This is a genomic window from Sinomonas flava, from assembly GCF_039531875.1.
In the GTDB taxonomy this organism is placed as follows: domain Bacteria; phylum Actinomycetota; class Actinomycetes; order Actinomycetales; family Micrococcaceae; genus Sinomonas; species Sinomonas flava.
Window position 1 is genome coordinate 1 of sequence record NZ_BAAAQW010000004.1, and the last position, 205,393, is coordinate 205,393.

Genomic DNA, 205,393 nt, shown 5'->3' on the forward strand with positions numbered 1-205,393 from the left:
TGCTCCCCAGAAGACGGAACCGAATATCACGGTCCAACTTCCGGGGAGCAGTGCATTGCGGGGTCCCGTCCCACCCGTTGCGGGGTCCCGTCCCACCCGTTGCGGGGTCCCTGGCGCCGGCTCAGCGCCCCGGCGGGCGCCCGGTACGCTTGTCCCATGCCCACCCAGCGCCAGATCAGCGTCCGCCGTGCCCCGAAGTACGTCCCCTTCCTCCTGGCGGGCGGGATCGTCGGAGTGGTCGCGGCCGCGTTCGTCTCCTTCACGGTCCCGGCGCCGGCGGACTACACCCAGGAGTCGGTGTTCGGGTACTTCATGGTCCTCTTCGCGGCCGGAGGCGTCCTGGTGGGCGCGATCGTCGCGCTCGTCCTCGACCGCCTCAGCGTGCGGCGCACCGAGCGCGCCGTCGTCGAGGAGGTCGACGACGACCAGCCGGCCGCCGCCGCACCCGCTCCCACCGACGACACCACTCACGCCGCCGCCGAGGGCGAGCCGACGCACGACGGCGGCGGCGCGCCGTCGTCCGCCGACGGAACGGGCGCCGACGGAACGGGCGCCGAAGGCGACGGCAACCGCGACGGCACAGAACGCGACGTGCGCTGAGCCAGCCCCTCCCACCACGGCCGTGTGGCGTGGATGACACACGCCGGGCAACGCCCCCGTGCCATGAGACAATCGACCAGTGGTACGCGGTGACGGACTCCTCTCCCTCGACTTAGATCCCCTCGACAAAGGCCCGAAGGACGCCTGCGGCGTCTTCGGTGTGTGGGCACCCGGCGAAGAAGTCGCCAAGCTCACCTACTACGGCCTCTATGCGCTCCAGCACCGCGGACAGGAGTCCGCGGGCATCGCGACGAGCGACGGCACGCGCATCAACGTGTACAAGGACATGGGCCTCGTGTCCCAGGTCTTCGACGAGTCGACGCTCAACACGCTGACCGGGCACATCGCCGTCGGCCATTGCCGCTACTCGACCACCGGCGCGAGCCACTGGGCCAACGCCCAGCCGACGCTCGGCGCCACCGCGAACGGCACCGTCGCCCTCGCACACAACGGCAACCTCACCAACACCGCGCAGCTGCGGGACATGATCGAGGAGCTCACGGGCGGCGAGCTCACGGGCGAGATGAAGCAGGGCAACACCTCGGACACCGCACTGGTCACGGCGCTCCTCGGCGGCCGGAAGGGCGAGACGCTCGAGGAGACAGCGATGGAGCTGCTGCCCAAGATCCGCGGCGGGTTCTGCTTCGTGTTCATGGACGAGGGCACCCTCTACGCTGCCCGCGACGCCTACGGCATCCGGCCTCTGTGCCTCGGCCGCCTCGAGCGCGGGTGGGTCGTGGCCTCCGAGCAGTCGGCGCTGGCAACCGTGGGCGCTAGCTTCATCCGCGAGGTCGAGCCGGGCGAGTTCATCGCCATCGACGAGGACGGGGTCCGCACCCAGCGTTTCGCCCAGCCGACGCCGGCCGGCTGCGTCTTCGAGTACGTGTACCTCGCGCGCCCGGACGCGGCGATCAACGGCCGCTCCGTCTACGAGTCCCGCGTGGAGATGGGCCGCCAGCTGGCCCGCGAGAACACCCACGAGGCCGACATCGTCATCCCCGTTCCGGAGTCGGGAACGCCCGCCGCCGTCGGCTACGCCGAGGAGTCGGGGATTCCGTTCGCCCACGGCTTCGTCAAGAACGCCTACGTGGGCCGCACCTTCATCCAGCCCTCGCAGACGCTGCGCCAGCTCGGAATCCGCCTCAAGCTCAACGCGCTCGAGTCCGTGATCCGTGGCAAGCGCGTGGTGGTCGTGGACGACTCCATCGTGCGCGGCAACACCCAGCGCGCGATCGTGCGGATGCTGCGCGAGGCCGGGGCCAAGGAGGTCCACGTCAAGATCTCCTCGCCGCCGGTGAAGTGGCCCTGCTTCTACGGCATCGACTTCGCCTCGCGCGCAGAGCTCATCGCCAACGGTGCGAGCATCGAGGAGATCTCCCAGGCCATCGGCGCCGACTCCCTCGGCTACATCTCCGAGGACGGCATGATCACCGCGACCATGCAGCCGCGCGAGCGCCTCTGCACCGCGTGCTTCACCGGCACCTACCCGATCGAGCTGCCGAGCGCGGACAAGCTCGGCAAGAACCTCCTCGAGCGGCGGGACCCCGCCCAGGGCATCGCCCGGACCGTGGAGCCCGACGGCGACACCGTTCCGGTGCCGGTGGCCGACACCGAGGACGGCGGCCACCCCGGCTCGACCGGCTGCGACCCCGGCCCCGACTCGGAATTCGAACCCCTGCTGACCGAGGCCGACAGGAAAGAGACCGTATGAGCGCCAGCACCCCCGAGCAGTCCACGTCCCCCGGCACTGCCAGCGCGTCGCCGTCGGGCGTCGCGCGCCCCGCGGTCACCGACACTGTGATCACCTACGCTGGCGCTGGAGTCGACGTCGAGGCGGGTGACCGCGCCGTCGAGCTCATGAAGGACGCGGTCAAGGCGACCCACAACGACTCGGTGCTGGGCGGCGTCGGCGGCTTCGCAGGGCTCTTCGACGTCTCGCGCCTGCTGACGTACCGGCGGCCGCTGCTGGCCACCTCGACCGACGGGGTCGGCACGAAGGTCGCGATCGCGCAGGCCATGGACGTGCACGACACGATCGGCTTCGACCTCGTGGGCATGGTCGTGGACGACATCGTCGTGGTCGGCGCCGAGCCGCTGTACATGACGGACTACATCGCGTGCGGCAAGGTGGTCCCGGAGCGGATCGCCGACATCGTGCGCGGGATCGCGGCCGCCTGCTCCGTGGCCGGGACCGCGCTCGTGGGCGGCGAGACCGCCGAGCACCCCGGCCTCCTCGGGGAGCACGAGTACGACGTAGCGGGCGCGGCAACCGGCCTCGTCGAGGCGGACGCGCTGCTGGGCCCAGACCGAGTCCGTGCCGGCGACGTCGTGATCGGCATGGCCTCCTCCGGCATCCACTCCAACGGCTACTCGCTCGTGCGCCGCGTGATCAACCACGCCGGCTGGGCACTCGACCGGCAGGTGTCCGAGCTCGGCAGGACCCTCGGCGAGGAACTCCTCGAACCGACCCGCGTCTACGCCGCGGACTGCCTCGACCTCGTCCGCGAGCTCAACGGCCCGGCTGGAGGCGCCGAGCTGGCCCTCCGCGGGTTCTCGCACGTCACCGGCGGCGGCCTCGCCGCGAACCTCGCCCGAGTCCTCCCGCAGGGCCTCCTGGCCACGGTGGACCGCTCGACCTGGGAGCTCCCGGCCGTGTTCAAGCTCGTCGCCGAGCTCGGCGGGGTCCCGCAGGCGGACCTCGAGCGCACGCTCAACCTCGGTGTCGGCATGGTCGCGATCGTGGCCCCCGAGGCCGCCGACGCCGCCCTCACCCGGCTCGCGGACCGCGGCCTGTCCGCCTGGGTCATGGGCCAGGTGGGCGCGGACGACGCCGCGGGCTCGGCTGCCGCGGGCGACCCGGACTACGTGCAGGGCGCCAAGGGAGTCGACGGCGGGGCCGTGCGCCTCGTCAACGCCTACGCCTGACCCGCCCCCCCGTTTCGGGTACAGCTCATCCACTCCAGAGGCGTTCCGGGTACGAGTCCTCGTACCCGGAACGCCTCTGGCGCGCTGTACCTGTACCCGGAACGGGGAGTCTGGCACGGTGGTGCCATGGACATGGAGGAGAACGCCCGGCCCGAGGCCGCGACGGAGACGGCGACCGAGAGCGTGACCGAGACGGCCCACAGCCCGGCCCCCGCGTTCGACTGGGACCCCCGCAGCCCGGAGGTCCAGTCGGACCAGATCGCGGCCTACGACGCGATGCGGGCGAAGTGCCCGGTCGCACTGGGCGCCCAGGGCAACTGGGCGGTGTTCGGGCACGCCGACACGAAGCGCATCCTCGCCGACCCCGGCACCTTCTCCAACGCGGTCTCGGCGCACCTCTCCGTCCCCAACGGCATGGACCCGCCGCAGCACGGGCCTTTCCGCGCCATCGTGGACAGGTACTACACCCCGGACCGCATGGCGGCGTTCGAGCCCGAATGCCGAGCGATCGCCCAGCGGCTCGCGGCGGCCCTGCCCGTGCCCGGCGACGTCGACCTCATGTCCGCGTTCGCGGAGCCCTTCGCGAACGAGGTCCAGTGCGCGTTCATGGGCTGGCCCGCGACGCTGCACGAGCCCCTGCGCGCGTGGACGCGCAAGAACCACGCGGCGACCCTGGCCATGGACCGTGCCGCGATGTCTGCGGTGGCCTTAGAGTTCGACTCCTACATCCGCGAACAGCTCGACCTGCGGCGCTCCGCCGGCGACCTCGCCCCCGGCGACACCACGACCGAGCTGCTCGGCGAGCGGGTGGACGGCCGGCGGCTCAGCGACGAGGAGATCGTCTCGATCGTCCGGAACTGGACCGTCGGCGAACTCGGCACGATCGCGGCGAGCGTCGGGATCATCGCGGACTTCCTCGCCCGCAACCCGGACGTGCAGGCCACCCTCCGCGCACAGAGGCACGACGGCGAGCTGCTCGCCCGGGCCAGCGACGAGATCCTCCGCATCCACGCACCACTCATCGCGAACCGCCGCCGCACCACGGCGCCGGTGACGATCGGCGACCGGGCGATCGCCGCGGGTGAGCGGGTGATCGTGCTGTGGGCCTCCGCGAACCGGGACGAGCGCGTGTTCGGCGACCCCGACGAGTTCAGGCTCGACCGCAATCCGGCCGACAACCTGCTCTACGGGGACGGCGTCCACGCCTGCCCGGGCGCGCCGCTGGCCCGGCTCGAGCTGAGGATCGTGATGGATGAGCTCCTGGCTGCGACGGCGTCCATCGAGCGGGGAGACGAGGCACCCCAGCGCGCCACCTACCCGGGCAGCGGATGGACGTCGCTGCCCCTGCGGCTGGGCTAGCGCGTCCCCTCGGGCCGCGGGGATCCGAGTTCCGAGCTGAGCTCCTCGAGCGCCTCGCCGACATCGGTGCGCCAGCGCCAGTGGGCCCGGGAGTCTCCGCGTGTGGGGCCCTGGTTGACGATCCCGACCGGCTTCCCTGCGCGCCCCGCATCCAGGACGAACCTGAAGCCGCTCATCACCGCGAGCGACGAGCCGAGCACGAGGAGGCTCCGCGCCCCGGCGAGCATCGCCGTCGCCCGGTCCTTGCGCTCGGCGGGGACGCTCTCGCCGAAGTACACCACGTCCGGCTTGAGCTCGACCGAGCCGCACACGAGGCAGCCCACCATGTGGAAGCGCTCGACCCAGCGCCCGTCCAGCTCGATGTCGCCGTCGGGGTTGACGGTGGAGGGGTCGTGCGCGACGGCTTCCGCGTAGCCGGGGTTCGCCTGGGCGAGGCGCTCGTCCAGGTTGGAGCGGCCCTCGACCGCGCCGCAGTTGAGGCACATGACCTTGTCCAGGTCACCGTGGAGCGTGACCAGGTTCCGCGTGCCGGCGGCGGCATGCAGGCCGTCGACGTTCTGGGTCACGACGCCGGCCACCCGCCCCGCCCTCTCGAACGCGGCGAGGGCCCGGTGCGCGCGGTTCGGCTCGGCACGGTTCAGGTGCCGCCAGCCGATGTAGCTGCGCGCCCAGTACCGGTGGCGCGCCGCGGGGTCGTGGCGGAACTCCTGGTACGTCATGGGCCGGTGCTTGCGCCACGAGCCCTGCGGGCCCCGGTAGTCGGGGATGCCTGACGCCGTGGATACTCCCGCACCCGTGAGGACCAGGACGCCACCGGCCCGCAGCAGGCCAAGGATGCCGTCGCGTGCGACGGCAGGCGTCTGGGGTCCGACGGTTTCCGTCACCTCGCGTGCGATCGAGCGCAGGGCCGCAGCGTGGGCCCCGGCGATGGCGGGGTGTTCGAAGGGGTCCAGTGGCTCAGCCGATCCGGCGGGAATCCTCGTCCTCGTCCTCGTCGGCAAACTGATCGCCGTACTTGTCCTCGTACTCCGAGTAGTCGGGCTCGGAGTCGTCGGCGTACCGATGGGAAGAGTGGCTGGCCTGCGAGCCGAGTTCGCGCTCGAGTGCCGCGTAGTCAGTGGTCGGGCTGTAGTACTTGATGTCCCGAGCCTGCTTAGTTGCCTTAGCCTTTTGACGGCCGCGCCCCATGGCGTGACCCCCTCTTTTGCCTCGTCCCGGAAGTTGTCGCGAAGGCACGCTCGCGAGGCCCCGGAGTCATTGATCAATTTGTCGTAGGTCTAGACTACATGTAATTCCCGCCGACTGCGTATTCGTGCGGCGTGTGCCACGTGCCGTGCGAACGAGAAGGAAGTGAGCCCTGCGCATGAGCAGCCACAACGGCTCTGGCGGCCCACCGAACGGGTCCTTTCCGCCGCCTCCGCCCCGTCCCGACCGTCCCCCACGTACGGGCGCACTACCCGTCACCGGGGCTCCCAATCCGGGACGCCGGGATCAGCAGCGCAGACGCCAGCCCGATTCCCGGCGCAGGCTGATCATCGTGCTCGCCGCGGTGGTGGGCCTCGTGATCGTGGGCCTGGGGATCTGGGGCATCTCGGCGCTGGTCGGCGGCGGCAGCGCGCAGAACGACGTCAAGGCGGCGTCCTACACCAAGGGCAACTGCTTCGCCGACTTCAACCCGACGGCGGACTCGAACCGGCGCGTGGACTGCTCCGAGCCGCACTCGGCGCAGCTCGTGGACCAGACCACCGCCGCCGCGGAGGATGCGTATCCCGGCCGGGACGCCCTCGAGGGCCGCGCGAAGGACCTCTGCGACAAGGTTTCCCTCAAGCTCCCGTCCGACTCGAGCAAGCTCAAGAAGCGGTACACCTACCCCACCCAGGAGGGCTGGGGCAGCGGCGACCGCCGCATCGACTGCTACGTCGAGAGCACCGACGGCAACACGCTCACGGCCTCGCTGCTGCCCTGACGCACCGGCTGCGGGGTGAGCGCGGCGGTGGGCGGCATCCCAGCGGATGCCGTCTGCCGCCGTCGTGCGCACGACGCCGCACCGCGCCTGCCGCCCCGGCCGGCGCCTGCCGGAGCGGCTGCTACCGCTCGGCAGGCTCCTTGCGCCGGACGCTCAGGCCGCTCGTGGCACCGCTGAGGTCCTTGAGGTCCACGTCGACGTCCGCGACGTCCACCACCACCGTGTCGCCGTCACCGACGTCTCCGGCGAGGAGCTCGCGGGCCAGCCGGTCGCCGATCTCGCGCTGGACCAGCCGGCGGAGCGGCCGGGCGCCGTACGCGGGGTCGTAGCCGGACATCGCGAGCCAGGCCCGCGCGCCGTCCGTGACCTCGAGCGTGAGCCTGCGTTCCTGGAGCCGCGCTTGGAGCGAGTCGACCTGCAGCTCGACGATCCGGGCGAGCTCGTCCACGGAGAGTGCGTCGAACATGATGACCTCGTCGAGCCGGTTCAGGAACTCCGGCTTGAACGAGGAGTTCACCACGCTCATCACGAGATCCCGCTTGGCCTGCTCGCCCAGCGTCTGGTCCACGAGGTACTGGCTGCCGAGGTTGGAGGTCAGCACGAGGATCACGTTGCGGAAGTCGACCGTGCGGCCCTGCCCATCGGTGAGGCGGCCGTCGTCGAGCACCTGCAGGAGGATGTCGAACACCTCGGGGTGGGCCTTCTCGACCTCGTCGAGCAGGATCACGGAGTAGGGCCGGCGCCGCACGGCCTCGGTGAGCTGGCCGCCCTCCTCGTACCCGACGTATCCCGGAGGGGCACCGACGAGGCGTGCCACGGCGTGCTTCTCCGAGTACTCGCTCATGTCGATCCGCACCATGGCGCGCTCGTCGTCGAACAGGAAGTCCGCGAGCGCCTTGGCGAGCTCGGTCTTGCCCACGCCGGTAGGGCCGAGGAACAGGAACGAGCCGGTGGGCCGGTTGGGGTCGCTGATGCCGGCCCGGGCGCGGCGGACCGCGTCGGAGACGGCGGCGACGGCCTTGGACTGGCCGATGAGGCGCTTGCCGAGCTCCTCCTCCATATGCAGGAGCTTCTGGCTCTCGCCCTGGAGCATGCGGCCGGCCGGGATGCCGGTCCACGCCGAGATGACCTCGGCGATGTCGTCCGCCGTGACCTCCTCGGCAACCATCTTCGAGCCGCCGCCTGCCTGCTCCTTGGCCGCCTCGGCCTCGGCCGCGGCCGTGAGCTCGCGTTCGAGGGTCGGGATCTCGCCGTAGAGGATCCGTGAGGCTTCCCCGAGGTCGCCCTCGCGCTGCGCCTTGTCCGCGAGCGAGCGGAGCTCGTCGAGCTTGGCCTTGAGCTCGCCGACCCGGTTGAGCCCGGCCTTCTCGGACTCCCAGCGCGCGTTGAGCGCGGCGAGCTGCTCCTTCTTCTCCGCCATGTCCTCGCGCAGGGCCGCGAGCCGCTCGACGCTCGCGGCGTCGGTCTCGCCCTCGAGCGCCAGCTCCTCCATGGTGAGGCGGTCGACGGCGCGGCGCAGCTGGTCGATCTCCTCCGGCGCCGAGTCGATCTCCATGCGCAGACGGGACGCGGCCTCGTCGACGAGGTCGATGGCCTTGTCGGGCAGCTGGCGCCCGGAGATGTAGCGGTTGGACAGGGTCGCGGCGGCGACGAGCGCCGAGTCCGCGATCGCGACCTTGTGGTGGGCCTCGTAGCGCTCCTTGAGGCCGCGGAGGATCGCGATGGTGTCGTCCACGCTCGGCTCGCCCACGAACACCTGCTGGAATCGGCGCTCGAGGGCGGCGTCCTTCTCGATGTTCTCGCGGTACTCGTCGAGGGTGGTCGCGCCGATGAGGCGCAGCTCCCCGCGGGCCAGCATGGGCTTGAGCATGTTGCCGGCGTCCATCGAGGAGTCACCGGTGGCGCCCGCGCCGACCACGGTGTGGATCTCGTCGATGAACGTCACGATCTGGCCCTCGGAAGCCTTGATCTCCTCGAGCACGGCCTTGAGCCGCTCCTCGAACTCGCCGCGGTACTTCGCGCCCGCCACCATCGAGCCGAGGTCCAGGGAGATCAGCGTCTTGCCGCGCAGGCTCTCCGGGACGTCGCCGGCGACGATGCGCTGGGCGAGGCCCTCGACGACGGCGGTCTTGCCGACGCCGGGCTCGCCGATGAGCACCGGGTTGTTCTTGGTGCGGCGGGAGAGGACCTGGATGACGCGCCGGATCTCGGAGTCGCGTCCGATCACCGGGTCGAGCTTGCCGGAGCGTGCGACGGCGGTCAGATCGGTGCCGTACTTCTCGAGCGACTGGAACGTGTTCTCGGGATCAGGGGAGTCGACCTTACGGTCCCCGCGCACGCCGGGCAGGGCGGCGCTGAGTGCCTCACGGGAGGCCCCGGCGTCGCGGAGCGCCTTGCCGGCTGCCCCGCCGTCGGACGCGAGGCCGAGCAGGAGGTGCTCGGTCGAGACGTAGGTGTCCCCCAGCTGCTCGGCCTGCTGCTGCGCCGCTTGGATGACCTGGAGCCCCTGGCGGCTGAGCTGCGCCTGGGCCACGGTGCTGCCCGAGCTGGACGGCATCGCCTTGATGGCCGTGCTCGCGGCGACGCTCACCGCGTCGGGGTCGGCGCCGGTGGCGCGCAGGAGTGCGACGGCGACACCCTCCCGCTGGTCCATGAGCGCCTTGAGCAGGTGCGGGGGCTCGACCTGCGGGTTGCCCGCCGTCGAGGCGTTCATGGCCGCAGCAGAGAGCGCCTCCTGGCTCTTGGTGGTGAATTTGACGTCCAAAACGAGCTCCCTTCCACGCAGCTTCCGGACCCATCCAACCGCGCCGACCTCACTTAGGTCAACGCATCTAACTTGAGTGTATCGTGCTCAAGTTTCAGGACCAAGCTGGGAAGGGAGCCGCCCGCGTCCTGCTGGGAACGGACGCGGGCGACAGGTCAGGACGCACGCGCCGCCTGCGTGGGACGCGCCACCTCGCGGAGCCCTCCACGCCGCACGAGGCGATAGGCCCGCACGAGGACCACGATGCTGATGGCGATGAGCGCCAGCCCCGTGATCGGATGGACGGCTGCGGCCCAGACCGCACCCACGGACATCCGGTCGATGGTGGACCCCGTGAGCATGAGCGGGATCAGAATCGCGAAGGCCTGGACGAAGGCCACGAAGAGCAGGATCACGATTGCCAGCCAGATCGTCCCCCTGCCGGCCCGCGCCAGGGCAGCGAAGAGGATCAGTGCCAGAGCGAGCGCGGGCATGACGACCCGGCCGTTCATGGCGTGGACGGCGAAACCGTCCTCAAGACCGTCGCCACGGCCGCCGACATTGAAGGCGCCGACTCCGGCGAGGTACAGCTGTGCGATGACGTCCGCCGCCATGAGTGCGGCGACAACAAGGAAGGCCTTGCGCATGATGATTCCTTGAAGAGTGCCCGGCTGGCCGGGCTATTCGGAGTGGAGGACGACGGCGGCCGGCACCCGAAGCGCGCGCCGCGCCGGAATGGCCGTGCCGAGGAGGGCGACGGCGAGGGCGCCGGCGACGATCGCCAGCCCCGTGAGCGGGCTGAGGCTCCCCTGAGGAAGCTCGAAGCCCCACTGCGACCCCATGACGGCGTTCAGGAGGTAGTCCTCGAACCACAGGCCCAGGGGGATCCCAATGAGCGCTGCGCAGACCGTCAGGAAGAGGCCGAACGAGAAGACCATCGCGACGAACTGCCGGGCGGACATGCCGACCGCTTTGAGGATCGCGTGCTCGCGTCGCCGCTCCATCACGGCAAGGAACGCGACGTTGAAGACGCCCGCCGCGGCCAGCACGATGATCGCCGTCGCGAGGCCGCCCACCAGAGAGTTGAGGATGCCGAGGAACCCGTCGGCGTAGCCGCCCCAGATGACGGGCCTGGCCTGCAGGAGCGCGCCGTCGTCCTCATTGAGTGCGGCAATGACGCGCTTGGCGTCCGCCGCGTCGCCGAGCCTGACCTGGTACTGATTCGGCTGGGCGCCCGGCACGATCGACTCGAACGCTGACCAAGGCACCCGAACCCCGAGGCCGCCGCCCGCAATGTCGTTCATGATCCCGGACACGCGCGCCGAGAAGGGCCGCCCTGCCACAGTCCCGGACACCGTGTCGCCCACCCGCAGGTCCAAGTCCTTGGCGGTACCGCCTGCAATCACTGCCTCGTCGGGTCCCGCGAACCAGTGGCCGCGTAGCGCCCGATATCCAAAGGCGGGAGCATCCCCCCTCATTCCCGTGAGAGGAATGGACTGGGCTCGGCCGCGGACGGCAAGCTGAGCCGTCGCAGACTGGAGGGTGGAGGCAATCTCGGGTCGCGCAGCAAGCGCAGCGCCCACCTCCGCGTCGGTCGCCTGCGGGGCGCGGACCACGTCGAAGTCCTGCGCCCCGCCCCAACTCGCGCGGTCGGCGGCGAGCGAGGCAGCCGCAGGGGCAAACGTGAGCGCGAGCGTCAGAACGGCCAGGCCGACAGCCACCGCACCGAGGGTCAGCAGCGAGCGAACGGGCCGTCTGGCTACGTCGACCATCCCCAGCCGCACCGCCCGCGGCAGCCCGAGGCGGTCGACGGCGGCCGCGAGCCTCGAGGGATGGCCGCCCCACCCCGGGCCATCCCGCAAGGCGACCACGGCGGGAACCCCAGCGGCGCGGACGGCCGGACCCAGTGCGACGAGGCCAACCAGACCGAGCATGCCAGCATAGAGCCCGACGTCCATGGGAAGGTCCACCGGGCTGGGGACGGGCACGCGGAGCGTGTCGGAGCTCGAGCTGAGGAAGGGAGCGCTCGAGGCGAGCCCGAGCGGCAGGCCGGCAAGAGCCCCGAGCGCGGCAGGGACGAGCATCTGGCCGATCACCGCCGCCACGGCCTGGGCAGGCGTCAGGCCAAGGGCCTTGCCCACGCCCAGGTCGCGGCGGGTGGCGAGGACGGATCCCGCGACGATGCTCGCCACAAGGAACACGACTGTCAGGAGCGCGGCAACCATGAAGACGTAGACCACGGCGCCGAAGGCCTGGGTTGCCCAGTTGGATGAAGACTTCGAGACGCTCCAGTACAGCGGGGCCTTGGCAACGGCACCGGAGGGAAGACTCCCGCCGATGGCAGCTGCGGTGGCTACGAGCCGGGCGTCGCTGACGTCCCCGCTCACGCGGTAGGGTGCCAGCCACTGGCGTGCGGCATCTCCGCGTGCCACGGGAGCCGCCAGTTCGGCCGCGACTGCGGGCTGGACCCAACCGCGCTGGATGGAGCCGAAGGAATCGAACGCCATGAGGTCATCCACCTGCCCGACAGCCCGGAAGAGCCGCAGACCGCCCGCGGTCGCGACCGCGACATCCTGGCCGATGCCGAAGTGCGCGCGGCCCTCGTCGAGCACCACCTTGTTGACCGCGATCTCGTCCGGGGATCTCGGCCAGCGTCCGTCGACGAGGTTGAGCCTACCCACGGCACCGCCCGCGTCGGATCTCCCCAGGATCTGGATGGTCCGGTGCAGCTCGCCTTGTGCCGCAGGCAGCGTGACCGACTCCTGGACCTCCCCCAGAGCCTCAACCCCGGCGACCGAAGCGGTAGCCTCGACCTGCGCCCGGGTGACCACACCGGCGTCGAACGTCATCACGAGATGGGCGCCGTTCGTAGCACGGAACCCGTCCTCCCAGGCCGAGGTGCTGCGGAGGAAGACGGTGACGGCCAGCGAGGTCAGCGCCATCCCCATGAAGCAGATCACCGCGACGCTCACGCTCTGGAGCCGGTGCCGGCGCACGGCGGCCCAGACGTAGCCCCACACTGCGCGCATGGCCGATCACCGCCCCTCGTGGTTCCAGCCGATGAGTTCCCCGAGGGGGACGGCGCGGCGGGAGTCGAGCATCGTGTCGTCCGCGATCCGGCCGTCACGCAGGGTGACGATGCGCCGCCCGTAGGCCGTCGCGAGCTGATGGTCGTGGGTCACGAAGAGGACTGTCTGGCCATGCTCGTTCAGCGCCGCGACAAGGTCCATGACCTGCTGCCCCGAGCGGCTGTCGAGGGCGCCCGTCGGCTCGTCGGCCAGCAGGAGTGCCGGCTCGTTGACGAGAGCCCTGCCCAGTGAGACTCGCTGCTTCTGGCCGCCGCTGAGGCTGTCGGGATACTTGTGCGCGAGGTCCGCGATCCCGAGGTCCTCGAGCACGCTCGCAACCCGTTCCCGCACAACGGTGCGCGGCTTCCCCGCGAGCTCCGCCGGCACGGCGACGTTCTCCGCGACGGTCATGGTCCCGAGCAGGTTGAAGAACTGGAACACGAAGCCGACGGATACGCGCCGGAACTTCGCGAGCGCAGACTGGCTGGACGCACCGACGTCCACACCGGCCACCGTGACGGTGCCCGACGTCGGCCGGTCGAGGCCTGCGATGAGGTTGAGCAGCGTCGACTTCCCGCTCCCCGACGGGCCCATGATCGCGGTGAACTCGCCGCGCTGGACGATGAGGTCGACGGCGTCGAGCGCCACCGTCTCAGAGCCGCCGTCATAGACGCGGCTCACCTTCTGAAGCTGGACAAGTGCGGTCATGAGAACCACCCCTAAAGACCGGCAAGCTCCTCGGCGCAGGCGTCGAGCCATTTCAGGCTGGCTTCAGTATGGAGCCGTCCTGCCTGGAACAGCAGGGCCAGCGAGGCGCCTGCCGCCCCGCCGCCATTCCGCGCGGCGCGCTCCTGGTCTGCCAGGTCGCGCAGCCGCTGGAGGTAGGCGCGCCGCTGGGTGTCGAGGACCTGCCGGATCCTCTCCGTATCCGGGTCCTCGGCCCGGGCCAGCAGCAGCACCTTGACGTAGACCTCGTCCCGAAGCAGCTCGGGCTGCTTGTCCGGTCCGCTCAGCCACTCGGCGACGACGGTCCGACCCGCGCGCGTGGCCCGGTACGCCTGGCGCCCGCGGTCCCCGCGTTCGCCGACCGCCTCCACGAGCCCGTCCCGCTCCAGGCGCTGCAGCATCTGGTAGACCGAGCCGATGTTGACATCCCACGTACCGCCGAGCATGTCCTCGAAGCGCTGCTTGACCTCGTAGCCGTGGAGCGCCTCGTCCGCGATGAGGCCCAGGACGCCGAATCTCAGGGACACCGGGCACCTCCTCCGCGAAACATACTATGCATACGACAAAAGCATATGACGTATGCATATGGGCTGCAAGGGTTTTCCATGCGTCGGGGGGGGTGACCTCGGCGCCACACGGGGTGACCTCGGCGCCACACCGGGTGACGTCGGCGCCACATGGGGTGACCTCGGCGGCGGTGGGATGCTGGATGACATGGCGATCCTCATCGACTCCCCCATCTGGCCGGCGCACGGGACGGTGTTCGCGCACCTCGTCTCGACCACGTCCCTCGCCGAGCTGCACGGGTTCGCCGCGGCGGCCGGCATCCCCGAGCGGGCCTTCGACGAAGATCACTACGACGTCCCCGAGCGCCGCCACGCCGAGCTCGTGGGCCTCGGTGCCCTTGAGGTCACCGGGCGGGACCTCGCCCGGAAGCTCATCGCCTCAGGCCTGCGCGTCCCCGCCCGCGAGCGGGCCAAGGCGCTCGACCGCCCGCTGCGCCAGCGCTGGTCGAGGCTCATGCCAGCCCATGAGGACCTCGGCCGCGAGCTCCTCGACCGCTGGTCCGAGCCCCATCGCCGGTACCACACGCGCGCCCACCTCTTCGCTGTCCTGACCGCCCTCGAGACGATCGCCGACGGCGGCGCGCCGCCGCGCGCCGTCGTGCTCGCCGCGTGGTTCCACGACGCCGTGTACAGCGCGGGCGGCCCCCCGGGGCAGGACGAGGAGGACTCGGCGCGTCTGGCCGAGCACCGGCTCAGCGCGGCGGGGCTGGGCGACGCCGAGGTCGGCGAGGTGGGCCGCCTCGTTCGGCTCACCGCTGCCCACGCACCGGACGCGCACGACGTCGCGGGGCAGCTCGTGTGCGACGCGGACCTCGAGGTGCTGGGCCGGGATCCGCACGGGTACAGGCGCTACGCGGCGCGGGTGCGCGAGGAGTACTCTGTGGTGCCCGAGGAGGCGTTTCGCGCCGGACGGGCGGCGGTGCTCGAGCAGCTCCTCGGGCTGGATCCGCTCTTCCACACGCGCGCAGCTCGGCAGCTGTGGCTCGCCCGGGCGCGGGAGAACATGGCTGCGGAGCTCGCTCGCCTCCGGCCCTAGCCCGCCGTCTCCTGGCCGGACCGGGCGGCCCACTCGGCGACCGGCAGCCGCCAGTCCGAGTCACCTGCGGGAGCCATGTCGACCAGGGACACCGAGCCGAGGACGAGCCGGTCGCCCCGGGCGACACGGCGGCTTTCCTGAACGGTGATGTGGGGCCGGAAGCCGCCGCCGGTGTGCTGCGGGCTGTGGATCCTCCCGCCGGCCGCCGCGACGGCCACCCGGATGCGGTCATGCAGGGACTGCAGCGCGGTGTCGGGCTCCACGAGGCTCACCCGGACCCTGCCCCGGTAGCCGAAGTCGGCGTCGTGCCCCACGGTGACGCTCGGGGGCTCGAAGACGCCGAGGGCCCCGGACACCGCCTCACGGGCGGCCTCCGGGGCCATGTCGAATCGCAGGAGCGTCACGTGCAAGGGCCAGTGCCGCTTCCCGAACCGCTCCCCCACCGGGGCCGGTTCGACGAAGGCGACTGCGACGAACGGGTGGAGCCCGCCAGCAGCCGCCCCAGCCATGGTCAGGACTGCTGGGCGCCCTGGCCGCTGCCGCCGTCGGCCGGGGTCTTGATCGCCGAGACCTCGAACTCGAGCAGGATGCGGTCCGAGACGAGCACGCCGCCGGAGTCCAGCGCCGCGTTCCAGTTCACCCCGAAGTCCTTGCGGTCGATCCGGCGGGAGCCTTCGAAGCCGGCGCGCAGGTTGCCGAACGGGTCCTTCTCCACGCCGACGAACTCGATGGGCACCGCGATCTCCTTGGTGACACCGCGGATGGTGAGCTCACCGTTGACGATGAAGCTGTTGTCCTCGACCTGGTCGATGCGCTTGGAGATGAAGGTGATCTCGGGATAGTGCGGCGCGTCGAAGAAGTCGTTGGTGCGCAGGTGCTGGTCACGCTGCTCGTTGCGGGTGTCGATGCTGGCCACCTGGATGACGACCTTGACGGACGAGTTGGTGGGTTCGTCCACGTCGACGAAGATGGTGCCCTCGACGTCGTTGAACGCGCCGCGGACCTTGGTGACCATCGCGTGCCGGGTGGAGAAGCCGATCCGCGTGTGCGCCGGGTCGAACTTCCATTCGCCTGCCAGGGAACTATCGAGTTCGGGCATTGTGCCTCCTTATCGGATCAAACCTATAGCCCTGCTCCGCCGGATTCCAAGACGCCCTGCACGGATGGGCCCGCCTGTCCAGTCATGAGGCCCGCGAAGGGTTCAGCGGCCGTAGCCTGCCAGCAGGCGGTCCGTGGGCACGATCTCCTTCCCGAGCGGCATGAGCGAGACGGGGATGAGCTTGAGGTTGGCGATCGCGAGCGGGATGCCGACGATGGTCATCGCCATGGTGATGGCCGTGGCGACGTGGCCGATGGCGATCCAGATCCCGGCGACGAGGAGCCAGATCACGTTGCCCAGGGTCGAGAAGGCTCCGACGCGACCGCCGCGGTCCACGATGGTGCGGCCGAACGGCCAGAGCGCGTAGGAGCCGATCCTGAACGACGCGATCCCCCACGGGATCGTGATGATGAGCGCACAGCAGACGATGCCGGCGAGGTAGTAGCCGAGGGCCAGGACGAAGCCGCCGAAGATGAACCAGATCAGATTCAGGAGGGTCTTCATGGGACCAGTCTGCCCTCACCCCGCGGAAACGTCCTAGCGGCCGCCAAGCGGCGAACCCGCGGAAGTTGCTACCGTGGGCCGCAGAGGCCCGACGGCCTCCCGGACGAGGGAACCCAGTACCCGGAGCGCGACAAGACTGGCCGGAAGGGGCCAGCCATGTCATGGATCATCCTCATCGCCTCGGGTGCGCTCGAGGCCGTCTGGGCCGCAGCGCTCGAACGGTCCCGGGGCTTCCGCCGCCCCCTGCCGACGCTCCTCTTCGTGGCCGCCCTCGCGGGCAGCATGGGCGGCCTCGCGCTCGCGATGGCCGAGATCCCCGTCGGTACGGCCTATGCGGTCTGGGTGGGGGTCGGCGTCGTGCTCACCGCCGGCTACGCGATGGCGTCCGGCGCCGAGCGCGGGGGCACCCGGCTCACGACGGTGGCGCGCGTCCTCCTGCTCCTCGGCATCGCCGGGTGCGTGGCCGGCCTCAAGGCGGTGTCCTAGCGATGGCCTGGGCGGTGCTCCTGGCCTCGGCGGTGCTCGAGGCGGTCTGGGCAACGGCGCTCGGAGCCTCGCAGGGATTCACCCGGCCGGCCGAGACGGCCGTGTTCCTCATCGCCACCATCGCGAGCATGGCCGGGCTCGCGTGGAGCATCCGGCGCATCCCGCTCGGCACCGCCTACGCCGTGTGGGTCGGGGTGGGAGCGTCGCTGACGGTCGCGTGGTCGGTCGCCACCGGGGCGGAGGAGTTCAGCTGGCCCAAGGCGCTCTTCGTCGCCGGGATCGTCGCCTGCTCCGCCGGGCTCAAGGCGCTCGGAGGGCGCGCGGAGGGCGGCCCGCGGCAGGACTAGTCGGCGGACGAGCGCCGCACGCCCGTGAACGGGGAGACCCAACGGGACGGGTCGGCCACTTGGAACTGCCGGCCGGAGATCTCATCGGGGACGATGCGGACGAAGAACGCCTTCTCCCCGGACTGCCAGGGGAAGAGCGGCAGGGCCACAGCGTCGACGATCTCCGCGGTGTCGAGCACCGGCTCAAGGTGGCCGTGGACGACGACAGACCAGGCCTCGCGGCTCTCGGCCTCGTAGCCGTCCACTTCGAAGGCCACCGGGAGGCGCCCCATCGACGCGCCGAGCTTGGAGCCCGGCGCGGTCCGGAAGAGGAGGGTGCCCCGGTCCACGAGATAGTTGATGGGGAAGACTTCGAGCCGCTCGCCCGAGCTGAACGCGAGCCGACCCACGACGAGCGTGCGGAGCCGCTCCCAGCAGTCCTCGTGGGCAAGCTCCCGCACACCCTCGGACGTCGACGGAATGTGGCGCTCGTAGGTGCTCATGCAGCCAGTCTATGCCTCGGATGGGGCGGGACTTAGGGCCCTAGGGCCCGCCGGGAGCCGCCTCCCGGCGGGCCCTCCCGGCGGTCAGGATCAGCGGGCGTTCGACGCCGGTGCGCTGGCGCGGCGGGGACCGCGCCGGCCGCGGGACGAGGCGCCGTCCTGCGCGCCGCCGCCCTTCTGGCCCGAGCCCCTCTGGCCGGACTTCGCCGAGCCGAAGCTCCCGCCGGAGGTCCCGCCGGTGGTCGAGCTCCACACGGGCGCGCTGCCGCCGCGGGCCTCGTTCTTCGCCTGCTGGCCGCGGGGCTGCTGGCCCCGCGCCTGGGTGCTCCGGGTCTGCTGGCCCTGGGGCTGCTGCCCGCGGGACGGGCGGCCGCGGCCCTGCTCGCCGCGCGCGGCCGGAACGTCGTTGCGGTGCGCCGAGCCGGCGGCGCCGCGACCGCCCCGGCGGGCGACGTCGTCGTGCGCGGTCTTCGACCCGGCGTTGGCGGCCCGGCCGTCCCCGCCCGTTCCGCGCCGCGAGCGCTTGCGGCGCGCGTTGGCCCCGTCCGAGGCCCCGGCGCCCTGCTGCGGCATCTTGGCGGCGACGGCGGCGGCACGCTCGGCCGGGTCGACGAGCGCGGCGCGCTCGCCCACCAGGGCCGCGACCTCCGGCGACGAGGTCGTGACGGGCGTGAACTCCACCGTCACGCCGGCGTCGCGCATGAGCTTGCGCACGTCCTGCTTCTGCTCGGGCAGGGCGATGGTCACGACCGTGCCCTCCGAGCCGGCGCGGGCCGTGCGGCCCGAGCGGTGCAGGTACGCCTTGTGCTCGGCGGGCGGGTCCACGTGGACCACGAGCTCGACGTCGTCGACGTGGACGCCGCGTGCTGCCACGTCCGTCGCGACGAGGACGCGCACCTCGCCCGAGGAGAACTCGGCCAGGTTCCGGTCGCGGGCGTTCTGCGAGAGGTTGCCGTGGAGGTCGACGGCGGGGATGCCCGACTTGGTCAGCTGCTGGGCGAGGCGCTTCGCGTGATGCTTGGTGCGCATGAAGAGGACCCGGCGGCCCTGTCCCGACGCGAGCTCCTCGATGAGGTTCTTCTTGCTCGTCGCGTCCTGCGTGAGGAGGACGTGGTGCTCCATGGTGCTCACCGCGGCCTGCGGCGCATCCACCGAGTGGGTGAGCGGGTTCTGGAGGTAGCGCGTGACGAGCTTGTCCACGCCGTTGTCCAGCGTCGCGGAGAAGAGGAGCCGCTGGCCGCCCTTCGGGGTCTGGTCGAGGAGCCGCTTGACCACGGGCAGGAACCCGAGGTCCGCCATGTGGTCGGCCTCGTCGAGGACGGTCACGTCGACCTCGGCGAGCGAGACGAGCTTCTGCCGGCCGAGGTCCTCGAGGCGGCCGGGGCACGCGATGACGATGTCGACGCCGGCGTTGAGGGCACGCTCCTGGCGTGCCTGGGAGACGCCGCCGAAGATGACGGTCGTAGTGAGGCCGGCCGCCTTGGCGAGGGGCTCGACCGTCGCATTGATCTGGGTCGCGAGCTCGCGGGTCGGGGCGAGGACGAGGCCCTGCGGGCGCCGCGGCGTGCGGGAGATGGCCGCACCCTGCGCGGCGAGGCGGGCGACGAGCGGGATCGCGAACGCGATCGTCTTCCCCGAACCCGTCTGGCCGCGGCCGAGGACATCCCGGCCCGCCAGGGTGTCCGGGAGGGTCTTGGTCTGGATGGGGAACGGCGTCTCGATGCCCTGGCCGGCGAGGGTGTCGGCGAGGGCGGCGGGCACGCCGAGGGATGCAAAGGTGATATCAGACATGGCTGTACAGAGTCTCCATGGTCGGAACGTCCCGCGGGCCCAAAGCGAGCTCGCGGGGTCGCCGAGGAAATGAGACCGGCACCACGCCTTCCCGGGTCGCGGCGGCCTCGAGGGGACTCGGCCGCTGGCTCCATGCAGGAACTCCATGCAGGAAGGGGGCTGGAAACGCGTTCTTCGACGCAGGCGCAGTCAACGCGCCTCATCGAGTCTACCAGTGCAGCGCTCGGCGTCTGCCACCGCGCCTGCCGGTAGCCTTTAACGACCATGAGCGAGAACACCGACTCCCCCGCCGCGCAGACCGCCGGCAACCCCGTCACGCCCGGCAGCCAGGCCTCCTTCGGCACCTACCGCCGGCAGCCCGTGAGCTTCGTGCGCCGCGGCACCAGGCTGCAGGGCCGGCGGCAGGCGGCATGGGACCAGCACGCCGATGCCTTCGTCATCGACGTCCCCCGGCACGTCGCGGACACCTCGGTGCACCCGGACTACGTGTTCGACGCGGCGGCGGAGTTCGGGCGCGAGGCGCCGCTCGTCGTCGAGATCGGCTCGGGGTTGGGCGAGGCGGTGGTGGCCGCTGCCGAGGCCAACCCGGAGAAGGACTTCCTCGCTGTCGAGGTCTACAGGCCCGGCCTGGCGAACACCCTCCTGCGCATCGCCCAGCGCGGCCTCACAAATGTGCGCGTGGCCCAGGCGAACGCGCCCGAGGTCCTCGGCTCGATGCTCCCCGCGGGCTCCGTTGCCGAGCTCTGGGTCTTCTTCCCCGACCCGTGGCACAAGGCCAAGCACCACAAGCGGCGCATGGTGAAGGACTCCTTCGCCGAGATCGCTGCAAGGGCCCTCGCCCCGGGCGGCCTGTGGCGGCTCGCGACCGACTGGTCCTCCTACGCGCAGCAGATGCGCGACGTCGTCGCCGCCTCGCCGGACTTCCGCAACGCGCACGACGGCGAGCGCTCGGGTCCCGCGAGCCCGCTCACCGCCGCGTGGGCCTCCGGGGTCGACTGCGAGGCCACGGGCGAGTCCGACGAGGTGGGCGGCTGGGCGCCCCGGTTCGAGGGCCGGGTGCTGACGAGCTTCGAGAACAAGGCCCTGAGCGCGGGGCGCGTGATCTTCGACCTCACGGCCGAGCGCCTCTAGCCATACATCTGATATATCTAGTGTGTGGGAACTGCCAACACAGCAGGCCGCACACTGGCCGAGCATGCGTACGTGGAGCTGCGCGAACGCATCATCGACATGCGCCTTGCCCCCGGGTCCGCTCTTGACGAAGACGCGCTCATGCGCGAGCTCGGCGTGGGCCGCACCCCCATGCGCGAGGCGGTCAAGCGGCTGGAGTCGGACCGAATGCTCACGGTCTACCCACGCCGCGGGACCATCGTCTCCGAGGTGAACATCAAGGACCTCCGGGCCATCTCCGATGCGCGCCGGGTGCTCGAGGCCTTCGCCGCGCGCAAGGCCGCTGAGCACGTGACCGACGCCGACCGCGCAGTCCTGCGCGCGTGCCTCGACGAGCTCTCCCACGACGGCGCAGGATCCAACCAGGACTCGATGGATCTCGACGAGCGCATCCACCACGCCATCTACGCCACGATGCGCAACTCGTACGTCGAGGCCACGCTCATCCAGTACTTCAGCCTCTCGCAGCGCATGTGGAACTTCGTCCTGGCGGGCCTCGCCCCGATCACGGGCAACGTGCACGAGCACGCCGGGCTGCTCAAGGCGATCATCGACGGCGACCCCGACCGGGCGGCCGCGCTCGCGGAGGAGCACGTGACGCACTTCGAGGACCTCGTCCGCGCCGCCCTGTAGACCGGCCAGCGTCAGGCCGGTTTCAGGCCGCCCCGCCCGGGGCTTCTAGCCCGTCCACGGCGGTCGCCGTTCTGCGGCGGCGCCGTCGCGTCGGCGTCGAACGCGGGCGTCGCGGACGACGGCGCGTCCCCGGCGGCTTCCCAGGGGCTTCGGGCCCCTCATCGCACGCGCCCCGCCGGACAAGCATCCGACGGGGCGCGCGGGGGCTGTGGAGGTCAGGCGCGGATCTTCGCCATCTCCGGGTCGACGAGCGGCTCGGCCTGGACCGTCGCGGCGATCCGGGTGCCGAAGTACTCGATCTCCACCGAGTCCCCGACCTCGACCCCGCCCGGCAGCCAGGCGTAGGCCACCGGCTTGCGGACCGTGTGGCCGAACGCCGCACTCGTCACGTAGCCGGCGAGCGCGCCGTCGAAGTAGACGGGCTCCTTGCCCAGGACCATGGACGCGCCGTCGTCGACCGTGAGGCAGCGGAGGCGCCGCGCCGGCGGCGCGTCAGCGGCGGCAGCCACCGCGGCCTCGAAGGCGGCCTTGCCGACGAAGTCGCCCTTGGCGGGGCGGACGGCGAATTCGAGGCCCGCCTCGATCGCGCTGTGCTCGGTGGTCATGTCCCCGCCCCACGAGCGGTAGCCCTTCTCGAGGCGCAGGCTGTTGAAGGCGCTGCGGCCTGCGGCGGTGACCCCGAGCCTCTCGCCGGCGCCCCACAGGGCGTCCCAGAGCTTCTGGCCGTACTCGGCGGAGGTGTAGATCTCCCAGCCGAGCTCGCCCACGTAGGAGAGGCGCATGATGCGGACGGGGATGCCCGCGATCGTCGTCGAGACGGTGCGGAAGTACTTGAGGCCGTTGTTGGTCAGGTCCGCCGGGGTGAGCGGCTGGACGAGGTCGCGGGCGCGCGGGCCCCACACGCCGACGCAGCACGTGCCGCCAGTCGTGTCGCGGACCTGGACCCACTCGGCCGGGGACGCGACCGTCTGGTCCGCGGCCTCGCGTGCGAGGTAGTCGAGGTCCTGGCCGCCGTTGGCGCCGACCTGGAACAGGTCCGCGGAGATGCGGGCCACGGTCAGGTCGGAGCGGATCCCGCCGGCCTCGGTGAGCATGAGCGTGTAGGTCACCGACCCGATGCTCTTGTCGATCTGGCCGGTGGTGAGCCGCTGGAGGAGCCGGAGGGCGCCGGGGCCGAAGACCTCGAGCCGCTTCAGCGCGGTCATGTCGTACATGGCCACGTTCGTGCGCGTGGCGTGGGCCTCGGCGGCGGCGATGGGCGAGTCGAACTGGGCGGACCAGTCGTCGCGGGCCGGGGCCTGCCACTCGGCGGGGAGGGTGTCGAGTAGCGCGCGGTTGGCCTCGTACCACTGGGGGCGCTCCCACCCGGCGGCCTCGAGGAAGAACCCGCCGAGCTCGCGCTGGCGCGCATGGAACGGCGAGACGCGCAGCCCGCGCGGCGACTGGCGCGGCTCGAGCGGGTGCTTGATGTCGTAGACCTCGACGAAGCTCTGCTTGGAGGTCTCCAGGACGTACTCGTCCGTCAGCTGGATCTCCTCGAACCGCGCGACGTCGAGCTCGTGGATGTCCGTGCTGGACTGGCCGTCGACGAGGAGCTCGGCCACGGCCTTCGCGACGCCGGCCGAATGGGTCACCCACACGGCCTCGGCGATGAAGAAGCCGCGCACCTCGGGGGACTCGCCCACGAGCGAGCCGCCGTCCGGGGTGAAGGAGAAGATCCCGTTGAAGGCATCCGCGATCCCTGCGCCCTCGACGCCGGGCAGGAGCTGCTTGGTGGCCTTGAACGCCCGCTCGAAGTCCTCTGGGGTGAACTCGAGCCGGGACGGCATCGCGTGCTCGCCCATCTCCTTCCCGTCCACGGCCGGGAGCTCGTCGTAGCCGACGGCGATCGGGCGGTGGTCGTAGGAGCCGATGCCGAGGGACTCGCCGTGCTGGCGGAAGTACAGGCCGGCGTCCTGGTGGCGCAGGATCGGCAGCATCGCGCTGTTGCCGGTGCCGAGGACGTGGCTGCCGCCGAGCGCGACGCCGTCGGCGTGCTCGGCGAGCTCGCGCACCGGCGTCGTCCTGATGTACTGGTGGGCCATGGGCACGAGCGGGACGCGCATGCCGACGAGCTCCCCGAGTGCGGGTCCCCAGAAGCCTGCGGCGGAGATCACGATGTCGGCGGGGACCACGTCGTCCCCCGTCCTCACGCCCGTGACCCGGCCGCCCGACCGCTCGACGCCGGTGACCTCCACGCCGCCGACGAACTTCGCGCCGCGCTCCTGGGCCCGTTCGCGCAGGAGTTCGACGGCGAGCAGCGACGAGGCGAGCCCGTCGCCGGGCAGGTGCAGGCCGCCGAGGACGATGCTCTCGTCGATGAGCGGGTGGAGGGCCTTGGCCTCGGCGGGGTCCACGAGCCGGGCCTCGACGCCCCACGCGGTGGCCCAGCCGTGGCGCCGCTTGAGCTCGGCCAGGCGTCGCTCGCTCGTGGCGATCTCAAGGCCGCCGACCCGGTTGAAGGCCGAGAAGCCCGGCCGCGTGAGGGACGCGAGCTTGCGCCCGGTGTAGGCGGCGAACTCGGTCATGGTCTTGGACGAGTTGGTCTGGAAGACCAGGCCCGGCGCGTGGGAGGTCGAGCCGCCGGTCATCGGGATCGGGCCCTTGTCGAGGACCGTGATGTCCGTCCAGCCCCGCGACGTGAGCTCGTCGGCGAGGTTGGCGCCGACGATGCCGGCTCCGATGATGACAACGCGTGGTGAAGGCATGGTGGCTACTTTCGTGGGGTTCGGGGAGGTCCGGGAGGTGGCAGCGGAGGAGGTGGGCGCGATCAGGGGAAGACGATGGTGCGGTGTCCGCTGAGGAGCACCCGCTTCTCGGCGTGCTTGACGCCGCGGGCGTGCGCCTGGTGGTAGGGCTTGGCGCCCTTGAAGCCGGGCAGGAACGAGTGGTGGATGTTGATGGCCCGTCCGGCGAGCTTCCGGCAGAGGCCGTCGGAGAGGACCTGCATGTAGCGGGCGAGGACCACCAGGTCCGCGCCGTAGGCGTCCACGACCTCCAGCAGCTCGGCCTCTGCCTGCGGCTTGGTCCCGGCTGTGACGGGAATGTGGACGAAGGGCAGGCCCGCCGCCTCGGCCATGGGGCGGAGGTCGGGGTGGTTGGAGACGACGGCGACGAGCTCCGCCGCGAGGTTCCCCGCCTTCCACCGGTAGATGAGGTCGTGGAGGCAATGGTCGAGCTTGGACACCATCACGAGGACACGCGGCGGTGCTGCTGGTGCTCGGTGATGTCGAAGCCTCGCTCGACGAGGAAGCGGGACACGGCGTGGACGATCCCGGCGCGCTGCGGGCACGCGAGCGTGAGCACGGCGGAGTGGGCGGAGCCGGGTGAGGGCGCGGCCGCGGCGGGGACCGGGCGGGTGAGGGTCGGCGTTGCAGTCATGGGCGATCCTTCGGGTCATCCGAACTGTTCATACAACTGATATATAAGAGACGGTAGTGGGAGGGATCACAGCCGGTCAAGGGGTGTGGGGAAGGACTTTCGGCGAGCCTCAGCTGACGGCAGCGCTGGCCACGGTGTGCTGCGTCTCGTCGCGGATCTCGATGGTGCGGATGGACGCGAGCTGGAACGATGTGGCCCCGGTGAGCACGGCTCGGCCTTGGTATCCGGCGGAGCTCCAGCTGCCCGCCTGCTGGGACGCGCCGTCCGCCGCCACGACCCACACGCTGAACGCGCCGGCCTCGGGCATGCCCCGGCACGTCAGGTCCAGCTGGGTCCCCCAGGCCTTCCGGACCAGTGCGAGGTCCACGTGGGCGCCGTCGTCACTCGTGAGGGTGAGGGTCGCCGCCGGCGCCGTGGTCGCGGACGCGCTCGGCCCGGGCTGCGCCGCAGGCCAAGGTCCGTTGCCGACCACGGGCCCGAGAGCGACCCCCGCCGCGAAGAAGCCTGCCGCGGCGGCCGCGAGGGCACCGCCCCAGGCGAGGGTCCGCGCACGACGGCGCCGGGCCACCCGGGCGAGCAGCGCACCGGGTGCGGCGGCCGGCTCGGGTGCGCGGCCGTCGTCGTGCGCGAGTGCCTCGGCGCGGTCCACGGGAACAGCGTCGAGCAGTGCGGGGAGGGTCTCCAGCGAGGCGAGCTCGGCGCGGCAGGCCGGGCACCCGGCGAGGTGCGCCTCCACGTCCCGGGCCTCGCCGGGCTCGAGGGCGCCCAGGACGTAGGCCCCGAGGGACATGCGCAGGTCGTCGTGGCCGGGGTTCACCTCTCCACCCCCATCTCGTCGAGCGCGGCGCGGAGCGCCTTGAGCGCGTAGAAGCACCGGGACTTGACCGTCCCCGCGGGGACACCGAGCGCGCGGGCCGCCTCCGCGACGCTCAGGCGGCGGTAGTGCACGGCGACGAGGGCCTGCCGGTGGTCCGGGGTGAGCCGCGCGAGCGCCTCCTCCATGACCACCCGGTCGAGGAGCTCGTCGAAGCGCTCCCCGCCGGCCGCGGCGAAGCCTCCCTCGTCGTCGAGCGGCGCCACCGTGCGGGGCCGGCGGCCGGCGAGCCGATGCTGGTCGACGATGAGGTTCCGCACTGTCCTGTACAGGTACGGCCGCAGGCCCTGCGTCCCGTCCGGGGCGTGCCGCCACACCCGGATGATGGCCTCCTGGACGATCTCCTCCGCCTCCTCGCTGCCCACGGCGCCCCGGGCGAACCGGCGCAGCGCCGCCGCATGGTCGCGGTACAGCGCCGCGACGGCGTCCTCGTCCATGGGCATCGCGACCTCCTCGCCGGTTGACACGACGCAGGCCCCGGATCGGTTCAACCGGTCCTGAGAAAGGACGGAATCCCACCGGGATGTGAACCATTGTCCGCCCGGCGACGTATGACTGGCAGCGGCGGAGCGCCGCTTCGAAGGAGAGGCGGAACCATGAACAAGCGAGCAGCACTGGTCCTGGCAGCGTTCAGCGCGGCGTCCTCGCTGGCCCTTGCCGGCTGTGGCGGCGGGAGCGGCGGGAGTTCCTCCGGTTCGTCGTCCCCGGCGTCCTCCTCGGGCGCGTCGAGCTCGGCGGCCTCGAGCTCGGCGGCCGGCGGAGGCGACGCCTACGGTTCGGGCGGATCGTCGTCGTCCGGGTCGTCCGGCTCGGCATCGGCCCAGGCCGGCGGCGGGGCCGAGCTCAAGACCACCACCGTGGGCGGGCAGAAGATCATCGTCGACGAGAAGGGCATGACGGTCTACTACTACACGCGGGACAGCAAGGGCGCGACGGTGAGCGCGTGCACGGGCGGCTGCATCGCGCTCTGGCCGCCGGTCATCTCGTCCGAGTCGCCGAAGCTCGATGGCATCACCGCGACGGTCGGCAGCATCAAGACGCCTGACGGCAAGAACCAGGTGACCCTGAACGGCATGCCGATCTACTACTACCAGAAGGACACCGGGCCCGGGCAGGTCAACGGCCAGGCCGTGGCGGGCGTCTGGTACGTGGTGGGGGCCGACGGGACGATGATCACGTCGGCGCTGAAGTAGCAGGGCTGGGGCGGGAGGGCCACCGGGTGCTGGCCGCGTGCCGGGTCCGGGAGTAGGCTGGGGTCCCCCGGACGGTACTAGGAGGAACCAACCATGAGTGGCTTCCGCACGTACACGGAAGAAGAGAAGCACAGCTTCGTTGCACCCGCCTGCGAGCTGTGCGGGCAGCACCGCCATATCGTGTGGCAGCAGGACGGCGACAACTGGGTTCCCCGCGACAAGGGCTGCTCGAACGAGGCCTGCCCGCAGTACGCGGGTTAGCCGCAACGGAACGACGCACCCGCACGCCAGTGCCTCACAGGTCCTGATCGTGCGGGTGCACGCTGTCCAGCTCGATCCGGCCGTCCGGCAGTCTCCAGAAGTGCAGCCGCAGCGCCGCGGGGGTGTTCTTCTGGACCGAAGCCCGCCAGAGTGTTGCGCCATCCTTCCGTACCTTCTGCCGGTCCTCGGGGCCTGCGCCGCTCCGGAAGGGATGGACGTCGAGGCCAGCGAGCAGTTCGGAGGCACCGACGAGGACGCGGACGCAGATGTCGAACGCCTTCGGCAGTCGGGCGGCCACCCGTTCGTGGTCGAGCGACGCCGCAAAGCGGGGCCCGACGACGTAGGACCGCGCCTCGGGCAGAGGCCATCGCGCCTTGTCGTGTGGGGGAACGACGCGGACCCACGCCTCGTAGACCTCGTGGAGCAGCCAGGCCTCCGGAGCGACGAAGTGCCTGCGCGAGTCGTGGTCTCGAAGCTGCTGTTCCCGAGCGCGCGCGGACTTCCGTTGTCTGCCCGCCTCGACTCGCCGCCTCGCAAGGTCCTCGCTCAGCTTGTCCACCGTGGCCGTCATCTGCTCGAGCGTGGCCTCCCGGGAGGCGAGCCGCTTCCTCAGGAGTTCCACCTCGCCCTCCAGTGCGCGTGTGGGAGCGAGCGCGGTGCCACCGTCCACGCGGCCGCTTTGGTCCCTGAGGACGGCCACTTCGCGGCGTGCCGCCTCGAGAGCCAGCTGGGTCGTCCGGAGAGCCGTGCCGAGGCCGTTCGTCGGCGCTGCCTGGCCCTCTGGGGCTGGCGAGGCGGCTGTTCCGCTCTCTTTGCCGCCGAGGGCACGGTCGCGCTCGAGCCAGGGCGGTCCTCCGAGGATGAGAGCCGGCGCGGCGACGACCGGCTCCTCCTCGTCAGCATCGATGACGGACAGACGAACAGCTCCGCTCACCCGAGAGAAGCGGGTGACGACGACGTCGCCCTCGTTCAGGAGCATGCCCATGCCGTCGAGGGGATTGGACGTCACGGCGTCGAGGCCGACAGTCCACTCCTTGCCGGGCCAGAGACGCAGCCGCGCCTTCTCGGGCCTGACCTCGACGACGAGGGCGAGCGCTTGCTCCCCCGGCTGGTAGCACTCGGTGAGCCGGGGTTCCTGCCGGAGGCCAGAGATGTCGAGAGTGTGGCGGTCCGCCTCGAGGAGCCCTTCGAGGCGCTGACCAACGCGGAGGATCCAGTCGAGCCTCACGCCGGGAACGGCCGCTTCTTGGGAGATCGTGGCCCGCGATCCGTTCTCCATCGCAACGACGGCACGGTGCCCCTCGGCAGCGAAGCCCAGCACGACGCCGCGGGCCATCACCGGGGCCGTTCTCGTCGGGGCGACTGCCCCCTTCGGAGCGGGCGCCATGCTGACGACATCATGCACAACGTCACGGGCGGCGCGTGCTGCCTGCTGCGGACCCTGCGACAGGTGCAGCGGGCTCCGGTACATGTCGTCGAGCCAGTCGAGCGAGAGCGAATACGCGCGGACTGCGTTGCCGTATACCTCGCGTCCGGGAGGCAGCGCCCCGGTCAGCGCGCGGGTGGCGGGGCCGCTGACAATCCGGATCACCTCGGCCAGTCCGTCAACCTCTCGGGCGATCAACTCCGCGTCGATGTGTCCGCCCGGCTTGTCCCGGTGCACTGAAACCACGACTGTCGGGACGCCGCGGTCAGGCGAGCAGAGGTACCCGGCCAGCCACGCGCCGTCGTCCGTTGTCCTGACCCCCGCCATGTCGTCCCCCTCGGGCTGCTGCCAACAGGGACAGCCAATCACAGGGGTCAGACATTCCTCCGGCGCCTCAGCGCGTCGGCTGCTCCTCGCGCCCTGCGCCGGCGCCCCCGTCGAGGGGCTGGACGCTGTCCTCGCCGAGGTCCCAGTCGTCATCGTCGTCGAGCTCCTCGAACTCGACGGCGGCGAGGATCTTCCCGTCGGCCAGGTCAATCATGAATGCCTCGTCGTCCTCCTCGACCATCGCGTACTCGCCTTGGTCGGTGGTGAAGCGCCAGGCGAGGGTCTTGATGCCGTGGTGGAGGTAGTTCGGGTCCCCCATCGTGATGGCCACCAGCTCGTGGCCCGCCACGTCGCACAGCTCGCGGATCACGATCTCGAAGTCGGGGAGGTCCTCCAGGTCGTCCTGGGCCGCCGCGCGGCGCTCCTCGAGGTCCTCGATGAGGCCCACCCGGCGGGCGATCTCGTCCTCGATCGCGTCGTCGTCCAGGAGGAGGAGGCCTTCCTGACCCCTCAGCCACGCGGCATTGAGCGCCACGATGTCCTCGTCCTCGAGGACCTTCTCGAACCGGTCGTCGAGCTCCTCGAGGGACCGCACGGCGTCGGAGGCGTCGTCGTCGCCGTCCAGGTAGGCCTCGGCGTCATCCTCCGAGAGGGCCTCGAAGGCGGCCGTGAACGCGTCGAAGAGCTCGGCGTGCCGGGCGGCCCCCATCTCGTGCAGGCCCTCCCGGACCAGGGCGTCGACCCCGCGGCGGTCGCCCGAACTGAAGATGTACTGGGCAAAGCCGCCGTCGAGCAGCTGGGTCAGGTAGAAGTCGACATAGTAGCTGCGCAGAGCGTTGGGAGCGATCTCCCGCTCGTCGAGCAGCTCCTCGTACATGGCATTGACGACGTCGACGTTGGCGTCCACGACGGCTTCGTCTCCGGCCTCGATGGCCTCGGCCGGGAGGACGACGGGATGCTGGCTGGCGGTCATGCGGGGCTCCTCGCTCTGACGGTCACTCACGCCTCGAACGTACGACGGCGCGCTGCGCCGGGACCGCACCGGAACGGGATCTGCGGGTGAACGTTGGGCGAACCTTGGGCGAGGACTACTTGTGGTGCGGCCGCCACAGGACGATCGCCTGGGACGGCGGCTGCGGGCGCTGCCCGCGGGCCAGGGTGACCACGTCGCCCGCGATGCCCGCGGCGAAGACCCGCCGCGGGTCGGGGCCGCGGCGCTGGGCGTCTGCGAGATCGGCTTGGAGTTCGGCGACTCGCGACTGGAGCGCGGCGACCTGGTTCTCGAGCTCGAGGATGCGCTTGATCCCCTCGAGGGACACGCCGTCCTTGGACAGGCGCTGCACCTCGCGGAGCATCTCGACGTCGCGCTGGGAGTACCGGCGCTGGCGGCCCGGCTGCCGCGACGGCGAGACGAGCCCCAGACGGTCGTACTGCCGGAGGGTCTGGGGGTGCATCTCGGCCAGCTCCGCCGCCACGGAGATCACGAAGATCGGCGCGTACGGGTCGATGGCCATGGCCTAGAGCCTCGCTTTCTCCGCAAGGTGGGCGCGCGGGTCGGACTGGCCGTTCTTGGCGGTCGCCTCGGCGAAGGCCCGCACGGCCTCCTCGGCTTCCTTCGAGAGGTTCTGGGGCACGACGACGTCGATGGTCACCAGCAGGTCGCCCGCGCCCTTGGAGGTCTTGACGCCCTTGCCCTTGAGGCGCAGCGTCCGCCCGGAGCTGGTCCCGGCGGGGACCTTCATCTTCACGGTCCGGCCGTCGACGGTGGGCACGTCGATCTGGGCACCCAGGACGGCCTCGTCGAACGTGACGGGGACGTGGATGCGGAGGTTGTCGCCCTCGCGGGCGAAGAAGGGGTGGGGCGTGACGTGGACGGTCACCATGAGGTCCCCGGCACCGCCGGAACCCGGGCCGCCCTTGCCGCGGACGCGGACCTTCTGCCCGTCTCGGATGCCTGCGGGGATCCGGACGTCGATGACCTCGCCGCTGGGCTCGCGCAGGCCGATGGTGGTGCCGCGGATGGATCCGGCGAAGGAGATCGTCGTCGTCGCCTGTCGGTCCGCTCCGCGCTGGGGCGGGGCCTGGAAGCCCCCTCCCCCGCCGAAGCCGCCGCCGAACAGGTCAGCGAATTCGGGCGGGATGTTGCCGGTCGAGAAGCCGCGCGAGTGCCGCCCGGTGCCGCCTCCGAAGAGGCCGCCGAAGAGGTCCTCGAACCCCGCTGCCCCGGCCCCGCCGGCGCCCCCCGGCGCGAACCGCGCACCGCCCATCGCCCGGATGGCGTCGTACTGCTGGCGCTCCTCCGGATCGGAGAGGACGTGGTGCGCCTCGGTGATGTCCTTGAACTTCTTCTCGGCCTCGAGGTCCCCGGCGTTGGTGTCCGGGTGGTACTTCCGAGCGAGCTTGCGGTAGGCCTTCTTGATGTCCGCCGCGGAGGCGTCCTTGGGCACGCCCAGAATGGCGTAGAAGTCCTTGTCCACCCAGTCCTGACTGGCCAAGTTCGCTCCTTAGTTCGAGTAGTGCTTCAAGTTTCCTACGGTTTCGGGTACAGATGACTCCGCGAACCGCCCTTTCGGGTACGCGGACCGGATGGCCCGCGTACCCGAAAGGGCGTGGACGCGCATCACCTGTACCCGAAACGGGGGCGGGTCAGACCCGCGGCTCAGCCCTGCGGCGTCGCCACGATCACCTGGGCCGCCCGGAGGACCCGCGCCTTGGTGCGGTAGCCGGTGCGGAGCACCTGCTGGACCGTGTCGACGTCGATGCCCTCGCCCGGCTGCTGGATGAGCGCCTCGTGGACGTTCGGGTCGAACTCCACGCCGGCGGCGTCGATGCGCTCGAGGCCCTGGCTTGCGAGCACCGACTCGAGCTTCGCCGCGATGGAGGCGAACGGCCCGTCGGTCAGGTCGCCGTGGGCGCGTGCGGCGTCGATGTCGTCCAGGACCGGCAGGAGGGAGTTGAGGACGCCCATGACGGCGACCTCGCCCGCCACTGCCCGGTCGCGGTCCACGCGGCGCCGGTAGTTGACGTACTCCGCCTGGAGCCGGAGCAGGTCGTTGCGCAGCTCGGCGATGACGGCGTCGTGCGCGGCGACCTCCTCGCCGGCCGCTGCCTCGCTGAGGATCTGCTCCGCCTGGGCCAGCGCGTCGCCGGAGTCGTGGGCCTCGTCCACAGGACGAATGTCCTCGTGGTCGGGGCGCTCCGCGGCGCCGTCCTGCTCAGGGTGCCGCGCCTGGCCGGTCACCGGGTCCACCTTCCGGTTGTCCCGGATGACCGGCTCAGGACGCTCGCCGGTCCCCTCGGAGTCGCGCGCGTGCTCGTGCTCGTTCTGGTTTCCGTGGGGGGCCATGGCTACTTCTTCTCGTCCTCGTCCACGATCTCGGCGTCGACGATGTCCTCGTCGGCGCCCGCCTTGCTGCCGGCGTCGTGCGTTCCGGCCTGCGCGCCGTCGCCCGCCGCCGCGCCGGACTGGGCCTGCGAGTAGATGGCCTCGCCGAGCTTGGTCTGGGACTGCTGGAGCTTCTCGAACGCGGTCTTCACAGCGTCGTCGTCCGTGCCCTCGAGCGCCTTCTTGAGGGAGTCGACGTCGGCCTTGACCTCCGTCTTGACCTCCTCGGGCAGCTTGTCCGAGTTGTCCGCGATGAGCTTGTCCACGGAGTACGCGAGCTGCTCGGCGGAGTTGCGCGTGTCGGCAGCCTCGCGGCGCTTCTTGTCCTCGGCGGCGTGGGCCTCGGCGTCGGCGACCATGCGCTCGATGTCGTCCTTGGACAGCGCGGTGCCGCCCGAGATGGTCATCGACTGCTCCTTGCCCGTGCCCTTGTCCTTGGCGGACACGTGCACGATGCCGTTGGCGTCGATGTCGAAGGTGACCTCGATCTGGGGGACGCCGCGCGGGGCGGGGGCGATGCCCGTGAGCTCGAAGGTGCCCAGCGGCTTGTTGTCGCGGGTGAACTCGCGCTCGCCCTGGAAGACCTGGATGGACACGGAAGGCTGGTTGTCGTCCGCGGTCGTGAAGGTCTCGGAGCGCTTGGTCGGGATGGCCGTGTTGCGCTCGATGAGCTTGGTCATCACGCCGCCCTTGGTCTCGATGCCGAGGGAGAGCGGGGTGACGTCGATGAGGAGGACGTCCTTGCGCTCGCCCTTGAGGACGCCGGCCTGCAGGGCAGCGCCGACGGCCACGACCTCGTCCGGGTTGACGCCCTTGTTCGGCTCCTTGCCGCCCGTGAGCTCCTTGACGAGCTCGGAGACGGCGGGCATGCGGGTGGAGCCGCCGACGAGGACCACGTGGTCGATGTCGGAGACCTTGATGCCGGCCTCGGAGATCACGTCGTGGAACGGCTTCTTGGTGCGCTCGAGCAGGTCCTTGGTGAGGTCCTGGAACTTCGCGCGGGAGAGGGACTCGTCGAGGTGGACCGGGCCGTCGGGGGTGACGGAGAGGTACTGGAGCGAGATGTTGGTGCTCGTCGAGGACGAGAGCTCCTTCTTGGCCTGCTCGGCGGCCTCGCGGAGGCGCTGGAGGGCAATCTTGTCCTTGGAGAGGTCGATGCCCTTGACCTTGAGCTGGCCGAGGAGGTACTCGACGACACGCTGGTCCCAGTCGTCGCCGCCGAGGCGGTTGTCGCCGGCGGTCGCGCGGACCTGGATGGTCGAGAAGTCGTCCTCGTCCTTGCCGACCTCGAGGAGGGAGACGTCGAAGGTTCCGCCGCCGAGGTCGAAGACGAGGATGAGCTCGTCCTCCTTGCCCTTGTCGAGGCCGTACGCGAGCGCGGCCGCGGTGGGCTCGTTGATGATGCGCAGGACGTTCATGCCCGCGATCTCGCCGGCCTCCTTGGTGGCCTGGCGCTCGGCGTCGTTGAAGTAGGCCGGGACGGTGATGACCGCGTCCGTGACCTTCTCGCCCAGGTACGACTCGGCGTCGTTCTTGAGCTTCATGAGGATGCGCGCGGAGATCTCCTGCGGCGTGTACTTCTTGTCGTCGATGTTGATCGACCAGTCGGTGCCCATGTGGCGCTTGACCGAGGCGATGGTGCGGTCGATGTTGTTGACGGCCTGGCGCTTGGCGATCTCGCCGACGAGGACCTCGCCCGTCTTGGAGAACGCGACGACGGACGGCGTGGTGCGGCCGCCCTCGGCGTTGGCGATGACCGTTGGCTCACCGCCCTCGAGGACGGACACGACGGAGTTGGTGGTGCCGAGGTCGATGCCTACTGCACGGGACATAGGTTCCTCCTGCTGATGCTGATCGGACTGCACTCGCCCAGCCTGGATCAAGTTGAGCGATCTGCACTCAAGTCTACGCGGGCGGCCTCTCGTGTCAAATGAAGTTGAGTCGACCAGACTCAAGTTCGCGGTGGGCGTACGGGCCGTAGCGCCCGCGCACGACGGCGCCGCGCGGCTACCGCCGCCCGCTCACCTCGGTCCCGGCGTGGCGCGGGAGGAACGCGCTGTCCGCCACCGACAGCAGCATGATCGCGGCGATCGCGGCGAAGGCGACCCGGTACGGCGCGGCGGGGTCAGCGGCAGACGCCCCGGCGCCGTCGCCCATCGCCTGCGCGGCGAAGCGGATCAGCAGCGCGCCGACCGCGACCCCGAGCGCGTGGGCGAGCTGGACCAGGGTGTTCGAGATGGCGTTGGCGCTGGGCATCCGATCCGGCGCCACGTCGGCGTACTGGACGGTCATGTAGGCCGAGAAGCCGATGGAGCGGAACACCCCCGAGGCCACGAGGACCGCGAACAGGAGGGCGTCGGGCCACTCGGGGGTGGCGAGGGCGCACAGGGCGAACGTCACTGCCGACGCTGCCGCCGCCCCGACCAGCACGGGCTTGAAGCCGAGGCGGCGGATGAGCGACGTCGTGGCCGGCTTGATCCCGATGTTCCCGACGAACACGGCCGCGACCATGAAGCCGGCCCGGACCGGGTCCCACCCGAACCCGTCCTGCAGCATGAGCGGGAGCATGAACGGGACCGAGGAGATCGTGAGCCGGTAGACGAAGCCGCCGGTCTGCGTGGCCCTGAAGGTGCGCACCCCGAGGACGGAGAAGTCGAACAGGGGCGACTCGGCGCGCCGCATCCACGCGACGGCCGCGGCCAGCGCCGCGATGCCCGCCGCGAGCGCGGCGCCGCCCCAGAGCAGCTCGCCCGCGTGCCCGAGCAGCTCGAGGCCGACGACGACGGCCGCGACGCCCGCCGTCGTCAACGCGAGGCCGGGCCAGTCGAGCCTGCGGGAGGGATCGCCGCCGCCCCGCGGGACGAGGCGCAGGGCGGCCACCAGCGCGGCAGCGCCGAGGGGGAGGTTGACGAGGAAGATCCAGTGCCAGGAGAGGTACTGCGTCAGGGCGCCGCCGACCAGCGGCGCGAGGACCGGGGCCAGGAGACCCGGCCAGACGAGGAACGCGGTGGCCTTGAGCAGCTCGTCCTTGGGCGTGCCGCGCAGCACCACGAGCGTCCCGACGGGGACCATCATGGCCCCGCCGAAGCCTTGGACCGCGCGGAAGGCCGTGAGCGCCCCCAGCGTGGGGCTCAGGGCGCAGGCGAGGGAGGCGAGCGTGAAGACCGCGATCGCCACGGAGAAGACGCGGCGGGGGCCGAAGCGCTCCGCGAGCCAGGCGCTGAACGGGATCCCCATCGCCACGGTGACGAGGTAGGAGGTCATCGCGACGTTCACGTCCGCCGGCGCGACCCCGAATTCGCTGCCGATGGCGGGCATCGCCGTCGCCAGCGCCGTTCCGTCGAGGAACTCCATGAAGAACGTGGCCGCGACGAGGAGGGCCAAGCGGGGGTTCCATGCGGTCGCAGGCGGGGCGGCGGGGGTCACCGTCACAGCCTAGCGAGACGCCTCACCGCCGGCCGGTGCCGTCCACGTTTCGGTCCGGCCGCCCGGGGCGCGGGTCGACGGGCTCCGCGCGGGTCAGTAGGCGGGGTAGAACGCGGCGCTGTTGAGGGCTTCGCTGCTGCCGGTGGTGAGGGCGAGCGCGATCACGCCGGCAGTGAAAAGCACGCTGATCGCGAGCCAGATGGCGCTGAACTTGACCAGAGTGCGGATCTCGGCGCGGCTCACGGACGCCTTGTCCTCCCGCACCGCCTCGATCTGCTGCCCGATCCGGGCCAGCGGGCTCGGGTGGACCGGGAGGAGGGAGTTCGAGGCGCAGTCGATGGAGCCGTCGTGGAGGGTGGCGACCATGCGGTTCGCGCGCCGGTCCAGGCGCAGGCTCGAGATGTTGCTGCCGTGGCGGGCGAGGAGGATGTCCTCGCCGAGGTGCATGCGTCCGCCCCGGCGGCGGAGGCGGCGGGTGTGGTTGTTCGAACTCTCGATCAGGGACATTCGGCGCTCCTCTCAGACGCGGGGGCACCGTTGCCCGAGCAGTCGTATATGATTCGCCTTCAACGGTACCGGGAGCGCGAGGCCGTCCCCCGCGAAAACCGGCCTTTCGTAGCGAACTTCACACCCTCTTGTAACGTGGTGCCATGAGCGGCCCGGACAGCACCTCGCGCACCCCTGACGACGTCTACACCCACGGCCACCATGAGAGCGTCGTGAAGGCGCATGCCTCCCGCACGGCGGAGAACTCGGCGGCGTTCCTCATCCCGCACCTCACGCCCGGGCTCAGGGTGCTCGACGTCGGGTGCGGGCCCGGGAGCATCACGTGCGACTTCGCGCTCCTCGTCGCCCCCGGCGAGGTGGTCGGGCTGGACCGCTCCGAGGACATCGTCGCCCAGGCTCGGGCGCTCGCCGAGGAGCGCGGCGTCGGGAACACCTCCTTCACCGCGGGGAACGTGTACGACCTCGACCTCGAGGACGAGTCGTTCGACGTCGTCCACGCGCACCAGGTGCTCCAGCACCTCACGGACCCCGTCGCCGCGCTGCGCGAGATGCGGCGCGTGGCCAAGCCCGGCGGGATCGTCGCGGTGCGCGACGCCGACTTCCATGGGATGAGCTGGTACCCGGAGATCGAAGAACTCGACGAGTGGATGGAGCTGTACCAGTGCATCGCGCGGCGCAACGGCGCCGAGCCCGACGCCGGGCGGCGGCTCGTGAGCTGGATGCAGGAGGCGGGGTTCACTGACGTGGCCCCGTCGAGCAGCAACTGGCTCTACGCGACGCCCCAGCAGCGCGCGTGGCAGGCACGCGTGTGGAGCGAGAGGGTGCTCCACTCGGCGTTCGCTGAGCAGGCCCTCGAGTACGGGTTCGCCGACCAGGCAGACCTCGAGCGCATCGCATCGGGCTGGCACCGCTGGGGCTCGTCCTCGGACGGCTGGTTCCTCATCCCCAACGGGGAGGTCGTCGCCCGGGCGTAGCCCTCGGGCGGTCTGGACCCCCGCGCGGCGGCCCTACGCTTGTAGGGTGCCGCTTTCCCTCTGGGGCGCCCTCGTGGGCGCCTGCCTGCTGATCAGCTTCACGCCTGGTGCGGGTGCCATCAACACTATGAGCAACTCGCTCACCTCCGGGTTCCGCCGCTCCATATGGGGCGTCCTCGGGCAGCAGGCGGCCCTCATCGTGCACCTGGCGATCGTGGCGGCCGGGCTCGGCGTCATTGTGGCCAGCTCGCCGGTGGCGTTCAACGTGATCCGGTACCTCGGGGCCGCGTACCTCGTGTACCTCGGCGTGCGGCAGTTCTTCAGCAGGCCCGACACGTCCGAGGAGGCGGCCGCCGCGCTCGCCAACGAGCCGGCGTGGTCGATGTTCCAGCGCGGGCTCTGGGTAAACCTGCTCAATCCGAAGGCGATCGTCTTCTTCCTCGCGTTCATCCCGGGATTCGTGCGGCCCGACCTCCCGATGTGGAGCCAGTACCTCGTCATCGGGATCACGATCGTGATCGTGGACATCCTGGTCATGTGGTTCTTCTTCGCGCTGGCGGCCAAGAGCTTCCAGCGGTTCACGCGGAGCGAGCGCGGCCAGACCGTCCTCAACCGTGTCTTCGGTGTCCTCTTCGTCGGCGTCGGCGCGCTCCTCGCGCTCGTGTGATGCCCAGCACTGCGGCAGGATTCCGTCCGACCCCCTCGCCGACCCTATGCTTGGTGACATGAACTCGACGGCGAGCCCCTACCGGATCATCACGGTCTGCACCGGGAACATCTGCCGTTCTCCCATGGCCGAGTTCATGCTCACCGACGCCCTCCGCGCAGCAGGCCTCGGCGAGGTCGCCGTCGTCGACTCCGCGGGCACCACGAACTACGAGGTGGGGCGTCCCATCGACCCACGCGCAGCGCGCGTCCTCGACGGCCACGGCCTCCGCGCCGCCGCGCATGTCGCCCGGCAGTTCGAGCGCGCGTGGTTCATCGAGCGCGAGCTCATCCTCGCCCTCGACGTCGACCACTACGGCCACCTCCGCCAGAGCGCCCCGGCCGGCACCGAGGACAAGATCCGGATGCTCCGCGCGTTCGACCCCGAGGTGGCTCACCTCGACCACCTCGACCAGGGCATTGAAGACCCCTGGTTCGGGGATCAGAGCGACTTCGAGCTCACCTGGAAGCTCATTGCGGCGGCCGTCCCGGGCATCGTCGCCCACGTGCGGGGCGAACTCGCGTTCCGGGACCAGCAGCTCGCCGGCGCCTGAGCACGTGCCCTCCGCGCACCACGGCCCGGCGCGCACCCCGGCCGTCATCGCCGTCGACGGCCGCTCCGGCGCCGGGAAGACCTCCCTCGCCGTAGAGCTGGCCGCGGCGCTCCGCACCCACCGCACGGTGGCGCTCGTGCACCTCGAGGCCGTCTACCCCGGCTGGGACGGCCTGGCGGCCGGGATCGAGCGCTGCGCAGCCGGGATCCTGGCGCCGCTGAGGCGCGGCGAGGCCGCCAGATGGCGCGCGTGGGACTGGGCTGCCGGCATCGACGGCGAGGAGCGGGTCACCGCGCCGGCCGACGTCGTCGTGCTCGAGGGGGTGGGCGCGGGCGCGGCACGGCTCCGCGCGTTCTGCGACGCGGTCGTGTGGGTCGACGCCGAGGCCGCGGAGCGCAAGCGCCGCGCGCTCGAGCGCGACGGCGAGACGTACGCCCCGCACTGGGACCGCTGGGCGGCGCAGGAAGAGGTCTGGCTCGCGGACGACGACGTGCGCGCGGCTGCCGCGGTCGTCGTCGCGAGCACTGGGGGCACCCCCGACCGGCCCGAGGGATCCACCGGCCAGGTCCTGGCCGCGCTGGCCGAGCTGCCCGCCCTCCGCGACCTGCTGGCGCCGGAGCGCTCCGAGCGGGAGTCCGCGGGCGTCGTCGTGCGCCGGGTGCTGGCCAGGCCGGATCCCGAGCGGCTCTTCGCGGAGCTCGTCGGGGACTCGGAGCACGCGGTCTGGCTCGACGCCTCCGACGCCGAGGTCACCCCCTCTGACGCCGACGTCACCCCCACTGACGCCGACGTCACCCCTCACGCGCGTCAGGACCGCCTGCGCAGCCGCTTCAGCATCATGGCCGACGACGGCGGACTGCTCGGCCGCCGCATGGCCCACGAGCGTGGAACCACCGAGGTCGTGTTCGGCCCCGCCACGCCCACGCCCGTCACGGCCACATTCCCCGGCCCGTTCTTCCGCTGGCTCGACGCCGCATGGGGCCACGCGACCGCGCCTGCCGTGCCCGGTCTCGATTGTGGGTTCGCGTTGGGCTGGCTCGGCTACCTCGGATACGAACTCAAACGCGAGTGCGGGGGAAGCGACGTCGACGCAGGCCTCCCCGATGCCCAGCTCCTCTTCGCGGCGCGGGCCGTAGTCCTTGACCACGCGAACGGGGAGGTCTGGGTCCTGGCCCTCGAGTCCTCCGACGCGGGCTCCTGGATCGACAAGGCATCTGCCGCCATCAATGCCTGCGCGGACGGGGTGACCTCGGCGCCACACGGGGTGACCTCGCCGCCACACGGGGTGACCTCGCCGCCACACGGGGTGACCTCGGCGCCACACGGGGTGACCTCGGCGCCACACGGGGTGACCTCGGCGCCGGTGTTCGCGGCGCGGGACTCCGCCGCGGCCTACATGGCGAAGGTCAGCGCCGCCCAAGCCGAGATCGCCGAGGGCAACACCTACGAGGTCTGCCTCACCACCACCCTGGAGGCCACGCTCCCCGGACGCGCCGGCACCCCCGGCGGCCGGACCGCCGTCGTGCCCCTCGAAACGTACTGCGCGCTCCGGCGCCGCAGCCCGGCCCCGTTCGCGGCCTTCGCGCGGTTCGGCGGCCTCAGCATCGCGAGCACGTCGCCGGAGCGCTTCCTGTCCCTCGCGGCCGACGGCGCCCTCCGCGCCGAGCCGATCAAGGGCACCCGACGCCGCCGGCCGGGAGCGAGCGCGGAGGAGGACGCCGGCGTCGTGCGCGAACTCGCCACGAACCCGAAGGACCGCGCGGAGAACCTCATGATCGTCGACCTGCTGCGCAACGACCTGAGCCACCACGCCGTGCCGGGATCGGTGGGCGTGTCGCGGCTGTTCGCGGTGGAGTCGTACGCGACGGTGCACCAGCTCGTCAGCACGATCGACGCGCGCCTGCGGCCCGGCGCCTCGCGGGCGGAGGCTGTCGCGGCCGCCTTCCCGCCCGGTTCGATGACGGGCGCGCCGAAGATCAGCACGATGGAGATCCTCGACCGCCTCGAAGCCGGGCCACGCGGCGTGTACTCGGGCGCGATCGGCTACTTCTCGCGCACGGGCGCCGCGGACCTGTCCGTGGTGATCCGCACCCTCGTCATGGAGCGCACCGCCGCGGGAGGCGCGCACGACGGCGCCACGCGCCTCACGCTCGGGGTGGGCGGCGCCGTCGTGGCCGACTCGGACCCGGCGGACGAGTACGAGGAGATCCGCACGAAGGCCTTCGCGGTACTGGACACCCTCGGCTCGGTGTTCCCAGCCTGACCGTCTGGGGGTCACCTCCTGAAGGTCACCTGAGGTGACCCCCAGGAGGTGACCCCCAGACGGAGGCGGCTCGGGCGCCTACTGCAGCGTCGCGGTGAGCCGGGCGACGTTGTCGATGTAGCGCCTCAGGAGTGGCCGGCTGCGCCACGCATCGAGGTCCAGGGGCTTGCTGATCTCGCGGTACATGTCCTCGACCTCGCGCATCTGCGCCACGATCTCCTCGCCGGGGAGCATGAGCGAGACCTCGAGGTTGAGGGAGAACGAGCGCATGTCCATATTGGAGGACCCGAGGACCGCCACCGCGCTGTCCACCGTGAAGTGCTTCGCGTGCAGGACGTACGGCTTGGGGTACCGGTAGATCTTCACGCCTGCCGTGAGGAGCTGCTCGTAGTAGGACTGCTGGGCGTGGTGGACGAGGAACTGGTCCCCCTGCTCGGAGACGAACAGCTCGACGTCGACCCCGCGCTGCGCCGCCGTCGTCACCGCGTACAGGAGCGAGTCGTCGGGGACGAAGTACGGGCTGCAGATCGAGAGCCGGTGCTGCGCGGAGTAGATGAGCGTGTTGAACAGGCGCAGGTTGTTCTCGTTGGCGAACGCGGGGCCGCTCGGCACCACCTGCGCCGGCGAGTCGCCGCGCGGGTGGGCGGCCTCGAGCTGGTCCTCGAGCAGGTCGTCGGTCTCCGAGAGCCAGTCCGTGGCGAAGACGACGTTCAGCGTGGTGACCGCGGGGCCCTCCAACCGGGACATGAGCTCGACCCACTTGCGGCCCACCCTCCTGTGCCGCGGGTTCCTGTACGAGCGCTCGACGACGTTGAGCGAGCCGGTGAAGGCGACCTCCCCGTCCACGACCAGGATCTTGCGGTGGTTGCGGAGGTCGATCCGGCGCCACTGGCCCAGCAGCGGCAGGAGCGGGAGCATGCGCCGCCACTGGATCCTGGACGCCTTGAGCCGCCGCTTGAGGTCCCGGTAGCCATGGATGCGGAGCGTGCCGAGGTGGTCGAAGAGGACCCGGACCTCGACCCCGCGGTCGGCGGCCTCCTTGAGGGCGGTGAAGAGCTCGTCGGTGACGTCGTCCCAGCTCATGATGTAGAACTCGGCGTTGACGAAGCGCTTGGCGTTCCGCACCGCCTCCGCCATCTCTGCGAGGGCGTCCTCGTAGCCGGGGATGAGCCGGATGGTGTTGCCGTTGACCATGGGCAGCGAGCCGAGGTGGCGGTTGAGCGCGGCCGCCGAGTGCAGCCATTCGGGGCCCGGGAAGGTGGTGTCGACGTCGTGCGACGCCGCGAGCGCGGCCCGCACCCGGGCGCTCACCTCCTGCTGCTGCTCCCGGCGACGCCGCGAGAGGCGGAAGTTCCCGAAGAGCAGGAACAGCACGAGGCCGAGGGTGGGGATGAAGAAGATCGCCAGGAGCCACGCCATGGCGGTTGTGGGCCGGCGGTTGCCGGGGATGATGCCGAGCACCACCACCCGGATGACCAGGTCGAGGACGCCGAGCGCGAAGGTGAGCCAGTCGGGCAGGAGCCCAATCAGAGGCAGCTGCAGGAGCATGGGCCCAGCCTACGGTGCGCCTAAGCTGTCCCCATGACCTCCACCGTTCTGACGTTCCTCGATCCGGCGTTTCCCGACGGGCGCGTGGAGGACGCCACGAAGCCGCAGCTGTTCGCGACCGACCTCGGGGCCACCCGCGGCGACGGCGTGTTCGAGACGCTGCTCGTGATGGACGGCCACGTCCGCAAGCTCCCGGCGCACCTGCGCCGGCTCGCGTCCAGCGCCCGGCTTCTCGAGCTCGACGTGCCGGACCACGAGGCCTGGGAGCGGGCCATCATGACGGCCCTGGACGAGTACCAGCGGACCGTGGCCCCCCTGCAGGAGGTCGTCGTGAAGCTCGTGGCGACGCGCGGCGTCGAGGGCGCCCATGCGCCCACCTGCTGGGTCGCGGCCTCGGCCCCGGCGCCGGCGGCGAAGCGGCAGCGCGAGGATGGCGTCGACGTCCTGCTCCTGGACCGCGGCTACGACTCCGACGTGGCCGAGCGCGCGCCCTGGCTCCTCCTCGGAGCGAAGACGCTCTCCTATGCGGTGAACATGGCGGCGCTGCGCTACGCGCACGCGCACGGGGCCGACGACGTCATCTTCACGTCGGAGGACGGCAAGGTGCTCGAGGGCCCGACGTCCACGGTCCTCATCGCGCACGCCGAGAAGGACGACGCCGGTCGCGTCACCCTCCGCCGTCTGGTCACCCCCCAGCTCGATTCGGGGATCCTCCCGGGAACGTCGCAGGGGGCGCTCTTCGCGGCGGCCAAGGAGGCCGGGTGGGAGCTCGGGTACGGACCGCTCGAGCCGGACGACCTGTTCGACGCCGACGCCGTCTGGCTCATCTCCTCCGTCCGGCTCCTGACACCCGTGAACCACGTCGACGGGAAGCCGATCGGTTCGGACCCCGAACTCGCCAGGGCGCTGACCGCCGAACTCGCTGGGCTCTTCGACACGATCGCGTAGCGCCGGGCTCCTTCGGCGCGGGCCCGGGGTGACCTCGGCGCCACACGGGGTGACCTCGGCGCCACACGGGGTGACCTCGGCGGGCGGGCTCTGGAAATTAGTTGGAAGTCCGAGTATCTTCGGTCTCGAGATGACTTGGATCACACATCCCTGAGCAAGCCCACCCCTGAGCAAAGGAGCTCTCCATGGTCCGCGACCTCCACCACTACATCGGCGGCGCCCGTGTCGACGGGACGTCGGGCCGGTTCGGCGACGTCTACGATCCCTGCCGCGGCGAAGTGCAGGCGCGCGTCCCGCTCGCGAGCGCCGACGAGGTCCGCGAGGCCATCGCCAGCGCCGAGAAGGGCCAGCCTGAATGGGCCGCCATGAACCCCCAGCGCCGGGGCCGGATCCTGCTCAAGTTCGTGGACCTCGTCAACGAGAACATGGACGAGCTCGCACGGCTGCTCGCCTCGGAGCACGGCAAGACGTTCGCGGACGCGAAGGGCGATCTCCAGCGCGGGCTCGAGGTTGTCGAGTTCTCGGCGGGCGCGGCCCCGCACCTGCTCAAGGGCGAGTTCTCGGACAGCGTCGCGACCGGTGTCGACGTGCACTCGCTGCGCAAGCCGCTCGGCGTCGTCGCCGGCATCAGCCCGTTCAACTTTCCCGCCATGATCCCGCTCTGGCAGGCGGGCCCGGCCCTGGCCGCGGGCAACGCGTTCGTCTGCAAGCCGTCCGAGCGGGATCCCTCGGTCCCCCTCCGCCTCGCCGAGCTGCTCACCGAGGCTGGACTTCCGGACGGCGTGTTCAACGTGGTCAACGGCGACAAGGAGGCCGTCGACACCCTCCTCGAGGACCCCCGCGTCAAGGCCATCGGCTTCGTCGGGTCGACCCCGATCGCGCAGTACATCTACGAGACGGCGGCCAAGAACGGCAAGCGCGCCCAGTGCTTCGGCGGAGCGAAGAACCACATGGTCATCCTGCCCGACGCGGATCTGGACATGGCCGCAGACGCCCTGATCGGTGCGGGCTACGGCTCCGCGGGCGAGCGCTGCATGGCGATCTCGGTGGCGGTCCCCGTGGGCGAGGAGACGGCCGACGCCCTCGTGGGCAAGCTCCGCGAGCGCATCGCCGGGCTGCGGGTCGGGGCGAGCCTGGACAAGGATGTCGACTTCGGGCCGGTCGTCGCAGCGTCCGCCAAAGAGCGGATCGAGGGCTACATCGCCGCCGGCGCTGAGGAAGGCGCGAAGCTGGTCGTGGACGGCCGCGGCCACGCGGTCGAGGGCTACGACGGGGGCTTCTGGGTCGGCCCCACGCTGTTCGACCGCGTCACGAAGGACATGTCGGTCTACCGGGACGAGATCTTCGGCCCGGTCCTGAGCGTGGTGCGCGCGGCGGACTACGACGAGGCGCTGCGACTGTGCAGCGAGCACGAGTTCGGCAACGGGGTCGCCATCTTCACCCGCGACGGCGATGCCGCCCGCGACTTCGCGAGCCGCGTCGAAGTGGGCATGGTCGGCGTCAATGTCCCGATCCCGGTGCCCATCGCGTACTACACGTTCGGCGGCTGGAAGGCCTCAGGCTTCGGGGACCTGAACCAGCACGGGCCGGATGCATTCCGCTTCTTCACCAAGACGAAGACCGTGACGTCTCGCTGGCCGTCGGGCGTGCGCCAGGGCGCGAGCTTCGTGATGCCGGCGGGCAGCTGAATGGCGGCGGCAGGCTCAATGTCCGGGGCACAACAGCCCGAGGCACCCCAGCCCGAAGCACCCCAGCCCGAGGTCCTCTTCGAGCGCCGGGGCCGGCTCGGCGTCGTCGTCCTCAACCGGCCGCGCGCGGTCAACGCGCTGACCCACGGCATGGCTGCGGCCATGCTCGCCCAGCTCACCGAGTGGGCCGAGGACGACGCCGTCGAGACGGTCCTCGTGCGCGGCGCCGGCGAGCGCGGCCTGTGCGCCGGCGGGGACATCGTGGCGATCTACCGCGACATGCTCGACGGCGGCGATGCCACCGCACGCTTCTGGCGCACCGAGTACCGGCTCAACTCGCTCATCAGCCGCTACCCGAAGCCGTACGTGGCGTTCATGGACGGGCTCGTGCTCGGAGGCGGGGTGGGCATCTCCGCGCACGGCTCGCACCGCGTGGTCACCGAGCGGACGCGCACGGGCATGCCGGAGACCACGATCGGGTTCGTGCCCGACGTCGGCGGGACCCTTCTGCTCGGGACCGCGCCCGGCGAGGCGGGAACCCACGCGGCCCTCACCGGCGCGCACCTCGACGGCGCCGACGCGATCCACCTCGGCCTCGCGGACTTCTTCGTCCCCGGCCGACGTCTGGATACCCTCGCCCGGGCGCTCGAGACCGAGCCGGCGGACGACGCCGTGGCGCGCCTCGCCGTCGTGCCTCCCCTCTCCGAGCTCGAGGCGGAGCGGGGGTGGATCGATGAGGCGTACGTGTGCGACGACGCCGAGCAGATCGTGCGGCGCCTGCAGGCCCTCGAGGTCCCCGCGGCCACTGCGGCCGCTGGCGCGATCGAGGCCAAGTCCCCCACGTCCGTCAAGGCCACGCTCGAGGCGCTGCGCCGGGCGCGTGCCCGCGGGCCCCGCAGCACGGCCCTCGAGGAGACCCTCGACGAGGAGTACCGGGTCGGAGTGCGCCTGCTGGCCGGCCACGACTTCCGCGAGGGCATCCGCGCCCAGGTCATCGACAAGGACCGTGACCCGCACTGGGCGCCCGCGACTCTGGGCGAGGTGCGCCCGGAGGCCGTGGAGGCGCTCTTCGCGCCGCTCGGCGAGCGCGAGCTGGGACTTGCAGACACCGTCCGCCAGAGTCTGGAGAAGGAGAGGGTATGACCCAGGAGACCGGCACGATCGCCTTCCTCGGCCTCGGCCACATGGGCGGCCCGATGGCCGCGAACCTGATCGGGGCGGGCTACACGGTCATCGGCTACGACCCCGTGCCCGCGGCGGTCGAAGCCGCCAAGGCGCACGGCGTGCCCACGGCGGCGTCGGCCGCGGAGGCCGCCGGAGGGGCGTCCGTGGTGCTGACGATGCTCCCGAGCGGGCGCCACGTCCTCGACGCCTACCGCGGCGCCGGCGAACGGCCGGGACTCCTCGAGGCCGCCGCGCCGGGCACGCTCTTCCTCGACTGCTCGACGATCAACGTCACGGAGGCCCAGGAGGCGGCCGCCGCGGCCATCGCCGCGGGACACCGTTCGGTGGACGCTCCCGTCTCCGGCGGAGTGGTCGGAGCGGAGGCCGGGACGCTCACCTTCATGGTCGGCGGGGAGGACGACGACGTCGCCGTGGTCCGCCCGATCCTCGAGACGATGGGCAAGCGGGTGGTCCACTGCGGCGCCCACGGCCTCGGCCAGGCCGCGAAGGTCTGCAACAACATGATCCTCGGCGTGTCCATGATCGCGGTGAGCGAGGCGTTCGTGCTCGGCGAGAAGCTCGGGCTCACGCACGAGGCGCTGTTCGACGTCGCGGCCCACGCCTCCGGCCAGTGCTGGGCCCTGACCACGAACTGCCCGGTCCCGGGGCCGGTGCCCATGAGCCCCGCCAACCGGGACTACCAGCCCGGGTTCGCGGGCGCCCTCATGGCCAAGGACCTGCGCCTGGCGGTCAACGCACTCGAGCACACCGGCGTTGCGGCGGAGATGGGCCAGCTCGCGTCGAAGATCTACGACTCCTTCGTCGAACACGGCGGGGCCAGCACGGACTTCTCGGGCATCATCAACACGATCCGGGAGCAGTCCGAGCCCCCCGCCGTCTAGGGGTCACCTCCTCCGGATTTAGGGGTCAGATCCTGGGAGTCACATCGTGTGGGTGCTCGGGGTCGGTCGGTGCTCCGGGCGCACGACGGCGACCACTCGCCGTCGTGCGCCACCTCCTTCCGCGCCGCTCGCCCCCCCTTGCTGGGGGTCACGTCCTGAGGGTCACGTCCTGCGGGTCACGTCCTGGGGGTCACGTGCCGAATTCCCCAGCTTTCGGGCAGCTCCGATCGCGACACTCCGGGAGAACCTCCCGACACGCCGTGACGTGAAGACCAAAGCTGGGGACGAACACCCACAGAAGGTGACCCCCAGGAGGTGACCCTCAGAGGGTTGCGGGGATTTCTCGCCCAGGGAAGAGGGTCGAGTACTGCTTCCGGTAGAGGCGGCGGCCCACGAGGCGGTACGCGACGCGGATCGGGGCCGGGACGTCCATGAAGAGCCCCTTCCGCTCCTCAGGCGGATTCGACGCCAGCACCATGCCGAGGTAGGCAAGCATCACCTTGGCGCTGAAGCTGCTGGTGCTGTGCTTGACCATGGCCGCCATCTCGTCCTCGGTGACGACCCGGTCCACGGCGGGCATGACCTCGGTGACTTCCCGGCGCAGGTGCACCTTCAGGAGGTCGCCCATGCTCGCATAGCGCTCGGCCAGACGGTCGCGCACGTCCGGATCCGCCGTCCGCACCCACTGCTCGCGCAGCGGCCCGATCTCCTCGAGCCGTTCGGCGACCTGCCGGTGCTGGGCGAGCATGAGCTCGACATGCATTGCGCAGCCGGGAGCTCGCTGGGCGAGCGCCGGGTACATGCTCTCGTCCTCGCCCTCGTGGTGAACGTGGAGCAGCTTGTCGAACGTGGCGAGAACCTCGCCGACGTACGCGGCGCGGGCGGTGTCCCCGGCCTCGGCGGAGCGCACGAGCCCGGGAGCCTCATCGTAGGCCCACAGGAACACGCGGTGGATGCGGCGCATGCCAGCCGTCCCGGCGCAGAGCGCGGGCCCGGGCGGCAGAGGAGCCGCGGTTTCCCCAGGGTGCATGGTGAAGAAGTCAGACATCGTTGAGCCCCAATCTGGCCCCCCAGGGAACTCCCCACGACGATCATAGGATCCGGCATCGGGCCCCACAATGCTGCGATCGAGCCCCCGCGCTCAGTCCGCGAAATCGCCGGCCTGCCGCCGGAAGTCGGCGAGGATGCGGATCAGCGACTCGACGTCGTCCCCCGTGAAGCCCGAGCGGCCGAACACCTCCGCGTTGAGCGCCGCGGTGGCCTTCTCCGCGAGGGCACGGCCCTCGGGCGTGAGTTCGATCAGCGTGGTCCGGCCGTCCGTGGGGTGCGGCGCCCTGCTCACGTAGCCGGCCTTCTCGAGCCGGTCGACGGCGTTCGTCACCGATGTGGGATGCACCTGGAGGAGCGCGCTGGCCTTGCTCATGGGCAGCGCCCCGGTCCGTGCGAAGCTCAGGAGCGCGAGCATCTCGTAGCGCGCGAAGGTCAGCCCGAGCGGCTTGAGCACGTCCTCGATGCGCGCAATGAGGATCTGCTGGGTCCGCATGATCGCCGTGATCGCGGCCATGGGCGCCGCGACGTCCCCCCACCCGTGCCGCTCCCAATTGCGCTGGGCGTCGGCTATGGGGTCGCGGGGAAGCGGGGCGCCCATGGTCCTCCTGACGTTCTGGCGATGCGGAGGCTAGTCTCGCAGATTCGGGAAGTCCGCCTCGGAATACTCCACGCCGTGCCCGCTGACGGGCACGGCGGCAGCGTGCCGCTCCTCCTCGCTGTGCCGCAGCTCCACCCGGCGGATCTTGCCGGAGATCGTCTTGGGAAGGTCCGCGAACTCGATCCGGCGGATGCGCTTGAAGGGAGCGAGCTGGCCGCGGCAGAACCGGAGGATCTCCTCGGCCACCTCGGGGCCGGGCTCGTAGCCTCCGGCGAGCACCACGAACGCCTTGGGGACGGAGAGCCGCACGGGATCGGGAGAAGGCACGACCGCGGCCTCCGCCACTGCGGGGTGCTCGATGAGGACGCTCTCGAGCTCGAATGGGGACAGCCGGTAGTCCGAGGACTTGAACACGTCGTCGCCGCGGCCCACATAGGTGATGACGCCGTCGGCGTCCCGGGAGGCCATATCCCCCGTGTGGTAGTAGCCGTCCCGGAACGCGTCGGCGGTCCTCTCGGGGTCGCCGAAGTAGCCCGACATGAGCCCTACCGGACGAGGGTCGAGGCGCAGGCACAGCTCGCCGTCGTCCGTCTCCTGGCCTGTCGCGGGGTCCACGAGCACGACGTCGTAGCCCGGCAGCGGCCGTCCCATCGCACCGGCGGTGACGGGCTGGCCGGGGGTGTTGGCAACCTGGACCGTCGTCTCGGTCTGCCCGAAGCCGTCCCGGATGGTCACTCCCCAGGCCTTCTCGACCTGGCCGATGACCTCGGCGTTGAGTGGCTCACCGGCCGAGACGACCTTCCGGGGCGGAGCCGAGAGCCGGGTGAGGTCGGACTGGATGAGCATGCGCCACACCGTCGGGGGGGCGCAGAAGCTCGTCACCCCCTCCCTCCCCATCTGCTCCATGAGGGCCGGGGCATCAAAGCGCTCGTAGTTGTAGATGAACACCGTGGCCTCGGCGATCCACGGGGCGAACACGTTGGACCACGCGTGCTTGGCCCAGCCGGGCGAGGCGACGTTCAGGTGCACGTCGCCGGGCTCGAGCCCGATCCAGTACATCGTCGAGAGGTGGCCCACGGGATAGGAGACGTGGGTGTGCTCCACGAGCTTGGCCCTGCTCGTGGTGCCGGACGTGAAGTACAGCAGGAGGGTGTCGTCCGCCTTGGTCGGCGCCTCCGGGCTGAAGGCGGCAGGAGCTGACGCGGAGTCCGCGTAGTCGAGGGCGTCCTGCGGGAGGTTCGCGGCCGCCGCCGTGCCCGCCTCCCCGCCGATGACGATGAGCCGGTAGGCACCGGGCACGTCGTCGAACTTGTGGGCGTTCCCCGCGCCGACGGCGACCCAGTGGGCTCCTCCCCGCTCCACCCTGTCCTCGAGGTCGCGCCGTCCCATGAGCGTGGTGGTAGGGATCATGACGACGCCGAGCTTGATGCCCGCGAGCATGAGCTCCCAGAGCTCCACCTGGTTCCCGAGCATGATAATCATGCGGTCGCCGCGCGCGACCCCCTGCGCCCGGAGCCAGTTCGCGACCTGGGAGGAGCGGGCCGAGAGCTCGGCGAACGTCCGGCGCGTGGAGCTGCCGTCCTGCTCGACGATCACGAGGGCCGGCTGGCTGCCGCGCGCGGGGTCCGTGGCGAGGGCGTCGAACCAGTCGAGCGCGAAGTTGAACTCGTCGAAGCGGGGCCAGGCGAACTCAGCGTGCGCTCGGCCGTAGTCCTCCCGGAGCGTGAGCAGCTGGTCGCGGGCCTGCCGGAAGTCGTCGGTGACTGTCATCGTCCGCCTTTTCGTCCTCGTGATCTGCGTCACGATGAAATATAGTTGGACTTCCTAGGGTTTGAACAGGGACACGCTCCCGCCAACGAACCGCCGACGACGAAGAGGTCACATGCTCCAGGCATCAGGCTTGCTCCGACCCGAGGCCGCGCAGCCGGGACCGCCGTTCCCGGACGCCGACCTCATGCACGTGCTCGACCTGCTCCCGGCGGACGAGCGCGCCCGGCTCGAGGAGATCCGCGCCGTCCTCCAGCGCGACGTCCGGCCCCTCACGCCGGCGTTCTGGAACCGCGAGGAGTTCCCGTTCGACCTCCTGCCCCGGCTGGCCGAGCTCGGCCTCGGGCGCCTGCAGACGGACGGATCCTCCCGGCTGTTCACGGGCCTCGCGTACTCCGAGGTGGCCCGTGCCGACGTCTCGCTGTCGGCGCTCGTCGGGATCCACAACGAACTGGTCGTGGGGATGATCAGCGAGCTCGGATCCGAGGAGCAGAGGGAACGCTGGCTGCCCGGCCTCGAGTCCTTCACCTCGCTCGGCGCGTTCGCCCTGACCGAGCCGGAGCACGGCTCGGACATCGCGGGCGGGCTCGCCACGTCGGCGACGCGCGACGGCGACGGCTGGGTCCTGCGCGGAGCCAAACGGTGGATCGGGGCCGGGACGATCGCCGACTTCGCCCTCGTCTGGGCCCGGGACACGGCCGACGGCGCGATCAAGGCCTTCATCGTCGAGACCGACCGGCCGGGATTCGCCGCCACGAAGATCGAGAACAAGATCGGGCTGCGCATCATGCAGAACGCGGACATCGTGCTCGACGAGGTGCGGATACCGGACTCGAACCTGCTCCCCGGGGCCACGGCGTTCTGCCAGGCAAACGACCTGCTGCGGGACTCCCGCGCGTGGGTCGGCTGGCAGGCCGCAGGCATCCAGCTCGCGGCGTTCGAAATCGCCCGGGCGTACGCCCTCGAGCGGTTCCAGTTCGGCAAGCCGCTCGCCGCGTTCCAGCTCGTCCAGCAGCAGCTGTCCGAGATCCTCGGCAACGCCCAGGCCTCGCTCTCGCTCATGGTGGGGATTGCGCGGATCCAGGAGGCCGGGCAGCTCGAGATGGTCCAGTCGGCGATGGCCAAGGCGACGACGACCCGGCTCGCCCGCTCCTCGGTGGCGCTGGGGCGCTCGGTGCTGGGCGGCAACGGGATCACGACCGACTACGAGATGGCCAAGCTCTTCGGCGATGCCGAGGTGCTGTACACCTACGAGGGGACGTACGAGATCAACTCCCTCATCGTCGCGCGGGCGGTTACGGGCAAGTCGGCGTTCGTCTGACCGGCACGTTCGGTTCTGAGGCGTCGGCCGCCAGCAGTCGCGTTGTCGGCGAGAAGTCCCATCAAGGACGACTTGCGGGCGGCAACGCGACTTCCCGCCCCCGCGTGGCCGCGCGCGAGAGGACCCCGGCGTTCCCGCAGGGCGAACTGCTCTGGCGCGCGGCGTCGTCGTACGTCTAGCGTGCACCTATGGAACGCACCGACCGCGACGCACCGCCACCCGGACTCCCCGCACTCGACGACGACGCTCCCCTGGACGAGGGCTACGACCAGGGCGACCACTACGGCCACAACCAGGACTTCACCGAGCTGCGCGACCCGCGGCGCTTCGCGGACACCCCTCCGGGCGAGCCCCTGCGGCCCATCGAGTCGACGCCCGAGGCGCCTCGGAAGCGCGTCCGGCCCCACCCGGGCGGCCTCGCCACGGGGGGCGCCGGCGGGATCCCCGACGACAAGGGCCACTCGCACACGGGCTTCGGGGACGTCGACCGCGACTGACGCCGCAGGGGCGACCTCGGCGTCACACGGGGTGATCTCGGCGGAGGTGCTCGCACCGGGCCGCGTGCGTGGACAACACTGGCACCATGAACGCCATCCACAACACCGACTTCATCCAGGTCTCGCACGCGGGCTCGCTCCCCCGCAGCCCTGAGCTCCTCGCCGCCAACGCCGCCCAGGCCGAGAACCCCGGCGACGCCTCGGCCTTCGAGGAACTCCTCGCCGGCTCCGTGAAGGACATCGTCGCGAAGCAGCGCGAGGCCGGGGTCACTCTCCCCAACGACGGCGAGTACGGCCACACCATGTCCAACTCAGTGGACTACGGCGCGTGGTGGAACTACTCGTTCAGCCGGCTCGGCGGCCTCACCCAGGGCGGCGTGGACCGCTGGCAGATGACGGAGCAGATCCGCTCCGAGCCCGGCCGCATCCGCCTCACTACCATGAAGGACCGCCGCGACCGCGTCCGCTTCGACGAGGCCTACAACGACCCGAACTCGTTCATCCTCACCGGCCGAAAGACCGTCCTGCAGCCCACCGTGACCGGCCCGATCACGTACACCGGCCAGGAAGCCGTCCAGCGCGACGTCGCCAACCTCAAGGCCGCGCTCGCGGCGAACGGCTACGAGACCGGCTTCCTCCCGGCCCTCTCCCCCGGCTCCGCGAGCCGGCTCCTGAACGAGTACTACACGGACGAGGAGGAACTCGTCTACGCGTGTGCCGACGCGATGCGCGAGGAGTACAAGGCCATCACCGACGCCGGCCTCATCGTCCAGATCGATGACCCCTCGATCGCCGAGAACTGGGACATGATCAACCCCGAGCCGAGCGTCGAGGACTACCTGAAGTTCACCCAGGTGCGCGTGGACGCGCTCAACCACGCGATCCGCGGCCTCCCGCAGGAGCAGATCCGCTTCCACCTGTGCTGGGGCTCGTGGCACGGCCCCCACACCACCGACATCCCGTTCAAGGACATCGCCCAGACGATGCTCTCGATTAACGCCGGCTCCTACTCCTTCGAGGCGGGCAACGTGCGCCACGAGCACGAGTGGAAGGTCTGGCGCCACCTCGACCTCCCCGAGGACAAGGTGATCGTGCCGGGCGTCGTCTCGCACGCCACCAATGTGGTCGAGCACCCCGAGCTCGTCGCGGACCGCATCGAGAACTTTGCCTCGATCGTGGGCCGCGAGCGCGTCATCGCCTCGACGGACTGCGGCCTCGGCGGCCGCGTCCACCCGCAGATCGCGTGGGCCAAGCTCGAGGCCCTCTCGGAGGGCGCCAAGCTCGCCACGCAGCGGCTCTGGGGCTGAGCGGTGGCGCACGACGCCGGCGGCTCGCCTGACGCGCACGAGGTCACCCTCCGCTTCCTTGCCGCGCCGACGGACAAGGGCCACTCGGGCTCCGTCGACGCCGGCACCGTGCTCGAGTGGGTGGACAAGGCGGCCTACGCCGCGGCGGTCGGCTGGGCGAAGACGTACTGCGTGACGGCCTACGTGGGCAACATCCACTTCGCGGACCCCGTGAACGTGGGCGACATGGTCGAGGTCACGGCCACTATCGTCTACACGGGCCGGACGTCGATGCACATCCGCACGGTCGTCTCCTCAGGCGACCCGAAGGGCGGTACTCCGACGATGCGCAGCCAGTGCCTGGTCATCTTCGTCGCCGTCGGCCCGGACGGTCGCCCCGTCGAGGTCCCGCGGTGGGGACCTCGCACGGAGGCCGAGCGCGAGGCGGAGGAGCACGCCGTCGCACGCATCGCGGTGCGGGACGAGATCGTCGCGTCGATGAAGCAGCAGGAGTACACGGACGCCGGCACGGCGGAGCGGGTGGTGCTGCGCTTCCTTGCCGCGCCGACCGACGTGAACTGGGGCGGCAAGGTGCACGGCGGCACCGTCATGAAGTGGATCGACGAGGCCGCGTACGTGTGTGCCTCGCGCTACTGCGGGCGCGACACGGTCGCGGTGTTCTCCGGCGGGGTGCGGTTCTACCGTCCGCTGCTCATCGGGGACGTCGTGGAGGTCGAGGCGAGGCTCGTGTACACGGGGACGAAGGGCATGCACGTCGCGGTCCACGTCCGCTCGGGCTCGCCGCGGGGCCACGAGCTGAACCTCACGACGTACTGCCTCACCGTCATGGTGGCCCGGGACGAGAGCGGCGCCGCCGTGCCCGTGCCGCCGTGGGAGCCGGTCTCGGACGAGGACCGGCGCCTGTGGGCGCACGCCCGCGAGCTGCTGACAATCCGCGGCAAGGCCCCCGGCGGACGCCTCCCGAACCACATGCTCGAGTCCTAGCGCCGTTGCGGGGTCCCGTCCCCGGGCTTGCGGGGTCCCGTCCCCGTCCCCGACGGGACGGGACCCCGCAACCGACGGGACGGGACCCCGCAACCGACGGGACGGGACCCCGCAACGGGGCCTTGCCGGGGCGGCCCCGCAGGGACTAACATGCAACCAAATGGTTGTAGATCAGAAGCCCCGGGACCTCACGGACGAGGAGATCGACAGGATCTTCGGCGCCCTCGCGGACTCGACCCGCCGGGACATCCTCCGGCAGTCGATGCTGCGGGAGCAGTCCGTCTCGGAGCTCGCGAAGAACTACGCCATGAGCTTCGCGGCGGTCCAGAAGCACGTCGCGGTGCTCGAACGGGCACTGCTCGTCACGAAGGAACGGCGCGGGAGGGAGCAGATCGTGCACTCCAACCCCGCGGCGCTCCGCAGGGCGGCCCGCCTCCTCGACGCCTACGAGGAGCTGTGGCGGGACCGCATCCGGCGCATCGAGGCGATCCTCGACGAGACGCCACCGCGCACAGGCCACGACCAGGGGACATGACCATGACCTTCGTCAGCAGCAGCAAGGACACCCACAACCTGACCTTCACCCTCGTCACCGAGTTCGACGCCGCCAAGGAGCGCGTGTGGGACGTGTGGGAGGACCCGCGCAAGCTCGAGCGCTGGTGGGGCCCTCCCGGCTGGCCGGCCACGTTCGGCCGCCACGAGTTCCACCCCGGGGGCCTCTGCCACTACTGGATGACCGGCCCCGACGGCGAGAAGGCCTACGGGTGGTGGCGGTTCCTCGCCATCAGCCCGCACGACCGGCTCGAGATCGAGGACGGCTTCGCCAACGAGGACGGCTCCCCGCTCGATCCCGAGGACAGCGCGACGTTCACGGTCACCTTCGAGGAGGCCGGCGCCGGGACGCGCATGACGACGGTCTCGGCCTTCCGCTCCCTCGAGCAGCTCGAGCGCATGGCCGAGATGGGCATGGAGGAGGGCATGAAGGAGGCCTCGGGCCAGATCGACGCGATCCTCGCCGAGGCGCAGGCCGTGCGCTGACGCGGCGGCACGCACGACGGCGCCGGGTCACCGAGGCGACCCGGCGCCGTCGTGCGGGCGTTCCCCGTTACACCGCGCGCCCTGCTACGCCCGGGGCTTGTCCGGGCGGCTCAGGACCACGAACGAGCGGCGGTGGCTGATGTAGTCGCTGGGCCAGGTCGCCAGGGCCCGGACCTTCTGCAGGCTGCCTGAGAGCAGGAAGACGTGCACGCCGAGCCAGGCGAGGAACGCGAGGGGGCCGGCGAGGACCTTGCGATCCGGCCCGGGCCCGACCTCGGCGACGGCGGCGCCGCGGCCCACCATGGCCATGTAGCCCTTGTCCGAGTAGTGGAACGGCTCACGCGGGCGGCCCTCGATGTCGGCGAGGATGTTCTTCGCGGCCCAGCCCCCGGCCTGCAGCGCGCAGGAGCCGAGCTGCGGGAGCTTGTTGCCCTTGTCGTCGGTCATGTTCGCGGCGTCGCCGAGGACGTACACGCCTTCGACCCCTGGCGCGGTGAGGTCCTCGTTGACGTCGATCCTCCCGCCTCGGCCCTGGGGCAGGCCCGAGCGCGCCACGACTGGCCCGGCCTTGAGGCCGCCCGCCCAGACGACCAGGTCGGCGGGGATCGCGGTGCCGTCGTTGAGCACCACCGTGTCCGGGGTGATCTCCTTGACGGGCACGCCGAGGTGCAGCTGGACGCCCATGCCGGACAGGCGCCGTCGGGCGTACTCCTTGGACTTGTCGGAGAACGGAGGGAGCACGTTCGGGACCATGTCCACGAGGTGCACGCGGCAGCGCGAGGCGAGCCGCTGGGAGAAGTAGTCCGGGAGGACGTACTTCACGGTCTCGGCCATGGCGCCCGCGGTCTCGACGCCGGTGGGGCCGCCGCCGATCACCACGAAATGCAGCTCCGAGCTGTCGTCGACCCGGTCGGCCTCCTCGAGGATGTTCGAGAACGAGCCGCCGAGGCCCACGGCGTCCTCGACGGAGTAGAGCGGATACGTCCCCTCCTCGGCGCCAGGGGTGTTGAAGAAGTTGGCCTCGGCGCCCGAGGCGAGCACCAGGAAGCGGCCCTCGTACGTCCTGCCGTCCGAGGTGGTCACGCGCTTCGCAGCCGGGTCGACACCGGTCACCTCCGCGAGCAGCACGCGCACGTTCGGCTGGCCCCGGAAGATGTCGCGCAGGGAGCGCGCGACCTCCGAGACGCCGAGCTGGACAGTCGCCACCTGGTACAGCAGCGGCTGGAACTGGTGGTAGGGGTTCTTGTCGATCAGGAGGACCCGCACGCCCTTGCGCCCAAGCTCACGCGCGGCTGCCACGCCCGCGAACCCTCCGCCGACCACGATGACTTCGTAGTTCTCGTCCACGGGGCGCACATTACCCGCTCGGAGGGGATCTGAACCGCTGCGGGCGGCCGGCGGGCGCCCCGTGGCGCCGCCCGTGGCATGTTGCCAATCGTTACTGCCTGGCCATGGCTGCCCCCATGCCCGCGTGCTACGTTCAACGCAGAGTAATGAGTGCCAGTGGAAAGCCCTGACTAGCTGGCCGGCAACCCTCCTTTCGGCGGGGTGCCTCAGGTGAGTACTCGGCGTTCGTTGATCGAGAGCAAAGCCCGAAGGAGCCCCATGTCCGAGACTGTGACAGAGCCGGCTGAGACCACACCGCTGAACGATCCCGCGGCTCCTTCCGGGCCCGCCGAGGAGAAGCTCGCCTACCGCCTCCTCACGGGCCCGGACACACGCGAGTTCTGCGCCCGCATCTCCCAGGCTCTCGCGGACGGGTACGTGCTGCACGGCAGCCCGGCCGCAACCTTCAACGGCTCCGAGGTGATCGTGGCGCAGGCCGTGATCCTCCCGCATGCCGTGGCGCGCGCGGACGCCGCCGTGGCCTCCGCCGTCGAGGGGCTCGAGTACGAGGGCGAGGGCCACGCGTGAGCTACGCGGGCGACATCGACCCGCTCGAGGCGTGGGAGAAGCTCAAGGACGGCGCCGTCCTCGTGGACGTCCGCACCGAGGAGGAGTGGGCCCACATCGGGATCCCCGACACCAAGGCCACCGAGAACGACCCGCTCTTCATCCCCTGGGTCTTCGCCGGAGGCATCCCCAACCCGGACTTCGTGATGGAGCTGACGCTCCAGGCCCCTGAGCCGGGCAGCACCGAGCTCGTGTTCCTGTGCCGTTCGGGCAACCGCTCCGTCGCCGCCGCGGAGGTGGCCGCCAACCTCGGCTTCACGGCCTACAACATCCTCGAAGGCTTCGAGGGACACCCCGGCCCCGACGGCCACCGCACCGTGAACGGGTGGAAGAACCGCGGGCTGCCGACCAATCTGGGACAGGACTAAGTACTTTCGTGACGTTTGACACCAACCACAATCTATCGGCCGGTTGGAGCGAAGACACCCAGGCCGTGCGCGGCGGGCTCCTCCGCACCAACTTCCAGGAGACCTCCGAGGCCGTGTTCCTGAACTCGGGCTTCGTCTACGACTCGGCGGAGGCCGCCGAGCGGGCCTTCACCGGCGAGGACGAGCGCTTCGTCTACTCGCGCTACGGGAACCCCTCTGTCGCCACCTTCCAGGAGCGTCTGCGCCTCCTCGAAGGCACCGAGGCGTGCTTCGCGACCGCCTCCGGAATGTCGGCGGTGTTCACGGCCCTGGGCGCCCTGCTCGGCGCGGGAGACCGCGTGGTGGCGGCCAGGAGCCTGTTCGGCTCGTGCTTCGTGATCCTCAACGAGATCCTTCCCCGCTGGGGCGTCGAGGCCGTGTTCGTGGACGGCCCCGACCTGGACCAGTGGCGCGAGGCCCTCTCGGTGCCCACCACGGCCGTGTTCTTCGAGTCGCCCTCGAACCCGATGCAGGAGATCGTGGACATCCAGACCGTGGCCGACCTCGCGCATGCAGCGGGGGCCAAGGTCGTCGTCGACAACGTCTTCGCGACGCCCCTGCTCCAGCGCAGCCTGGACTTCGGCGCCGACGTCATCGTGTACTCCGGGACGAAGCACATCGACGGACAGGGGCGCGTGCTCGGCGGCGCCGTCCTCGGCACGAAGGAGTTCATCGACGGCCCCGTCAGGCACCTCATGCGGCACACCGGGCCCGCCCTGTCCGCGTTCAACGCCTGGGTGCTCGCCAAGGGCCTCGAGACGATGGGGCTGCGGGTGCGGCATTCCTCCGCCAACGCCCTCGCGATCGCCGAATGGCTTGAGGCGCAGCCGGACATCAGCTGGGTCAAGTACCCGCACCTGCGCTCGCACCCGCAGTACGAGCTCGCCCGCAAGCAGATGAGCGCCGGCGGCACCGTGCTCACCTTTGAGCTCGCCGCCGCCGAGGGCCAGGGCAAGGAGGCCGCGTTCCGCTTCCTCAACGCGCTCAGCGTCATCGACATCTCCAACAACCTCGGGGACGCCAAGTCCCTCATCACCCACCCTGCCACGACGACGCACCGCGCCATGGGCCCCGAGGGCCGCGCCGGGATCGGGCTGAGCGACGGCGTCGTGCGGCTCTCGGTAGGGCTCGAGGACGTCGGGGACCTCATCGGGGACCTCGGGCAGGCCCTGCGCGCGGTCGCCCGCTGAGCGGCGCCGCGCGTCGTCGGGCGCGCCAGCTGCGGGCCGGGCTTGACAGAACGGCCGCTATGTTCCGAGTGGAACCACACGCGCCATGCATAGTAGGTTGCTTCAGGCGGTACCTGCCAGGGGGGTGGCAGACGCAAGAGGACAGCCCCCCGGGGCGGACGTGCGCGCTAGGCGCAGAAGGGACGGCCGCGTGGATTCGAGCGCGCTGAAGCGGACATGGTCGATGGCGGCCTCGCTCGGGGACGACGTTCCGCTGTACTTCTACTCGCACCTGTTCGCGACCCACCCTGAGGTCAGGGAGATGTTCCCCGTCGCGATGGGCGCGCAGCGGGACAAGCTCTTCGCAGCACTCGGGCACATCATCAGCCACGCCGACCGCCTCAATGAGGTGGAAGGGTTCATCGGCCAGCTCGGACGCGACCATCGCCGCTTCTCCGTGGCTCCCGAGCACTACTCGATGGTCGGGGCCTCGTTCCTCGCCACGCTCCAGAAGTTCCTCGGCCCCGAGTGGACGGACGAGGTGGCACGGAGCTGGTCCGAGGCCTACGGACTCATCGCCAAGGTCATGGTCGTGGCCGCCGAGGACTCCTCGGACGAGACCCCGCCGTGGTGGGAGGGCGAAGTCCTCTCCGTAGACCGGCGCAGCCTCGATGTCGCGGTGCTCGATGTCCGCATGCCGCAGGACTTCACGTTCAAGCCGGGCCAGGCCGTCGCCGTCGAGGTCCCCGCGCTGCCGCGGACCTGGCGGTACCTCAGCCCCGCCAACGCACCCCGCGCGGATGGGATCGTGCAGTTCCACGTCCAGCTCATCCCCGGCGGCCTGTTCAGCACGGCCGCTGTGCGCAGGACCAGCCCAGGAGACACGATCCGCGTCGGCATACCGATCGGCGACCAGCTCGCCGTCGACGGCCACCGTGACCTGCTCCTGATCGGCGGAGGAACGGGGCTCGCGCCCCTCTCCGCCGTCCTCGACAGCGTCGCCGCGCAGTGGCGCGACACAGGCTTCGGCCCGCGCGTGGACCTCTTCCACGGCGCCCGCGTCCCCTGGAACCTGTACGACCAGTCCAGGCTCGCGGACCTCGCGGCCCGAGAACCGTGGTTCTCATTCCACCCAGTGGTCTCGGACGACCCGACGTTCCCCGGACTGACCGGGTACGTCGGCAGTGCCGCAGCCGCACACGGCTCGTCGGTGGGGCGACTGGCCCTCGTGTGCGGTTCGACGCCGATGGTGCGCCACACCGTCAGCGAACTGGTCGCCGCGGGCGTGCCGCGCGACGACATCCGCTATGAGGACTACACCGGGGTCGAGGACAACTCGTCCCCCACCGGAGAAGACCAGCTAGAAGGGACCCGATGAGCACCTCCACCCACGGCGGCCGGATCAGCCCCTCCGACGTCCGCAACGCCACGTTCGAACAGGTCGGCCATGGCTACGAACCCGGAGCCGTGCACCACTTCCTGGCGGCCGTCGCCGACCAGATGGACGCCGACCGCGTCCAGCTCGAGGCACGCGGCGCCAACGCGCAGGACGAGATGGTGAAGATCATCAGCCAGGCGCAGGTGCTCGCGGAGAAGTTCGTCGCGGAGGCCGAGCAGTACTCGAAGGACCTCGTCGCGAGCGCCCGGACGCAGTACAGCGAGATCCTGCGCCGCGCCGAGAACGCCGCGGTGAGCCGCAGCGAGGGCCAGGCCGTCGCGACCACCCAGGCCGCCCCCGCCTACACCACGCCCATCGACGAGATCGAGTACGTGCGCACCTACACCAAGGTCGCCCAGGTCCAGCTGCGCGCCGTCATCGACGCGCTCGCGGAGCAGGTCGACAAGCTCGGCGACGTCCCCAAGTCGGGCCAGTAGCCTGCCCCCTCCCACCCCAGCCCGACGGGCCAAGCCAGCCACCCGCCGTCGTCCGTTCGTGAAGGAGTAGTGCCAATGCTGTCATCCACCTCAGTGCCGGTCATCGAGGCGACCCTCCCCGTTGTCGGGGAGAACATCACGACCATCGCCCAGCGCTTCTACGAGCACATGTTCGCGGCGCACCCCGAGCTGTTCGACGGCGTCTTCAACCGCGGCAACCAGGCGGACGGGCACCAGCAGCAGGCCCTCGCAGGCTCGATCGCCGCGTTCGCGACGATGCTCCTCAAGAACCCCGACTCGGTCCCCGAGCACCTCCTGTCCCGGATCAGCCACAAGCACGCCGCGCTGGCCATCGCCCCCGAGCAGTACCAGATCGTCCACGAGAACCTCTTCTGGGCCATCGCCGACGTGCTCGGCGAGGCGGTGACCCCCGAGGTCGCCGCCGCGTGGGACGAGGTCTACTGGATCATGGCCAACACGCTCATCAACCTCGAGCGCGGCCTGTACGCCGACTTCGGCGGCAAGCCGGAGAACATCTGGCGCACGTGGCGCGTCGTCGAGAAGCGGCACGAGACCGACGACGTGGTCTCGATCGTCGTCGAGCGCACCGACGAACGCGACGTGTACCCGTCCCAGCCGGGCCAGTACGTGACCCTGCAGATGCCCACCAAAGACGGCCTGCACCAGCCGCGCCAGTACAGCCTCACGCGGACCGACGACGGCCACCACCGCACCTTTGCCGTCAAGCGCGTCCACGACGCCGGCAAGCCCGAGGGCGAGGTCTCGACCCTCGTGCACGACTCGCTCAAGGTCGGGGACGAGGTCACACTCTCGGCGCCGTTCGGCGACGTGGTGCTGGCCGGTGGCGACGGCCCGCTCGTCTTCGCCAGCGCCGGGATCGGCGTCACCCCCTACGCGGGCATGCTCAACCACCTCGCCGCGCAGGGCTCCCAGCGCGAGGTCCTCTTCCTCCACGCCGGCACCTCCCCCGAGAGCTTCGTGCTCCGCGACCAGATCACCCAGGACCTCGCGAGCCTGCCCAACGCCACGCTGCACTCCTGGTTCGAGCAGCCCGGCGGCGAGCTGGGCCCGAACGAGCACCAGGGGTTCATGGACGTCACGGCCGTGGACCTCCCCCAGGACGCCACGTACTACCTCTGCGGCCCGCTCCCGTTCATGCAGGCGGTCCGCGAGCGCCTGCTCGGCCTCGGCGTCCCGGCGCGGAAGATCCAGTACGAGGTCTTCGGCCCGGACCTGTGGCAGGCCGACACCGAGGAGTAATCCCGCATGGCATCACGGCTGAGGCGCTTCGAGATCACTCTCGGGGCGCCTTGTCCGCCCTCGGAGGCGTGGGCGCGGGTGCTCGACCTGCGCGCCCACGACCGGCTCGTCCCGTTCACGCGCGTCACCGAGGGCATGGTGTCCGCGGCCGAGCTGCGGCCGGGCCACCGCTTCGTGGCCTGCACGATGATCGGGCGCTACGGCTTCGACGACGTCATGGTGGTCGAGTCGGTCGAGCCGCCGTCCGGCGCCCGGCCCGGGCACGCCCGCATCGTCAAGGGCGGGAAGTTGGTGCACGGCGCGATCGAGCTCACGGTCTCCGCGCACGACGGCGGCGCGACCGTCCGCTGGCAGCAGGACTTCGGCGTGGGCCGGTTGGGCGGGCCCCTGCTCGCCGCCGTGGCCTTCGGCGCGAGGCTGGGGTACCGCACGGTGCTGCAGCGCCTCCTGCGCGGCTGAGCCGGGACCGCAGTCCACCGCGCTTCGGTCCCCTCCTGCTCGCATTGGACGTCCGCACCGGCGTTTCCGGATCCGACACGCGGTGTGCGGGCGGTTTGCAGCCCTCGATGCGAGCAGGACGGGACGCTCGCGGAGACCCGAGGCGGTGAGGATGGCCAGCTCGCCGCGCGGCGGCAGAATGGGAAGGTGAATACGTCTCCCCGGGACCTGCGGCTGCCGCCCTCGCCCGGCGCGCCACGCGGAATCGTGATCCGCGGGGCCGAGATCGTCGAGCGATTCAGCCGCTCGAGCGGCCCCGGCGGCCAGGGTGTCAACACCACAGACAGCCGTGTCGAGCTGCTCTTCGATCCCGGTGCGAGCACCGCCTTCTCCCCCATCCAACGCGAGCGGATCCTCAGGGCGCTCGCCAACAGGCTCGTCGGAGGTCGCCTCCGCATCGTCGCCTCCGGGGAACGCTCGCAGCTGCGCAACAGGGAGGCAGCCCGGGACCGGCTGGCCGATCTGCTGGATGAGGCCCTCGCCCCTCCGGGACCACCGCGCCGCCCGACTCGCCCGACCCGCGGCTCCCAGAGCCGCCGGCTCGACGCCAAGCGGCGCCGCAGCGAGATCAAATCGGGCCGACGCTCTCCGCGCGCAGACTGACCCGCGAGAGAGCGTGCGCCAGTGTGCGCCCTCCCGTCCTTGAGACGTGATCGGGACGTGGCCCCTCAACCCCTCAGAAATCCGTCTGATCCAGAAGTGACTTGACGTGGGTCACTTCTCGTCAAATATCCTATAGGAAAGAGGTTTACCGAGTGCCTGGGCCGTCCCCGCGGCACCGCTGGCTCAACGACGAGGAGCATCCCCATGACACGACTCTGGAACGACCCGGCGTCCTTCGCGGACGACATGGTGGACGGCTTCGTCAGGGCCAGCGGCCGCTGGGTCCGCAAGGTCTCCGGCGGCGTGTCCCGGTCCACGCGCTCCTCCGCGGACGAGGTCGCCCTCGTGATCGGCGGAGGGTCCGGGCACTACCCCGCGTTCGGCGGGCTCGTGGGCCCGGGGCTTGCGCACGGCGCGGCGATGGGCAACCTGTTCGCCTCGCCGTCGGCCCACCAGGTCGAGTCGGTCATCCGCGCGAGCCATCAGGGACGCGGCGTCCTCCTGAGCTTCGGCAACTACGCCGGGGACGTCCTGCACTTCGGCGCCGCGCAGGAGGCCGTCCGCAGGGACGGGATCGACTGCCGCACGGTCCTCGTCACCGACGACATCTTCAGCGCCCAGCCGTCCGAGACGGAGAAGCGGCGCGGGATCGCCGGTGACCTCACCGTCTTCAAGACCGCCGGCGCCGCCGCGGCCGCCGGGTACGACCTCGACGGGGTGGAGCGCGTGGCCAGGCTCGCCAACGCCCGCACCCGGTCCATGGGCGTCGCCTTCACCGGCTGCACGCTGCCCGGCGCCGACGCCCCGCTCTTCACCGTCCCGGAGGGCAAGATGGCGGTGGGCCTCGGCATCCACGGCGAGCCCGGCATCGAGATCACGGACATCCCCAGCGCCGACGGGCTGGCGGAGCTCTTCGTGCAGCACCTCCTCGACGGCGCCGAGGTCCCGGACGGCGCCACCGTGGACGGCGGCCGCGTGGTCCCCATCCTCAACGGGCTCGGCTCGGTCAAGAATGAGGAGCTCTACGTCGTCTTCTCGCGGATCGCGGACCTGCTCGAGGATGCCGGCCTCACGCTCGTCGACCCCCAGGTGGGCGAGTTCTGCACGAGCTTCGACATGGCCGGCGCGTCCCTGACGCTCCTCTGGGTCGACGAGGAGCTCGAGCGCCTGTGGCTCGCACCCGCCGACACCCCCGCGTTCCGGACGGGGAGCATCGAGCGGGAGGCGCTCGTCGCCGTCGTGCCCCAGGAGGCGGGCGCGGACGACGCCGAGCGGCCGCTCCCCGAGGCGAGCGACGACTCGCGCCGGGCTGCTGCCCGCATCGCGGCGGCGCTCGAGGCGGCTCGGGACGCGATCGGCGCCGAGGCCGACGAGCTGGGGCGGATCGACGCCATCGCCGGCGACGGCGACCACGGGATCGGCATGAAGCGCGGCACCGTCGCCGCCGCTGCTGCGGCCTCGGGTCTCGTGGAGCGCGGCGCGGGCGCCGGAAGCCTCCTCGAGGGCGCCGGAGACGCCTGGTCGGACCGCGCCGGCGGGACGTCGGGCGCGATCTGGGGCCTGATCCTCACGACCCTCGCCGGGCACCTCGGCAACACCGAGGCCGTCTCGGCGCCGAAGGTCGCCTCGGGCATCGCCGCGGCGAAGGACGCCGTCATGGCGTACGGCAAGGCGAGCGTGGGCGACAAGACGCTCGTCGACGCGCTGGTGCCCTTCGCGGACACGCTCGCGTCCCGCGTCCAGGCCGGCGACGGACTGGCGCAGGCGTGGAAGGAGGCGGCGTCCGCTGCGTCCACGGCAGCCACGGCCACCGCGGACCTCATGCCCGTCATGGGTCGCGCGCGCTCGCACGGGACCAAGGCGCTCGGCGTCCCGGATCCCGGCGCGCTCTCGCTCGCCCTCATCGCCGGCCGCGTCCACGCAGTGCTCGCCGAGGACTGACCCGGGCCTCGGTCCAGAACGAAACCCCACAGAAGGAGACACACATGCCCGCATGGCGGATCGTGGTCGGCTCAGACGACGCCGGCTTCGACTACAAGGAGATCATCAAGCGCGACCTCGAGGGCAACGACGCGGTCGTCTCGGTCGCCGACGTCGGCGTGGACGCCGACGGCCACACGAACTACCCGACGATCGCCACGACGGCGGCCGAGATGGTCGCCCGCGGCGAGGCGGACCGCGCCATCCTCATCTGCGGCACCGGGCTCGGCGTCGCGGTCGCGGCCAACAAGGTCCGGGGCATCCGCGCCGTCACCGCGCACGACAGCTTCTCGGTGGAGCGCAGCGTCCTGTCGAACAACGCCCAGGTCCTGTGCATGGGCCAGCGCGTCGTCGGGATCGAGCAGGCCCGCCGCAACGTCCGGGAGTGGCTCACGTACGTGTTCGACGAGGCCAGCGCCTCCAACGACAAGGTGCAGGAGATCTGCGCGTACGAGGCGCAGTGACTCCTCCCGACGCGACAGCGACAGAGGCGACGGCTTCCATGGCCGGGCAGTACCTCATCGGCGTCAGCACGAAGATGTACTTCAGCCACGCGCAGACCGTCGCGTGGTGCCGTGACGTCGCCGCCCGGGCCCGCGCCCATGCAGCCGTGCGCTCCGAGAGCGCACGGCTGTTCGTCGTCCCGGGCTACCTCTCGATCCCGGCCGCGCTGGAGATCCTCGACGGCGTGGCGGACGTCGGTGCCCAGGACCTCGCCGTCGAGGACCGCGGCGCCTTCACCGGCGAGGTGAGCGGAGCCCAGATCGCCGAGCTGGGCTGCCGGCTCGTCGAGATCGGACACGCCGAGCGGCGCCGCCTGTTCGGGGAGGACGACGCGACGGTGCGTGCCAAGACGCTCGCTGCCCTCCGCAACGGCCTGGTCCCGCTCGTGTGCATCGGCGAGCCCGAGCGCGGGAGGCCCGAGGACGCCATCCGCGAATGCGTCCGGCAGCTCGAGGACGCCCTTTCCGAGGCGCGGGACCGAGGCCTGCGAGGCCCCGTCATCGCGGCCTACGAGCCGCACTGGGCGATCGGCGCGCCGGAGCCGGCGTCCTCCGAGCACATCGTCGCCGTGTGCTCGGCCCTGCGGGACCACGTCGGGGGGCTCGAGGCCTTCCCCCGGTCCAGGGTCATCTATGGTGGCAGTGCCGGGCCTGGACTCCTGACGGCGATCGGCGCCGCCGTCGACGGCCTGTTCTTGGGGCGGTTCGCCCACGACCCAGCCGCCATCGAGGCCATCCTCGACGAGGTCGCTGCCCTCACGTCATCCACCGGGGACGGCAAGGCTCCGGCTGGTACCATCGGGGGCGCAGGAGGAACCCATGTCTGAGACCGTCTACCCTCTCGCGGGCGCGGGTGCCCTCGAGCGCAAGGGCCTGCGCGACCGTGTCTACGACCTGATCCTCGACATGCTCATGACCGCGGACATCGCCCCGGGGGCCCGCCTCTCCATCGATGCCCTGGCGCGCGACCTCAGGGTTTCCCCCACGCCCGTCCGCGAGGCGCTGGTCCAGCTCGAGCGCACCGGGCTCGTGGTCCGTGAGGCCCTCAAGGGGTACCGGGTCGCTCCCCCACTGGCCGACGAGCAGCTCGAGTCGCTGTTCGATGCCCGGCTCGTCCTGGAGTGCGGCGCCGCCGAGCTCGCCGCCCGCGACGCGGCGAACCTCGTGCCCCTCCTCGAGCAGGCCCTCGCCGAGCACCGCGCGATCGGCGCCAAGGTCCGCGAGGCGGCCGACGAGCACGCGGGCACCTGGCCGGTGAGCCTCCTGCGCGAGTACTTCCTCATCGACTGGAACTTCCACCACCTGATCTTCGAGGGGACCCACAACCCCTTCCTCATTGACATGTCCTCCGCCATCTCGACGCGCGTCCACCGCTTGCGCCAGACCATGCACAGCGGCCTGAGCGACGCAGACGAGGCCGTGACCGAGCACGGCGCCATCCTCGAGGCCCTCCGCAGCGGCGGTCCGGAGGCGGCGTCTGCCGCGATGCGGGAGCACATCGAGAGGGTCCGCGTCCGCTCCCGGCGCGACGTCGCCGCCCCCTGAGCGGCGCTTCGCCGCGTCAGCCGCCTGACAGCACGCCACGAGGCCCCGGTCCGATCGGACCGGGGCCTCGTGCTGTGGCTGGGCCTGGCGTCAGTGGCCGACGGCCGGCGCCTCCTTGGCGAGGAGCTCGTCCGACTTCGCCACCTTGAAGAACTTGGTGGCGAACACCATGATCGCGGCGAGGAAGGCGAAGACTCCGAGGGAGACCACGCCCCAGACGCCCGAGTCGGTGGGCACGGCGGCGTTGATGCCGGTGCGCATGAGCGGGGCGACGAAGCCGCCGAGGTTGCCGAGCGAGTTGATCAGGCCGATGCCCGCTGCGGCGGCGGTGCCGGTGAGGAATGCCGTCGGGAAGGCCCAGGTGATGGGGCCGACCGAGAGGAAGCTCGCCACGGCGAGGGTGATGAACAGGATGCCCAGGAGCGGCAGGTTGTTCGCTCCCGCCCAGCCCGACCCGAGGATGAACACGCCCGTGCCGATGTACAGCATGGTGCCCCAGTTGCGACGGCGGACGATCGTGTGGGCTGCCCTGCCCAGGAAGTAGCAGGCGAAGAGCCCCACGAGCCACGGGATGGCCGAGACGAGGCCGACCTCCCAGCCGACCTTCTTGCCGAGCAGGCCTGCGACCTGCTGCGGGAGGTAGAAGGTGGTGCCGTAGACGGCGATCTGGAGGGCGAAGTAGATGACCGTGAAGTACCAGACCTTCCAGTTGGCCATCGCACGCCAGATGCCGTTCGGGCCGTCCTCGGTGCGGACCTTGTCCTCGAGCGCCATGACGTTCGAGAGCGCGGCCTTCTCCTCGTCGTTCAGGAACTTGGCCTGGGCGGGGCTGTTCGTGAGGAGGAACAACGCCGCGATGCCGGCGACGACCGCGAGCATGCCCTCGACGAAGAACATGACCTGCCAGCCGTGCCACGGCGTGAGGGTGTCGCCGAAGCTGATAAGGCCACCCGAGAGCGGGGCGCCGATCATCTGTGAGAACGGCTGCGCGAGGTAGAAGATCGCGAACATCTGGACGCGGACCTTGTTCGGGAACCACTCCGCGAGGAACATGATCACGCCGGGGAAGAGCCCGGCCTCGGTCACGCCGAGGAGGAACCTCAGGACGGTGAACATCGTGTCGTTCGTCGTGAAGGCGAACGCCGCGGCGACGACGCCCCACGTGATCGCGATGCGGGCCAGCCAGAATCTGGCGCCGAACTTCTTCAGGGCGAGGTTGCTCGGGATCTCGAACAGCGCGTAGCCGATGAAGAAGATGCCCGCGCCGAGGGCGAACGCGCCGTCGGACACGCCGCGGTCGGCGCGCAGCGCCGCCTCCGCGAAGCCGACGTTGGTGCGGTCGAGGAAGGCGACGAAGTACAGGATGACGAGCATCGGCATGAGATGCTTCGAGGCCTTGGCGATGGCCGATTTCAGGGCCGGGTTGGTGCCTACGGTGTCAGTCAAACGGGCGCTTGACGAAGACATGTCCACTCTCCTTCGAGGGGATGCCGGGGTTGGGTGCGTTTCGGTGGAGTGCTCGGTCAGCCGCCGAGCGCGGGCAGGATGCTGGCAAGCCCGAATCCGACGAGGATCAGGCCGATGGCGAGGAACAGGATCCTCGACTTCGTCCAGGGGCCGGTCTTCAGGCGCATGTCGGTGCTCCCTTCTCAGTGCATGTAGAGGCCGCCGTCGACGTTCAGGGTCTGGCCCGTCACGAAGCCTGCGTCCTCGCTGATGAGGTAGTTGATCGCTGCGGCGATGTCCCGCGGGCTGCCGATGCGCGGCAGCACGCCGTCGGCCGCCATCTTCTCCTTGCGCTCCTCGGTGAGGGTGCCGCCCATGATGTCGGTGTCGATGGGGCCGGGGGAGATGACGTTGACGGTGATCCCCTGCTGGCCCAGCTCGCGGGCGACGCTGCGGGAGAACCCGATGATGCCGGCCTTGGCGGCCGAGTACGGGGTCTTGCTGTACGTGCCGCCGCCGCGCTGGGCCGAGACGGACGAGAGGCTCACGACGCGGCCGACGCCGTGCTTGACCATGGACTCGACGGCCCGGCGGGTCGCGTAGTGGACGCCGTTGAGGTTGATGTCGAGGACGCGGTTCCACTCCTCGGCCGTGACCTCGAGGTACGGCACGGGCGAGGAGACGCCGGCCAGGTTCACGAGCGCGACGATCTGCGGGAGGGAGCCCTCGAGCTCGTCGAAGGCAGCGCGGACCTGGTCCTCGTCGGCGACGTTCGCGCCGGCGCCGGCTGCGGCCACGCCGTGCTCGAGGGCGATCTCCTCGGCGACACGCTTGGCTGCCTCGGCGTCGAGGTCGATGATGCCGATGCTCCAGCCGCGCTCGGCGAGGTAGTGCGCGGACGCGCGGCCGATGCCGCGGGGCGAGGCGGCGCCGGTCAGGATGACGGTGCGGGATGCGGGGAAGGCTGTCATGCTGCTCTCCAGGTCTGTGTCAGTTGTCGGTGTGGATCGGTGCAGGGCCGAGCTCGTCCATGAGCTTCTTCATGGCGACGTAGGCCCGGTTGCGGTAGGCGACGAGCTCCGGGATGCGCTCTGCCGGGACGTCCAGGTAGCCCTCGCCGGACTTCGTGCCGAACTTGCCGGCCTCGACCAGCTCCTTGAGGGACTCCGGCGTGGCGAAGCGCTCGGGCCAGCGGGTCTGGAGCGAGGCGTAGCAGAAGGAGTAGACATCCAGCCCCGCCATGTCCGCGATCGCGAAGGGACCGAACACGGGCAGCCGGAAGCCGAAGGTGGTCCGGACGATCGTGTCGATGTCCTCGGGGGTGGCGATGCCCTCCTCGACGATCTGGCTGGCCTCGTGGAACAGGGCGTACTGGAGCCGGTTGAGCACGAAGCCCGTGGCGTCCTTGACCCGCGCGCTCTCCTTGCCGGTGGCCGCCACGAGCCCCTCCACGAAGGGGATGAGGGACTCGTCCGTCCCGGGGTGCGGGATGAGCTCGACGCCGGGGATGAACGGCGCCGGGTTCGAGAAGTGGACCCCGAGGAAGCGCTCGGGACGCTCCACGGCCTCGGCGAGGGAGGCGATGAGGATCGTCGACGTGTTGGAGCCGATGATCGCGTCGGGGCGCGCCGCGGCGCTGATCCGGCGCAGCGTCTCGTGCTTGATCTCGAGCTTCTCGGGCACGGCCTCCTCGATGAAGTCGGCCTCGGCCACGGCCTCCTCGATCGAAGCGGCAGGCGAGAGGTTCGCCTCGAGGCGCTCGACGGCGTCCTGCGGGAAGAGCCCGTCCGCGACGAACTCGCGCGCCTCGTCCAGGAGACGGCCGTAGTTCTTGCGCGCGATCTCCTCGGAGACGTCGGCGATGCGGACCGTCGCGCCGGAGAGGGCGAGGACCTGGGCGATTCCGCCGCCCATGTAGCCCGAGCCGACGACGGCGACGGTGACGTTCTGGGAAGTCATGGCTAGCCCTTCGGGAGGAGAGTGCGGATGTACTTCTGGTTGGTGGCACACATGCCGAGGCTGTCGCCGCCGTAGTGCTCGGTCAGGATGATGCCGTCGAAGCCGAGCGCGATCGCGTCGCGGAAGACCTGCCGGTAGTTGATGAGGCCGGCCTCCATGGTCGAGGGGACGGAGGTGGCCCAGCTGCCGTCGGCGGCCTCGTCGCGCGTGTAGTTCTTCACGTGCCAGTAGTTCGCGTACGGGAGGGTCTTGTCGAACAGCTCCTGCCAGCTCTCGACCGGGCGGTGGAGGCGGATGAGGTTCGCGACGTCGGGGTTGAGCCCCACGTTGTCGAGCCCGACCTCCTCGATGAACCGCACCGCGCTGTCGGCCGTGCCGATGTACGTGTCCTCGTACATCTCGAGGGACATCCGCAGGCCAAGATCGGCGGCGTGCTTGCCGAGCTCGCGGATGCGCCCGACGGCGGTGTCCCACACCTCGCGGTCGTCCGGGTCCTTCGGGCCCTCGGCGGTCCAGAACCACAGGGCCTTGCGCTGGGCCTCGCTGAACGGCTGGTGGAGTCCGGTGGAGAAGACCTGCATGCCCCACTCGGCGGCGGCCTCGATGGTGCGGTGCGCGTACTCGAGGTTGCGCTCTTCGTGGCCGGGCATGATGACGCTCTGGCGCTGGAGGTGCACGGACGGGATGCCCACGCCGTGGGACGCGGCGATCGAGAGGAACTCGTCGCGGCGGGAAGGCTCGAGGTCCGCAGGGCGGATGTGGCTGTCTGCCAGCTCGGCGAGGTTGAAGCCCACCTCGGCGATCTGGGAGAACATGTCGTCCCAGGTCTCGGCAGGGGCGTCGTGCAGTGCGATGCCGTCGCGGTCCACGGTCCTGAATCCGTGGAGGCAGGTGGCGATCGGCCATGATTCGGCCGTGAAGGCGGGTTCCGTCGGCATGGTGCTCCGTTGCATCGGTTTCTTTCCCGAGCCGTCCTGTGGTGCGGCTCACGAAAAGATCCTATAGGAAATATGTCTGACGTCAACCGCGGACGCGGAAATTCTGGGCAGCGCAGAGCGGAGCAGGAAGTGGCTCCCCGGCAGGGAGGGGTGGCAGGAAGCCCGACGGCGGACGCGGACTACGCGCCGGCGTCCCACCCGCCGTCGTGCTTCTGGGTGGCCTCGACGGCGGCGGCGACCACGGCGCGCAGCTCGAGCCCGTCGATGGCGGCCTCCCGCTGGGACCGCTCCCCCGAACCCCGCTGGAGGAGGGTCTTGAGGTCGCGCTCGGCCCAGTGCAGCTCGCCGGATTCGCGCAGCACCGGCGCGATGTGCGCGACCAGGGCGTCCACCGCGTCGGTCGCGCGCACGGGGCGCTGCTCAAGCGGGTGCACGAGGTCTCCGTTGAGTCCGGAGCGGCTCGCCCGCCAGGCGGCCAGGCGCAGGAGCGCGGCGGGGGTGCCGAGCGGCTCCTTCCCCTCCGCGGCCTCGCGCGCCGCGGTCTCGACGAGCCCGCGCACGAGGACGGCGAGGAGGGCGGAGTCCGCGGCGTCGAGGCACACGTCCGCCACCCGGACCTCGACCGTGGGGTGCTCGCGGGAGAGGCGGGCGTCGAAGTAGACCATGCCCTCGTCGAGGATGGCGCCCGTGCCGACCATCGACTCCACGAGCCCGCGGTACTGCTCCACCGTGCGGAAGAGCTCCTGGGGGCCCGAGGTCGGCCAGCGGTTCCACGCCTGCGTCCGGTAGCTCGCGTAGCCGGTGTTGGTCCCGCGCCAGAACGGCGAGTTGGCGCTGATCGCGACCAGCAGCGGGAGCCATTCCCGGATCCTGTCCAGGACCGCGATGCCTTCCTCGGGGGACTCGACAGAGGTGTGGACGTGGAGCCCGCACGTGAGCTGCTCCTGGGAGGTGAGCCGGTACTCGTCCGCCATCTGCTCGAACCGGGCGCCCGGGCTCAGGTGGGTGGCGGCGCTCAGGGGCGAGGTTCCGAGCGCGGCGATGCGCGCCCCGACCTGCCGGGCCGCCTGGTCGACGCTGCGGCGCGCGCGGTAGAGCTGGCGGAGGATTTCGTCATGGGTGAGGGCAGGCGCCGTCTGGATCTCGATCTGCTCGAGCTTGAACTCGCGCTCGGTGTCCCGCGGCCGGCCCATGACCGCGAGGATCCGCTCGACCTGCGCCACCGGCTGGCCCGTCTCGGGGTCGACGATGAGCAGTTCCTCTTCAACCCCGAACGTCCGCATGCCGCCATTCTGTCAGGCTTCGGGCGCGCCGCCGGGCAGCGCGCGGCGGGCGGCCTACGACTCCGACGGGCCGAGCCGCCCGCGCGCGGGGCGGTCGGGCCGGGGCTCCTTGAGCTCGATGAAGAGGGTGTGGGTCTCGCTCGTGCCGATGTTGGTGCCCGAGTGCTCTTGGGCGTCGAGCCAGCGCGCCTGGAACGGGGGCATCTCGACCTCGACCTCCCGGCCTCCGGACGTGAGGCGGCGGCTGAAGCCCGTCAGGGTGACCATGACGCTGTCGGGGTGGGAGTGCGTCCCCGTGGAGTCGCCTGGCCGGTCGAGGTACTCCAGGACACGGACGCGGTCGTTCTCGAACACGAGGCGGTAGAGGTCGGGGCTGACCTCGAGAGGGTCGGACATGGGAGGCCTCCTGGGTTCCGCGCGGCTTCATGGTACTTCCGTCCCATGAAGGGACACGAGTATCGTAAGGCGCATGGTCCACGCGCACAATGGCATGCCCGGGAGTCCGCACGCCGGGTCCTACACGGCCACCGGCCGGACGGGACAGAAGAGCCGCACCCAGCGGGCCCTCGTCGAGGCCCTCCGCGGGCTCATGGCGGACGGGCAGGACCCCTCGGTGTCGGACGTCGCGGCCAGCGCCGGGATCTCGCGCACCACGGCCTACCGGTACTTCCCCGACAAGGAGTCGCTCCTGAACGCGGCGATGCCCCAGACGGGCGAGCGTTCGCTCCTCGGCGAGGACCCGCCGTCGGACGTCGCCGAGCGGCTGGACCGCACCCTGGGCGAGCACTTCGCCTTCATCCGGGACTGGGAGCCCCAGATGCGCGCCGCGCTGCGGGCCTCCCTCGCCCCCGGCGCGGGCCAGCCAGCGCTCCGCGGCGGCCGGGCCGTGCGCTGGTACGAGGAGGCTCTCGCGCCCCTGGCCGGGACCCATCCCGGGATCGACGTGCACCGCCTCGCCGTCCGGCTCCGCGCCGCGGCGGGGATCGAGCCGTACGTGTGGCTCACGGGCGTGGGCGGCCTGGGCGCGGAGGAGGCCTTCGCGGCCATGAAGTCCAACGCCCTCGACATCCTCCACGCAGCAGTAGGCGGCGCATGAGCCCCTCCGGTCCCTAGTCTTGTGCCATGGAACACGACGCCTGGCCCCTCGTCCTCGACCTCGCAGGGGTGTTCTTCTTCGCCGTCTCCGGCTCCCTCATGGCGGCGCAGAAGAACTTCGACATCGTGGGATCGCTCTTCCTCGGCTCGCTCACGGGACTCGGCGGCGGCGTGATCCGCGACCTCGTGCTGGGCCGCTTCCCCAACGCGTTCGCCGAGCCGGTCTACCTCGCGCCGCCCGTGGCCGCTGCGGTGGTGGTCTTCTTCCTCCTGCCCGCGGTCGTGAAGCTGCGCCGCACGCTGCTGCTGTTCGACGCCGCGGGGCTCGCACTGTTCTGCACCACCGGCACCATCACGGCGCTCACCCTCGGCGCCAACCCCATCTCGGGTGCCCTGCTCGGCACCACGACGGCGATCGGCGGCGGGCTCCTGCGCGACACGGTCGCCAACGTGCGGCCCCAGCTGTTCGACCGGCACGACATCTACGCCGTCCCCGCGCTCCTCGGCGCGGGCCTGGTCGCGTTCCTCTGGCAGGTCGGCGCCTACACGCCCGCGAGCGGCGGGGCGGTCGCCGTGGTCGTGTTCGCCCTGCGTGTCCTGTCGCTGCGCTTCCGCTGGCGGGTGCCGTTCGCCGCCGTCGTGGCCCACCGCGAGGGGCGCGCGACGCCGCCCGCCGACTGAGTGCGAAGCCCGCCGTTCCGCCTCTGGACGCCGGGGTCGGGACGTGGTCCCATGAGCTTGTTTCCGTCAGGGTTCAGGAGCGAGCATGGGCCTTTCCGTCTCGACCGCGAAGGTCGACATCACCCCCTCATCCGCCGCACCGAACCCGTACCTCGGGGGCTACGGCACCGACGACGGCGGCCGGCAGGCCTCCGCCAGCACGCCGTTCGCGCCGATCTACGTGCGCGCCGTCGTGCTCTGGGACGGCGGGGCGCCGAACCTGCTCCTGACCGCGGACATCCTCGCCTTCCCGGTGGCGCTGCACGACGCCGCCCTCCCGCGCATCCTCGGGCTCGCCGGCTGGGGCGCCTCGGACGTGGTGCTGCAGGCGACCCACACCCACAACGGCCCCGTGCTCGTCCAGACCCTCGACCCCTACATCTCCTACGGGCTGACCGACCTGACGGAGGTCACGGCCTACGGCACGTGGCTCGTGGACCGGGTGGTCGAGGCCGCGCAGCAGGCGCTCGCGGCGCCGCAGACCCCCGTCACTCTCGACTACCAGGTCCTCACCCAGACCTTCGCGATCAACCGGGTGGGCCTGCCGTACAACGAGACCGACGTCCCGCTGCTCACCGCGAGGGGCCCGGGCGGCGAGCCCGTGGCCGCCATCTTCGGATACGGCTGCCACCCGGTCGCGGCGGGGCTGCAGAACCTGTACGACGGCGACTACCCCGCCGGTGCGTGCGCCTTCGTGGAGAACAGCACGGGGGCCTTCGCGATGTTCGTCCAAGGGGCCGGCGGCGACCAGAATCCGCGCGGCGCCGCCAGCTGGTCGCTGCGGGACCAGTGGGGCGACTCGCTCGGCTCGGCCGTGGTGCGGGGGCTCGACACCTCGGGGCGCACGCTGGCGGGCGGCATCTCCACGGCGGTGCAGGGGCTCACGATCCCGCTGGACATCGACGCCTCCCCCGGGAACCTCGCAGCGGTCCGCGCCGACTATACCGACAGGCTGCCGAACCCCTCCGGCTTCCCGCCCTGGTACCGGCGCCACGCGGAGACCATGATCGAGAGGATCGACCGCGGGCAGGTCCTGACCGGCGTTCCCTCGGCGATCCAGCGGTGGACGATCGACGGTGAGGAGCCGCTGAAGATCGTGTGGGCGAGCGGGGAGCTCGTGAGCGGGTACGCGGTGTACCTGCGTGCCCAGTTCGGCGGTTCCCAGTCGGTATGGGTCTGCGGCTACGCCGGGGCCTCGGTCTGCTACATCCCCACCGCCGAGTTCTTCCCGCCCTCCATGGCGCAGGGAAGCTACGAGGGCGGGTGGGACACGGACTTCCCCGGGATCGCGGGCGGCAGCATGACGGTGTACAGCTGCCTCGGGCACTTCGTGGCGGGCGGCGCCGGCGTCGAGTCGACGATGATCGACGCCTTCACCCAGATCCTCGACGCCGGCTGACGCCAGGCCCGCCCGCGCTCGGCGTCAGTGCTCGTCGTAGTGGTGCTCGTGGACGGCGTGCTTGTGGCCGTCGTGCTCGTAGTCGACGTGGTCGCCGTGCTGGACCGCCTCGTGGCCGCAGCCGGGCCCGTGCTCGTGTTCCGTCACGGAGTGCTCGGCGACGTGCTCGTGGTCGTCGTAGTGGTCGCCGTGCACGGCGTGGTGGTGGTCGTTGTGCACGTAGTCGACGTGGTCGCCGTGCTGGACCGCCTCGTGGCCGCAGCCGGGCCCGTGCTCGTGGTCCGCGATCGTGTGGCCCTCGTGGACGTGCGTCTTCGTCATCGTCGGTTACCTGCTCCTTCGCCTCGGGTCCCGGCGACCGGCACCGCGCCGAGCGCCTGCCGACAGCCTACGAATCCCCCGCGTCCCGGGCCAGACCCCCGCGTGACTTTTCGCGGCCGGGACGCGGTTGTCACCGTGGGCGGCATGCGACGCCCCATCCGCAGAAAGGATCCCCATGCCCCTGCCCGTCAGCCTTGAAGAGTTCGTCCTCGGGTGGGACACGTTCCGCGCCGCGCTCGCGGCGGGGGCCGGGGAGATCACCGCCACCCTCGGCCTCGAGCCCCACGCGTGCGACGGCGCGATGGTCGCCACCCGCATGCCGCTCGCCGGCCGGCTGTGCGGGCCGGGCGGGCACTTCTCCTCCACTGCCCTGTTCGGAGCCGCGGACCTGACCGGCTCGTACCTCGCGGGGCAGGCCATGGGGCCCGGACGCTTGCCGCTCGTGACGCAGTCCAGCATGAGCTTCCTCGACAGCTCGGGCCTCGGCCCGGCCGTCGCGACGGCGCGCCTGCAGCGCGCGGGCGGGAGCGTCGTCGTCGCCCGGGTGGACGTGACGGACGGGGACGGGCGGCTCCTCACGACGTCGACCTTCACCTACGTCCCCGCGCCGGCGGAGGGGTAAGCGGCAGGGCCCGGCGTGTACGCGCGGCAGATATGCACGCTGTCACGGCCATCACGATTCCAGCATAGGATCAGTAAGCATGGCTCCTAAAAACGAACCGGAACCAGAGACTGACGTCGAGGGCGGCCAGTCCGGCGGAGTGCAGTCCGTGGAGCGGGCGCTGACTGTCTTGGAGATTTTGGCCCGGGAAGGGCACGCGGGCGTGAGTGAGATTGCCGAGGAGATGGGGATCCACAAGTCCACCGTCTCTCGGCTGATGGGGTCTCTGGTAAGTCGTGGGATGGTCCACCAGAACAGCGATCGCGGCAAGTACCAGCTCGGGTTTGGAATCCTCCGACTGGCCAGCTCCATTCCTGGGCGGCTGAGTCTGGTCCACGAGGCACGGCCTGTGCTCGAGAGCCTCGCCGAAGAGTTCAAGGAAACGGTCAACCTCGCCGTCCTGCGTTCCAACTATGCCGTCAATGTCGACCAAGCCATGGGCCCCTCCACACTGGCAACGTATGACTGGGTGGGAAGCCTGACGCCGCTGCACGCCACCTCCAGCGGGAAGGTGCTCCTGGCTGCCTTGGGTGCGGATGAACGGGACCGCATCCTGAAAGAGACCGGACTGAAAGCCCGCACGGCCAGGACCATCACCAGCCGGAAAGAATTGGATGCCCAGCTGCTCGAGGTGGGCGCCAAGGGGTACGCGGTAGTGCGGGAAGAGTTCGAGATCGGCCTGAATGCAGTGGCGGTGCCCGTCTACAACCATCGGGGCGAAGTAACGGGCGCCATCAGCATCTCGGGGCCCGCGTTCCGGTTCGACCCCGAGAAGATCCCCGGCCTGCTGGAAACGCTCACGGAAGCCGGACTGAAGGTCAGCGCCAACATGGGCTACACGCGGCGCTAGACCATCGAGGGCCCCGAATCCAAGATGACTCAGGGCCATTGCCTGTTCTCGGGTGCCGTTGGCTATCTTCGATTGCCCGCGATGCACTGCGCCGCAGGTCCGACGGCGTGCTCCGCCAAGTCCTCGGTCAGCTGGCGTGCATCGTCGTGGCGGTGGTGGCCTGCACCCTCGCGGTCCTCGCCGCGGCGATCCGTATGAGCCGAGTGCTCCGAGGCACGGTTTCCATCGGCAAGTGGGGCCTCCCAGTGAACATCCTCGCCGTGCTGGGGGCGTTGCCGTGATCGCGAACCTGCGCTGGCCACGGCTGGACATCTACAACCTGGCCCCGCCGTTCGATGGTATCCGAGCTGCGGCTGAGTGACGGGGCGCTCGCCGAGCACCCCCCGCAGCCGTTGCGTCGCACCCGGCCTCCGGCCCGTCAGGCCGCTGCCAGGCGGCTGGCCCGAACGTGTCCCCATGCATCGAATGAAGGACTGCCTGGCCGGGTGAACTGGCCTGCTGCCTGCAGTGTTCAGAACGCATCCGTCATCGCTTGACAGCGAGGGTGGCCTACGTCACGCTGTTGCACATGCTGATTGTTGTTGCGTAGGACGCAAGTTCCAGGAAGGGCCTGACATGGATCCGCTCCAAGCATCGCCCGAGAGACCCCTTCTCGCGCAGCTCCTCCTGAACGCGCAACTTCAACCCCAGACGATGCCGCTTGCCTCCACGCCGTAGTCGCCCAAAAGCCACACTTACCCAGCCCTCCCGGGAGGAATCAATGACTGCTCAAGTGAACGTGCCCCTCAATTCGCGCGGAAAACTCGCTTCGACCTTGCCTGCAGAGAAGCTGGCGGAAATCGCTGCGCTGTTTGAGTTCCGGCGTCAGGGATATTCACTCGATGCCCCCTTCTACACCGACCCCACGCTCTTCAAGATCGACATGGAGGCCATCTTCGGCCAGCACTGGATCTTTGCCGGCAGCGTTGCCGAACTGCCGGAGCCGGGCGACTATATCACGGTCGACTACGGCCCCTACTCCCTGATCGTGCTGCGCACCGACGAGGGTGACGTCAACGTCCTGCACAATGTCTGCCGCCACCGCGGTGCACGTGTCCTGACCGAAGCTGCCGGTTCCACCGGAAACCTGGTCTGCGGCTACCACTCCTGGACTTACTCGCCCGAGGGCAACCTGATCCACGCCTCCGCTCCCGGTGAAGCGAAGTTCGACAAGAACTGCTTCGCCCTCAAGCGTGCCCACAGCCGCGAGGTCGCCGGACTCATCTTCGTCTGCATTGCTGACGAGCCGCCCGCAGACTTCGACGAGACCTCGAAGATCTTCGAGCCCTACCTCGCACCCCACGACCTGTCCAAGACGAAGATCGCCTACCAGCAGAACATCATCGAAGAGGGCAACTGGAAGCTCGTCATGGAGAACAACCGTGAGTGCTACCACTGCGACGGGCACCCGGAACTCGCCTGCTCGCTCTTCCCGACCTGGGGCCTGACCGAGGGACTGATCCCGGCCCACCTTGAAGAGGTATGGGACCGCAACAAGGAAGCCCAGTCCTCGCTCGAGGAGCGGTGCCGCCGGTACGGCCTGCCCTACGAGGTGGTTGAGGAACTCGACACCCGCATCGCCGGCATCCGCATCTCACGCGAATCCCTGGACGGCGAAGGCGAATCGTTCTCGGCCGACGGCCGCAGGCTCTCCAAGAAGCTGCTTGGCGACCTGCCCGACTTCCGCCTGGGCCGCTGCTCGATGCACCTGCAGCCCAACAGCTGGTTCCACTTCCTGGGCGACCACGTCATCACGTTCGGCGTCTTCCCCATCAACGAGCACCAGTCCCTGGTCCGCACCACCTGGCTGGTGGCCGACGACGCCGAGGAGGGCGTGGACTACGACCTCGACAAGCTCACCTACACCTGGAAGCAGACCAACCTGCAGGACAAGGCGTTCGTGGAGCTCTGCCAACAGGGAGCTGCCAGCCCCGCGTACGAGCCCGGCCCCTACATGAAGAGCGAATACCAGGTAGAGGCGTTCATCAACTGGTACGTCCAGCGCGTGCAGGAGCACTTGGCATGACGGACGTCCTCACTGAGATTCCCACCCAGGAGCCACAGCGCATCCGCGGCCTGGAAATGCCGTGGAACCGCGTGATGGGCAGCATCGAAGGACCGGCCAGCGCAGCCAAGGCCCTGGGGCCGTGGCATCCGCAGGAGTTCATGGCCGAATGCGTCGAGACTGTTCCCGAAGCGGGCGGCATGATGACCTTCACCTTCCGCCGCACCGACGGCGCGCCCCTGGCGTTCCGCGCGGGCCAGTACGTGAACATCGCCTTCCCGGTGAACGGCGAGGACCAGGAACCGGTGGACCGCAGCTACTCGCTGTCAAGTTCGCCCACGGAACCGTGGACCTTCAGCGTTACCGTCAAGCGCGACCCGGGCGGACTGGTTTCCCCGTGGGTGCACCAGAACGTCAGGCCCGGCACCGTCCTGGACATGCTGGGACCTGTAGGTGCATTCCACCTGCCTGACGCCGACCGGCGCGCGCGGTACCTCTTCCTGGCCGCCGGCGCCGGCATCACCCCCATCATGTCGATGCTGCGCACCATCCACTCCCTGCCCGGAAGCGCGGACGTGGTGGTGCTCTACCACGGCGCGGAAGCAGGCGGCTTCGCCTTCCACCGGGAGCTAGCCTACATCGCATCCGTGGACTCGCGCGTCAAGGTCTTCTACTCCCTGGGCGACCGCAGCAAGCCCGACGGGTGGGAAGGGCTCAGCGGAAGGCTGACGGCCGCCATGATCGACCAGGTTGCTCCGGATGCAAACGGCCGCCAAGTGTATGCCTGCGGCCCGGAGGGTTACCTGAACAGCGCCACCGAACTCCTCAAGAAGGTAGGCGTCGACGACACCTCCATCTACATGGAGTTCTTCTCGGGTGACCGCCAGACCATCCTCGAGTACCAGGCTGAGCTCGCCCTCGCGGCGGACATCGCAGAGGAGATTGCAGAGGAAATCGCCAATTCCGCTGAGGACTACTACGAAAGCCAGCCCAGCCCGTTCGGACTCTATGAGCCCGGTTACGACGAGGATGGAACCCTGCAGGCCACGGGGCTGCCGCTCGAAACCGCCAACCCGGACGCGCCGATCCCCGGAGGCAGTTCGGACGCAGGGCCCGAGGCAGGGACCCCCGATGCCTCGAGCTTCGACACGGTCGGAACGGGAAGTCTCACCCTGTCCTTCATGCGCACCGGCATCAATGTGCGGATCGATCCCGACCAACACATCCTCGAGGTGGCGCAGCGGGCGGGCGTCAGGATCGGCGCCAACTGCAAGGAGGGCATGTGCGGCTCCTGCAAGATCGTCAAGCTTTCCGGGGAGGTCGAGATGAACCACCAAGGCGGGATCCGCAAACGGGAGATCGACGCGGGCAAATTCCTTCCCTGCTGTTCCACAGCGCGCACCGACGTGGTCCTCGACGCCTAGACGCCCCCCGGAGCGGCGCCTGCGTCCCCCACACCCAGAAGGCCTGACGCAGACCTTGCCTGCTGACCAGTACAGCTGGCTCAGTCTCATATATCAGTCTTCAATTTTGAATATATCTATAAGGAGGAGGGGCATGACCCTCATGGAATCAGCACGTGCCACGGCTATCCGGCCGGAGCTCAAGGACGAGCACGCCCAGAAGTTCGTGCTGACCCTGTCCTGCCGGGAGCAGGCCGGAATCGTGCAGGCAGTGACCACGTTCCTTTTCGAGCGCGGCTTCAACATCGACGAGCACCAGCAGTTCGACGACAGCCTGCGCGAGACGCTGCACCTACGCACCGCGTTCTCCGGATCCCCCAGCTACACCCCCGCCATGCTCGAAGAAGAGTTCGGCGGCATCGCGCAGCGGTTCGACATGAAGTTCAGCTTCCACGACCAGACCCAGCAGCGTGTCCTCGTCATGGTCTCCAAGTTCGGCCACTGCCTCAACGACCTCATCTTCCGCTGGCGCGGCGGCAGCCTGGGCGGTGAGCTGGTCCTGGTCGTTTCCAACCACGAGACCCACCGCGCCATGGCCGAGGCTGCGGGCCTGCCGTTCATCCACGTCCCGGTCACCCCGGACACCAAGGCTGACGCCGAACGCCGCCTCTTGGAGCTCGTGGATGAATACGACGTCGATCTGGTTGTCCTTGCGCGATACATGCAGGTGCTCTCAAACGATCTCTGCCGTTCCCTCGAAGGCCGTGCGATCAACATCCACCACTCCTTCCTCCCCGGATTCAAGGGTGCCAAGCCCTACCACCAGGCCCACGCACGCGGCGTGAAGCTCATCGGGGCCACCGCTCACTACGTCACCGCCGACCTGGACGAGGGCCCGATCATCGAGCAGGAAGTCATCCGGGTAGACCACAGCTACGGCCCCTCCGCCCTGTCCACCGTCGGGCAGGACGCCGAGGCACTCGCCCTGTCCCGCGCCGTCCGCTGGCACTGCCAGCACCGCGTCCTGCTGGACGAGACCAGCACCGTGGTGTTCCGATAGCCGGCACCGCCGGCACAGACACTAATTCGTAGAGCAGCAGGAGAACCTTATGGGCTCGACGCCCCGCATTGTCATCATCGGAGCCGGCATCGTCGGCACCAACCTCGCGGACGAACTCGTCACGAAGGGGTGGGACAACATCACGGTCCTGGACCAAGGCCCCCTCAACATGCCAGGGGGTTCCACGTCCCACGCCCCCGGCCTGGTCTTCCAGACAAACCCCTCCAAGTCCATGGCACTGTTCGCCAAGTACACCGTGGAGAAGCTCCTGTCCCTCACCGAGGACGGCGTCAGCTGCTTCAACCAGGTGGGAGGGCTGGAAGTCGCCACCACCGAAGCCCGCCTCGCGGACCTGAAGCGCAAGCTTGGCTACGCCTCCTCGTGGGGCATTGAGGGGTCCATCCTCTCCCCCGCTGAATGCAAGGAGCTCTACCCCCTCATCAATGAGGACGAGATCCTCGGCGGCCTCCACGTTCCCAGCGACGGGCTGGCCAGCGCCGCCCGCGCTGTCCAACTGCTGATCAAGCGCACCGAGGCGGCCGGCGTAAAGTACATCGGCAACACCGAAGTGACCGGCATCGAGCGGTCCGGCCGCCGCGTCACCGGTGTCCAGACGCCCGACGGCGTGATCCCGGCTGACATCGTCGTCTCCTGCGCCGGCTTCTGGGGTGCAAAGGTCGGCGAGCTGATCGGCATGTCCGTTCCGCTGCTGCCCCTGGCCCACCAGTACGTCAAGACCACCCCGGTCCCTGCACAGGAGGGCAAGAACGAGCTGCCCAATGGTGCGCGACTGCCCATCCTCCGCCACCAGGACCAGGACCTCTACTACCGCGAACACGGCGACCGGTACGGCATCGGCTCCTACGCCCACAAGCCCATGCCCGTGGACCTGGACGAGCTCGGCAGCTTCGAGCCGACCGAGATCAGCGAACACAACATGCCCTCCCGCTTGGATTTCACCCTCGAGGACTTCCTCCCGGCCTGGGAAGCCACCAAGCAGATCCTGCCCGCCCTGCGCGAGAGCGAGATCGAGGACGGCTTCAACGGCATCTTCTCCTTCACCCCGGACGGCGGCTCCCTCGTTGGCGAATCCAAGGAACTGGATGGCTTCTTCGTCGCCGAAGCCGTCTGGGTCACCCACTCAGCCGGCATCGCCCGCGCCGTGGCCGAACTCCTCGTGGACGGCAAGTCCTCCATCGATCTGGGCGACTGCGACATCCACCGCTTCGAGGATGTCCAGCTGACCCCGGACTACGTCAGCGAAACCTCGCAGCAGAACTTCGTGGAAATCTACGACGTCCTGCACCCGCTGCAGCCCAAGCTCTCCCCGCGCAACCTTCGTGTGTCCCCCTTCCACGCCCGGCACAGGGAACTGGGCGGGTACTTCCTCGAAGGCGCAGGCTGGGAACGTCCCTACTGGTTCGAGGCGAACGCTGATCTGCTCAAGGAGATGCCCGCCGAATGGCAGCCGCCGGCACGCGATTCCTGGTCCGGCATGTTCAGCTCGCCGATTGCCGCGGCCGAGGCATGGAAGACGCGTACCGCCGTCGCCATGTACGACATGACCCCGCTCAAGCGCCTGGAAATCTCCGGACCCGGCGCACTGAAGCTGCTGCAGGAGCTGACCACCGCGGACTTGAACAAGAAGCCCGGAGCCGTCACCTACACGCTCCTGCTGGACCACGCCGGCGGCATCCGCAGCGACATCACCGTGGCCCGGCTCAGCGAGGACACGTTCCAGCTCGGCGCCAACGGCAACATCGACACCGCCTACTTCGAGCGGGCAGCCCGCCACCAGACCGAAAGCGGCAGCGCCGGGGACTGGGTCCAGGTGCGCGATACCACCGGGGGCACCTGCTGCATCGGCCTCTGGGGCCCGCTCGCCCGGGATGTGGTCGGCGCGGTCAGCAGCGACGACTTCTCCAACGAGGGCCTGAAGTACTTCCGGTCCAAGAAGGTTGTCATCGGCGGCATCCCGGTCACGGCCATGCGCCTGTCCTACGTCGGTGAACTGGGCTGGGAGCTGTACACCAGCGCCGACAACGGCCAGCGCCTCTGGGATGCGCTGTGGAAGGCCGGCCAGCCCTTCGGCATCATCGCCGCGGGCCGGGCCGCCTTCAGCTCGCTCCGCCTGGAGAAGGGCTACCGTTCCTGGGGCTCCGACATGACCACCGAGCACGACCCCTTCGAGGCCGGCCTCGGCTTCGCGGTGAAGATGGCCAAGGACAACTTCGTGGGCAAGGCAGCCCTGGAGGGCCGCACCGAGGAGAACTCGTCACGCCGCCTGCGCTGCCTCACGGTCGACGACGGCCGCAGCCTCGTGCTGGGCAAGGAACCGGTGTTCTACAAGGACCAGGCGGTGGGTTATGTCACCAGCGCCGCCTACGGCTACTCCGTCCGCAAGCCCATTGCCTACTCCTACCTGCCCGCCGAAGTCTCAGTCGGCGATTCTGTGGAGATCGAGTACTTCGGCCGCCGCATCGTAGCCACCGTGGCCCAGGATCCGCTGTACGACCCCACCATGTCCCGGCTGCGCGGGTGAGCATGACCGAACAGCGCCTAAACAGGGCGGTGCCGTCCGGCGCCGGGTCGGTCGGCACCGAGACCATCGGCAGCTACCTCGCACGGCTCGCCTCCCGGCAACCCACGCCGGGAGGCGGGGCGGCGGCCGCACTCCATGCCGCGCAGGGGGCGGCCCTGGTGGCCATGGTGGCTCGCTACACCACCGGCCCCAAGTACGGCGAGCATGCAGCACTGGTGGAGCGGACCACGAAGGTGGCCGATGAGCTCGCGTCGGAGGCCCTGCGCCTGGCCGACTCGGATGAACGGGTCTTCCAAGCGGTCATCGACGCGTACCGGCTTCCCTCGGACACCGAGGGGCTCAAGGCTGCCAAAACGTCGGCCATCCAGGCTGCGCTGGTGCAGGCGGCACAGAACCCCGCACAGCTGGTCAAGCTCGCCGGTGAAGTGGTGGACCTCGCAACCGGACTGGCCGACGTCGCCAACCCCAACGTCATCAGCGATGTGGCGGCAGCAGCAGATGCGGCACGTGCCGCCGCCACCACGGCACGGGTCAACATCGACATCAACGTCGTAGCCATCAAGGACCAGTCGGCGCGGTCGCTGCTCAAGGAGCAGACTGACGGCATCGAGGAAAAGGTGGTGGCGGCCGCGGACGCCCTCGTGGCTCGGGTACGGGAAAGGATCCTGCAATGAGCACCCAGTCGCTCGCCGGAAAGGAACTGGCCGGGGACATCCGACGCCGCGCCCGGGAACAGGCCCGGGACCTCCAGCAGGGCGGTATCCACCCTGCCCTCGCCGTGGTCATCGCCACCGACGACGAATCGACCCACTGGTACGTCCGTTCCATCGAGCGCGCCGCTGAGACGGCCGGGATCGGCTGCCGGGTCATCGACTTGGGGCACGATGCATCGGAGCAGGTGCTGGCTGGCGTCCTGCGCAACCTGGGCGACGAACCGTCCGTGCACGGCATCATCCTGCAGACACCGCTTCCGGCCGGCGTCCGCACTGACGCCCTGGTGGGCCTGATCCCGCCTGAAAAGGACATCGACGGGGCGAACCCGCTGAGCCTTGGCCGCCTGGCCGTGGGGCAACCTGCCTTCGCGCCTGCCACAGCCCGGTCCGTCGTCGAGATCCTTGAGCACTACCGCATCCCGGTGGCCGGGCGCCGCGCTGTGGTTGTAGGCCGCTCGGCAGTGGTGGGAAAGCCGCTGGCCCTCCTGCTCCTGGAACGCGACGCTGCCGTCACGATGTGCCATTCACGCTCCGGGCCGCTGGAGAACCACACGGCTGGGGCTGACATCGTGGTGGTCGCGGCGGGAAGGACCGGCCTGCTCAAGGGCAGCCACGTCTCTTCCGCTTCCGTAGTCATCGATGTGGGCACCAACGTCCTGGCCGACGGCTCGCTGGTGGGGGACGTGGACGCGGACAGCGTCCGAGGGGTTGCGGCTGCGCTCAGTCCTGTTCCGGGTGGCGTCGGCGCCGTGACGACGGCGTTGCTGCTGCTCCACACCGCGGAGGCTGCCTGGCGCCAATCGTCCCCTCTGCCGCTGCAGGCCGGCGTTTCAGGAGCCCATGTGCTGGAAACAGCACGCTAGGGCTCAGCGTTCGCAGTAGGGCACTTCGGCACGCCCCGGAGCAAGAAGCAAGAACGCCTACATACTCTGTCTTTCACGGGCCACGCCCTTGACATCGAGTGTGAGCTAGCACACGATTTGTTGCACAGGGCGAATGTTGTTGATCATCACGGAACGAAGCTGGCCCGGATCTGACCCCCGGGGACCCACCCGTGATGCGCTTGGAAACAGACAAACGAATTCATGATGGCCGATCAGAGGGTCCTGTCTCGCGCATCGGCCGCGCAACGTTGTCACCGTCCATGCGGCAGCGCTGATCACTAAAGGAAACTGTTTATGACTATCAAAGGTGGCAGCACCGTCGATCAAAGCAGTGCGGTGCGCCCGAACGACCTGGGGATGACGCCGAAGTCATCTCCCCAGGTCTGCCCGGCCATATCGGCTGGCATCGAGTCAGCCCGGCCCGTCCACCGGTCGCTCAGGGCTGCTGCGGCCGTCCATGCGTCCACGAAACGGCGCTCGGGTGCCGGCAGCAGTTTGCGCTGAAGCCAGAAGGGAACGAATCTCAGTGATTAATTCGATCAAGCCGACGGCCTCCGCCGACACCTCCAGATCAATAGAGACCAGCTCCAAGTTCAAACGCCGCTTCATGGTACGGCTTGTCGCTGTCTTCATCGGCGGGATGTTCCTCGACGGTTACATCCTCGGAATCATCGGCCCCGTCACCGGACCCATGCGGTCAGATCTCCAGCTCGACGCACTGTCTCTGGGCATGATCGCTGCAGGCCCGCTGGCTGGCATCTTCGTCGGCTCCCCGCTCGCCGGCTGGGCTACTGACAAGTTCGGACGCAAGCCCATGTTCCTCGTGGACATGGGCCTGTTCCTGGTCGCCTCAGCGGCTCAGTTCTTCGTAACCTCCGGAGACGGGGCCGTGATCCAGCTCGCCGCCATCCGGTTCTTCATGGGCGTCGCGATCGGCGGCGAGTACTCAATCGGCGGCCCACTGCTGGCAGAGTTCTCGCCTCCAAAGCTCCGCGGGCGACTGCTCGGGCTGACTCTGATCGCCTGGTACGTCGGTTTCATGATGGCATTCATCATCGGCACGCTCCTGCACGACGCCGGCACCCCATGGCGCCTCGTGATCGGCACGAGCACGATACTCGCATTCGCCCTGTTCCTCGCCCGCCTCGGCCTCCCCGAATCGCCGAGCTGGCTCATCACAAAAGGACGGCGCGAGGAAGCACTCGCGATCGCGCACCGATACGTCGAATCGCCCCAGATGCACCACAGCATCACCGAAGAGATCGATCTGAGAAAGATCCAGGAGGCCCAAGCCGCGCAGAGCAGGACCAAAATCAAGGGCGCCTCCGTCGGAATGCTGTTCTCGAGGCAGTACTGGCGCACCACCCTCTTCACCTCAGGTTTCTGGTTCTGCGCAGTCACTCCGTACTTCGCGATCGCGACCTTCGCCGACGACGTGCTCAACCATTTCGGCTTCGGCGGCGGCTGGGCCGGCGGAGTGGGCCTGTCTGCACTTGCGACCGCGGGCGTTGTCACCACCGTGCTTCTGATTGACAAGCTCGGCCGCCGAATCCTCACCGTGCCCGGGCAGTGGCTCTGCGCAGGAATCCTGCTGATCATCGGAGTCTGGACGGACGCACCGGCGATCCTCGTGCTCGTCCTGTTTCTCGCCTTCTCCTACTTCAACGCCGGCTACACCACGCTGACCCAGGTCTATCCGGCCGAGGTATTCCCCGGCCACCTGCGCGGCATCGGGATGGGCTTCGCCGCAGCCTTCAGCCGCATCGGAGCCGCACTCGGCACCTTCGCCCTGCCATGGGCGATCAGCAACATCGGCATGGGCCCAAGCATGGTCATAGCCGCCGCCGTCGCATTGCTCGGCGCAGTCCTCTCACAGTGGCTCGCGCCTGAAACGAAGGGTCGCACCCTCGCCGAGATCTCAGCAGACGTCTCCCACTGACACCGGGACTGCACGGTCACTTCGAGTCAGAGCTAAGGCCGTCGGGCGGCCGGGTGACCGAGCCCCAACATACAGGAGGCCTTCCTTCATCGTCTCGGCCGTCGTGCTCTTCTCGTCGGGACGGAAGGTTCTGCGACCCGTCCGGCTGGCCCGAAACCTCTGGCCCTGCGACGGTGGTGGGATGGCGGTGGCGGGAAGCGTAGACCCGCACCCTGCCCCGCTGGCCCTGCCCCACTGACCGCTGCCCGCCCGTAGGCTGTGGCCATGAGGATCGCCGTCGTCGGGGCCACGGGCGTTGCCGGCGCCCACGTAATAGCACGCCTGCGCCACAAGGGCCTCGAGCCCGTCGCGGTCTCACGCTCGAGCGGCGTCGACCTCGTCACGGGCGAGGGACTCCCCGACGCCCTCGACGGCGTCGACGTCGTCATCGACGCCTCGAGCCCCACGTCCCAGGACCCGAGGGTGAGCCGGTTCGACGCCGTCGTGCGCGCGGCCCGCCACCTCGCGCACGCCGCCGTCGAGGCCGGCGCGCGCCGGCTCGTGGTGCTGTCCATCGCGAACATCGAGAAGCCCGAGTTCGACGCGTTCGAGTACTACGTGGCCAAGCGCGACCAAGAGGACGCCGTGCAGGACAGCGGGCTCGAGGTGAGCATCGTCCGCTCGGCGCAGTGGTTCGAGTTCGCCGAGAACTCGAGTGCCGTGGTCTACGCCGACGACCGGGTGACGGCGCAGGACTGGCTCGTCCAGCCGATCGCCGTCGGCAACGTCGCCGAGGTGCTCGTCCGGGAGGCGCTGCGCCGCACCGCACGCGATGCCACCATCGCCGGGCCCGAGGCCATCCGCCTGCCGGAGCTCGTGCGGCGTCTCCTGGCCCAACGCCACGACGCGCGGCCCGTCGTCGCCGTCGCGCCCCCGCTCAGGGCGTTCGCGGACGGCGCCCTCCTCGCCGGGCCGGACACCGAGATCCTCGGGCCCGACGTCGCCGGCTGGCTCGCCAGCCGAGAGTAACCGCTCGCACGGAGCCAAGAGCGCACCTTGGCCTCTGGCCCGCCGGCCGCGCCGCTGGTAGGCATGGGCCATGACGCGCTCCCCCACGCTGGATGCGATGCAGCCGCCCTTCAAGGCGGTCATCTTCGATCTGGACGGCGTCGTCACCGACACTGCCGCAGTGCACGAGAAGGCGTGGCGGGACCTGTTCGACGCCGTGCTGCGCGACCCGCGCGTGCCCCCGGGCGCGGACACGTCACCGTTCCGGCGCAGCGACTACCTCGAGCACGTGGACGGACGGCCCCGCGAGGAGGGCGTGGCGGCGTTCCTCGCCTCCCGCGGCATCGAGCTGCCGGGCGGGACCGCCGCGGACGGACCGGAGGCGTGGACCGTCGTCGGCCTGGGAGCGCGCAAGAACGAGCTCTTCGCGCGGCATCTGGCCGAGACCGGGGTCGCGGTCTTCCCCGAGACGGTGGACCTCCTCACCCGGCTTCGCGCCGGGCATGTCCCGGCGGTCCTCGCCACGGCGAGCCGCAACGCGCACCGGGTCCTCGCCGCGGCGCACCTCGAGGACGCGTTCGCCGCAGTGATCGACGGCGTCGAGGCCGCGGAGCTCGGGCTGCCCGGGAAGCCGGAGCCGGACCTGTTCCTCGAGGCGGCGCGACGCGTCGGCGTGGACCCCGCGCAGGCCGTGGTCATCGAGGACTCGGAGGCCGGTGTGGCGGCAGCCCACCTGGGCGGGTTCGGCCTCGTGGTCGGCGTCGACCGGGCGGAGCGGCGCGCCGCGCTCGAGGAGGCGGGGGCCGACGTCGTGCTCCGCGACGTCGGCGAGCTGGACCTGGGCCTGGTGCTCGCCGACCCTCTGACCCTCGTCTACGAGGGGTACGACGCCGGCCACGAGGGCCACCGCGAGGCCCTCACCGTGCTCGGCAACGGCTACGTCGGCGTGCGCGGGGCCGCGCCCGAGAGCAGCCGCGGCGGCGCCGGATACCCGGGCACCTACCTGAGCGGCGTCTACAACCGCGTGGTCAACCAGGTCCAGGGCCAGGACACCGAGGACGAGCACATGGTCAACGCGCCCAACTGGCTGCACCTGGACCTGCGGGTCGGGAACGGGCCATGGTGGTCCGAGGGCGGGCTGGCCCTGCGCCGCGAGCGCCGCACGCTCGACCTCGCCGCCGCGGTGCTGGTCCGCGAGGCGGATCTGGCGGACGACGCCGGGCGCCTCCTCCGCGTCCGGCAGCGGCGCTTCGTCTCGATGGCACAGCCGCAGCTCATGGCCCTCGAGACCACGGTGACCGCGCTGGGGTGGAGCGGCCGCGCGGTGGTGCGCAGCGGCGTCGAGACCGATGTCGCCAACGAGAACGTGCTCGAGGACGCACTCCTCGCGCGGCGGCACCTGCGCGACGTCACCCCCGCGGACGACGGCGAGGGCCCGCCCGGGGCCGGGATCCTCGCCGAGGCGGAGACGCTCCAGAGCGGGATCCGGATCGCCATCGCGCTGGGACACGAGGTCGACGGGCGGGAGCCCGACGCCCCGGTGCGCGGGCAGGTGGGCGGGCTGCACTATGCCCAGTTCGGCCTCGCCCTGGCAGACGGCGTCCCGGTGGCCGTGACGAAGACCGCGGCCGTCACGACCTCGCGCGACAGGGCGGCGTCGTCCGCGCGAACGGAGGCGGCAGCCGTCCTGCGCCGGGCCAGCGGCGGATTCGACGGGCTCCTGGCCGAGCACTCGGCGGTGTGGAAGCGGATCCTGGCGCTCTTCACCGTCCGGATCGACGCCTCGCCCCACGTCCAGCTCGTCGTCAACCTCCACGTCTTCCACGTTCTGCAGGCCCTCGCGCCGTCGGTGACCGAGCTCGACGTCGGCGTTCCCGCCCGCGGCCTTCACGGCGAGGGGTACCGGGGGCACGTCTTCTGGGACGAGCTGTTCGTGCTGCCGCTCATCACCTCGCGGATCCCCGCCGTCGCCCGGTCCCTCCTCGCCTACCGGTGGCGGCGGCTCCCCGCGGCGCGCGAGGCCGCGGCGGCCCAGGGGCTCGCGGGCGCGCTGTTCCCCTGGCAGAGCGGCAGCGACGGGCGGGAGGAGACCCCGCGGTGGATCTTCAACCGCCGGTCCGGGCACTGGATCCCGGACGTGTCGCGGCTGCAGCGGCACGTGGGCCTCGCGGTCGCGTTCAGCGCGTGGCAGTACTTCGAGGCGACGCAGGACAGGTTCTGGCTCCTGCGCCACGGCGCCGAGCTCATGGTCGAGGTGGCTCGGCTGTTCGCGTCCCTGGCCGAGTACGACTCCGCCGAGGACCGCTTCCACCTCCGCGGCGTCATGGGGCCGGACGAGTACCACACGGGCTACCCGGACCGGCAGGAGCCCGGGCTGGACGACAACGCCTACACCAACGTGATGGCGGCGTGGACGTGCCTGCGCGCGTGCCGGGTCCTGAGCCTCGTGCGGGGCCACGACAGGGAGGACCTCATGGCGCGCCTCGCCATCCGCGAGGATGAGGTCCAGCACTGGGAGCACCTCAGCCGGCGCATGGCCGTGCCGTTCCATGACGGCCTGATCAGCCAGTTCGCCGGCTATGGGGACCTCGAGGAACTGGACTGGGACGCCTACCGGGAGAAGTACCACAACATCGGCCGCCTCGACCTGATCCTCGAGGCCGAGGGAGACACCACCAACCGGTACCGGCTCGCGAAGCAGGCGGACACGCTCATGCTCGTGTACCTCCTGGGCCAGGAGGAGCTGCTGGCCCTCCTCGACCGGCTCGGGTACGGGTTCACTCCGCGGCAGCTGGACGAGACGGTGGACTACTACCTCGCCCGGACAGCGCACGGCTCGACCCTGAGCCGGGTCGCCCACGCCTCGGTCCTCGCGGGGGTGGACCCGGAGCGCGCCTGGGAGACCTTCCGCGAGGTCCTCGACGCCGACCTCGACGACACCCAGGGCGGCACCACCCGCACCGGCGTCCACCTCGGCGCCATGGCGGGCTCGATCGACGTCGTGCAGCGCAGCTTCGCCGGGCTGCGCCTCACCGGCGACGCCCTCGTGTTCGCCCCGCGCCTGCCGCGGGAGGTGAGGTCGGTGGCGTTCCGGGTGCGGTACCGGGACCAGCTGCTCGACGTGAGCCTCGACCACGGCGCGCTCGAAGTCGCCTCCGCCCCCGGCGACGCCGCCCCCGTGCGCCTCCGGGTGGTCGGTGCCGACGGCGGCGGCGAGGTCCCGCTCGCGCCCGGGGAGACGCGCCGGTTCGTGCTCGGGGCCAAGTAATTCTGCTCTGCAGAAACCGGAACCTATCTCTCGCCGAGACTATGAGCAGCAGGCTCCTAATAGTTCTGCAGAACAGAATGCATTAGGCACTTGGGTGACTCCTGTCACTACCCTCGTAGAGAGGCCATCCCGACGGCCCTTCAACGACGAGGAGCACCCATGCAGTTCTACCTAGACGGATACCGCCCCGGCGACCCGGAGGACTTCCCGGCAGCGCCGGGCATCGAGCCCCGTTCGGGCAGCGGCGATCTTCCCGCCGAGGTGGACGTGCTCGTCGTCGGCACGGGTCCCGCGGGTGTCGTCCTCGCGGCCCAGCTCGCGGAGTTCCCGGGCATCACGACCCGCGTCGTCGAGCGCCGCACCGGCCCCCTCGAGATCGGCCAGGCCGATGGCGTCGCCTGCCGCACAGTGGAGATGTTCAACGCGTTCGGCCTCGCCGAGAAGCTCATGCGCGAGGGGTACTGGGTCAACGAGACCACCTTCTGGGGCCCCGGCGAGGGCGAGGGGATCGCCCGCACGGGCCAGGTCCAGGACGTCGCGGACGGCCTGTCCGAGTACCCTCACGTGATCGTCAACCAGGCGCGCATGCAGGAGTACCTGCTCGAGCGCATGCGCACCTCCTCCAGCCGCCTCGAGCCGGAGTACGGCCTCGAGGTCACCGATGTCCAGGTCCTCCCCGACGGCGGCGACCACCCCGTGAAGGTCACGCTTCAGCGCGAAGGCGGGGACACCGCCGTCGTGCGCGCCAAGTACGTGGTGGGATGCGACGGCGCACGGTCGGCGGTGCGGAAGTCGCTCGGGATCGAGCTGCGCGGCGACGCGCGGAACCACGCGTGGGGCGTCATGGACGTGCTTGCCGTGACCGACTTCCCCGACATCCGGAAGAAGTCCGTCATCCAGTCGCCCTCGGGCGGCAACATCCTCATCATCCCGCGCGAGGGCGGCTACCTCGTGCGCTTCTACGTGGACCTCGGCGACCTCGAGCCCGGCGATCGGGATGCGCGCAAGCGGTTCACCCGGGAGTCGATCGTCGAGGCGGCGCAGAAGGTCCTGCACCCCTACACCCTCGAGGTCAAGGACACCGCCTGGTGGAGCGTCTACGAGGTGGGCCAGCGCATCGCGGACCGGTTCGACGACGTGCTCCCCGACGAGCGCGGCACCCGCACCCCGCGCGTCTTCATCGCCGGCGACGCCTGCCACACCCACAGCGCCAAGGCCGGCCAGGGCATGAATGTCTCCATGCAGGACGGCTTCAACCTCGGCTGGAAGCTGGCCGCCGTGCTCGAGGGCCGCAGCCCCGAGTCCCTCCTGGACACCTACTCCGGCGAGCGCCGCCAGATCGCCCAGGACCTCATCGACTTCGACCTGCGCTTCTCCACCATGATGGCCGCCAAGCCGAAGGACCCCGCCCACCCCGAGGCCGGCGGCGTGGACCTCGAGGAGAAGCAGCGGATCTTCACCGAGGCCGGCCGCTTCACCGCGGGCTTCGCGACGGAGTACCGGCCTGCCCTGCTCACCGGCGGTGCCGAGCACCAGGGCCTCGCCACCGGCTTCCCGATCGGCCAGCGCTTCTATTCGGCACCGGTGGTCCGTCTCGCGGACGCGAAGCCCGAGGGCCTCGGCCATGTCGCCGAGGCGGACGGGCGGTGGCGGATCTACGCCTTCGCCGGCGCCGAGGATCCCCACTCGCCCGAGTCCGGCATCGCGCAGTTCTGCCGGTTCCTCGGCGAGTCCGCGGACTCCCCCGTGCGGCGGTTCACGCCTGAGGGCGCCAACCCGGACGCCGTGTTCGACGTCCGCGCCGTGTTCCAGCAGGCGCACCGGGAGCTCGCGCTCGAGAAGCTGCCGGCGTTCCTCCTGCCACGCAAGGGCCCGTTCGGGCTCGTGGACTACGAGAAGATGTTCGCCGCGGACCACAAGGGCGGCACGGACATCTTCGACGCGCGCGGCATCGACCGGAGCCGCGGCGCCGTCGTGGTGGTCCGGCCGGACCAGTACGTGGCCCACGTCCTCCCGCTCGACGCCCACGCGGAGCTCGCAGAGTTCTTCGCCCGGTTCATGGTCCCGACGGCCCAGCTGGCGCAGGTGGGCTGACGCCCCCGCCGTCAGGGCTGATGAGGTGACAGAGGGGGCCGCGCAGGAGCGCGGCCCCCTCTGTGCTGTGTGCGGAAGGTGCCAGTAGGCGCAACGCTACCCCGCGGCGTCGACGTTCCGCCGCCGCCCCGCCAGGTACCCGAAGGTCACGGCGCCGACCCCGATGGCGAGGAACGCCCAGCCGGCGAGCGTGAACTGGCCGGTCGTGTTGTGGATCTGAGCCACGATGAGCGTTCCCGCGGAGCCCACGCCATAGCCGACCCCCTGCATCATGCCGGAGAGGTGGACGGCGGTGTGCGAGTTGCGGGTGCGGAGCATGATCATGGTCAGCGCCACCGCGGTCAGGGCGCCCTGCCCGAGCCCGAGGAGCCCGATCCACACCCACACGAACTCCAGCGGCCCGAGGACGCTGAGGGCGAATCCCACGCAGGTCATGAGCGCGACCGTGACGTTGATGCCGCGCTGGTCCCACATCCGGGCGGCGAGGGTGGGCGCGAAGAGGGAGCCGAGCATCTGGAGCAGGATCGAGACGGAGACCATCGCCCCGGCGGTGGCGCCGTCGATCCCCCGCTCGCGCAGGATCGGGGCGAGCCAGGCGAAGACGCTGAACGAGGTCATCGCCTGGAACAGCATGAAGAGGGTCACGTGCCAGGCCACCCGCGAGCGCCAGACGTTCGTGCCCCCGTGGTCCGCGCCGGTCCGGGCGCGCGGGGCGCGCACGGCCACGGGGGCGAACAGGAGCACGACGGCGGCGGCCGGCGCAGCCCAGAACAGGAGCGCGGCGCTCCACTCGCCGGTGGCCTGGAAGACGGGATAGGTGAACCCTGCGCCGAGGGCGGCGGAGGCGCAGATCGCCGTCGTGTACAGACCGCCCATGAGGCCGAGCCGGTGGGCGAAGTCCTGCTTGACCTCGCTGGGGAGGATGACGTTGCACAGCGCGATCGCCGCCCCGCACAGCGCGGTGCCGACGATGAGGCCCGGCAGGTGCCCCGCGCTCCCCCACTCCGTGGGCCGCACGAGGAGGCCTCCGGTAAGCACCACCATGGCCCCGAGCAGCACGCGCTTGGAGCCGAACCGCCGCGAGAGCACCGGAGCGAGCGGGGCGAAGACGCCCAGCAGCGTCACGGGCGCCGTCGTCAGCAGTGCCACCGCCCACTCGGGGACCGTGCCGCTCGCGCGGATCTCGGTGAGGACGGCGGAGAAGCTCGAGAAGGCGGTGCGCAGGTTCAGCCCGATCAGCACGAGGCACAGGCCGAGGAACACGAGGCTGCCCCGGCTCTGGCCGACCGGCGGACGGAGCCCGGGGAGCCTGCCCGTCCCCTGGTGGGACGGGCCTTCGAGACGCGTGTTTCCGCTCATACGCGCGGTGTTACCTCGGCCGGACCGATCACTTCTGCCATACGGACGAGCCTACCGGCCGGTACCCGGCGGCCGGCTTCCCGGCTGGGCTCACTCCGCGTGATCGGCCTGTTGACTCGGCCACACCGGCGGGCCGTAAATAACTGCAAGATGCTGCCAAGGGGGCCACAGCGACAGGATTCCCGAGGGGGCGACATGTCCGAGGCAGGTTCAGGGCGCCGCCTGCTGACCGTGCTCGACGGTCCGCACGCCGGACAGAAGTTCTACCTGCCCGACGGCGAGACCATCCTCGGACGGAGCGCCGACGCGGACATCGTGCTGGACGATGACAGCATCAGCCGCCGCCACGCAGCCGTGACGGTCTCCCCCAACGGCAGGGTCCGCCTCGACGATCTCGGCTCCCGCAACGGGACGTGGCTGAACGACCAACGCGTGGCCGCCTCCCAGGAGCTCCTGGACGGGGACGAGGTGGGCTTGGGCGAGGTGCGCCTGTCGTTCCACGCTCCTCCCTCTCCCGTCCGGCCGCCACCGCCGCGCAGCCGCAAGCTATGGAGGGGCGCGCTGCTGGCCGGCGCCGCCGAGGTCGTGGTCCTGCTGGGGAATGTGGCGGCGAACGCGCTCGCGGGCTGGACCGGGACGGTGGGCTGGCTGGCAGCTCCGGTCGTCGGTGTCCTCGTGGCCATGGTCAACGACGTCCTCAAGAAGTCCGAACCGGAGGAGCAACCGGAGCGCCAGCCGGGACGCGGGCAGCCGTCCCGGGCGCGCGGTCCGGAAGCCGCATCCGGGAGGCCGAGGGGGGCGCCCAGCCTCGTCCTGGTCCTCGCGGTCCTCGCCGTGGTGGGCCTCGCGCTGGCCTTCGGAGTCCGGTATGTGTCCGGCCTCGTGACCGGGAACGAGCCCGGGGTCGAGCGCCTCGAGGCCCAGCAGGGGATCGAGCGGAGCGGGGTGGCACTGACGGTGCTGAGCGTCCTGGAGACGGACCACTTCACCCAGGTTCGCGCGTCCGTCCGGAACTCGCTGGAATTCACGGTCACGCTGCCCGTGTACAAGAACGCCGTGCTCACCCCCGACGGCGGGGAAAGCCTCGAGGCGGATCCGTTCAGGAGTTCGTGGACAGACAGCATCCCGCCCGGAGCCGAGCGCCAGGGCCGGATCACCTTCCCGGGCCACCTTCCCGCCGCCCGGACCGCGGCCACGCTGAGCTTCTCGACGGTGTTCGGCCAGGGCTTCGGCGGCCCCGCATCCCTGACTACTCCACCGTTCGTCCTCAAGGACCTCGCCTCGGCCAGGGCCACAGCCGGCGCCGCGCACGACGGCGAGCACGCACCTCTGGGGCGAGCACCCGGCGTCGTGCGGGGGCGGCTTGGGCCGCGAGGGCCTACCGAATCCGATAGGGCAGGTGGATGAAGTGCGGGACGGGCAGGGCCACCGCAGGAGCCATCAGAGTGGGCGGGGTGGGCGCAGCCGGCAACATGGGAGGTCTCCCGGCCGCCGCCAGACTGGTCGGGACCGCCGGCTGCCATACAAGAGCGTCGGGCGAGGAGGTCTCCCGCTGGATCCCCGCGAGGAGGACCGCCGCGACGAGCCCGAGCGCGCAGACCACAGCCGCCGTCGCAGCCTGGCGGTCCCCCAGGGCAGAGGCCGACGGGTCTGCGCCCTGCCGGTGCACACTGGACGCCCGATGCATCGGATGGCCATGCGGGACGAAGACGGTTATGGGGGCACGGCGCGCCGCCGGTCCGACTGCCAGATGAGCACGCATGCACATCACCCCTGACGAAAGGCTCCCCAGCACGCTGTGTAGCACCAAGCGTCCGCTCAGGAAGCACCAAGGTCAAGGCCCGATTGACTACAGCCGCGGGAGGGAAGGGGTCTGATGTGAGGAACGCACCAGACTACCGAGCCGCGCTGTCGCGGCTCTGCCCCCTGTCCGACCCCGAGACCGGGACCCTCGTGGGTTTCGATGGCCGCTTCTGGCCGGTCGAGGCGCCCGTAGCGCTCACTGCGCTGAGCCTGCTGCCGCCGCGGGCGCTGGGCTCCATCACCGCGGATTTCCCCCGGGCGAGCCGCCCGGCGCGGCATCACATCGCGGACGCCGCGGAGACCCTCGCGAACACCGCCGGGGAGTGGCTCGAGCGCCGGTGCACGGAGCCAGGCAGCGAGAACCGGGACCTCCGGTCGGCGTGCCAGCCCTTGGCGGCCGAGGTCTCCAACGCCGTCGCCTACCGCGAGATCCTGGACGCCGTGTGCGGGGACAGCGACGACCATGACGGACTGCGTGAGGCGGTCCTTCCCGCCGCACTGAAGGCATTCGAGACAGGGAAGCGGCCGCGGCTCGACGAGGTCGGCGACGATGCAGCCGCCTCGTTTCCCGCCGCATTGCCCCGCACCGACTACCTCGCTGCCGACCCCGCGCTGCGCGAGCGGGCCGGCGCCTACCTCATGGCGTTCGCCCTCGCCCCCGAGTGCGACGATCCGGCTACACCGCTCGCCGCCCGCACGACGGAGCAGGACCCGTTCACGGCGTTCGCCCGCGCGCACCTGCATCAGCCGCAGCGGTATGCGGACGCCGTCCGCGAGCACCGCACGCTCGACCCGAAGGTGCTCGGCCCTGCCATAGCAGCCCGGACACCGGCCCCCGAACCGCTGCCCTGGGGCGCCTGACCGCCCGACCTCGGGGGAACCACGCACGACGCCGTTGTCCCCCTCGGGCGCCCGGCGTACCGTGAAAGCCATCGGGGATCGAACGACAACATCGACGCGGGATCACGCTGGGGCTCCCCCGCGCCGGGCCTCGAGAGCAGGAGCCCTCATCATGCCCACCATCGAAGAATCCATCGTCATCGCCGCGCCGCCCGAGGAGGTCTACGACTACCTCCTCGACCCGACGCACCTCCCCGAGTTCAGCGGCAGCATCACCCGAGCCGAACCCGAAAGCCCCGGCCCGGTGCAGGTCGGCTCGCGGTTCCGGGGAACGACCAAGGTCCTCGGCCGCAACGTCGAATGGGTCGCCGAATTGACCGAGAACGACCGCCCGCGCAGGCAGGCGATCAAGTCCGTCGAGAGCAAGATCGACTTCTCAGGGACCTACACGCTTGAGCCCGAGGGCGCCGGGACGCGCGTCACCTACCGGCTCGAAACCGCCAAGGGCCTCGGCGGGATGTTCGGCAGCCTCGCCGACGCGCTCGTGAACAAGACCTACGCAAGGCAGGTGCGCGCCGACCTTGCCACGCTCGCGGAGATCCTCACGGAGCACCGGGAGAGTCCCGCGGGCTGAGCACGGTGACGCACCACGCACGACGCCGGGCCCACACCTTCTCGGTGCGGGCCCGGCGTTCGCTGCGGGTGGGTCAGTCGGCCGCGTTGGCGGGGACGACCTCAGGCGAGGCGGCGGCGGGAGCCGGCGCTGCGGCGTCGTCCGCCTGCTGGCCACCCGCCTGGGCGAGCGACATGCCGCGCGTCTCCTCGGCGAGGAGGAGCGAGAGCAGGAACCCGGCGAAGGTGATGACCGCGGCCACGATCATGGTCGGGCCGATCCCCCAGCCTTCGAGGGCGAACGGGAGGCCGAACGTCCCGAGTGCCGCGCCGATCCGGCTCACGGCGGTGGTGATGCCGACGGCGCTGGCGCGGACGTTGGTCGGGAACAGCTCGCTCGGGTAGGCCCACTCGAGGATGCTCGGGCCTCCGGAGAACAGCGCGTAGGCGAGGAAGCAGGCCACGACGATGCCGACCGGCGCGGAGGGCGCGAAGCCGAGGATGAAGAGCGGGATCGACATGAGGGCGAAGCACCAGATGATCAGCGGCCGCCGGCCCCAGGTCTCGATGAGCTTCAGGGCGGGGAGGCATCCGGTGAGGAAGACCATGTCGATCACCATTGAGCCGAGGTTGGAGGCGTTGCCCTGGGCCAGACCGAATGCGGAGAGGATCGTGGGACCGAAGGTGTAGATCGCGAAGAGCGGGCCGACCTGGAAGGCGTAGAAGCCGGCACAGAAGATGATGCGCTTCAGGTAGATCGGCTTGAGGAGGATGGCGAGGTCCACCTTGCCCACCTTCTCGTCGGCCTCGCGCGGGCCGGTCTCGAAGACCACGTGGTCAACGCTGATCTGGTCGGCGAGGGCGGCGCGCAGAGCTGCCTTCGCGTCCTTGACGCGTCCGTGGTGGAGGAGCCAGCGCGGCGACTCGGGCGTGCCGAGGCGGAGCAGCATGACGATGGCGCCGAGGAACGCGGAGGAGACGAGCATCCAGCGCCAGGACTCGCCGCCGAACACCTCAAACATGACGTACCCGACGATCGAGGCCAGGGCCTCGCCGATGAACCAGCCGACCTGCAGGACTCCGAGCATCTGGCCGCGGCGCTTGCGCGGGAGCCATTCGGCGAGGAGGGAGTTGGCGATCGGGTAGTCCGCGCCGATGGCCAGGCCCATGATGAAGCGGGCGATCACGAGCTGGGTGGCGTCCTGGACGAAGAACTGGAGGACGGAGCCGAGCACGAGGACCCAGAGGTCGATCGTGTACATGAGCTGGCGACCGATCTTGTCCGTCAGCGGGCCCAGGAAGACGGCCCCCAGGAAGATGCCCACGAGAGCGGCCGCTCCGATGAGGCTCGTCTCGAAGGCTGAGGTGTGGAAGTCGGCGCTGATGCCGATGAGCGCGATCGCGATGATGCTGAGGATGTACCCGTCGAGGATCGGGCCGCCCATGCAGGCGGCGACGAGCTTCTTGTGGAACCGGGCGAATCGGGCTTCGTCAATGGCGGCGTGGATGTCCATCGAGCTCCTTGTGGTGCGGGTGCCGTCCGTTTGGCGTCTGCTGACGACCTGACGACAGTTGATATATCAGGACCATAAAGTGTGACCTGACTCGTGCCACTTGGGGGTCGACCGGGCCTTTTCGGAGTCGTGTTCCTTGATTTTCCGGGGGTCTGGGGTCGGGTTTTGCGCACTAAGAAGGTCTGTCTAGTCTGTCCGGGTGGGCTTGTTCGTGCGGAAGGTGAGGACTGCTTCGGGTGCGACAGCGGTCCAGATCGCCCATACGAGACGCGGCGTGCAGACGATTGTGGAGCACATCGGCTCGGCCCACAGCGATGCCGCACTGGCCGCACTCGGGCAGGTCGCCGAGGCCAAGATCCAGGGCGGGCAGGGCACGTTCGACCTCGACGCGCTCACCCCGCCGGCCGGGGCGGCAAGGCCAGTGGGCGGGTCCCCGGTCATCGTCGCCAGCCGAGCCCGGATCCTGTGGGACGTCCTGTCGGAGGCGTATGAGCGGGTCGGGTTCGGCGCTGTCGGGGACGAGGCGTTCCGTCATCTCGTGCTCGCCCGCCTGATCGAGCCGACGTCCAAGGCCGACACGGTCCGGGTCCTGGGCGAACTCGGCGTCCCCGCAGCGCCGTCGCTACGCACGATCTGGCGAACCCTGGCCAAATGCGTGAAGGAGGACTGGCGCGACGCAGCGTGCAGGGCCGCCTACGCCCACGCGACCGCCGGCGGGGCCGTGGCCCTGGTCATGTACGACTTGACCACGCTCTACTTCGAGGCCGAGAACGAGGACGCGCTACGCAGGGTCGGGATGAGCAAGGAACGCCGGGTGGACCCCCAGATCACTGTCGGCCTGCTCGTCACGCCCACGGGGTTCCCGCTGGAGATCCACTGCTTCGAGGGCAACAAGGCCGAGACCCGCACCCTCATCCCCGTCCTGGAGGCCTTCCAGGAACGCCACGGCGTGAGGGACCTGGTCGTCGTGGCGGATGCGGGCATGCTCTCGGCGGCGAACCTGAACGCCCTCGAGGACGCGGGCTTCCGGTTCATCGTCGGCTCCAGGATCACCAAGGCCCCCTACGACCTGGCCGAGCACTTCCAGGCCCATGGCGACCACTTCCAGGACGGGAGCACGCTCGAGTCCGCCCGAGTGATGGGTGCCGGCAAGGCTGCGCGGGAGCGGCGGGTCGTCTACCACTACTCCTTCACCCGCAAGAAGCGGGACAACTACACCCTGAACAAGCAGATCGAACGCGCCGAGCACATCGCCGACGGCACAAGGCCCGCCAAGAAGGACCGCTTCGTCAAGCTCGAGGACGCCAAGCCCGGAGTCGACTGGGCCCTGGTCGAACGTGCACGGAAGCTCCTGGGGCTCAAGGGGTACGTGACCAACATCCCCGCAGGCACGCTCGACGGGCACGGTGTCGTGGCCGCCTACCACGACCTCTACCAGGTCGAACGGTCATTCCGGATGGCCAAGAGCGACCTGAAGGCCCGGCCCATGTTCCATCACGAACGCGACTCCATCGAGGCGCACCTCACCGTCGTCTTCTGCGCCCTCGCGATAGCCCGCCACCTCCAACAAGCCACGGGAGCCAGCATCCAGAAGATCATCCGCACACTCAGGCCCTTGCGCACCGACACGATCGAGATCAGCGGACAGCTCCTCGAGGCCACCACCCCACCCGGACCCGACGCCCGAGAAATCCTCGACTCACTGGCACCGAAAACTGCGCACTAAGTTGGCACGAGTCAGGTGTGATTAGTCCCACTGTCAACGGCGGGGCGTAAAGCTTGGGTTACTTCTGCCGCACACGGGTGCGGGAGAAGGTCCGGGAGTTCAGACGACGTTGGCGATATGCCGGCTGAAGTCGCGGACGTGTGCGGCCATGAGGCTGGAGGCCTCGTCCGCGTTCCTCGCCAGGATGGCGCGGAGGATCGGGGCAAGCTCGGAGATGCGTTCGACGACGAGCGGTCGCCTCTCGAGGACGGCGAGCCAGATGCGCGTGGCCAGCTTTCCGTAGCGGAGGAGGATCTCCTCGAGGTGGCCGTTGCGCACGAGGGCGAAGATGGCGCTGTGCACGGCGAGGTCGAGCCGGAGGAGGTCGTTCTGGTCGACCTCCCTGGACCCGAGGGACTCCACCAGGCCGAGGTAGCGCTCGATCTCGGGCCGGTCGGCGTCGCGCAGGTTCTCGGCGGCCAGCTTCGCCGCCACGGGTTCCAGGATCTGGAGGATCTGCGAGACCTCGGACAGCTCGGTGATGTCGATGGGCGCGGCGAAGGCGCCCTTGCGCGGCTGGGTGACGACGAGCCGCTCGTGCTCGAGCCGGTGCAGCGCCTCCCGAATGGGGGTCCGCCCCATCTGCATCTCCTTGGACAGCTGCGACTCGTTGATCGACACGTTCGGCCGGATGTCGAGCATGATGAGCCGGTCCGCGATCACCCGATAGGCGATGTCCGCAAGCGATTCGATGGCCAGCTCACCCCTTCTCGTGCCTGTGCCCGACGTCTCAATGTACCGGGTTTGGCTGACCATGGCGGCTGGCGGCCGCCGCGCGACCACAGTACTGAATCCATGCCCTACGCTGAGTCTGCCGGCCGATGGACGCACGACGTGCGACTAGTAATACCGGCCCGCCCAGCTAGTCAGCTTGCAGGCGCGCGCCAGCAGACGGGTCCCGCCGGAGTCCGCCACAGATCTTATGCAGTTATACAAGGCCGCGCTCGCTGAACCACAAGATTAACGGCTACGGCGCAAGCAGGCTTTCGCTCGCCGAACCACCGCATCCACCAAAGCCCCCTGTGTGTTGCGGCGAGGCTTGTAGCCATCAACGAACGGATATCCGCCCTGCTCCAAAACATGACTTATGTTGCAGAACTTAAACTCCACAGAGCCACGGCTTCGCCCCGTTCGAGCCTGCACTTCCTTGTTGCATTCGCTCTTGACATAACGTTCCGACGTAAGCTCACTTTCGAGCATTCGAAAATAAACACCCACCACGGCCCGAATTTCGTCATCATCCCATGGCGCGTTGCGCTCAGCCATGCCCTCCACAACCTCCACAACTGACCGCTGTCACGCATTCAAGCGCGAACCCGAGTTAGGGAACTAGACAAAACACGGAAAGACTAGCTGCAGGGCCCTCCCAACAGAAATTCATATGCGCCAGAAAGCAGGGACCGGATTCATCTAAGCTTTTGCCCGACAGTCTTGCAAGCTTGGCGCTATCCAAGCAGCTTCGGAGGCTCGTCCGTCGGCGCGAGCAATTCCCCGTAAAAGGGCCACCGAGCGAGCGCCCACTCACTGAGCGCGGCCGCCCTGGAAGCAAGAATTTCCGGAGTCCATTCGGCGTTTCTAAAGTAGATGTTCTTCGTCGTGGAGAAAACCGTTTCTGCCTGCAGCAATCTCCGGGAGTCCTCCCAACTCTTGTCCTGTTTCGATGAATTTGCCGGCCCGGAAAGCGGCACCAGATTTGCCCACGTGTCGACCCACTGAGCATGCTGCTCTGGAGAAAAGCTCACAGCCCAATGCTCGTTATATTTCTGCGGCATGACGTGATCAATAGTCATTTTCGGCAGATTCTTCATGACGTCAATTTTTGACTGCTCCTGCTCGTATTCCGCGAGGACAAAAGGAGCAATCTTTCGGCCATAGAGCGAACCGGCAACAACCGCAGCCGAAAATTGCTCGTCAGAAGGAAATACGACAGTCCTACTGACGATCGACTTGCGGACGCGCGAAGGGTCCCAACCCGCTTCGGCCCAAAGCTTTTTGAAAATGGCGTGAAGCCCGGTCGGCTCAATTCCCATCAGAGCTCTACGCACCAGGAATGACTCGATGATATTCAAGCATGAGACCGCATCGCCCACGGGTGCCTCCCCAGCAGATGTGGCCGTAAGCAATTGCATTGCATAGGGGTACAGGGTGGAGGGCCGGTTCAGTGCATTCAACCGCGAGATATTGGCGTGAAGGTCCTTCTCGAAAGCCGTGACAATTCCGGAGTCAATGGCATTGTACGCAGGCTGATGACGCGAGAGGTCCGCCATTATCTCCTTCAACTCCTGCTTTGGGCTTAGCTCTCCATCAGAAGTTATATCGTGCCAATGGCGAACAAGTCGCTTAAACGTCGTAGCCTTCGTAATAGTCGAATCAACGGTCAGGGCAAAGGGGAAAAAGTAGGCTTCGCGAGCGGCAGCGTTAGGAAAATTCTCCTCGAATGACTGCCACTCGGAGGCATACAGTTGCAGCGCCATCGAAGCGTCGTCCTTCAAGCGCTTCAATACCTCGTTCCTCACGAGATCGATGAGACCCAGCCGCATGCCTTCTTTGTTGAGTCGGTCAAAGACCTCGTTCGCATCGTGAAAGTCTCCTAGACGGATCTCGACGAACTCGAGTTGGTCAAGCAATACGTCCCGCAAGCGCGAGATGCGCTCGACCACATCTGGTTCCGGGAGAGCGCTTCCGATTTCATCAAAAAGTGTTCGTTCTTCGATCTTCTTCCGGATCAGGTTGTAAGACTTCGTCATGTTGCCCTCGGCGTCGCCGGCCTGGGCCGTCAGATCCAGCATGACATCTTCGTGGCTTAGGGCAGTCTGCATAATCGAGTTGAACTGATGGGTGTCCCTCAACGTCGGGCGCAACCTAGGGCGGAATCGGGTGTCGCTCTTCGTGCTAACCAGGTAGTCTCGATAGAGATCATTTGCAATTATCCGACCATCAGTGCCCCATTTGTGCGCGGTGCTCGCGAGCGCGACAACAGTGAGATACATCGTCGTCAGACGCTGCTGGCCATCGATCACCCAATATTGGCCCGCTTTGCTCGCGGTCTGGCCTTGTTCGTCATCGAACACGAGCGCGCCGAGGAACCGACTTTGATACTGCTCGTCGAGTACCGTATCGATATCGTCCCAAAGCTGGTTGATCTGCTGCTGCCCCCAGACGTACGCTCGCTGGAACAACGGACAGTACAGTTGTACCTGATCCCCAAGCCTCTGCCCCAGTCGGATTGGTTCCGCTTGCAGCCCGTTCGTGTTAGACACGTCCACCTCTTGATCTCAGGGATCCGATTAACCTCGGCCAGGCTACAGCATGATGGCGCGGTCACCGCGATCGTGGCGGACCCCTGACAGCCTGCAGGCTCTAAGGGGTCTACGCTCTTTCGCCGTCCCTGGCGTTCACATTGTTTTTTGGCGTTGAGGAACCTTCTCGCGGAGGAGCAACGCCCTCCGTTGAATACAATGCATCGGTGAGCCGATCGGGGGTGCCTACGGGCGGACAGTTGCCTGCCGGCGAACCGCCGGTGTGGCAAAGCGACTCCAATAGTCCGACCCAACCTACCCCGAGAAGTGGAATGCGGCATTGTGCCGTAGCGCGATTAGCCATTCTCAGGCCATGCCTTAGGAATCCAGATGACCGGTTCCGCGCCGTCTCGGCTCCCGACCTCGCATTCGACACACGGGGGCCGAGTAAGTCTGAAGCATCGGCCAAATGCGGATCTTTCGGCGTCATCGGCCTCCATTTTTGCGGTAACGGCGGTCTCGCTGCGTCCTTGCCCGCTCGGCGGACCCACATGCATACAGTTCGTTGCCGCCGAGAGCAGGCTGTTGGGCCTAATCGACGCTGCCCCCATCCTTGAAGTCTGGCCCCGAACGGAAGGCTAAGCGTGACGAGCGGAAGCGGGTTAAGCTTTCACCTACGCCTTCCCCTCCGCCTTCTTCCGCCGCGCGACCTCCTCGCGGTGGCGGCGGATCTGCTCGTGGATGAGCCGCTCCTCCTCGGTGAAGCGGAGGGCGTTGGCGTCGTCGACGGAGTCGCGGGCGCCGTCCAGTTCCTGCTCGGCGGGGTACTCGACGTCATCGTCGGTGGGCTCGGGGGCGGCGCTGCGCTGCTCAGTCATGGGCACACTGTAAACCCGCTCTTCCAAGGCGGGTATAGGGGCCGTGGTTGCGATTTGGTGTGGTTTTGGGCGGTAGTCTCGCCCCATGAGCGACTTCCCCAGCCTCGGCATCACCGGCGTCACGGGTGCGATCGGCGGCGAGGTCGCCCGCCTCCTGTCCCGCGACGGCCTCCCCCTCGTCCTCCTCGCGCGGAACCCGGCCAAGGCACCCGAGCTGCCGCGCGCCGTCGTGCGTCCCGCCGACTACGGTGACCGGATGCTCTGCGAGCGCTCGCTCGAGGGGGTCGAGACCGTGTTCATGGTCTCCGGCCACGAGAGCGAGACCCGCATGGAGGAGCACCGCAGCTTCATCGACGCCGCAGTCGCCGCCGAGGTGCGGCACATCGTCTACACGTCGCTGATGGGCGCCGCGCCGGACGCGACCTTCACGCTGGCCCGCGACCACTTCGCCACCGAGGAGTACATCAAGGACGCAGGCCTCTCCTACACCTTCCTCCGCGACTGCCTCTACTCGGACTTCCTCGAGAGCATGGTGGGGGACGACGGCGTGATCCGCGGTCCCGCGGGTACCGGCGCCGTCGCCGTGGTCGCCCATGCGGACGTCGCCGAGTGCGCGGCCGCCGTGCTCCGGAACGCCGCGGCCCACTCCGGGGTCACCTACACCCTCACAGGGCCAGAAGCGCTCACCATGTCACAGATCGCGCACATCATCTCCGAGGTCCGCGGGAGCCAGGTCACGTTCCACGATGAGACGATCCCCGAGGCCTACGACTCCCGGAAGAAGTGGCCCGCGCCGGACTGGCAGTACGACGCGTGGGTCTCCACCTACACCGCCATCGCCGCTGGGGAGATGGCCACCGTGACCGAAGACGTCGAGGACCTCACCGGCCACCGCGCGCGGAGCCTGCGGGACGTGCTGCGGGGCGAGTAGCCTCAGCCGGCCAGGTGGCCTTGGCTGCAGGTGTCCTGGCCCGGGAGGATGTCATGCCCGTGGATGCAGGTCCTCGCCGGCGCCGTGTGCTCGTGGCCCGGGGTGAAGAAGAGGCCGCTCGGGCCGTTGGCGATCCCGTTGTTCTCCCGTCCGAGCCACCCCTTGTGGGTGCGCCGCTCCGTTGGCGGCGCCGCGGCAGCGTCCTCGGACTTGTGCGCGAATGGATTCTTCATGATGCCCACCGCCTCGGGATCCGGCACCGGCATGCGCCGCGCCGATACCCAATGATAGGCGCGAGAAGGCGCCGTCGAAGTGGCGGAATCGAAGCCTTCGCAGCGGCGCCCAGCGGGGGTATGGTGGCGCCACTGACTGCGGGAGGAGGCCCACGATGCCGCGGTTCCTGATCACCTACCACAACATGCTCTACCCCGACCCTGACTACGTCACGGCGAGCAGGAAGGCCCTGAGGGCTTGGGCCGACGAGAAGCTCGGGGATGCCCTGGTCGACTTCGGATCCCCCCTGCTGCTCGGCGGCCAGCTGTGCTCCGGCCAGCCAGCGGACTCGGTGGAGATCTCCGGCTTCACGATCATCAAGGCCCGCTCACTCGCCGAGGCGCGGGACCTGCTCGCCGACCACCCGTACCTCGCCCGAGGGGCCACCATCCAGATTGACGAATGCGTCGAAGTCGACGCGTGAAGGTGCAGAGCCGGGGAGCGCTGCTCGCGGCATAGACGTCCATTGAGGGGAGTACGGCTATGAAAAAGGCGTTCATCGCCAGTGTTGCGGCAGCGGTCTTCGCGTTCGGGCCACTCACGGTCGCGCCGGCAGCCGGGGCGGCCTCTCCCCCGCCGGGGGCCGGTGCGCCGAGCGTCGACGGGCCGATCGCCTCCGGGCAGATCCTGGTCAGGTTCCGCGACGACTCCGCACGCGCCGGCGTGCTCCGACAGCACGGGCTCAGCGATGGGCCCAGCGTGGGCAGCACGGGCGCCCGCCTCATCAAGGTCCCGTCCGGCGCAGAGCTGCGGCTCGTCCAGGCCCTCGGCAGCAACCCCGCCGTCGAGTATGCGGAGCCCGATGCCGTCGCGAGCGCCACGACGGACCCCGACTACGTCCCCCGCCAGTACGCGCTGAATAACACCGGGCAGTCCTTCACCAACACCGACGGCACCATCACGGTGCCCGCCGGCAAACCGGATGCCGATGTCGATGCCGTGGAGGCGTGGACCGTCACGAAGGGCGACGGCGTGAGGGTCGCCGTCCTCGATTCGGGTGTGGCAACCGACAACGACGACATCTGGCCCAAGGTGGCGGAGTACGCCAACCTCAGCACCTCACCGACCCTTGACGACCTGTACGGCCACGGAACCCACGTGGCAGGCATCGTCGCGGCCGCCGACAACGGCTACGGAGTGACGGGAGTGTGCCCAGGCTGCAGCATCCTCGACGGCAAGGTCCTCGACGACAGCGGCTACGGCACGTCATCGGTCATTGCCCGCGGCATCGACTGGGCCGTCAGCAAGGGTGCGAAGGTCATCAACATGAGCCTGGCCATGCGGTTCTCCTCCACCACCCTCCAGACCGCCGTCAACAACGCATGGAACAAGGGAGTCGTCATCGTTGCCGCCGCCGGGAACACCGGCGCGCAGTCCAAGATGTACCCGGCCGCCTACAGCAATGTCATCGCCGTCGCCGCCACGGACAACACCGACACCAAGGCATCCTTCTCGACCTACGGCGCGAAGTGGGTGGACGTCGCTGCCCCCGGGGTGAGTGTCTACTCGACCTTCCCGAAGCACCACTTTGCCTTGGCCGACAGCTACGGCCGTTCGCAGGGCTACGACATCGGCAGCGGCACGTCGATGGCCTCGCCGATCGTGGCCGCCATCGCTGCGCTCGCCTGGAGCTCCCATGCCACCGCCACGAACGCCTCGGTGCGCACCAACGTCGAGTCAACGGCGGACAAGATCAGCGGAACCGGCAGCTCCTGGGCCTACGGCCGGGTGAACGCGAACGGCGCCGTGCACTAGGTTCACATCATCGGGCGCCGGCGTTTGCCGCGGCCTCCGGCTCGCGCAGGAACGCTTCGGGCGAGCCTTCCAGAACGGCTAACAGGCCGCCGGCCAGACAGGTCCGCTCCAGCATGCCGTCGATGCTCACCCACTCGTTCCGAGCATGTGCGCCGTCGCCCACGGCACCGAGACCATCGAGGACGGGCAGTCCCAGTGCCGCGGCGAAGTTACCGTCGCTGGCTCCGCCCACGAAAGCTTCAGTCAAGTCGATCCCGATTTCCCTGGCCGCGGCTTCGGCCGCAGCGAAGAGCCTTCCGGTCTCCGGTGACCGCATCATGACTGGCCGGTTCCACTCGCCCTCCACCGTCAGAGTGGCCGCCGGATGCCGAGTCTCGAGCGTCTCCAACACCTCCGTGATGCGGCGCACCTCGTCGTCGGAGGAAACCCGGACGTCGACGGCGGCGTGTGCCCTGCCGGCCGTCACGTTGGTCCTCGTGCCTCCATTTACGAGCCCGACATTGACTGTGGTCCCCTTGGATTGGTCGGCCTGAGAATGAAGCCGCAGGATCACCCGGGCGATCTCGTCGATGGCGCTGACCCCTGTACTGGGGTCGAGACCCGCATGGGCTTCGCGTCCTTCAACGGTCACCTCGAAGATGCCGACTCCCTTGCGAGCGGTCTTCAGAGCGCCCCCGGCGCTCGCTTCAAAGACCAGCACCGCGTCTCCGCGGAGCACCTCCCGTTCGATCACTGCCCTCGATGATGGGCTTCCCAGCTCCTCGTCACCGTTCAGGACGAGGCGCACGTTCGGGACGGGGAGCCCCAGTGCGCGTGACGCCCTGATGGCCCACACGAGCTGCACGAGGCCAGCCTTCATGTCGAACGCGCCGGGCCCGCTGAAGCGGTCGCCCTCGACGGTGGGAGGCCACCCGGAGAGGGTGCCCGCAGGCCACACCGTGTCGTAGTGACAGAGCGCCGTGATCCAGGAACCGGATCCTGTTCCGGACGGATAGTCAAGGACAACGGTGTCGCCCCATTCGCCGCCCTCGAACGTCGTGCGCGCGGCAGGGGGCCCGAGACGGCAATCCAGCCACCCCTCGATCCAGGCCAGTCCTGAGGCGAGCAGCACCTTGTCGTCCGAGGGGGTCTCTTGGCGCACGTAGGCGGCGAGGTCGTCCACCATCTCGGCGCGCCGTGGCTCGATCCACTCCCTCAGGTCTCGTATGGCACTCATCGGGCGGCGTCCTTCCCGCCAGGGGAGACAGTCTCGCTGAGGGCGAGCGCCGTCCGATCGAGGTCCGCCAGATGCGCCTCGTCCATGGTGCTTTCACCGTTCTCGAGTTGCCGGATCGCCGTCACGAGCGCCTCGACGAGCGGTAGCCGCACGCCCCGGGCGGCACCCATCTCGATCACCGGTCCGTAGTGCGAGGGGATTTCTGTGCCGCGATGACGGACGGCGATATCCCGCCAGATTCCCGAGCGGGTCTTGCTCTGGGTGGACAGCCAGACCACGAGATCATCCGTGGCCTCGGAGTTCTTCTTCGGGTCTGCCCCACGGACGTACGCGGCAGGGTCGAAGGCATCGAAGGCCTCGAGCTCAATGCCTTCCGCCGCAGCGAGGTCGAATACCTCTGCCGCCAGCTCGTTCATCGCGGGCCGGTGCCGGTCGATGAGCTCATGCATGTGGGCGTCGGCGAGAGCTGTCGCGGCCAGCATCGCGCCGAAGCCCAGCTTCGACCAGAGGAATCCCGCCACGTTGTCAGTGACCTTCGGCTCGCCCCAATGCCTGAGGTCCTCAGCGAGCCGACGAACACGCAGGCTGACGCCGCCCGAGTATTCACCCAGCGCCATGGCTCCCGCGCCGCCGTCGCTGATGACCCCGGGTTCGAGCACGTCGGCGAAAAGGTCGACGAAGGCTGCCACAGTCCTGTCCGCGCCGACGTGCTCGGCAATGGTCGATTCGTTGAGCCCGTTCTGCAGGGAGGCGATGTACCCATCGCTGCTCAGCCTCGGCGCTATCCACGCTGCCGCGCTGCCGGTGGCCTGCGCCTTGACTGCGAGCAGCACCCGGTCCAGATGATCCGGGGCGTCATCCAAGGTGTAGGCGGGCACCCGTGCGACGAGGGTGCCGGACGGCCCCTTGATCTGAAGGCCGTTCTGCCGGATCGCGTCGATGTGCCGACGGTCGGCATCCACCACCTGGACCGGGACTCCCTGGGCATCCAGATGGGCTGCCAGAGTGCCGCCGATGGCGCCGGCGCCAACTACCGTGTAGGGATTCTTGGTCATCATTTCCTCAGTTGTCTCGACTGCCGGATTCGCTCATGGAACGCGGCGTCCAGTGGAGGGGCAGATTCATGGCGCCAGCAGAGGAGCCGCCATCGACTCGCAATGTCTCGCCGGTGATCCACGCAGCCTCCTCCCCTGCGATCCACACGACAGCTCGGGCAATGTCGTCGGGCTCACCTCTCCGGCCCAGCGGGTTTCCCGAGACTGCTGCCGCATATTCCTCGGTGACAGGGTTGGCTGTGCTGTTCACGGTGACGAAGCCGGGGGCCACCGCATTCACCCGGATCCCGTAGGGGCCAAGTTCGAGGGCCGACGCCTTGGTCACCATTTCCAGGGCTGCCTTGGATGTCGAGTACGGCGCAGCGCCGGGCCGGGCACGCAGGGCCGCCCCCGAGGAGATGTTCACGACGCTTGCCCGTCGGCCGGATTCGACCGCCCGCCGGGCCAGTGCCACGGTCGCGAGCAGCGGCGCCCTCGTGTTCAGGTGGAGCACGCTGTCCCAGCTGTCGGCATCCAGCGAGAGGAACGGCGTTGCCGGATAGACTCCCGCGGAGTTGACCAGAACATCCACGGGCGCAACCGCCCATGCTTCAGCCACCATGTCTTCCGGTCCGTCTGGAGTCCGGAGGTCCGAGACGACGGCTCGGACCTCCTTCGCGCCAGATCGGGCGCACTCATCGGACGCGGCCTGGAGCTGGGCGGCGTTGATGTCGACCAATGTCAGGCGGCAGCCGAGACCTGCGAAGCGGACCGCGGTCTGACGGCCGATGCCGCTGCCGGCTCCGGTGACCACAACATGCCGGCTCAATCGAGTTCCTTGCCCTTGGTCTCCGGCATGGTCAGGTAGACCGCGACGCCGATCGCGGCCGCGATGGTGCAGTAGAGCCAGACGAATCCACCCAGGCCGCTCGTGGTCATCCACGTGGTGATGTAGGGGGCAGTGCCACCGAAGATGGCCACCGCCAGGGCGTACGGGAGGCCGATGCCAGTCGCCCGCACTTCTGCGGGGAACTGCTCCGCCATGATCACCGCGCAGTTGCCCGAGTAGCCCAGCAGCAGGATGATGCCGACGACCTCGATGAACAGCAGCATCCAGAAGTTGCCGTTGAGCAACGTGAAGGCGGGCCAGGAGAAGAGCAGGAAGCCAGCGGCGAAGGCTGTGAGCGTGGGCTTTCGGCCGATCTTGTCCGACAGGAGACCGGCGAACGGGAGCAGGACGAGGAACAGTGCGACCGCGATGAAATTCGCGAGCAGCGCCTGGCTCAGGGGGATGCCGGTTGCCACCGCGGCGTACGTGGGCATGTAGGAGACCCACATGTAGTAGAGCAGCGTGCCGGCAATGGTGATCCCGAACACGCGCAGCGTCGCCTTGGGGTGCTGGACGAACATGGCGAAGACAGGGTTGCGACGACGCTGGCCGGACTCCTCGACGCGGGCCTCGGCCTTGATGAAGGAGTTGGTTTCCGCCACGGAGGAGCGGAGCCACAGGCCTACGAGGCCCAGCAGCGCTGCGGCGATGAACGCCGCGCGCCAGCCCCAGCCATCCAGCGCTTCCTTCGGAAGGCTGCTCGTGACGATCGCGCCCATGCCAGAGGCCAGCAGAACGCCGGCGCCCACCGAGACCTGCTGCCACGAGCCTGCGAATGCCCGACGACGGGGCGCGGCATACTCAACGAGAAACGCCGAGGAAGAGCCGAACTCGCCGCCAGCGGCGAAGCCCTGGACGATCCGGGCCGCGACCAGGATGAGCGGGGACAGGATGCCGACAGCCTCGTACGTCGGGGCGATGCCGATGACCGCGGTGGCGCCAGCCATCATGCCGATGGTCAGCACCAGGCCCTTCTTGCGTCCCTTACGGTCGGCATAGGCGCCCATGATCGCGGCCCCGACCGGCCGCATGACGAAGCCGACGGCGAAGATCGCCAGCGTGGCCAGCAGGGCTGCGACCGGGTCGCCGCTGGGGAAGAAGTGGTGGGCGAACACCGAAGAGAAGGTGGTGTAGACCGCCCAGTCCACCCACTCGACGGCATTTCCGATGCCTCCGGCGATGATCGCCTTGCGTCCGTGGGCAGTGAGCTTGGTTTCGTCTGCTGACACCATCGTCAGCCGCTGTGTGCTCATGAGATACCGATCCTCGAGGTCAGTTGGGCGGCAACGTGCGTTGCCAGGTCTTCGTGCGTTGCCAGCCACACGCCGTCGTGCGTGCGGATGTACGTCATCAGCTCTTCCAGCACGAGCAGGCGGGAGCGGTGGCCGATGATGTGGGGGTGGAGGGTGAGCTGGAAGACGCCGTTCTCGGCATAGGCGGCGTCGAACTCGTCTTTCCAGATCTGAATCAGCTGCCGCGGCGGCATATACGGGCGGAGACCGGTGTAGCGATCCATCATCAGGTACGGCGCGTCGTCTCGGATCCACTCGACGGGTATCTCGATGACCCCGGTCTGCGCGCCGTCCGCCAGGAGCTCGTACGGTTCATCGTCCGCCATGAGCGAGGAGTCATAGAGGAATCCGAGCTCCCGGATGACGTCCAGAGTGGAATCCGAGAAGTCCCAGGAGGGCGTCCTGATTCCTGTGGGCCTCTTGCCCGACTGTTCGTGCAGTACGTCTGTCGCACGGCCGAGGAGATCCAGCTCCTGGTCCTTGCTGAGCAGGGTGTTCCTCTCGTGGATCCACCCATGGACCCCGACCTCGTGGCCGTTGTCCACGTACATCGGAACTTCCTCCGGCCGCAGCAGTGCGCACACCGCAGGGACGTAGAAGGATGCTGGGGCCTCGTAGCGGCGTAGCAGGTCAAGGATCCTCGGAACGGCCACCCGCGCCCCGTACTCGCCCTGCGCCATGCGCCCCGGCGAGGTCTCGCCGTCGCGAAGTGAGGGGGTCTCGTGATCGGAGTCGAAGGACAGCAGGACTGCGACCTTCGCGCCGTCTTTCCAGCGCAGGTCCGGATCCGGGTGCAGGAGCGGCTGACCGGCGCGGATCTTGTTGACATCGCCGCGCCACTGCGATTCGGGCCATCCCCACGGCTCTGACCGTGTCATTGGGTGGTTCTCCTTCCAGACCGTAGGTGCGTCGCCTGAGAGCGGGATGTCGCTCTAGGAGCCAGTGACGCAGCTCTCACCTCATCCACGGTAGGCCCTATCGTTCCCGTCGACAAGGGTAATTGGGAAATTCATCCATATTCAGCAGCTTGAGCGGTGTTTTCGACCTCTCGGTGCCGGTAGATAGAGGTACCCTGAATCACGACACTGAGACGGGTGGAGGACATGACTGCAGTTCAGACAGAGGCCGAGGCAACGCAGACGCCCATCAGGAACGGGAGCTCGCGCCTCGATGAGACCGACCACGACTTGGTGGCCGCACTCCAGATAGCGCCGCGGGTTCCGGCCAACGCCCTGGGAGAGATCCTCGGCGTGCCCACGAGCACTGTCACCCGGAGGCTCAAGCGGCTCCAGGACGAGCGGCTGCTGAAGGTGGTCGGAAGGTTCGCCTGGCCCCTGATCCTCTCTGGCAATCCTCAGCAGCTGTGGATCCACTGCCACCCGGGCCAGACGTTTCGGGTGGCCGAGCAGCTCAAGGCCTTTCCGGAGATCCAATACATCATGGTGACCTCCGGCAGCAGCGACATCTACGCCGACCTGTTCCCTCTCATCGGAACAGACCTCGACGAGCTCATCGGGCACAGAATTCCCTCACTCGAGGGGATTGCGGCCGTCGAGACGCGGCTGGTCCTTGATTCACGGCGCGTCGGTGTCTCTTGGCGGCTTCAGCGCCTGAGCCCTGAGCAGAAGGACGCACTCTCCGCGCATGTCGTGCCCGTGAACCAGCCGGCCCTCCGGTCGACACGGGACCTGACCGACGTCGAGTTCCGTACCATGTGCGAACTGGGACGCAACGCGCGGGCCTCCGCCGCAGAAATCGCCCGTACCCTCAACGTGGGCAACTCCACGGCCTACCGGGCCATCCAGATGCTGCTGACCTCCGGCGCGGTCTCTCCTCGCGTGGAGGTCGAGCCCGGCGCTGTCGGGTTCCCGCTCGCCGCCGTCGTCTCTCTCCAGCTCAAGCCGAAGCACATCGAAACCGTCCTCGAAACCCTCGGAGAACATCCCTCAGCCCGCATGGTGTCGATGGTCACCGGCAAGGCTCCCATAGTGTTCCACGGCGTCTTCAGAGGCCCGCAGGAGTTCAGCCAGTTCCTCATGAAGGACGTTGGCGCCCTGCCCGGCATCCAATCCATGGACACCTGCGTGGGCCTCAGCATTCTGCGGCGCTACTGGATGGACCGCGACGGAATGCGGATCGGGGACCAGGTGGAGGGCCTCCTGAGGCGGTAGCGGCCCCCGCCCTACCGCTGCACCGGCTCCGTCGCGCCGAGCAGGGCGAGGTCCCGCCGTCGGGGCAATCCCTCCCAGTCGCTGGGCACCATGCACGCGAAGGCCCCGGTCGCAACGGCGGTCGCGAGCCGCTCGTCGACGCCGCGCCCCTCGACGAGCTCGGCCAGGTACCCGGCCACGAAGGCGTCGCCAGCCCCGACGGTGTCCACCACCGGGACCGGGATGGCGGCGCGCCGGTGCACCACGCCGTCGACCAGCGCGAGCGCGCCCTCGGCACCCAGCTTCACCACGGCCTGGCGCGCGCCCAGGGCGACGAGGCGGCGGGCGGCGGTCTCGGCGTCGAACGCCTCCCCAGACTCCCCCGGCTCGCCGACGGCGAGCGCCGCCTCCTCGAGCCCGCCGAACACCACGTCGGCAAGCGGGATGACCTCGCGGTACAGGGCGCGGGCGTCGGCGTCGCTCCAGAGGGATGAGCGGTGGTTCAGGTCGAACGAGACGGTGACGCCGGCGTCGCGCGCCACGGCCACCGCGTGTCGGAGGGTGGCCGCCGCGGTGGCCGAGATCGCGGCGGTGATCCCGGAGACGTGCAGGACCGCCGCACCGGCGATGAGGCGGGGGTCGACGTCGTCGGGCGTCATGCGGGACGCCGCGCTGCCCGCCCGGTAGTAGGTGACCCGCTGCGAGACCGCGGTGCGGCGCTCCTTGACCATCATCCCGGTGGGCGCGGCAGGGTCAACGACGGCGCGCACGTCCACCTGCTCGGCCCGCACCTCCCGCGCGACCAGCTCGCCGAACGCGTCGTCGCCGAGCCTGCTGCACCACACGGCCTGCACGCCGAGCCGCTGCAGCCCGATCGCCACGTTCGACTCCGACCCGCCCATCCCCAGCCGCAGCGCCGACGCGTGCGCGAGCGGCCCCACCTCGTCCGGTGACATGAGCGCCATGGTCTCCCCCAGCGTCACCACGTACGGGACCTCGGGCACGGGACGCACGACGGCGTGCGGCTGGCTCACGCCGCACCGCCCGCCTCGGCGACGAGGCCGCGGAGCCGGCGCGCCCGGGCGGTGAGCTCGGACAGGTCGCCGCCGGCGAACGCGTCCCCGAGGAGCGGTCCGCCGAGGCTGACCGCGAGCGCTCCGGCGCGGATCCACAGGGGTGCGTCCTCGATCCCGACGCCGCCCGACGGGATCACCTGGATGTCCGGGAACGGTCCCCGGAGCTGGCCCACGTAGCCCGGGCCGACCGTCGCGGCGGGGAAGACCTTGACCGCCGTGGCGCCGGCGCGCCAGCCGGCGAGCAGTTCGGTGGGGGTCAGGCCGCCGGGGAAGACCGGCACCGCACGCGCCACCGCGGCCTCGACGATGCCCTGGTCCATGACCGGGGTGACGAGGTAGTCGGCACCGAGGTCCAGCGCCGTGGCCGCCTCCTCGGGCCGGGTGACCGTGCCGACCCCGATCTCGAGGTCCGTCCCGAAGCGCTCCTTGAGCCGGGGCAGCTCGTCCCACACTCCCGGCGTGCTGAGCGTGAGCTCCATGCTGAGCACCCCGCCGGCCGCGAGGGCCTCGATCACGGCCGCGTACTCCGTGGCGTGCTTGGCGCGCAGGACGGCGACGACGCGGGTCCGCGTGAGGATCTCGGACGGCTGGGGGCGGAAGGCTGCGGGCTCGGCGGCTGTGGGATCGGTGGCTGGCATGCGGGTCCTTCCAATGGTCCGGCGGGTTCGGTGTCAGGCTACCGGGATTCCCCCTCAAGGCATCTCAGCCGCCTCTGGTTACCCGGCAGTAGCCTCCTCGCGCGCCACGCTCTACGCTTCTGTTGCATGACCACGCGGACGACGGCGCCCTCCCGCCCCCTGCCCGATCTGGCGGCCCTCGCGGCGCTCGCCACCGGCACCGGCCCCGCGCTCGAGGTGACCTCCCCGAGCGACGGGCGGCCACTCGGCGTCGTGCGCCAGGCTCACGAGGGCGAGGTGGCAGGGGCCGTCCGCGCCGCCCGCGAGGCGCAGAAGGGCTGGGCCGCCCGGCCTGCCCGCGAGCGCGCGGCCGTGGCGCATCGGTTCGCGCGGCTCGTGCTGGACCGGCGGGACGAGATCCTCGACCTCGTGCAGGCGGAGACCGGCAAGGCGCGCATCGCAGCCCTCGAGGAGGTCCTGGATGCCTCGCGCACCGCGGCGTACTACGGTCACGCCGCGCCGGGGCTGCTGCGCGCGCGGGGACGCCTCGGCGCACTGCCGCTCCTGACCAAGACCACCGAGCTGCGGCACCCCAAGGGCGTCGTCGGTGTCATCACGCCGTGGAACTACCCCTTCACCCTGCCGGCCTCGGACACGGTCCCCGCGCTCCTTGCGGGCAACGCCGTCCTCATCAAGCCCGACGAGAAGACACCGTTCAGCGCGCTCCTCACCCTCGCGCTCCTACGGGAGGCCGGGCTGCCGGAGAGGGCCGCGCAGGTGGTGGTCGGGCCGCGCGAAGTGACCGGACCCGCCGTCGTCGACGCGGTCGACTTCGTCATGTTCACCGGCTCCACCGCCACGGGCCGGAAGGTCGCCGCGCGTTGCGGGGAGCGGCTCGTCGGCTTCTCCGCCGAGCTGGGCGGCAAGAACCCGCTCATCGTGCTCGGGGACGCCGACGTGCCCGCCGCCGCGGCCGGCGCGGCGCGCACGTGCTTCGCGAACGCCGGTCAGCTGTGCATCGGGCCCGAGCGCATCTACATCCACGAGGCCGTGCGGGAGCGCTTCACCAGCCTGTTCCTGGACGAGGTGTCCCGGCTTCAGGTCGGGCCCGGGACATCGTGGGAGACGCAGGTCGGCTCCCTCGCCTCGCCCGCCCAGGTCGCCAAGGTGCGCTCCCACGTGGACGACGCCGTCGCGAAGGGCGCGCGGATCCTCGCCGGCGGCGCCGCCCGGCCCGAGCTGGGGCCCAACTTCTTCGCGCCCACCGTGCTCGCCGACGTCCCCGAGACCGCGGTGCTCTGCCGCGAGGAGACCTTCGGCCCGGTGGTGGCGCTCTACCCCGTCGCGAGCGAGGAGGAGGCCTTCGCCCGCGCCAATGACACCGGCTACGGCCTCAGTGCGAGCCTGTGGACTGCGCCCGCGCGGGGGCGGAAGCTCGGCGCCCGGATCGAGGCCGGGTCCGTGAACGTCAACGAGGGGTACGCCGCTGCCTGGGGCTCCCACTCGGCCGGGATGGGCGGCTGGAAGGAATCCGGAATGGGCCGGCGGCACGGGCCCGAGGGGCTCCTGAAGTACACCGAGTCCCAGACGGTCGCCGTGCAGCGGGTGCCGATCGCGCCGTCCGGCCGCATGTCCGCGGAGCAATTCGCCGATCTTGTGACGGCAGGGGTGCGCATCATGAACCGCTTCTTCTGAGCCGACAATCGCACAGGCGGCAATCCCACAAGACCCCACGCTCGAGGAGGAGCACATGTACCGAGGAACCCGCCTGCGCGGCGCACGCATCCTGATCACCGGAGGCGCGTCCGGCATCGGACGCCTCATGGCCCTCGAGGCCGCGCGGCGCGGTGCGGAGGTGGCCGTCTGGGACCTCGCGGACGACGGCGGCGCGTCGGCGGCCGCTGAGATCGTCGCCGCCGGGGGACTTGCCTCCGCTTATCGGGTGGACATCACCGACAGTTCCCGCGTGGCCGAGGCGGCCCGGGAGACCGGCGACGTCGACGTCGTCGTGAACTGCGCCGGCGTCGTGGCCGGGAAGCCGCTGCTCGAGGCGACCGAGGAGTCCATCCGGCGCACGTTCGAGGTCAACACGCTCGCCCCGTACTGGGTGACGCGCGCGTTCCTGCCCGGGATGATCGCCCGGGGAGGAGGCACCGTGGTGACGATCGCTAGTGCGGCCGGGCTGATCGGCGTCGCCCGCCAGACCGACTACTCGGCGAGCAAGTTCGCCGCCGTCGGCTTCACGGAGTCCCTGCGCGCCGAGCTGCGCGCCGACGGGCACGACGTCGGCACTCTCGTGGTGTGCCCGTACTACATCAACACGGGCATGTTCGAGGGGGTCGAGACGAGGTTCCCGCGCCTCCTGCCGATCCTCGAGGAGCACGACGTGGCGCTTGCGGTGATCGACGGCATCGAGTCCGGACGCGAGCAGATCATCCTGCCTCCGTTCGCACGGCTCGTGCCGCTCATGCGGTTCCTGCCGACGCGGGCCTTCGACCGCGTCGCGGACTTCTTCGGCATCAACCACACGATGGACCACTTCGTGGGGCGGGCGCAGCAGAGCGTGCGCTGAGCCGATCAGGCCTTTGGCCCTACCGGACGGCGCTCCCGGCCCCTAGCCTGTCCGCATGACGACGGGGGTGCCGTTTGCCGGAAACGGGCAGGTCCATGGGCTGCTGGTGGGGCTCGGCGTGGCGGCGGCGCTCCTGTTCTACGCCCTCGAGAAGCGGCGCCGCGGCATGAGCGACCCCCGCCTGTGGGCTTTGGCCGGGTTCGCCATCTCCTTCGGGGCCATCGGGGCGCGCCTCCTCACGTGGAACTTCGTCCGCCAGCCCTCGCTCGAGGAGTGGTGGATCGACGGCGACCGGAGCATCCTCGCCGGCCTCGTCGGGGCCTGGCTCGGGGTGCACCTGGGGAAGCGGCTGCTCGGGTACCGCGAGTCCACCGGAGACCTCTTTGCCCCCGCCGTCGCCCTCTCGATGGCGATCGGCCGCATCGGCTGCCTTCTCACCGAACTTCCCGGGACGCCGACGGGCGGCGACTGGGGGATCGTGCTCACGCCGGAGCAGGCCGCGATGTTCGGGGCGCAGGCCGGGGTCGGCCTGCACCCCTCGTTCGTGTACGAGATCGCGTTCCACGCGGTCGCGTTCCTGCTCCTGTGGCGCTTCCGGGACCGCCTGGCCCGTGCCGGGGACCTCTTCATCCTCTACGTGAGCGCGTATGCGCTCTTCCGGTTCGCCGTGGAGTTCGTGCGCGGCAACTCCATCCTCTGGCTGGGCCTGAGCGGCCCCCAGTGGTTCCTCGTCGCCATGCTCCCGCTGCTCATGTTGCGGGTCTGGAAGGTCTTCGCGGCCCTGCGCCGCGCGCCGGCTGGGCAGGCGGCGTGAGCGGGCCCGCCGAGCCCGCGGAGCCCGTGGTGCCCGGGCCCGAGAAGCGGGACCGGGGCGGCTTCCTCCCCATCGGCCTGGCGGTCGGGCTCGCATTCCTCTACCTGATGGGCATCTTCTATATCGCGCCCCGGGCGATTCCGCGGCTCAATGCCGACGCCCCACTGGTCGACAACGTCCTCATGTGGGCGCCGCTCGCGCTGTACGCGGTCGCCGCGGTCGTGCTCACCCTGGTGCGGCGGACGTCGATGACGGGGGCGGGCCTGCTCATCGCCCTCGGCGTCTGGCTGCTGCTGGGAGGCGAGCTGTGCATCTCGGCGATGGTTGCCCAACCGGCGAGTCCGGGGCAGGTGACGGGATGAGCGACGGCGACGAGCCCGCGCGTGACCGCCGCGAAAGGTGGCGGGACGTCTTCCTCGCCGTCTTCGCCACCGTGCTCCTCATCGGCGTCGGTGTCTGGCTGCTCGTCTTCGTGGCCAATACCTGCTTCGGAGGCCTGGGATAGCCATGGAACCTGACGAGACACCAGATCCCGGGGAGGACCGGGGAACCTCGCCCGACGAGGGCCGGCCCCGCCGCGAGTTCGTCGGCGCCCTCTTCGCTCTGGGGGCATTCCTCGGCGGCGTCGTGCTGCTGTTCGTGTACGTCCTGATCTTCTTTGCAGCCGGGCCTCCGCGCGGCACTGTCGGATCTGTCGCGTTCATCCCCGTGGGCGTCTATCTCCTGATCGCGGTCCTCCTGACGATCAGCAGGCGGTGGATGAGCGCAGGCATCGGCATGCTAACAGGCTTGGGGATCTGGCTGGCGATCGGCGGCGGCCCCTGCATCGGCGGTCTGGCCGGCGGAGGAGGCCTCGCATGAACCGCGATCAGGAGCCCAAGGGCTTCAGCGGCGCTGGCCTCACCGGCGGCCTGTTCGGCGGTGCCCTCGTCCTGACGGCCGTCTACATCGTCCTCCTTGTCGGACATGACCCCGTGAGCCAGGGAGGCGCTGGGCTGGGCCCCTCGCTCCTGCCCCTCGTCCTCTACCTTCTCGTCGCGTCGGCCCTCACATGGAACGAGGGAAGTCGCAGCTTCGGAGTCGGGCTGCTGATCAGCGTCGGTCTCTGGCTGCTGTTCGGCGGCGGGATCTGCATCGCCGGACTGTCCCGGGCCCCCTCGAATGCCGCAGCCTGCGCCTCACCCACAGGAGGAATCGCATGAAGACCTCGACCACCCGCCGGGCCCCCCTCGGCCCGGGCCAGCCGCTGCGCGGCGACCGGATCCACCGGTACGTCACTGCATTCTGTCCCGAGTGCCACAAGGAGAACCCGCCGCTCGCGCAGGTGCGGCGGCTTTCGGGGGCGCTGCTCGTGCGGGACGGACGGGTGTGGCTCGAGCGAGGGTGCCCCGACCATGGGCTCGTCCGGACCATGTACGACGAGTCCCCCGAGATCCTTGCCTACCTCGAGAAGTGGCAGGCGCCCACCAAGCAGCACGTGCCCGACGCCGTCGGCAACTACCGTCCCATCCCCGAGGCGTACGCCTACGGGCTCCCGGCCATGCAGACGCAGCACACCTGCATCCTGCTCCAAGACGTGATCGAGCACTGCAACCTGCGCTGCCCCACGTGCTTCACGGCGTCAGGGCCGAAGCTGCAGGGCGTCGCGCCGCTGGCCGAGGTGCTCGCCAACGTCGACACGCGGCTGTCCCGCGAGAACGGCCGGATCGACGTCCTCATGCTCTCCGGGGGCGAGCCCACGCTCTACCCGTATCTGGGAGAGCTGCTCGAGGAGCTGGTGGCCCGGCCGATTGTGCGGATCATGGTCAACAGCAACGGCCTGCTCATCGCCACCGACGACGACCTGCTCGAGCTGCTCAAGAAGCACCGCGAGCGGGTCGAGGTCTACCTCCAGTACGACGGGCCGTCCAAGGAGTCCTCCGTGTACCACCGCGGCGGGGACCTCACGTGCTTCAAGGACCTCGCCATCTCGCGCCTCTCCGAGGCCGGCGTCTTCACGACCCTCACCATGACCGCGACCCTCGGCGTGAACGACGGCGAGATCGGCGACGTCGTGATGCGGGCCCTCGACACCCCGTACATGGGCGGCGTCGCGCTCCAGCCGGTCTTCGGCTCCGGCCGCGGCCATGGCATCGACGCCATGGACCGGCTCACCCACGGCGGCGTCCTGGCGCGGCTCGAGGAGCAGACCGGCGGCGTCGTCTCATGGCACGACCTCACCGCGCTCCCCTGCTCCCACCCGCACTGCGCGTCGGTGGGCTACATGCTCAAGGACGACTCCGGCGTCTGGCGCTCCCTCACCCAGCTCATCGGGCACGACCGGCTGCTCACCTGGCTCCAGCTCGACCCCGACTCCCTCGCCAACCGGATCGCCGACAGCGCCCTGCCGCTGGGCATGCGCTCCATCATGAAGTCCTCCCTGCTGGACCTCCTGAGCGAGCAGTCTTCGCTCTCCCACCCCAGCACCGCCGAGCTCTGGAAGAACATCTGCACCCAGTGCGACCTCGGCATCGGCACCCTCTCGACCCTGGCCATGGGGTCCCTGCCGGGCCAGTACCAGCGGCTCCGGAGGCTGCTCGCCGAGCGCGTCACACGCATCACCGTCAAGCCGTTCATGGACATCTCGACCATGATCGAGGAGCGGCTCATGCAGTGCTGCGTCCACGTGGGCACCAAGTCCGACGACGGCGCCCACCAGTGCGCCCCCTTCTGCGCCGTTCAGGCCTGGCCGCAGCTCGCCCGGCAGCGCATGAGCACCGCCACGGGCGCCGCCCTGCCGGAAGGCCACCGCCGCGAGCCCGTCCCCGTGGAGCTGGGGTCGCTGTGAGCGGCGAAGAGGACGCCCGGCGCATCGCTGCCGGCCCGCCTCCCTCCGAGCTGGTGGGCACGGCGCACGACGACGGGCCGCACCTGGGCGAGCAGCCGCCGTCGTCCGTCTCCGGAGCCCAGGCGGCGGCGCCGTACGACCCGCTGCGGCTGTGCATCTTCGCGACCATCGCGCTGCTGGGCTGGCTCGCAGGGCCCGTGGCGCTCGTCGTGTTCGCGGGCGTGGGGTTCGCCGGGTACTGGAAGGCACGACGCGCGGGACTCACTCGCTCGAAGTGCTACCTGCGGGACACGCGGCTCGTCCTCGCCTACCTCGCGGCGCTGACGGCGGCGGGCCTGTGGGGCATCTACTCGCTCGTGGCTGGTGTGGGACGCTGACTCAGGCCGAATCGTTCGGCAGAGCTGACAAGGGGGAACGCCGTGAGCCAAGGACCGCCGCAGGACCCGCCGCCGGGCTCCTGGCCGCCGCCGGCGCAGTGGCCCCAGCGGCCCCCCGGGCCTCCGGCGAGGCCGCCGGGAGGCGGGTCCATAGTCCTCGGGCTCGTGGTGGGGATCCTGGTGCTCGGCGGCCTCGGCTGGCTGACCTTCTACACGGCGGCGACCTCGATCCCGGTCGTGAGTGTGGTGGCTCCCTGGCTCATCCCGGCCTACCTCGTGGCCGCCGTGACGCTGGCCCTGATCCGGACGACCACCCGGTTCGGCTCGGGCCTGCTCATCGCGATCGGCGCGTGGTTCGTCATCGGGGCGGGCCTGTGCGCGGCGCTCATCGCCGGCGTGGGGCGCTGACGGGCCGGCCCGCCCGGGCCGATTACTGCTCCTTGCCGTTGAAGGCGGGGTCGTCGCTCGCGTCTCCCCCACGGAGGTCCGCATCCGGGACGTCGATGCCGGCAGCGGCCTCGTCGAGACCGGGCACGCCCTCGGGGATGTCCTGCTTCTCGGCCTGAACGCCGTGCGCCTGCTCGCGGATGAGCCGCTGCTCCTCGGAGAAGCGGATGTCGTTGGCCTCTTCGCCCGAGTCCTGGGGCTCGACCGTCTCGGACTGGTACTCGTTGTCGCTCGCGTTCCCGCCGGTGTTCTCAGTCATGGCCCACCGCTACCCCGAGCCTTCTGGGGTCAATCACTGCGGCCCGCGCCGTATGGGCACCGAGGGGTGTTCCAAACTCCCCGGCTTCCAGTGCCGAACTCCCCAGCTTCGGACGGTCGTGGCCGCGACACGCCGGGCAGAATCAACAACACGCCGGTACGCGGCGACTAAAGCTGGGGAATTCTGCACCCAATGCTGGGGAGGTCGGTACAGCGCACGCGCCGGGCGGAGGCGCGCAAGCCCCGTCAGCCGACGAGGTTCTCCGAGGCGGCGTCCATGTGGGACAGGATGGTCTCCCGGGCGGTGACGGCGTCGCCGGACTCGATGGCGTCCACGATCTCGCGGTGCCGTGCGACGCTCATGTTGCTCGTGGCCCGTTCGAGGCCGGCGAACATGATGGACATCCGGATCGACCCCTCGAGGGACTGCCACTGGTGCAGGAGGGTCTCGTTGCCGGAGAGCCTGCAGAGGAGCCGGTGGAAGTCCAGGTCCGCCTCGATGCGGTCCTCGAGGGAGCGGTCGGCGGCGTCGGCCATGAACTCGAGCGCGTCGCGCAGCTCTCCGACGGCCTTGGCGCGGCGGGGCTGGTCGATGAGCGTGCGGGCGGCGAGGGATTCCAGCGCGGCACGCACTGAGAAGATGTCCCGGATCTCCTTCTCGTCGAGGTGGCGCACGCTCAGCCGCCCGCGGGGGCCGGCGGACGCCAGGCCCTCCTGCTCGAGCTGCCGCAGCGCCTCGCGGAGCGTGCCGCGGCTGATGCCGAGCATCTCCGAGAGCTCGGTCTCGACCAGGTGCCGGCCCGGCTCCAGCTCGCCGGACGTGATGGCGCGGCGCAGGGCGGTCACAGCCTGTTCGCGCAGGCTTTTCTTCTCGAGCCCCAGCAGTGACGCGGTCATGGCCACGCCCCCTCTCGTGTCGACTGTCATCCGACAGTCGTTGACATTGATGATACGGGCAGGCGCGGGGATCGCACCCGCGCCTGCCCGCAGCTCCCAGCCTGCTCGGCCCTGGGCCGACTCGGCGGTCAGCCCAGCTCGGCCAGGACCTTCGCGACGATCCGGTCCACGCTCAGCCCGTACTTGGTATGCAGGGTGGGCAGGGCGCCCGCGTCGAGGAACTCGTCCGGCAGGCCCACGGGCACCACGCGCCGCGTCTGCCCGGACCTGACCAGTGCGGACGCGACCGTCTCGAACAGCCCGCCGACCACCGTGTGGTTCTCGAACGTGACCGCGAGCCGGTCCCCCGCGAGCTCGGCGAGGACGGTGGCCTCGTCGAACGGCTTGACCGTGGGGGTGTGCACGACGGCGACGTCCACCTTGTGCTTCTCCAGCGCCTGGGCGGCCTGCAGCGCGCGCATGGTCATGAGCCCGGAGGAGACGAACACGACGTCGCGGCCGCCGCGCAGGACCTTGGCCTTGCCGAGCTCGAACTCGTAGTCGTACTCGTCCAGCACGGTCGGGACCTTCCCGCGCAGGAGGCGCAGGTAGGTCGGCCCGTCGGAAGCGGCCAGCTGCGGGACGGCCTGGGCGATGTCCACCGAGTCGCACGGGTCCACGATCGTCAGGTTCGGCATGCCGCGGAAGATCGCCATGTCCTCGGTGGCCTGGTGCGAGGGCCCGTACCCCGTGGTCAGGCCCGGGAGGCCGCCCACGATGTTGACGTTCAGGTTGGGCTCGGCGATGTCGAGGCAGATGAAGTCGTACGCGCGGCGGGCGGCGAACACCGAGTAGGTCGAGGCGAACGGGACGAGCCCCGCCTCGGCCATGCCCGCGGCCGCGCCGAAGAGCAGCTGCTCGGCCATGCCCATCTGGAAGAACCGCTCCGGGTGGGCCTGGGCGAAGATGTGCATGTCGGTGTACTTGCCCAGGTCCGCCGTGAGGCCCACGATCCGCTCGTCCGCCTCGGCCGCGGCGGCGAGGGCATGGCCGAACGGGGCCGAGTCGGTCTTCTGCCCCGGGTCCGCGAACGAGGCGATCATCGCCGAGGTCTTCAGCTTGGGTGCCGCGCCCGTCGCGACTGCTGCCGTGCTCATGCCTTCTCCTCCTGACGGGCGGCCCAGCCCGCCTCGAGCTGCTCGTTGCAGACCGCCCACTCGTGCTCCTCGATCCGCATGAAGTGCGCCTTCTCGCGCTGCTCGAGCAGCGGCACGCCGCGGCCTACCTTGGTGTCGCAGAGCACGACGGCGGGTGCGCCCGCGCCGTCGTCCGTCACCGCGGAAGCCGACCCGGCGGCGTCGAACGCCTCCAGGAGGGCGCCGACGTCGTTCCCGTCGACCCGGAACACGCGCCAGCCGCACGCGGCCCACTTGTCGGCGACCGGCTCGGTGCGCAGCACGCCCTCGGTGGCGCCGTCCGCCTGGAGCGCGTTGATGTCCACGACGGCGGTGAGCCGGCCGAGCCGGTGGTGCGCGGCGCCCATCGCGGCCTCCCAGGTCGAGCCCTCGTCGAGCTCGCCGTCGGAGAGGAAGTTGATGACGCGGGCGGGGTTGCCTCGGTGGCGCAGGCCCAGGGCCAGGCCGACCGCGATCGTGAGCCCGTGCCCGAGGGACCCGCCCGAGATCTCCATGCCCGGGGTGTACGTGGACATGCCGGACATCGGCAGCCGGGAACCGTCCGAACCGTAGGTCTCGAGCTCCTCGACCGGGATGATCCCAGCTTCGGCGAGCGCCGCGTACAGGCCGATCGCGTAGTGCCCCGTCGAGAGGAGGAACCGGTCGCGGCCGTCCCACTCGGGGTCCTCGGGGCGGAAGCGCAGCTGGTCCGCGTAGACGGTGGCGAGGATGTCCGCGGCGCCGAGGGCCTGGCCCACGTAGCCCTGGCCCTGGACCTCGCCCATGAAGAGGGCGTGCCTGCGGATCCGGTGCGCGGCGGCCTCGACGGCGGCCCGGCGCCCGGCCGGGGTGGCCGAGGCGCGCTGTTCGAGTGTCGGTGAAGTCATCGGTGTCAGGTCCTTCGGGTCCTTCAGTGGGTGTGGGCGGGCTCGGGGGTCTCGGCCTCGACCCGCTCGGCGAACTCGCGCTCGCGGCGGCTCCAGGTCTCGCGGGTCGAGACCGCGGCCCAGAGGCCGATCGCGCCGTAGAGGCTGAAGAGCAGGGCCGGGCCGACCCAGCCGAACGCCACGAACAGGAGCGTGGTGATGAACGGGGTGAAGCCGGAGACCATCGCGGAGATCTGGTAGGCCAGCGAGGCGCCGGAGGAGCGGGTCTTCGCCTGGAAGAGCTCCGGGAACCAGGCGCCCTGGGCGCCGGCGAGGGAGTTCTGGCACACGGCGTACGCGATCACGATCGTGGCGACGATGAACAGGAACATCCCGGTGTTGACCAGCAGGAACATCGGCACGCCGAACACGACGGCGAACGCGGTGGACCAGACGTAGACGGGCTTGCGGCCGACCCTGTCCGTCAGCGAGCCCCACGCCCAGGTGGCGAAGATGCCGATCGCGGCGGCGATGCACAGCGCGATGAGTGTCTGGTTCTTGTCCGCGAGCTTGGAGGAGTTGAGGTACGAGATCATGTACGTGACCGACACGGCATAGCCGGCCGTCTCGGCGATGCGCAGGCCGATGCCGCGCAGGATGTTGCGCCAGTCCTCCTTGACCACCTGCACGATGGGCGCCTTGGCGATCTCGCCGCGCTCCTTGACGTCCTCGAACACTGGCGACTCGGGCACCTTGGACCGGATGATGAGGCCCACGATCACGAGCGCGAGGCTCGCGAGGAACGGGATGCGCCAGGCCCACTCGTCGCCGAGGTGGACGCTGAAGAGGAAGACGAGGTTGGCCAGGAGCAGGCCCACGGGGAAGCCGGCCTGGACGATGCCAGTGAGGGCGCCCTTGCGCCGCCATGGGGCGTGCTCGTAGCTCATGAGGATCGCACCGCCCCACTCCGCGCCGAACGCGAGGCCCTGGATGATGCGCACGATCACGAGCAGCGTCGGGGCGAGGACGCCCACCATGGCGTAGGTCGGGAGGAGGCCGATCGCGAAGGTCGCGAGGCCCATGATGATGAGCGAGGCGACGAGGACCGGCTTGCGGCCGAGCTTGTCGCCGAGGTGGCCGCCCACGATGCCGCCGAGAGGGCGGGCCGCGAATCCCACCCCGAGCGTGGCGAAGGAGGCGAGGGTGCCCGTGACCGGGTCTGCGCCCGGGAAGAAGGCGGTGTTGAAGTAGAGGGCAGCGGCGGTGCCGAACCCGATGAAGTCGTAGGTCTCGATGACGGCCCCCACGCCAGAACCGACGGCCACGCGCTTGGCGTCCTTGGTGCCGTGGACCGGGCCGCGCATGGCCAGAGCCTCGTTGCTCATTGCGTTCCTTCCGAGTCGAAGAGATCTGCCGCTGTCTCTGTTGACAGTCAACATGATATGCCAGTGTGCGCTGCGTCACCCAAAACTGTCAACAGTCGACGTTGGTGGTTGACTGTTGACATTAAGCCACCGTACCGTGGTTGACGTCACACCTCTTCCGCCTACCTCCCCGGAGGGACCAACGATGTTCCACGACCGACTCGGCTGCTCCTCGATCAGCTTCCGGCACCTGCCGCTGGCCGAGGCCCTGGCCACGATGGCGGGGCTCGGCTTCGAGGAGATCGACCTGGGCGCACTCCCGGGCGTGTGCGACCACGTCCCCTTCGAGCTCACCGCGCACGACGCCGGCCAGGTCGCCGACGCCGTCTCGGCCGCAGGGCTGCGGGTCCGGTCGGTCAACGGGGACATCGGGGACCTCAACGTCCCGCTCGACGCCGCCGCCCAGGCGGCGCGGGCCGAGCACCTCGACCGGCTCCTGGCCCTCACCCGCGCCGTAGGCGCGAAGGCGCTCGTCCTCCCGTGCGGCGCCCTCTCCCCCGAGCCGTTGCGATCCCTGGGCGAGGACCTCGATCTCGTCGCGGCCCAGCTCTCCACCGCCGGCGAGCGCGCGGCGGAGCACGGCGTCGAGCTCTGGACCGAGTCCCTGCACTTCTACCGCCTGTGCGGGACCCTCGACCGCGCCCTCGCCCTCGCCGACCGGCTCGCGGGCACCCGGGTGCGCCACGTCGTCGACCTCTCCCACGTCGTCGCGTCGGGGAGCCAGCCGCAGGAGACGGTCTCCGCGTTCGCCGCCGGGGGTGCGGGCAGCATCGCCCAGGTCCACCTGCGCGATGCCGTCCCCGGGAACATCAACCTCAGCGTCGGCAACGGCTCCGTGGACTTCGCGGGCGCGCTCGCCGCGCTGCGGGAGACGGGCTTCGACGGGCACTTCTCGCTCGAGCTCGAGGCCCACGACCTCACCCACGCGGAGCGCCCGGCGGCCGCTGCCAAGGCCGCGAGCTTCATCACCGACCTCATCTGACCCCCAGAACCTGACCTCCAGAACCTGACCCCCAGAAACTCGCAAAGGAACCACCATGAGCACCATCCAGCGCACCGCCGTCCTCACCGGGGCCACGTCCGAGAGGGGCATCGGCCTCACCACCGCCCGCCGCTACGCCCGCGAGGGCTGGGCCGTCGTCATCCTGGACCTCGATGGCGAGAAGTCCGCGAAGGCCGCCCAGGACATCGCCAACGAATTCAACGTCCCGGCGTTCGGCCACCAGGTCGACGTCGCCGACGAGGCCTCGGTCGCCGCGGCCGCGGACGCCGTCGCCGCCGAGGTCGCCGCCGGCCGCCTGCCCGTGGTCGGCGCGCTCGCCAACATCGCCGGCATCACCTCCCCCGTGCCGTTCCTCGAGACGGACCTTGCCCTGTGGAACAAGGTCATGGCCGTGAACGCCACAGGCACCTACCTCGTGACCAAGGCCTTCCTCCCGGCCATGATCGAGGCCGGCTGGGGCCGCATCGTCAACATGTCCTCCGTGTCCGCCCAGCGCGGCGGCGGCGTGTTCGGCAAGGTCCCCTACTCCGCCGCGAAGGCCGCCATCCTCGGCTTCACCAAGGCGCTCGCCCGCGAGATCGCCCCGACCGGTGTCACCGTCAACGCCATCACTCCGGGCGCCGTGGACACCAACATCCGCGTCGGCAGCACGGACGCGCAGGAGGCCGCCATCAACGCGGGCATCCCGATCGGCCGCAACGCCACCACCGAAGAGGTCGCGGCCCTCTTCACCTTCCTGTCCTCCGAGGACGCCGCCTACCTCACCGGCACGACGATGGACATCAACGGCGGCAGCCACATCCACTGACCACGGCAGCCGGTCGGCACCCCGGCGGTTGAGCGGAGCGAAGCGGAGTCGAAACCTGCTCCTCCCGGTCGGCACCCCGGCGGTTGAGCGGAGCCGAAACCCGCTCCTCCCGGTCGGCACAACGGCGGTTGAGCGGAGCGAAGCGGAGCCGAAATCCGCTCCTCCCGGTCGGCACAACGGCTTCGACTCCGCTCAACCAGCGCCATGTCCGCTCAACCAACGTTCCAAGGAGTCACCCCATGACCCGCATCTCCAACGATCCCGCGGACTTCGCCGACGAGGCCCTCGCCGGGTTCTGCGACCTGCATGCGGGCTACGTCCGCCAGGTGCCCGGCGGCGCCGTCCGCCGGCGCCGTCCCGCCCACCCCAAGGTCGCCGTCCTCGTCGGCGGCGGCTCGGGGCACTACCCCGCCTTCGCAGGGCTCATCGGCGCGGGGTTCGCCGACGGCGCAGTGGTGGGGAACATCTTCACCTCGCCGTCCACCCAGCAGGCCGTCACCGTGGCCCGCGCGGCCGAGTCCGGCGCCGGCGTAGTGTTCACGTACGGCAACTACGCCGGGGACGTGATGAACTTCGGCCTCGCCTCGGAACGCCTCGCCGCGGAGGGCATCCGGGCGGAGAACGTCCTTGTGACGGACGACATCGCCTCCGCCCCCGCCTCCGAAGCCGAACGGCGCCGCGGGATCGCCGGCGACTTCGTGGTCTTCAAGGCCATGGGCGCCGCCGCGGAGGCCGGGCTGGACCTCGACGAGGTGGTGCGGCTCGGCCGCAAGGCCAACGACCGCACGCGCACGCTGGGTGCCGTGTTCTCCGGCTGCACGTTCCCCGGCGCCGACGCCCCGCTGTTCGCCCTGCCCGAGGGCCACATGGGACTAGGCCTCGGCATCCATGGTGAGCCGGGCCTGCGGGACGTGCCGCTGCCGTCCGCCGCGGAGCTCGGCAAGGCGCTCGTCGAGGGGGTGCTCGCCGAGGCGCCTGCGGATGCCAGGGACGAGGGCGCCGACGGCCTGGCGCGCATCGCCGTCATCCTCAACGGTCTCGGCTCCACCAAGCACGAGGAGCTGTTCGTCCTCTGGGCCGCCGTCGCGCCGCTGCTGCGCGAGGCGGGCTACGAGATCGTCGCGCCCGAGGTCGGCGAGCTCGTCACGAGCCTGGACATGGCCGGCGTCTCGCTCACGGTCACATGGCTCGACGAGGAGCTCGAGCAGCTCTGGCTCGCCCCCGCCGAGACACCCGCCTTCCGCCGCGGGTCGCTGACCGTCGCCGAGTCCGGCGAGGGTGCGGACGACGACGGCACGCCGGCCGCCGCGGGCGAGGCCCCGCCGTCGTCCGAGGCCTCACGCGGATACGCCGCCGCGTGCGTCGAGGCGCTCGGCGCCGCCTCCGCCCGGCTGGGCGAGCTCGAGGTGCACCTCGGCGCGATGGACGCCGTGGCGGGAGACGGCGACCACGGCCGCGGCATGGTCCGCGGCGCGGGGGCAGCGGTCGCGGCGGCGCTCGAGGCGCTCGACGGCGGCCGCGGGGCCGGCTCCGTACTGGCCGCCGCCGGCGACGCCTGGGCCGACCGGGCCGGCGGGACCTCCGGGGTCCTGTGGGGTGCCGGGCTGCGGGCCTGGGGCGAGGCGATCGGCGACCTCGAGGTGCCCGACGCTGCGGGAGTCGCCGCCGGAGTCACCGCGTTCGCATCGCGGATCGCGGCCCTGGGCGGGGCGCAGCCGGGCGACAAGACGCTCGTCGACGCGCTGGTGCCGTTCGAGGCGGAGCTGCGGGGCGGCGTCGTGCGCGGCGCGGGCCTGGGCGAGGCGTGGGAGGAGGCGTGCCGGGCAGCCGAGGAGGCCGCCGCGGCGACCGCCGAGCTGACGCCGCGCAAGGGCCGGGCGCGGCCGCTCGCCGAGAAGAGCGTGGGCACCCCCGACCCGGGCGCGACCTCGCTCGCCGCGGTGTTCACGGCCCTCGGGCCGGCCATTGTCTCTGCTGCGCGTCAGGGGGTGTCCGCATGAGTGGGCTGAGGATTGTCATCGGTTCCGACGAGGCCGGGGTGGACTACAAGGAGACCCTTCGGAAGGACCTCGAGGCGGATGCGCGGGTGGCCGAGGTCATCGACATCGGCGTGCACCGCGCGGCCGAAGACTTCGCCCGGCGGTACCCGTACGTGGGCCTGACGGCCGGACAGATGATCAGCGAGGGCAAGGCCGACCGGGCTCTGCTGTTTTGCGGCACCGGGATCGGGGTGGCCATCGCGGCCAACAAGGTCCCCGGGATCCGTGCCACGGCCGCGCATGACTCCTTCTCGGTGGAGCGGTCGATCCTGTCCAACAACTGCCAGGTCCTCACTATGGGCCAACGCGTGGTGGGGCTCGAGCTCGCACGGCGGCTTGCCAGAGAGTGGATCGGGTACACGTTCGACCCGGCCTCGGCCTCGGCCGCCAAGGTCCAGGTGCTCAGCGACTACGAGGGCTGCTGACCGCGGCGAGGCGAGGCGCCGTCGTCGTGCGCGGGGCAGGGACGGGACCCCACAACACGAGGGACGGGACCCCACAACGTTGCGGGGTCCCGTCCCCTCGCTTGCGGGGTCCCGTCCCGAGGCGTTGAGAACGGCGAACGCGGGTAAGTGACTCCTGTCCCCGCCCCGCGGCCAAGGAGAGCACGATGAACCTGTTGGACGACGCCGTCAGCCGGCTCGAGCGGTGGAGTGCCCTCGATGCCCTCGCCGAGCCCGTGCGGACGGCAGCGCATGCCCTCGTCAAGCCCCGACTGGTCCGCAACCTGCTTAGCGGAATACCGACAGGGCACCCCCTTCACCCCGTCCTCACGGACTTTCCCATCGGCGCCTGGAGCATGGCCGGAGTGCTCGACCTGTTCGGCGAGCCGACGGAGCGTGCGGCCGACATCCTCGTCGCCACGGGGCTCGTGGCGGCGGTCCCCACGGCGGCTGCCGGCTTCAGCGACTGGTCCGACACCCAGGGCGGGGAAACCCGGCTCGGGATCGTGCACGCTGCACTCAACGTCGCCGCGCTCGGCCTCTACGGGGCCTCGCTCGCGGCGCGGAAGGCGGGCGCCCGCACCGCCGGACGCGGGCTTGCGTTCGCGGGCCTCGGGGTGCTGCTCACGAGCGGGTACCTCGGCGGGCACCTCGCCTTCACGAAGGGCGTGAGGGTCTCCCGGACGGCGTGGCACGAGGGTCCCACTGACTGGCAGGACGTCGGCGCGGCCAGCGAGCTGTCCACCGACAAGCCCACGCTGGTCCAGGCCGATGACATCCCGGTGCTCGTCGTGCACGACGCCGGCCGGTTCCTCGCGCTCGACAACGTGTGCACCCACGCCGGCGGCTCCCTCAACGAGGGAACCATCGAGAACGGGTGCGTGACGTGCCCGCTCCACGGGAGCACCTTCCGGCTGGCGGACGGCGGAGTCGTGCACGGCCCCGCGAGCACGCCGCAGCCCAGCTACGACACCCGCATCCGCGACGGGCGCGTCCAGATCCGCGCGCGGCGCTAGCTCCTCAGCCGGTCTTCCGGGTGCGCCGCTTCGGCGGCGCCTTCTCCTCCTTGGGCGACCCCTCGGCGTCGTCCGCGGCCTTCGCCTTCGCCGACCGCGAGCCGGACGCCTTGGTGCCGGACGCCCTAGTGCCCGACGCAGTTGCGCCGGACACGGCGCCCGACGACTTGCGCCGGCTCTCCACGCTGCGCCGCAGCGCCTCCATGAGGTCGAGGACCTCGGCGCCCTCGCCCTCCTCGGCGGGCGCGCCGAAGGTCTCCTCGGTGTCCACCGCGTCGCCCTTGGCGAGCTTCGCCTCGAGGAGCTGGCGCAGCTGCTCCTGGTACTCGTCCGTGAACTGCTCGGGCTCGAACTCGGACGACAGGCTCTCCACGAGCGAGGAGGACATCTTGAGCTCCTTGTCGGAGATCTTCACGTCCGTGTCCTCGAGGATGGGGAACGCGGCCTCGCGCACCTCGTCCGGCCACAGCAGGGACTGGAGGACCATGACGTCCCCGCGCACCCTCAGGGCCCCGAGCCGGGTCTTCTGCCGGAGGGCGAACTTCACCACGGCGGTCAGCTCGGTCTGCTCGAGGGTGCGCCGCAGGAGCTGGTAGGGCTTGACGCCGACCTTCTCGGGCTCGAGGTAGTAGCTCTTCTCGAAGAACATGGGGTCGATCTGCTCGTCGGGGACGAATTCGACCACCTCGATCTCGCGGCTGCGCTCCACGGGCAGCGACTCGAGGTCCTCGTCGGTGAGGACCACCGTGCGGCCGCCTTCCTCGTACGCCTTGTCGATGTCCGCATACTCGACCACCTCGCCGCACACCTCGCAGCGGCGCTGGTAGCGGATCCGGCCCCGGTCCTTGTCGTGGACCTGGTGGAGCTTGATGTCGTGGTCCTCGGTGGCGCTGTACACCTTCACGGGCACGCTGACCAGGCCGAAGCTGATGGCGCCCTTCCAGATTGACCGCATGTGCCTAAGTGAACCGCACATTGGAGGGCTTGGATAGGCGGACGCCCCGATTGCCGCGGCTTTCGGCCCTAGTGGAGTGGACGCGGAGAGGCCACCGTGGAGTCGTCCATGAAAGGAACCTCCATGAACGTCCTCGTTGCCCACGAGGCCGAGCTCGCACAGGGGCCCATCTGGCTCTTCAGCAGCGGTCCCCTCGGAGACGACAAGGTCGACAAGGAGGGCCGCGACGGCCTCGAAACGACGGCGCCCAAGGAGTTCGAGAAGTTCGCGGACCTCCTCCGGGTCAAGGGCTAACACGTGTTCTTCGACGCGTGGGATCCGTCCACGCCCCCAGTCGGTGTCATGGAGAAGGCCATGAGCCACCTCCCGGGGAATCCGCTCAGCGCGATGCCCAGCGGGGACTTCCGGGATTGGGATGACATCGCGTGGGCCCGCGGGATTGCCGAGGAGCTCCGCACCCACCGGTCCTGATCTTCGAGGGGGGCGGACGACGGCGGGCGCGCACCCGCCGTCGTCCGCCCGCCGTCGTCCGCCCGCCGTCGTGCGCCCGCCGTCCGTGAGCGCGAACCGGCGTCAGCGGCTGTACACGCCGGAGTAGATGTCCGAGTTGCCGAAGCGGGAGCCGACGCCGCAGTCTGCAGGCGGGAAAGGCCGCGCCGGGACGGTGTCCGTGCTCGCCGCCTCGCTGCTGTCCTCGCCCCACTCGACCGTGCTCGACTGGCTCGCCGCCGACGGGGACCTGAGGGCGGCGCGGTAGGCGTTCACGGCGGCGCAGCTGTCGGCGTTGCGGACGTCGTTCCAGATCGGATAGACCGCGCCGTTGCTCGCGACCGCGGCGTTGTAGTCCCCGAGGAACTCGCTGACCAGGCTGTTCGCGCTGGAGCCGCGGGCGTCGCCGCTCGCGCCGCGGTGCAGCACGCTCACCGGGCCGGTGAGGTCGCCGTTGAGCGCGACCACGACGCCCTCCATGGGCCGGGGGGCACTGAGGTCGGAGTACACGGCATGGAATGCGTCATACACGGCGTAGGCGGACCCTCCGTCGGGGCTGATCGCCACAGCGGTGAAGTTCGGCCTGTCGCCGGCCGCCTGCACGCCGCGCGGGGCCGACCAGCTCGCGCCGCCGTCGGCCGAGACCTGCAGGAGGGACTCCTCGTGGCCGAGGCCGTTCCTGGCGTCGCTCCACCCGAGGAGGATGCGGTCGGTCGCGCCGACTCCCGACGGCGCACCGTTGGCGATGTCCACGCTCGGGAAGCTGTCCGTGCGGGCACCGGCGAAGCCGTCGAAGGTGTAGCGCCCGGCGAACGAGTCGAACACGCCCACATCGGTCACGTCGGCGACGGGCCGTGGGGTGCTGAACTGCCGCCCGCCGTTCGCCGAGACGGCCATCATCTGCACGCTGCGCCCTTGGGCGCTGCCCTCGAAGAAGAGGTACACGTTGCCCTTGGAGTCGCTGCGGACCGTGGAACCCTGCCGGCCCCCATTCGAGGGGGTGTTGTATGAGGCGCTGACCTGGACCGGAGCCGACCAAGTGGTGCCGCCGTCATCCGAGTACGCCGCCATGATCGGTTCGGCGTCCGCCACCGCCTGCGTCGCATTCGCCGCCCGGAACGACGTCCATGCGGCGTAGACGCGCCCGAAGTAGGGGCTCGAGGCGGCGTTGTCCGCCCACAGGGTGTTCTTGTCGTTGAACACCACCGGGTTGAGCCGGCCGCTCGCGATGGCGGGGGCGCTCCAGGCTGCGTTGCTGCCCTTCACCGCATCGGCGGCGTTGTCGGTGTGCGAGACCGCCACGGCGTAGTGCGGGGTCACCAGCGTGGACGCGCCCGGGAAGTTGCTGACCAGGTTCGAGTAGTAGTACCGGCTGCCGTTGCTCCATGAGAAGTGGCCCTGTGCATCGGGCATGGGCCCGACGGCCAGGACGGGGTCGCCGCCGGAGACGAGCCCGGCCTCGTAGTAATTGGGCAGGGTTCCGATGGGGCCTCCGGCAGCCGCCGTGCCGCTGCGCGCGGAGTAGCCCGTGTAGGTGGGCTGGACCCAGCTGGTCCCGTTGTCGGTCGAGAAGTACACGCCGCTGGAGCCCACACCCGGCGTGAAGGGGCAGGACCCGGCGCCCGAGGCCTTCTGGGTGCAGGGCGCCATGTCGATCTCCTCGTTGACGCCCGCGATGAGCGTGCCGGAGACCGGATCGCGGGCGATCGAGGGCTCGTTCTGCTTGTTCTGCGGGAAGGGGGTGGCCGGACTGCCTGAGGTGACGAGCGCGTCGCCGCTGCCTTTCGGCGTCGGCGGGGCGGCGCTGGCCGGCACTGCTGCCGCCAGTGCGAGGGCAGAGGCCGCGGCCAGAGCAAAGGCGCGCCTGAAGAGCGGGGGAAGTGTCATGGAAGGATGCTCCTCGCCTAGAGCCGTCGCCCGTGCCGGGGGCGCGCACGACGGCGGACCGGGTGCCTCAGGAGCGAACGGACCCGGCGCGCTGGGGCCGGGTGAACACCGCAAGGATAGACCCGGGTCCGAACAGGGACAACGGCCGGTGGGGTCTTGCGACTCTTACCGCCAGGCCGCCGCCATGCCTAGCGTGGGAGCATCGGCAGCGTCCAGTTGAGAGGAACGGTTCGATGACCGTCCACCAGCCTCCGTACCCAGCGGGCGGAGCAGTGCCCCCGCTCGAGCTTCCCTACTACGGAGCCCCGCCCGTCGAGGCGGTCAAACGCGTCTTCCAGAAGTACGCCGTCTTCTCGGGACGCGCGAGCCGCAGCGAGTACTGGTGGTGGTTCCTCGCCTCAGGGCTGGCATCTGCGGTCCTGAACTCCATTGGTCCGACCGTGGTCAACGGGCAGCCGACCGGTACGAGCGGGCTCGGCGGCCTCTGGTTCCTCGCCACGGTGGTCCCCGGGCTGGCGGTGGCCGCGCGGCGCCTCCACGACGTCAACCTCAGCGGCTGGCTCCTGCTGCTCGCACTGATACCTGTGCTCGGCTGGATCCCGCTCGTCGTGATGCTCGCCCAGCCGGAGAACCCGGGGGGCCAGCGCTTCGACAGGTACCGGGCGGACTATGGGGCTGGCTATGGGCAGACACCCATGGCTCCCCCGTACAGCCCCCCGCAGCCTCCGTATCCGCCAGAGCCGGGCGGCCCGGCCTCCCCGTAGCGCGGACGGCCGTCACCTCTGGCCACACCGGAAAGCGAGTCGCACATGGCTGTCATCAGTGGCTCCATCACGATCAGACGTCCCGTTGAGGAGGTCTTCGATTTCGTGGCTTACGAGCGGAACGAGCCGATCTTCGTGGGACCTGCGGCCGAAGGGAATCCTGAAGCTTAGCGGGCATCGGTTCGGGCGGCCGCATGGCGGGTAGGTCCAAGGGGACATCTTCCCCGGCGACACACCCCATGGGAGGGTAACCGCATGGCTCCGCAGCGCGAGACCGTCGAGATCGAGGGCCGCCGACTCAGCCTGTCCAACCTGGACAAGGTGCTCTACCCGGACGCCGGGACGACCAAGAGCGACGTCATCGAGTACTACCGGAGCGTCGCCGCGGTGATGATCCCAGCCGTGCGGGACCGGCCCGCCACCCGGAAGCGGTGGGTGCATGGCGTCGGGACCGCGGAGGAGCCCGGAGAGGTCTTCTTCCAGAAGAACCTGGACGACCGCTCGACTCCGGAGTGGGTTCAGCGCGTCACGCTCCACCACCGCCGCTCGACCAACACCTATCCTCTGGTCAACGACCTGCCCACCCTCATCTGGCTCGCCCAGATCGCCGCCCTCGAGATCCACGTGCCGCAGTGGCGCGCGGTCGAAGAGGACACGATGATCAACCCGGACCGGCTCGTGATCGACCTCGACCCCGGCCCCGGCGCGGGCCTGCCCGAGTGTGTCGAGGTGGCCCACCTCGTCAAGGCCATCTTCGACGACATGGGACTCACATCCGTGCCGGTCACGAGCGGATCCAAGGGCATCCACCTGTACGCGAAGCTGGACGGCAGCCAGGCGTGGGAGCAGGTCTCCGCAGTGGCGCGCGAGCTCGCGAAGTCCCTCGAAGCGGACCACCCGGACCTGATCGTCGCCGACCAGAAGAAGACCCTGCGCACCGGCCGCGTCCTGGTGGACTGGAGCCAGAACAGCGGCCAGAAGACCACGATCGCCCCCTACTCCCTGCGCGGGCGCTCCCAGCCCATGGTCGCCGCGCCCAGGACGTGGGAGGAGATCGGCTCCCCGGATCTGGCACATGTGCGCTACGACGAGATGGCGTCCCGGCTCGAGACGTTCGGGGACCTGTTCGCCCCGCTGCACCCCCCGGCACTGTCGGAGCACGACGGCGGCGGCGGCCGCGCGGCGTCGTCCGCCGACCCGCTGACCGCGTACCGCGCCAAGCGCGACGCCGCCAAGACCCCCGAGCCCGTCCCCCTCGAGGCGCCCACGCCCGGCCGCGGCGACGCGTTCGTGATCCACGAGCACCACGCACGGCGGCTGCACTGGGACCTGCGGCTCGAGCACGAGGGAGTGCTGGCCTCGTTCGCGATCCCGAAGGGCATCCCCACGGACACCCGCGCGAACCACCTCGCCGTGCACACCGAGGACCACCCGATCGAGTACCTCACGTTCACCGGCACCATCCCGAAGGGCGAGTACGGCGCCGGCGAGATGTCCGTGTGGGACACCGGGACGTACGAGGTCGAGAAGTGGATCGACGGCAAGGAGATCATCGTCGTGCTGCACGGGCGCGAGGGCGGTGGCCTCGGCGGCGTGGCCGCGGAGCTGGGCCGGTCCGGCGAGGGGGTCCGGCTCGCGCTCATCCACCCTGACGGCGGCTACGGCGGCGGCGACTCCGGCGGCAAGGAGAACTGGCTCGCGCACCTCATGAAGGACCAGGAGAAGGGCCACTGGCGCCACGACGCGAACGGTGCGAAGGAGGCGAAGGCCGCCGACGTCACCCCCTCTGACGCCGAGGTCACCCCCTCTGACGCCGAGGTCACCCCCCGTGACGCCGACGTCACCCCTGCCGCGCGGACCGGCCCGGCGCCGTCGCCCATGCTCGCCCAGCAGGGCACCCTCGGGATGGTGCGCGGCGACGACTGGGCACTCGAGATGAAGTGGGACGGCATCCGCGCGATCGTCGACGCCCGCGCCGAGCCGCTGCGGCTCATGAGCCGCAAGGGGATCGACCAGATGGCCACCTACCCGGAGCTGTCCGGCCTCGCCGCGCTCTGGCCGGCCGTGCTCGACGGCGAGATCATCGCCCAGGACAAGAACGGCCGCCCGGACTTCGGGCTGCTCCAGCAGCGCATGAACCTGACCCGGCCCGCCGACGTCGAACGCGCACGCCGCGACGTCCGGGTGCGGATCGTGCTGTTCGACCTCCTCGAGTACGAGGGCCGGGACCTCACCCGGCTCCCGTTCCGCGAGCGCCGCGCCGCGCTCGAGCTCCTGGCCGACGGCGGACTGCCGGAGAACGTCCAGCTCTCGCCCCTGTTCGACGGCGACGCCGAGCACGTCCTCGCCGCCTCCGCCGAGCACAGCCTCGAGGGGATCCTCGCGAAGCGGCTCGGCTCGCGCTACGAGCCCGGCCGGCGGTCCGCGGCCTGGCTGAAGGTCAAGAACGAGCGCACCCAGGAGGTCGTGGTGGGCGGCTGGCGGGAGGGCAACGGGAGCCGCGCCGCCACGCTCGGATCGCTGTTCGTGGGCATTCCGGACGACGCCGGGCGGCTGGTCTACGCGGGCAGGGTCGGCTCGGGCTTCACGGACGCGATGCTCGACGAGATCTCCTCGAAGCTGCGCCCGCTCGAACGGAAGACCTCTCCCCTCGAGGAGATGCCCGCCGCCGACGCGAGGGACGCGCACTGGGTCACACCGAAGTACGTCGGGGAGGTCTCCTACTCGGAGATGACCTCGGGTGGGCGCCTCCGCCACCCCGTCTGGCGGGGCTGGCGGCCGGACAAGGCCCCCGAGGACGTGGTGCTGGAGGGCTGACGCGCTCCCTCTGACCCGAACGATTGTTGAACAATCTTGCCTCATGGTGCATGCTGGATGCAGCACACCGATGAGACGGAGATCACCATGGCCACCATCGACCTCAACAGCGATGTCGGGGAATCGTTCGGGAACTGGACGTTCGGAGACGACGCCGCGATCTTCGCGAGCGTCTCCAGTGCGAACGTCGCCTGCGGCTTCCATGCGGGCGACCCGCGCCAGATCCGCGCCACCTGCGAGGCCGCGGCAGCCGCCGGCGTGACGGTCGGCGCCCACCCCGGCTACCGGGACCTCGCCGGATTCGGCCGCCGGTTCATGGACGTCCCGGCGAGCGAGCTCACCGACGAGGTCATCTACCAGATCGGCGCCCTCCAGGGCCTCGCCCGCGCGGCGGGCACCGAGGTCAGGTACGTCAAGCCACACGGTGCGCTCTACAACGCAATCGTCCACCACGAGGCGCAGGCCAAGGCCGTGGCGAAGGCCGTCGCCGAGGTCGCCCCCTCCCTCCCGCTCCTCGTCCTGCCCGACTCGGAGATCCGCCGTGCCGCCGAGTCCGCCGGACTGCGCACGGTCACCGAGGCCTTCGCCGACCGGGCCTACACCCCCGAGGGCAGGCTCGTCTCGCGGCGCGAGCCGGGCTCCGTGCTCCACGACCTCGACGAGATCGTTGAACACGTCCTCCGCCTCCTCGACGGGAAGGTCCGCGCGGTCGACGGAAGCCACGTCATAGTCGCCGCGGACAGCATCTGCGTGCACGGCGACACCCCCGGCGCCGTCGCCATGGCCGCCAGGATCCGCGCAGCCCTCACCGATGCGGGCGTCGAGATCAAGAGCTTCGCGTGATGGCCCAGACCCTCGTGAACCCGATCGTCGGAGTGCGCCCCGCCGGGGACCGGGCCCTGCTCGTCGAGCTGCGCTCGCTCGGCAGCGTCCTGGCCCTGGCGTCCCAGCTCACCGCCGCCCAGAGGGACGGCCGGCTCGACGTGGTCGACGTCGTGGCCGCCGCGACGACGGTCCTCGTGGTCGCCGACTCTGCCGCCGGCGTCGCCCGCGCTGCCGACTACGTCCGCGGGCTCCGCCTCGAGGACGCCGAACGGAAGTCCGGCCGGCTCGTGCAGATCGAAACCGTGTACGACGGCGCCGACCTCGCCGAGGCCGCCCGGCTCACCGGCGCGAGCACCGAGGCCCTCGTCGCCGCCCACTCGGGGCAGGAGTGGGACGCCGCGTTCGGCGGCTTCGCGCCCGGGTTCACCTACCTGACGCACGACGGCGCCCCCTCCGTCCCGCGGCGGACCTCGCCCAGGACATCGGTCCCGGCCGGGTCGGTGGCGCTGGCCGGAACATACACGGCGGTGTACCCGCGGGAGTCGCCCGGTGGCTGGCAGCTGATCGGGCACACGGACGCGGTCATGTGGGACCTTTCCCGGGAGGATCCCGCGCTGGTCCAGCCCGGCGACCGGGTCCGCTTCGTCCCCGTCCGGGCGAGCGCAGCGCTCACACACGCTGCCTCCACCCCGGCGAATTGTCGGCCTGCCGCGGGTGCAGGCGCCGCGCACCCGCGCGCAGCCGACGATTCCGGGGAGGGCGGGCGCACGGCCGCGGAGCCTGCCGGCGCCTCGGCGACGCGGGCCGCGTCAGGGGGGCTCGTCGTCGTGCGCGCCGGGCTCCAGACGACGGTGCAGGACCTCGGGCGGCCGGGGCACGCGGCGCTGGGGGTGAGCGTCTCGGGCGCGCTCGACCGGGGGGCGCTGCGGCGCGCGAACCGGATGGTGGGCAACGAGCCCGGGGCCGCTGCCCTCGAGGTCCTGCTCGGCGGGCTCGAGCTCTGCGCCGAAGCGGATCAGGTCCTCGCCGTCACCGGCGCCGACGTCCCGCTGCGCATCACGCCGCGGGCCCACAGCGCGCAGGGACATGACCCCTCAACGCACGGAGATGACCCCTCAACAGCGCGGGAAGGGGCGCGGGAGGCACCGCGGGACGCGCCGTTCGCGCTGCTGGCCGGCGAGACCCTGGCCCTCGGCACCGCCGGCGCCGGCCTGCGGGCCTACGTCGCGGTGCGCGGCGGCCTCGACGTCCCGCCCGCGCTCGGCAGCCGCTCGGCCGACTCGCTCTCCGGGATCGGACCGACCCCCCTCGTCGACGGCCAGGCGCTCGCGGTGCTGCCGGTGCGCGGCGCCCACGTCGTGGGGCATCCCGAGGTCCCGCCGCGGCTCCCGGGAGCCGTCACCGAGCTCCGCGTCCTGCCCGGCCCGCGCGAGGACTGGTTCACCGACGCGTCCAAGGCGGCGCTGTTCGACCAGGAGTGGACCGTGACCCCGCAGTCCAGCCGCGTCGGCCTGCGGCTGGACGGCGCACCCCTGGAGCGGTCCCGCGAGGGCGAGCTCACGAGCGAGGGGACCGCCCGCGGCTCCCTCCAGGTCCCCGCGAGCGGCCTGCCCGTCCTGTTCCTCGCCGACGCCCCGGTGACCGGCGGCTACCCGGTGATCGGCGTCGTCGTCGATGCCGACCTCGACCTCGCGGCCCAGCTGCCACCGGGCGCCGCGGTGCGCTTCGTGCCCCAGCCCGGCGCCGCCCCCACGACCCCCGAAGGAAATGCCGATGCGTAAGGTCCTCATCGCCAACCGCGGCGAGATCGCCGTCCGAATTGCCCGCGCGTGCGACGACGCCGGGCTGGCCAGCGTGGCCATCTACGCCGACCAGGACGCCGACGCCGTCCACGTCGCCGCCTGCACCGAGGCCTACGCCCTCGGCGGGACCTCCCCCGCCCAGACCTACCTCGATGCGGGCAAGATCCTCGACGTCGCGGAGCGGTCCGGGGCCGACGCCGTCCACCCCGGCTACGGGTTCCTCTCCGAGAACGCCGACTTCGCCCAGGCCGTCCTCGACGCGGGCCTGATCTGGATCGGTCCCTCCCCCGAAACGATCCGGCTCCTGGGAGACAAGGTCAGCGCCCGCGAGGTCGCGGTGCGCGCGGGCGCCCCGCTGGCCCCCGGCAGCGACGGTCCCGTCGCGAGCGCCGAGGAGGTGCGCGTCTTCGCCGCCGAGCACGGACTGCCGGTGGCCATCAAGGCAGCGTTCGGAGGCGGCGGCCGCGGCCTCAAGGTGGCCCGGACTGCCGGGGAGATCGAGGAGTCCTTCCATTCGGCGGTCCGTGAGTCCCGCGCCGCGTTCGGGCGCGAGGAGTGCTTCGTCGAGAAGTTCCTGGACCGCCCGCGGCACGTCGAGGCACAGGTCCTCGCCGACACCCACGGCAACGTCATCGTCGTCGGGACCCGTGACTGCTCGCTGCAGCGCCGCCACCAGAAGCTCGTCGAGGAGGCGCCCGCGCCGTTCCTCACCCCCGAGCAGCGGTCCCGCATCCACGAGTCCGCGAAGGCGATCTGCCGCGAGGCCGGCTACGTCGGCGCGGGCACCGTCGAGTACCTCCTCGACAGCCAGGGGACTATCAGCTTCCTCGAGGTGAACACGCGCCTGCAGGTCGAGCACCCCATCACCGAGGAGACCTCCGGAATCGACCTCGTGGCGGCGCAGCTCGGGATCGCGGCCGGCGGGACGCTGCCCATCCTGACGGACCCCGAGCCCCGCGGCCACTCCATCGAGTTCCGCATCAACGCCGAGGACCCGGGGCGCGGCTTCCTGCCCGCGCCGGGTACCGTGGCGCGCTTCGCGGTGCCGTCGGGGCCGGGAATCCGCGTGGACTCCGGCGTGCGCGACGGGTCCACCGTGCCCGGCCAGTTCGACTCGCTCCTGGCCAAGCTCGTGGTCACCGGCGCGGACCGCCAGCAGGCGCTCCGGCGCGCCCGCCGCGCCCTCGCCGAATTCGAGGTCTCCGGCCTCCCGACCGTCCTACCCTTCCACCGGGCCGTCGTGGCGGACCCGGCCTTCGCCGCGGAGGACGGCGCCGCCGGCTTCGGCGTGTACACGACGTGGATCGAGTCCGAGTTCGCCGACGCGCTCGCCGCGAGCACCGAGCTCGCCCCGGCGCCTCCGGACGGCCCGCGGCAGACGTTTGCCATCGACCTCGACGGGCGCCGGGTCACCCTGGGCCTGCCCGCCTCGCTCCTCGCGGGGCTCGCCGCGGCCGGGCTGGGGTCGGCAGCGGGAGCGGCCGGCGCGCCGTCGTCCGTCCCCGCGCACGACGGCGCGGCCGCCTCCCCCGGCCACCTCACCGCCGCGATGGGCGGCACCGTGGTGAAGTGGCTCGTGGAGCCCGGAACGGGCGTCGAGGAGGGGACCGCCGTGGTGGTGATCGAGGCGATGAAGATGGAGACGACCGTCTCCGCCCACCGTTCCGGCACCCTCGGCGAGCACGCGGCCGCCCCGGGCGACGCCGTCGCGGCGGGCAGCGTCCTGACGACGATCGGCTGACCGCTCCCCCACTAGGCTGGGGCCATGACGTCCGAGGCAGTCCTCTCCTCCCTGCGCGCCGCCGCGGGGAACACGAAGCACGCCGAGACGAGCCAATGGGTCGCAGCCCAGCTGCGGCACACCATCACCGAGGGGAAGCTCGCACCCGGGGCGAAGCTGGCCGAGGAGGAGTTGCGCGAGGCCCTCGGCGTCTCGCGCAACACCCTGCGTGAGGCCTTCGCGACCCTCGCGACGGAGCGCGTCGTCACGCGCATCCCCAACCGCGGCGTCTTCGTCTCGCATCCGACGCCGGAGGACATCCGGGAGATCTACCGGGTCCGGCGGTTCATCGAGCCCAGCTGCCTGCTCTGGGCGCCAGCCCAGACCGCGGAGCCGCTCGACGCCGTCGTGCGCCAGGCCCGGGCAGCCGCCGAGGCTGGCGACGTCCCAGCGATGGCGACGGCGAACCAGGAGTTCCACCGCGCGATCGTGGCCAGGGCCGGCAGCGGACGGCTCGACGCGCTCATGGAGCAGATCCTCGCCGAGATGCGGCTCGTGTTCGCCACGATGGGCTCCGACCCCCGCTTCCACGCGCCGTACGTCGAGGAGAACGCCGCGATCACCAGGCTGGTCGAGGCAGGGCGCAACACCGCCGCGGCCGAGGCCATGGTCACCTACCTGCACCGTGCTGAGCTGCAGCTGCTCGAGGCCGTCGAGGGACAGGCGCACGCGTCCTGACCCTTTCGCTCGGCCGGTTTGTTGTTCAACAAACGCGCCTTTGCGTCGGGCGGCGACGCTCCACAGACGGCTCTGGGAACCCCTCGCACGGGCACTCCAACCCCGAACCGTCGAATTTTTCGCCGGGGATTGTTGAACAAACCCATGTCGTAGTGCATGCTTGATCTATGCGCTCGATGAGATGAGCGTCACAGCCATCCAGAAACCGCCCCCCACGAAGGACACCAGCATGAGCACCCACGCATCGTCGCACGGTACTCCGCCTGCGGCCCGCAAGATCCCCCCGGGCGCCATCAGGGCCTACATCGCGAGCCTCACCGGGACCTCCCTCGAGTACTACGACTTCGCCATCTACTCCGTGGCCTCCGCGCTGGTCTTCCCGAAGATCTTCTTCCCCTCCGGTGACGAGTTCGTGGGGCTCCTGCTCTCCTTCTCGACCTTCGCGATCGGCTACCTCGCCCGGCCCATCGGCGGCATCATCTTCGGCCGCCTCGGCGACAGGATCGGGCGCAAGCACGTCCTGGTGGTCACCCTCCTGCTCATCGGCATCGCCACCGTGCTGATCGGCGTCCTGCCCACCTACGGCACCGTCGGCGCCGTCGCACCCCTGATCCTGGTGCTGCTTCGCCTCGCGCAGGGCATCGGCGTGGGCGGCGAGTGGGGCGGGGCCGTCCTGCTCTCGAGCGAGTTCGGGGACCCGAGCAGGCGCGGCCTGTGGTCCTCCGCGGCGCAGATCGGCCCGCCGGCCGGGAACCTCCTCGCCAACGGCGCCCTCGCCGTGCTCGCGGCGACCCTCAGCAACGACGCCTTCCTCTCCTGGGGCTGGCGCGTCGCCTTCCTCGCCTCCGCCCTGCTCGTCGTCTTCGGCCTCGTGATCCGCCTCAAACTCGAGGAGACCCCGGTCTTCAAGAACATCGAGGCCCACGGGGAACGGCCCAAGGCGCCGATCGCCGAAGTGATCAGGACGCAGCCGCGCGGCCTGGCCGCGGCGATCCTGTCCCGCCTGAGCCCGGACATCCTCTACTCGCTGTTCACTGTCTTCGTGGCCGTCTACGCGACCAAGGAGCTCGGCATGACCACGGGCACGGTCCTGACCGCGATCCTCATCGGCTCGGCCTTCCAGCTCGTGCTCATCCCGGCTGCCGGCGCCCTCACCGACCGCTTCAACCGCCGCCTCGTCTACGGCATCGCGGCCGCGGCGACCGCCGTGTGGATCCCGGTCTTCTTCCTCACGGTCCAGAGCCGGTCCGTGGTCGTCCTGACCATCGGCGTCGTGGTCGGCCTCGCGCTCCACGCGTTCATGTACGGCCCGCAGGCGGCGTTCATCACCGAGCAGTTCCCGGCGCGGCTGCGCTACGCCGGCAGCTCGCTCGCGTACACGCTCGCCGGCGTCGTGGGCGGCGCCATCGCCCCGCTCGTGTTCACCGCCCTGTACCAGGCCACGGCGAGCTGGGTCCTCATCGCGGTCTACCTCGCCGTGGCGTCCGTGGTCACGATCGTCGGCCTCGCGATCGGGCGCGACCCGAAGACCGAGGAGGAGCTCGCCCTCGTCAAGGCCGACGAGGCTGGCTGACCGCCGGAGGATCCGCCCCCAACGCGTTCCAGCACGTGACTCCCAGAAGGTGACCCCCAGACCATTCCGGTCTGGGGGTCACCTTCTGGGAGTCACCTCCTGCGCGGCTTCTCAGGCCGCCAGGGTGTGGCCCCTGTGGTGCGCGTCGGCGTCCTTGCGCTCGACTTCGGCGAACTCGTCCTTCGGCTTCATCAGCGCCATCACGACGACGAGGAGCCCGGAGAGCGCGACCAGTTCGGACACCACCGGCGCGGCCATCACCGCGGCACCCCAGTGCTCGAAGACGTCCCAGACCATCATGGCCCCGAAGAACGCGCCCGCGACCACGTTGGCCCAGCGCACGACGGTGTCCGTCAGGACGAACGTCAGGAACGCCAGGACCAGCGGGACCAGCACGAACGCCGCCATCTCCAGCGTCACAGGGCTGTCGACCGCCATCTCCATGATCCGGCCGCTGCGGAGCCCATCGATGAATCCGGGCTCCATGAGCACCAGCAGGAACAGGAGGATCATGCCCACCGCATAGAACACCCACAGCGTGGCGATCCGGAGCTTCCACATCAACGACCGCATCGTCGCCACCTCCTCAGGTGGAGAGCCGCCCGCTCGGGCAGGCCTCCATCTTCAGGATGCACTTCTTCTACCTCGCGTAGAAGTGCCGAAGGTCCCCCGCGGCCTGAACCGGGCAGCCGCGCGATTCGTTTGACCCAGTGAGAGCGGGAGGACGGCATGGAACTCGACGGCATCGCGGTCACGACCCTCGACGGGCGCACGACGACGTTCGGCGAGTGGGCGGGCAAGGTTCGGCTCGTGGTCAACGTGGCCAGCAGGTGCGGCCTGGCGCCGCAGTACGAGCAGCTCGAGAAGCTCCAGCGCCTCTACGGGGACAGGGGCTTCACCGTCCTGGCCTTCCCCAGCAACCAGTTCCTGCAGGAGTACCGGGACGCGGAGAGGATCTCGCAGTACTGCTCGCAGACCTGGGGCGTGACGTTCCCCGTCATGGAGAAGGTCTGGGTCAACGGACGCGGGGCGCACCCGCTCTACCGCGAGCTCACCAAGGCTTCCGACGCCTCCGGGCGCTCCGGCCGCATCCAGTGGAACTTCGAGAAGTTCCTCGTGATGCCCGACGGCGCCGTGCAGCGCTTCCGCCCGCAGACCCCTCCGGACGACCCCGCGATCATCGCGCTCATCGAGTCAGCGCTGTCGCGCTGAGGAGGCCCGCTCCGTCGAACGCTCCGCCGCCCAGACTGCGAGCGCAGACCGGCTGCGGAGCCCGAGCTTGGCCAGCGCGTGGGCGACGTGGTTCTCCACGGTCCTGGCCGAGAGTGTCAGCCGCTCGGCGATCGCCGCATTGCCCAGACCGCGGCGCACGAGCTCTGCCACCTCAAGCTCGCGCGCGGTGAGGGCTGCGGGACCCTCGGCGTCGTGCGCTTCCCAGGCGCCCCGCAGCTCCTCCGCCGCGTCGGCGAACCGGAGCTTCTCCCCCGCACCCCAGGCCGCGGCGAGGCCACCGGGGCCGAGGAGGAGCTCCGCGGTGGCGCGCACCTGGTCGAGGTCCGCGGAGGAGATCTCGTGGAACCGCCCGCCGGCGCCCTCCCGCCGCGAGACGGCCGCAGCGGCGCGCGCCGCCGTCGTCGGATCCCGCCGCACGGTCAGCGCCGCGAGCCGCGCGAGGGCGATCGCGCGCATGGTGACGTCCCGGATCCCCGCCAGCACCTCCACTGCGCGGAAGAGCCTGTCGCGGGCCTCGGCGCTGCGCCCCAGCGACGACTCGGCGAGGCCGCCATAGGTGAGGGCGATCCCCTGCGCGAACGCGTCGCCGGCCTCGACGGCAAGCGGATACGCGGCCTCGAGGATCTCGAGGGCGTCCTGTTCGCGGTGGCCCCACACGGCGGCCATGCCGCGTGCGCACAGCGCCCGGCTCCTTCCTGCGGCGTCGCCAAGGGAGGTGTACGCCTCCATCGCCGCGACGGCCGCGCGGTCTGCGCCCTCCGGGTCGTGCCCGAGGGCCCGGGACACCGCACGGTAGAACAGCGCCTCGGCGGCCGCCGCGGACCGCGGGTCGAGCAGCGCCAGTGCCTCGTCGACATGCGCTCCCGCGAGCTCGGTCTCCTGCCGGACTGTGCGCAGGTTCGCGGCGACGACGAGCCCTGCGGCACGCGCCTCGTCCCGCGCGGGGTGGCGCCCGAGGAGCCTGAGGGCCCACCCCAGCCCCTCGTCCTGGCCGTTGCGGAACCAGAGCTCGCGGGTCGCCGCCATGAGCCGCAGGCCCTCGGCGGGCGCGGCGCGCACCGCGAAGTCCAGGGCCGCCCGCAGGTCGGGCAGCAGGTCCGAGCGTTCCCCCGCCCGGGACGCCTCGAGCACCGACGGGAACGTCGCGGCGCCGAAAACCGAGCCGAGCCAGGCGAGGTGCCGGCGCTGCGCGCCCTCGAGCCTCCCCGCGGCCTCGAGCCCTTCCCGGGCGAACTCGCGCAGGCTCTCGAGGAGCCTGAAGGTGGTCCTGCCCCGAGCGTCCTCACCCGTCTGCAGGAGGGACCGCAGGACGAGCTCCTCGAGGTGGTCCAGGGTCGCGCCGGCGACGGCGGCGGCGGCCTCGGCGTCGAACGGGCTGGCGAAGACCGCACACGCCTCGAAGACGGTGCGCTCCTGCGCGCCGAGCGCGTCGACGCTCCCCGCGATGCACGCGCGCAGCGTCCGGTGGCGCGCCGGCGCCGTCGTGGGTCCGGTCCCCAGCGCAGCCAGCCGCCGGTCGAGCCGCGGGAGCAGCTCCTGCGGCGTGAGCACAGAGACCCGGGCGGCGGCAAGCTCAACCGCGAGCGGCAGCCCGTCGAGGCGCGTGCACAGGGCGCGGGAGGCCTCGCGCGCCTCGCGCGTGTCCCCGAGCGACGGGCGCAGGGCGAGGGCGCGGTCCCAGAAGAGGGCTTCGGCGTCGTCCACGGGCAGGGGGCCGACCGCGAGGACCCGCTCGCCCGCGACGCGCAGCGGCTGGCGGCTCGTGACGAGGATCCGGCAGCCCTCCGACCCGGCCAGCAGCAGCGCCACGACGGAGGCCGTGTCGTGGAGGACGTGCTCCGCGTTGTCCACGACGAACAGCACCTCACCGGGAGCCCCGCCGGCCTCGAGCCACCAGAGGATCGCCGAGCGCGCGGACTCGTCGGTAAGGTCCCGCAGCCCCAGCGACTCCGCGACCGCGAGCGAGACCGGAGAGCCCTCCCCGATCCTCGTGAGGTCCACGAACACGGGCCTGCCGAACCGCTCGGCGGCGGCGCCGACGGCGGCGAGCGCGACCCGGGTCTTGCCCACGCCGCCGGGGCCCGTGAGCGTCACCAGCCGGCCGGCGGCGAGAGCCTCGACGACCGAGGCCACCTCCTGCGCGCGCCCCCTGAAGCTGCTGGCGGAGGCGGGGACGCGGCCGGGCCCGCGCTGGGGTGCGGGAGCTGATCCCGTGGCCATGCTGCCAGTATCCGCGTGCCGGCGAGGGGGGGTCCAGCGGCGTGCGGATGAGTACCCACGTGGGTGGATGCACCGATGCCCAGGCCCCCTCCCCACGCCTACCGTGAAGGCATCAGCAGCAGGCCGCAGACCCGAGAGGAGCACGCCATGCACGCCGCAGCCCCAGCCCCCGCCAAGACCCCCCTTCCCCTCAACGTCCACGAACGGGCGCTCGTCACGTGGGCGGCCATCTTCCCGCTCGTGCTGGCGGCCCAGGCCGTGCTCAGCCCGCTCGTCCACGCGTGGCCGGCCGTCCTGCAGGTGTTCGCGATGACCCTCGTGGTCGTCCCGGTCGCCTCGTATGTCGTGATGCCGAGACTCATGGCGCTCTACGCGCGGCTCACACGTCGATGAGGGCCTTGCCCACCAGTCCTCCCTCGACAGCGTCGTGCGCGGCGGCCGTCTCCTCGAGCCGGAACCGGGTCAGCGGCAGGCCGTGCTCCTGGCCGACCCTGAGCGCGCCGTCGGCGAGGGCCGCGCCGACGGCGGCAACGGCGTCGTGCTTCTGGGCTTCGGTGACCGTGTAGGTGAGGATGAACTGGAGCCGCACGTTCTTCCCCATCGCGGCGCGGACCGGCAGGGTGAGCGTCTCGTCGCCGGTCCCGGCGTAGGCGGAGACTGTGCCGCCGGTCGCGACCGCGGCGAGGTCGGAGCCGATGTTCGCGGCGACGTTGACGTCCACGATCAGCTCCGCGCCGCCGCGCGCCACGCGGCGCACCTCCGCGGCGACGTCCTGCTCGCGGTAGTTGACGACGACGCCGGCCCCCGCCGCGCGGGCGAGCGCCGCCTTCTCGCCGCTGCTCACCGTCGCGACGACGGTGGCGCCGGCCCAGCGCGCGAGCTGGATCGCGGCATGCCCGACCGCGCCCGCGCCGCCCGTCACGAGGACGGTGGTGCCGCTCAGCGCGCCCGGGGCGAGACGCGCCGGACCGCCTTCGCGAGCGGTGAGCGCGCGGTGAGCCGTCAGCGCGGGGATGCCCAGGGACGCGCCCGTCTCGAACGACTCGCCGTCCGGGAGGGGCTGCGCCTTCTCCGCTGGCACGACGACGTACTCCTGCGCCGTGCCCTCGGTGCCCCCGTACGCGACGTCCCAGAGCCAGACCCGCTGCCCGGGTTCGAGGCCCTCGACACCCGGCCCGACGGCGTCGACCGTCCCTGCGGCGTCCTGCCCGGGCACGTGCCAGCCCTCGAGGGCGCCCGGGTAGGTGCCGCCCGCGCGCGCCTTCCAGTCCGTGGGGTTGACCCCCGCGACCGCGATCCGGACCCGGACCTGTCCCTGGTCGGGCTCGGGAAGGGTGCGCTCGCGCAGGGTCAGGACCGAGGACGGGCCCGTCGCGCTGTACATGATGGCGCGGTAACCGATGCCGGGGGTGGGGTTGCTGGTGGTCGTCCTGTCGGTGTCAGCCATGGGCCCATCCTGCCCCATCCGTCCGCGCGCCACTCCCGGGACGTGACTCCCGGGAGTGGCCCCCAGAACGTGACCCCCAGACGGGGGGAGGTTCAGCCCTGGAAGTACTCGATCCGCGCGCCGATCGAGTTGAGCCGTTCGGCCAGGTCCTGGTACCCGCGCTCGATGACGTAGATGTTCCGCAGCTCGCTCGTGCCACGCGCGGCCAGCATGGCCAGCAGGATGCACGCCGCGGGGCGCAGGGCGGGCGGGCACCCCACCTCGGCGGCGCGCCACTTGGTGGGGCCGTTCACGTAGATGCGGTGCGGGTCGAGGAGCTGCACGTTCGCGCCGAGCCGGTTGAGCTCAGTGAGGTAGATGGCGCGGTTCTCGTAGACCCAGTCGTGGATCATGGTCTGCCCGGTCGCGTTCGCCGCGATGACGGCGAAGAAGGGCAGGTTGTCGATGTTCAGGCCCGGGAAGGGCATGGGGTGGATCTTGTCCGCGGGCGAGTGGAGCTCGGACGGGAGCGTCGTGACGTCCACGAGCCGGGTGCGGCCGTTGCGGGCCGTGTACTCTCCCGAGACGACGAGCTTCTGGCCCATGGTCGCAAGCGTGGCGAGCTCGATCTCCATGAATTCGATCGGCACGCGCCGCACGGTCACCTCGGAGCCGGTGACGATGGCGGCGGTGATGAGGCTCATCGCCTCGATCGGGTCCTCGGAGGGCCAGTAGTCGATGTCCGCCTCGATCCTGGCCCTGCCGCGGATCTTCAGCGTCGTGGTCCCGACCCCTTCGATCTGCACGCCGAGGGCCTGCAGGTAGAAGCACAGGTCCTGGACCATGTAGTTCGGGCTCGCGTTGCGGATCACCGTCACGCCCTCGCGGTGCACGGCAGCCATGATGGCGTTCTCGGTGACCGTGTCGCCGCGCTCGGTGAGCACGAAGGAGCGGTCGGCGCGGTCCGCCTCGGGCGCGCGGACGGTGTAGAAGCCGGCGGTGGCCTCGACGGCCAGGCCGAACTCGCGCAGCGCCTGCATGTGCGGCTCGACGGTGCGGGTGCCGAGGTCACAGCCGCCGGCGTAGGGAAGCCTGTACTCGCTGCGCTCGTCGAGCAGCGGTCCGAGGAGCATGATGACGCTGCGCGTGCGGCGTGCCGCCTCGACGTCCATGCCGTCGAGGTTCAGCACGGCGGGGCGGCGGATCTGCAGGTCGCGCGGCTCGCCGTCGGCCGCGGGCAGCCAGAGGCACTCGACGCCGATCGAGGTCAGGACCTCGACGATCCGGTTGACCTCCTCGATGCGCGCGAGGCTGCGCAGCGTGGTCGTGCCCCGGTTGATGAGGGAGGCGCACAGCAGCGCGACTCCGGCGTTCTTGGACGTGTTGACGTCGACGGCGCCGGAGAGGCGGCGCCCGCCCTCGACCCTCAGGTGGGTCATCTTGGGTGCGCCGACGTTCACGATCTGGCGGCCGAGGATGTCCTCGATCCGCTGGATCATCTTCAGGCTCAGGTTCTGCTTGCCCTGCTCCATGCGGGCGACGGCGCTCTGGCTCGTCCCCAGCTCGGCGGCAAGCTGCCCCTGGGTCCAGCCCCGGTCGGAGCGGACGGTGCGGAGCAGCACGCCTACGGTCTCTGCGGTCTGTTGGGCCATGCCCACAAAAATATCACGCCTGCTATACGAAGCCCCAATTTCGGCCGTCAGACGCGTCAAAACCGCATCCGCACCGGCCGGTAACAGAAATCCATGAGATATGGTGCCCCGCTCGGGCCGCTCAGGCCGCGTCAGCTGCTGGTGATCCCGAGGACGTTCCCGGCGGGGTCCGCGATCCACGCGATGCCGTGGCCAGTCTCCGGGTCCCGCAGGACGCCCCGGTCGTCGACGGGCATCTCGGGAGTGCTCGGGTACTTCTGCAGGGAGAGGCCCATCGACTCGACCTCGGCCAGCGCCGCGTCGAGGTCCGGGACGATGAGGTTCAGGACGGTGAAGGTGGCGGGCTGGTGGTCGGGTTTGGGGTAGAGGAAGATCCTCTGGCCCCCCGGCGCGGTGACATGCAGGCCGCCCATCTGGTCCCGGACGTCGAATCCGAGGGTCCCGCCGTAGAACTCGCGGGCCTTCTCGAGGTCATCGACGCTGAAGCTGGACATGGAGGACGCGATCTCGAACATCTCAGGCTCCTTGCTGCGGGGTTCCTCCCCCCGCCACGATCCCACCGCAGCGGCGGCGGCGCCAGTGGCCGCGCCCGCTAGCCCCAGACGACGTTCCACGTGCCGAGCACGACGGCGGCCCCCACGGCGAGCGCCGCGATCAGCACCCCCGCGGCGACCACCCATGCGTCGAGGCGGGAGAAACTGGACTCGCGGGCCCAGGTGCGAGGGGCCGGCCGTCCGTCCACCATTCCCCCGAAGCCGCGCGCCTCCATGGCGACGGCGAGCCGCGTGGCCCGGCGGATAGCCTGCACGAGCAGCGCGAACGCCTGCCCCAGGAAGGCGCGCGAGCGGGCCACATAGCTGTGCCCGGTGCCCACGCCGCGGGCCCGCCGGGCGAGGCCGAGCGTGCGCCATTCGTCCACGAGGAGCCCCACGAGGCGCATGCCCGCCAGAGCGCCGAGCACGAACCGGCTCGGCAGGCGCAGCTTCTGGGCCAGCCCGTCGGCGAGGTCGGTCGGATCCGTGGAGAACAGCAGGAAGACCCCGGGGAGGGCGATCGCGAGCCCGCGCAGGCCGATCGCGACGCCGGCGAGCACCGAATGCTCGGTCATCACCACCGGGCCGAGCTGGAGCCAGACCGGGCCGGTCTTCGCGGCCAGCAGCGCCGTGGAGTAGGCCGCGAGCGCCGCGGCGGCGGCCAGCGGCCACGTCCGCCGGGCCAGCGTCCACGGCCGCACCCCCAGCAGCGGCACGAGGGCGAGCTCGCACGCGAGCGCCACGGAGGCGGAGACCCAGTCGACGCTGAACAGGAGCGCCACCGTGATGCAGAGCCCGGCCGCGAGCTTCGCGACCGGGTTCGCCCGGGCCAGGACCGAATTGGGGGTCTCCGGGGTGAGGATGTCGGCGCTGCCGGCGCCCGGCGTGCCCGCGCTCATGCGGCGGCCTCCACGAGGGCCGCCCGGCCACTGTCCACGCGGTACACGGAGTCGGACAGGGCCGTGGTGAAGTCGTCGTCGTGCGTCACGGCCAGCAGGGCTGTGCCCCGGTCGAGCAGCTCCGCGAGCAGCTTCACGAGCTCGGCCCACGTGAGGGCGTCCTGGCCGAAGGTCGGCTCGTCCAGCATGAGGATGCGCGGGCTGGTGGCGAGCATGGTCGCCACGGAAAGACGCCTCTTCTCCCCGCCCGAGAGCGTGAACGGGTTCGCGCCGGCGAGTTTGGTCAGGCGGAGCCGCTCGAGGAGGGGGTCGACGGCGGCGCGCACCTCGGACTCGCCCATGCGGGCCACGCGGCGCGGGCCGAATTCGAGTTCGTCGATCACGCGTGGCGTGAGGAACTGGTGCTCGGGCTCCTGGAACACACTGCCGATCCGGGCCACGAGCTGGGCCGAGCGCCACTTGTAGGGGTTGGCCGAGGCGCCGGCGGCGAGCGGGGCGAGGGCGTCGACGCGCCCCCCGAGCGCCGGGAGCAGGCCGGCGAGGGTGAGCGCGAGCGTGGACTTCCCGGCCCCGTTCGGCCCTGTCACGCTCACGGCGTGCCCCGCGCGGAGCCTCAGGTCTACCCCGGTCACCGCCGGCGGGGCCTTCGGGGAGCGGCCCACGGCGAGCGCCTGGCCCGCGAGGAGCTCCTCACCTGCGCTATGGGCGCCGCTGCCGGGGCGGAGCGGACGTGCAGGCTCCTCCCCGGTGAGCGGGTGCCAGCCCGGCACCCACACGCCCGAGGCGGCCAGCCGGCGTCGCGCGCCCCGGTCGGCGAGCACGGCCTCCGGGGGCCCGTCGGCGAGGAGGCTCCCCGAGGAGGGCCCGTGGGGTGCGTCGAGCACCACGACCCGGTCCACGAGGTCCGCCCACACCGAGACGCGGTGCTCGACGACGACGAGCGTCGCCCCGGTGCGCTCGAGGCTGCGCCGCACGGCGTCACGGACCTCCTCGACGCCGGCAGGGTCGAGGTTGGCGGTCGGCTCGTCGAGCAGCACGAGGCCAGGCTCCATCGCGAGGATCCCCGCGAGGGCGAGCCGCTGTTTCTGCCCCCCGGAGAGGGACGACGTCGGGTGGTCGAGCGGGACGGCGAGGCCCACGTCGTCGAGGGCGCGGTGCACGCGGGGCCAGATCTGCTCGCGCGGCACGGCGAGGTTCTCGCAGCCGAACGCGACCTCATCCCCCACGCGGGCCATGGCGATCTGCCCCTCCGGGTCCTGCAGGACCAGGCCCGCGCGGCCGCGCGCGAGGGGCGCGGGCACGCCGTCGACCGTGAGCGAGCCGTGCTCCTCGCCCTCCTCCGCGGCGCCGAGCACTCCGGCGAGCGCGTGCAGGAGGGTGGACTTCCCGGCCCCGGACGCGCCCAGGAGCAGAACGCGCTCCCCCGGCGCGATGTCCAGGTCAAGGCCGCTCACCGCGAAGGCCTTGCGGCCGGCATGCCGCCAGCCCCAGCCGCGGGCCGTCACGCCGGCCGGACCGCGGCGGGCAACGCCCGAGGCCCCGGGCACGTCAGACGTCCGCGGTGCGGCCGGCCGCGAACGCGGACAACGCACCCGTCCTGGCGAGGCCCCGGACGGCGAGCCAGCTCAGCAGCCCGGCGATGACGGCGCCGGAGATGACAGCGAGCACCGTGTAGAGCGCCTGCCAGCCGAACTCCCACTCGGGGAAGTAGATGATGACCTCGGAGACGCCGAGCGCCAGGCCCGAGAGGGCGCCGGCGAGCAGCGCGACGCCGAGGTTCCAGCGGCGGTAGCGGAAGGCCGCGAAGGCCAGCTCCGCGCCCGCGCCCTGGACGAGGCCGGAGAGCAGCACGGCGAGGCCGAACTGGGATCCGAGGAGCGCCTCGACCACGGCCGCGAGGATCTCGCAGAAGAGGGCGGCGCCGGGCTTGCGGATGATGAGCCCGCCGAGCACGCCGGCGATGACCCAGCCGCCGGCGTAGAGGCCGCCCAGCGGCGCGAAGGCGGCCGTCGCCGCCTGCACGCCCACGTACCCCTGGTCCCACAGCCAGAAGATGACGCCGCACGCCACCGAGACGACCGCGGCGACGACGATGTCGACGACGCGCCAGCTGTACGAGTGCTTGGCCGGCGCCGCATTGATTGCAGACATTGCTGGTCCTCCTGTGACTCAGGAGGGGAAGGCAGCGGCTGCTGCCTTGAGATGCTCGACTCCCTTCGCCGGTACTAGCCGGAGCAGGTTCGAGGGTCTGCGGTATCCCGCACTCTCAGCGTCCTTCGCCTTGCCGCCCGGCCCTGTGCCGTGCGTCGGGGCGACGCTCCCCTGTCGTGTGTACGGTCCAGTCTACCCGCGGGGCGCTAGGCTGGCGGTCATGAGCATCCTCATCAAGCTCCTCGGCACGGCCATCAGCATCGGCGCCGGAATCCTGGCGACGAAGCTCGTCGACTTCGCCTGGCAGAAGAGCACCGGCCATGCCCCTCCGAAAGACGCGACGAACCTCGAGGAGAGCCTGAGGGACACGCTCGTGTTCGCGCTCGTCTCCGCGGGCGTCGGCGCGGTGATCCAGACGCTCGCCCAGCGCTACACGCAGCGGGCAATCGCCCGCTACAAGTCCACGCCCGAGGTCGTCTAGCCTTCAGGCGCGCGTCAGGCACGCGGGTGCGCGGCGCCGTCGTGCGCCTGGCCCGCGGCCCCGTCTTGACCGCCGCCGTGGGCGCCGTCGGGCCCGCCGCGCTCCACGCGGGCCACGACGTCCTCGAGCTCGTCGACGGACAGGCGGGCCTTGTCCAGGTGCTTGGTGCGGTAGCCGGAGCGCCCGAGCATGTGGGCCGAGACGGGCACGGTGAGCAGCTGGAAGATCCACGCGACCACGAGCACCGGCACGAGCGCCCACGTGCGCAGCTGGAGCCCGACGGCGGTGAGCAGCATGAGCGACCCGAGCACCTGCGGCTTCGTGGCCGCGTGCATGCGGGTCAGGAGGTCGGGGAAGCGCAGGATGCCGAACGCCGCCCCGAGCGAGAGCGCGGAGCCCACGACCATGAGCACGCCGGCGGCCCAGGTGAGGGCGGCGTCGAGTTCGGGGGTCATGGCCGCCTCCGGTCCTGGACGAAGCGCGCAACGGTCACGGAGCCGATGAAGCCGATCAGCGTGATGGCCACGATGAGCGCGAGGTGGTCGGTACGCCGGTTCGCCGCCATGTCGATGGCCAGGGCCGACGCCAGGACGACCAGCAGGACGTCCGCGGCGAGCACCCTGTCCAGGAGCGCCGGTCCCTTGATCATGCGGACGATGGCCCCGAACGCGGCCAGGGACAGCAGGACGGTGCAGACCACGAGGACCACGGGCATGACCGCGGAGGCGGCCCCGCTCATCGGATTCCTCCCTGACCGGGCTCTGCGGAGGCCATCCGCTCCAGGTGCTGTTCTTCCCGCAGCAGCTCCAGTTCCTCCTTGGTCCCCATGATCCGGATGAGCTCGGCTTCCGCAGCCAGGACGTCGCGGCGGACCCGCTCGGCGCCCGCGGCGTCCTCCACGTTGATGTAGTGGACGTAGAGGGTCGCGTTGGCGCGGTCGACGTCGACCACCAGGGAGCCCGGAACGAGCGAGATGACGTGCCCGGTCGCGGTGACCATCAGGTCGGCGTGGCTGCGCAGCGGCACGGCGACGACGGCGCTGCGCACGTTCGGCCCCTTGGTGACCGCGAGCCAGATCAGCTGAGCGCTCGCCACCATCACCTGCCACACGAACACGAAGGCATAGCGGAGCGCGTGCAGCACGTTGAACCGGCCGCTGAGCTCGACCGGGGGCAGGTAGAAGAGCCGAGTCACGACGAGCGCGATGAGCGCCCCGAACACGAGGTTGCCCGCCGAGAAGTCCTGCCACAGCCCGCCCCACACGACGACGAGCCAGGCGAGGAGCGGGAGCTCCTTCTTCAGCGAGATGCGGCTCCGGCTCACGGGGCGCCCCCCGTTCCGCCCGGGGCGGCTGCCTCGGCACCGGACTGCAGGTTCGCGGCGGCGCGCGCGGCGGCGTCGGGGCCCAGCACGGCGGTGATGTAGCCCGTGCGGTCGAGCATCTCCTGGGCCGACTGCTCGCTGAGCCGGAACAGCGGCCCCGCGAACACGGTCAAGGCCAGGCCCACGACGACGAGCCCCGCCGTCGCGCCGACCATCGACCGGGGCAGGGTGCGGGCCGCCGCGGGGGCGAGCAGCGCGGGGTCCGGGTTCTCGGCGTCCTCGGGCCGCCGCCAGAACACGCGGCTCCACACCCGGGCCATCGCGAGCAGCGTCAGCAGGCTCACGACGACGCCCGCGGCGACAAGGACGAGCGCGAGCGGCGTCCCGAGCTGCACTCCCGCCTGGAGGAGCCCGAGCTTGCCGAGGAAGCCGGACAGCGGCGGGATGCCGGAGAGGTTCATGGCGGGGAGGAAGTACAGCAGCGCCAGGAGGGGCGAGAGCTTCGCGAGGCCGGCCAGGCGGTCGGTGTTGGAGGACCCGCCGCGGCGCTCGATCAGGCCCGCGACGAGGAACAGCGACGTCTGGACGGTGATGTGGTGCGCCACGTAGTACACGGCCGCGGCGAGCCCGAGCACCGAGCTCAGCGCCACGCCGAAGACCATGTACCCGATGTGGCTCACGAGGGTGAAGGACAGGAGCCTCTTGATGTCCGTCTGGGCGAGGGCGCCCAGGATCCCCACGACCATGGTCGCGAGCGCAACGACCATGAGCGGGACGTTCAGGGTCTCCCCGGGGAACAGGAGCGTCTCGGTGCGCACGATCGCGTACACGCCCACCTTGGTCAGCAGGCCGGCGAACACGGCGGTGACCGGCGCGGGCGCGGTCGGGTAGGAGTCGGGGAGCCAGAAGGAGAGCGGGAACACGGCGGCCTTGATCCCGAACCCGACCAGGAGCATGGAGTGCAGGAGCGTCTGCATGCCAGGGTCGAGCTCGCCCAGCTTCACCGCGAGGTCGGCCATGTTCACCGTGCCCGTGGCCGAGTAGACCATGGCGATCGCGACGAGGAACAGCAGCGAGGACACCACGCTCACGACGACGTACGTCACCCCCGCGCGGATCCGCGGCCCGGTGCCGCCCATGGTCAGGAGCACGTAGCTCGCGGTCAGGAGGATCTCGAACCCGACGTACAGGTTGAACAGGTCCCCGGCGAGGAAGGCGTTCGAGACGCCCGCGACGAGGATCATGTAGCTCGGGTGGAACACCGAGATCGGCCCGTCCTTGTCCCCGTCGGCCATGCCCTGGCCCGTGGCGTAGACGAGGACGGCCAAGCTCACCGTGGTCGAGACCACGAGCATGAGCGAGGAGAACTGGTCCACGACCATCGTGATGCCGAACGGCGGCGCCCATCCCCCGATCATCACGGCGGCCGTGCCGCCCTCCCACACCGACACCAGGAGCAGCGCCTCGAGCGCGAGCGTCAGGCTCAGCACCGAGATCGTGACGATCCGCTGGGCGCGCTCGTGCCGCAGCAGGAGGAAGGCCAGAGCCGCCCCGAAGATCGGAAGGGCGACGGCGAGAGGCGCGAAGCTTGCGATGGTCACTCGCGCTCGCCCTCCTTGCGCATGGCCGAGTGGACCTGGGCGGGCTCGGTGTCGTCACCATGACGGCGGGGATCCGGCGTCGCGAGCGCCGCCTGGTCCGCGGCCGCGGCCTCCTCGGGGCTGACGAACTCGGACAGGTCCTCGGGGACGTCCGCGTCGTCCTCGGCGTCCCAGCTGGACTGCGCGGCCACGCGGCGGTCCTCGATGTCGTCGGGGACCACGTCGAGCCTGCCCAGCTGCCACGTGCGGTAGATGAGGGCGAGCATGAAGGCCGTCACCGCGAAGGAGATGACGATCGAGGTCAGGATGAGTGCCTGCGGGAGCGGGTCGTTGTACTCGGCCGGGTCGGTCCCCTTGGAGAAGAACGGCGCGAGCCCGGCACTGCCGCCGGAGGCGAGCAGGAGCACGTTCGCTCCATTGGTCAGGAGCATGAGGCCGAGGAGCACCCTGGTGAGGGAGCGCTCGAGGAGGAGGTAGATCCCGGTGGCGAAGAGCAGCCCGGCCAGGATCAGGAGGGTCAGGTTGGCCGTCATCGCTGGTCCGTTCCGTTCTGCTCGGCGCCTTCAGGTGCGCCCGAGCGGCCGGGCCCGAACGGGGCCGCCATGAGCGGCGCCTCGCGCTCGGCACGCTTCGCGGCGGCTTTGGACTCGCGGCGCTGGTCCTCGTCGATCTGCTCGTCCACGCGGGCGCCCAGCGACCGCAGGACGTCCACGACGAGGCCCACGACGACGAGGTAGACGCCGATGTCGAAGATCGTGGACGTCACGAACTTCACGTCCCCGAACACAGGGAGCCACAGCTCGACGATGGCGCTCTGGAAGACCTGGCCGCCGAAGGCCAGCGGCACGGCGCCGGCAAGCGCGGCGGTTGCGAGGCCCGTGCCCAGGATCGCGCCCGGGCTCGCCGAGGCGGCCTCGCGCAGCTCGAACCGACCGCCCGCGAGGTAGCGGATGGTGAGCGCGAGGCCCGCGAGCAGGCCGCCCGCGAAGCCGCCGCCCGGGAAGTTGTGGCCCGCGAACAGCAGGTACACGGACACGATGACCATGCTGTGGAACACGAGCCGGGTGACCACCTCGAAGATGATGGAGCGGCGCTCGGGCGCGAGCGTGCGCCCCGCCACGAGCCAGGCGTCCCGGGCCAGGGTCGCGAACGTGCGCGCGACGGAGAGCTCGGCGGCGTCGCGCGAGAGGGCCTCGACGCCGCGGACCCTGCCCACGCTGCCGGTCTCGACGGAGTCGACCGACCCGAGGTCGCGGTGCCGCAGGCGGACGAAGATGAGACTCGCGATGCCGGTTGCCGCGAGCGCGAGGACGGAGATCTCGCCGAACGTGTCCCACGCGCGGATGTCCACGAGCGTCACGTTGACGACATTCAGCCCGCCGCCACCCGAGTAGGCCAGCTCGGGGAATCCGAGCGAGACCGGCGTGGCCGTCCGCGCGGCCATGGCCGTGAGCCCCGCGAGGACCGCCGCGCTGCCGAACGCGAGGGCGACGACGATCCGCACCGCGCGGTAGCGCCCGCCCGTGCGGTCGCGCAGCTGCGGCGGGAGCCGACGCATGCCGAGGATGAACGCGACGAGCACGATCGTCTCGACGAGCATCTGGGTCAGTGCAAGGTCGGGGGCGCCCTGGAGCGCGAACAGCAGTGCGATCCCGTACCCGGTGATGGAGACCATGAGGACGGCGAGGAAGCGCTTGTTGGCCCGGACGGCCGCGAGCGCGCCCACCGCGACGGCGAGGGCGATCACAGGCTGGAGCGGGGCCTTCGGGTCCAGCAGGACCATCTGTCCCTCACCGGGCATCCTCACGGTGCCGCTGATCAGCACCGCGAACGGCACGGCTGCGGCGACCGTGAGGATGACGGCGAGGTAGAAGTACAGCGAACCGCGCTGTGTGCGGCCGGTCACCCAGATCGCGGCGTCGTCCAGGGCCCCGATAATGGAGCGGTAGGACCGCTCAGCGTCGACGGGCGGGCCGAGCAGCTCCTGCGCGCGGGCCACGGCCGACCGGGCGGCGAACAGGACTGCGCCCACAAGCCAGGACACCGCGGAGAGCGCGAGGGGAAGCCCGAGGCCGTGGAACACCGCGAGGTGCGGGACGGCACCCGCTGAAGCGCCGCCGTCGTGCGCGCCCGCGCCGAGGGCGACCTGCTCCGCGTACGGGCCCGCCCACGCGTCCACGGCCGCGGGCCACACGCCGTAGGCGAGCCCGGCGAGCGCGAGCACCGCCGGCGAGGCGACGAAGAGCGGGGTGATCGGCGTGAAGGGGATGTCCTCGACCCCGGGCTTGCGCGCGAAGGCCCCCCACACGAACCGCGCGCTGTAGGCGACCGTGAGCGCCGAGCCGGCCACGGCGCCCGCGAGCACGACGCCGGCCCACGCGCCTCCCACGGGGGCATGCGCGAACGCCTCGAGCACCGCCTCCTTGGCGACGAAGCCTCCGAACAGGGGAAGCCCAGCCATCGAGGCGGCGGCGAGGGCGGCCGTCCAGCCCAACGCGCGCGAGCGCCGGAAGACGCCGGAGAGGCGCCGGAGGTCGCGGGTCCCGGTCTGGTGGTCGATGATGCCGACCACGAGGAACAGGGCGGCCTTGAACAGGGCGTGCGCGACGACCATTGCGAGGCCCGCGAGCGCCGACTCGGGGGTGCCGAGGCCCACGACGGCCACAAGGAACCCGAGCTGGCTCACGGTGCCGAACGCGAGGATGAGCTTGATGTCAGTCTGGCGCAGGGCGCGGTAGCCGCCCAGGACCATCGTCGCGATGCCGAATCCGAGGACCACCGGGAGCCAGAAGTCCGTGCCGGCGAGCCCCGGCGCGAAGCGGGCCACGAGGTAGACGCCCGCCTTGACCATCGCCGCAGCGTGCAGGTACGCCGAGACGGGGGTCGGTGCCGCCATCGCGGCGGGCAGCCAGAAGTGGAACGGGATGAGCGCCGACTTGCTCAGGGCCCCCACGAGGGCCAGCAGCGCGCCGACCGCTACCGGGGCCGCCGTCGCGGGCTGGGCGGCGAGCTCCGGGGCGCGCTCGAGGATTGTGGAGATGCGGTACGTCCCGGCGCTCGCGCCCAGCAGGATGAAGCCGACGAGCATCGCGAGGCCGCCCGCCGTCGTGACGACGAGTGCCTGCAGGGCCGAGCGGCGCGCTGCGAGGCGGGTGCTCGCGTACCCGATGAGCAGGTACGAGAGGACCGTCGTCAGCTCCCAGAAGACGAAGAGGGCGATGAGGTCGTCCGCGGTGACGAGCCCGAACATCGCGCCCGCGAACGCGAGCATCTGGCCGCCGAAGCCGCCCAGACCGGCGTCCCCCGGCTTGAAGTAGCGGGAGCAGTAGAGGAGGACCAGCGCGCCGACTCCGAGGATGAGCAGGGACATCGTCCACGCGAGCGGATCCAGGCGGAGGGCTATCTCGACGCCGAGCTCCGGGATGAAAGGCCAGGTCTCGCTGATGCCGGAGGAGTAGGCCGCCGGGTACTGGAAGGCGAGCCACGCGAGCGACCCGGCGGGCACCGCGGCCAGTGCGAAGAAAGACCCACGGCCCCACCGCCGGAAGATCCACGGCGCGCCGATCGCCACCGCGAAGTGCAGGGCGAGGACTGGCAGCACGGGTCGACTCCGCTCATTAGAACTTCAGTTGTCTCAGCGTTGGGTGCGGCGGCACATCAGTTGGGGTCACATCAGTTGGGTTCAGTCCCAGCAGTCTATCAACCGCTAGAGTGCGGAGTATGACGTCCGGGGTCTCCGAACTCTCCCGCCATACCGCTCCCCTACGGCGGCGTCAGGTCGTGGCCTGGGCGGCCTGGGACTGGGGCTCGGCAGCCTTCAATGCGGTGATGACGACGTTCGTGTTCACCGTCTACCTGACCTCGAAGGCGTTCGGCGGCGAGGACCACGCCTCCTCGGTCCTGGGCGCGGCGCTCGGGATCGCCGGGCTCGCGATCGCGCTGCTCGCGCCGGTCACAGGGCAGAGGTCGGACTCGGGGGGCCGGCGCAGGCTCTGGCTCGGGGTCAACACCGGAGTCGTGGCCGTCCTCACCGGGGCCTGCTTCTTCGTCTACCCACGCCCGGAACTGCTCGTCCTCGGCGCGTCCTTCATTGCCGCGGGGCACGTGTTCAGCGAGTTCGCAGGGGTGAACTACAACGCGATGCTCGATCAGATCGCGACACCCAGGACCATCGGCAAGGTCTCCGGCTTCGGGTGGGCCGCCGGGTACCTCGGCGGCATCGTGGCCCTGCTGCTCGTGCTCGTCCTCTTCGTCCAGCCCGCGTTCGCCTGGTTCGGCGCCTCGACCGAGGAGTCCCTGAACATCCGCCTCGTCGCGGTGTTCTCGATGCTCTGGATCATCGTGTTCTCGCTGCCCGTGCTGTTCGCCGTGCCGGAGGTGCCGCGCCGCCGCCAGGCGCGGCTCGGGTTCTTCGCCTCCTACGCGCTCCTGTGGCGGCGCATCCGGGCCATATGGGCCACGAGCCCGCACACCATCTACTTCCTCCTCGCCTCCGCCGTGTTCCGGGACGGGCTCGCGGCGGTGTTCACCTTCGGCGGGGTCATCGCGGCCGGGACGTTCGGGTTCTCGCTGAGCCAGGTGATCTACTTCGCGATCTTCGGCAACGTGGTCGCGGCGGCGGGCGCCGTCCTGGGCGGGGTGCTCGACGACGTGGTCGGCCCCAAGCGCGTCATCGTGGGCTCGCTCGTGGGGCTGCTCGTCGCCTCCGGGGCCATCCTCGCCCTGGGGAACCAGACCCACTCCCTGGGAGGCATGGAGTGGACCGGGCCCCTGACGTTCTGGGTGTTCGGACTGCTCCTGTGCCTCTTCGTGGGACCGGCCCAGTCCTCGGCCCGCGCGTACCTGGCCCGGCTCGCGCCGGACGGCGAGGCCGGGGAGCTGTTCGGCCTCTATGCCACGACCGGCCGGGCCGTCAGCTTCCTTGCCCCCTCCCTCTTCAGCCTCAGCATCGCGGTCGCGGCGCCGCTCGTCGCCCCGGGGCAGGCGCAGCGCTGGGGGATCGTGGGGATCATGGCCGTGCTGCTTGCGGGCCTCCTGGTCCTGCTGCCCGTCAAGCCGCCCGCAAAGGTCGCGACGGCCGTCGTCCCCAACGCCTGATCCGTTTCGGGTACACCAAAGACCCCCACCCCCCATCTCGGGTACACCAAAAGTGCCCCACCGCCGCCTCGGGTACGCACGACGCCGCGTGGGTCAGCAGCGCGCGCCGCTCACCCGGCGTCGTGCGTACCCGAAACCGGCTGGGCTTGGATTTGGCGTACCCGAAATAGGTGTGGGGGCGGGAGGCGGCGGACCCGAATCGCGCAGCCCGGAGGCGCGGCCCAACAGACTAGAGTTGTCCCATGAACGTTGACGAGACCGACCTCCCGGGGTTCGGGGTCCGCAAGGACTTCATGACCCAGTCTGGTCGGCGGATCGGGGTCGTGACGCACCGCGACGGCGAGACCGAGCTCATCATCTCCGACTGGGACGACCCTGACACCTGCCAGGCCTCGATCCCCCTCACCGGCGACGAGGCGACGACGCTCGGCAACCTGCTCGGCGGCCAGCGCATCGTCATGCAGCTGACCGAGGAGCACCGCGAGGTGCCCGGCATCACGACCCGCCAGTTCCACATCTCCGCCGACTCGCCCTTCCGGGACCAGCCCATGGGCAAGGCCGCGATCCGCACCCGGACGAGCGTCTCGATCGTGGCGATCATGCGCGAAGGAGAGGTGCTCGCCTCGCCGGCGCCCGACGTCGTCCTTCGCACTGGCGACCTCATCGTGGCCGTGGGCACGCAGGAGGGACTTGACCAGACGGCCAAGATCCTCCGCAACGGCTGACTCGCGATGGACCGCCTCGCGCTGACCCTCATCGAGCTGGGGGCGGTGGTGTTCGCCCTCGGGCTCCTCGCCCGTCTGGCCGGGAGGATCGGCATGTCGCCGATCCCGCTCTACCTCGTGGGCGGCCTGCTGTTCGGCGCGGGCGGCGTGATCGACTTGGGCGGTGTGCGCGACTTCGCACACCTCGCCGGCGAGATCGGCGTCATCCTCCTCCTGCTCATGCTCGGGCTGGAATACACCGCGCAGGAGCTCGTCACCGGGCTGCGGCGGTCGTGGCAGGCGGGCGTCATGGACCTCGTCCTGAACTTCCTCCCCGGCATGGCCGTTGCCCTGCTGCTCGGCTGGGGCGGGGTCGGGGCGCTCGTCATGGGAGGCGTGACGTATATATCGTCGTCGGGAATCGTCGCGAAGGTCATCACGGACCTGGGCCGGCTCGGCAACCGCGAGACGCCCACCATCCTCGCGATCCTCGTGTTCGAGGACCTCGCGATGGCGGTCTACCTGCCGATCCTCACCGCCGTGCTCGCGGGGGTGAGCTTCCTCATGGGGCTGCAGACCATGGGGATCTCGCTCGTCGTCGTGACCCTCGTGCTGCTGATCGCGCTCCGGCACGGCCACCACGTCTCCAAGGCGGTGCACAGCGAGAACTCGGAGGTGTTCCTCCTGAATGTCCTCGGCCTCGCGCTCCTCGTGGCTGGAATCGCGTCGGCCCTGCAGGTCTCGGCGGCAGTGGGCGCGTTCATGCTCGGCATCGCGATCTCGGGCACGACGGCGCACACCGCTTCCCGCATCCTCGAGCCGCTGCGGGACCTCTTCGCCGCGATCTTCTTCGTGGCGTTCGGCCTCAACACGGACCCAGCCACGATCCCACCGGTCCTTGGCTGGGCCGTCCTCCTCGCGGTCGTGACCGCCGCGACGAAGGTCGCCACTGGCTGGTGGGCCGCAGCCCGCGCGGGGGTCGCCGTTCCCGGTCGAGCGCGTGCCGGCGCTGCCCTCATCGCCCGAGGCGAGTTCTCGATCGTCATCGCCGGCCTCGCCGTCACGTCCGGCGCGGTGAACGATGAGCTCGCTGCTCTGGCCACCGCCTACGTCCTCCTCATGGCCGTCGTGGGTCCGCTTGCGGCCCGGTTCGTCGAGCCGATCGTCAAGGCCCTCCGCGGGGCGCGGAGCCGCAAGCCCGCACAGGCCAAGGTCCGCTTCTGAGGCGAGCACGCGGCGTCGAGCTTAAACGGCCCGGCAACCCGGGCGAAACAGGCCTCAGCTTGGATGGGTGCCATGAGCACCTTCACGCACACTCCCCCGCCCTCGGAGCTGGCCTGCGAGGTCTGCGGCCGCTTCCCCGAGCCGACCAAGCTGCGGCTCACCCTCGCCAATGTCGCCGCGATGCTGCCGATCGAGCTCGCGGTGCACGCCGCGGTCGTGGGGACGGGGTGGCCGCTCCTGCTCAAGGTCGTGCTCCTCGCGGTCACCGCCACGGCGCTCGTCATCTGGGTTGCCGAGCCCGGCGCGCGACGGCTGTTCCGGTCCTGGCTGCATGCACCCGCGCTGCGGAGGCGGCGGCAGCTCGACGTCGCGGCCGCCCTGTGGCGCGCCCGCACCACCCTGCCCGACACCCCCGGTGCCCTCGAACACCTCACGCACGAGCTCGCCCGCCTCGGGGTGAACATCCTCGGGATCCAGGCGCAGCCGGTGCGCAGCGGCGTGGTGGACGAGCTGGTGCTCTCCGCTCCCGGCGGGCTCAGCGACCATGACCTCCTGTACGCGATCGCCGACGGCGGCGGGGCGGCCGCACGGGTGTGGCCCACGACGCCGCTCGCCCTCGCCGACGGGCCGACCCGCGCGCTGTCCCTCGCGGCGAGAGTCGCCGCGGCCCCGGCCGAGCTGCCGTACGCCGCGGCGGAGCTGCTGTCCGCGCGGCGTGTGCCGGCCGACCGGGCGGTGCCGGACGAGTGGCACGCCACGGGGACCGTTCTGAAGATCCCGACGCCGTGGGACGCGCCGCTCGTGCTGATCCGGCCCGGCATGCCGTTCACCCCGGCGGAGGCGGCGCGGGCGAGCCGCCTCGCGGAGCTCGCCGAGGTGGTCGAGCGCCAGCGGGCCACCTGAGCGCCGAAGTCACCCCCTCTGCCGCCGAAGTCACCCCGTCTGCCGCCGAAGTCACCCCGTGTGGCGCCGAAGTCACCCCGTGGCCATGCTCAGTCGCGCTGCGTCTGTCGGGCAACCGGCGTCCGGACACGAACCGTCTTCAGCCCGTCAGCGGACGATGACGACGTCCAGCGTCCTTGGTCCGTGGACCCCTTCGACCCGCTCGAGCTCGATGTCGCTGGTCGCCGATGGACCCGAGATGAACGTGAGCGGACGCGTGATGTCGAGGCGCGCAAAGCCCTCAGGCACAATGCCCACAATGGACTCCACCGGCACCACGCACACGTGGTGGTCCGGCACGAGCGAGATCGCCCGCCGCCCCTGGCTCGGGGAACCGTCCAGCACGATCGTCCCGGTCTCGGCGATGCTCACCGCGGAACTGGTCACCACGGCGTCGAGCTCGTCGAGACGCACGACGGCGAGCGGCGCCTCGCGCGAGTCGGTCACCCTCCGCGCGGCAAGGCCCGGGTGGAGCCAGTGGGCGGGAAGGCCGTCGGGTGCGACGAAGGTCTTGCCCTCGAGCCGTGCGCGGATGGCCTCGGCCAGGCCTTCCGCGGCGACAACCTCCACGCGGGCCTTATAGTCCTCAAGTCGGTCCACCAGCAGGGCGACGAGCTCGTCTTCGGTGAGGCCCGACGTCGTGCGGTACAACGGGGTGACTTCGGCCGCACCAGGGGTGACCTCGGCACCACCCGGGGTGACTTCGGCGCCAGCAGGGGTGACGTCGGCGCCACCCGGGGTGACCTCGGCGCCAGAGGGGGTGACCTCGGCGGGGGTGGGGGTGCTGCCGAGGGCCGCGTGGACCCTGGCCAGGACGTCGTCGCGGGCGCTCACTTCGCCTCCCCTTCCTCGGACGTGTTCGGCTTCTCCCGCTTGGCCCACTGGTGCCGGAACGACTCCGCGGGGGGCGCCGGGATGTCGCGGCTCTGGGTCCAGCCGGCGCCGAGGCCCGGGAGCTTCCCGATCACCCGGTCCCGCCCCGCCGCAAGCCGCCCCAGCGGGAGCCCGCGTTCGAGCAGGCCCATGCGCGCGCCGTCGGACATGGCCCAGGAGGCCCCCGCCATGGCGAGGTCGAACTGCGAGGGCAGGTGCCGCGCCCCCGGCTTCGAGCGCCGGGCCTCGACGTCCTCGCCGCGCAGGTGCACGAGGATCTCGGGGATGTTGATCTTCACCGGGCATGCGTCGAAGCAGGCCCCGCACAGCGAGGACGCGTACGGCAGCGACTTGTTCTCCTCCGCCTCGACTCCGGTGAGGAGCGGCGAGAGGATCGCGCCGATCGGCCCCGGGTAGGTGGAGCCGTAGGCGTGGCCACCGGTCCGCTCGTACACAGGGCACACGTTCATGCACGCCGAGCAGCGGATGCAGTGCAGGGCCGACCGGCCGTGCCTGTCCGCGAGTGCCCGGGTCCGCCCGTTGTCCAGCAGGACGACGTGGACGTCGGTGGGCCCGTCGCCCGGCGTCGCCCCGGTCCATAGGGACGTGTAGGGGTTCATCCGCTCCCCAGTCGAGGAACGCGGGAGCAGCTGCATGAACACTGCGAGGTCCTCGGCGCGCGGCAGGACCTTCTCGATGCCCATGACCGTGATGAGCGTCTCCGGAAGGGTCACGCACATGCGCCCGTTGCCCTCGGACTCGACGACGCCGAGCGTGCCTGTCTCGGCGATGCCGAAGTTCGCCCCCGAGATGGCGACCCGCGCGGAGAGGAACTTGGCCCGCAGGTGCGCGCGGGCGGCCATCGCCAGGCGGCGCGGCTCGTCGGTGAGGGCGGGGTCCACGTCCGGCATCTCGGCGAGGAAGATGTCGCGGATCTCGGTGCGGTTCTTGTGGATCGCGGGGACGAGGATGTGGGACGGCTTGTCGTGCCCGAGCTGGACGATCAGCTCGGCGAGGTCCGTCTCGTAGGCGGCGATGCCGCGCTCCTCGAGGTACTCGTTGAGCCCGATCTCCTGGGTGGCCATGGACTTGACCTTGACTACCTCGGTCGCGTTCCGCTCGCGGACGAGGCCCTCGACGATCCGGTTCGCCTCCGCTGCGTCGCGGGCCCAGTGCACCGTGCCGCCGCGGGCCGTGAACTGCTCCTCGAACTGCGCCAGCAGCTCCGGCAGGCGTTCCATGGCCTCGGCCTTGATCGCCGAACCGGCCTCGCGAAGCTCCTCCCAGTCCGGCAGTTCGGAGACGACGCGCAGGCGCTTGTCCCGGATCGTGTGGGTCGCGTGGCCGAGGTTGGCGCGCAGCTGGGCGTTGCCGAGCTCGCGGTGGGCGGCCTTGGGGAAGGATTCGAGGGCGGAGATGTTGCCGAAGCCGCGCGGCGGAACAGCCGGGATACCGAGGCCCACGGTCGTCATCGCGCACCCCCCTTCGCGCCAGCCGGCTGGCCGGCGAGCGCGAGCTCGCCATCGACCCTGAGCGGGTTCTCCCTCGTCGAGGCGAGCACCTCCGCGAGGTGCACGGTCCGCACGGGGCGGCCCTGCGCCGTCGTGCGCTTCTCGCGGGAGAGGCCGCCGCCGATGTGCATGAGGCAGGACGCGTCCCCGCCGGCGCACGCCTCGGCGCCGGTGCCGCAGATGTTGGCGACCTTGTCGGCGAGCATCGCCGAGGAGACGTCCGCGTTCTTCACCGAGAACGTGCCGCCGAAGCCGCAGCACTGCTCGGCCTCGGGGAGGTCGACGACGTCCAGCGCCTCGACGGTCGAGAGCAGGGCGCGCTGCCGGTCGCCGAGGCGAAGCAGCCGCATGCCGTGGCACGACGGGTGGTACGTGATGGTGCCCGGGAGGTAGGAGCCGAGCTGGGCGGCGGCGTCGGTGACGCCGAGGACGTCGGTGAGGAGCTGGGCGAGCTCGTAGGTGCGGGCACCGACAGCGTCGGCCCGCGCGGCGAGCGTGCTGTCGGCGCCCTTCACGCCGTGCTCGCTGCGCTCCTGTGCCCAACGCGCCACCATCGAATGCTGGTGCTTCACCGACGCGACGCAGGAGCCGGAGGGCGCGACGGCGACGTCGTACTCCCCCGCCTCGAAGCCGGACTCGAAGGTGCGGACGTGGTTCGCGACGACAGGGAGCGCCTCGGGAAAGTAGCCCGAGTTGACGTGCATCTGGCCGCAGCAGGCCTGTCCGGACGGGAACACGACATCGTGCCCCAGCCGCTCCAGGATCTCCACCGTGGCCTGCGCGACGCGGGGGTACATCGCGTCCACGATGCAGGTCGCGAAGAGCGCGATTCTCATGGTGTCCTCTCTCAGCCCGGGATGACCTCGGGCCATGTGGTCTGACCATACCATAGCGATGTGTGGGCAATCACACCACACCGCCCGGGCGGACGGTGTGGTGTGAGGGGCGCGTCAGGGGCGCGTCGCCGCCGCCAGCAGCTCGAGGATGTGGCGGTAGGGGCGCTCGGTGGCGCGGGTGAGCCCGATCTCGCACGTGCGGTTGCTCGAGGCGTACTCGGCGAAGCGGCCGCCGCGCGCCTGCTCGGCCTCCTCGATCCCGGCTGCCTCCGGCGCGGTGGCCGAGGCGGTCAGCTCGGGGTGCAGGAGCCCGCGGTCGCCCGCGAAGCCGCAGCATCCGGCCGCGAGCGGCGTGAAGACCTCGTCCGCGATGTGGGCGGCGATCGCGGCAAGCGACGGCGTGGTCCCGGCGATCGTGCCCGAGCAGGTCGGGTGCAGGGCCACCGAGGGGATGCGGGAGCGCACCTCGAGCCGGGACAGGAGGCCGGCGGCGAACTCGGTCGCGTCGACCACGCGCAGCGCGGCGGCCGCCGGCAGGGCCTCCGTAGCCGAGTGCAGCATGACCGCGAGCCCCTCCGCGCAGGAGGAGGCGTCGACGACGACGGGGAGCCGCCCGCCGTCGCTCGCCTCGACGAGGGCGGGCACGACGACCGAGCGCGTGTGCTCCCAGCCCGAGGTCATGCCCTTGGACTTCCACGGGGTGCCGCAGCACATCGAGCCGAGCCCCTCCGGGGTGCGCAGGCGGACGCCCGCGCGGTCGCACACGTCCAGGAACGCCCCCGACGCCCCGCCGGGGTGGCCGCCGTCCTCGGGGCCGAACATCGTGCCGATGCACGCGGCGAAGAGCACGGCCTCCGCGGCGTCGTCCTGCCGGCGGGGACGCGGGGAGCCGCCGCCCGGCAGGCCGCCGTCGTACATCGGGATCCCGTCGCCCAGGAGCTTCCGCGCCAGGCGCGTGGCACCCTCGATCGGCGCGGAGGGCAGGGCGGCGGCCGCGCTCAGCGCCGCCCCGCCCACGCGGGAGGCCGCGCCCCAGGCGTGCGCCGCGCCGTTCCAGGCGGCGGACTCGACGCGGCCGGCGGCGTCGGCGCGGAGCCGGCGCACGAGGTCGCCGGTGTTGATGCCCACGGGGCAGGCCGTGCCGCACATGCCGTCGACGGCACAGGTCGAGACGCCGTCGTAGTCGTAGCCGTCCATGATGGCCTGCGCGAGCTCCTCGCGGCCCTCCGCGCGGGCCTGCTCGGCGTCGCGGCGGAGGGTGATCCGCTGGCGCGGGGTCAGGGTCAGGGAGCGGGACGGGCAGACCGGCTCGCAGTACCCGCACTCGACGCAGCGGTCCACCTCATCCTCGACGGTCGGGGTGACCTTGAGGTCGGCCAGGTACGAGCGGGGGTCGTCGGAGAGGACGGAGCCGGGGTTGAGGATGCCGCGCGGGTCGGCGAGCCGCTTGACCTCCTTCATGACCTCGTAGAGCTCGTCGCCGAATTGGCGGCGCACGTAGGGCGCCATGATGCGGCCGGTGCCGTGCTCGGCCTTGAGCGTGCCGCCCGCACCGAGCACGAGGTTGACCATCTCCTCGGTGAAGTCCTCGTACCGGCGCGTATCCGGCGTGGAGAAGTCCTCGTTGATCATGAAGTGGAGGTTGCCGTCCTTGGCGTGGCCGAAGATGACGGGGTCCGTGTAGCCGTGCTCAGCCAGGAGCGCGGCGAGGTCATGGGATGTCTGGGCGAGGGCCGGCACGGGCACAGCGATGTCCTCGAGCAGCTGGCTCGTGCCGGACGGGCGCGCGCTCGCGACGGTCGAGTACAGGCCCTTGCGCACCTTCCAGAGCGCCGCCCGCTCCGCGGCGTCCCGGGTCATCGCCACGGGCAGGGCGAGGCCGAGCCCCGCGAAGAGCGCGTCCGCGGAGGCGGCGCGGTCGGCGAGCTCCTCGGCGCTGCCGGCCGTGAACTCGACGAGCAGGGCGGCCGGGTCGGCGAGGTCCAGGGCGCGGATCTGCTCGGGGCAGTCGGGCAGGCGCGCGGAGACGCGCAGGGACACCGCATCCATGAGCTCGGCCGTGTCCGCGCCCGCGGCCACGAGCTCGGGGACCGCGGCGGCGGCCGCGCGCACCCCCGGGAAGACCAGCAGGCCCGCTGCGACGTGCGGCTTGACCTCCACCGTGTCGAACACCGCCTCCGCGACGAACGCGAGCGTCCCCTCGGACCCGACGATGAGGTGGACGAAGATGTCCAGCGGGTCCTCGAAGTCCAGGAACGCGTTGAGGCCGTACCCCATGGTGTTCTTCATCGAGAACTGGTGCCGGATCCGCGCCACGGAGTCTGGGGAGGCGAGGATCCGGCGCCGCAGCCGGGCAAGCCCCTCGTGCAGGTCGGGCTCGCGTGCGGCGAAGACGGACGACGCCGCGGGGTCGCCCGAGTCGATGACCGTCCCCGAGGGCAGGACGAACCTCAGGGACGCGAGGGTCCGGTAGGTGTTGGCCTCGGTGCCACAGTGCATGCCCGAGGAGTTGTTCGCCACGACGCCGCCCACCGTGCAGGCGATCTCGCTGGCTGGGTCCGGCCCGAGCGCGCGGCGGTGGCGGGCCAGGCGGGCATTGACGGCGCGCACCGTCGCGCCGGGCTGCACGCGCACACGATTCCCTCCATCGAGCACCTCGATGCGGCCGAAGTTGCGGCGGGTGTCCGCCAGGACGCCGGCGGTGATCGCCTGGCCCGAGAGGCTCGTGCCGCCGGACCGGAACGTCACCGGGGTATCGTGGCGTGCGGCGGCCGCGAGCAGGCGCGCCACGTCCTGGTCCGTGCGGGGGGCTGCGACGACGCTGGGCACGAGCAGGTAGTGCGAGGCGTCGTGCGCCTTGGCGTGGAGGTCCAGGGGCCGGGTCGTCACGGCATCGGCTCCGAGCGCGGCGGCGAGGTCGTCGGCGAGCAGGTTCCGAGGTGCGGCCGCGGGGGAGGCGGCCGCGAGCCGCGAGCCAGCGAGGCGGGCGCTCGTCGTCGTGCGCATGGTCATGGAGGTCCTCCCGGACGGGCGGCGGGGATGTGGTCAGACCATGCAACCACACCTGTGCCTCTTGTCACAAGGACGGGAATGTGTGCTAGGTTACGTGGTCGGACCACGAAGGTCCGACCACATCGGCGCCAACGTCGCCGTCGCCCCGGTTACCACTCCGCAGGAGCCCGCATGACCTTCACCCCCGTGACCGATCCGGTAGCCGGCAGTGTTGCCGTCTCCGCGCTGATCGGCCTCATCCCCCTCCTCACGTTCTTCGTGCTGCTCGCCATCGTGCGCACCTCCGCCCATGTGGCCGGGGCCTTCGCACTGCTCGCGGCGCTCGTCGTCGCCGTGGTGGCCTACCAGATGCCCGCCCCGCTCGCCGGGCTCGCCGCCACCCAGGGCGCGGTCTTCGGCGCGTTCCCGGTCTTCTGGATCGTCCTCATGGCCGTCTGGCTCTACCAGGTGACGGTCCTCAGCGGGCGGTTCGAGGACTTGCGCCGCATCTTCGACCGGATCGGCAACGGGGACCTGCGCATCCAGGCGATCCTCATCGCCTTCTGCTTCGGCGGCCTCCTCGAAGCCCTCGCCGGGTTCGGCGCGCCCGTGGCGATCACCGCGACCATGCTCATGGCCATCGGCCTCAAGCCGCTGCGCGCCGCCGCCACCGTGCTCGTCGCCAACACCGCGCCGGTCGCGTTCGGCGCCATCGCGATCCCGATCACCACCGCCGGCGCCCTCACGGGCATCCCCGCGGACCACCTCGGCGCCGTCGTGGGACGCCAGACCCCGCTCCTCGCCTTCGTCGTCCCGCTCCTGCTCCTGCTCCTGGTCGACGGCGTGCGTGGCCTCCGCGACGCCTGGGCCCCGGCGCTCGTGACAGGCATCGCCTTCGGCATCGCCCAGTTCCTCTGCTCGAACTACTTCTCCTACGAGCTCACGGACGTCGTCGCCTCCCTCGTCGGCCTCGGCGCGGCGATGGCGTTCCTGCGCGTCTGGCGGCCCCGCGGGGCCGCGGAAGCCCGCGCGCGCCTCGGCGTCCCCGCCGCCGTCCCCGCCGGACCCGGCGCGGCAGACGCCACGCTCACGCCCGCCCGCACCTGGATGGCACTGTTCCCCTACCTCCTCGTCATCGTCGTGTTCTCCGTCTCGAAGCTGTGGCGATTCGGCCTCGACATCCCGGCGGCCCTCGCCGCGACCGACCTCAAGGTCAACTGGCCCATCCTCCACGACGCCGTCCTCGGCGCCGACGGGAAGCCCCTCTCCTCGACCGTGTACACGTTCCAGTGGCTCTCGGGCCCCGGCACGATGCTCTTCATCTCGGGGCTCATCATCGCGCTCGTGTATTCGCTCAACGACGGCCGCGGCCGCTACCGCCTCAAGGTCTCCGACGCCCTCGCCGAGCTGTGGCGCACGGCCGTCAAGATGCGCTTCGCCGCCCTCACGATCGTCCTGGTCCTCGCCCTCGCGTACGTCATGAACCTCTCCGGCCAGACCGTCGCGATCGGCACGTGGCTCGCCGGCGCGGGCGGCGCGTTCGCGTTCCTCTCGCCCATCCTCGGCTGGATCGGCACCGCCGTGACCGGCTCCGACACCTCCGCGAACGCCCTGTTCGCCAAGCTCCAGCAGACCGCGGGCCAGCACGCGGGCATCGACCCCGCACTGCTCGTCGCGGCGAACACCTCCGGCGGCGTCGTCGGCAAGCTCATCAGTCCGCAGAACCTGGCGATCGCCGCGACGTCCGTGGGCATGGACGGGCAGGAGTCCACCATCCTGCGGAAGGTCGTGTGGTGGAGCCTGGGCATGCTCCTGGTCCTGTGCACGCTCGTGTTCCTCCAGTCCACCCCAGTCCTCGGATGGATGCTGCCGTAGCCCCTCCGGCCTCCTCCACGCACGACGGCGAGCCCCCGCCCCCCGGTGCCCAACGCGCCGGCGACGGGGGCCGGCGTCGTCCGTCCCGGGCCCCGGTACGGAAGAATGGACCCCATGTCTGAAACCGCCACCGGCCGCGCCCACGACGTGGTGCTGCGCCACATCGAGAACAGCCTCCGCTCGGGCGAGCTCAAGCTCGGCGACCGGCTGCCGGGCGAGCGCGCCCTCGCGGAGCAGTTCGGGATCTCGCGGGCCTCGGTGCGGGACGCGATCCGCTCGCTGGAGGTCCTGGGCGTCCTTCGCTCGGCCACGGGGTCGGGGCCGAACTCGGGCACGATCGTCGTCTCGGACCCCTCCTCGGCGCTCGGCGTCGCGCTGCGGATGCACGTCGCCAGCCACCACCTGCCGGTCAACGACGTGGTCGAGGCCCGCATCATGATGGAGACGTGGTCCCTCGAGCACGCCGCCGCGGCCCCCTGGACCCCTGACCAGCTCGACGACGCCCGCCGCCTCCTCGACGCCATGGACGACGACGCCCTGCCGTCGCAGATCTTCACCCTCCTCGACGCCCAGTTCCACGTGGCCCTGAGCGCCCTCGCCGGCAACGTCGTGGTCAGCACGATGATGGAGTCGCTGCGCGAGGCCATCCGGGGCTACATCGACGACGCCGTCACGCGCCGCGGCGGGTGGGACGCTGCCGTGCACGTGCTCCGCGAGCACCACCGGGGCATCTTCGAGGCCGTCGAGGCCCGCGACGGCGAGCGCTCCGCACGCCTGGTCCGCGAGCACATCGAGTGGTTCTACCGCCAGGCCCTCTGACGCGGGCCCACCTCCCCCGGCCCCCCACGCCTGCCCCCGGCCCCCCCGGCCTCCCCCCGGCCTCCCCCGAATTGTCGACTTCGCGTGGGTCACCAGCCGTCGCACCCGCGTCAAGCCGACAATTCGCGGGAGGGGCCATTGTCATTGGTCCTCCACACTGTGGATAAGTCGGCCACGTGGACCCGCGGAAGTCCCGGCCGGGCGAGGATGCTCGCATGACAACGCGACTCCCACTGCCCGAGCCGCTGAGGGGCCGGTCCTTCTCGCTCGAGGAGGCCCGTGCGCTCGGCGCGTCGGGCAGCCGCCTCCGCGCCTCCGACCTCGTCATCCCCACGCGAGGAGTCCGCGTCCCCTGGGACGCCGCCCCCTCCCCCGAGGCCACCGTACGGCCGCTCCTGGACGTGATCGCAGGAGGCGTCGCCAGCTTCACGACCGCGGCGCGGATCTGGCAGTTCCCCCTGCCGCTGGCCTTCCAGGACGACTTCTCCGTCCACGTGACGCGGCTCCCGGGGAGGTCCCGGACCGAACGGCCCGGGGTGGTGTGCCATCGGATGAAGCTCGGCCCGGAGGACGTGGTGGACTTCCATGGTCTGGCCGTGACGTCTCCCCTGCGAACCTGGCTCGACCTGTCCGGGGTCCTCTTCCGCGATGACCTCGTGGCGATCGGCGACCACCTCGTCTGCGCCCATCCACCGGACTTCCCGCGGCCCCGCGAGCCCCTCTTCTCCATCGAGGACATCACGGAGTTCCTCGACCGCAAGCACCGCGTTCGCGGGCTCCCGGCCGCGAGGGAAGCGCTGGCGCTGGTGAGGGTCGGCGCCGACTCGGTCCCCGAGACCAAGCTTCGCCTCGCCGTCGTGGACGCTGGCCTGCCCGAGCCCTCTCTGAACCACGTGATCCGCAGACCCGACGGCCGCGCCGTCGCGTGGCCGGACCAGGCGTTCGTCGAGGAACGGGTCGCCCTCCAGTACGACGGCGGCCATCACCGGAGTGCCGACCAACAGGCGAACGACAACTGGCGCAACCGCGCCGTCACGGATGAGGACTGGGACAATGTCGTAGTCTCTGCCCGAGACGTGACGCAGCGCGGGTGGGACGGAGTGGCCCGGTTCATCGGGGAGCGCCTCCGCCTGGCGTCGGCGAAGGCCCGGCGAACCGGGGCGGCTCGGCCGAGGACCGGAACTGCCCCGCAATTGTCGGCTTGACGTGCGTGAGGCGCCCTCGCACCCGCTCAAACCCGACAATTGCGGGGGTGGTGCGGGTGCGGGGGTGGTGCGGGTGCGGGGGCGGGCCGGGGTGGTGCGGGGGGACGGCCCGTGCGCCGGGGATGGGGCCGCCGGGGGGGCGCGTGCGCTCCCGGCGGCCCTAGATGCTGGTGCGGTGGAAGTTGAGGTGGCTCCGCGACGCCGTCGGGCCACGCTGGCCCTGGTACCGATTGCCGTACTCGCCCGAGCCGTAGGGGTGCTCGGCGGCGGAGGAGAGCCGGAAGAAGCACAGCTGGCCGATCTTCATGCCCGGCCACAGCTTGATGGGCAGCGTCGCGACGTTGGAGAGCTCAAGGGTCACGTGGCCCGAGAAGCCCGGGTCGATGAAGCCGGCGGTGGAGTGGGTCAGCAGCCCGAGCCGGCCGAGCGAGGACTTTCCCTCGAGCCTCGCCGCGACGTCGTCGGGGAGGGTCACGGTCTCGTACGTCGAGCCGAGCACGAACTCGCCGGGGTGCAGGATGAACGGCTCATCGCCCTCGACCTCGACGAGCCGGGTGAGCTCCGGCTGCTCCTGCGAGGGGTCGATGTGGGCGTACTTGTGGTTGTCGAAGAGCCGGAAGAACCGGTCGATCCGCACGTCCACGCTGGACGGCTGCACCATGGCGGGCTCGTACGGCGCGAGCTGGATTCGCTGGGCGTCGATTTCCGCGCGGATGTCGCGATCTGAAAGGAGCACGCCTCCCAAAGTACCGCAGCCCGGGGGTCTCCCCACTCCCCTAGCACGGCTGTGACAGGAGCGCGAGGATTGCCGCCTGCGACACGCGGGACTAGTGTTGCAATCGTGACGCAGGTGATCGGCCTCCCGGTCGGTCCGGTGAAAGGACGCTTGCGAATGCCACGATTCCTGACAGCCGTCACCGTGCTGGCCGCCGCGGCCCTGGCAGCTGCAGCGCCAGCCGCGTCCCCGCCGTCGTCCGTCGCCACAGCGCCGGCGGTCGCCGCCCAGCCTGCCGCAGCGCACGACGCCGCCGCCTCGCCGCCGGGGGTCGCGGACCCGGGCGCCGGACCGAGAGCCGTGAAGCTGGCCGCCGCCGAACAGGCCCCGCAGGCCGCTCCCCAGACGGCGTCGACGCCCCCGCCCGTGAAGTCCGTCGACGCCGCGCGCGGCCCGGCTGCCATGGACGCTGGAGTCACTGCCGTCTCGCCGCTGTCTGCGCCCATGGGGGACACGAGCAACCTTGTCCGGGACGACAACTCCGCCCAGGTCCGGGCGGTCTTCGACGCGATCAACGCCTACCGCGCGCAGAAGGGCCTCAATCCCGTCAAGTACCACCTCTCCGTGCAGGACCTCGCGCAGGAGTGGTCGGACAGCATCGCGAGCCGGGAGGTCATCGAGCACCGGGCGTCGTTCTGGACGGACCCGCGGGCCATGAACCCGAACAACGGCGCGGGCGAGGTCATCGCCGTGCGGTGGGACCGGGATGCGGCGCAGCTCGTCGAGTGGTGGAAGTCATCCCCTTCGCACAACGCGATCCTGACCGATCCGCGCCTGAACGTGATCGGCATCGGCATCACGTTCACGAACGGGACGTATCCCGCGACCCCGAACCGGTACGCAATGTGGGGCGTGGTGGACTTCTTCGGGTATACCTCGTTCCCCTCGGGCACGCTCGACGCGCCGAACGGTTCGAGCACCCCGGCGCCCGCACCCTCGCCGAGCCCCAGTCCGACCCTCTCGGCGGGGGGCGTCGCGGTCGCCCAGGCGGACAAGGCCCTGTGCACCCCGCCGGCGCGCTTCATGCCGACCGCCCAGGACATGTCGAAGGCCGCGCTGACAAGCACCGCGGACCTCGTCGCCGTCACCTCGGACGGCACCCTGCGCGCCTACCCCGCGCGCACCGGCGGCTACGGGGCACCCACCGACCTCGGCACCGGATATGCGGACGCGATCACGGTCAACGTCACCGACTGGGACCGCGACGGGCTTTTGGACCTGCTCGTGCAGTGGAAGGACGGCAGGCTCACGCTCCTGCGCGGCCTGCCGGGCGGCGGCTTCGCGGCGCCGGTGACGCTGGGCTCGTCCGGCTGGGAGACCATGACGATAAGCCTCGGCGAGTGGTGCGCGGACAACCGGCTCCCACAGATCCTCGCGGCCGACGGCGCTGGGAACCTGTGGCTGTATCCGAACCGCGGGTTCGGCGACCTCGTGGACCGCGGCCGCCTCGCGACCTCGATGCCCGCCGGCCAGGGGAACGTCGTGGACTTCAGCGGCGACGGGTTCGAGGACCTCGTGGTTCGGCGTTCGGACGGTGCGCTGCTCCTGCACCGCTCGCTCGGGCAGCAGGGGCTCGTGGACGAGGCGCGGGCCATGATCGGGACCGGCTGGTCCTCGATGGGCCCGATCAGGGTGCTGCGCGGGCTCGACGGGCTCAACACGGTCGGCGTCGCCTCGGTCCGCCCGGATGGCGCGCTCGTCTACTGGCCCGTGGCCGGGGGCGCCTTCGGGGCCTCGCGCGTGATCGGGGGCGGCTGGGCCGGGATCCGGCTCGCCCAGTAGCGGGCGCCGGGGCGCGTCCGGCTGCTCAGCCGGTGCGTTCCGGGTCGATTCAGCCGGCCGGCGCTCCTTCGAGGACGGCCTTGAGGCTGTCGAGCTCGTTGACCTCGGACTGCATGGTCTTGTGGATGAGGCCGCCCATGAGCTTCATGACTCCGGTGGGTTCGAAGGTGAGGCCGAAGCTCACGGTCGTAGCGCCGTCGTCCGCGGGAACCAGGAGGAAGACCCCCTGCGGACGGGCTGGGCCGGCAACGACCCGGAACCGCAGCACCTCCCCCGGACGGGCCTCGGTGATCTCGTAGTCGCCGTCGATCTCGCGGCCGCCGGGACCGGCGAGGCGCTGCGCGTACACCGCACCCACCGTCCCCGGGTCCCCGGAGGTGTGGGAGACCGAGCGGACGCTGCGGCGCCAGCGGGCGTTGTTGAGCCCATCCGCGAGGAAGGCGTAGACGTCCGCTGGGGACCGGCGGATCGTGACTGTGTGCTCGGCGGCGACCATGCGTGAACCCTAGGCGCCCCAGAGACCCCCGGCAAGGCCGACCGCCGAGGTCACCCCCACCGACCCCGAGGTCACCCCGTCGCCCCCGAGGTCACCCCGTCGCCCCCATGGGCGCGCGCATGGCGTGCGCAAACCAGTCCTGAGCGTGTTGTAAGCTGGGGGAAGCCTCAGGGCAACGCGGCCGTAGCTCAATGGCAGAGCGCTCGCTTCCCAAGCCAGATACGCGGGTTCGATTCCCGTCGGCCGCTCCACGAACCCCCGGTCCCCGGACCGGGGGTTTTCTCGTCCCGCGCGTCCGCCCGGCACGCCGGACCAGCAGCCCGCCGCGCTAGACCCGGCGCCTGGCTGCCCTCCACAGGACCAGCCCGAGCGCCCCCGCAGCGAGGGCAGGCACGCCGCCGGAGACGAGCATCGCGGCGTGGGCGCCGAGGTGCTCGGCGAGCCAGCCCAGGAGCGGGCCGCCGAGCGCCTGTCCGCCGATGAGCACCATGGTGTACAGGCTCATGACGCGGCCGCGGATCCCCACGTTGGAGCTGGTCTGCACGAGCTGGTTCGCGCTCGTGAGGAACAGGAGGGCGCAGAAGCCCGTGACGGCGACGAGCGCGCAGAAGACCGGAAGCGAGGGCGCCAGCGCGGCGAGCGCCAGCATCGACCCGTGCAGGCCCGCGCCGAGGACCACGGTGCGCAGGCTCAGCCGGACCCTCCGCGCCGAGGCGATCGCCCCGGTGAGCGCCCCGACGGCGACCATGGTGTTGAGGAGCCCGTACCCTGCGGCGCCTACCCCGAAGACGTGCTCGGCGTAGGCGGCGAGGAGCACTGGCAGGCTCATCGCGAACACGGCCACGACACCGGCCAGGGTCCAGGGCCAGCGGATCGTCGGCTTGCGCCACGCGTAGGCGAACGCCTCCCGCAGCATGCCGGGCGACTTGGGCGTGGGCGGGGCGACGGTGAGCTCGTCGCGCCGGAGGGCGCCGAGCGCGCATGCGGTGACGAGGCACGCGACGGCGTTCATCGCGAATGCCCACCCGCCGCCGACCGCGGTGAGGAGCCAGCCGGCCACCGCGGGGCCGATGAGCGCGCCGAGCTGGAAGGTCGTGGAGTTCACGCTGATCGCGTTACGCAGGTACGCGGGCCCGACGAGCTCGTTGACGAAGACCTGCCGTGCCGGCTGGTCCAGCACGGTGACCATCCCGAGCAGGAGCGCGATGCCGTACACGTGCCAGACTGCGAGCGCGCCGGTGAGTGCCAGGGTCCCGAGGGCAGCGGCGCACACCGCGGAGGCCACGGCGCAGCCCTGGAGGAGTCGGCGCTTGGAGAAGCGGTCCGCCATGAGGCCGCCCCAGGGCCCCAGCAGGAGCACGGGCAGGAACTGGAGAGCGACGGTGACGCCGACGGCCGTCACCGACCCGGAGAGCTCGAGCACGATCCAGTCCTGGGCGATGCGCTGCATCCACAGCGCGACCACCGCGACGAAGTGCGCGGCGGCGAAGAGGCGGAAGTTCCGCACGGAGAGCGAGATGAAGGTGTGCCGCCACGGGAGCCGCTCGGGCACGACGGCGATCGGTCCGGTCGGCGGGATCGCGGCGGGGCGGCGGTGGGGCGTGGAGGCGGTGCAGTGGTTGTCCGACGTGGTTGAGGGCAGGGCTGAGCTGGGCGAGGTCACGGAGGAGTCCTGGTGTCGTTCGGGAGCGTAAGGCCTGGAAAGTCGACTGCCTCCACGCTAGGCAGGGCCGATTCAATTGCGGAAGGTTATTCCTCCTCTAACTGCTATTGCGGTCCGCAATGCTTTCGGGGAGCATTCCCACCATGTTCGACCCGACCCACCTGCGCAGCTTCCTGGCCGTCGCGGAGAATCTGAGCTTCACGCTCGCGGCCGAGCGGCTGCGCCTGGCCCAGCCCACCGTGAGCCAGCATGTCGCCAAGCTCGAGAAGGCCGCCGGGCGCCTCCTCCTCGTCCGGGACACGCACGGCGTGCGGCTGACGGACAACGGCGACGCGATGGCCGGCTTCGCCCGCACCATCCTGTCCGCGCACGACGACGCCGCGCGCTACTTCCGCGGCGAGGCCATGCGCGGGCGCCTGCGCTTCGGCACGGCGGACGATCTGGCGATCACCGGCCTGCCCCGGATCCTGCGCGAGTTCCGGCGCGCGTACCCCCAGCTGAACCTCGAGCTGACCGTGAGCCAGAGCGACGATCTCCACCGCCGGCTCAAGGCCGGCCAGCTGGACCTCGTGTTCATCAAGTGGGTGGCCGGCGCTCAGGAGGGCACGGTGGTGCGGCAGGACACCTTCTCGTGGGTCGGGGTGGAGGAGACCGCGCTGGACCCGGGCGACCCGGTGCCGCTCGTCGCCTATCCCGCGCCGAGCCTGTCCCGCACGCTCGCGATCCAGGCACTCGAGGCGAGCGGGCGGCGATGGAAGGTCACGTGCAGCACCAAGCAGATCGCGGGCGTCCTCGCGGCGATCCGCGCGGGCCTGGGCGTGGCCGTCATGCCCACGACGCTCGTGCCGACGGACCTGAAGATCATCACCCACCGCTTCGACCTGCCGCCTGTGGGGGACGTCGACTTCACGCTCATCCGCAACCCCCTGGCGAACTCGGCGGCGGTGGATGCCCTCACGGAGGCGATCCTCGGACGCACGCTCGGACGCACGTGAGGCGCACGCCACAGAGGCGGCGCGGCGTCCGGAGTAGAATTGGGCGCGATGAACCGCACAATGTTCAAGTCCAAGATCCACCGCGCCACGGTCACGCACGCTGACCTCCACTACGTCGGCTCGGTGACGATCGACCTTGACCTGCTCGAGGCCGCCGACATCCTGCCCGGCGAACTCGTCTCGATCGTCGACATCACCAACGGCGCCCGCCTCGAGACCTACACGATCGCGGGCGAGCGCGGCTCCGGCGTCATCGGCATCAACGGCGCCGCGGCCCACCTCATCCACGAGGGGGACCTGGTCATCCTCATCACCTACGCCTCGATGTCCGACGCCGAGGCGCGCGAGTTCGTCCCCACGGTGGTCCACGTCGACGCCGAGAACAAGATCGTCCAGCTCGGCACCGACCCGGCCGAGGGGAACGGGGCCGGGATGCTCCGGCCGCCCTTCGCCATCCAGGCACACCTGAACTAGTCCCCCGCCGGACACCGCGGGCAGGCGCTAGGCTGGGGGCCATGCCCCCGAGAAACCGCTTCCCGTCCACGTGCGCACGGGGCCGCCGATGCTAGGCGTCCTCGAGGGCTTCGCCGTCGTCTGGGCCATCATCGGCGTGGGGTGGTTCTGCGCCCGCCAGGGAATCCTGGGCGACGGCGCGCAGGCAGTGCTCAGCAGGCTCTCCTTCTTCGTGGCCAGCCCGGCGCTCCTGCTGGAGACCCTCGCGCGCTCCGACCTGCGGGCCGTCTTCTCCACGCACCTGCTCGTAATCGCGGTGAGTTCCACCGCGATCGGCCTCATCTCGCTCGTGGTGTTCCGCTGGTTCCGCGGGCGCGGCACCCCCGAGGCCCTCATCGCCTCCATGAGCGCCTCCGTCGCGAACTCGGGGAACCTGGGCATCCCCATCTCGGTGTTCGTGCTCGGGGACGCGAGCTTCGTCGCGCCGCTGCTGATCTTCCAGCTGGCCCTCTTCACGCCGTCGTACCTGCTCCTCCTCGACGGCACGACGGCGACCGCGAAGCCTGGGCTGGCCCGCGCGGCGCAGTTCGTGCTCCCCATCGTGACGAACCCGAACATCATCGGCTCGTTGATCGGCCTCGTACTCGCCGGAACACGGTGGACGCCGCCGGAGCTCATCATGCAGCCGATCCACCTCATCGGCGGCGCGGCAATCCCGGCAATGCTCATGGCGTTCGGCATCTCCCTGCACGGCTCGCGGCCCCTGCGCGCGGACGACGGGCGGCGGTTCGACACGGCCCTCGCCTCGACGCTGAAGGTCGTGGTCCACCCCCTCATTGCCTTCGTGTTCGCCCGGTTCGCGCTGGGGCTCGGCGGGCACGAGCTCTTCGCCGCGGTCGTCACGGCCGCACTGCCCACCGCGCAGAACGTCTACATCGCTGCCCAGCGCTACCGCCACGGGATCGTGGTCGCGAAGGACACCGTGCTGATCACGACCGTCGTCGCCGTCCCGGCGATGGCCGGCATGGCGGCGCTCCTCTCCTGACGGCGCTCCCCCTGATGAGGGGGCATTTCCCTGCGTTGCGGGGTCCCGTCCCTACGGCGCCGCCACCAGGTTCGCCGCGAGTGTCCTCGCCACGAACTCCCCCAGCCGCTCATGGCTCCAGCCGCGCTTGAGGACGAGCGTCTCGTAGAGCTCGGCAGAGGTGCACGCGAAGAAGACGTCGGCGATCTCGGCTTCGCTGAGCCCGGGGCGCAGCAGCCCGCGGGCGAGCACGTGCCGGGCGTTGTGCAGCATGCGCCGGTACCGCGCGGCGTCGACCTGTTCCAGCAGCGCCGCCATTTCGTCGTCCCCGCTCGCGGCCGCGTCCCGGATAAGAAGCTGGACCGGGGACCCGATGGGGCTGATCTCGGCGACGAACCGTCCGAACTGCTCCATGAGCGCGTGCGGGTCCGTCGCCTCCTCTTGGGCCGTGTCGGAGCGCTGTTCGGCGGGCACCTCGCCCGAACCGAGGAGGCTCTGGTCCCAGATGGCCCGGACCAGGCCGGGCTTCCCGCCGAAGTTCTTGTACACGAACTCGGGCGAGACGCCAGCGGCCCGCGCGATCTGCGCGATCGTCGTCGCACCGAACCCCTGGGACAGCAGCAGCTCGCGTGCCCGCGCGAGGACCTCGCGCCGCGAGGCCTCGGCGCGCTCTCGCCGGAGGGAGGCGTCGTAGCCGCGGGCGCGGCCGGAGCCGTTGACCGTCTGTGGCACCGGACCTATACTCCAATCAATACAGTTGACTGTATTGAAATTGAGCGTACCAGCCTCCACCTTCCCCAGCACCACAGGAGCACGTCATGGACGCCTCAGGAATCGACCTCCTCCCCGCAGGTCCCGTACGCCGGCTCTTCGAGTCCATCAGCCGCCACGACCTCGACGGCATGGTTGCCTGCTTCGCCGAGGACTACCTCAACGAGACCCCGATCCACCCGGACCGCGGCTTCAGGGGCCGCGAGCAGGTCCGGAAGAACTGGACCTCCATCCTCGCCGGGATCCCGGACCTTGTTCCCTTCGTCGTCCGCGCGACGACGGCGCCGGACGGCATGGTCTGGGTCGAGTGGGGGCAGCGGGGCACCCGACGGGACGGCGTGCCCGTCGATCTCGCCGGCGTCTCGGTCTTCACCCTCCACGACGACCTCGTCTCAGCAGTCCGCTTCTACCTCGAGCCTGTCGAGCACGCATCGGGTGACGTCGACGCCGCCGTCCGCGAGACCACCGGTGTGGGGACGGGAGGCCGGCCATGATCCTCGTCGTCGGCGGCACCGGCCGCCTCGGCCGCGAGCTCGTCGCCCAGCTGCTCAGCCGCGGCGAACAGGTCCGCGTCATGGCGCGCGGCGCCTCCCAGCCGTTCCCCGCCCCCTCCCCCGGCACTCCGGCAGGGAGCCAGGCGGACGACGGCGCCGAGTACCTCCGCGGGGACCTCGCCTCCGAATCCGACTGCCGCCGTGCGGTCGAAGGATGCAGCCAGGTCGTCTTCGCCGCCTCGGGCTTCGGCATCCCCAAGGGCGCCGACGAGCGCAGTGTCGACCGCGACGGCGCGATCCGGCTCGTGCGCGCGGCGGCACAGGCCGGCGTCGGCCATCTGGTGATGATGTCGATGCACGGTGCTGCGCCGGACGCGCCCATCGAGTACCTGCGGTGCAAGGCGGCAGCCGAGGAGGCCACCCGCACCTCGGGCATGGCGTGGACCATTGTGCGCCTCGGAGCCATCCTCGAACAGCGCCTCGACATCATGGGCGAGGGTCTGGCTTCCAAGGGCAAGGTGCCCGTCTTCGGCTCAGGCGAGGCCCCGGTGACCTTCACGTCCGCGCACGACGCCGCGGCCGTCGTCGTGCGCGCCCTGACCGACCCCGCGCTGAGGAACCGCATGATCGAGTGGGGCTCCGCGACGCATACCGCGAACGAGGTCGCAGGGGCGATGATCGCGAAGGCGGGCCGGGGGTCGGTGCAGCGCGTGCCGACGCCGGTGCTCCGCGTCATGGCCGTGGCCGCGAGGCCGTTCTCGCCGTTCCTGGCCCGGGTGGCCGCGGCGGGGGTGTGGGAGGACTCGGGCGACGAGTCCTTCGATCCCGCCCCCGGCCGCGCCGAGTTCCCGGACCTTCCGCTCACGAGCCTGGAGGAGGCTCTCGCGGACATGATGCCCGCCGAGCAGCATGACGCGGGTCACTCCCCGCTAAGCTGAGCCGCATGGCTGAATCGAGCGCGGCGAAGACCAGCACGGCGAAGACGACCGACGAGAAGCTGTCCACCATCCAGAAGGGCTACGTCTTCGAGGGCGCGACCGTGGCCCTCGGGGCGGCGATCGTGGACGGCGAGGTCCGCCCGGAGGCGCAGGTGGGGCTTCCACTGGCCATGATGAACCGGCACGGGCTCGTGGCCGGCGCGACCGGCACCGGCAAGACCGTCACCCTGCACATGATCGCCGAACAGCTCTCCACGGCCGGCGTCCCGGTGTTCCTGGCGGACATGAAGGGCGACCTCACCGGTCTCGCGACTGGCGGGGAGGGCAGCGAGAAGCTCCTGGCCCGTACCAAGGGCCTCGGGCAGGACTGGAAGTCCTCGACCTTCCCCGTCGAGTTCCTCGCGCTCGGCGGCGAAGGCGCCGGAGTGCCCGTGCGGGCGACCATCACCTCGTTCGGGCCGATCCTGCTCTCGCGCGTCATGGAGCTGAACGAGACGCAGGAATCCAGTCTGCAGCTGATCTTCCACTTCGCCGACAAGAACCAGCTCGAGCTGACGGACCTCAAGGACCTGAGGGCCGTCATCCAGTTCCTCACCTCCGCCGAGGGCAAGGACGAGCTCGAGAACCTCGGCGGCCTCTCCAAGGCCACGGCCGGGGTGATCCTCCGCGAGCTCGTCGGGCTCGAGGCCGCGGGGATGGAGAAGTTCTTCGGCGAGCCCGAGTTCGACACCTCGGAGCTCCTCCGGACCGGTCCCGACGGACGCGGGGTCATTACCTGCCTCGAGCTCCCGGGGGTGGCCAGCAAGCCGCTCCTGTTCTCGACCTTCCTGATGTGGCTCCTCGCAGACCTGTTCGAGGACCTGCCCGAGGTGGGCGACGCAGACAAGCCCAAGCTCGTCTTCTTCCTCGACGAGGCGCACCTGCTGTTCAACAACGCGTCCAAGGCGTTCCTCGACGCGATCACGCAGACGGTCCGGCTCATCCGCTCCAAGGGCGTGGGCATCTTCTTCGTGACCCAGACTCCCAAGGACGTCCCGGCCGATGTGCTCGGGCAGCTCGCGAACCGGGTCCAGCACGCACTGCGCGCCTTCACGCCCGAGGACGCGAAGGCGCTCAAGGCCACCGTGTCCACGTTCCCCGTGAGCGACTACGACCTCGGGGAGGTCCTCACCTCCGCAGGGATCGGCGAGGCCGTCATCACCGTGATGAACGAGAAGGGCGCCCCGACCCCCGTGGCCCTCACGCGCCTGCGCGCTCCCGAGTCGAAGATGGGCCCCTCGGACCCCGCGCTCGTGGCGAGCGCCGTCCAGGCCTCGCCGCTCCTCGCGCGGTACGGGACCGCCGTCGACAATGTGACCGCCTACGAGAAGCTCCAGCAGGCCGCGGAGCAGAAGCAGGCGGCTGAGCCCGCCGCACAGACCGGTGCGCCCCTGCCGCCCCCGCCGCCGCTCCCCTCGCCGAACCTCGAGCCCCCCGCCCCGCGGGACGCGGACCGACGGGACGGCGAGGGGCACGACGGCGAGAGGCACGACGACGGCGGCGTCCTCGGCGACGTCGTGGGCAGCTTGGGCGGTGCCCTGGGCGGCGGGCTGAAGTCGATGGCCCGCTCCTTCGGGACCCAGCTGGGCCGCGAGCTCATGCGCGGGATGTTCGGCACGTCCTCACGCCGGCGGCGCCGCTAGCCGTCCCCGCCCTGGGTGTGCGCCGCCCTGGACGCGGCCCCGCCCCGCGTTCGTAGGCCCCGCCCGCGTTGGTAGGCTGGGGCGAGTGCAGAAGAGTCCCGCCCTCCTCAGGGTCGCCGCCGCATGGCTGCTGGCCCTCGTGGTGGCGATTGTGGGCTCGGTCGTAGCCGTGCGGACGGTGAAGTCCACAGTCTCCGGGCCCGAGCAGCCCGTGCGCAGCTACATTGCCGCCCTCCAGGCCGGCGACGGCGCCCGCGCCCTGGGCGTCCTCCGCGCCCAGGTCCCGCCCGGCAGCCCGGCGCTCCTCGACGGGACGCCGCTGCGCGACTCGATGAGCCGGGTGCGGGACCTCGCGTTCGAGACCACCGAGTCCGACGACGACCACGCCTCCGTGACCGTCCACTACACCGTGGACGGCGGCCGGCACGACAGCAGCTTCCGGCTCGAGCGGGCTGGCACCGACTGGCTGTTCTTCCCCCGCTGGCAGATGGTCCGCGGCACGCTCCCCACGCTCCAGGCGACCGTGGTGAACTCCGCGCGGGCCACCGTGAACGGCGTGGCCGTGAACATGCCCGGCGGAGCCAACGCGTTTCCCGTCTTCTACCCCGGCTCGTACGTGGGCTCGCTCCCGGGCGAGCAGTTCGCGGCCGAGCCGAGCGCCGTCGTCGTGAGCGGCACGAGCGGGACGCCGGCAATGAGCCTCGCGACCAAGGCGACGCCCCAGCTCGTCGAGTCGATCGAGACCAAGGTGCGCGGCTACCTGGACGAGTGCGCCCGCACGGCCACGCAGCAGCAGCGGCTCCAGCCGGACTGCCCCTTCGCCCTGGCCACGAACAGCCGTATCCAGGACGGAACCATCCAGTGGAGCGTCGAGACGTACCCCAAGGTCTCCGTCGAGCCGTTCGAGGGCCACTGGGTCGTGGCCCCGCTGACCGGCACGGCACGGCTCAAGGCCACCCAGATCAACCTCTTCACCGGCGCGCGCCAGCCCCTCGACGAGGAGCTCGGCTACGATTTCTCGGCCCGCCTCGACGTCACCGACACGGCCATCACGGTCACGCCCCAGTTCAAGTAGGTCACGCAGCCGGCCCTCTGGGGGTCACCTCCTGAGGGTCACCTCCTGGGGGTCACCTCTTGGGGGTCACCTCCTGCGTCAGTCCATGCCGCGGAGGTCCAGCGTGAGGGCCGAGTCCGCCCCGTCCTGGAGCACCACCGGGATGCCCCAGTCCTGCTGGTACAGGTGGCAGGCGGCGTGGTCCGGGATCTCCTCGCCGGGCGCGCCGTCGCAGGCCGCGGCACGGGCCGTGATGTGCAGGACGCCCTCGGCGATCTCGGGGTTGAGCTCGAGCGTGCGCGCGAGGCCCTGCGACGTCCCAGTGCCGCCGAGCAGCAGCTCGGGCGGAGTCGCGGACACCTTCAGCTGGGTCGGGTCGCCCCACCGGTCGTCGAGCTTCTGCCCAGTAGGTGCGGCGAAGCGCACGTTCAGGTCGAGCGGGCCGGAGGCGACTGCGGTGCGGGGGCGCTGCGTCTGGCGCTCGCCCTCGTCGACCTGGTGCGCCTCCTTCGGAAGCGGCACGAGGACCAGCTCATGCCGGTTCGTCTCGGTCACCAGCAGCAGAGGCTCGCCGTCCTCGGGCACGACGACGACCACGTCCGCGGGCTCCGCGAGTCCCCTCGCGAGCGTGGAGACGGCGCCGGTCGTGGGCTCGTACCGGCGCACGGCGCCGTTGTACGTGTCCGCGATGGCGACCGAGCCGTCGGGAAGGACCGTCACGCCGAGCGGGTGCTGGAGGCGGGCGGTGTCCGAGTCACCGTCGCGGAAGCCGAAGTCGAAGAGCCCCTTGCCCACGGCCGTCTCGACGACGACGTCCCCGTTCCGCCCCGATGCGCCGAGGCGCAGGCGGCGCAGCGCGGACGTCTCGGAGTCGGCGACCCAGAGGTCCCCGGAAGGGTCGACGGCGAGCCCGGACGGCTGCGCGAACCACGACTGCGGCCCGGAGCCGTCGAGGAGTCCTTCGAGGCCCGATCCGGCGAGGATCGCGACCTCGTTGGTGAGGGGGTCGAACGTGAAGATCTGGTGCGTGCCGGCCATCGCCACAACCGCCTTGCCGAGCTTCTCGCTCCACACGACGTCCCATGGCGAGGAGAGCGAGACGCCGGCGCCGTGCCCGAGGTAGCCGATGTCCTCGGCGTCGCCGGCGTACACGTCGTGGGGTGCCCCTGAACCGTCCGACGGCGAGCCGGCCGCCGCGGTGGCGGGAGCGCCGGCGTCGTCCTTCCCGGCCTTGGCCCACGTGCCTGCGCCGTCGCCGTCCACCCGGGCGGGGCCGGCGTCGAGGAGCCGCTGGATGCCGTTCCCGGCGAGGGTCTGGACGTAGCCGGAGCTGAGGGTCACGCCGCGGAGCCGGTGGTTGACCGTGTCCGCGACGATGGCCTCGTAGCCGGTCTGCCACGCGACCGACGCCGGCAGGACGGCGATACCCTGCGGCTCGTTGAACTGGGCGACCTCGGCCTGACCGTCGAGGTGCCCCTTCGTGCCGGAGCCGATGACCCGCTCGACCGTGGTGAGGTCCGGGCGCAGCTCGACGAGGCGGTGATGGCCGGTGTCGGCGACGAGGTAGTTGCCGTTGGGCAGCGGCACGGCCTGGCCGGGGAAGCGGAGGGTGCCCGCGGTGGGCTCGGGCGCGACGTAGGGGCCGTCGCCGCGGTGGAGCGTGCCCTTGGCCTCGTGTTCGGCCACGAGCTCCTCGACCAGCACGCCGAGGCCGCCGCCGTGGCCCTCCCCGGACAGGTGCGCGACGATGTAGCCCTCGGGGTCGACGACGACGAGGGTCGGCCACGCGCGCGCCGTGTATGCCTGCCAGGTGAGCAGCTCCGGGTCGTCGAGGACCGGGTGGTGGATCTCGTACCGCTCCACTGCGGCCGCGAGCGCCACCGGGTCCGCCTCGTGCTCGAATTTGGGCGAGTGCACGCCGACGGTGACCAGGACGTCGCTGTACTTCTCCTCGAGCGGGCGCAGCTCGTCGAGGACGTGGAGGCAGTTGATGCAGCAGAAGGTCCAGAAGTCGAGGAGCACGATCTTGCCCCGCAGCGCCGCGAGGTCCAGCTCCTTGCCACCCGTGTTGAGCCAGCCCCGGCCGCCGAGCTCGCTCGCGCGGACGCGACGGGCGGTGCGCACGGAGTCAGCGCGCAGGGCTCCGGCGCTGTGCTGGTCCTCAGTGGATTCTGCGGTCACGGGCACTCCTCATGCATGGTGGAACGGGGCCTTAAGCGGCAACCCCATTATCCCGGGCTTTCTTCCCCACGTTACGCCGCGCGTCGCCGGCAGCCGCACGCCGAAGTCACCCCGTATGCGCCCGAAGTCACCCCGTATGCGCCCGAAGTCACCCCCACCGACGCCGATCCGGCACCACACCCGGTGACCTCGGCGCCACACCCGGTGACCTCGGCACCACACCCGGTGACCTCGGCGGGGAGGGTGCCTACTGACCCCGCGAGCGATCGCGCTCGTTGAGTCGGGAGAACATCGCGTTGTACGCCTCGAGCTCGGCCTCGTGGTCGCGGTCCGCAGCGCGGTCGCGGCGCCGCGTCTCCCGGGCATCCGAGGTAGACCACATGACCGCCACCCCGATGGCCACGAAGAGCGTCGGGATCTCGCCGATTCCCCAAGCCACGGCGCCGCCGGCCTGCTGGTCGGCGATCGCGGAGGGCCCCCACGTCCGCCCCAGATTGCCGAAGTACCCGGGCTCGAGCAGGATGTCGGAGCCCATGATGGCCACCCCGAAGAACGCGTGGAACGCCATGGTCGCGAACAGCAGCAGGAGCCGCAGCGGGTATGGGGCACGGCGCGGAAGCGGGTCAGAGCCGATCATCGTCAGCACGAAGATGTACCCCGTGAGCGTGAAGTGCAGGTTCATGAGCTCGTGGCCCACGTGGTCGCGCATGGCGTACCCGAAGATGTCCGAGTAGTAGAACAGGATGATCGACCCGGCGAAGTTCGCGGCGGCGAAGAGCGGGTGCGTGACAAGCTGCGACCACTTGGAGTGCACGAACACGAGGATCCACTCGCGCAGCCCGCGGCTGCCGTCGCCGCGGGGCGTGAGGGCCTTGAGTGCGAGCGTGATCGGGGATCCGAGCACGAGGAAGATCGGCGCGACCATCGTGAGCATCATGTGGTCCACCATGTGCGCGGAGAACAGCACGCGCCCGTACACGGCCGGCGGTCCGCTCGTGATGTAGGTGAGCGCGGCAAGCCCCACGAACCACGTCAGCGCCCGCGCCCACGGCCACGAGTCCCCGCGCCGCACCACCTTGACGATCCCGAGCGCATACGTGACGGCGCCGAACAGTGCCACGGCGACCCAGAGCCAGTCGGCGCGCCACTCGGTCAGCCAGCGTGCCGGGGTGAGCTCGGGCGGGAGCTCGTATCCGGTGAGGATGAAAGCCGGCGAGGCGTCCGGGGCATAGGTCGTCGGTTCGGGCGGCGCAGAGCGCGACAGGGCGACCGCGACCCCGGACACCGCGCCCATCACGACCAGCTCGACGCCGATGAGCTGCCACAGCACCCGGCGCGCCGACGCCCCACGGCCCAGCTGCGGGATGACCCACTGGCGGTGCATGAAGCCGATCCCGCCGAGCACGAGGGCGAGGGCCGTCTTGACAAGGATCAGCTGCCCGTACGCGGAGCCGACGAGGTCGCCGAGGTTCGGGAGCCGGATCAGGGCGTTGATGACGCCGGACGCCACGACGAGCAGGAACGCGAACAGCGCGAGCGCGGAGAACCGCCGCAGCGCGGCCTCGGTCGCGTCGGAGGCACGCACGACGGCGCGTCCCCCGCTCCCGCCGGCCGGGGCGGAACCCGGGCGGTCCGCACCGCCGGCGAGGGTCCGTCCGAGCAGGGCCAGGACGCCGACGCCTCCGAGCCACAGCGAGGCGCCGACGAGGTGCAGGCCGAGGGAGTTGATGGCGCCCTCGTGGTCGCCGGCGCTGGCGGAGTGCCCGATCAGCGCGAGCGGGACGAGGCCCCCGAGAGCGAGGAGCCCGGTGAGGGCGAGGCCCGTGAGCGATCGGACCGCGAACAGGAGGGTCGCCACGACTGCCGCGATGATCACCATGGTGAGCCACGCGCGCCCGACGTCCAAGTCGGTCATGAAGAAGACCAGCTGCTTGGTGTAGTCGGCGCTGCCGGAGAGGGGCTGCCCCACGAGGTCCGAGTGGGTCAGGACGAGGACGGCGATTGCGCTGATCGTCCAGACGATGGCGCCCGCGGTGGCGATGCGGAGGGACCGCGTGAAGGCCGGGTGCTCCTCGGCGTCGTCGTGCCCGTGGTCGGTACGCCGTCGCGAGGGGTAGCGGGGCAGGACGCCCACGGCGAAGGTGATCCCTCCGATCACCAGCGCGAGGGAGACGTTGAGCACCGCCTTAGCGACAGGGAGGCCCCATCGAACGAGGGCGCCCGGGTCGAGCACCTGCCGCGGATCGGCCGCCCCCGAGAAGAGGAGCCCTGCAGCAAGCGCCGCCAGCACCGCGACGCCGGCTCCGATCGCCCAGCCGCGCACGGGTCCGCCCGTGGCGGTGTCGTGGGCGGACGGACGGACGGGAAGAGCAGAACGAGGCACCTCTCCATTCTCCCCCACCGGCTTGGGGCGGATCTCCACTCCCGGGTGGGGTGGTTAACGCCCTCAGGGGGCAGCGGTGCCTCCCGCCGCCCCCTGAGAAGGGAAAGCCTTACTTGCCGGACGCTGCGGCCTTGAGCTTCGAGCCCGCGGTGAGCTTGACGCTGTAGCCGGCCGGGATCTCGATGGCGGCGCCGGTCTGGGGGTTGCGGCCGGTGCGGGCGGCACGCTCAGTGCGCTCGACGGCGAGCCAGCCCGGGATGCTGACCTTCTCACCGTTCGCGACGGAGGTCTCGAAGACCTCGAACAGTGCGTCGAGCACACCGTTGACGGCGGTCTGGCTCAGGCTGGTCTTGCCAGCAACCTCTGCAACCAGCTCGCTGCGGTTCTTAGCCATGTGTCCTCCTGGACGTGTGGATTGTTCGTGCCAGTCCCCGCGCGGCTTTCGCCCGGGGCCTGCTGTTACCGCAACTTACCAGTTGGGAGTCGTGACGCCAGCAGAAACCCGCGTGTTTCCGCGGTTTTTCGGGCATTTTCCCTTCTCGAGCACACCCAGCACCCCTTAACCGAGGGCTCAAGTCCCATATTTGACCCCGGAACGGCGCCGGACAGTACCGTGGCACTGTGACCGACTCCACGCCCCTGAACGCGGGGCAGTTCGCCCTCCTCGAGGCATGGTTCGGGGAATGGGAGGTGCTTGAGGACCTCTCGTGGGGGGTCCAGGGCATCCACGTCCTGCGGGTGCGGACGGGGCGCGGGACCGCCGTCGTGAAGGCGTCCGACACGGGCCACCACATCCAGCGGGAGGTCCGGGCGCACCGCCGGATGACGGCGCCGCTCGCCTCGCAAGAACCGCCGCGGGCGTCCCGGCTCCTCCACGCCGACACCCGCGCAGGCGTCCTCGCCACGACGTGGCTGCCCGGCCGCCTCGTCGAAGGGAGCGCCCACGAGCGGTCCGAGGAGGCGTTCCGCCAGGCCGGCCAGCTCCTCTCGCTCGTCCACGTGCCCGGCGAGAAGACAGTCAGCTATGACCCCGCGGCGCTGAACAAGGTCGGCGACTTCCTCGCCCGCGCCGGGGGCCTGGCCCCCGCAGCCCACCTGCGCGCCGTCGAGCGCGCGGCACACGCGCACAGGCCCGAGCCCCGGCGCCTGTATGCGACCCACGGCGACTACACACCGCGCAACTGGCTCCTGGACGGCGACCCGTCCGCCGGCGGGACCCTGTCCGTCATCGACTGGGGCCGCGCCGGGTACCGGCCGTGGGTCACCGACCTCGTCCGGCTCGAACACCAGTGGTTCGAGCCGGACCGGCAGGGGACGCACGACGCCGCGCGGCTGCGGGCGGCGTTCTACGCCGGGTACGGCCGCGACCCGGCCCAGGAGCCGGGCTCATGGCGCCTCGACAACATCCTGCAGTCGCTGGGGACGATCGTGTGGGCCCACGACGTCGGCGACCCTGCGTTCGAGGAGGAGGGTCGGCGCATGCTGGCGCGTGTCGTGGACTGGCTCGCCTGAGCCGGCTGTCCCGACCCCAGAGCACCGGCCTCGCCCCGGGCGTCACCTCGCGTCGGGCCGGTGCCCCTGCTTCGCCAGCTGGATCTGCTCGTAGACGTGGTGCCGGAGCTCGGTGAAGCGCGGCAGGGCACGGGTCTCGAGCTGGTCGCGCTCGGCGGGCAGGTCGATCACGAGGTCCTCCTGCACCACCGTCGGCGAGGACGAGAGCATGATCACGCGCTGGCCCAGGTACACCGACTCGTCGATATCGTGCGTGACGAACAGGACCGTGACGCCGAGGTCCTTCCAGATCCGCCGGATGAGGTCCTCGAGGTCGGCACGGGTCTGGGCGTCGACTGCTGCGAAGGGCTCGTCCATGAGGAGCACCTCGGGCTGGTACGCGACCGCACGCGCGATGGCCACGCGCTGCTGCATGCCGCCCGAGAGCTGCCACGGGTACGACCGCGGGACGTGGGCAAGGCCCACGGCCTCGAGGGCCTGGCTGACGAGCTTCTCCCGCTCGGCTTTCGGAACGCCGGCGTTCTTGAGCGGGAGCTCCACGTTGTCCTTGACGCGCAGCCACGGGAACAGGGACCGGCCGTACTCCTGGAACACGACAGCCATCTTCTTGGGCGGCCCCGTGACCTTCTTCCCGTCCAGGACCACCTCGCCCTCGGTCGTGGAGAGCAGGCCGGCGATGCACTTGAGCAGGGTGGTCTTGCCCGAGCCGGACGGCCCGACGATGCACGCGAGCTCGTTGTGGCCGAGGTCGAACGTGAGGTCTCGGACGGCCTCGACGGGGCCGGCGTCCGTGCGGTAGACCTTCTTCACGCCGCGCACGGAGAGGAGGGCCTCGCCCTCGGGGAGGGTGCGCCCGCGGGGGACGGTCTGGGTCTGGTCAGGCTGCATTCTCTACCTCTTTAAGGCCGTTGTACCAGCGGAGGACGATCCGCTGGATCCACTGGAAGATGAGCGACATGGCCACGCCGATGAGGCCCAAGACCACGATCCCGGACCACATTTCGGGGATCGCGAAGGAGCGCTGGAACTGCACGATGGTGAACCCGAGGCCGGATGAGGATGCGAACATCTCGGAGATCACCATGAGAATCAGGCCGATCGAGAGGCTCTGGCGCACACCGGCGAAGATCTGCGGCGCGGCCGAGGGCAGGATCTGGTACCGGACCCTGCTGAAGCCCGTGATCCCGTAGGAGCGGGTGGTCTCGTTCTGCACCGGGTCGATGGCGCGGACGCCCTCGATGGTGTTCAGCAGAACCGGCCACACGCAGCCCGACACGATCACGGCGACCTTCATCGAGTCGTTGATGCCGACGATGAGCATGAGCACCGGGACGAGCACGGGCGGCGGGATGGCGCGGAAGAACTCGAAGACCGGTTCGGTGAGCGCCCGCAGCACGGGGCTCAGGCCCACGAGCAGGCCGAGCACGATGCCCAGGACGATCGCCACGGCGAGTCCCGCCAGGAGCCTCAGGATGCTGGGGAGCACGTCCGTGAGGAGCCTGTCCCCGAACCAGGTGGCCGGGAACTTCTCGACGAGCGCGCCCGGTGTGGGCACGAAGAAGTTCGGGGCGCCCGAGGTCGCCGCCCACCACAGCGCGATGAGCAGGACCGGGAGCCCGATCCCGTAGAGGAAAGCCTTGAGGATCTTCATGCCGCGACCTCCCCGCGGATCGACGGATGCCAGGCCAGGACGCGCCGCTCGACCCACCGTGCGGCGAGGTTGACGAGGACGCCGAGCAGGCCGGTGGCGAGGATGAGGGCATACATGCCGGAGATGGCACCGCCGGACTGTGCGAGGGCGATCTCGCGGCCGAGGCCGGGGGAGCCGATGACGAGCTCGGCCGTGATCGCCAGGATCAGCGCCACCGAGGCGGCCAGCCGCACGCCCGTCATGAGGTACGGCAGCACGGTTGGGAACACGACGTCGCGCACCCGCTGCCACCACGAGAAGCCGTAGCTCTTCGCGGTGTTCATCGCCACGGTGTCGACGTCCGCCACCCCGTACAGGACCTGGATGAGCACCTGCCAGAAGCTCGCGTACACGACGAGCATGAGCGTGGACTCGATCTTGATGCCGAACAGCAGCACCGCGAGCGGGATGAGCGCGACCGACGGGATCGGGCGCAGGAACTCGATGGTCGAGTTCGTGGCCCGCCGCAGGAACGAGAACATCCCGATCACGAGGCCCAGCACGGTGGCGAGCACGACGGCGATCGCGAGGCCGACGGCCCACGCCGACATCGTGTCCGCCACGGCCTTCCAGAACAGCGCCAGGCCGAAGTCGTTCGCGAGCGCGGCCAGCACCTCCGAGGCCGGGGGGAGGTACTTCGCCTGGATGATTCCGCTCGCGGGCGCCAGCTCCCACAGCGCGAGGAAGGCGAGGATGCCCACGACGCCGAGCACCGGCGTCTTCCACCCGCGCCGCCCTCCGCCGGCCCGCGGCTTCGAACGCCGCGGGGCCGGCAGGGACGCCGCGGGGCGCCCGCTGGCCTGTGTTGCCTCGGTGCTCATCGCGGCAGGAGGTCGTCGAGGTTCACGGGCTTGCTGAGGGTGCCGTACTTCTGCGCGGCGTCGCCGAGCTTCTGCACGGCCGCGCGGTCAAACGCGCTGCGGTACAGGGGCAGGTTCATCTTCGCGCGCGTCGCGGCGTCGATCTTCGTGTATGTGCCCACGATGTCCCGGACCTCCTGGGGGTGCTCCTGCGCGTACTCGAGGGACTTGTTCATCGCGCGCGTGAACTTGCCGACGAGCTCGGGCTTGTTCTTCGCGGTGTCCCCACTCGTGAAGTACCCCGCGATGTCGAGCTTCGGGTCGAACTCCACGAAGTTGTTGCTGATCACCCGGTCGCCCGCCTCGACGCCTGCGGTGCGGAACGGGTCCAGGATCCACGCGGCGTCGACCACGCCCTTCTCGAGCGCCGCCTGGGCGTCGGGGAAGGCGACCTCGACGAACTGGACGGTCGACGGGTCCCCGCCCGCCTTCTCGACGACCGACTTGACCGTCGTGTCGCCGATGTTGGCGAGGTTGTTGACGGAGACCTTCTTGCCGGCGAGGTCCTTCGCGGTCTTGATCGGCGAGTCAGCCTTGACGAGCACCGCGCCGAACTCCTTGGCGGGGTCGCCCGTGGAGGATGCGCCGTCGGCCACGAACCGCATGTCGAGGCCCTTGTCGCGCGCGACCATGACGGAGATGAGGTTGGAGAACGCGAAGTCGTAGCTGCCGGACTGCACCCCGGGCACGATCGCCGAGCCGCCGGTGGCGGTCTGGATGTCGAGGTCGAGGCCCTCCTCGGTGAAGAAGCCCTTGGACCTGCCGAGCCAGATGGGAGCGGTGTCTACGATCGGGATCACTCCGACCGTGATCTTCTGCGTCTGGCCGCCTCCGCCTCCGGCGGCGGTCTGCGACCCGCCGCTGGGGGAGCCCGAGCCGCAGCCGGCGAGGGAGAGGATGGTGAGCGCTGCGGCTGCTGCCGTCGCGATGCGCTTCATCATGGGTGTGTTCCTTTCAGGTCCCCGGGTGCGGGCGGGGCTACTTGACGAGGAGGGAGTCGACTGAGGGCTGCTTGGAGACGAACTTGTACTTCTGCATGAGGCTGCCGAGATCGGTGAGCTGCTTCTCGCGCAGTTCTGCGGACATCTCCTCCATGTTCAGCTTCTGCGCGGCGGCGGCGTCCATCTTGAGGAAAGTGCCGGCGGAGGCCTTGAAGCCCTGCTGGTCCTTCTGCACGGCGTCAAGCGTGGTCTGCATGGCCTTCTTGAACTTCTGCACGGTGTCAGCGTTGGACTTGGCGAAGTTGCCGGAGGTGAACGAGACCATCGTGGGCAGCCCCGGGATGACCTCCTGGTAGGGGTAGCCGAGGAGCCGGTAGTTCGGGTCGCTGAGCATCTTGCTCATGAACGGCTCGGGGACCCACGCCGCGTCGATGTTGCCCCGATCGAGCTGCGCCTGGGCGTCGGGGAACGCGACCTCGCTGAATTTGATGGCCTTGGGGTCTGCGCCCTCCTTGGCGGCGGACTCCATGATGGTCAGGTCACCCTGCGTGTTGACTGCGTTGACGGACACCGTCTTGCCCGCGAGGTCCTTCCAGGACTGGATCGGCGAGTCCTTCTTCACGATGACCGCCTCGATGTCGTTGCCGCTGGCGATCGAGTTCGAGAAGCCCGTGACGATCTTCATGTCGAGCCCCTTGTCGGCGGCGACGAGCACGGAGAGCGGGTTGCCCACGGCGAAGTCCATGCTGCCCGACGAGACGGCCGGCAGCATGGCAGCGCCGCCCTGACCGGTCTGGAACTGGACGTCGAGGCCTTCCTGGGAGAAGTAGCCCTTCTCGACTCCATACTGGACCGCGGCCGAGGGCGCGATGCTCAGCAGGCCGACGGTGACCTTCGTGAGCGATCCCGAGCCGCCCTGCTGGCTGGCTCCGCCGCTCCCCGACGGCGATCCTGACCCGCACCCCGTGAGGGCGACGGCGACGACGGCGGCTCCGGCGAGCGCCTTGGCAACAGTCTTCAACATGTCTCAGCTCCCTGTTGGGGGTGCCGGGTCACCGTTGGCCCGATGTGATCCACCCCACGTAAAGTGCACACTATCTTCAATCATTGAGAACATCAACTATTGATCATTCGGAGCGCTTGTGCTCCTCCAGTGCCGTGTGGCCCTAGACCGCCACGTCGCGCCGCCGGAACGCGACCACCGCGAGCACCGCGAGCACCACGGCCGTCCCGAGGGCGATCCAGGCACTCGGCCAGTCCACGCCGTTCACGAGGGGGTCATGCCCCGAGTACTGGTAGAGGGGCGAGTACTTCTGGACCGGCTTGAGCCAGTCGACGACTCCGCCGAGCCCGTTCACCACGTACGCGAGCACGGCAAGCGCGGCGGGGAGCCCCTTGCTCAGGCCCGCTCGCCCCGTGGCCGCGGAGAGGGCCAGGCCGAGCGCGCCGAACACGAGTCCGAGGAGTGCCAGATGGCCCATGGCCGCGAAGACCTTGTCCGCGGGGAGGTCCATCCCGGTCCACGAGCCTTCGACCATGAGCGAGGCTCCCATCGTCGCTGCGAGGAAGACGGTGCCCACGGCCATGGCCGCGGCCTTCTCCAGCACGATCCGGGTCCGGCTGAGGGGCGTGGAGAGCAGGAGTTCGAGCGTGTGGTGGTCTTCCTCGCCCGCGACGGCGGCGACGCCCGTGCCGATCGCGTACAGGAGGACGACGATGGGCCCCATGAAGGACAGGAGCTCGATCTTGATGTAGCCGGTCGGCGTCGACATGTCCGCACCCGACATCGCGAACAGGCTGCGGAGCGCCTCCGGCATCTGGTCGAGGAACGCGTTCATCGATGGCTGGTCCCGGATACTGGGCCATATCGCCGCGTACATCGCCACGAGGACGGCGATCGCGACCGCCCAGCCGGCCAGTGCCCGCAGCTGGTCACGAAGCGTCTTGAGGAACACGCTGGTCAGCATGGTCGGCCCCTCCTCCGTAGTAGGTCAGGAACATCTCGTCGAGCTCGGCCTCCGCGCACTCGAAGTCGATCACGGGGTGGGCGCTGACCCTCTTCAGGAGGGCGTCGAGGGCTGACTGGGGAGCGCTGCAGGTCATGGAGTGGGTATCGACGGCGAGGTCTCGCACGTCGGGAACGCCCGCGAAGTCCTCCGGCCTGACCTCTGCGCTGAACGATGCCCTCACGTGGTGCAGCGACTTCTGACTCAGGTCCGCGAGCCTCTCCACCGCGACGAGCCGCCCTTCCCGCACGACGCCGATCCGGTCGGCGACGCGCTGGACCTCCCCGAGGATGTGGGAGGACAGGAGGATGCTGCCGCCGCCGGCGGTGTGCTCGCGCAGCATGGCATGGAATTCCCTCTGCACGAGCGGGTCCAGGCCGCTGGTCGGCTCGTCCAGGATGAGCAGCCGCGGCTGCGACATGAGGGCGAGCACGATGGCGAGCTTCTGCCGGTTGCCCCGCGAGAGCGTGCGGCTGCGCTTGGCGAGGTCCAGGCCCAGCCTCCCAGCCAGCGCGCGGGCCAGCGCATGGTCCTTGCGGCCGCGCAGGCGGCTCAGGTACTCGATGTGCTCGTGGCCCGTGAGCCGGGGGTAGAGCGACGGCTCCCCCGGGACGTACCCGACCAGGCGGTGCACCTCCACGGCCCGGTCCCACACGTCGAGGCCGAAGATGGCCGCGCCGCCCGCCGTGGGGCGGATCATCCCGAGCAGGAGCCGGATGGTCGTGGTCTTCCCCGCCCCGTTGGGGCCCAGATACCCGAACACCTCGCCCGGCTCTATCGAGAAGCCCATGCGGTCGAGGGCCACGGCGCGCCCGAATCTCTTGGTCAGAGCGTCAATCACGACGGGCTGGTCTGCACGCATGCGGCCAGTATCAGCAGCCGCAGTAGGGCCGACCAGAGGCCAAAGGACCGTCTGCCGCCCGACCCCGGGGGTCAGATGGGCCCTGTGCGCGACGTGCGCACCCGAGCGCCTGTTGAAACCGCCTCTTAAATGCAGGGAGCCCCCCGGCGGGTGCTGGGGGGCTCGACCTGGTGGTGTTGTCCGGCGGTGTCCTACTCTCCCACACCCTCGCGGGTGCAGTACCATCGGCGCTGTGGGTCTTAGCTTCCGGGTTCGGGATGGGACCGGGCGTTTCCCCCACGCTGTGACCGCCGTAACCCTGTGTCCCGTCCTGGCCCCCCGGGGTGGGGGGGTGGTGGGAAGCGTGTGGTCACGGTGTGTTCTCCGTGCGGTGTATTCGGTTGTGGGTGGTGCCGGGGTTTGTTGTCCGGGGACCGTATGGTGGACGCG

At 70.6% G+C, this 205,393-nt stretch carries 192 protein-coding genes, 1 tRNA gene, 1 rRNA gene, 1 pseudogene and 3 riboswitches; of the genes and pseudogenes, 105 read left to right on the top strand and 90 right to left on the bottom strand.

Features of this window, described 5'->3' with window-relative positions; all coding sequences use genetic code 11:
* Positions 1 to 156 precede the first annotated feature (156 nt).
* The 4 genes from ABD298_RS07580 to ABD298_RS07595 all read left to right on the top strand — a co-directional run bounded on the left by ABD298_RS07580 (position 157) and on the right by ABD298_RS07595 (position 4,884).
* On the top strand, positions 157 to 600 hold the full coding sequence (locus ABD298_RS07580; protein ID WP_344299075.1) for a hypothetical protein: 444 nt from the start codon (positions 157 to 159) through the stop codon (positions 598 to 600).
* Positions 601 to 679: 79 nt separating this feature from the next.
* Entirely contained in the window at positions 680 to 2,311 is a 1,632-nt protein-coding gene (gene purF / locus ABD298_RS07585; RefSeq protein WP_344299076.1) for an amidophosphoribosyltransferase, read from the top strand.
* Entirely contained in the window at positions 2,308 to 3,525 is a 1,218-nt protein-coding gene (gene purM / locus ABD298_RS07590) for a phosphoribosylformylglycinamidine cyclo-ligase (RefSeq protein ID WP_344299077.1), read from the top strand. Before purF ends, purM begins: the two co-directional genes overlap by 4 nt.
* Positions 3,526 to 3,651: 126 nt before the next feature.
* Positions 3,652 to 4,884, top strand: coding sequence for a cytochrome P450 (locus ABD298_RS07595; protein ID WP_344299078.1), 1,233 nt, complete (start codon positions 3,652 to 3,654; stop codon positions 4,882 to 4,884).
* On the opposite strand, the gene ABD298_RS07600 is transcribed toward ABD298_RS07595, so the two are convergent.
* Together ABD298_RS07600 and ABD298_RS07605 are read right to left on the bottom strand one after the other, a co-directional pair.
* Positions 4,881 to 5,837, bottom strand: a complete 957-nt coding sequence (locus ABD298_RS07600) for an NAD-dependent protein deacetylase (RefSeq protein WP_344299258.1) — start codon at positions 5,835 to 5,837, stop codon at positions 4,881 to 4,883. The genes ABD298_RS07595 and ABD298_RS07600 overlap by 4 nt on opposite strands.
* Positions 5,838 to 5,841: 4 nt before the next feature.
* Positions 5,842 to 6,072, bottom strand: coding sequence for a DUF3073 domain-containing protein (locus ABD298_RS07605; protein WP_208710373.1), 231 nt, complete (start codon positions 6,070 to 6,072; stop codon positions 5,842 to 5,844).
* Positions 6,073 to 6,421: 349 nt separating this feature from the next.
* Between ABD298_RS07605 and ABD298_RS07610 the strand changes: the two genes are divergently transcribed.
* Entirely contained in the window at positions 6,422 to 6,850 is a 429-nt protein-coding gene (locus ABD298_RS07610) for a septum formation family protein (protein WP_344299079.1), read from the top strand.
* 121 nt (positions 6,851 to 6,971) lie between these two features.
* Here ABD298_RS07610 and clpB read toward each other — a convergent pair whose 3' ends face one another.
* The 5 genes from clpB to ABD298_RS07635 all read right to left on the bottom strand — a co-directional run bounded on the left by clpB (position 6,972) and on the right by ABD298_RS07635 (position 13,914).
* Positions 6,972 to 9,614, bottom strand: a complete 2,643-nt coding sequence (gene clpB, locus ABD298_RS07615) for an ATP-dependent chaperone ClpB (RefSeq protein ID WP_344299080.1) — start codon at positions 9,612 to 9,614, stop codon at positions 6,972 to 6,974.
* A 155-nt stretch (positions 9,615 to 9,769) separates the two neighbouring features.
* Positions 9,770 to 10,240: a DUF6220 domain-containing protein gene (locus ABD298_RS07620; protein WP_344299081.1), complete on the bottom strand. Its 471-nt coding sequence runs from the start codon at positions 10,238 to 10,240 to the stop codon at positions 9,770 to 9,772.
* Between the two features lie 33 nt (positions 10,241 to 10,273).
* A complete protein-coding gene (locus ABD298_RS07625; RefSeq protein ID WP_344299082.1) occupies positions 10,274 to 12,622 on the bottom strand; it encodes an ABC transporter permease in 2,349 nt (782 codons plus the stop codon).
* A gap of 6 nt (positions 12,623 to 12,628) precedes the next feature.
* On the bottom strand, positions 12,629 to 13,369 hold the full coding sequence (locus tag ABD298_RS07630; RefSeq protein WP_344299083.1) for an ABC transporter ATP-binding protein: 741 nt from the start codon (positions 13,367 to 13,369) through the stop codon (positions 12,629 to 12,631).
* An 11-nt stretch (positions 13,370 to 13,380) separates the two neighbouring features.
* Entirely contained in the window at positions 13,381 to 13,914 is a 534-nt protein-coding gene (locus tag ABD298_RS07635) for a PadR family transcriptional regulator (RefSeq protein WP_344299084.1), read from the bottom strand.
* A gap of 187 nt (positions 13,915 to 14,101) precedes the next feature.
* Here ABD298_RS07635 and ABD298_RS07640 point away from each other — a divergent pair, with 187 nt between their 5' ends.
* Positions 14,102 to 14,989, top strand: a complete 888-nt coding sequence (locus ABD298_RS07640) for a DUF4031 domain-containing protein (RefSeq protein ID WP_344299085.1) — start codon at positions 14,102 to 14,104, stop codon at positions 14,987 to 14,989.
* Here the strand turns inward: ABD298_RS07640 and ABD298_RS07645 are convergent.
* The 3 genes from ABD298_RS07645 to ABD298_RS07655 form a co-directional block, all read right to left on the bottom strand.
* Positions 14,986 to 15,498: a 2'-5' RNA ligase family protein gene (locus tag ABD298_RS07645; RefSeq protein WP_344299086.1), complete on the bottom strand. Its 513-nt coding sequence runs from the start codon at positions 15,496 to 15,498 to the stop codon at positions 14,986 to 14,988. The genes ABD298_RS07640 and ABD298_RS07645 overlap by 4 nt on opposite strands.
* A gap of 2 nt (positions 15,499 to 15,500) precedes the next feature.
* Positions 15,501 to 16,088, bottom strand: coding sequence for a YceI family protein (locus tag ABD298_RS07650; RefSeq protein WP_344299087.1), 588 nt, complete (start codon positions 16,086 to 16,088; stop codon positions 15,501 to 15,503).
* Between the two features lie 102 nt (positions 16,089 to 16,190).
* Positions 16,191 to 16,592 carry a YccF domain-containing protein gene (locus tag ABD298_RS07655; RefSeq protein ID WP_344299088.1) on the bottom strand — a complete coding sequence of 134 codons (402 nt, stop codon included), beginning with the start codon at positions 16,590 to 16,592 and terminating at the stop codon, positions 16,191 to 16,193.
* Between the two features lie 80 nt (positions 16,593 to 16,672).
* A riboswitch (guanidine-III (ykkC-III) riboswitch) is annotated at positions 16,673 to 16,737 on the top strand.
* Between the two features lie 11 nt (positions 16,738 to 16,748).
* Between ABD298_RS07655 and ABD298_RS07660 the strand changes: the two genes are divergently transcribed.
* Together ABD298_RS07660 and ABD298_RS07665 are read left to right on the top strand one after the other, a co-directional pair.
* Entirely contained in the window at positions 16,749 to 17,078 is a 330-nt protein-coding gene (locus tag ABD298_RS07660) for a DMT family transporter (RefSeq protein WP_344299089.1), read from the top strand.
* Positions 17,079 to 17,080: 2 nt separating this feature from the next.
* On the top strand, positions 17,081 to 17,425 hold the full coding sequence (locus ABD298_RS07665; RefSeq protein WP_344299090.1) for a DMT family transporter: 345 nt from the start codon (positions 17,081 to 17,083) through the stop codon (positions 17,423 to 17,425).
* Here the strand turns inward: ABD298_RS07665 and ABD298_RS07670 are convergent.
* Together ABD298_RS07670 and ABD298_RS07675 are read right to left on the bottom strand one after the other, a co-directional pair.
* Complete coding sequence (locus ABD298_RS07670; RefSeq protein ID WP_344299091.1) at positions 17,422 to 17,907, bottom strand: pyridoxamine 5'-phosphate oxidase family protein; 486 nt, start codon at positions 17,905 to 17,907, stop codon at positions 17,422 to 17,424. The two genes, ABD298_RS07665 and ABD298_RS07670, sit on opposite strands and share 4 nt — an antisense overlap.
* 90 nt (positions 17,908 to 17,997) lie before the next feature.
* On the bottom strand, positions 17,998 to 19,698 hold the full coding sequence (locus ABD298_RS07675; protein ID WP_344299092.1) for a DEAD/DEAH box helicase: 1,701 nt from the start codon (positions 19,696 to 19,698) through the stop codon (positions 17,998 to 18,000).
* Positions 19,699 to 19,962: 264 nt separating this feature from the next.
* On the opposite strand from ABD298_RS07675, the gene trmB reads away from it, so the two are divergent.
* Complete coding sequence (trmB, locus tag ABD298_RS07680) at positions 19,963 to 20,829, top strand: tRNA (guanosine(46)-N7)-methyltransferase TrmB (RefSeq protein ID WP_344299093.1); 867 nt, start codon at positions 19,963 to 19,965, stop codon at positions 20,827 to 20,829.
* A gap of 24 nt (positions 20,830 to 20,853) precedes the next feature.
* Positions 20,854 to 21,501 carry a GntR family transcriptional regulator gene (locus tag ABD298_RS07685; RefSeq protein WP_344299094.1) on the top strand — a complete coding sequence of 216 codons (648 nt, stop codon included), beginning with the start codon at positions 20,854 to 20,856 and terminating at the stop codon, positions 21,499 to 21,501.
* 215 nt (positions 21,502 to 21,716) lie between these two features.
* Here ABD298_RS07685 and ABD298_RS07690 read toward each other — a convergent pair whose 3' ends face one another.
* From ABD298_RS07690 to ABD298_RS07710, 4 genes and pseudogenes are all read right to left on the bottom strand, one after another.
* Positions 21,717 to 24,248, bottom strand: a complete 2,532-nt coding sequence (locus ABD298_RS07690; protein WP_344299095.1) for a GcvT family protein — start codon at positions 24,246 to 24,248, stop codon at positions 21,717 to 21,719.
* Between the two features lie 116 nt (positions 24,249 to 24,364).
* Positions 24,365 to 24,921: pseudogene (locus tag ABD298_RS18685) on the bottom strand (formyltetrahydrofolate deformylase); the annotation flags it as partial.
* A 109-nt stretch (positions 24,922 to 25,030) separates the two neighbouring features.
* A complete protein-coding gene (locus ABD298_RS07705) occupies positions 25,031 to 25,738 on the bottom strand; it encodes an anti-sigma factor family protein (protein ID WP_344299098.1) in 708 nt (235 codons plus the stop codon).
* Positions 25,735 to 26,238 (bottom strand): sigma-70 family RNA polymerase sigma factor, encoded by a 504-nt coding sequence (locus ABD298_RS07710; RefSeq protein WP_344299099.1) that lies wholly within the window; start codon positions 26,236 to 26,238, stop codon positions 25,735 to 25,737. The genes ABD298_RS07705 and ABD298_RS07710 overlap by 4 nt, the downstream gene beginning before the upstream one ends.
* Before the next feature lie 153 nt (positions 26,239 to 26,391).
* Between ABD298_RS07710 and ABD298_RS07715 the strand changes: the two genes are divergently transcribed.
* Positions 26,392 to 26,988 carry a COG4315 family predicted lipoprotein gene (locus tag ABD298_RS07715; protein ID WP_344299100.1) on the top strand — a complete coding sequence of 199 codons (597 nt, stop codon included), beginning with the start codon at positions 26,392 to 26,394 and terminating at the stop codon, positions 26,986 to 26,988.
* Between the two features lie 93 nt (positions 26,989 to 27,081).
* Positions 27,082 to 27,249, top strand: a complete 168-nt coding sequence (locus ABD298_RS07720; protein ID WP_208710395.1) for a hypothetical protein — start codon at positions 27,082 to 27,084, stop codon at positions 27,247 to 27,249.
* Positions 27,250 to 27,283: 34 nt separating this feature from the next.
* On the opposite strand, the gene ABD298_RS07725 is transcribed toward ABD298_RS07720, so the two are convergent.
* From ABD298_RS07725 to ABD298_RS07760, 8 genes are all read right to left on the bottom strand, one after another.
* On the bottom strand, positions 27,284 to 29,002 hold the full coding sequence (locus ABD298_RS07725; RefSeq protein WP_344299101.1) for a hypothetical protein: 1,719 nt from the start codon (positions 29,000 to 29,002) through the stop codon (positions 27,284 to 27,286).
* Between the two features lie 67 nt (positions 29,003 to 29,069).
* The gene (locus ABD298_RS07730) at positions 29,070 to 29,975 is read right to left on the bottom strand and encodes a DMP19 family protein (RefSeq protein WP_344299102.1); all 906 of its coding nucleotides are present in this window, start codon (positions 29,973 to 29,975) and stop codon (positions 29,070 to 29,072) included.
* 115 nt (positions 29,976 to 30,090) lie between these two features.
* Positions 30,091 to 30,516 (bottom strand): heat shock protein transcriptional repressor HspR, encoded by a 426-nt coding sequence (locus tag ABD298_RS07735; protein ID WP_208710396.1) that lies wholly within the window; start codon positions 30,514 to 30,516, stop codon positions 30,091 to 30,093.
* 3 nt (positions 30,517 to 30,519) lie between these two features.
* Positions 30,520 to 31,497: a DnaJ C-terminal domain-containing protein gene (locus ABD298_RS07740; RefSeq protein ID WP_344299103.1), complete on the bottom strand. Its 978-nt coding sequence runs from the start codon at positions 31,495 to 31,497 to the stop codon at positions 30,520 to 30,522.
* 164 nt (positions 31,498 to 31,661) lie between these two features.
* Entirely contained in the window at positions 31,662 to 32,348 is a 687-nt protein-coding gene (locus ABD298_RS07745; RefSeq protein ID WP_344299104.1) for a nucleotide exchange factor GrpE, read from the bottom strand.
* A gap of 2 nt (positions 32,349 to 32,350) precedes the next feature.
* The gene (dnaK, locus tag ABD298_RS07750; protein WP_344299105.1) at positions 32,351 to 34,219 is read right to left on the bottom strand and encodes a molecular chaperone DnaK; all 1,869 of its coding nucleotides are present in this window, start codon (positions 34,217 to 34,219) and stop codon (positions 32,351 to 32,353) included.
* Positions 34,220 to 34,394: 175 nt separating this feature from the next.
* Positions 34,395 to 35,813: an MFS transporter gene (locus tag ABD298_RS07755; RefSeq protein WP_344299106.1), complete on the bottom strand. Its 1,419-nt coding sequence runs from the start codon at positions 35,811 to 35,813 to the stop codon at positions 34,395 to 34,397.
* A gap of 93 nt (positions 35,814 to 35,906) precedes the next feature.
* The gene (locus ABD298_RS07760) at positions 35,907 to 36,320 is read right to left on the bottom strand and encodes a hypothetical protein (RefSeq protein ID WP_344299108.1); all 414 of its coding nucleotides are present in this window, start codon (positions 36,318 to 36,320) and stop codon (positions 35,907 to 35,909) included.
* Between the two features lie 143 nt (positions 36,321 to 36,463).
* Here ABD298_RS07760 and ABD298_RS07765 point away from each other — a divergent pair, with 143 nt between their 5' ends.
* From ABD298_RS07765 to ABD298_RS07780, 4 genes are read left to right on the top strand one after another with little or no spacing between them, the layout of a single operon-like run.
* On the top strand, positions 36,464 to 37,294 hold the full coding sequence (locus tag ABD298_RS07765) for a methyltransferase domain-containing protein (RefSeq protein WP_344299109.1): 831 nt from the start codon (positions 36,464 to 36,466) through the stop codon (positions 37,292 to 37,294).
* 46 nt (positions 37,295 to 37,340) lie between these two features.
* On the top strand, positions 37,341 to 37,961 hold the full coding sequence (locus tag ABD298_RS07770) for a LysE family transporter (RefSeq protein ID WP_344299110.1): 621 nt from the start codon (positions 37,341 to 37,343) through the stop codon (positions 37,959 to 37,961).
* A 58-nt stretch (positions 37,962 to 38,019) separates the two neighbouring features.
* Positions 38,020 to 38,553, top strand: coding sequence for a low molecular weight protein-tyrosine-phosphatase (locus ABD298_RS07775; protein WP_344299111.1), 534 nt, complete (start codon positions 38,020 to 38,022; stop codon positions 38,551 to 38,553).
* Between the two features lie 4 nt (positions 38,554 to 38,557).
* Positions 38,558 to 40,816 carry a chorismate-binding protein gene (locus ABD298_RS07780; RefSeq protein WP_344299112.1) on the top strand — a complete coding sequence of 753 codons (2,259 nt, stop codon included), beginning with the start codon at positions 38,558 to 38,560 and terminating at the stop codon, positions 40,814 to 40,816.
* Positions 40,817 to 40,894: 78 nt separating this feature from the next.
* Here ABD298_RS07780 and cls read toward each other — a convergent pair whose 3' ends face one another.
* Positions 40,895 to 42,364: a cardiolipin synthase gene (cls, locus tag ABD298_RS07785; protein ID WP_344299113.1), complete on the bottom strand. Its 1,470-nt coding sequence runs from the start codon at positions 42,362 to 42,364 to the stop codon at positions 40,895 to 40,897.
* Between the two features lie 33 nt (positions 42,365 to 42,397).
* On the opposite strand from cls, the gene ABD298_RS07790 reads away from it, so the two are divergent.
* The 4 genes from ABD298_RS07790 (at position 42,398) to mmsB (ending at position 47,066) form a co-directional block, all read left to right on the top strand.
* Positions 42,398 to 43,312 carry an aminodeoxychorismate lyase gene (locus tag ABD298_RS07790; protein ID WP_344299114.1) on the top strand — a complete coding sequence of 305 codons (915 nt, stop codon included), beginning with the start codon at positions 42,398 to 42,400 and terminating at the stop codon, positions 43,310 to 43,312.
* A 185-nt stretch (positions 43,313 to 43,497) separates the two neighbouring features.
* Positions 43,498 to 45,000, top strand: coding sequence for a CoA-acylating methylmalonate-semialdehyde dehydrogenase (locus ABD298_RS07795; RefSeq protein ID WP_344299115.1), 1,503 nt, complete (start codon positions 43,498 to 43,500; stop codon positions 44,998 to 45,000).
* 18 nt (positions 45,001 to 45,018) lie between these two features.
* Complete coding sequence (locus ABD298_RS07800) at positions 45,019 to 46,143, top strand: enoyl-CoA hydratase/isomerase family protein (protein WP_344299116.1); 1,125 nt, start codon at positions 45,019 to 45,021, stop codon at positions 46,141 to 46,143.
* Positions 46,140 to 47,066 (top strand): 3-hydroxyisobutyrate dehydrogenase, encoded by a 927-nt coding sequence (mmsB, locus tag ABD298_RS07805; RefSeq protein WP_344299117.1) that lies wholly within the window; start codon positions 46,140 to 46,142, stop codon positions 47,064 to 47,066. The genes ABD298_RS07800 and mmsB overlap by 4 nt, the downstream gene beginning before the upstream one ends.
* Positions 47,067 to 47,388: 322 nt before the next feature.
* Here mmsB and ABD298_RS07810 read toward each other — a convergent pair whose 3' ends face one another.
* The 3 genes from ABD298_RS07810 to ABD298_RS07820 all read right to left on the bottom strand — a co-directional run bounded on the left by ABD298_RS07810 (position 47,389) and on the right by ABD298_RS07820 (position 50,484).
* The gene (locus ABD298_RS07810; RefSeq protein WP_344299118.1) at positions 47,389 to 48,114 is read right to left on the bottom strand and encodes a hemerythrin domain-containing protein; all 726 of its coding nucleotides are present in this window, start codon (positions 48,112 to 48,114) and stop codon (positions 47,389 to 47,391) included.
* 93 nt (positions 48,115 to 48,207) lie between these two features.
* A complete protein-coding gene (locus tag ABD298_RS07815) occupies positions 48,208 to 48,714 on the bottom strand; it encodes a MarR family winged helix-turn-helix transcriptional regulator (protein ID WP_208710411.1) in 507 nt (168 codons plus the stop codon).
* 30 nt (positions 48,715 to 48,744) lie between these two features.
* Entirely contained in the window at positions 48,745 to 50,484 is a 1,740-nt protein-coding gene (locus ABD298_RS07820; RefSeq protein ID WP_344299119.1) for an AMP-binding protein, read from the bottom strand.
* Between the two features lie 112 nt (positions 50,485 to 50,596).
* Between ABD298_RS07820 and ABD298_RS07825 the strand changes: the two genes are divergently transcribed.
* The 6 genes from ABD298_RS07825 (at position 50,597) to ABD298_RS07850 (ending at position 55,628) form a co-directional block, all read left to right on the top strand.
* Complete coding sequence (locus tag ABD298_RS07825; RefSeq protein WP_344299120.1) at positions 50,597 to 51,802, top strand: acyl-CoA dehydrogenase family protein; 1,206 nt, start codon at positions 50,597 to 50,599, stop codon at positions 51,800 to 51,802.
* A gap of 188 nt (positions 51,803 to 51,990) precedes the next feature.
* Complete coding sequence (locus ABD298_RS07830; protein WP_344299121.1) at positions 51,991 to 52,299, top strand: hypothetical protein; 309 nt, start codon at positions 51,991 to 51,993, stop codon at positions 52,297 to 52,299.
* Between the two features lie 86 nt (positions 52,300 to 52,385).
* Entirely contained in the window at positions 52,386 to 53,606 is a 1,221-nt protein-coding gene (locus ABD298_RS07835) for a cobalamin-independent methionine synthase II family protein (protein WP_344299123.1), read from the top strand.
* Between the two features lie 3 nt (positions 53,607 to 53,609).
* The gene (locus tag ABD298_RS07840; protein WP_344299124.1) at positions 53,610 to 54,590 is read left to right on the top strand and encodes an acyl-CoA thioesterase; all 981 of its coding nucleotides are present in this window, start codon (positions 53,610 to 53,612) and stop codon (positions 54,588 to 54,590) included.
* Between the two features lie 160 nt (positions 54,591 to 54,750).
* On the top strand, positions 54,751 to 55,125 hold the full coding sequence (locus tag ABD298_RS07845; RefSeq protein WP_208710417.1) for an ArsR/SmtB family transcription factor: 375 nt from the start codon (positions 54,751 to 54,753) through the stop codon (positions 55,123 to 55,125).
* 2 nt (positions 55,126 to 55,127) lie between these two features.
* A complete protein-coding gene (locus ABD298_RS07850; protein WP_344299125.1) occupies positions 55,128 to 55,628 on the top strand; it encodes an SRPBCC family protein in 501 nt (166 codons plus the stop codon).
* Between the two features lie 84 nt (positions 55,629 to 55,712).
* Here ABD298_RS07850 and ABD298_RS07855 read toward each other — a convergent pair whose 3' ends face one another.
* Complete coding sequence (locus ABD298_RS07855; RefSeq protein WP_344299126.1) at positions 55,713 to 56,975, bottom strand: NAD(P)/FAD-dependent oxidoreductase; 1,263 nt, start codon at positions 56,973 to 56,975, stop codon at positions 55,713 to 55,715.
* 142 nt (positions 56,976 to 57,117) lie between these two features.
* Positions 57,118 to 57,226, top strand: a riboswitch (SAM riboswitch).
* 46 nt (positions 57,227 to 57,272) lie between these two features.
* Here ABD298_RS07855 and ABD298_RS07860 point away from each other — a divergent pair.
* The 12 genes from ABD298_RS07860 to ABD298_RS07915 all read left to right on the top strand — a co-directional run bounded on the left by ABD298_RS07860 (position 57,273) and on the right by ABD298_RS07915 (position 67,442).
* Entirely contained in the window at positions 57,273 to 57,542 is a 270-nt protein-coding gene (locus tag ABD298_RS07860; protein WP_425564356.1) for a DUF1737 domain-containing protein, read from the top strand.
* Entirely contained in the window at positions 57,539 to 57,949 is a 411-nt protein-coding gene (locus tag ABD298_RS07865) for a rhodanese-like domain-containing protein (RefSeq protein ID WP_208710421.1), read from the top strand. Before ABD298_RS07860 ends, ABD298_RS07865 begins: the two co-directional genes overlap by 4 nt.
* A gap of 8 nt (positions 57,950 to 57,957) precedes the next feature.
* Positions 57,958 to 59,178, top strand: a complete 1,221-nt coding sequence (locus tag ABD298_RS07870; protein WP_344299128.1) for an O-succinylhomoserine sulfhydrylase — start codon at positions 57,958 to 57,960, stop codon at positions 59,176 to 59,178.
* Positions 59,179 to 59,368: 190 nt separating this feature from the next.
* Positions 59,369 to 60,535 carry a globin domain-containing protein gene (locus ABD298_RS07875; protein WP_344299129.1) on the top strand — a complete coding sequence of 389 codons (1,167 nt, stop codon included), beginning with the start codon at positions 59,369 to 59,371 and terminating at the stop codon, positions 60,533 to 60,535.
* Positions 60,532 to 61,032 carry a DivIVA domain-containing protein gene (locus ABD298_RS07880; RefSeq protein ID WP_344299130.1) on the top strand — a complete coding sequence of 167 codons (501 nt, stop codon included), beginning with the start codon at positions 60,532 to 60,534 and terminating at the stop codon, positions 61,030 to 61,032. The genes ABD298_RS07875 and ABD298_RS07880 overlap by 4 nt, the downstream gene beginning before the upstream one ends.
* A 75-nt stretch (positions 61,033 to 61,107) precedes the next feature.
* Positions 61,108 to 62,313, top strand: coding sequence for a globin domain-containing protein (locus tag ABD298_RS07885; protein WP_344299131.1), 1,206 nt, complete (start codon positions 61,108 to 61,110; stop codon positions 62,311 to 62,313).
* A 6-nt stretch (positions 62,314 to 62,319) separates the two neighbouring features.
* The gene (locus ABD298_RS07890) at positions 62,320 to 62,772 is read left to right on the top strand and encodes an SRPBCC family protein (protein ID WP_344299132.1); all 453 of its coding nucleotides are present in this window, start codon (positions 62,320 to 62,322) and stop codon (positions 62,770 to 62,772) included.
* Between the two features lie 186 nt (positions 62,773 to 62,958).
* Positions 62,959 to 63,414 (top strand): alternative ribosome rescue aminoacyl-tRNA hydrolase ArfB, encoded by a 456-nt coding sequence (gene arfB, locus ABD298_RS07895; RefSeq protein WP_344299133.1) that lies wholly within the window; start codon positions 62,959 to 62,961, stop codon positions 63,412 to 63,414.
* Between the two features lie 204 nt (positions 63,415 to 63,618).
* Positions 63,619 to 65,355 carry a dihydroxyacetone kinase family protein gene (locus ABD298_RS07900; RefSeq protein ID WP_344299134.1) on the top strand — a complete coding sequence of 579 codons (1,737 nt, stop codon included), beginning with the start codon at positions 63,619 to 63,621 and terminating at the stop codon, positions 65,353 to 65,355.
* Between the two features lie 44 nt (positions 65,356 to 65,399).
* Positions 65,400 to 65,858, top strand: a complete 459-nt coding sequence (locus ABD298_RS07905; protein WP_344299135.1) for a ribose-5-phosphate isomerase — start codon at positions 65,400 to 65,402, stop codon at positions 65,856 to 65,858.
* 38 nt (positions 65,859 to 65,896) lie between these two features.
* Positions 65,897 to 66,724, top strand: a complete 828-nt coding sequence (locus ABD298_RS07910; protein WP_344299136.1) for a triose-phosphate isomerase family protein — start codon at positions 65,897 to 65,899, stop codon at positions 66,722 to 66,724.
* The gene (locus ABD298_RS07915; RefSeq protein ID WP_344299137.1) at positions 66,717 to 67,442 is read left to right on the top strand and encodes a GntR family transcriptional regulator; all 726 of its coding nucleotides are present in this window, start codon (positions 66,717 to 66,719) and stop codon (positions 67,440 to 67,442) included. The genes ABD298_RS07910 and ABD298_RS07915 overlap by 8 nt, the downstream gene beginning before the upstream one ends.
* A 90-nt stretch (positions 67,443 to 67,532) precedes the next feature.
* Here ABD298_RS07915 and ABD298_RS07920 read toward each other — a convergent pair whose 3' ends face one another.
* From ABD298_RS07920 to ABD298_RS07945, 6 genes are all read right to left on the bottom strand, one after another.
* Entirely contained in the window at positions 67,533 to 68,909 is a 1,377-nt protein-coding gene (locus ABD298_RS07920) for an MFS transporter (RefSeq protein ID WP_344299139.1), read from the bottom strand.
* A gap of 182 nt (positions 68,910 to 69,091) precedes the next feature.
* Positions 69,092 to 69,859, bottom strand: coding sequence for an SDR family NAD(P)-dependent oxidoreductase (locus tag ABD298_RS07925; RefSeq protein ID WP_344299140.1), 768 nt, complete (start codon positions 69,857 to 69,859; stop codon positions 69,092 to 69,094).
* Between the two features lie 19 nt (positions 69,860 to 69,878).
* On the bottom strand, positions 69,879 to 70,847 hold the full coding sequence (locus ABD298_RS07930; RefSeq protein WP_344299141.1) for a 3-hydroxyacyl-CoA dehydrogenase family protein: 969 nt from the start codon (positions 70,845 to 70,847) through the stop codon (positions 69,879 to 69,881).
* Positions 70,848 to 70,849: 2 nt separating this feature from the next.
* Complete coding sequence (locus ABD298_RS07935; protein WP_344299142.1) at positions 70,850 to 71,785, bottom strand: sugar phosphate isomerase/epimerase family protein; 936 nt, start codon at positions 71,783 to 71,785, stop codon at positions 70,850 to 70,852.
* Positions 71,786 to 71,964: 179 nt separating this feature from the next.
* Positions 71,965 to 73,068, bottom strand: coding sequence for a glutamate--cysteine ligase (locus tag ABD298_RS07940; RefSeq protein ID WP_344299143.1), 1,104 nt, complete (start codon positions 73,066 to 73,068; stop codon positions 71,965 to 71,967).
* A gap of 54 nt (positions 73,069 to 73,122) precedes the next feature.
* Entirely contained in the window at positions 73,123 to 73,464 is a 342-nt protein-coding gene (locus ABD298_RS07945) for a cupin domain-containing protein (RefSeq protein ID WP_344299144.1), read from the bottom strand.
* Between the two features lie 73 nt (positions 73,465 to 73,537).
* Between ABD298_RS07945 and ABD298_RS07950 the strand changes: the two genes are divergently transcribed.
* The 3 genes from ABD298_RS07950 (at position 73,538) to ABD298_RS07960 (ending at position 76,282) form a co-directional block, all read left to right on the top strand.
* Positions 73,538 to 74,164, top strand: a complete 627-nt coding sequence (locus tag ABD298_RS07950; protein ID WP_344299145.1) for a TetR/AcrR family transcriptional regulator — start codon at positions 73,538 to 73,540, stop codon at positions 74,162 to 74,164.
* 26 nt (positions 74,165 to 74,190) lie between these two features.
* Positions 74,191 to 74,844 carry a trimeric intracellular cation channel family protein gene (locus ABD298_RS07955; RefSeq protein WP_344299146.1) on the top strand — a complete coding sequence of 218 codons (654 nt, stop codon included), beginning with the start codon at positions 74,191 to 74,193 and terminating at the stop codon, positions 74,842 to 74,844.
* Positions 74,845 to 74,929: 85 nt separating this feature from the next.
* The gene (locus ABD298_RS07960) at positions 74,930 to 76,282 is read left to right on the top strand and encodes a hypothetical protein (protein ID WP_344299147.1); all 1,353 of its coding nucleotides are present in this window, start codon (positions 74,930 to 74,932) and stop codon (positions 76,280 to 76,282) included.
* Between the two features lie 24 nt (positions 76,283 to 76,306).
* Here the strand turns inward: ABD298_RS07960 and ABD298_RS07965 are convergent, their stop codons facing one another.
* Positions 76,307 to 76,603: a hypothetical protein gene (locus ABD298_RS07965; protein ID WP_344299148.1), complete on the bottom strand. Its 297-nt coding sequence runs from the start codon at positions 76,601 to 76,603 to the stop codon at positions 76,307 to 76,309.
* A gap of 175 nt (positions 76,604 to 76,778) precedes the next feature.
* On the opposite strand from ABD298_RS07965, the gene ABD298_RS07970 reads away from it, so the two are divergent.
* From ABD298_RS07970 to ABD298_RS08030, 13 genes are all read left to right on the top strand, one after another.
* Positions 76,779 to 77,225, top strand: coding sequence for a PaaI family thioesterase (locus tag ABD298_RS07970; RefSeq protein ID WP_344299149.1), 447 nt, complete (start codon positions 76,779 to 76,781; stop codon positions 77,223 to 77,225).
* A gap of 79 nt (positions 77,226 to 77,304) precedes the next feature.
* Positions 77,305 to 78,114 (top strand): IclR family transcriptional regulator, encoded by an 810-nt coding sequence (locus tag ABD298_RS07975; RefSeq protein WP_344299150.1) that lies wholly within the window; start codon positions 77,305 to 77,307, stop codon positions 78,112 to 78,114.
* A 107-nt stretch (positions 78,115 to 78,221) separates the two neighbouring features.
* Positions 78,222 to 78,395: a hypothetical protein gene (locus tag ABD298_RS07980; protein ID WP_344299151.1), complete on the top strand. Its 174-nt coding sequence runs from the start codon at positions 78,222 to 78,224 to the stop codon at positions 78,393 to 78,395.
* A gap of 479 nt (positions 78,396 to 78,874) precedes the next feature.
* The gene (locus ABD298_RS07985; RefSeq protein ID WP_344299152.1) at positions 78,875 to 80,179 is read left to right on the top strand and encodes an aromatic ring-hydroxylating oxygenase subunit alpha; all 1,305 of its coding nucleotides are present in this window, start codon (positions 78,875 to 78,877) and stop codon (positions 80,177 to 80,179) included.
* Positions 80,176 to 81,582: a ferredoxin reductase gene (locus ABD298_RS07990; protein WP_344299153.1), complete on the top strand. Its 1,407-nt coding sequence runs from the start codon at positions 80,176 to 80,178 to the stop codon at positions 81,580 to 81,582. The genes ABD298_RS07985 and ABD298_RS07990 overlap by 4 nt, the downstream gene beginning before the upstream one ends.
* Positions 81,583 to 81,715: 133 nt before the next feature.
* Positions 81,716 to 82,621 (top strand): formyltetrahydrofolate deformylase, encoded by a 906-nt coding sequence (gene purU, locus ABD298_RS07995; RefSeq protein WP_344299154.1) that lies wholly within the window; start codon positions 81,716 to 81,718, stop codon positions 82,619 to 82,621.
* A gap of 49 nt (positions 82,622 to 82,670) precedes the next feature.
* Positions 82,671 to 85,163 carry a GcvT family protein gene (locus ABD298_RS08000; RefSeq protein ID WP_344299155.1) on the top strand — a complete coding sequence of 831 codons (2,493 nt, stop codon included), beginning with the start codon at positions 82,671 to 82,673 and terminating at the stop codon, positions 85,161 to 85,163.
* Between the two features lie 2 nt (positions 85,164 to 85,165).
* Complete coding sequence (locus tag ABD298_RS08005; protein WP_344299259.1) at positions 85,166 to 85,837, top strand: cyclodeaminase/cyclohydrolase family protein; 672 nt, start codon at positions 85,166 to 85,168, stop codon at positions 85,835 to 85,837.
* Entirely contained in the window at positions 85,834 to 86,739 is a 906-nt protein-coding gene (locus ABD298_RS08010) for a bifunctional 5,10-methylenetetrahydrofolate dehydrogenase/5,10-methenyltetrahydrofolate cyclohydrolase (protein ID WP_344299156.1), read from the top strand. Before ABD298_RS08005 ends, ABD298_RS08010 begins: the two co-directional genes overlap by 4 nt.
* A gap of 502 nt (positions 86,740 to 87,241) precedes the next feature.
* Positions 87,242 to 88,699, top strand: a complete 1,458-nt coding sequence (locus ABD298_RS08015) for an MFS transporter (protein ID WP_344299157.1) — start codon at positions 87,242 to 87,244, stop codon at positions 88,697 to 88,699.
* A gap of 264 nt (positions 88,700 to 88,963) precedes the next feature.
* Complete coding sequence (locus ABD298_RS08020) at positions 88,964 to 89,707, top strand: SDR family oxidoreductase (protein ID WP_344299158.1); 744 nt, start codon at positions 88,964 to 88,966, stop codon at positions 89,705 to 89,707.
* Between the two features lie 70 nt (positions 89,708 to 89,777).
* Entirely contained in the window at positions 89,778 to 92,954 is a 3,177-nt protein-coding gene (locus ABD298_RS08025; protein WP_344299159.1) for a beta-phosphoglucomutase family hydrolase, read from the top strand.
* 159 nt (positions 92,955 to 93,113) lie between these two features.
* Positions 93,114 to 95,048 (top strand): FAD-binding monooxygenase, encoded by a 1,935-nt coding sequence (locus ABD298_RS08030; RefSeq protein WP_344299160.1) that lies wholly within the window; start codon positions 93,114 to 93,116, stop codon positions 95,046 to 95,048.
* A gap of 96 nt (positions 95,049 to 95,144) precedes the next feature.
* Here the strand turns inward: ABD298_RS08030 and ABD298_RS08035 are convergent, their stop codons facing one another.
* Complete coding sequence (locus ABD298_RS08035; protein WP_344299161.1) at positions 95,145 to 96,407, bottom strand: MFS transporter; 1,263 nt, start codon at positions 96,405 to 96,407, stop codon at positions 95,145 to 95,147.
* 195 nt (positions 96,408 to 96,602) lie between these two features.
* Between ABD298_RS08035 and ABD298_RS08040 the strand changes: the two genes are divergently transcribed.
* The 3 genes from ABD298_RS08040 to ABD298_RS08050 all read left to right on the top strand — a co-directional run bounded on the left by ABD298_RS08040 (position 96,603) and on the right by ABD298_RS08050 (position 99,684).
* Entirely contained in the window at positions 96,603 to 97,814 is a 1,212-nt protein-coding gene (locus ABD298_RS08040) for an FHA domain-containing protein (RefSeq protein WP_344299162.1), read from the top strand.
* Positions 97,815 to 98,285: 471 nt separating this feature from the next.
* A complete protein-coding gene (locus ABD298_RS08045; RefSeq protein WP_344299163.1) occupies positions 98,286 to 99,071 on the top strand; it encodes a hypothetical protein in 786 nt (261 codons plus the stop codon).
* Positions 99,072 to 99,222: 151 nt separating this feature from the next.
* On the top strand, positions 99,223 to 99,684 hold the full coding sequence (locus ABD298_RS08050; protein ID WP_344299164.1) for an SRPBCC family protein: 462 nt from the start codon (positions 99,223 to 99,225) through the stop codon (positions 99,682 to 99,684).
* Between the two features lie 73 nt (positions 99,685 to 99,757).
* On the opposite strand, the gene ABD298_RS08055 is transcribed toward ABD298_RS08050, so the two are convergent.
* Positions 99,758 to 101,176 carry an MFS transporter gene (locus tag ABD298_RS08055; protein ID WP_344299165.1) on the bottom strand — a complete coding sequence of 473 codons (1,419 nt, stop codon included), beginning with the start codon at positions 101,174 to 101,176 and terminating at the stop codon, positions 99,758 to 99,760.
* 199 nt (positions 101,177 to 101,375) lie between these two features.
* On the opposite strand from ABD298_RS08055, the gene ABD298_RS08060 reads away from it, so the two are divergent.
* The gene (locus tag ABD298_RS08060; protein WP_425564352.1) at positions 101,376 to 102,902 is read left to right on the top strand and encodes an IS1634 family transposase; all 1,527 of its coding nucleotides are present in this window, start codon (positions 101,376 to 101,378) and stop codon (positions 102,900 to 102,902) included.
* A 99-nt stretch (positions 102,903 to 103,001) separates the two neighbouring features.
* Here the strand turns inward: ABD298_RS08060 and ABD298_RS08065 are convergent, their stop codons facing one another.
* The 4 genes from ABD298_RS08065 to ABD298_RS08080 form a co-directional block, all read right to left on the bottom strand.
* Complete coding sequence (locus tag ABD298_RS08065; protein ID WP_344299166.1) at positions 103,002 to 103,697, bottom strand: GntR family transcriptional regulator; 696 nt, start codon at positions 103,695 to 103,697, stop codon at positions 103,002 to 103,004.
* Between the two features lie 204 nt (positions 103,698 to 103,901).
* Positions 103,902 to 104,207, bottom strand: a complete 306-nt coding sequence (locus ABD298_RS08070; RefSeq protein ID WP_344299167.1) for a hypothetical protein — start codon at positions 104,205 to 104,207, stop codon at positions 103,902 to 103,904.
* 179 nt (positions 104,208 to 104,386) lie between these two features.
* On the bottom strand, positions 104,387 to 106,201 hold the full coding sequence (locus ABD298_RS08075; protein ID WP_344299168.1) for a DUF262 domain-containing protein: 1,815 nt from the start codon (positions 106,199 to 106,201) through the stop codon (positions 104,387 to 104,389).
* 653 nt (positions 106,202 to 106,854) lie between these two features.
* The gene (locus ABD298_RS08080) at positions 106,855 to 107,058 is read right to left on the bottom strand and encodes a hypothetical protein (RefSeq protein ID WP_344299169.1); all 204 of its coding nucleotides are present in this window, start codon (positions 107,056 to 107,058) and stop codon (positions 106,855 to 106,857) included.
* 85 nt (positions 107,059 to 107,143) lie between these two features.
* Between ABD298_RS08080 and ABD298_RS08085 the strand changes: the two genes are divergently transcribed.
* Positions 107,144 to 107,989, top strand: coding sequence for an SDR family oxidoreductase (locus ABD298_RS08085; protein ID WP_344299170.1), 846 nt, complete (start codon positions 107,144 to 107,146; stop codon positions 107,987 to 107,989).
* 2 nt (positions 107,990 to 107,991) lie between these two features.
* Here ABD298_RS08085 and ABD298_RS08090 read toward each other — a convergent pair whose 3' ends face one another.
* Positions 107,992 to 108,222: a hypothetical protein gene (locus tag ABD298_RS08090; RefSeq protein ID WP_344299171.1), complete on the bottom strand. Its 231-nt coding sequence runs from the start codon at positions 108,220 to 108,222 to the stop codon at positions 107,992 to 107,994.
* Positions 108,223 to 108,377: 155 nt separating this feature from the next.
* Here ABD298_RS08090 and ABD298_RS08095 point away from each other — a divergent pair, with 155 nt between their 5' ends.
* Positions 108,378 to 108,686, top strand: a complete 309-nt coding sequence (locus tag ABD298_RS08095; protein ID WP_344299172.1) for a YciI family protein — start codon at positions 108,378 to 108,380, stop codon at positions 108,684 to 108,686.
* Positions 108,687 to 108,745: 59 nt separating this feature from the next.
* A complete protein-coding gene (locus ABD298_RS08100) occupies positions 108,746 to 110,017 on the top strand; it encodes a S8 family serine peptidase (protein ID WP_344299173.1) in 1,272 nt (423 codons plus the stop codon).
* A 7-nt stretch (positions 110,018 to 110,024) separates the two neighbouring features.
* Here the strand turns inward: ABD298_RS08100 and ABD298_RS08105 are convergent, their stop codons facing one another.
* The 5 genes from ABD298_RS08105 to ABD298_RS08125 are packed head-to-tail and all read right to left on the bottom strand — an operon-like array spanning position 110,025 to position 115,326.
* Positions 110,025 to 111,182: a M20 family metallopeptidase gene (locus ABD298_RS08105; RefSeq protein WP_344299174.1), complete on the bottom strand. Its 1,158-nt coding sequence runs from the start codon at positions 111,180 to 111,182 to the stop codon at positions 110,025 to 110,027.
* Positions 111,183 to 111,229: 47 nt separating this feature from the next.
* Complete coding sequence (locus tag ABD298_RS08110) at positions 111,230 to 112,288, bottom strand: ketopantoate reductase family protein (RefSeq protein ID WP_344299175.1); 1,059 nt, start codon at positions 112,286 to 112,288, stop codon at positions 111,230 to 111,232.
* A gap of 7 nt (positions 112,289 to 112,295) precedes the next feature.
* On the bottom strand, positions 112,296 to 113,096 hold the full coding sequence (locus ABD298_RS08115) for an SDR family NAD(P)-dependent oxidoreductase (RefSeq protein ID WP_344299176.1): 801 nt from the start codon (positions 113,094 to 113,096) through the stop codon (positions 112,296 to 112,298).
* Positions 113,093 to 114,409, bottom strand: coding sequence for an MFS transporter (locus ABD298_RS08120; RefSeq protein WP_344299177.1), 1,317 nt, complete (start codon positions 114,407 to 114,409; stop codon positions 113,093 to 113,095). Before ABD298_RS08120 ends, ABD298_RS08115 begins: the two co-directional genes overlap by 4 nt.
* Positions 114,406 to 115,326, bottom strand: a complete 921-nt coding sequence (locus tag ABD298_RS08125; protein WP_344299178.1) for a polysaccharide deacetylase family protein — start codon at positions 115,324 to 115,326, stop codon at positions 114,406 to 114,408. The genes ABD298_RS08120 and ABD298_RS08125 overlap by 4 nt, the downstream gene beginning before the upstream one ends.
* Positions 115,327 to 115,551: 225 nt before the next feature.
* On the opposite strand from ABD298_RS08125, the gene ABD298_RS08130 reads away from it, so the two are divergent.
* On the top strand, positions 115,552 to 116,619 hold the full coding sequence (locus tag ABD298_RS08130; protein WP_344299179.1) for an Lrp/AsnC family transcriptional regulator: 1,068 nt from the start codon (positions 115,552 to 115,554) through the stop codon (positions 116,617 to 116,619).
* A gap of 11 nt (positions 116,620 to 116,630) precedes the next feature.
* On the opposite strand, the gene ABD298_RS08135 is transcribed toward ABD298_RS08130, so the two are convergent.
* Both ABD298_RS08135 and ABD298_RS08140 read right to left on the bottom strand, forming a co-directional pair.
* Complete coding sequence (locus ABD298_RS08135; RefSeq protein ID WP_344299180.1) at positions 116,631 to 117,632, bottom strand: sugar kinase; 1,002 nt, start codon at positions 117,630 to 117,632, stop codon at positions 116,631 to 116,633.
* The gene (locus tag ABD298_RS08140) at positions 117,629 to 118,312 is read right to left on the bottom strand and encodes a bifunctional 4-hydroxy-2-oxoglutarate aldolase/2-dehydro-3-deoxy-phosphogluconate aldolase (RefSeq protein WP_344299181.1); all 684 of its coding nucleotides are present in this window, start codon (positions 118,310 to 118,312) and stop codon (positions 117,629 to 117,631) included. The genes ABD298_RS08135 and ABD298_RS08140 overlap by 4 nt, the downstream gene beginning before the upstream one ends.
* Before the next feature lie 126 nt (positions 118,313 to 118,438).
* On the opposite strand from ABD298_RS08140, the gene ABD298_RS08145 reads away from it, so the two are divergent.
* Genes ABD298_RS08145 through ABD298_RS08190 form a run of 10 tightly spaced genes read left to right on the top strand, consistent with a single transcriptional unit; the run spans position 118,439 to position 125,289 of the window.
* A complete protein-coding gene (locus tag ABD298_RS08145) occupies positions 118,439 to 119,986 on the top strand; it encodes a succinic semialdehyde dehydrogenase (RefSeq protein WP_344299182.1) in 1,548 nt (515 codons plus the stop codon).
* A 55-nt stretch (positions 119,987 to 120,041) separates the two neighbouring features.
* Positions 120,042 to 120,863: an SDR family oxidoreductase gene (locus ABD298_RS08150; protein ID WP_344299183.1), complete on the top strand. Its 822-nt coding sequence runs from the start codon at positions 120,042 to 120,044 to the stop codon at positions 120,861 to 120,863.
* Positions 120,864 to 120,918: 55 nt separating this feature from the next.
* Entirely contained in the window at positions 120,919 to 121,677 is a 759-nt protein-coding gene (locus ABD298_RS08155) for a prolipoprotein diacylglyceryl transferase (protein ID WP_344299185.1), read from the top strand.
* Positions 121,674 to 122,039, top strand: a complete 366-nt coding sequence (locus tag ABD298_RS08160) for a hypothetical protein (RefSeq protein ID WP_344299187.1) — start codon at positions 121,674 to 121,676, stop codon at positions 122,037 to 122,039. Before ABD298_RS08155 ends, ABD298_RS08160 begins: the two co-directional genes overlap by 4 nt.
* Entirely contained in the window at positions 122,036 to 122,182 is a 147-nt protein-coding gene (locus ABD298_RS08165) for a hypothetical protein (RefSeq protein ID WP_344299188.1), read from the top strand. Before ABD298_RS08160 ends, ABD298_RS08165 begins: the two co-directional genes overlap by 4 nt.
* A 2-nt stretch (positions 122,183 to 122,184) precedes the next feature.
* A complete protein-coding gene (locus ABD298_RS08170) occupies positions 122,185 to 122,538 on the top strand; it encodes a hypothetical protein (protein WP_344299189.1) in 354 nt (117 codons plus the stop codon).
* Positions 122,535 to 122,879: a hypothetical protein gene (locus ABD298_RS08175; RefSeq protein ID WP_344299190.1), complete on the top strand. Its 345-nt coding sequence runs from the start codon at positions 122,535 to 122,537 to the stop codon at positions 122,877 to 122,879. The genes ABD298_RS08170 and ABD298_RS08175 overlap by 4 nt, the downstream gene beginning before the upstream one ends.
* Complete coding sequence (locus tag ABD298_RS08180) at positions 122,876 to 124,504, top strand: radical SAM protein (protein WP_344299191.1); 1,629 nt, start codon at positions 122,876 to 122,878, stop codon at positions 124,502 to 124,504. The genes ABD298_RS08175 and ABD298_RS08180 overlap by 4 nt, the downstream gene beginning before the upstream one ends.
* On the top strand, positions 124,501 to 124,881 hold the full coding sequence (locus ABD298_RS08185; protein ID WP_344299192.1) for a hypothetical protein: 381 nt from the start codon (positions 124,501 to 124,503) through the stop codon (positions 124,879 to 124,881). Before ABD298_RS08180 ends, ABD298_RS08185 begins: the two co-directional genes overlap by 4 nt.
* 42 nt (positions 124,882 to 124,923) lie before the next feature.
* On the top strand, positions 124,924 to 125,289 hold the full coding sequence (locus ABD298_RS08190; RefSeq protein WP_344299193.1) for a hypothetical protein: 366 nt from the start codon (positions 124,924 to 124,926) through the stop codon (positions 125,287 to 125,289).
* 22 nt (positions 125,290 to 125,311) lie between these two features.
* Here ABD298_RS08190 and ABD298_RS08195 read toward each other — a convergent pair whose 3' ends face one another.
* The 5 genes from ABD298_RS08195 to ABD298_RS08215 form a co-directional block, all read right to left on the bottom strand.
* Complete coding sequence (locus ABD298_RS08195; RefSeq protein WP_344299194.1) at positions 125,312 to 125,587, bottom strand: hypothetical protein; 276 nt, start codon at positions 125,585 to 125,587, stop codon at positions 125,312 to 125,314.
* 245 nt (positions 125,588 to 125,832) lie between these two features.
* Positions 125,833 to 126,483, bottom strand: a complete 651-nt coding sequence (locus tag ABD298_RS08200) for a GntR family transcriptional regulator (RefSeq protein WP_344299195.1) — start codon at positions 126,481 to 126,483, stop codon at positions 125,833 to 125,835.
* 128 nt (positions 126,484 to 126,611) lie between these two features.
* The gene (locus tag ABD298_RS08205; RefSeq protein WP_344299196.1) at positions 126,612 to 127,619 is read right to left on the bottom strand and encodes a transketolase family protein; all 1,008 of its coding nucleotides are present in this window, start codon (positions 127,617 to 127,619) and stop codon (positions 126,612 to 126,614) included.
* Positions 127,616 to 128,524, bottom strand: coding sequence for a transketolase (locus ABD298_RS08210; protein WP_344299197.1), 909 nt, complete (start codon positions 128,522 to 128,524; stop codon positions 127,616 to 127,618). Before ABD298_RS08210 ends, ABD298_RS08205 begins: the two co-directional genes overlap by 4 nt.
* A 23-nt stretch (positions 128,525 to 128,547) precedes the next feature.
* Positions 128,548 to 129,888 carry an MFS transporter gene (locus tag ABD298_RS08215; protein ID WP_344299198.1) on the bottom strand — a complete coding sequence of 447 codons (1,341 nt, stop codon included), beginning with the start codon at positions 129,886 to 129,888 and terminating at the stop codon, positions 128,548 to 128,550.
* Between the two features lie 184 nt (positions 129,889 to 130,072).
* Between ABD298_RS08215 and ABD298_RS08220 the strand changes: the two genes are divergently transcribed.
* The 5 genes from ABD298_RS08220 (at position 130,073) to ABD298_RS08240 (ending at position 135,236) form a co-directional block, all read left to right on the top strand.
* The gene (locus tag ABD298_RS08220) at positions 130,073 to 130,909 is read left to right on the top strand and encodes a sugar phosphate isomerase/epimerase family protein (RefSeq protein ID WP_344299199.1); all 837 of its coding nucleotides are present in this window, start codon (positions 130,073 to 130,075) and stop codon (positions 130,907 to 130,909) included.
* Positions 130,910 to 130,964: 55 nt separating this feature from the next.
* Positions 130,965 to 131,738 (top strand): SDR family NAD(P)-dependent oxidoreductase, encoded by a 774-nt coding sequence (locus tag ABD298_RS08225; RefSeq protein WP_344299200.1) that lies wholly within the window; start codon positions 130,965 to 130,967, stop codon positions 131,736 to 131,738.
* Positions 131,739 to 131,977: 239 nt separating this feature from the next.
* Positions 131,978 to 133,738, top strand: coding sequence for a dihydroxyacetone kinase family protein (locus ABD298_RS08230; protein ID WP_344299201.1), 1,761 nt, complete (start codon positions 131,978 to 131,980; stop codon positions 133,736 to 133,738).
* A complete protein-coding gene (locus tag ABD298_RS08235; RefSeq protein ID WP_344299202.1) occupies positions 133,735 to 134,202 on the top strand; it encodes a ribose-5-phosphate isomerase in 468 nt (155 codons plus the stop codon). The genes ABD298_RS08230 and ABD298_RS08235 overlap by 4 nt, the downstream gene beginning before the upstream one ends.
* Before the next feature lie 185 nt (positions 134,203 to 134,387).
* Complete coding sequence (locus ABD298_RS08240) at positions 134,388 to 135,236, top strand: Rieske (2Fe-2S) protein (RefSeq protein WP_344299203.1); 849 nt, start codon at positions 134,388 to 134,390, stop codon at positions 135,234 to 135,236.
* Between the two features lie 4 nt (positions 135,237 to 135,240).
* Here the strand turns inward: ABD298_RS08240 and ku are convergent, their stop codons facing one another.
* The gene (gene ku / locus ABD298_RS08245; RefSeq protein ID WP_344299204.1) at positions 135,241 to 136,191 is read right to left on the bottom strand and encodes a non-homologous end joining protein Ku; all 951 of its coding nucleotides are present in this window, start codon (positions 136,189 to 136,191) and stop codon (positions 135,241 to 135,243) included.
* A gap of 108 nt (positions 136,192 to 136,299) precedes the next feature.
* On the opposite strand from ku, the gene ABD298_RS08250 reads away from it, so the two are divergent.
* Positions 136,300 to 136,485, top strand: a complete 186-nt coding sequence (locus ABD298_RS08250; RefSeq protein ID WP_344299205.1) for a hypothetical protein — start codon at positions 136,300 to 136,302, stop codon at positions 136,483 to 136,485.
* Between the two features lie 279 nt (positions 136,486 to 136,764).
* Here the strand turns inward: ABD298_RS08250 and ABD298_RS08255 are convergent, their stop codons facing one another.
* Positions 136,765 to 138,567, bottom strand: a complete 1,803-nt coding sequence (locus ABD298_RS08255) for a sialidase family protein (protein ID WP_344299207.1) — start codon at positions 138,565 to 138,567, stop codon at positions 136,765 to 136,767.
* Between the two features lie 233 nt (positions 138,568 to 138,800).
* Between ABD298_RS08255 and ABD298_RS08260 the strand changes: the two genes are divergently transcribed.
* The 7 genes from ABD298_RS08260 to ABD298_RS08290 all read left to right on the top strand — a co-directional run bounded on the left by ABD298_RS08260 (position 138,801) and on the right by ABD298_RS08290 (position 148,806).
* Positions 138,801 to 139,331 carry a DUF805 domain-containing protein gene (locus ABD298_RS08260; RefSeq protein WP_344299208.1) on the top strand — a complete coding sequence of 177 codons (531 nt, stop codon included), beginning with the start codon at positions 138,801 to 138,803 and terminating at the stop codon, positions 139,329 to 139,331.
* A 255-nt stretch (positions 139,332 to 139,586) separates the two neighbouring features.
* On the top strand, positions 139,587 to 142,148 hold the full coding sequence (locus ABD298_RS08265; RefSeq protein ID WP_344299209.1) for an ATP-dependent DNA ligase: 2,562 nt from the start codon (positions 139,587 to 139,589) through the stop codon (positions 142,146 to 142,148).
* 87 nt (positions 142,149 to 142,235) lie between these two features.
* Positions 142,236 to 142,991, top strand: a complete 756-nt coding sequence (locus tag ABD298_RS08270; protein ID WP_344299261.1) for a LamB/YcsF family protein — start codon at positions 142,236 to 142,238, stop codon at positions 142,989 to 142,991.
* The gene (locus tag ABD298_RS08275; RefSeq protein WP_344299210.1) at positions 142,991 to 144,754 is read left to right on the top strand and encodes a 5-oxoprolinase subunit B/C family protein; all 1,764 of its coding nucleotides are present in this window, start codon (positions 142,991 to 142,993) and stop codon (positions 144,752 to 144,754) included. The genes ABD298_RS08270 and ABD298_RS08275 overlap by 1 nt, the downstream gene beginning before the upstream one ends.
* Entirely contained in the window at positions 144,747 to 146,516 is a 1,770-nt protein-coding gene (locus ABD298_RS08280; RefSeq protein ID WP_344299211.1) for an acetyl/propionyl/methylcrotonyl-CoA carboxylase subunit alpha, read from the top strand. The genes ABD298_RS08275 and ABD298_RS08280 overlap by 8 nt, the downstream gene beginning before the upstream one ends.
* A gap of 24 nt (positions 146,517 to 146,540) precedes the next feature.
* The gene (locus tag ABD298_RS08285) at positions 146,541 to 147,233 is read left to right on the top strand and encodes a GntR family transcriptional regulator (protein WP_344299212.1); all 693 of its coding nucleotides are present in this window, start codon (positions 146,541 to 146,543) and stop codon (positions 147,231 to 147,233) included.
* 229 nt (positions 147,234 to 147,462) lie between these two features.
* Positions 147,463 to 148,806: an MFS transporter gene (locus tag ABD298_RS08290; protein WP_344299213.1), complete on the top strand. Its 1,344-nt coding sequence runs from the start codon at positions 147,463 to 147,465 to the stop codon at positions 148,804 to 148,806.
* 111 nt (positions 148,807 to 148,917) lie between these two features.
* Here the strand turns inward: ABD298_RS08290 and ABD298_RS08295 are convergent, their stop codons facing one another.
* Positions 148,918 to 149,379, bottom strand: a complete 462-nt coding sequence (locus ABD298_RS08295) for a DUF6326 family protein (RefSeq protein WP_344299214.1) — start codon at positions 149,377 to 149,379, stop codon at positions 148,918 to 148,920.
* Positions 149,380 to 149,535: 156 nt separating this feature from the next.
* Between ABD298_RS08295 and ABD298_RS08300 the strand changes: the two genes are divergently transcribed.
* Complete coding sequence (locus tag ABD298_RS08300; RefSeq protein WP_344299215.1) at positions 149,536 to 150,018, top strand: glutathione peroxidase; 483 nt, start codon at positions 149,536 to 149,538, stop codon at positions 150,016 to 150,018.
* On the opposite strand, the gene ABD298_RS08305 is transcribed toward ABD298_RS08300, so the two are convergent.
* Entirely contained in the window at positions 150,001 to 152,259 is a 2,259-nt protein-coding gene (locus ABD298_RS08305; RefSeq protein WP_344299216.1) for an ATP-binding protein, read from the bottom strand. The genes ABD298_RS08300 and ABD298_RS08305 overlap by 18 nt on opposite strands.
* 147 nt (positions 152,260 to 152,406) lie before the next feature.
* Here ABD298_RS08305 and ABD298_RS08310 point away from each other — a divergent pair, with 147 nt between their 5' ends.
* Positions 152,407 to 152,652 (top strand): putative antibiotic biosynthesis monooxygenase, encoded by a 246-nt coding sequence (locus tag ABD298_RS08310; RefSeq protein WP_344299217.1) that lies wholly within the window; start codon positions 152,407 to 152,409, stop codon positions 152,650 to 152,652.
* On the opposite strand, the gene ABD298_RS08315 is transcribed toward ABD298_RS08310, so the two are convergent.
* The 6 genes from ABD298_RS08315 to ABD298_RS08340 all read right to left on the bottom strand — a co-directional run bounded on the left by ABD298_RS08315 (position 152,639) and on the right by ABD298_RS08340 (position 158,920).
* A complete protein-coding gene (locus ABD298_RS08315; protein ID WP_344299218.1) occupies positions 152,639 to 153,706 on the bottom strand; it encodes an NADPH:quinone reductase in 1,068 nt (355 codons plus the stop codon). The genes ABD298_RS08310 and ABD298_RS08315 overlap by 14 nt on opposite strands.
* Before the next feature lie 92 nt (positions 153,707 to 153,798).
* Positions 153,799 to 155,337: a UDP-N-acetylglucosamine 1-carboxyvinyltransferase gene (locus ABD298_RS08320; RefSeq protein ID WP_344299219.1), complete on the bottom strand. Its 1,539-nt coding sequence runs from the start codon at positions 155,335 to 155,337 to the stop codon at positions 153,799 to 153,801.
* Between the two features lie 131 nt (positions 155,338 to 155,468).
* Positions 155,469 to 155,852 carry a VOC family protein gene (locus ABD298_RS08325; protein ID WP_344299220.1) on the bottom strand — a complete coding sequence of 128 codons (384 nt, stop codon included), beginning with the start codon at positions 155,850 to 155,852 and terminating at the stop codon, positions 155,469 to 155,471.
* A gap of 77 nt (positions 155,853 to 155,929) precedes the next feature.
* A complete protein-coding gene (locus ABD298_RS08330) occupies positions 155,930 to 156,769 on the bottom strand; it encodes an energy-coupling factor transporter transmembrane component T family protein (protein WP_344299221.1) in 840 nt (279 codons plus the stop codon).
* Complete coding sequence (locus ABD298_RS08335) at positions 156,766 to 158,316, bottom strand: ABC transporter ATP-binding protein (RefSeq protein WP_344299222.1); 1,551 nt, start codon at positions 158,314 to 158,316, stop codon at positions 156,766 to 156,768. Before ABD298_RS08335 ends, ABD298_RS08330 begins: the two co-directional genes overlap by 4 nt.
* A 1-nt stretch (position 158,317) precedes the next feature.
* Positions 158,318 to 158,920 carry an ECF transporter S component gene (locus ABD298_RS08340; protein ID WP_344299223.1) on the bottom strand — a complete coding sequence of 201 codons (603 nt, stop codon included), beginning with the start codon at positions 158,918 to 158,920 and terminating at the stop codon, positions 158,318 to 158,320.
* Positions 158,921 to 158,963: 43 nt separating this feature from the next.
* A riboswitch (TPP riboswitch) is annotated at positions 158,964 to 159,103 on the bottom strand.
* Positions 159,104 to 159,140: 37 nt separating this feature from the next.
* Here ABD298_RS08340 and ABD298_RS08345 point away from each other — a divergent pair.
* Complete coding sequence (locus ABD298_RS08345; protein ID WP_208710504.1) at positions 159,141 to 159,401, top strand: DUF4235 domain-containing protein; 261 nt, start codon at positions 159,141 to 159,143, stop codon at positions 159,399 to 159,401.
* Positions 159,402 to 159,415: 14 nt separating this feature from the next.
* On the opposite strand, the gene mnhG is transcribed toward ABD298_RS08345, so the two are convergent.
* Genes mnhG through ABD298_RS08375 form a run of 6 tightly spaced genes read right to left on the bottom strand, consistent with a single transcriptional unit; the run spans position 159,416 to position 165,926 of the window.
* Positions 159,416 to 159,856 (bottom strand): monovalent cation/H(+) antiporter subunit G, encoded by a 441-nt coding sequence (mnhG, locus tag ABD298_RS08350; RefSeq protein WP_344299224.1) that lies wholly within the window; start codon positions 159,854 to 159,856, stop codon positions 159,416 to 159,418.
* Positions 159,853 to 160,140: an MrpF/PhaF family protein gene (locus ABD298_RS08355; RefSeq protein ID WP_344299225.1), complete on the bottom strand. Its 288-nt coding sequence runs from the start codon at positions 160,138 to 160,140 to the stop codon at positions 159,853 to 159,855. The genes mnhG and ABD298_RS08355 overlap by 4 nt, the downstream gene beginning before the upstream one ends.
* Positions 160,137 to 160,724: a Na+/H+ antiporter subunit E gene (locus ABD298_RS08360; protein ID WP_344299226.1), complete on the bottom strand. Its 588-nt coding sequence runs from the start codon at positions 160,722 to 160,724 to the stop codon at positions 160,137 to 160,139. The genes ABD298_RS08355 and ABD298_RS08360 overlap by 4 nt, the downstream gene beginning before the upstream one ends.
* Entirely contained in the window at positions 160,721 to 162,325 is a 1,605-nt protein-coding gene (locus ABD298_RS08365; RefSeq protein WP_344299228.1) for a Na+/H+ antiporter subunit D, read from the bottom strand. Before ABD298_RS08365 ends, ABD298_RS08360 begins: the two co-directional genes overlap by 4 nt.
* Positions 162,322 to 162,858: a Na(+)/H(+) antiporter subunit C gene (locus ABD298_RS08370; protein ID WP_344299229.1), complete on the bottom strand. Its 537-nt coding sequence runs from the start codon at positions 162,856 to 162,858 to the stop codon at positions 162,322 to 162,324. Before ABD298_RS08370 ends, ABD298_RS08365 begins: the two co-directional genes overlap by 4 nt.
* Entirely contained in the window at positions 162,855 to 165,926 is a 3,072-nt protein-coding gene (locus tag ABD298_RS08375; RefSeq protein ID WP_344299230.1) for a Na+/H+ antiporter subunit A, read from the bottom strand. Before ABD298_RS08375 ends, ABD298_RS08370 begins: the two co-directional genes overlap by 4 nt.
* Positions 165,927 to 166,045: 119 nt before the next feature.
* On the opposite strand from ABD298_RS08375, the gene ABD298_RS08380 reads away from it, so the two are divergent.
* The 4 genes from ABD298_RS08380 (at position 166,046) to ABD298_RS08395 (ending at position 170,253) form a co-directional block, all read left to right on the top strand.
* Positions 166,046 to 167,422 carry an MFS transporter gene (locus tag ABD298_RS08380; protein WP_344299231.1) on the top strand — a complete coding sequence of 459 codons (1,377 nt, stop codon included), beginning with the start codon at positions 166,046 to 166,048 and terminating at the stop codon, positions 167,420 to 167,422.
* A gap of 242 nt (positions 167,423 to 167,664) precedes the next feature.
* Positions 167,665 to 168,147, top strand: coding sequence for a cation:proton antiporter regulatory subunit (locus ABD298_RS08385; protein ID WP_208710511.1), 483 nt, complete (start codon positions 167,665 to 167,667; stop codon positions 168,145 to 168,147).
* Between the two features lie 6 nt (positions 168,148 to 168,153).
* Positions 168,154 to 169,350, top strand: coding sequence for a cation:proton antiporter (locus ABD298_RS08390; RefSeq protein WP_344299232.1), 1,197 nt, complete (start codon positions 168,154 to 168,156; stop codon positions 169,348 to 169,350).
* Positions 169,351 to 169,422: 72 nt separating this feature from the next.
* The gene (locus tag ABD298_RS08395) at positions 169,423 to 170,253 is read left to right on the top strand and encodes an ACT domain-containing protein (protein ID WP_344299233.1); all 831 of its coding nucleotides are present in this window, start codon (positions 169,423 to 169,425) and stop codon (positions 170,251 to 170,253) included.
* A gap of 147 nt (positions 170,254 to 170,400) precedes the next feature.
* On the opposite strand, the gene ABD298_RS08400 is transcribed toward ABD298_RS08395, so the two are convergent.
* From ABD298_RS08400 to ABD298_RS08415, 4 genes are all read right to left on the bottom strand, one after another.
* Positions 170,401 to 171,126, bottom strand: a complete 726-nt coding sequence (locus ABD298_RS08400) for a LutC/YkgG family protein (RefSeq protein ID WP_344299234.1) — start codon at positions 171,124 to 171,126, stop codon at positions 170,401 to 170,403.
* A complete protein-coding gene (locus ABD298_RS08405) occupies positions 171,123 to 172,637 on the bottom strand; it encodes a LutB/LldF family L-lactate oxidation iron-sulfur protein (RefSeq protein WP_344299235.1) in 1,515 nt (504 codons plus the stop codon). Before ABD298_RS08405 ends, ABD298_RS08400 begins: the two co-directional genes overlap by 4 nt.
* Positions 172,634 to 173,512 (bottom strand): (Fe-S)-binding protein, encoded by an 879-nt coding sequence (locus tag ABD298_RS08410; protein WP_344299236.1) that lies wholly within the window; start codon positions 173,510 to 173,512, stop codon positions 172,634 to 172,636. Before ABD298_RS08410 ends, ABD298_RS08405 begins: the two co-directional genes overlap by 4 nt.
* 114 nt (positions 173,513 to 173,626) lie before the next feature.
* Positions 173,627 to 176,518, bottom strand: a complete 2,892-nt coding sequence (locus ABD298_RS08415; protein WP_425564357.1) for an FAD-binding and (Fe-S)-binding domain-containing protein — start codon at positions 176,516 to 176,518, stop codon at positions 173,627 to 173,629.
* A gap of 177 nt (positions 176,519 to 176,695) precedes the next feature.
* Here ABD298_RS08415 and ABD298_RS08420 point away from each other — a divergent pair, with 177 nt between their 5' ends.
* From ABD298_RS08420 to ABD298_RS08430, 3 genes are all read left to right on the top strand, one after another.
* A complete protein-coding gene (locus ABD298_RS08420) occupies positions 176,696 to 178,378 on the top strand; it encodes an L-lactate permease (protein WP_344299238.1) in 1,683 nt (560 codons plus the stop codon).
* A gap of 114 nt (positions 178,379 to 178,492) precedes the next feature.
* Entirely contained in the window at positions 178,493 to 179,197 is a 705-nt protein-coding gene (locus ABD298_RS08425; protein ID WP_208710516.1) for a FadR/GntR family transcriptional regulator, read from the top strand.
* Positions 179,198 to 179,412: 215 nt separating this feature from the next.
* A complete protein-coding gene (locus ABD298_RS08430; RefSeq protein WP_344299239.1) occupies positions 179,413 to 180,402 on the top strand; it encodes a hypothetical protein in 990 nt (329 codons plus the stop codon).
* A 160-nt stretch (positions 180,403 to 180,562) separates the two neighbouring features.
* Here ABD298_RS08430 and dcd read toward each other — a convergent pair whose 3' ends face one another.
* The gene (gene dcd, locus ABD298_RS08435) at positions 180,563 to 181,138 is read right to left on the bottom strand and encodes a dCTP deaminase (protein WP_208710518.1); all 576 of its coding nucleotides are present in this window, start codon (positions 181,136 to 181,138) and stop codon (positions 180,563 to 180,565) included.
* Positions 181,139 to 181,294: 156 nt separating this feature from the next.
* Here dcd and ABD298_RS08440 point away from each other — a divergent pair, with 156 nt between their 5' ends.
* Positions 181,295 to 182,959 carry a CAP domain-containing protein gene (locus tag ABD298_RS08440; RefSeq protein WP_344299240.1) on the top strand — a complete coding sequence of 555 codons (1,665 nt, stop codon included), beginning with the start codon at positions 181,295 to 181,297 and terminating at the stop codon, positions 182,957 to 182,959.
* Positions 182,960 to 183,008: 49 nt separating this feature from the next.
* Here the strand turns inward: ABD298_RS08440 and ABD298_RS08445 are convergent, their stop codons facing one another.
* Positions 183,009 to 183,455 (bottom strand): SRPBCC family protein, encoded by a 447-nt coding sequence (locus ABD298_RS08445; protein ID WP_208710519.1) that lies wholly within the window; start codon positions 183,453 to 183,455, stop codon positions 183,009 to 183,011.
* 177 nt (positions 183,456 to 183,632) lie between these two features.
* On the opposite strand from ABD298_RS08445, the gene ABD298_RS08450 reads away from it, so the two are divergent.
* A tRNA-Gly gene (locus ABD298_RS08450) sits at positions 183,633 to 183,706 on the top strand.
* A gap of 77 nt (positions 183,707 to 183,783) precedes the next feature.
* Here the strand turns inward: ABD298_RS08450 and ABD298_RS08455 are convergent.
* The gene (locus ABD298_RS08455) at positions 183,784 to 185,118 is read right to left on the bottom strand and encodes an MFS transporter (protein WP_425564354.1); all 1,335 of its coding nucleotides are present in this window, start codon (positions 185,116 to 185,118) and stop codon (positions 183,784 to 183,786) included.
* Positions 185,119 to 185,261: 143 nt separating this feature from the next.
* Between ABD298_RS08455 and ABD298_RS08460 the strand changes: the two genes are divergently transcribed.
* From ABD298_RS08460 to ABD298_RS08470, 3 genes are all read left to right on the top strand, one after another.
* Complete coding sequence (locus ABD298_RS08460; protein ID WP_344299242.1) at positions 185,262 to 186,113, top strand: LysR substrate-binding domain-containing protein; 852 nt, start codon at positions 185,262 to 185,264, stop codon at positions 186,111 to 186,113.
* 48 nt (positions 186,114 to 186,161) lie between these two features.
* Positions 186,162 to 186,587, top strand: a complete 426-nt coding sequence (gene panD / locus ABD298_RS08465) for an aspartate 1-decarboxylase (RefSeq protein ID WP_208710523.1) — start codon at positions 186,162 to 186,164, stop codon at positions 186,585 to 186,587.
* Positions 186,588 to 186,675: 88 nt separating this feature from the next.
* Entirely contained in the window at positions 186,676 to 187,611 is a 936-nt protein-coding gene (locus ABD298_RS08470; RefSeq protein WP_344299243.1) for an AEC family transporter, read from the top strand.
* A 51-nt stretch (positions 187,612 to 187,662) separates the two neighbouring features.
* Here the strand turns inward: ABD298_RS08470 and ABD298_RS08475 are convergent, their stop codons facing one another.
* Positions 187,663 to 188,322 (bottom strand): TetR/AcrR family transcriptional regulator, encoded by a 660-nt coding sequence (locus tag ABD298_RS08475; protein WP_344299244.1) that lies wholly within the window; start codon positions 188,320 to 188,322, stop codon positions 187,663 to 187,665.
* A gap of 86 nt (positions 188,323 to 188,408) precedes the next feature.
* On the opposite strand from ABD298_RS08475, the gene ABD298_RS08480 reads away from it, so the two are divergent.
* The 4 genes from ABD298_RS08480 (at position 188,409) to ABD298_RS08495 (ending at position 192,550) form a co-directional block, all read left to right on the top strand.
* A complete protein-coding gene (locus tag ABD298_RS08480) occupies positions 188,409 to 188,855 on the top strand; it encodes a nuclear transport factor 2 family protein (RefSeq protein ID WP_344299245.1) in 447 nt (148 codons plus the stop codon).
* Positions 188,852 to 189,793: an SDR family oxidoreductase gene (locus ABD298_RS08485; RefSeq protein ID WP_344299246.1), complete on the top strand. Its 942-nt coding sequence runs from the start codon at positions 188,852 to 188,854 to the stop codon at positions 189,791 to 189,793. Before ABD298_RS08480 ends, ABD298_RS08485 begins: the two co-directional genes overlap by 4 nt.
* A gap of 5 nt (positions 189,794 to 189,798) precedes the next feature.
* Positions 189,799 to 191,475: a helicase HerA-like domain-containing protein gene (locus tag ABD298_RS08490; RefSeq protein ID WP_344299247.1), complete on the top strand. Its 1,677-nt coding sequence runs from the start codon at positions 189,799 to 189,801 to the stop codon at positions 191,473 to 191,475.
* Between the two features lie 85 nt (positions 191,476 to 191,560).
* Positions 191,561 to 192,550, top strand: coding sequence for a hypothetical protein (locus tag ABD298_RS08495; protein ID WP_344299248.1), 990 nt, complete (start codon positions 191,561 to 191,563; stop codon positions 192,548 to 192,550).
* Between the two features lie 78 nt (positions 192,551 to 192,628).
* On the opposite strand, the gene ABD298_RS08500 is transcribed toward ABD298_RS08495, so the two are convergent.
* The 3 genes from ABD298_RS08500 to ABD298_RS08510 all read right to left on the bottom strand — a co-directional run bounded on the left by ABD298_RS08500 (position 192,629) and on the right by ABD298_RS08510 (position 197,487).
* Complete coding sequence (locus ABD298_RS08500; protein WP_344299249.1) at positions 192,629 to 194,710, bottom strand: NHL domain-containing thioredoxin family protein; 2,082 nt, start codon at positions 194,708 to 194,710, stop codon at positions 192,629 to 192,631.
* 247 nt (positions 194,711 to 194,957) lie between these two features.
* On the bottom strand, positions 194,958 to 197,093 hold the full coding sequence (locus ABD298_RS08505) for a bifunctional copper resistance protein CopD/cytochrome c oxidase assembly protein (RefSeq protein WP_425564355.1): 2,136 nt from the start codon (positions 197,091 to 197,093) through the stop codon (positions 194,958 to 194,960).
* A gap of 109 nt (positions 197,094 to 197,202) precedes the next feature.
* A complete protein-coding gene (locus ABD298_RS08510; protein ID WP_208710531.1) occupies positions 197,203 to 197,487 on the bottom strand; it encodes an HU family DNA-binding protein in 285 nt (94 codons plus the stop codon).
* 227 nt (positions 197,488 to 197,714) lie between these two features.
* Here ABD298_RS08510 and ABD298_RS08515 point away from each other — a divergent pair, with 227 nt between their 5' ends.
* Entirely contained in the window at positions 197,715 to 198,605 is an 891-nt protein-coding gene (locus ABD298_RS08515) for an aminoglycoside phosphotransferase family protein (protein ID WP_344299250.1), read from the top strand.
* A 42-nt stretch (positions 198,606 to 198,647) separates the two neighbouring features.
* On the opposite strand, the gene ABD298_RS08520 is transcribed toward ABD298_RS08515, so the two are convergent.
* The 8 genes from ABD298_RS08520 to rrf form a co-directional block, all read right to left on the bottom strand.
* Positions 198,648 to 199,493 carry an ABC transporter ATP-binding protein gene (locus tag ABD298_RS08520; RefSeq protein ID WP_344299251.1) on the bottom strand — a complete coding sequence of 282 codons (846 nt, stop codon included), beginning with the start codon at positions 199,491 to 199,493 and terminating at the stop codon, positions 198,648 to 198,650.
* The gene (locus tag ABD298_RS08525; RefSeq protein WP_344299252.1) at positions 199,483 to 200,256 is read right to left on the bottom strand and encodes an ABC transporter permease; all 774 of its coding nucleotides are present in this window, start codon (positions 200,254 to 200,256) and stop codon (positions 199,483 to 199,485) included. Before ABD298_RS08525 ends, ABD298_RS08520 begins: the two co-directional genes overlap by 11 nt.
* Positions 200,253 to 201,116, bottom strand: a complete 864-nt coding sequence (locus ABD298_RS08530) for an ABC transporter permease (protein ID WP_344299253.1) — start codon at positions 201,114 to 201,116, stop codon at positions 200,253 to 200,255. The genes ABD298_RS08525 and ABD298_RS08530 overlap by 4 nt, the downstream gene beginning before the upstream one ends.
* Entirely contained in the window at positions 201,113 to 202,096 is a 984-nt protein-coding gene (locus ABD298_RS08535; RefSeq protein WP_344299254.1) for an ABC transporter substrate-binding protein, read from the bottom strand. Before ABD298_RS08535 ends, ABD298_RS08530 begins: the two co-directional genes overlap by 4 nt.
* Before the next feature lie 37 nt (positions 202,097 to 202,133).
* A complete protein-coding gene (locus ABD298_RS08540; protein ID WP_208710536.1) occupies positions 202,134 to 203,120 on the bottom strand; it encodes an ABC transporter substrate-binding protein in 987 nt (328 codons plus the stop codon).
* 142 nt (positions 203,121 to 203,262) lie between these two features.
* Complete coding sequence (locus ABD298_RS08545) at positions 203,263 to 204,063, bottom strand: ABC transporter permease subunit (RefSeq protein ID WP_344299256.1); 801 nt, start codon at positions 204,061 to 204,063, stop codon at positions 203,263 to 203,265.
* A complete protein-coding gene (locus ABD298_RS08550; protein ID WP_344299257.1) occupies positions 204,029 to 204,964 on the bottom strand; it encodes an ABC transporter ATP-binding protein in 936 nt (311 codons plus the stop codon). Before ABD298_RS08550 ends, ABD298_RS08545 begins: the two co-directional genes overlap by 35 nt.
* Positions 204,965 to 205,142: 178 nt before the next feature.
* Positions 205,143 to 205,259 (bottom strand): 5S ribosomal RNA (gene rrf / locus ABD298_RS08555).
* Positions 205,260 to 205,393 lie beyond the last annotated feature (134 nt).

Excerpts from the sequence above, each read along its gene's own strand:
- ABD298_RS07580 (WP_344299075.1), top strand. The coding sequence starts at position 157 with ATGCCCACCCAGCGCCAGATCAGCGTCCGCCGTGCCCCGAAGTACGTC.
- purM (WP_344299077.1), top strand. The coding sequence starts at position 2,308 with ATGAGCGCCAGCACCCCCGAGCAGTCCACGTCCCCCGGCACTGCCAGC.
- ABD298_RS07595 (WP_344299078.1), top strand. The coding sequence starts at position 3,652 with ATGGACATGGAGGAGAACGCCCGGCCCGAGGCCGCGACGGAGACGGCG.
- ABD298_RS07605 (WP_208710373.1), bottom strand. The coding sequence starts at position 6,072 with ATGGGGCGCGGCCGTCAAAAGGCTAAGGCAACTAAGCAGGCTCGGGAC.
- ABD298_RS07620 (WP_344299081.1), bottom strand. The coding sequence starts at position 10,240 with ATGCGCAAGGCCTTCCTTGTTGTCGCCGCACTCATGGCGGCGGACGTC.
- ABD298_RS07625 (WP_344299082.1), bottom strand. The coding sequence starts at position 12,622 with ATGCGCGCAGTGTGGGGCTACGTCTGGGCCGCCGTGCGCCGGCACCGG.
- ABD298_RS07630 (WP_344299083.1), bottom strand. The coding sequence starts at position 13,369 with ATGACCGCACTTGTCCAGCTTCAGAAGGTGAGCCGCGTCTATGACGGC.
- ABD298_RS07640 (WP_344299085.1), top strand. The coding sequence starts at position 14,102 with ATGGCGATCCTCATCGACTCCCCCATCTGGCCGGCGCACGGGACGGTG.
- ABD298_RS07645 (WP_344299086.1), bottom strand. The coding sequence starts at position 15,498 with ATGGCTGGGGCGGCTGCTGGCGGGCTCCACCCGTTCGTCGCAGTCGCC.
- ABD298_RS07650 (WP_344299087.1), bottom strand. The coding sequence starts at position 16,088 with ATGCCCGAACTCGATAGTTCCCTGGCAGGCGAATGGAAGTTCGACCCG.
- ABD298_RS07655 (WP_344299088.1), bottom strand. The coding sequence starts at position 16,592 with ATGAAGACCCTCCTGAATCTGATCTGGTTCATCTTCGGCGGCTTCGTC.
- ABD298_RS07660 (WP_344299089.1), top strand. The coding sequence starts at position 16,749 with ATGTCATGGATCATCCTCATCGCCTCGGGTGCGCTCGAGGCCGTCTGG.
- ABD298_RS07665 (WP_344299090.1), top strand. The coding sequence starts at position 17,081 with ATGGCCTGGGCGGTGCTCCTGGCCTCGGCGGTGCTCGAGGCGGTCTGG.
- ABD298_RS07670 (WP_344299091.1), bottom strand. The coding sequence starts at position 17,907 with ATGAGCACCTACGAGCGCCACATTCCGTCGACGTCCGAGGGTGTGCGG.
- ABD298_RS07675 (WP_344299092.1), bottom strand. The coding sequence starts at position 19,698 with ATGTCTGATATCACCTTTGCATCCCTCGGCGTGCCCGCCGCCCTCGCC.
- trmB (WP_344299093.1), top strand. The coding sequence starts at position 19,963 with ATGAGCGAGAACACCGACTCCCCCGCCGCGCAGACCGCCGGCAACCCC.
- ABD298_RS07690 (WP_344299095.1), bottom strand. The coding sequence starts at position 24,248 with ATGCCTTCACCACGCGTTGTCATCATCGGAGCCGGCATCGTCGGCGCC.
- ABD298_RS07710 (WP_344299099.1), bottom strand. The coding sequence starts at position 26,238 with ATGCCCATGGACGAGGACGCCGTCGCGGCGCTGTACCGCGACCATGCG.
- ABD298_RS07715 (WP_344299100.1), top strand. The coding sequence starts at position 26,392 with ATGAACAAGCGAGCAGCACTGGTCCTGGCAGCGTTCAGCGCGGCGTCC.
- ABD298_RS07720 (WP_208710395.1), top strand. The coding sequence starts at position 27,082 with ATGAGTGGCTTCCGCACGTACACGGAAGAAGAGAAGCACAGCTTCGTT.
- ABD298_RS07725 (WP_344299101.1), bottom strand. The coding sequence starts at position 29,002 with ATGGCGGGGGTCAGGACAACGGACGACGGCGCGTGGCTGGCCGGGTAC.
- ABD298_RS07730 (WP_344299102.1), bottom strand. The coding sequence starts at position 29,975 with ATGACCGCCAGCCAGCATCCCGTCGTCCTCCCGGCCGAGGCCATCGAG.
- ABD298_RS07735 (WP_208710396.1), bottom strand. The coding sequence starts at position 30,516 with ATGGCCATCGACCCGTACGCGCCGATCTTCGTGATCTCCGTGGCGGCG.
- ABD298_RS07745 (WP_344299104.1), bottom strand. The coding sequence starts at position 32,348 with ATGGCCCCCCACGGAAACCAGAACGAGCACGAGCACGCGCGCGACTCC.
- dnaK (WP_344299105.1), bottom strand. The coding sequence starts at position 34,219 with ATGTCCCGTGCAGTAGGCATCGACCTCGGCACCACCAACTCCGTCGTG.
- ABD298_RS07760 (WP_344299108.1), bottom strand. The coding sequence starts at position 36,320 with ATGTCCCTGATCGAGAGTTCGAACAACCACACCCGCCGCCTCCGCCGC.
- ABD298_RS07765 (WP_344299109.1), top strand. The coding sequence starts at position 36,464 with ATGAGCGGCCCGGACAGCACCTCGCGCACCCCTGACGACGTCTACACC.
- ABD298_RS07775 (WP_344299111.1), top strand. The coding sequence starts at position 38,020 with ATGAACTCGACGGCGAGCCCCTACCGGATCATCACGGTCTGCACCGGG.
- cls (WP_344299113.1), bottom strand. The coding sequence starts at position 42,364 with ATGCTCCTGCAGCTGCCTCTGATTGGGCTCCTGCCCGACTGGCTCACC.
- ABD298_RS07790 (WP_344299114.1), top strand. The coding sequence starts at position 42,398 with ATGACCTCCACCGTTCTGACGTTCCTCGATCCGGCGTTTCCCGACGGG.
- ABD298_RS07795 (WP_344299115.1), top strand. The coding sequence starts at position 43,498 with ATGGTCCGCGACCTCCACCACTACATCGGCGGCGCCCGTGTCGACGGG.
- ABD298_RS07800 (WP_344299116.1), top strand. The coding sequence starts at position 45,019 with ATGTCCGGGGCACAACAGCCCGAGGCACCCCAGCCCGAAGCACCCCAG.
- mmsB (WP_344299117.1), top strand. The coding sequence starts at position 46,140 with ATGACCCAGGAGACCGGCACGATCGCCTTCCTCGGCCTCGGCCACATG.
- ABD298_RS07810 (WP_344299118.1), bottom strand. The coding sequence starts at position 48,114 with ATGTCTGACTTCTTCACCATGCACCCTGGGGAAACCGCGGCTCCTCTG.
- ABD298_RS07815 (WP_208710411.1), bottom strand. The coding sequence starts at position 48,714 with ATGGGCGCCCCGCTTCCCCGCGACCCCATAGCCGACGCCCAGCGCAAT.
- ABD298_RS07820 (WP_344299119.1), bottom strand. The coding sequence starts at position 50,484 with ATGACAGTCACCGACGACTTCCGGCAGGCCCGCGACCAGCTGCTCACG.
- ABD298_RS07825 (WP_344299120.1), top strand. The coding sequence starts at position 50,597 with ATGCTCCAGGCATCAGGCTTGCTCCGACCCGAGGCCGCGCAGCCGGGA.
- ABD298_RS07830 (WP_344299121.1), top strand. The coding sequence starts at position 51,991 with ATGGAACGCACCGACCGCGACGCACCGCCACCCGGACTCCCCGCACTC.
- ABD298_RS07835 (WP_344299123.1), top strand. The coding sequence starts at position 52,386 with ATGAACGCCATCCACAACACCGACTTCATCCAGGTCTCGCACGCGGGC.
- ABD298_RS07845 (WP_208710417.1), top strand. The coding sequence starts at position 54,751 with ATGGTTGTAGATCAGAAGCCCCGGGACCTCACGGACGAGGAGATCGAC.
- ABD298_RS07850 (WP_344299125.1), top strand. The coding sequence starts at position 55,128 with ATGACCTTCGTCAGCAGCAGCAAGGACACCCACAACCTGACCTTCACC.
- ABD298_RS07880 (WP_344299130.1), top strand. The coding sequence starts at position 60,532 with ATGAGCACCTCCACCCACGGCGGCCGGATCAGCCCCTCCGACGTCCGC.
- ABD298_RS07885 (WP_344299131.1), top strand. The coding sequence starts at position 61,108 with ATGCTGTCATCCACCTCAGTGCCGGTCATCGAGGCGACCCTCCCCGTT.
- ABD298_RS07890 (WP_344299132.1), top strand. The coding sequence starts at position 62,320 with ATGGCATCACGGCTGAGGCGCTTCGAGATCACTCTCGGGGCGCCTTGT.
- ABD298_RS07900 (WP_344299134.1), top strand. The coding sequence starts at position 63,619 with ATGACACGACTCTGGAACGACCCGGCGTCCTTCGCGGACGACATGGTG.
- ABD298_RS07905 (WP_344299135.1), top strand. The coding sequence starts at position 65,400 with ATGCCCGCATGGCGGATCGTGGTCGGCTCAGACGACGCCGGCTTCGAC.
- ABD298_RS07910 (WP_344299136.1), top strand. The coding sequence starts at position 65,897 with ATGGCCGGGCAGTACCTCATCGGCGTCAGCACGAAGATGTACTTCAGC.
- ABD298_RS07915 (WP_344299137.1), top strand. The coding sequence starts at position 66,717 with ATGTCTGAGACCGTCTACCCTCTCGCGGGCGCGGGTGCCCTCGAGCGC.
- ABD298_RS07920 (WP_344299139.1), bottom strand. The coding sequence starts at position 68,909 with ATGTCTTCGTCAAGCGCCCGTTTGACTGACACCGTAGGCACCAACCCG.
- ABD298_RS07925 (WP_344299140.1), bottom strand. The coding sequence starts at position 69,859 with ATGACAGCCTTCCCCGCATCCCGCACCGTCATCCTGACCGGCGCCGCC.
- ABD298_RS07930 (WP_344299141.1), bottom strand. The coding sequence starts at position 70,847 with ATGACTTCCCAGAACGTCACCGTCGCCGTCGTCGGCTCGGGCTACATG.
- ABD298_RS07935 (WP_344299142.1), bottom strand. The coding sequence starts at position 71,785 with ATGCCGACGGAACCCGCCTTCACGGCCGAATCATGGCCGATCGCCACC.
- ABD298_RS07940 (WP_344299143.1), bottom strand. The coding sequence starts at position 73,068 with ATGCGGACGTTCGGGGTTGAAGAGGAACTGCTCATCGTCGACCCCGAG.
- ABD298_RS07945 (WP_344299144.1), bottom strand. The coding sequence starts at position 73,464 with ATGTCCGACCCTCTCGAGGTCAGCCCCGACCTCTACCGCCTCGTGTTC.
- ABD298_RS07950 (WP_344299145.1), top strand. The coding sequence starts at position 73,538 with ATGGTCCACGCGCACAATGGCATGCCCGGGAGTCCGCACGCCGGGTCC.
- ABD298_RS07955 (WP_344299146.1), top strand. The coding sequence starts at position 74,191 with ATGGAACACGACGCCTGGCCCCTCGTCCTCGACCTCGCAGGGGTGTTC.
- ABD298_RS07960 (WP_344299147.1), top strand. The coding sequence starts at position 74,930 with ATGGGCCTTTCCGTCTCGACCGCGAAGGTCGACATCACCCCCTCATCC.
- ABD298_RS07965 (WP_344299148.1), bottom strand. The coding sequence starts at position 76,603 with ATGACGAAGACGCACGTCCACGAGGGCCACACGATCGCGGACCACGAG.
- ABD298_RS07970 (WP_344299149.1), top strand. The coding sequence starts at position 76,779 with ATGCCCCTGCCCGTCAGCCTTGAAGAGTTCGTCCTCGGGTGGGACACG.
- ABD298_RS07975 (WP_344299150.1), top strand. The coding sequence starts at position 77,305 with ATGGCTCCTAAAAACGAACCGGAACCAGAGACTGACGTCGAGGGCGGC.
- ABD298_RS07985 (WP_344299152.1), top strand. The coding sequence starts at position 78,875 with ATGACTGCTCAAGTGAACGTGCCCCTCAATTCGCGCGGAAAACTCGCT.
- ABD298_RS07990 (WP_344299153.1), top strand. The coding sequence starts at position 80,176 with ATGACGGACGTCCTCACTGAGATTCCCACCCAGGAGCCACAGCGCATC.
- purU (WP_344299154.1), top strand. The coding sequence starts at position 81,716 with ATGACCCTCATGGAATCAGCACGTGCCACGGCTATCCGGCCGGAGCTC.
- ABD298_RS08000 (WP_344299155.1), top strand. The coding sequence starts at position 82,671 with ATGGGCTCGACGCCCCGCATTGTCATCATCGGAGCCGGCATCGTCGGC.
- ABD298_RS08005 (WP_344299259.1), top strand. The coding sequence starts at position 85,166 with ATGACCGAACAGCGCCTAAACAGGGCGGTGCCGTCCGGCGCCGGGTCG.
- ABD298_RS08010 (WP_344299156.1), top strand. The coding sequence starts at position 85,834 with ATGAGCACCCAGTCGCTCGCCGGAAAGGAACTGGCCGGGGACATCCGA.
- ABD298_RS08020 (WP_344299158.1), top strand. The coding sequence starts at position 88,964 with ATGAGGATCGCCGTCGTCGGGGCCACGGGCGTTGCCGGCGCCCACGTA.
- ABD298_RS08025 (WP_344299159.1), top strand. The coding sequence starts at position 89,778 with ATGACGCGCTCCCCCACGCTGGATGCGATGCAGCCGCCCTTCAAGGCG.
- ABD298_RS08030 (WP_344299160.1), top strand. The coding sequence starts at position 93,114 with ATGCAGTTCTACCTAGACGGATACCGCCCCGGCGACCCGGAGGACTTC.
- ABD298_RS08035 (WP_344299161.1), bottom strand. The coding sequence starts at position 96,407 with ATGAGCGGAAACACGCGTCTCGAAGGCCCGTCCCACCAGGGGACGGGC.
- ABD298_RS08040 (WP_344299162.1), top strand. The coding sequence starts at position 96,603 with ATGTCCGAGGCAGGTTCAGGGCGCCGCCTGCTGACCGTGCTCGACGGT.
- ABD298_RS08050 (WP_344299164.1), top strand. The coding sequence starts at position 99,223 with ATGCCCACCATCGAAGAATCCATCGTCATCGCCGCGCCGCCCGAGGAG.
- ABD298_RS08055 (WP_344299165.1), bottom strand. The coding sequence starts at position 101,176 with ATGGACATCCACGCCGCCATTGACGAAGCCCGATTCGCCCGGTTCCAC.
- ABD298_RS08065 (WP_344299166.1), bottom strand. The coding sequence starts at position 103,697 with ATGGTCAGCCAAACCCGGTACATTGAGACGTCGGGCACAGGCACGAGA.
- ABD298_RS08070 (WP_344299167.1), bottom strand. The coding sequence starts at position 104,207 with ATGGCTGAGCGCAACGCGCCATGGGATGATGACGAAATTCGGGCCGTG.
- ABD298_RS08080 (WP_344299169.1), bottom strand. The coding sequence starts at position 107,058 with ATGACTGAGCAGCGCAGCGCCGCCCCCGAGCCCACCGACGATGACGTC.
- ABD298_RS08085 (WP_344299170.1), top strand. The coding sequence starts at position 107,144 with ATGAGCGACTTCCCCAGCCTCGGCATCACCGGCGTCACGGGTGCGATC.
- ABD298_RS08090 (WP_344299171.1), bottom strand. The coding sequence starts at position 108,222 with ATGAAGAATCCATTCGCGCACAAGTCCGAGGACGCTGCCGCGGCGCCG.
- ABD298_RS08095 (WP_344299172.1), top strand. The coding sequence starts at position 108,378 with ATGCCGCGGTTCCTGATCACCTACCACAACATGCTCTACCCCGACCCT.
- ABD298_RS08100 (WP_344299173.1), top strand. The coding sequence starts at position 108,746 with ATGAAAAAGGCGTTCATCGCCAGTGTTGCGGCAGCGGTCTTCGCGTTC.
- ABD298_RS08105 (WP_344299174.1), bottom strand. The coding sequence starts at position 111,182 with ATGGTGGACGACCTCGCCGCCTACGTGCGCCAAGAGACCCCCTCGGAC.
- ABD298_RS08110 (WP_344299175.1), bottom strand. The coding sequence starts at position 112,288 with ATGACCAAGAATCCCTACACGGTAGTTGGCGCCGGCGCCATCGGCGGC.
- ABD298_RS08120 (WP_344299177.1), bottom strand. The coding sequence starts at position 114,409 with ATGAGCACACAGCGGCTGACGATGGTGTCAGCAGACGAAACCAAGCTC.
- ABD298_RS08125 (WP_344299178.1), bottom strand. The coding sequence starts at position 115,326 with ATGACACGGTCAGAGCCGTGGGGATGGCCCGAATCGCAGTGGCGCGGC.
- ABD298_RS08130 (WP_344299179.1), top strand. The coding sequence starts at position 115,552 with ATGACTGCAGTTCAGACAGAGGCCGAGGCAACGCAGACGCCCATCAGG.
- ABD298_RS08140 (WP_344299181.1), bottom strand. The coding sequence starts at position 118,312 with ATGCCAGCCACCGATCCCACAGCCGCCGAGCCCGCAGCCTTCCGCCCC.
- ABD298_RS08145 (WP_344299182.1), top strand. The coding sequence starts at position 118,439 with ATGACCACGCGGACGACGGCGCCCTCCCGCCCCCTGCCCGATCTGGCG.
- ABD298_RS08150 (WP_344299183.1), top strand. The coding sequence starts at position 120,042 with ATGTACCGAGGAACCCGCCTGCGCGGCGCACGCATCCTGATCACCGGA.
- ABD298_RS08155 (WP_344299185.1), top strand. The coding sequence starts at position 120,919 with ATGACGACGGGGGTGCCGTTTGCCGGAAACGGGCAGGTCCATGGGCTG.
- ABD298_RS08165 (WP_344299188.1), top strand. The coding sequence starts at position 122,036 with ATGAGCGACGGCGACGAGCCCGCGCGTGACCGCCGCGAAAGGTGGCGG.
- ABD298_RS08170 (WP_344299189.1), top strand. The coding sequence starts at position 122,185 with ATGGAACCTGACGAGACACCAGATCCCGGGGAGGACCGGGGAACCTCG.
- ABD298_RS08175 (WP_344299190.1), top strand. The coding sequence starts at position 122,535 with ATGAACCGCGATCAGGAGCCCAAGGGCTTCAGCGGCGCTGGCCTCACC.
- ABD298_RS08180 (WP_344299191.1), top strand. The coding sequence starts at position 122,876 with ATGAAGACCTCGACCACCCGCCGGGCCCCCCTCGGCCCGGGCCAGCCG.
- ABD298_RS08195 (WP_344299194.1), bottom strand. The coding sequence starts at position 125,587 with ATGACTGAGAACACCGGCGGGAACGCGAGCGACAACGAGTACCAGTCC.
- ABD298_RS08200 (WP_344299195.1), bottom strand. The coding sequence starts at position 126,483 with ATGACCGCGTCACTGCTGGGGCTCGAGAAGAAAAGCCTGCGCGAACAG.
- ABD298_RS08205 (WP_344299196.1), bottom strand. The coding sequence starts at position 127,619 with ATGAGCACGGCAGCAGTCGCGACGGGCGCGGCACCCAAGCTGAAGACC.
- ABD298_RS08210 (WP_344299197.1), bottom strand. The coding sequence starts at position 128,524 with ATGACTTCACCGACACTCGAACAGCGCGCCTCGGCCACCCCGGCCGGG.
- ABD298_RS08215 (WP_344299198.1), bottom strand. The coding sequence starts at position 129,888 with ATGAGCAACGAGGCTCTGGCCATGCGCGGCCCGGTCCACGGCACCAAG.
- ABD298_RS08220 (WP_344299199.1), top strand. The coding sequence starts at position 130,073 with ATGTTCCACGACCGACTCGGCTGCTCCTCGATCAGCTTCCGGCACCTG.
- ABD298_RS08225 (WP_344299200.1), top strand. The coding sequence starts at position 130,965 with ATGAGCACCATCCAGCGCACCGCCGTCCTCACCGGGGCCACGTCCGAG.
- ABD298_RS08230 (WP_344299201.1), top strand. The coding sequence starts at position 131,978 with ATGACCCGCATCTCCAACGATCCCGCGGACTTCGCCGACGAGGCCCTC.
- ABD298_RS08235 (WP_344299202.1), top strand. The coding sequence starts at position 133,735 with ATGAGTGGGCTGAGGATTGTCATCGGTTCCGACGAGGCCGGGGTGGAC.
- ABD298_RS08240 (WP_344299203.1), top strand. The coding sequence starts at position 134,388 with ATGAACCTGTTGGACGACGCCGTCAGCCGGCTCGAGCGGTGGAGTGCC.
- ku (WP_344299204.1), bottom strand. The coding sequence starts at position 136,191 with ATGCGGTCAATCTGGAAGGGCGCCATCAGCTTCGGCCTGGTCAGCGTG.
- ABD298_RS08250 (WP_344299205.1), top strand. The coding sequence starts at position 136,300 with ATGAAAGGAACCTCCATGAACGTCCTCGTTGCCCACGAGGCCGAGCTC.
- ABD298_RS08255 (WP_344299207.1), bottom strand. The coding sequence starts at position 138,567 with ATGACACTTCCCCCGCTCTTCAGGCGCGCCTTTGCTCTGGCCGCGGCC.
- ABD298_RS08260 (WP_344299208.1), top strand. The coding sequence starts at position 138,801 with ATGACCGTCCACCAGCCTCCGTACCCAGCGGGCGGAGCAGTGCCCCCG.
- ABD298_RS08265 (WP_344299209.1), top strand. The coding sequence starts at position 139,587 with ATGGCTCCGCAGCGCGAGACCGTCGAGATCGAGGGCCGCCGACTCAGC.
- ABD298_RS08270 (WP_344299261.1), top strand. The coding sequence starts at position 142,236 with ATGGCCACCATCGACCTCAACAGCGATGTCGGGGAATCGTTCGGGAAC.
- ABD298_RS08275 (WP_344299210.1), top strand. The coding sequence starts at position 142,991 with ATGGCCCAGACCCTCGTGAACCCGATCGTCGGAGTGCGCCCCGCCGGG.
- ABD298_RS08280 (WP_344299211.1), top strand. The coding sequence starts at position 144,747 with ATGCGTAAGGTCCTCATCGCCAACCGCGGCGAGATCGCCGTCCGAATT.
- ABD298_RS08285 (WP_344299212.1), top strand. The coding sequence starts at position 146,541 with ATGACGTCCGAGGCAGTCCTCTCCTCCCTGCGCGCCGCCGCGGGGAAC.
- ABD298_RS08290 (WP_344299213.1), top strand. The coding sequence starts at position 147,463 with ATGAGCACCCACGCATCGTCGCACGGTACTCCGCCTGCGGCCCGCAAG.
- ABD298_RS08295 (WP_344299214.1), bottom strand. The coding sequence starts at position 149,379 with ATGCGGTCGTTGATGTGGAAGCTCCGGATCGCCACGCTGTGGGTGTTC.
- ABD298_RS08300 (WP_344299215.1), top strand. The coding sequence starts at position 149,536 with ATGGAACTCGACGGCATCGCGGTCACGACCCTCGACGGGCGCACGACG.
- ABD298_RS08305 (WP_344299216.1), bottom strand. The coding sequence starts at position 152,259 with ATGGCCACGGGATCAGCTCCCGCACCCCAGCGCGGGCCCGGCCGCGTC.
- ABD298_RS08310 (WP_344299217.1), top strand. The coding sequence starts at position 152,407 with ATGCACGCCGCAGCCCCAGCCCCCGCCAAGACCCCCCTTCCCCTCAAC.
- ABD298_RS08315 (WP_344299218.1), bottom strand. The coding sequence starts at position 153,706 with ATGGCTGACACCGACAGGACGACCACCAGCAACCCCACCCCCGGCATC.
- ABD298_RS08320 (WP_344299219.1), bottom strand. The coding sequence starts at position 155,337 with ATGGCCCAACAGACCGCAGAGACCGTAGGCGTGCTGCTCCGCACCGTC.
- ABD298_RS08325 (WP_344299220.1), bottom strand. The coding sequence starts at position 155,852 with ATGTTCGAGATCGCGTCCTCCATGTCCAGCTTCAGCGTCGATGACCTC.
- ABD298_RS08330 (WP_344299221.1), bottom strand. The coding sequence starts at position 156,769 with ATGAGCGCGGGCACGCCGGGCGCCGGCAGCGCCGACATCCTCACCCCG.
- ABD298_RS08340 (WP_344299223.1), bottom strand. The coding sequence starts at position 158,920 with ATGTCTGCAATCAATGCGGCGCCGGCCAAGCACTCGTACAGCTGGCGC.
- ABD298_RS08345 (WP_208710504.1), top strand. The coding sequence starts at position 159,141 with ATGAGCATCCTCATCAAGCTCCTCGGCACGGCCATCAGCATCGGCGCC.
- mnhG (WP_344299224.1), bottom strand. The coding sequence starts at position 159,856 with ATGACCCCCGAACTCGACGCCGCCCTCACCTGGGCCGCCGGCGTGCTC.
- ABD298_RS08355 (WP_344299225.1), bottom strand. The coding sequence starts at position 160,140 with ATGAGCGGGGCCGCCTCCGCGGTCATGCCCGTGGTCCTCGTGGTCTGC.
- ABD298_RS08370 (WP_344299229.1), bottom strand. The coding sequence starts at position 162,858 with ATGACGGCCAACCTGACCCTCCTGATCCTGGCCGGGCTGCTCTTCGCC.
- ABD298_RS08380 (WP_344299231.1), top strand. The coding sequence starts at position 166,046 with ATGACGTCCGGGGTCTCCGAACTCTCCCGCCATACCGCTCCCCTACGG.
- ABD298_RS08385 (WP_208710511.1), top strand. The coding sequence starts at position 167,665 with ATGAACGTTGACGAGACCGACCTCCCGGGGTTCGGGGTCCGCAAGGAC.
- ABD298_RS08390 (WP_344299232.1), top strand. The coding sequence starts at position 168,154 with ATGGACCGCCTCGCGCTGACCCTCATCGAGCTGGGGGCGGTGGTGTTC.
- ABD298_RS08395 (WP_344299233.1), top strand. The coding sequence starts at position 169,423 with ATGAGCACCTTCACGCACACTCCCCCGCCCTCGGAGCTGGCCTGCGAG.
- ABD298_RS08405 (WP_344299235.1), bottom strand. The coding sequence starts at position 172,637 with ATGACGACCGTGGGCCTCGGTATCCCGGCTGTTCCGCCGCGCGGCTTC.
- ABD298_RS08410 (WP_344299236.1), bottom strand. The coding sequence starts at position 173,512 with ATGAGAATCGCGCTCTTCGCGACCTGCATCGTGGACGCGATGTACCCC.
- ABD298_RS08415 (WP_425564357.1), bottom strand. The coding sequence starts at position 176,518 with ATGCGCACGACGACGAGCGCCCGCCTCGCTGGCTCGCGGCTCGCGGCC.
- ABD298_RS08420 (WP_344299238.1), top strand. The coding sequence starts at position 176,696 with ATGACCTTCACCCCCGTGACCGATCCGGTAGCCGGCAGTGTTGCCGTC.
- ABD298_RS08425 (WP_208710516.1), top strand. The coding sequence starts at position 178,493 with ATGTCTGAAACCGCCACCGGCCGCGCCCACGACGTGGTGCTGCGCCAC.
- ABD298_RS08430 (WP_344299239.1), top strand. The coding sequence starts at position 179,413 with ATGACAACGCGACTCCCACTGCCCGAGCCGCTGAGGGGCCGGTCCTTC.
- ABD298_RS08440 (WP_344299240.1), top strand. The coding sequence starts at position 181,295 with ATGCCACGATTCCTGACAGCCGTCACCGTGCTGGCCGCCGCGGCCCTG.
- ABD298_RS08445 (WP_208710519.1), bottom strand. The coding sequence starts at position 183,455 with ATGGTCGCCGCCGAGCACACAGTCACGATCCGCCGGTCCCCAGCGGAC.
- ABD298_RS08460 (WP_344299242.1), top strand. The coding sequence starts at position 185,262 with ATGTTCGACCCGACCCACCTGCGCAGCTTCCTGGCCGTCGCGGAGAAT.
- panD (WP_208710523.1), top strand. The coding sequence starts at position 186,162 with ATGAACCGCACAATGTTCAAGTCCAAGATCCACCGCGCCACGGTCACG.
- ABD298_RS08470 (WP_344299243.1), top strand. The coding sequence starts at position 186,676 with ATGCTAGGCGTCCTCGAGGGCTTCGCCGTCGTCTGGGCCATCATCGGC.
- ABD298_RS08480 (WP_344299245.1), top strand. The coding sequence starts at position 188,409 with ATGGACGCCTCAGGAATCGACCTCCTCCCCGCAGGTCCCGTACGCCGG.
- ABD298_RS08485 (WP_344299246.1), top strand. The coding sequence starts at position 188,852 with ATGATCCTCGTCGTCGGCGGCACCGGCCGCCTCGGCCGCGAGCTCGTC.
- ABD298_RS08490 (WP_344299247.1), top strand. The coding sequence starts at position 189,799 with ATGGCTGAATCGAGCGCGGCGAAGACCAGCACGGCGAAGACGACCGAC.
- ABD298_RS08510 (WP_208710531.1), bottom strand. The coding sequence starts at position 197,487 with ATGGCTAAGAACCGCAGCGAGCTGGTTGCAGAGGTTGCTGGCAAGACC.
- ABD298_RS08520 (WP_344299251.1), bottom strand. The coding sequence starts at position 199,493 with ATGCAGCCTGACCAGACCCAGACCGTCCCCCGCGGGCGCACCCTCCCC.
- ABD298_RS08525 (WP_344299252.1), bottom strand. The coding sequence starts at position 200,256 with ATGAAGATCCTCAAGGCTTTCCTCTACGGGATCGGGCTCCCGGTCCTG.
- ABD298_RS08530 (WP_344299253.1), bottom strand. The coding sequence starts at position 201,116 with ATGAGCACCGAGGCAACACAGGCCAGCGGGCGCCCCGCGGCGTCCCTG.
- ABD298_RS08535 (WP_344299254.1), bottom strand. The coding sequence starts at position 202,096 with ATGATGAAGCGCATCGCGACGGCAGCAGCCGCAGCGCTCACCATCCTC.
- ABD298_RS08540 (WP_208710536.1), bottom strand. The coding sequence starts at position 203,120 with ATGTTGAAGACTGTTGCCAAGGCGCTCGCCGGAGCCGCCGTCGTCGCC.
- ABD298_RS08545 (WP_344299256.1), bottom strand. The coding sequence starts at position 204,063 with ATGCTGACCAGCGTGTTCCTCAAGACGCTTCGTGACCAGCTGCGGGCA.
- ABD298_RS08550 (WP_344299257.1), bottom strand. The coding sequence starts at position 204,964 with ATGCGTGCAGACCAGCCCGTCGTGATTGACGCTCTGACCAAGAGATTC.